General features: G+C 56.3%; 225 protein-coding genes, 7 tRNA genes, 1 other RNA gene and 1 pseudogene (2 of these 234 cut by a window edge). 113 read left to right on the top strand and 121 right to left on the bottom strand.

Annotation, left to right across the window (positions count from 1 at the left end):
• From ACR0EN_RS03140 to fsa, 5 genes are all read left to right on the top strand, one after another.
• A protein-coding gene (locus ACR0EN_RS03140; RefSeq protein WP_170817816.1) for a sugar ABC transporter substrate-binding protein crosses the window boundary here: on the top strand, positions 1-510 show its 3' end. The gene continues 510 nt to the left of window position 1, outside the view; only the last 510 of its 1,020 coding nucleotides appear in the window; the start codon falls outside the window, past its left edge; the stop codon is at positions 508-510.
• 117 nt (positions 511-627) lie between these two features.
• Positions 628-1,698, top strand: coding sequence for an ABC transporter permease (locus tag ACR0EN_RS03135; protein ID WP_170392953.1), 1,071 nt, complete (start codon positions 628-630; stop codon positions 1,696-1,698).
• Entirely contained in the window at positions 1,698-2,480 is a 783-nt protein-coding gene (locus tag ACR0EN_RS03130; protein WP_170392954.1) for an ATP-binding cassette domain-containing protein, read from the top strand. Before ACR0EN_RS03135 ends, ACR0EN_RS03130 begins: the two co-directional genes overlap by 1 nt.
• A complete protein-coding gene (locus ACR0EN_RS03125) occupies positions 2,477-3,148 on the top strand; it encodes a nucleoside/nucleotide kinase family protein (RefSeq protein ID WP_170817815.1) in 672 nt (223 codons plus the stop codon). The genes ACR0EN_RS03130 and ACR0EN_RS03125 overlap by 4 nt, the downstream gene beginning before the upstream one ends.
• Before the next feature lie 93 nt (positions 3,149-3,241).
• On the top strand, positions 3,242-3,895 hold the full coding sequence (fsa, locus tag ACR0EN_RS03120) for a fructose-6-phosphate aldolase (protein ID WP_480585161.1): 654 nt from the start codon (positions 3,242-3,244) through the stop codon (positions 3,893-3,895).
• Positions 3,896-4,645: 750 nt separating this feature from the next.
• On the opposite strand, the gene ACR0EN_RS03115 is transcribed toward fsa, so the two are convergent.
• Positions 4,646-4,720: transfer RNA gene (locus tag ACR0EN_RS03115), tRNA-Asn, on the bottom strand.
• A gap of 73 nt (positions 4,721-4,793) precedes the next feature.
• Positions 4,794-5,708: an MBL fold metallo-hydrolase gene (locus tag ACR0EN_RS03110; RefSeq protein ID WP_480585158.1), complete on the bottom strand. Its 915-nt coding sequence runs from the start codon at positions 5,706-5,708 to the stop codon at positions 4,794-4,796.
• A 44-nt stretch (positions 5,709-5,752) separates the two neighbouring features.
• Between ACR0EN_RS03110 and ACR0EN_RS03105 the strand changes: the two genes are divergently transcribed.
• Positions 5,753-7,072: an ATP-binding protein gene (locus tag ACR0EN_RS03105; protein ID WP_170817812.1), complete on the top strand. Its 1,320-nt coding sequence runs from the start codon at positions 5,753-5,755 to the stop codon at positions 7,070-7,072.
• A gap of 2 nt (positions 7,073-7,074) precedes the next feature.
• On the opposite strand, the gene ACR0EN_RS03100 is transcribed toward ACR0EN_RS03105, so the two are convergent.
• Positions 7,075-7,151 (bottom strand) — tRNA-Ile (locus ACR0EN_RS03100).
• A gap of 107 nt (positions 7,152-7,258) precedes the next feature.
• Here ACR0EN_RS03100 and purM point away from each other — a divergent pair.
• From purM to rnd, 3 genes are all read left to right on the top strand, one after another.
• Positions 7,259-8,305 (top strand): phosphoribosylformylglycinamidine cyclo-ligase, encoded by a 1,047-nt coding sequence (gene purM / locus ACR0EN_RS03095; RefSeq protein WP_480585153.1) that lies wholly within the window; start codon positions 7,259-7,261, stop codon positions 8,303-8,305.
• On the top strand, positions 8,302-8,898 hold the full coding sequence (gene purN, locus ACR0EN_RS03090) for a phosphoribosylglycinamide formyltransferase (protein ID WP_170817811.1): 597 nt from the start codon (positions 8,302-8,304) through the stop codon (positions 8,896-8,898). Before purM ends, purN begins: the two co-directional genes overlap by 4 nt.
• 110 nt (positions 8,899-9,008) lie before the next feature.
• The gene (gene rnd, locus ACR0EN_RS03085; protein WP_480585150.1) at positions 9,009-10,166 is read left to right on the top strand and encodes a ribonuclease D; all 1,158 of its coding nucleotides are present in this window, start codon (positions 9,009-9,011) and stop codon (positions 10,164-10,166) included.
• On the opposite strand, the gene ACR0EN_RS03080 is transcribed toward rnd, so the two are convergent.
• Entirely contained in the window at positions 10,163-10,651 is a 489-nt protein-coding gene (locus ACR0EN_RS03080) for a hypothetical protein (RefSeq protein WP_480561439.1), read from the bottom strand. The genes rnd and ACR0EN_RS03080 overlap by 4 nt on opposite strands.
• Positions 10,652-10,828: 177 nt before the next feature.
• Here ACR0EN_RS03080 and ACR0EN_RS03075 point away from each other — a divergent pair, with 177 nt between their 5' ends.
• Positions 10,829-11,239, top strand: a complete 411-nt coding sequence (locus ACR0EN_RS03075) for a SufE family protein (RefSeq protein WP_170392962.1) — start codon at positions 10,829-10,831, stop codon at positions 11,237-11,239.
• 3 nt (positions 11,240-11,242) lie between these two features.
• On the opposite strand, the gene ACR0EN_RS03070 is transcribed toward ACR0EN_RS03075, so the two are convergent.
• Together ACR0EN_RS03070 and ACR0EN_RS03065 are read right to left on the bottom strand one after the other, a co-directional pair.
• Positions 11,243-11,908, bottom strand: a complete 666-nt coding sequence (locus ACR0EN_RS03070) for a DUF1638 domain-containing protein (RefSeq protein WP_170509686.1) — start codon at positions 11,906-11,908, stop codon at positions 11,243-11,245.
• A 101-nt stretch (positions 11,909-12,009) separates the two neighbouring features.
• The gene (locus ACR0EN_RS03065; RefSeq protein WP_170392964.1) at positions 12,010-12,708 is read right to left on the bottom strand and encodes a corrinoid protein; all 699 of its coding nucleotides are present in this window, start codon (positions 12,706-12,708) and stop codon (positions 12,010-12,012) included.
• A 316-nt stretch (positions 12,709-13,024) separates the two neighbouring features.
• On the opposite strand from ACR0EN_RS03065, the gene ACR0EN_RS03060 reads away from it, so the two are divergent.
• A complete protein-coding gene (locus tag ACR0EN_RS03060) occupies positions 13,025-14,092 on the top strand; it encodes a PA0069 family radical SAM protein (RefSeq protein WP_170817810.1) in 1,068 nt (355 codons plus the stop codon).
• Positions 14,093-14,101: 9 nt separating this feature from the next.
• Here ACR0EN_RS03060 and ACR0EN_RS03055 read toward each other — a convergent pair whose 3' ends face one another.
• The 3 genes from ACR0EN_RS03055 to gltX all read right to left on the bottom strand — a co-directional run bounded on the left by ACR0EN_RS03055 (position 14,102) and on the right by gltX (position 18,031).
• On the bottom strand, positions 14,102-15,043 hold the full coding sequence (locus ACR0EN_RS03055; RefSeq protein ID WP_170510120.1) for an autotransporter domain-containing protein: 942 nt from the start codon (positions 15,041-15,043) through the stop codon (positions 14,102-14,104).
• A gap of 171 nt (positions 15,044-15,214) precedes the next feature.
• The gene (gene gltA / locus ACR0EN_RS03050; RefSeq protein WP_170392967.1) at positions 15,215-16,510 is read right to left on the bottom strand and encodes a citrate synthase; all 1,296 of its coding nucleotides are present in this window, start codon (positions 16,508-16,510) and stop codon (positions 15,215-15,217) included.
• Positions 16,511-16,624: 114 nt separating this feature from the next.
• The gene (gene gltX / locus ACR0EN_RS03045) at positions 16,625-18,031 is read right to left on the bottom strand and encodes a glutamate--tRNA ligase (RefSeq protein WP_170817809.1); all 1,407 of its coding nucleotides are present in this window, start codon (positions 18,029-18,031) and stop codon (positions 16,625-16,627) included.
• A 78-nt stretch (positions 18,032-18,109) separates the two neighbouring features.
• Between gltX and ACR0EN_RS03040 the strand changes: the two genes are divergently transcribed.
• Positions 18,110-20,137 (top strand): ComEC/Rec2 family competence protein, encoded by a 2,028-nt coding sequence (locus ACR0EN_RS03040; protein ID WP_480585146.1) that lies wholly within the window; start codon positions 18,110-18,112, stop codon positions 20,135-20,137.
• Here the strand turns inward: ACR0EN_RS03040 and lexA are convergent.
• The 6 genes from lexA to ACR0EN_RS03010 form a co-directional block, all read right to left on the bottom strand.
• A complete protein-coding gene (gene lexA / locus ACR0EN_RS03035; RefSeq protein ID WP_170392970.1) occupies positions 20,131-20,829 on the bottom strand; it encodes a transcriptional repressor LexA in 699 nt (232 codons plus the stop codon). The two genes, ACR0EN_RS03040 and lexA, sit on opposite strands and share 7 nt — an antisense overlap.
• Positions 20,830-20,899: 70 nt before the next feature.
• Positions 20,900-22,072 (bottom strand): molybdopterin molybdotransferase MoeA, encoded by a 1,173-nt coding sequence (locus tag ACR0EN_RS03030; protein ID WP_170610846.1) that lies wholly within the window; start codon positions 22,070-22,072, stop codon positions 20,900-20,902.
• Positions 22,069-22,542 (bottom strand): cyclic pyranopterin monophosphate synthase MoaC, encoded by a 474-nt coding sequence (moaC, locus tag ACR0EN_RS03025; protein ID WP_480585142.1) that lies wholly within the window; start codon positions 22,540-22,542, stop codon positions 22,069-22,071. The genes ACR0EN_RS03030 and moaC overlap by 4 nt, the downstream gene beginning before the upstream one ends.
• Positions 22,542-23,354, bottom strand: a complete 813-nt coding sequence (gene trpC, locus ACR0EN_RS03020; RefSeq protein ID WP_480585140.1) for an indole-3-glycerol phosphate synthase TrpC — start codon at positions 23,352-23,354, stop codon at positions 22,542-22,544. Before trpC ends, moaC begins: the two co-directional genes overlap by 1 nt.
• Positions 23,351-24,370: an anthranilate phosphoribosyltransferase gene (trpD, locus tag ACR0EN_RS03015; protein ID WP_480585137.1), complete on the bottom strand. Its 1,020-nt coding sequence runs from the start codon at positions 24,368-24,370 to the stop codon at positions 23,351-23,353. The genes trpC and trpD overlap by 4 nt, the downstream gene beginning before the upstream one ends.
• Entirely contained in the window at positions 24,367-24,948 is a 582-nt protein-coding gene (locus ACR0EN_RS03010; protein WP_170392975.1) for an anthranilate synthase component II, read from the bottom strand. The genes trpD and ACR0EN_RS03010 overlap by 4 nt, the downstream gene beginning before the upstream one ends.
• 197 nt (positions 24,949-25,145) lie before the next feature.
• On the opposite strand from ACR0EN_RS03010, the gene ACR0EN_RS03005 reads away from it, so the two are divergent.
• Positions 25,146-26,627: a divergent polysaccharide deacetylase family protein gene (locus tag ACR0EN_RS03005; protein ID WP_480585134.1), complete on the top strand. Its 1,482-nt coding sequence runs from the start codon at positions 25,146-25,148 to the stop codon at positions 26,625-26,627.
• 24 nt (positions 26,628-26,651) lie between these two features.
• Here the strand turns inward: ACR0EN_RS03005 and trpE are convergent, their stop codons facing one another.
• The 5 genes from trpE to fabI all read right to left on the bottom strand — a co-directional run bounded on the left by trpE (position 26,652) and on the right by fabI (position 32,636).
• Complete coding sequence (gene trpE / locus ACR0EN_RS03000) at positions 26,652-28,163, bottom strand: anthranilate synthase component I (protein ID WP_480585132.1); 1,512 nt, start codon at positions 28,161-28,163, stop codon at positions 26,652-26,654.
• 12 nt (positions 28,164-28,175) lie between these two features.
• A complete protein-coding gene (locus ACR0EN_RS02995; protein WP_170817803.1) occupies positions 28,176-30,017 on the bottom strand; it encodes a SurA N-terminal domain-containing protein in 1,842 nt (613 codons plus the stop codon).
• Between the two features lie 81 nt (positions 30,018-30,098).
• Complete coding sequence (locus tag ACR0EN_RS02990) at positions 30,099-31,274, bottom strand: aminotransferase (RefSeq protein ID WP_170817802.1); 1,176 nt, start codon at positions 31,272-31,274, stop codon at positions 30,099-30,101.
• Between the two features lie 39 nt (positions 31,275-31,313).
• Entirely contained in the window at positions 31,314-31,823 is a 510-nt protein-coding gene (gpt, locus tag ACR0EN_RS02985; protein WP_170392980.1) for a xanthine phosphoribosyltransferase, read from the bottom strand.
• Between the two features lie 6 nt (positions 31,824-31,829).
• Complete coding sequence (gene fabI, locus ACR0EN_RS02980; RefSeq protein ID WP_170405951.1) at positions 31,830-32,636, bottom strand: enoyl-ACP reductase FabI; 807 nt, start codon at positions 32,634-32,636, stop codon at positions 31,830-31,832.
• 134 nt (positions 32,637-32,770) lie between these two features.
• Here fabI and pdxH point away from each other — a divergent pair, with 134 nt between their 5' ends.
• The 4 genes from pdxH to ACR0EN_RS02960 all read left to right on the top strand — a co-directional run bounded on the left by pdxH (position 32,771) and on the right by ACR0EN_RS02960 (position 34,616).
• On the top strand, positions 32,771-33,376 hold the full coding sequence (pdxH, locus tag ACR0EN_RS02975; RefSeq protein ID WP_170405948.1) for a pyridoxamine 5'-phosphate oxidase: 606 nt from the start codon (positions 32,771-32,773) through the stop codon (positions 33,374-33,376).
• 117 nt (positions 33,377-33,493) lie between these two features.
• Positions 33,494-34,021, top strand: a complete 528-nt coding sequence (locus ACR0EN_RS02970; protein ID WP_170392983.1) for a cold-shock protein — start codon at positions 33,494-33,496, stop codon at positions 34,019-34,021.
• A gap of 7 nt (positions 34,022-34,028) precedes the next feature.
• Complete coding sequence (locus ACR0EN_RS02965) at positions 34,029-34,496, top strand: DUF192 domain-containing protein (protein WP_170610825.1); 468 nt, start codon at positions 34,029-34,031, stop codon at positions 34,494-34,496.
• A gap of 43 nt (positions 34,497-34,539) precedes the next feature.
• Positions 34,540-34,616, top strand: a tRNA-Pro gene (locus ACR0EN_RS02960).
• Between the two features lie 8 nt (positions 34,617-34,624).
• Here the strand turns inward: ACR0EN_RS02960 and ACR0EN_RS02955 are convergent.
• Positions 34,625-35,059, bottom strand: coding sequence for a hypothetical protein (locus tag ACR0EN_RS02955; protein WP_170392985.1), 435 nt, complete (start codon positions 35,057-35,059; stop codon positions 34,625-34,627).
• 544 nt (positions 35,060-35,603) lie between these two features.
• Between ACR0EN_RS02955 and ACR0EN_RS02950 the strand changes: the two genes are divergently transcribed.
• Positions 35,604-39,221 carry a vitamin B12-dependent ribonucleotide reductase gene (locus ACR0EN_RS02950; protein ID WP_480585127.1) on the top strand — a complete coding sequence of 1,206 codons (3,618 nt, stop codon included), beginning with the start codon at positions 35,604-35,606 and terminating at the stop codon, positions 39,219-39,221.
• 543 nt (positions 39,222-39,764) lie between these two features.
• On the top strand, positions 39,765-40,010 hold the full coding sequence (locus ACR0EN_RS02945; protein WP_170509731.1) for a CREC-EF hand family protein: 246 nt from the start codon (positions 39,765-39,767) through the stop codon (positions 40,008-40,010).
• A gap of 54 nt (positions 40,011-40,064) precedes the next feature.
• Here ACR0EN_RS02945 and ACR0EN_RS02940 read toward each other — a convergent pair whose 3' ends face one another.
• On the bottom strand, positions 40,065-41,609 hold the full coding sequence (locus ACR0EN_RS02940) for a trimethylamine methyltransferase family protein (protein ID WP_480585125.1): 1,545 nt from the start codon (positions 41,607-41,609) through the stop codon (positions 40,065-40,067).
• Between the two features lie 413 nt (positions 41,610-42,022).
• Here ACR0EN_RS02940 and ACR0EN_RS02935 point away from each other — a divergent pair, with 413 nt between their 5' ends.
• Entirely contained in the window at positions 42,023-42,541 is a 519-nt protein-coding gene (locus ACR0EN_RS02935) for an outer membrane beta-barrel protein (protein ID WP_170510161.1), read from the top strand.
• 17 nt (positions 42,542-42,558) lie between these two features.
• Here the strand turns inward: ACR0EN_RS02935 and ACR0EN_RS02930 are convergent, their stop codons facing one another.
• Positions 42,559-43,734 carry a pyridoxal phosphate-dependent aminotransferase gene (locus tag ACR0EN_RS02930; RefSeq protein ID WP_170817800.1) on the bottom strand — a complete coding sequence of 392 codons (1,176 nt, stop codon included), beginning with the start codon at positions 43,732-43,734 and terminating at the stop codon, positions 42,559-42,561.
• A gap of 57 nt (positions 43,735-43,791) precedes the next feature.
• Entirely contained in the window at positions 43,792-44,136 is a 345-nt protein-coding gene (locus ACR0EN_RS02925) for an MmcQ/YjbR family DNA-binding protein (RefSeq protein ID WP_170392991.1), read from the bottom strand.
• Positions 44,137-44,354: 218 nt separating this feature from the next.
• Here ACR0EN_RS02925 and cysS point away from each other — a divergent pair, with 218 nt between their 5' ends.
• The 3 genes from cysS to ACR0EN_RS02910 are packed head-to-tail and all read left to right on the top strand — an operon-like array spanning position 44,355 to position 48,164.
• Positions 44,355-45,755, top strand: a complete 1,401-nt coding sequence (gene cysS / locus ACR0EN_RS02920) for a cysteine--tRNA ligase (RefSeq protein WP_480585122.1) — start codon at positions 44,355-44,357, stop codon at positions 45,753-45,755.
• A complete protein-coding gene (gene cimA, locus ACR0EN_RS02915; RefSeq protein ID WP_480585119.1) occupies positions 45,752-47,386 on the top strand; it encodes a citramalate synthase in 1,635 nt (544 codons plus the stop codon). The genes cysS and cimA overlap by 4 nt, the downstream gene beginning before the upstream one ends.
• 1 nt (position 47,387) lies before the next feature.
• On the top strand, positions 47,388-48,164 hold the full coding sequence (locus ACR0EN_RS02910; protein ID WP_480585117.1) for a squalene/phytoene synthase family protein: 777 nt from the start codon (positions 47,388-47,390) through the stop codon (positions 48,162-48,164).
• Positions 48,165-48,166: 2 nt separating this feature from the next.
• Here ACR0EN_RS02910 and ACR0EN_RS02905 read toward each other — a convergent pair whose 3' ends face one another.
• Complete coding sequence (locus ACR0EN_RS02905) at positions 48,167-49,393, bottom strand: MFS transporter (RefSeq protein ID WP_170392995.1); 1,227 nt, start codon at positions 49,391-49,393, stop codon at positions 48,167-48,169.
• 98 nt (positions 49,394-49,491) lie between these two features.
• Here ACR0EN_RS02905 and ACR0EN_RS02900 point away from each other — a divergent pair, with 98 nt between their 5' ends.
• From ACR0EN_RS02900 to ACR0EN_RS02890, 3 genes are read left to right on the top strand one after another with little or no spacing between them, the layout of a single operon-like run.
• Positions 49,492-50,124, top strand: a complete 633-nt coding sequence (locus ACR0EN_RS02900) for a DNA-3-methyladenine glycosylase family protein (RefSeq protein WP_170392996.1) — start codon at positions 49,492-49,494, stop codon at positions 50,122-50,124.
• The gene (locus ACR0EN_RS02895) at positions 50,121-50,786 is read left to right on the top strand and encodes an alpha/beta fold hydrolase (protein ID WP_170392997.1); all 666 of its coding nucleotides are present in this window, start codon (positions 50,121-50,123) and stop codon (positions 50,784-50,786) included. Before ACR0EN_RS02900 ends, ACR0EN_RS02895 begins: the two co-directional genes overlap by 4 nt.
• A gap of 27 nt (positions 50,787-50,813) precedes the next feature.
• Positions 50,814-51,116 carry a putative quinol monooxygenase gene (locus ACR0EN_RS02890; protein ID WP_170509753.1) on the top strand — a complete coding sequence of 101 codons (303 nt, stop codon included), beginning with the start codon at positions 50,814-50,816 and terminating at the stop codon, positions 51,114-51,116.
• Positions 51,117-51,120: 4 nt separating this feature from the next.
• Here ACR0EN_RS02890 and ACR0EN_RS02885 read toward each other — a convergent pair whose 3' ends face one another.
• Positions 51,121-51,546, bottom strand: a complete 426-nt coding sequence (locus ACR0EN_RS02885) for a VOC family protein (RefSeq protein WP_170405910.1) — start codon at positions 51,544-51,546, stop codon at positions 51,121-51,123.
• A 31-nt stretch (positions 51,547-51,577) separates the two neighbouring features.
• Positions 51,578-52,183 carry an rRNA large subunit pseudouridine synthase E gene (locus tag ACR0EN_RS02880; protein ID WP_480561456.1) on the bottom strand — a complete coding sequence of 202 codons (606 nt, stop codon included), beginning with the start codon at positions 52,181-52,183 and terminating at the stop codon, positions 51,578-51,580.
• Positions 52,184-52,394: 211 nt separating this feature from the next.
• Between ACR0EN_RS02880 and ACR0EN_RS02875 the strand changes: the two genes are divergently transcribed.
• Positions 52,395-52,982: an HNH endonuclease gene (locus tag ACR0EN_RS02875; protein WP_170405905.1), complete on the top strand. Its 588-nt coding sequence runs from the start codon at positions 52,395-52,397 to the stop codon at positions 52,980-52,982.
• A 3-nt stretch (positions 52,983-52,985) separates the two neighbouring features.
• Here ACR0EN_RS02875 and ACR0EN_RS02870 read toward each other — a convergent pair whose 3' ends face one another.
• Positions 52,986-53,450 (bottom strand): disulfide bond formation protein B, encoded by a 465-nt coding sequence (locus ACR0EN_RS02870; protein ID WP_170421771.1) that lies wholly within the window; start codon positions 53,448-53,450, stop codon positions 52,986-52,988.
• On the bottom strand, positions 53,447-54,025 hold the full coding sequence (locus ACR0EN_RS02865; protein WP_170393003.1) for a YqaA family protein: 579 nt from the start codon (positions 54,023-54,025) through the stop codon (positions 53,447-53,449). The genes ACR0EN_RS02870 and ACR0EN_RS02865 overlap by 4 nt, the downstream gene beginning before the upstream one ends.
• A gap of 145 nt (positions 54,026-54,170) precedes the next feature.
• On the opposite strand from ACR0EN_RS02865, the gene ACR0EN_RS02860 reads away from it, so the two are divergent.
• Positions 54,171-54,256 (top strand) — tRNA-Leu (locus ACR0EN_RS02860).
• Between the two features lie 33 nt (positions 54,257-54,289).
• On the opposite strand, the gene ACR0EN_RS02855 is transcribed toward ACR0EN_RS02860, so the two are convergent.
• Genes ACR0EN_RS02855 through ACR0EN_RS02845 form a run of 3 tightly spaced genes read right to left on the bottom strand, consistent with a single transcriptional unit; the run spans position 54,290 to position 58,372 of the window.
• The gene (locus tag ACR0EN_RS02855; protein ID WP_480585112.1) at positions 54,290-55,324 is read right to left on the bottom strand and encodes a lipocalin-like domain-containing protein; all 1,035 of its coding nucleotides are present in this window, start codon (positions 55,322-55,324) and stop codon (positions 54,290-54,292) included.
• The gene (locus tag ACR0EN_RS02850) at positions 55,314-57,728 is read right to left on the bottom strand and encodes an ABC transporter permease (protein ID WP_480585110.1); all 2,415 of its coding nucleotides are present in this window, start codon (positions 57,726-57,728) and stop codon (positions 55,314-55,316) included. The genes ACR0EN_RS02855 and ACR0EN_RS02850 overlap by 11 nt, the downstream gene beginning before the upstream one ends.
• A complete protein-coding gene (locus ACR0EN_RS02845; RefSeq protein WP_480561460.1) occupies positions 57,725-58,372 on the bottom strand; it encodes an ABC transporter ATP-binding protein in 648 nt (215 codons plus the stop codon). The genes ACR0EN_RS02850 and ACR0EN_RS02845 overlap by 4 nt, the downstream gene beginning before the upstream one ends.
• A 166-nt stretch (positions 58,373-58,538) precedes the next feature.
• On the opposite strand from ACR0EN_RS02845, the gene ACR0EN_RS02840 reads away from it, so the two are divergent.
• A complete protein-coding gene (locus ACR0EN_RS02840; protein ID WP_480585674.1) occupies positions 58,539-58,973 on the top strand; it encodes an ion channel in 435 nt (144 codons plus the stop codon).
• Here ACR0EN_RS02840 and cls read toward each other — a convergent pair.
• The 3 genes from cls to ACR0EN_RS02825 all read right to left on the bottom strand — a co-directional run bounded on the left by cls (position 58,970) and on the right by ACR0EN_RS02825 (position 63,052).
• Entirely contained in the window at positions 58,970-60,382 is a 1,413-nt protein-coding gene (gene cls, locus ACR0EN_RS02835) for a cardiolipin synthase (RefSeq protein ID WP_480585106.1), read from the bottom strand. The genes ACR0EN_RS02840 and cls overlap by 4 nt on opposite strands.
• A gap of 23 nt (positions 60,383-60,405) precedes the next feature.
• Entirely contained in the window at positions 60,406-61,380 is a 975-nt protein-coding gene (locus ACR0EN_RS02830) for an HAD family hydrolase (RefSeq protein WP_480585103.1), read from the bottom strand.
• 61 nt (positions 61,381-61,441) lie between these two features.
• Positions 61,442-63,052: an arylsulfatase gene (locus ACR0EN_RS02825; protein WP_255612093.1), complete on the bottom strand. Its 1,611-nt coding sequence runs from the start codon at positions 63,050-63,052 to the stop codon at positions 61,442-61,444.
• 275 nt (positions 63,053-63,327) lie between these two features.
• Between ACR0EN_RS02825 and ACR0EN_RS02820 the strand changes: the two genes are divergently transcribed.
• Complete coding sequence (locus ACR0EN_RS02820) at positions 63,328-63,924, top strand: Crp/Fnr family transcriptional regulator (protein WP_480585100.1); 597 nt, start codon at positions 63,328-63,330, stop codon at positions 63,922-63,924.
• Positions 63,925-63,931: 7 nt separating this feature from the next.
• On the opposite strand, the gene ACR0EN_RS02815 is transcribed toward ACR0EN_RS02820, so the two are convergent.
• Complete coding sequence (locus ACR0EN_RS02815; protein WP_170393011.1) at positions 63,932-65,023, bottom strand: AI-2E family transporter; 1,092 nt, start codon at positions 65,021-65,023, stop codon at positions 63,932-63,934.
• A gap of 157 nt (positions 65,024-65,180) precedes the next feature.
• On the opposite strand from ACR0EN_RS02815, the gene ACR0EN_RS02810 reads away from it, so the two are divergent.
• From ACR0EN_RS02810 to ACR0EN_RS02800, 3 genes are all read left to right on the top strand, one after another.
• Complete coding sequence (locus tag ACR0EN_RS02810) at positions 65,181-66,038, top strand: YihY/virulence factor BrkB family protein (protein WP_480585097.1); 858 nt, start codon at positions 65,181-65,183, stop codon at positions 66,036-66,038.
• On the top strand, positions 66,038-67,942 hold the full coding sequence (locus ACR0EN_RS02805; RefSeq protein ID WP_480585672.1) for a cytochrome c3 family protein: 1,905 nt from the start codon (positions 66,038-66,040) through the stop codon (positions 67,940-67,942). Before ACR0EN_RS02810 ends, ACR0EN_RS02805 begins: the two co-directional genes overlap by 1 nt.
• A 91-nt stretch (positions 67,943-68,033) precedes the next feature.
• Positions 68,034-68,228 carry a hypothetical protein gene (locus ACR0EN_RS02800; RefSeq protein ID WP_170405875.1) on the top strand — a complete coding sequence of 65 codons (195 nt, stop codon included), beginning with the start codon at positions 68,034-68,036 and terminating at the stop codon, positions 68,226-68,228.
• A gap of 6 nt (positions 68,229-68,234) precedes the next feature.
• Here ACR0EN_RS02800 and ACR0EN_RS02795 read toward each other — a convergent pair whose 3' ends face one another.
• Both ACR0EN_RS02795 and ACR0EN_RS02790 read right to left on the bottom strand, forming a co-directional pair.
• Positions 68,235-68,951: an RlmE family RNA methyltransferase gene (locus ACR0EN_RS02795; protein ID WP_170393014.1), complete on the bottom strand. Its 717-nt coding sequence runs from the start codon at positions 68,949-68,951 to the stop codon at positions 68,235-68,237.
• Positions 68,951-70,063, bottom strand: coding sequence for a Ppx/GppA phosphatase family protein (locus tag ACR0EN_RS02790; RefSeq protein WP_170393015.1), 1,113 nt, complete (start codon positions 70,061-70,063; stop codon positions 68,951-68,953). Before ACR0EN_RS02790 ends, ACR0EN_RS02795 begins: the two co-directional genes overlap by 1 nt.
• Before the next feature lie 241 nt (positions 70,064-70,304).
• Here ACR0EN_RS02790 and ACR0EN_RS02785 point away from each other — a divergent pair, with 241 nt between their 5' ends.
• The 4 genes from ACR0EN_RS02785 (at position 70,305) to ACR0EN_RS02770 (ending at position 72,812) form a co-directional block, all read left to right on the top strand.
• Positions 70,305-70,601 (top strand): virulence factor, encoded by a 297-nt coding sequence (locus tag ACR0EN_RS02785; protein ID WP_170393016.1) that lies wholly within the window; start codon positions 70,305-70,307, stop codon positions 70,599-70,601.
• A gap of 26 nt (positions 70,602-70,627) precedes the next feature.
• Positions 70,628-71,554: a methylenetetrahydrofolate reductase gene (locus ACR0EN_RS02780; RefSeq protein ID WP_170817792.1), complete on the top strand. Its 927-nt coding sequence runs from the start codon at positions 70,628-70,630 to the stop codon at positions 71,552-71,554.
• A 9-nt stretch (positions 71,555-71,563) separates the two neighbouring features.
• Positions 71,564-72,628, top strand: coding sequence for a methyltetrahydrofolate cobalamin methyltransferase (locus ACR0EN_RS02775; protein WP_170393018.1), 1,065 nt, complete (start codon positions 71,564-71,566; stop codon positions 72,626-72,628).
• A gap of 110 nt (positions 72,629-72,738) precedes the next feature.
• A tRNA-Gly gene (locus ACR0EN_RS02770) sits at positions 72,739-72,812 on the top strand.
• Positions 72,813-72,822: 10 nt separating this feature from the next.
• On the opposite strand, the gene ACR0EN_RS02765 is transcribed toward ACR0EN_RS02770, so the two are convergent.
• Positions 72,823-73,680, bottom strand: coding sequence for a class I SAM-dependent methyltransferase (locus ACR0EN_RS02765; RefSeq protein ID WP_170817791.1), 858 nt, complete (start codon positions 73,678-73,680; stop codon positions 72,823-72,825).
• Between the two features lie 23 nt (positions 73,681-73,703).
• Positions 73,704-75,749 carry an ASKHA domain-containing protein gene (locus ACR0EN_RS02760; protein WP_170817790.1) on the bottom strand — a complete coding sequence of 682 codons (2,046 nt, stop codon included), beginning with the start codon at positions 75,747-75,749 and terminating at the stop codon, positions 73,704-73,706.
• Between the two features lie 215 nt (positions 75,750-75,964).
• On the opposite strand from ACR0EN_RS02760, the gene guaB reads away from it, so the two are divergent.
• From guaB to ACR0EN_RS02745, 3 genes are all read left to right on the top strand, one after another.
• The gene (gene guaB, locus ACR0EN_RS02755) at positions 75,965-77,413 is read left to right on the top strand and encodes an IMP dehydrogenase (RefSeq protein WP_170646100.1); all 1,449 of its coding nucleotides are present in this window, start codon (positions 75,965-75,967) and stop codon (positions 77,411-77,413) included.
• Between the two features lie 60 nt (positions 77,414-77,473).
• Entirely contained in the window at positions 77,474-78,637 is a 1,164-nt protein-coding gene (locus tag ACR0EN_RS02750; RefSeq protein WP_480585091.1) for an RsmB/NOP family class I SAM-dependent RNA methyltransferase, read from the top strand.
• Between the two features lie 103 nt (positions 78,638-78,740).
• A complete protein-coding gene (locus tag ACR0EN_RS02745) occupies positions 78,741-81,032 on the top strand; it encodes an ATP-binding protein (RefSeq protein ID WP_480585089.1) in 2,292 nt (763 codons plus the stop codon).
• A gap of 5 nt (positions 81,033-81,037) precedes the next feature.
• Here ACR0EN_RS02745 and ACR0EN_RS02740 read toward each other — a convergent pair whose 3' ends face one another.
• The gene (locus ACR0EN_RS02740) at positions 81,038-81,499 is read right to left on the bottom strand and encodes a gamma-glutamyl kinase (RefSeq protein WP_480585087.1); all 462 of its coding nucleotides are present in this window, start codon (positions 81,497-81,499) and stop codon (positions 81,038-81,040) included.
• Between the two features lie 322 nt (positions 81,500-81,821).
• Here ACR0EN_RS02740 and recA point away from each other — a divergent pair, with 322 nt between their 5' ends.
• The 4 genes from recA (at position 81,822) to ACR0EN_RS02720 (ending at position 87,010) form a co-directional block, all read left to right on the top strand.
• Positions 81,822-82,886 carry a recombinase RecA gene (recA, locus tag ACR0EN_RS02735; protein ID WP_170393025.1) on the top strand — a complete coding sequence of 355 codons (1,065 nt, stop codon included), beginning with the start codon at positions 81,822-81,824 and terminating at the stop codon, positions 82,884-82,886.
• 181 nt (positions 82,887-83,067) lie between these two features.
• A complete protein-coding gene (gene alaS, locus ACR0EN_RS02730) occupies positions 83,068-85,740 on the top strand; it encodes an alanine--tRNA ligase (RefSeq protein WP_480585669.1) in 2,673 nt (890 codons plus the stop codon).
• Between the two features lies 1 nt (position 85,741).
• A complete protein-coding gene (locus tag ACR0EN_RS02725; protein WP_170610743.1) occupies positions 85,742-86,029 on the top strand; it encodes a DUF1330 domain-containing protein in 288 nt (95 codons plus the stop codon).
• 360 nt (positions 86,030-86,389) lie between these two features.
• Positions 86,390-87,010 (top strand): transglutaminase-like cysteine peptidase, encoded by a 621-nt coding sequence (locus ACR0EN_RS02720; RefSeq protein ID WP_170817786.1) that lies wholly within the window; start codon positions 86,390-86,392, stop codon positions 87,008-87,010.
• A 101-nt stretch (positions 87,011-87,111) separates the two neighbouring features.
• Here the strand turns inward: ACR0EN_RS02720 and ACR0EN_RS02715 are convergent, their stop codons facing one another.
• From ACR0EN_RS02715 to ACR0EN_RS02705, 3 genes are all read right to left on the bottom strand, one after another.
• Entirely contained in the window at positions 87,112-87,987 is an 876-nt protein-coding gene (locus ACR0EN_RS02715; protein ID WP_480585082.1) for a hypothetical protein, read from the bottom strand.
• Positions 87,988-88,260: 273 nt separating this feature from the next.
• Positions 88,261-90,078, bottom strand: a complete 1,818-nt coding sequence (gene typA, locus ACR0EN_RS02710; RefSeq protein WP_170421712.1) for a translational GTPase TypA — start codon at positions 90,076-90,078, stop codon at positions 88,261-88,263.
• Between the two features lie 76 nt (positions 90,079-90,154).
• Positions 90,155-90,490, bottom strand: coding sequence for a DMT family transporter (locus tag ACR0EN_RS02705; RefSeq protein ID WP_480585079.1), 336 nt, complete (start codon positions 90,488-90,490; stop codon positions 90,155-90,157).
• A 186-nt stretch (positions 90,491-90,676) separates the two neighbouring features.
• Here ACR0EN_RS02705 and ACR0EN_RS02700 point away from each other — a divergent pair, with 186 nt between their 5' ends.
• Positions 90,677-90,808, top strand: a complete 132-nt coding sequence (locus tag ACR0EN_RS02700) for a hypothetical protein (protein ID WP_255612097.1) — start codon at positions 90,677-90,679, stop codon at positions 90,806-90,808.
• Positions 90,809-90,880: 72 nt separating this feature from the next.
• On the opposite strand, the gene ACR0EN_RS02695 is transcribed toward ACR0EN_RS02700, so the two are convergent.
• On the bottom strand, positions 90,881-91,126 hold the full coding sequence (locus ACR0EN_RS02695) for a hypothetical protein (protein WP_170393030.1): 246 nt from the start codon (positions 91,124-91,126) through the stop codon (positions 90,881-90,883).
• Positions 91,126-91,779 (bottom strand): alpha/beta hydrolase, encoded by a 654-nt coding sequence (locus tag ACR0EN_RS02690; protein WP_008758207.1) that lies wholly within the window; start codon positions 91,777-91,779, stop codon positions 91,126-91,128. The genes ACR0EN_RS02695 and ACR0EN_RS02690 overlap by 1 nt, the downstream gene beginning before the upstream one ends.
• A 178-nt stretch (positions 91,780-91,957) precedes the next feature.
• On the opposite strand from ACR0EN_RS02690, the gene iscR reads away from it, so the two are divergent.
• The 10 genes from iscR to ACR0EN_RS02640 all read left to right on the top strand — a co-directional run bounded on the left by iscR (position 91,958) and on the right by ACR0EN_RS02640 (position 99,759).
• The gene (gene iscR, locus ACR0EN_RS02685; RefSeq protein WP_170393031.1) at positions 91,958-92,416 is read left to right on the top strand and encodes a Fe-S cluster assembly transcriptional regulator IscR; all 459 of its coding nucleotides are present in this window, start codon (positions 91,958-91,960) and stop codon (positions 92,414-92,416) included.
• A gap of 54 nt (positions 92,417-92,470) precedes the next feature.
• A complete protein-coding gene (locus ACR0EN_RS02680) occupies positions 92,471-93,514 on the top strand; it encodes a cysteine desulfurase family protein (protein ID WP_480585075.1) in 1,044 nt (347 codons plus the stop codon).
• 18 nt (positions 93,515-93,532) lie between these two features.
• On the top strand, positions 93,533-95,053 hold the full coding sequence (gene sufB, locus ACR0EN_RS02675; RefSeq protein WP_170393033.1) for a Fe-S cluster assembly protein SufB: 1,521 nt from the start codon (positions 93,533-93,535) through the stop codon (positions 95,051-95,053).
• Positions 95,053-95,256 carry a hypothetical protein gene (locus ACR0EN_RS02670; RefSeq protein ID WP_170405842.1) on the top strand — a complete coding sequence of 68 codons (204 nt, stop codon included), beginning with the start codon at positions 95,053-95,055 and terminating at the stop codon, positions 95,254-95,256. The genes sufB and ACR0EN_RS02670 overlap by 1 nt, the downstream gene beginning before the upstream one ends.
• 51 nt (positions 95,257-95,307) lie before the next feature.
• Positions 95,308-96,063: a Fe-S cluster assembly ATPase SufC gene (sufC, locus tag ACR0EN_RS02665; RefSeq protein WP_170393035.1), complete on the top strand. Its 756-nt coding sequence runs from the start codon at positions 95,308-95,310 to the stop codon at positions 96,061-96,063.
• The gene (gene sufD, locus ACR0EN_RS02660) at positions 96,063-97,343 is read left to right on the top strand and encodes a Fe-S cluster assembly protein SufD (protein WP_170817782.1); all 1,281 of its coding nucleotides are present in this window, start codon (positions 96,063-96,065) and stop codon (positions 97,341-97,343) included. Before sufC ends, sufD begins: the two co-directional genes overlap by 1 nt.
• Positions 97,343-97,828, top strand: a complete 486-nt coding sequence (locus ACR0EN_RS02655; protein ID WP_170393037.1) for a YIP1 family protein — start codon at positions 97,343-97,345, stop codon at positions 97,826-97,828. The genes sufD and ACR0EN_RS02655 overlap by 1 nt, the downstream gene beginning before the upstream one ends.
• Positions 97,825-98,391 carry a Yip1 family protein gene (locus ACR0EN_RS02650; RefSeq protein ID WP_170510265.1) on the top strand — a complete coding sequence of 189 codons (567 nt, stop codon included), beginning with the start codon at positions 97,825-97,827 and terminating at the stop codon, positions 98,389-98,391. The genes ACR0EN_RS02655 and ACR0EN_RS02650 overlap by 4 nt, the downstream gene beginning before the upstream one ends.
• Positions 98,392-98,404: 13 nt before the next feature.
• The gene (locus tag ACR0EN_RS02645) at positions 98,405-99,625 is read left to right on the top strand and encodes a cysteine desulfurase (RefSeq protein WP_480585071.1); all 1,221 of its coding nucleotides are present in this window, start codon (positions 98,405-98,407) and stop codon (positions 99,623-99,625) included.
• Positions 99,626-99,682: 57 nt separating this feature from the next.
• Positions 99,683-99,759 (top strand) — tRNA-Arg (locus tag ACR0EN_RS02640).
• A 129-nt stretch (positions 99,760-99,888) separates the two neighbouring features.
• Here the strand turns inward: ACR0EN_RS02640 and mepK are convergent.
• Positions 99,889-100,458, bottom strand: a complete 570-nt coding sequence (mepK, locus tag ACR0EN_RS02635; RefSeq protein WP_170393040.1) for a peptidoglycan L,D-endopeptidase MepK — start codon at positions 100,456-100,458, stop codon at positions 99,889-99,891.
• 345 nt (positions 100,459-100,803) lie between these two features.
• On the opposite strand from mepK, the gene ACR0EN_RS02630 reads away from it, so the two are divergent.
• From ACR0EN_RS02630 to ACR0EN_RS02615, 4 genes are read left to right on the top strand one after another with little or no spacing between them, the layout of a single operon-like run.
• Positions 100,804-102,405, top strand: coding sequence for a L,D-transpeptidase family protein (locus ACR0EN_RS02630; protein WP_480585068.1), 1,602 nt, complete (start codon positions 100,804-100,806; stop codon positions 102,403-102,405).
• Positions 102,406-102,439: 34 nt separating this feature from the next.
• Positions 102,440-103,531, top strand: coding sequence for a UDP-3-O-(3-hydroxymyristoyl)glucosamine N-acyltransferase (gene lpxD / locus ACR0EN_RS02625; RefSeq protein WP_170625891.1), 1,092 nt, complete (start codon positions 102,440-102,442; stop codon positions 103,529-103,531).
• Positions 103,532-103,563: 32 nt separating this feature from the next.
• On the top strand, positions 103,564-103,821 hold the full coding sequence (locus ACR0EN_RS02620; RefSeq protein WP_170393043.1) for an acyl carrier protein: 258 nt from the start codon (positions 103,564-103,566) through the stop codon (positions 103,819-103,821).
• An 8-nt stretch (positions 103,822-103,829) separates the two neighbouring features.
• Positions 103,830-105,038, top strand: a complete 1,209-nt coding sequence (locus tag ACR0EN_RS02615; protein WP_170595586.1) for a beta-ketoacyl-[acyl-carrier-protein] synthase family protein — start codon at positions 103,830-103,832, stop codon at positions 105,036-105,038.
• A 52-nt stretch (positions 105,039-105,090) separates the two neighbouring features.
• On the opposite strand, the gene ACR0EN_RS02610 is transcribed toward ACR0EN_RS02615, so the two are convergent.
• Positions 105,091-105,690, bottom strand: a complete 600-nt coding sequence (locus ACR0EN_RS02610; protein ID WP_170393045.1) for an invasion associated locus B family protein — start codon at positions 105,688-105,690, stop codon at positions 105,091-105,093.
• A 442-nt stretch (positions 105,691-106,132) separates the two neighbouring features.
• On the opposite strand from ACR0EN_RS02610, the gene ACR0EN_RS02605 reads away from it, so the two are divergent.
• Complete coding sequence (locus ACR0EN_RS02605; protein WP_170610711.1) at positions 106,133-107,680, top strand: helicase HerA-like domain-containing protein; 1,548 nt, start codon at positions 106,133-106,135, stop codon at positions 107,678-107,680.
• 45 nt (positions 107,681-107,725) lie between these two features.
• On the opposite strand, the gene ACR0EN_RS02600 is transcribed toward ACR0EN_RS02605, so the two are convergent.
• From ACR0EN_RS02600 to ACR0EN_RS02575, 6 genes are all read right to left on the bottom strand, one after another.
• On the bottom strand, positions 107,726-107,938 hold the full coding sequence (locus tag ACR0EN_RS02600) for a hypothetical protein (RefSeq protein WP_480438555.1): 213 nt from the start codon (positions 107,936-107,938) through the stop codon (positions 107,726-107,728).
• Between the two features lie 227 nt (positions 107,939-108,165).
• Positions 108,166-109,479, bottom strand: a complete 1,314-nt coding sequence (locus tag ACR0EN_RS02595) for a branched-chain amino acid ABC transporter permease (RefSeq protein ID WP_170510286.1) — start codon at positions 109,477-109,479, stop codon at positions 108,166-108,168.
• A complete protein-coding gene (locus ACR0EN_RS02590; RefSeq protein ID WP_170393049.1) occupies positions 109,476-110,486 on the bottom strand; it encodes a branched-chain amino acid ABC transporter permease in 1,011 nt (336 codons plus the stop codon). Before ACR0EN_RS02590 ends, ACR0EN_RS02595 begins: the two co-directional genes overlap by 4 nt.
• A gap of 85 nt (positions 110,487-110,571) precedes the next feature.
• Positions 110,572-111,402: an ABC transporter ATP-binding protein gene (locus ACR0EN_RS02585; protein WP_170817778.1), complete on the bottom strand. Its 831-nt coding sequence runs from the start codon at positions 111,400-111,402 to the stop codon at positions 110,572-110,574.
• Positions 111,399-112,187 carry an ABC transporter ATP-binding protein gene (locus ACR0EN_RS02580; RefSeq protein ID WP_170393051.1) on the bottom strand — a complete coding sequence of 263 codons (789 nt, stop codon included), beginning with the start codon at positions 112,185-112,187 and terminating at the stop codon, positions 111,399-111,401. Before ACR0EN_RS02580 ends, ACR0EN_RS02585 begins: the two co-directional genes overlap by 4 nt.
• A 125-nt stretch (positions 112,188-112,312) precedes the next feature.
• Positions 112,313-113,494, bottom strand: coding sequence for an ABC transporter substrate-binding protein (locus tag ACR0EN_RS02575; RefSeq protein WP_170393052.1), 1,182 nt, complete (start codon positions 113,492-113,494; stop codon positions 112,313-112,315).
• Positions 113,495-113,664: 170 nt separating this feature from the next.
• Here ACR0EN_RS02575 and ACR0EN_RS02570 point away from each other — a divergent pair, with 170 nt between their 5' ends.
• A complete protein-coding gene (locus tag ACR0EN_RS02570; RefSeq protein ID WP_170817777.1) occupies positions 113,665-114,759 on the top strand; it encodes a PQQ-dependent sugar dehydrogenase in 1,095 nt (364 codons plus the stop codon).
• Positions 114,760-114,847: 88 nt separating this feature from the next.
• The gene (locus tag ACR0EN_RS02565; protein ID WP_170421666.1) at positions 114,848-115,375 is read left to right on the top strand and encodes a GNAT family N-acetyltransferase; all 528 of its coding nucleotides are present in this window, start codon (positions 114,848-114,850) and stop codon (positions 115,373-115,375) included.
• A gap of 20 nt (positions 115,376-115,395) precedes the next feature.
• On the opposite strand, the gene ACR0EN_RS02560 is transcribed toward ACR0EN_RS02565, so the two are convergent.
• On the bottom strand, positions 115,396-116,400 hold the full coding sequence (locus ACR0EN_RS02560; protein WP_480585063.1) for a GlxA family transcriptional regulator: 1,005 nt from the start codon (positions 116,398-116,400) through the stop codon (positions 115,396-115,398).
• A 169-nt stretch (positions 116,401-116,569) separates the two neighbouring features.
• Here ACR0EN_RS02560 and ACR0EN_RS02555 point away from each other — a divergent pair, with 169 nt between their 5' ends.
• A complete protein-coding gene (locus ACR0EN_RS02555) occupies positions 116,570-117,940 on the top strand; it encodes a class II 3-deoxy-7-phosphoheptulonate synthase (RefSeq protein WP_170393056.1) in 1,371 nt (456 codons plus the stop codon).
• A 55-nt stretch (positions 117,941-117,995) separates the two neighbouring features.
• On the opposite strand, the gene ACR0EN_RS02550 is transcribed toward ACR0EN_RS02555, so the two are convergent.
• Complete coding sequence (locus ACR0EN_RS02550) at positions 117,996-118,667, bottom strand: PAS domain-containing protein (RefSeq protein ID WP_480585060.1); 672 nt, start codon at positions 118,665-118,667, stop codon at positions 117,996-117,998.
• 232 nt (positions 118,668-118,899) lie between these two features.
• On the opposite strand from ACR0EN_RS02550, the gene ACR0EN_RS02545 reads away from it, so the two are divergent.
• From ACR0EN_RS02545 to phoB, 10 genes are all read left to right on the top strand, one after another.
• The gene (locus tag ACR0EN_RS02545) at positions 118,900-119,790 is read left to right on the top strand and encodes a YicC/YloC family endoribonuclease (protein WP_480585057.1); all 891 of its coding nucleotides are present in this window, start codon (positions 118,900-118,902) and stop codon (positions 119,788-119,790) included.
• 15 nt (positions 119,791-119,805) lie between these two features.
• Positions 119,806-120,447: a guanylate kinase gene (gene gmk, locus ACR0EN_RS02540; RefSeq protein WP_170421654.1), complete on the top strand. Its 642-nt coding sequence runs from the start codon at positions 119,806-119,808 to the stop codon at positions 120,445-120,447.
• On the top strand, positions 120,444-120,965 hold the full coding sequence (locus ACR0EN_RS02535) for a gamma carbonic anhydrase family protein (RefSeq protein ID WP_480585054.1): 522 nt from the start codon (positions 120,444-120,446) through the stop codon (positions 120,963-120,965). Before gmk ends, ACR0EN_RS02535 begins: the two co-directional genes overlap by 4 nt.
• Positions 120,966-120,971: 6 nt before the next feature.
• Positions 120,972-122,003, top strand: coding sequence for an ATP-binding protein (locus ACR0EN_RS02530; RefSeq protein ID WP_480585051.1), 1,032 nt, complete (start codon positions 120,972-120,974; stop codon positions 122,001-122,003).
• Between the two features lie 181 nt (positions 122,004-122,184).
• Entirely contained in the window at positions 122,185-123,225 is a 1,041-nt protein-coding gene (locus ACR0EN_RS02525; protein ID WP_170393061.1) for a substrate-binding domain-containing protein, read from the top strand.
• Positions 123,226-123,313: 88 nt separating this feature from the next.
• Positions 123,314-124,786 (top strand): phosphate ABC transporter permease subunit PstC, encoded by a 1,473-nt coding sequence (gene pstC / locus ACR0EN_RS02520; RefSeq protein ID WP_170817773.1) that lies wholly within the window; start codon positions 123,314-123,316, stop codon positions 124,784-124,786.
• A complete protein-coding gene (pstA, locus tag ACR0EN_RS02515) occupies positions 124,783-126,099 on the top strand; it encodes a phosphate ABC transporter permease PstA (protein ID WP_480585048.1) in 1,317 nt (438 codons plus the stop codon). The genes pstC and pstA overlap by 4 nt, the downstream gene beginning before the upstream one ends.
• Positions 126,100-126,111: 12 nt before the next feature.
• Positions 126,112-126,909 (top strand): phosphate ABC transporter ATP-binding protein PstB, encoded by a 798-nt coding sequence (pstB, locus tag ACR0EN_RS02510; protein ID WP_170393064.1) that lies wholly within the window; start codon positions 126,112-126,114, stop codon positions 126,907-126,909.
• Positions 126,910-126,925: 16 nt separating this feature from the next.
• On the top strand, positions 126,926-127,627 hold the full coding sequence (gene phoU / locus ACR0EN_RS02505) for a phosphate signaling complex protein PhoU (RefSeq protein ID WP_170393065.1): 702 nt from the start codon (positions 126,926-126,928) through the stop codon (positions 127,625-127,627).
• 12 nt (positions 127,628-127,639) lie between these two features.
• The gene (gene phoB, locus ACR0EN_RS02500; RefSeq protein ID WP_170393066.1) at positions 127,640-128,329 is read left to right on the top strand and encodes a phosphate regulon transcriptional regulator PhoB; all 690 of its coding nucleotides are present in this window, start codon (positions 127,640-127,642) and stop codon (positions 128,327-128,329) included.
• Here phoB and ACR0EN_RS02495 read toward each other — a convergent pair.
• Positions 128,326-129,237, bottom strand: a complete 912-nt coding sequence (locus ACR0EN_RS02495) for a LysR substrate-binding domain-containing protein (RefSeq protein WP_170610675.1) — start codon at positions 129,235-129,237, stop codon at positions 128,326-128,328. The genes phoB and ACR0EN_RS02495 overlap by 4 nt on opposite strands.
• Before the next feature lie 98 nt (positions 129,238-129,335).
• Here ACR0EN_RS02495 and ACR0EN_RS02490 point away from each other — a divergent pair, with 98 nt between their 5' ends.
• Complete coding sequence (locus ACR0EN_RS02490) at positions 129,336-130,565, top strand: acyl-CoA dehydrogenase (protein WP_170393068.1); 1,230 nt, start codon at positions 129,336-129,338, stop codon at positions 130,563-130,565.
• Positions 130,566-130,698: 133 nt separating this feature from the next.
• Positions 130,699-131,466 carry an SDR family oxidoreductase gene (locus ACR0EN_RS02485; RefSeq protein WP_480585045.1) on the top strand — a complete coding sequence of 256 codons (768 nt, stop codon included), beginning with the start codon at positions 130,699-130,701 and terminating at the stop codon, positions 131,464-131,466.
• Here ACR0EN_RS02485 and ACR0EN_RS02480 read toward each other — a convergent pair.
• The 4 genes from ACR0EN_RS02480 to ACR0EN_RS02465 form a co-directional block, all read right to left on the bottom strand.
• On the bottom strand, positions 131,463-132,329 hold the full coding sequence (locus ACR0EN_RS02480) for an acyl-CoA thioesterase (protein ID WP_170509894.1): 867 nt from the start codon (positions 132,327-132,329) through the stop codon (positions 131,463-131,465). The genes ACR0EN_RS02485 and ACR0EN_RS02480 overlap by 4 nt on opposite strands.
• Before the next feature lie 49 nt (positions 132,330-132,378).
• Entirely contained in the window at positions 132,379-133,596 is a 1,218-nt protein-coding gene (locus ACR0EN_RS02475; RefSeq protein ID WP_480585042.1) for a serine hydrolase domain-containing protein, read from the bottom strand.
• Between the two features lie 107 nt (positions 133,597-133,703).
• Positions 133,704-134,735, bottom strand: coding sequence for a phosphotransferase family protein (locus ACR0EN_RS02470; protein ID WP_480585039.1), 1,032 nt, complete (start codon positions 134,733-134,735; stop codon positions 133,704-133,706).
• 27 nt (positions 134,736-134,762) lie between these two features.
• On the bottom strand, positions 134,763-135,581 hold the full coding sequence (locus tag ACR0EN_RS02465; protein ID WP_170637673.1) for an SDR family NAD(P)-dependent oxidoreductase: 819 nt from the start codon (positions 135,579-135,581) through the stop codon (positions 134,763-134,765).
• A gap of 108 nt (positions 135,582-135,689) precedes the next feature.
• On the opposite strand from ACR0EN_RS02465, the gene ACR0EN_RS02460 reads away from it, so the two are divergent.
• The 3 genes from ACR0EN_RS02460 (at position 135,690) to ACR0EN_RS02450 (ending at position 138,019) form a co-directional block, all read left to right on the top strand.
• Positions 135,690-136,691 carry an NADPH:quinone oxidoreductase family protein gene (locus ACR0EN_RS02460; RefSeq protein ID WP_170817769.1) on the top strand — a complete coding sequence of 334 codons (1,002 nt, stop codon included), beginning with the start codon at positions 135,690-135,692 and terminating at the stop codon, positions 136,689-136,691.
• 129 nt (positions 136,692-136,820) lie between these two features.
• Positions 136,821-137,270 carry a type II 3-dehydroquinate dehydratase gene (gene aroQ, locus ACR0EN_RS02455; protein WP_170625910.1) on the top strand — a complete coding sequence of 150 codons (450 nt, stop codon included), beginning with the start codon at positions 136,821-136,823 and terminating at the stop codon, positions 137,268-137,270.
• Complete coding sequence (locus ACR0EN_RS02450) at positions 137,267-138,019, top strand: autoinducer binding domain-containing protein (RefSeq protein WP_170393076.1); 753 nt, start codon at positions 137,267-137,269, stop codon at positions 138,017-138,019. Before aroQ ends, ACR0EN_RS02450 begins: the two co-directional genes overlap by 4 nt.
• A 363-nt stretch (positions 138,020-138,382) precedes the next feature.
• Here ACR0EN_RS02450 and tsf read toward each other — a convergent pair whose 3' ends face one another.
• From tsf to ACR0EN_RS02425, 5 genes are all read right to left on the bottom strand, one after another.
• Positions 138,383-139,258: a translation elongation factor Ts gene (gene tsf, locus ACR0EN_RS02445; protein WP_170393077.1), complete on the bottom strand. Its 876-nt coding sequence runs from the start codon at positions 139,256-139,258 to the stop codon at positions 138,383-138,385.
• 76 nt (positions 139,259-139,334) lie between these two features.
• Positions 139,335-140,135, bottom strand: coding sequence for a 30S ribosomal protein S2 (rpsB, locus tag ACR0EN_RS02440; protein WP_170405761.1), 801 nt, complete (start codon positions 140,133-140,135; stop codon positions 139,335-139,337).
• Positions 140,136-140,303: 168 nt separating this feature from the next.
• Positions 140,304-141,158 carry a lyso-ornithine lipid O-acyltransferase gene (gene olsA, locus ACR0EN_RS02435; RefSeq protein ID WP_170801402.1) on the bottom strand — a complete coding sequence of 285 codons (855 nt, stop codon included), beginning with the start codon at positions 141,156-141,158 and terminating at the stop codon, positions 140,304-140,306.
• Complete coding sequence (olsB, locus tag ACR0EN_RS02430) at positions 141,145-141,900, bottom strand: L-ornithine N(alpha)-acyltransferase (protein WP_480585035.1); 756 nt, start codon at positions 141,898-141,900, stop codon at positions 141,145-141,147. Before olsB ends, olsA begins: the two co-directional genes overlap by 14 nt.
• A gap of 105 nt (positions 141,901-142,005) precedes the next feature.
• The gene (locus tag ACR0EN_RS02425; protein ID WP_170393080.1) at positions 142,006-142,188 is read right to left on the bottom strand and encodes a DUF3553 domain-containing protein; all 183 of its coding nucleotides are present in this window, start codon (positions 142,186-142,188) and stop codon (positions 142,006-142,008) included.
• 42 nt (positions 142,189-142,230) lie between these two features.
• Here ACR0EN_RS02425 and ACR0EN_RS02420 point away from each other — a divergent pair, with 42 nt between their 5' ends.
• On the top strand, positions 142,231-142,827 hold the full coding sequence (locus ACR0EN_RS02420) for a histidine phosphotransferase family protein (protein ID WP_480585032.1): 597 nt from the start codon (positions 142,231-142,233) through the stop codon (positions 142,825-142,827).
• Here ACR0EN_RS02420 and ACR0EN_RS02415 read toward each other — a convergent pair.
• From ACR0EN_RS02415 to ACR0EN_RS02375, 9 genes are all read right to left on the bottom strand, one after another.
• Positions 142,824-144,086, bottom strand: a complete 1,263-nt coding sequence (locus ACR0EN_RS02415) for a glutamate-5-semialdehyde dehydrogenase (RefSeq protein WP_170817767.1) — start codon at positions 144,084-144,086, stop codon at positions 142,824-142,826. The two genes, ACR0EN_RS02420 and ACR0EN_RS02415, sit on opposite strands and share 4 nt — an antisense overlap.
• Positions 144,087-144,125: 39 nt before the next feature.
• Entirely contained in the window at positions 144,126-145,232 is a 1,107-nt protein-coding gene (gene proB / locus ACR0EN_RS02410; protein WP_170393083.1) for a glutamate 5-kinase, read from the bottom strand.
• A complete protein-coding gene (gene obgE / locus ACR0EN_RS02405) occupies positions 145,220-146,254 on the bottom strand; it encodes a GTPase ObgE (RefSeq protein ID WP_170800836.1) in 1,035 nt (344 codons plus the stop codon). The genes proB and obgE overlap by 13 nt, the downstream gene beginning before the upstream one ends.
• 37 nt (positions 146,255-146,291) lie before the next feature.
• Positions 146,292-146,828, bottom strand: coding sequence for a GNAT family N-acetyltransferase (locus ACR0EN_RS02400; protein ID WP_170393085.1), 537 nt, complete (start codon positions 146,826-146,828; stop codon positions 146,292-146,294).
• Complete coding sequence (locus tag ACR0EN_RS02395) at positions 146,825-147,433, bottom strand: LysE family translocator (RefSeq protein WP_480585029.1); 609 nt, start codon at positions 147,431-147,433, stop codon at positions 146,825-146,827. Before ACR0EN_RS02395 ends, ACR0EN_RS02400 begins: the two co-directional genes overlap by 4 nt.
• 95 nt (positions 147,434-147,528) lie before the next feature.
• Positions 147,529-147,798, bottom strand: coding sequence for a 50S ribosomal protein L27 (gene rpmA / locus ACR0EN_RS02390; protein ID WP_010440093.1), 270 nt, complete (start codon positions 147,796-147,798; stop codon positions 147,529-147,531).
• Between the two features lie 11 nt (positions 147,799-147,809).
• The gene (locus tag ACR0EN_RS02385) at positions 147,810-148,427 is read right to left on the bottom strand and encodes a 50S ribosomal protein L21 (protein WP_170421606.1); all 618 of its coding nucleotides are present in this window, start codon (positions 148,425-148,427) and stop codon (positions 147,810-147,812) included.
• Between the two features lie 210 nt (positions 148,428-148,637).
• The gene (locus ACR0EN_RS02380) at positions 148,638-149,444 is read right to left on the bottom strand and encodes a DUF2059 domain-containing protein (protein ID WP_480585026.1); all 807 of its coding nucleotides are present in this window, start codon (positions 149,442-149,444) and stop codon (positions 148,638-148,640) included.
• On the bottom strand, positions 149,444-150,286 hold the full coding sequence (locus ACR0EN_RS02375; RefSeq protein ID WP_170562766.1) for a DUF2059 domain-containing protein: 843 nt from the start codon (positions 150,284-150,286) through the stop codon (positions 149,444-149,446). The genes ACR0EN_RS02380 and ACR0EN_RS02375 overlap by 1 nt, the downstream gene beginning before the upstream one ends.
• A gap of 123 nt (positions 150,287-150,409) precedes the next feature.
• Here ACR0EN_RS02375 and ACR0EN_RS02370 point away from each other — a divergent pair.
• The 9 genes from ACR0EN_RS02370 to ACR0EN_RS02330 all read left to right on the top strand — a co-directional run bounded on the left by ACR0EN_RS02370 (position 150,410) and on the right by ACR0EN_RS02330 (position 159,129).
• Positions 150,410-150,499 (top strand) — tRNA-Ser (locus ACR0EN_RS02370).
• 202 nt (positions 150,500-150,701) lie between these two features.
• A complete protein-coding gene (locus tag ACR0EN_RS02365; RefSeq protein ID WP_170421572.1) occupies positions 150,702-151,256 on the top strand; it encodes a hypothetical protein in 555 nt (184 codons plus the stop codon).
• A gap of 210 nt (positions 151,257-151,466) precedes the next feature.
• Entirely contained in the window at positions 151,467-152,495 is a 1,029-nt protein-coding gene (locus ACR0EN_RS02360) for a zinc-binding dehydrogenase (protein ID WP_170393103.1), read from the top strand.
• A gap of 42 nt (positions 152,496-152,537) precedes the next feature.
• Entirely contained in the window at positions 152,538-153,413 is an 876-nt protein-coding gene (locus ACR0EN_RS02355) for a branched-chain amino acid ABC transporter permease (RefSeq protein WP_170635702.1), read from the top strand.
• Positions 153,414-153,417: 4 nt separating this feature from the next.
• The gene (locus ACR0EN_RS02350) at positions 153,418-154,515 is read left to right on the top strand and encodes a branched-chain amino acid ABC transporter permease (RefSeq protein ID WP_480561514.1); all 1,098 of its coding nucleotides are present in this window, start codon (positions 153,418-153,420) and stop codon (positions 154,513-154,515) included.
• Positions 154,512-155,276 carry an ABC transporter ATP-binding protein gene (locus tag ACR0EN_RS02345; protein ID WP_170421563.1) on the top strand — a complete coding sequence of 255 codons (765 nt, stop codon included), beginning with the start codon at positions 154,512-154,514 and terminating at the stop codon, positions 155,274-155,276. The genes ACR0EN_RS02350 and ACR0EN_RS02345 overlap by 4 nt, the downstream gene beginning before the upstream one ends.
• Positions 155,273-156,046, top strand: a complete 774-nt coding sequence (locus ACR0EN_RS02340) for an ABC transporter ATP-binding protein (protein WP_170405694.1) — start codon at positions 155,273-155,275, stop codon at positions 156,044-156,046. The genes ACR0EN_RS02345 and ACR0EN_RS02340 overlap by 4 nt, the downstream gene beginning before the upstream one ends.
• A gap of 5 nt (positions 156,047-156,051) precedes the next feature.
• The gene (locus ACR0EN_RS02335; RefSeq protein ID WP_480585023.1) at positions 156,052-157,938 is read left to right on the top strand and encodes an AMP-dependent synthetase/ligase; all 1,887 of its coding nucleotides are present in this window, start codon (positions 156,052-156,054) and stop codon (positions 157,936-157,938) included.
• Positions 157,939-157,968: 30 nt separating this feature from the next.
• Positions 157,969-159,129, top strand: coding sequence for an ABC transporter substrate-binding protein (locus ACR0EN_RS02330; protein WP_170595653.1), 1,161 nt, complete (start codon positions 157,969-157,971; stop codon positions 159,127-159,129).
• Positions 159,130-159,189: 60 nt separating this feature from the next.
• Here ACR0EN_RS02330 and rpsI read toward each other — a convergent pair whose 3' ends face one another.
• Positions 159,190-159,675, bottom strand: a complete 486-nt coding sequence (gene rpsI / locus ACR0EN_RS02325) for a 30S ribosomal protein S9 (RefSeq protein ID WP_010440030.1) — start codon at positions 159,673-159,675, stop codon at positions 159,190-159,192.
• Between the two features lie 6 nt (positions 159,676-159,681).
• On the bottom strand, positions 159,682-160,140 hold the full coding sequence (gene rplM, locus ACR0EN_RS02320) for a 50S ribosomal protein L13 (protein ID WP_039536983.1): 459 nt from the start codon (positions 160,138-160,140) through the stop codon (positions 159,682-159,684).
• A gap of 239 nt (positions 160,141-160,379) precedes the next feature.
• On the opposite strand from rplM, the gene ACR0EN_RS02315 reads away from it, so the two are divergent.
• Positions 160,380-160,745, top strand: coding sequence for a nuclear transport factor 2 family protein (locus tag ACR0EN_RS02315; RefSeq protein WP_480585020.1), 366 nt, complete (start codon positions 160,380-160,382; stop codon positions 160,743-160,745).
• Between the two features lie 3 nt (positions 160,746-160,748).
• On the opposite strand, the gene ACR0EN_RS02310 is transcribed toward ACR0EN_RS02315, so the two are convergent.
• The gene (locus ACR0EN_RS02310; RefSeq protein WP_170595657.1) at positions 160,749-162,152 is read right to left on the bottom strand and encodes an aminotransferase-like domain-containing protein; all 1,404 of its coding nucleotides are present in this window, start codon (positions 162,150-162,152) and stop codon (positions 160,749-160,751) included.
• A gap of 99 nt (positions 162,153-162,251) precedes the next feature.
• On the opposite strand from ACR0EN_RS02310, the gene ACR0EN_RS02305 reads away from it, so the two are divergent.
• Positions 162,252-162,479 (top strand): YjiS-like domain-containing protein, encoded by a 228-nt coding sequence (locus ACR0EN_RS02305; protein WP_170393113.1) that lies wholly within the window; start codon positions 162,252-162,254, stop codon positions 162,477-162,479.
• A gap of 59 nt (positions 162,480-162,538) precedes the next feature.
• Here the strand turns inward: ACR0EN_RS02305 and ACR0EN_RS02300 are convergent, their stop codons facing one another.
• A complete protein-coding gene (locus ACR0EN_RS02300; RefSeq protein ID WP_170405681.1) occupies positions 162,539-162,982 on the bottom strand; it encodes a PaaI family thioesterase in 444 nt (147 codons plus the stop codon).
• A 49-nt stretch (positions 162,983-163,031) separates the two neighbouring features.
• Here ACR0EN_RS02300 and ACR0EN_RS02295 point away from each other — a divergent pair.
• From ACR0EN_RS02295 to gluQRS, 4 genes and pseudogenes are all read left to right on the top strand, one after another.
• A pseudogene (locus ACR0EN_RS02295) lies at positions 163,032-163,826 on the top strand (enoyl-CoA hydratase); the annotation flags it as partial.
• A gap of 251 nt (positions 163,827-164,077) precedes the next feature.
• Positions 164,078-165,418 (top strand): methylenetetrahydrofolate--tRNA-(uracil(54)-C(5))-methyltransferase (FADH(2)-oxidizing) TrmFO, encoded by a 1,341-nt coding sequence (gene trmFO / locus ACR0EN_RS02290; RefSeq protein ID WP_170421543.1) that lies wholly within the window; start codon positions 164,078-164,080, stop codon positions 165,416-165,418.
• A 38-nt stretch (positions 165,419-165,456) separates the two neighbouring features.
• Complete coding sequence (locus ACR0EN_RS02285) at positions 165,457-166,071, top strand: class I SAM-dependent methyltransferase (protein ID WP_170817760.1); 615 nt, start codon at positions 165,457-165,459, stop codon at positions 166,069-166,071.
• Entirely contained in the window at positions 166,068-166,913 is an 846-nt protein-coding gene (gluQRS, locus tag ACR0EN_RS02280; protein WP_480585016.1) for a tRNA glutamyl-Q(34) synthetase GluQRS, read from the top strand. Before ACR0EN_RS02285 ends, gluQRS begins: the two co-directional genes overlap by 4 nt.
• Before the next feature lie 23 nt (positions 166,914-166,936).
• Here the strand turns inward: gluQRS and hisI are convergent, their stop codons facing one another.
• Entirely contained in the window at positions 166,937-167,326 is a 390-nt protein-coding gene (gene hisI / locus ACR0EN_RS02275; RefSeq protein WP_170610577.1) for a phosphoribosyl-AMP cyclohydrolase, read from the bottom strand.
• A 48-nt stretch (positions 167,327-167,374) separates the two neighbouring features.
• Here hisI and ACR0EN_RS02270 point away from each other — a divergent pair, with 48 nt between their 5' ends.
• Together ACR0EN_RS02270 and ACR0EN_RS02265 are read left to right on the top strand one after the other, a co-directional pair.
• Positions 167,375-167,827, top strand: coding sequence for an iron-sulfur cluster assembly scaffold protein (locus tag ACR0EN_RS02270; RefSeq protein ID WP_170405662.1), 453 nt, complete (start codon positions 167,375-167,377; stop codon positions 167,825-167,827).
• Between the two features lie 55 nt (positions 167,828-167,882).
• Positions 167,883-168,521, top strand: a complete 639-nt coding sequence (locus tag ACR0EN_RS02265; RefSeq protein WP_170393121.1) for a MarC family protein — start codon at positions 167,883-167,885, stop codon at positions 168,519-168,521.
• Positions 168,522-168,706: 185 nt separating this feature from the next.
• Here ACR0EN_RS02265 and ACR0EN_RS02260 read toward each other — a convergent pair whose 3' ends face one another.
• The 5 genes from ACR0EN_RS02260 to sciP form a co-directional block, all read right to left on the bottom strand.
• On the bottom strand, positions 168,707-168,829 hold the full coding sequence (locus tag ACR0EN_RS02260) for a hypothetical protein (protein WP_255612104.1): 123 nt from the start codon (positions 168,827-168,829) through the stop codon (positions 168,707-168,709).
• 110 nt (positions 168,830-168,939) lie between these two features.
• A complete protein-coding gene (recG, locus tag ACR0EN_RS02255) occupies positions 168,940-171,030 on the bottom strand; it encodes an ATP-dependent DNA helicase RecG (RefSeq protein ID WP_480585013.1) in 2,091 nt (696 codons plus the stop codon).
• On the bottom strand, positions 171,027-173,279 hold the full coding sequence (gene ligA / locus ACR0EN_RS02250; protein WP_480585011.1) for an NAD-dependent DNA ligase LigA: 2,253 nt from the start codon (positions 173,277-173,279) through the stop codon (positions 171,027-171,029). Before ligA ends, recG begins: the two co-directional genes overlap by 4 nt.
• Positions 173,280-173,404: 125 nt before the next feature.
• Complete coding sequence (gene ctrA / locus ACR0EN_RS02245) at positions 173,405-174,121, bottom strand: response regulator transcription factor CtrA (RefSeq protein ID WP_170393124.1); 717 nt, start codon at positions 174,119-174,121, stop codon at positions 173,405-173,407.
• An 84-nt stretch (positions 174,122-174,205) separates the two neighbouring features.
• Positions 174,206-174,499: a CtrA inhibitor SciP gene (sciP, locus tag ACR0EN_RS02240; RefSeq protein WP_170393125.1), complete on the bottom strand. Its 294-nt coding sequence runs from the start codon at positions 174,497-174,499 to the stop codon at positions 174,206-174,208.
• A 130-nt stretch (positions 174,500-174,629) separates the two neighbouring features.
• Here sciP and mnmA point away from each other — a divergent pair, with 130 nt between their 5' ends.
• Positions 174,630-175,775, top strand: a complete 1,146-nt coding sequence (gene mnmA, locus ACR0EN_RS02235) for a tRNA 2-thiouridine(34) synthase MnmA (RefSeq protein ID WP_170817753.1) — start codon at positions 174,630-174,632, stop codon at positions 175,773-175,775.
• Here mnmA and ACR0EN_RS02230 read toward each other — a convergent pair.
• From ACR0EN_RS02230 to ACR0EN_RS02145, 18 genes are all read right to left on the bottom strand, one after another.
• Positions 175,772-176,353 carry a cadmium resistance transporter gene (locus tag ACR0EN_RS02230; protein WP_170817752.1) on the bottom strand — a complete coding sequence of 194 codons (582 nt, stop codon included), beginning with the start codon at positions 176,351-176,353 and terminating at the stop codon, positions 175,772-175,774. The genes mnmA and ACR0EN_RS02230 overlap by 4 nt on opposite strands.
• The gene (lpxB, locus tag ACR0EN_RS02225; RefSeq protein ID WP_480585007.1) at positions 176,353-177,510 is read right to left on the bottom strand and encodes a lipid-A-disaccharide synthase; all 1,158 of its coding nucleotides are present in this window, start codon (positions 177,508-177,510) and stop codon (positions 176,353-176,355) included. Before lpxB ends, ACR0EN_RS02230 begins: the two co-directional genes overlap by 1 nt.
• Complete coding sequence (locus ACR0EN_RS02220) at positions 177,510-178,304, bottom strand: LpxI family protein (RefSeq protein ID WP_480585004.1); 795 nt, start codon at positions 178,302-178,304, stop codon at positions 177,510-177,512. The genes lpxB and ACR0EN_RS02220 overlap by 1 nt, the downstream gene beginning before the upstream one ends.
• A gap of 4 nt (positions 178,305-178,308) precedes the next feature.
• The gene (gene lpxA / locus ACR0EN_RS02215) at positions 178,309-179,094 is read right to left on the bottom strand and encodes an acyl-ACP--UDP-N-acetylglucosamine O-acyltransferase (protein ID WP_480585001.1); all 786 of its coding nucleotides are present in this window, start codon (positions 179,092-179,094) and stop codon (positions 178,309-178,311) included.
• The gene (gene fabZ, locus ACR0EN_RS02210; protein WP_170393131.1) at positions 179,091-179,564 is read right to left on the bottom strand and encodes a 3-hydroxyacyl-ACP dehydratase FabZ; all 474 of its coding nucleotides are present in this window, start codon (positions 179,562-179,564) and stop codon (positions 179,091-179,093) included. The genes lpxA and fabZ overlap by 4 nt, the downstream gene beginning before the upstream one ends.
• A 72-nt stretch (positions 179,565-179,636) precedes the next feature.
• Positions 179,637-180,221 carry an OmpH family outer membrane protein gene (locus ACR0EN_RS02205; RefSeq protein WP_170393132.1) on the bottom strand — a complete coding sequence of 195 codons (585 nt, stop codon included), beginning with the start codon at positions 180,219-180,221 and terminating at the stop codon, positions 179,637-179,639.
• Between the two features lie 6 nt (positions 180,222-180,227).
• On the bottom strand, positions 180,228-182,588 hold the full coding sequence (gene bamA / locus ACR0EN_RS02200; RefSeq protein ID WP_170393133.1) for an outer membrane protein assembly factor BamA: 2,361 nt from the start codon (positions 182,586-182,588) through the stop codon (positions 180,228-180,230).
• 128 nt (positions 182,589-182,716) lie between these two features.
• The gene (locus ACR0EN_RS02195) at positions 182,717-182,845 is read right to left on the bottom strand and encodes a hypothetical protein (protein WP_255612105.1); all 129 of its coding nucleotides are present in this window, start codon (positions 182,843-182,845) and stop codon (positions 182,717-182,719) included.
• Positions 182,846-182,936: 91 nt separating this feature from the next.
• Positions 182,937-184,289 (bottom strand): RIP metalloprotease RseP, encoded by a 1,353-nt coding sequence (rseP, locus tag ACR0EN_RS02190; RefSeq protein ID WP_170817749.1) that lies wholly within the window; start codon positions 184,287-184,289, stop codon positions 182,937-182,939.
• A gap of 5 nt (positions 184,290-184,294) precedes the next feature.
• Entirely contained in the window at positions 184,295-185,467 is a 1,173-nt protein-coding gene (gene dxr / locus ACR0EN_RS02185) for a 1-deoxy-D-xylulose-5-phosphate reductoisomerase (protein ID WP_480584998.1), read from the bottom strand.
• Positions 185,467-186,249 (bottom strand): phosphatidate cytidylyltransferase, encoded by a 783-nt coding sequence (locus tag ACR0EN_RS02180; protein ID WP_170635686.1) that lies wholly within the window; start codon positions 186,247-186,249, stop codon positions 185,467-185,469. Before ACR0EN_RS02180 ends, dxr begins: the two co-directional genes overlap by 1 nt.
• Positions 186,246-186,977, bottom strand: a complete 732-nt coding sequence (locus tag ACR0EN_RS02175; RefSeq protein ID WP_170421502.1) for an isoprenyl transferase — start codon at positions 186,975-186,977, stop codon at positions 186,246-186,248. Before ACR0EN_RS02175 ends, ACR0EN_RS02180 begins: the two co-directional genes overlap by 4 nt.
• Before the next feature lie 9 nt (positions 186,978-186,986).
• On the bottom strand, positions 186,987-187,550 hold the full coding sequence (frr, locus tag ACR0EN_RS02170; protein ID WP_170393138.1) for a ribosome recycling factor: 564 nt from the start codon (positions 187,548-187,550) through the stop codon (positions 186,987-186,989).
• 184 nt (positions 187,551-187,734) lie between these two features.
• On the bottom strand, positions 187,735-188,730 hold the full coding sequence (gene acuI, locus ACR0EN_RS02165; RefSeq protein WP_170421499.1) for an acryloyl-CoA reductase: 996 nt from the start codon (positions 188,728-188,730) through the stop codon (positions 187,735-187,737).
• A gap of 50 nt (positions 188,731-188,780) precedes the next feature.
• The gene (locus ACR0EN_RS02160; RefSeq protein WP_480584996.1) at positions 188,781-189,875 is read right to left on the bottom strand and encodes a dimethylsulfoniopropionate demethylase; all 1,095 of its coding nucleotides are present in this window, start codon (positions 189,873-189,875) and stop codon (positions 188,781-188,783) included.
• A gap of 1 nt (position 189,876) precedes the next feature.
• Positions 189,877-190,383 carry a DinB family protein gene (locus ACR0EN_RS02155; RefSeq protein WP_170393141.1) on the bottom strand — a complete coding sequence of 169 codons (507 nt, stop codon included), beginning with the start codon at positions 190,381-190,383 and terminating at the stop codon, positions 189,877-189,879.
• On the bottom strand, positions 190,383-191,087 hold the full coding sequence (locus ACR0EN_RS02150) for a DUF1326 domain-containing protein (protein ID WP_170393142.1): 705 nt from the start codon (positions 191,085-191,087) through the stop codon (positions 190,383-190,385). Before ACR0EN_RS02150 ends, ACR0EN_RS02155 begins: the two co-directional genes overlap by 1 nt.
• Positions 191,088-191,091: 4 nt before the next feature.
• A complete protein-coding gene (locus tag ACR0EN_RS02145; protein WP_480584993.1) occupies positions 191,092-191,883 on the bottom strand; it encodes a DUF2182 domain-containing protein in 792 nt (263 codons plus the stop codon).
• Between the two features lie 89 nt (positions 191,884-191,972).
• On the opposite strand from ACR0EN_RS02145, the gene ACR0EN_RS02140 reads away from it, so the two are divergent.
• From ACR0EN_RS02140 to ACR0EN_RS02100, 9 genes are all read left to right on the top strand, one after another.
• A complete protein-coding gene (locus ACR0EN_RS02140; protein ID WP_170421487.1) occupies positions 191,973-192,704 on the top strand; it encodes a GntR family transcriptional regulator in 732 nt (243 codons plus the stop codon).
• Positions 192,705-192,820: 116 nt separating this feature from the next.
• Entirely contained in the window at positions 192,821-194,221 is a 1,401-nt protein-coding gene (locus tag ACR0EN_RS02135) for a selenium-binding protein SBP56-related protein (protein ID WP_170393145.1), read from the top strand.
• Positions 194,222-194,234: 13 nt separating this feature from the next.
• Positions 194,235-194,885 (top strand): hypothetical protein, encoded by a 651-nt coding sequence (locus tag ACR0EN_RS02130; protein ID WP_170421484.1) that lies wholly within the window; start codon positions 194,235-194,237, stop codon positions 194,883-194,885.
• Positions 194,886-194,948: 63 nt separating this feature from the next.
• Positions 194,949-195,311: a DUF4345 family protein gene (locus ACR0EN_RS02125; protein ID WP_170465381.1), complete on the top strand. Its 363-nt coding sequence runs from the start codon at positions 194,949-194,951 to the stop codon at positions 195,309-195,311.
• Positions 195,312-195,347: 36 nt separating this feature from the next.
• Positions 195,348-195,694: a transfer-messenger RNA gene (gene ssrA / locus ACR0EN_RS02120) on the top strand.
• Positions 195,695-195,793: 99 nt separating this feature from the next.
• A complete protein-coding gene (locus ACR0EN_RS02115; RefSeq protein WP_170393148.1) occupies positions 195,794-196,225 on the top strand; it encodes an ester cyclase in 432 nt (143 codons plus the stop codon).
• A 129-nt stretch (positions 196,226-196,354) separates the two neighbouring features.
• Complete coding sequence (locus tag ACR0EN_RS02110; protein WP_170817745.1) at positions 196,355-197,170, top strand: sulfurtransferase/chromate resistance protein; 816 nt, start codon at positions 196,355-196,357, stop codon at positions 197,168-197,170.
• On the top strand, positions 197,167-198,417 hold the full coding sequence (gene chrA / locus ACR0EN_RS02105) for a chromate efflux transporter (RefSeq protein WP_480584989.1): 1,251 nt from the start codon (positions 197,167-197,169) through the stop codon (positions 198,415-198,417). The genes ACR0EN_RS02110 and chrA overlap by 4 nt, the downstream gene beginning before the upstream one ends.
• Before the next feature lie 76 nt (positions 198,418-198,493).
• Positions 198,494-198,961 (top strand): ClpXP protease specificity-enhancing factor SspB, encoded by a 468-nt coding sequence (locus ACR0EN_RS02100; protein WP_170405597.1) that lies wholly within the window; start codon positions 198,494-198,496, stop codon positions 198,959-198,961.
• A gap of 26 nt (positions 198,962-198,987) precedes the next feature.
• Here ACR0EN_RS02100 and ACR0EN_RS02095 read toward each other — a convergent pair whose 3' ends face one another.
• Entirely contained in the window at positions 198,988-199,551 is a 564-nt protein-coding gene (locus tag ACR0EN_RS02095; RefSeq protein WP_170421470.1) for a hypothetical protein, read from the bottom strand.
• A gap of 207 nt (positions 199,552-199,758) precedes the next feature.
• Here ACR0EN_RS02095 and fumC point away from each other — a divergent pair, with 207 nt between their 5' ends.
• From fumC to ACR0EN_RS02075, 4 genes are read left to right on the top strand one after another with little or no spacing between them, the layout of a single operon-like run.
• Positions 199,759-201,153 (top strand): class II fumarate hydratase, encoded by a 1,395-nt coding sequence (gene fumC / locus ACR0EN_RS02090; RefSeq protein ID WP_170421467.1) that lies wholly within the window; start codon positions 199,759-199,761, stop codon positions 201,151-201,153.
• Complete coding sequence (locus tag ACR0EN_RS02085) at positions 201,153-201,329, top strand: DUF4169 family protein (RefSeq protein WP_170393154.1); 177 nt, start codon at positions 201,153-201,155, stop codon at positions 201,327-201,329. The genes fumC and ACR0EN_RS02085 overlap by 1 nt, the downstream gene beginning before the upstream one ends.
• On the top strand, positions 201,326-201,547 hold the full coding sequence (locus ACR0EN_RS02080; RefSeq protein WP_170393155.1) for a ribbon-helix-helix domain-containing protein: 222 nt from the start codon (positions 201,326-201,328) through the stop codon (positions 201,545-201,547). Before ACR0EN_RS02085 ends, ACR0EN_RS02080 begins: the two co-directional genes overlap by 4 nt.
• A 59-nt stretch (positions 201,548-201,606) precedes the next feature.
• A complete protein-coding gene (locus tag ACR0EN_RS02075; RefSeq protein WP_480584987.1) occupies positions 201,607-202,209 on the top strand; it encodes a DNA-3-methyladenine glycosylase I in 603 nt (200 codons plus the stop codon).
• 12 nt (positions 202,210-202,221) lie between these two features.
• Here the strand turns inward: ACR0EN_RS02075 and ACR0EN_RS02070 are convergent, their stop codons facing one another.
• The 4 genes from ACR0EN_RS02070 to ACR0EN_RS02055 all read right to left on the bottom strand — a co-directional run bounded on the left by ACR0EN_RS02070 (position 202,222) and on the right by ACR0EN_RS02055 (position 206,576).
• A complete protein-coding gene (locus tag ACR0EN_RS02070; RefSeq protein WP_170393157.1) occupies positions 202,222-203,103 on the bottom strand; it encodes a fructose bisphosphate aldolase in 882 nt (293 codons plus the stop codon).
• 72 nt (positions 203,104-203,175) lie between these two features.
• A complete protein-coding gene (locus tag ACR0EN_RS02065; RefSeq protein ID WP_480584985.1) occupies positions 203,176-204,525 on the bottom strand; it encodes a cytochrome P450 in 1,350 nt (449 codons plus the stop codon).
• Entirely contained in the window at positions 204,522-205,736 is a 1,215-nt protein-coding gene (locus ACR0EN_RS02060; RefSeq protein ID WP_480584982.1) for a hypothetical protein, read from the bottom strand. The genes ACR0EN_RS02065 and ACR0EN_RS02060 overlap by 4 nt, the downstream gene beginning before the upstream one ends.
• A gap of 87 nt (positions 205,737-205,823) precedes the next feature.
• The gene (locus ACR0EN_RS02055; protein ID WP_170393160.1) at positions 205,824-206,576 is read right to left on the bottom strand and encodes a cytochrome c biogenesis CcdA family protein; all 753 of its coding nucleotides are present in this window, start codon (positions 206,574-206,576) and stop codon (positions 205,824-205,826) included.
• Positions 206,577-206,681: 105 nt separating this feature from the next.
• On the opposite strand from ACR0EN_RS02055, the gene ACR0EN_RS02050 reads away from it, so the two are divergent.
• Positions 206,682-206,915 carry a sulfurtransferase TusA family protein gene (locus ACR0EN_RS02050; RefSeq protein ID WP_480584979.1) on the top strand — a complete coding sequence of 78 codons (234 nt, stop codon included), beginning with the start codon at positions 206,682-206,684 and terminating at the stop codon, positions 206,913-206,915.
• Positions 206,916-206,972: 57 nt separating this feature from the next.
• On the opposite strand, the gene ACR0EN_RS02045 is transcribed toward ACR0EN_RS02050, so the two are convergent.
• The 6 genes from ACR0EN_RS02045 to purC all read right to left on the bottom strand — a co-directional run bounded on the left by ACR0EN_RS02045 (position 206,973) and on the right by purC (position 215,254).
• The gene (locus tag ACR0EN_RS02045; protein WP_480584976.1) at positions 206,973-209,804 is read right to left on the bottom strand and encodes an Rne/Rng family ribonuclease; all 2,832 of its coding nucleotides are present in this window, start codon (positions 209,802-209,804) and stop codon (positions 206,973-206,975) included.
• Positions 209,805-210,311: 507 nt separating this feature from the next.
• Positions 210,312-211,646 (bottom strand): sigma-54-dependent transcriptional regulator, encoded by a 1,335-nt coding sequence (locus ACR0EN_RS02040; RefSeq protein ID WP_170393162.1) that lies wholly within the window; start codon positions 211,644-211,646, stop codon positions 210,312-210,314.
• An 11-nt stretch (positions 211,647-211,657) separates the two neighbouring features.
• Positions 211,658-213,436 (bottom strand): sensor histidine kinase, encoded by a 1,779-nt coding sequence (locus tag ACR0EN_RS02035; RefSeq protein WP_370644429.1) that lies wholly within the window; start codon positions 213,434-213,436, stop codon positions 211,658-211,660.
• 36 nt (positions 213,437-213,472) lie between these two features.
• Complete coding sequence (gene purQ, locus ACR0EN_RS02030) at positions 213,473-214,141, bottom strand: phosphoribosylformylglycinamidine synthase subunit PurQ (RefSeq protein ID WP_170625948.1); 669 nt, start codon at positions 214,139-214,141, stop codon at positions 213,473-213,475.
• Positions 214,142-214,167: 26 nt separating this feature from the next.
• Positions 214,168-214,398 (bottom strand): phosphoribosylformylglycinamidine synthase subunit PurS, encoded by a 231-nt coding sequence (gene purS, locus ACR0EN_RS02025; protein WP_170405579.1) that lies wholly within the window; start codon positions 214,396-214,398, stop codon positions 214,168-214,170.
• 100 nt (positions 214,399-214,498) lie between these two features.
• Positions 214,499-215,254 (bottom strand): phosphoribosylaminoimidazolesuccinocarboxamide synthase, encoded by a 756-nt coding sequence (gene purC, locus ACR0EN_RS02020; RefSeq protein ID WP_170393164.1) that lies wholly within the window; start codon positions 215,252-215,254, stop codon positions 214,499-214,501.
• Between the two features lie 187 nt (positions 215,255-215,441).
• On the opposite strand from purC, the gene ACR0EN_RS02015 reads away from it, so the two are divergent.
• Both ACR0EN_RS02015 and bmt read left to right on the top strand, forming a co-directional pair.
• The gene (locus tag ACR0EN_RS02015; protein WP_170393165.1) at positions 215,442-215,762 is read left to right on the top strand and encodes a DUF1476 domain-containing protein; all 321 of its coding nucleotides are present in this window, start codon (positions 215,442-215,444) and stop codon (positions 215,760-215,762) included.
• A gap of 121 nt (positions 215,763-215,883) precedes the next feature.
• Positions 215,884-216,897: a betaine--homocysteine S-methyltransferase gene (gene bmt / locus ACR0EN_RS02010; protein ID WP_480584972.1), complete on the top strand. Its 1,014-nt coding sequence runs from the start codon at positions 215,884-215,886 to the stop codon at positions 216,895-216,897.
• An 8-nt stretch (positions 216,898-216,905) separates the two neighbouring features.
• Here the strand turns inward: bmt and ACR0EN_RS02005 are convergent, their stop codons facing one another.
• From ACR0EN_RS02005 to argC, 7 genes are all read right to left on the bottom strand, one after another.
• Positions 216,906-217,682: an enoyl-CoA hydratase-related protein gene (locus tag ACR0EN_RS02005; RefSeq protein ID WP_170732109.1), complete on the bottom strand. Its 777-nt coding sequence runs from the start codon at positions 217,680-217,682 to the stop codon at positions 216,906-216,908.
• Between the two features lie 73 nt (positions 217,683-217,755).
• Positions 217,756-218,211, bottom strand: a complete 456-nt coding sequence (locus ACR0EN_RS02000; protein WP_170405571.1) for a cytochrome c-type biogenesis protein — start codon at positions 218,209-218,211, stop codon at positions 217,756-217,758.
• Positions 218,208-220,172: a heme lyase CcmF/NrfE family subunit gene (locus tag ACR0EN_RS01995; protein ID WP_170563485.1), complete on the bottom strand. Its 1,965-nt coding sequence runs from the start codon at positions 220,170-220,172 to the stop codon at positions 218,208-218,210. The genes ACR0EN_RS02000 and ACR0EN_RS01995 overlap by 4 nt, the downstream gene beginning before the upstream one ends.
• A gap of 74 nt (positions 220,173-220,246) precedes the next feature.
• Complete coding sequence (locus ACR0EN_RS01990; RefSeq protein ID WP_170595715.1) at positions 220,247-220,825, bottom strand: holin family protein; 579 nt, start codon at positions 220,823-220,825, stop codon at positions 220,247-220,249.
• Positions 220,816-221,427, bottom strand: a complete 612-nt coding sequence (locus ACR0EN_RS01985; protein WP_480584969.1) for a holin-associated N-acetylmuramidase — start codon at positions 221,425-221,427, stop codon at positions 220,816-220,818. The genes ACR0EN_RS01990 and ACR0EN_RS01985 overlap by 10 nt, the downstream gene beginning before the upstream one ends.
• A gap of 149 nt (positions 221,428-221,576) precedes the next feature.
• On the bottom strand, positions 221,577-222,023 hold the full coding sequence (gene ccmE / locus ACR0EN_RS01980; RefSeq protein ID WP_170405562.1) for a cytochrome c maturation protein CcmE: 447 nt from the start codon (positions 222,021-222,023) through the stop codon (positions 221,577-221,579).
• A gap of 7 nt (positions 222,024-222,030) precedes the next feature.
• Positions 222,031-222,104, bottom strand: partial view of an N-acetyl-gamma-glutamyl-phosphate reductase gene (argC, locus tag ACR0EN_RS01975; protein ID WP_480584966.1) — the 3' portion only. The gene runs 955 nt beyond the window's last position; only the last 74 of its 1,029 coding nucleotides appear in the window; its start codon lies beyond the right edge, outside the window; the stop codon is at positions 222,031-222,033.

Here is a 222,104-nt window from a genome sequence, read left to right as displayed (position 1 = left end):
CTGCGCAATCAGGGTTTCCTCGACGGGTTCGGCGTGGACCTGGCGGACCCGAATGTCATCGGTGACGAAACCGATGCGCGTCTGGTTGGCAGTGACGTGACCGACGGCAATGAAGAAGGCGGGCGCCGCGCGATGGAAAACCTTTTGGCCAAGGATTCATCCATCAACGTTGTTCACACGATCAACGAACCGGCTGCTGCGGGCGCATATGAGGCGCTGAAATCCATCGGGCGTGAAAACGACGTACTGATCGTTTCGGTCGACGGGGGGTGCCCCGGCGTCCAAAACGTCGAAGCCGGTGTGATCGGGGCGACTAGCCAGCAGTACCCGCTGTTGATGGCGTCGCTTGGCGTTGAGGCCGTGAAGAAATGGGCCGAAGAGGGCGTTAAGCCCGAAAACACACCCGGCAAAGACTTCTATGACACGGGCGTGGCGCTCATCACCGACCAGCCAGTTGATGGCGTTGAGTCGCTTTCGGTCGCAGAAGGCCTAGATCTCTGCTGGGGCTAAAGACAGCTCTATTAGGTGAGGCGCGCCGCAGCGCCTCATCAATCCTTTCACCAGCAAACCTAAACTTCCTGTAAACTGATTTCGTGGACGCGATGCCAGCCACGAAAAGGGGGAGAGATGTCTGAAGCAAACCAAAACGCCCAGGAATTCGAAACCGCCGCCAACGCGTCAGAAACCGTAGCGGAATTTGAAGATCACCGGCGTGGTGTTCTGGGGAAGTTGCAGCATCTTCTCCATGTCAACCCTTCCTTTGTGCCGTTGATCGTTCTGGTCGGTGCCATCGTAATTTTCGGCCTGCTGCTGGGGTCCAAATTCTTCTCACCCTTTGCGATGACGCTGATCCTGCAGCAGGTTCAGATCGTGGGCATCGTGGCCGCAGCGCAAAGCCTTGTCATTCTGACCGCCGGCATCGACTTGAGCGTCGGTGCGATCATGGTGTTTTCATCCGTCATCATGGGTCAGTTCACCTTCCGCTACGGTATCCCCGTGCCCATAGCTGTGATGTGCGGGCTGGCAATGGGAACGCTGATCGGGGCTCTTAATGGCTGGCTGGTCAGTCGCGTAAAGCTGCCGCCCTTTATTGTCACGCTCGGCATGTGGCAGATCGTTCTGGCGACAAACTTCCTGTATTCCGCAAACGAAACAATTCGCAGCCAGGATATCGAAGCCAACGCCCCGTTCCTGCAATTTTTTGGCACCAAATTCAGCATCGGTGGCGCGACCTTTACGGTCGGCGTGATATTCATGCTCGTACTGATTTTCGTGTTGGCTTACGCGCTCAAACACACGGCCTGGGGCCGGCATGTCTATGCAGTGGGGGATGACCCTGAGGCGGCTGAACTATCCGGTGTGAACGTGCACAGAACGCTGATGTCCGTTTATATGTTATCCGGTTTGATCTGTGCATTTGCAGGCTGGGCCCTGATCGGGCGTATCGGGTCGGTTTCACCTACATCCGGTCAATTGGCCAATATCGAAAGCATCACCGCGGTTGTGATCGGCGGCATCTCTTTGTTCGGCGGGCGGGGATCCATACTGGGATCGCTGTTTGGCGCGCTGATTGTTGGCGTGTTCACTTTGGGGCTTAGGCTTCTGGGCGCGGACGCACAATGGACTTTCTTACTTATCGGACTTCTCATTATCGCAGCGGTCGCTGTCGACCAGTGGATTAGAAAGGTATCGGGCTAATGTCAGACTCAACTCCAGTCGTCCAAGGCCGCGGGATCGTAAAGCGCTATGGCCACGTCACCGCCATCGACCATTCCGACTTTGAACTGCGCCAGGGGGAAATCCTGGCAGTGATCGGAGATAATGGCGCGGGCAAATCATCCATCGTGAAGGCGATCTGCGGCGCCACAATCCCGGATGAAGGCGAGATTCTGATCGAGGGCAAAAAGGTTAACTTCAGCTCTCCGATCGATGCGCGGAATATGGGGATCGAGATTGTCTATCAGCAGCTCGCCATGTCTCCTGCCCTTTCCATTGCGGACAACATGTTCATGGGGCGCGAAATCCGCAAGCAGGGGTTCATGGGCAAATACATGCGTAAGCTTGACCGTCCAGCGATGGAGAAGTTTGCCCGTGAAAAACTGACCGAGCTTGGGCTGATGACTGTACAGTCGATCAATCAGGCGGTTGAGACTCTTTCTGGTGGCCAACGCCAAGGTGTTGCCGTTGCTCGTGCCGCTGCCTTTGCAACCAAGTTTATCATCATGGATGAACCGACCGCTGCTTTGGGGGTTAAGGAAAGCCGCAAGGTGCTTGAGCTGATCCAGGACGTGCGGGCGCGTGGCATTCCGATCATCCTGATCAGCCACAACATGCCTCATGTTTTTGAGGTTGCCGACCGCATTCATGTGCATCGGTTGGGCAAAAGGCTCTGCACAATTGATCCCAAGGATTACACGATGTCCGATGCAGTCGCCTTCATGACCGGTGCCAAGGAACCCCCAAAAGAGGACGCAGCGTGATCGAGCAGGACGTACAGCGCGTTTGCGACCTGATCTCCTCCCGGCGGCAAGTTGGAGTCCGGACGATTATCGCAATCGCCGGCCCCCCTGCATCCGGAAAGTCGACCTTAGCGGAAGGCGTTGTGCAATCGCTGAACACGCAACAGAGCTCGGCGGTTCCGTCAGCCACACTTGTACCAATGGACGGTTACCATTTGGACAACTGCGTGCTGGAAACGCGTGGATTGCTGGCGAGAAAAGGCGCGCCAGAGACTTTCGACGGGGTCGGGTTTTGCGCTGCAATCAGAGAGCTTCAATTTACGCGCCACGAGTCCTTTCATCCCAAATTCGATCGCACAATGGACCTCGCTATTGCCAACGCCATTGCGGTTCACCCGGCAACTCCGGTCGTCGTCGTTGAGGGTAACTATCTTCTGATGGACAGCGACCCATGGAGAAACCTAACGGATGTCTATGCTGCAACGGTTTTTATCAGCCCAACTTTGGAAGAGCTTGAAAACAGGCTGCAAAACCGCTGGATCAGCCATGGCTTTGACCCGCAAACCGCGCTGCAACGCGCAATAGCGAACGATCTGCCAAACGCTGAACGTGTCATCCGTGATAGCCGGAAAGCCGATCTTATACTGAGCCAGAACTACACTGAATTCGGGATGCGCAACGCATTCTGAATCTGCGCACTGGCTTCAGCCAACCCTTGATGCAGTGCCTCTAGGCAGCCTCAGGTGCAACCCAAGTCACCCCTTACGTAATGAGGAAACCTCATGAAATTCTTCGTGGACACCGCAGAAGTAAACGACATCAAAGACCTGATGGGCTTCGGATTACTGGATGGCGTTACCACCAATCCAAGCTTGATCGCCAAGTCTGGTCGCGATTTCAAAGAGGTCATTGCAGAAATTTGCGCTCTGACGGATACGCCGGTATCGGCAGAGGTTGCAGCTTTGGATGCCGCGGGAATGATTGCAGAGGGAGAGCAACTCGCAGCGATCGCTGACAACGTCATTGTCAAACTGCCGCTGACTTTGGATGGCCTCAGGGCCTGTGTTCATTTCAAAAGTGAAGGTATCAGAACAAACGTCACACTGTGCTTTTCACCCAATCAGGCTCTCTTGGCGGCAAAGGCTGGCGCGACCTATGTATCTCCGTTCATTGGCAGATTGGATGACATCAATCTGGACGGAGTCAATCTGATCCGTGATATCCGTAGCATTTACGACAACTATAGTATTGAAACTGAAATCATTGCGGCATCCGTCAGAAGCCCCAATCATATTACAAAGGTGGCATTGGCCGGTTCCGACATCGCCACGATCCCGCCGTCCGTTATTCGCAAACTGATCATGCATCCATTGACCGATATCGGCATCGAGAAGTTTCTCAATGATTGGAATTCGACTGGGCAATCGATCCTTTGATGGATTGCCAACCCGATTGGGGAGGAGCGACCTTTCCCAAATGATTTACCTCTAAGCGGCACTGCTGCATTCTAAGAAATAAGGTCTCAAGGAGAGTCTTTCTGCTTTGTCAAGTACGTCGAGCTTTGTGGAAAACCGTCGTCACTCCTCACTATTGGCGGGATCAACACTAAGGCAACGGCAGACCAATATAAGGTCAACGGTAGGAAAATGACTAGAGCAATCGGCGAGGTCGCGGCGAAATTCCGGTTTGACCTTGGCAGCCAGGCGCTTTCATTTCATAGTGTCATCTTCCCGTAAACGTCCGCTTTCACTCCCGTGCCAATTACCTTTGGCGTCTCCAGGGAATAACAGCTTTCCGTCCGCCGTGTTTGTTGCCTCGGTCGCAAAGTGCACAAAGCGGACGTTCCGCCGGAAAAATTTGACAGCAGCTTTGTCGGCAAAGTAGCCCTCCGCTCGGGCGAAAGTAAACGACCGGCTTCCTCGTTTCCAGATGTTCGCGAAAGGTGCCGCAAACATCAGCTTTGAGGTAGCCTATGATCGATTGATCTCGAATCAATTGACCTACCGATTTGCTCTGCCTGAAAATCAAGCAATAACAGGTGGTTGCTGGCTGAATGGTGGTTTTGCTGGGAGCTGTTGTCACTTCATTGCCACCTGATTCTTGGCAACAAACTGGCAACACGGCCCTACATTCCTTCCCCTAAATGCGAGGCTTTCCATTAAGTCTATGATCTAAATGGGGAAAATTGGCTCCGGCGGTAGGGATCGAACCTACGACCAATTGATTAACAGTCAACTGCTCTACCGCTGAGCTACGCCGGAACTGAGGGGCGTATAACAACCCGTATTTTCGGCGTCCAGAGGGGAAGCGCACGGGCCGTCAATTTTTTCCGATTCACGCGATGCGCTTGAAACGAGACGCAACTGACAGATCCCCCAAGGGCGCTACACGGGATCTGCCGGTCAGATCAACCAGATGGGCGAAGACATTACGCTCGGCCGCGGGAAGCAGCGCGGCGGGGGTTTCGATATAGATTCGCTGGGCAAGCTGTTGGGCCGTTTCTGGGCCATTTTCCAGGGCGTCGAGTATCTGTGATTCCCGCTGCAATCGGTGGTCTATCAGCCAATCCAGGCGCTTGGCAGGATTCGTGATAGGGGCACCATGGCCCGGATGAAAAACCGACCACTCGCGCGCACGCAGGCGGCGACAGGCTGCCATGAAATCCGTCAGGTCTCCGTCCGGGGGCGAGACCAGAGAACTGGCCCAACCCATGACGTGATCAGCCGTAAAGCAGACATCCCCCCAGGCCAGCGCGATATGGTTGCCCAGATGGCCGGGTGTGTGGATCACTTCGAGTTGCCAGCCTTCTGCCGCGACGCGTTCACCGTCTTCAAGCTCGATATCAGGGCGGAAATCGGCATCGATTCCCTCACCACCTCCGGCAAGCCCGTTCTGGGCCAGCTCGGTCATGACTTCGCTGCGTCCAGCTCGCGGACCACCAAAAGCCAGAACCGGAGCGCCGGTGCGGGATGCGAGCGGGGCGGCCAAAGGCGAGTGATCCAGATGGGTGTGCGTAACAAATATGTGGCTGATCCGCTGCCCGGGTTCCAGCGCATCAACTAAGGCTTGCATATGGGCATCACTCAATGGCCCAGGGTCGATGACAGCAATGTCCTTATCGCCTAGAAGGTAGGTATTCGTACCACGATAAGTCATTGGCGAGGGATTGGGCGCAAGAATGCGCCTTAGCCCCGGGGCAAGCACGGCAACCTGTCCAGGGAGAGGGTTGAAATCGTCGGGGGCTTGCATTCTGACCTCTTCCTCTTGCCCGGGCAGCCCGCTAGGTTTAGCGCATGTCGACCCAATGGCTCAAACCCTATATGCCGCGTAGCCTATATGCGCGTGCCGCACTCATTCTGGTACTGCCGGTCATTGTCGTGCTTTTGGTGGTGGCGATTGCGTTTTTGCAAAAACATCTTGAAGAAGTGACCGCCCAGATGACCCGCACGGCGGCGCGCGAGGTGACGCTGGTGCTGGACGTGATGGAGGGTGCGGAAACCCAGCAGCAGGCATTGGCAGCTGCGCGGCGGGACCTGTCGGTCTTGAACATGACCGCCCGCTTTCTGCCGCCGAATGAAGAGCCGAAAAACAGTCCGCGCCGATGGTACGATTTCATTGCCCCGCAGGTGGATGCGGAAATGCGCAGCTTGTTGCCTGAAACCCAGTATGTGGCTCTGCCAAATGGACAGGAAGTGAGTCTTTTTCTGGCAACCAATCTGGGCATGCTTGAGCTAGAGTTTGATCGCCGACGCCTTTCGCCGACTGCACCGCATCAGCTGATTGTGACGATGGTGTTCTTTGCGGCTCTGATGACAACGATCTCGTTTCTCTACATGCGCAATCAGTTGCGCCCGATCACGCGCCTTGCGGACGCGGCGCAGGCCTTTGGTCGCGGTCGGGTCGTGCCTTATTCACCCGGTGGTGCAATCGAGGTACGCGCTGCGGGCAATGCCTTCGTTGACATGCGCGCCCGAATCGAGCGGCAGATTGAGCAGCGCACGCTCATGTTGTCGGGGGTCAGCCACGATCTGCGCACACCTCTGACGCGTCTGAAACTTGGATTAGCTATGTTGCCCGAGGACGAGGCCGCACCGTTGTTGCAAGACGTGGACGAGATGCAATCGCTGCTGGATGCATTCTTGGACTTCTCGCGTGGCGCTGCAGAGAGCGCACCCGAAGAGATTGAACCCGAAAATTGGCTGAGCCAAATCGTTGACGATGCACAGCGCGCGGGCCAGCACGTTGAACTAATCTCGGTCGAGGGGCGTGGAACGGCAATGCTGCGCCCATCGGCCATGCGCAGGGCAGTAGAGAATCTGATTGGAAACGCGAATCGCTATGGTTCACGCGCCGAGGTCAGCCTTTCGATGACGCCAAAGTCACTACGCATTCGGGTTGAAGATGACGGCCCCGGTATCCCGATCGAACAACGCACCGAGGCCGTCAAACCCTTCACGCGACTTGATCCGGCACGAAACCAGAATCAGGGCACCGGCGTGGGGTTGGGCCTTGCCATTGTTGCCGATATCGCCCGCGTACATGGTGGTATTCTGCGACTGGGCAGCAGCGAAAGGCTTGGCGGATTAAGCGCGGATATCGTGATTGGACGGTGATTTGGTAGGCCCGGAGGGACTCGAACCCCCAACCAAAGCGTTATGAGCGCTCTGCTCTAACCAATTGAGCTACAGGCCCGCCTGAGGGCTTTGCCTATCACGATGGCAGCCCGCGTCAAGCCTGACCGTTGCAACATGGCCCACAATCGAATAACCCGCGCGCAAAGCACTCATGAGGGATTGGCCATGACAGCGGGCAAGAACGGAATCACCTATGCCGACGCAGGTGTAGATATCGACGCAGGCAACGCTCTGGTCGATCGGATCAAGCCTGCCGCCAAGCGCACCAACCGTTCGGGCGTGATGAGCGGGCTAGGCGGGTTTGGCGCTCTGTTCGATCTGAAAGCGGCTGGCTATAAAGACCCGATTCTGGTGGGAGCGACGGATGGTGTGGGCACCAAGCTGCGGATCGCAATTGATACTGGCGTTGTCGATGGCGTGGGAATCGATCTGGTGGCGATGTGCGTCAACGATCTGATCTGCCAAGGCGCTGAGCCGCTGTTTTTCCTGGATTATTTTGCCACCGGTAAGCTGGACACCGATACGGCCGCGCGGATTATCGAAGGAATTGCCGAGGGGTGTGTCCAATCTGGCTGCGCCCTGATTGGTGGTGAAACCGCCGAAATGCCGGGTATGTACCCTGACGGCGATTTCGATCTGGCCGGTTTCTCGGTTGGCGCCATGGAACGCGGGACCGCATTGCCCGAGGGCGTTGAACAGGATGATGTCCTGCTGGGGCTGGCTTCGAACGGGGTGCATTCCAACGGCTATTCGCTGGTGCGCAAACTGGTTGAAATGTCCGGGCTTGGCTGGGAGGAAGAGTCGCCTTTCGGTGGCGGAACATTGGGTGAGGCTCTGCTGACCCCCACGCGGCTGTATGTGAAACCAGCGCTGCAGGCGATCCGGGCTGGCGGCGTTCGCGCGCTTGCCCATATAACCGGCGGCGGCCTCACCGAAAATCTGCCGCGCGTATTGCCCGAAGGGCTCGGGGCCGAGATTGATTTGACTGCTTGGGACTTGCCGCCTGTGTTCAAATGGATGGCCGAGACCGGAGGCATCGCCGAGTCCGAGATGTTGAAGACCTTCAACTGCGGCATCGGCATGATTGTTGTCTGCGCTGCAGATCAGGCAGATGATCTTACAACACTGCTTGCAGAGGCAGGCGAATCCGTTGCGCGCATCGGAACGGTCACCGCAGCGCCGGGTGTGGCCTATTCAGGCAAATTGCTGTGAGCCACAAGCGCGTCGCGATCCTGATCTCTGGGGGCGGATCGAACATGCTGTCGCTGGTCGACAGCATGAATGGCGATCATCCCGGTCGGCCATGTCTGGTATTGTCGAACGATGCAAATGCCGGAGGGCTGAAGAAAGCTGCACAGCGCGGAATTCCGACCGCAGCCGTCGACCACAAGCCCTTTGGCAAAGATCGCGCTGCGTTTGAGGCAGAACTGCTTAAACCGCTTATGGCAGCCCAGCCGGATGTTGTCTGTCTGGCCGGTTTCATGCGTGTATTGACGGGTGAATTTGTATCGCGTTTCCAGGGCCGGATGCTGAACATCCACCCATCGCTTTTGCCGAAGTACAAGGGTTTGAACACCCATGCACGCGCAATTGAAGCAGGCGACGCCGAACATGGCTGCACCGTTCACGAAGTTACTGCCGCGTTGGATGACGGACCGATTCTGGGTCAGGCGCGCGTGGGTGTACGGGTAGGGGACACGCCTGAGGAGCTCGCCGCCCGCGTGTTGACCTGGGAGCACAAACTCTACCCTGCCGTGCTTCGCCGTTATTGTATGGGCAACAAAGACCCAGTTCTTCTGCCCTAACGCGGCGGGGTGATTTACACGCAAAGGTTATTCGTCTTATGGTCGCATATCGCTCGGGACGAGGACGGCACGGGCAGTCACAATAACCAAAAGCAAGAACAGCACCGCGCATGAAAACCCTGACGACGACGCAAGAGCTGGCCGCATTCTGCTCGGCTGCTGCACAATATCCTTATGTCACTGTAGATACCGAATTTCTGCGCGAACGGACCTATTATTCGAAACTCTGTCTGGTGCAGCTTGCGGTGCCATCGGAAGATGAAGACAGCGCCGTTCTGGTTGATCCAATGGCTGACGGCATGTCGCTGGAGCCTTTGTACCAGCTGTTCAGCGACGAAAGCGTGGTCAAGGTTTTCCACGCCGCGCGGCAGGATCTTGAAATTTTTTGGGTCGACGCGGGAGTCTTTCCGACTCCGTTGTTTGATACTCAGGTCGCTGCGATGGTCTGCGGTTTTGGTGAACAGGTTGGCTATGAGACTCTGGTCCGGAAGATTTGCAAGGAAGGGGTCGATAAAACTTCTCGCTTCACCGACTGGTCACGGCGCCCTCTGACGGATGCGCAGAAAACATACGCATTGGCAGATGTAACCCATCTTCGGAAAATCTATGAGCATTTGGCTGCAGAACTTAAGAAGTCACGTCGGGATCACTGGGTTGCAGAAGAACTTCGCATACTGACCCGACCCGAGACATATGACATTCGCCCGGAAGAGGCGTGGCGGCGGGTCAAAACGCGGACCAACTCTGCCAAGTTTCTGGCCGTGGTTCGAGAGCTGGCGCAGTTCCGTGAGGCCTATGCGCAAGAGAACAATGTGCCACGAAGCCGTGTGTTCAAAGACGATGCGTTGATCGAGATGGCCTCGACCAAGCCCAAGACGCCCTCTGATCTGGGCGGGTCGCGCTTGTTGCTGCGCGAAGCGCGCAAAGGGGCGATCGCAGAAGGCATTCTGGAGGCGGTAAAACGGGGCGTAGGTTGCCCGCAAGACCGATTGCCGAAAATTGACAACAGCCGCGACAAGCTGAAGGTCAACCCTGCACTTGCAGATTTGCTGCGCGTTCTTTTGAAATCAAAGACCGAAAGCGCAGGCGTTGCCGCAAAATTGATCGCCTCCAGCGCGGAATTGGATCAGATCGCTGCAGGCGAACGAGAAGTTCCCGCCATGTCCGGTTGGCGGTTCGAGGTTTTTGGCGAGGACGCGCTGAAGCTTTGCGAAGGCAAGATTGCTTTGGCCGCCAAGGGACAGGCTGTACAGGTTGTCTCGCTTTAACGGCGACGGGATTCCAACGCGTTCTGCTGGCCTTTGACCCGAACTAAACGAATACCTTCCAGTTCTTTCCGGCTTACATTGACGGCCTCTGAAACCATCCGCGACCGTTCGGTGCCCTGCGCAGTGGCGTAGTCCGGGTAATCCACGCGGAAGGTGAACTCCATAACGCCATTTTTGCTGAGTTCTTCAGATCTTACGCGCGCGAGCTGTGCGTTGAACGCACCCTGTCGAATGGCTGTGCCAGCCGCATAGATGATTGCGCCCGTCGAGGTTGGGTCGATCCGCAATTCGTTGATCACGGCGATTGGAACGCTGTTATCCTCGGCGTCCGGACGCTCGAACAGGCCTTTTTTGTCGGCATTTTCGGGAACCAATGCATTGGCGTCATCGGCTGATACTTCGGATGGGCTGGGTGTGCTGCTGCCAAACCAGTTCGATGGATTCGCGCTTGAGTTGCTCCAGTTGCTACAAGCGGACAGAGCCATTGTGGAGATCATCAGAACAGGCAGAGTTTTGTGCATGGACCCAGTACTTTGTGCAACTTTACCTGCATCGGGTTAACGCAAATTCGATCGTTTGAAAAGCCACGCTGGGGACTGGACAGTCGGTAGCGCTGAGCATAGTTCACAATTGTGAACGCGTAACGCAAGGACGGACCCGATATGGCAACGCCAGCCTTCGAAGAGATAGTCGAGGATTTCGAGTTCCTGGAGGACTGGGAAGACCGCTATCGCCATGTGATCGAGCAGGGCAAAGCGATGGAGCCTCTGGATGATGCATTCAAAGTCCCTGCGACCAAGGTGAATGGTTGCGCCAGTCAGGTCTGGCTGCATCCAACCATTGAGGGCGGTCAATTCCGATTTGACGGTGACAGCGATGCCCTGATTGTTCGGGGCCTGATTGCGGTTCTGCGTAGCCTGTATAACGGCTTGCCGGTGGCCGAGGTGCCCAGTGTTGATGCCGGTGGAGAACTCGCGCGACTGGGGTTGCAGGATCATTTGTCTGCCCAACGTTCGAACGGGTTACGCGCTATGATAGAACGTATTCGCGAAGTGGCATTGGCCAGCGCCTGACTTTTAGGTGGATTTGCGCGCTGCCCAGTCAGCAAGCGTGGTTTCCAAATCGCCATAGCCGGTTTGCCGACGTTCGAATTCCAGCCCCATCCGTTCGGCACACTCCTGCGCGCGGCGAGTGAGGTTGGGATCATCAGTTTGTGCTTGATAGACGAGCTTGGTGTAATTGCCGAAATACATCTCTCGCAATTCAGGATGACGGTCCAGACCCAGCGGTTTCCAGACAAACGCATCAAACTGCCGCGCAAGGAAATCTGTCAGATAAAAAGCGGTGGTTTCATCGTCGCCATGCGCGGCAAAGGCCAAATTGCCCTCGAAGAAAGAATAGCAATGGGGCCCTTGGATCATCTCGACCCCCAGCCGCTCGCATGCTGCCTGTAACAAGCCACCGGTTCCGCAATCGGCATAGACAACGTAGATCCGGTCGTATGAGCCCCGATGCTTGGCAACCGCATCCTCGACCGCCTGTGTGATCTTTTCCGGGTGCACATGCAAAATGGCGGGCAGGCAAGTCAGCGCCATGTGATCCCAGCCGTTCCGTTCTTTCAGGTCCAAAATCTCGCGCGCCAGTGCGCCGCATGCGATCAGAAGAATTGACTCGGTGCTGTGCGGTGCGACATAGCCCTGACGGGTCAGGCTGTCATCATCTGGCATGTTTGAGTCGGTCATCTGATCTCTCTGGCTGGTCTTTAGCTATATATGTGCCCGAGGTTCGGACAAAAAAGGCCGCCCCAAAAAGGACGGCCTGTCTCACGATATGATCTCGCGCCTTAGCCAGCCAGTTGGTTGTGCTTGCGCGACATGAAGTCCTTGGCCATTTCCACCGCCACGGCTGCGTCGCGGCAATAACCGTCAGCGCCGATCGCCTTGCCGAACTCTTCGTTCAGCGGAGCGCCGCCAACCAGAACGGTGTACTCATCACGCAGGCCTTGTTCGACCAACGTGTCGATTACGACCTTCATATAAGGCATCGTCGTCGTCAGCAGAGCGGACATGCCCAGAATGTCGGGCTGTTCGTTTTCCAGCGCTTCGAGGTAGTTCTCGACCGGGTTGTTGATGCCGATATCAACAACTTCGAACCCGGCGCCTTCCATCATCATCGCAACAAGGTTCTTGCCGATGTCATGGATGTCGCCCTTTACGGTGCCGATCACCATCTTGCCAACGCGCGGAGCACCAGTTTCAGCCAGCAGAGGCTTCAGGATCGCCATACCGCCTTTCATGGCGTTGGCCGCCAGCAGAACCTCAGGCACGAACAGGATGCCGTCGCGGAAGTCATGGCCGACAATTGTCATGCCGCCAACCAGCGCTTTGGTCAGGATGTCATAGGGTTGCCATCCGCGCTCGAGCAGGATGTTCACACCTTCTTCGATCTCTTCCTTCAGGCCGTCATAAAGGTCATCGAACATCTGTTCGACGAGTTCGTCGTCATTCAGTTCGGACAGGACGATGTCTTCTTCATCAGACATGGGTATTTCCCTGAGCTGTGCGGGCCTGCGGCCCGTGGTGGCATTTTCACCGTTTTGGCCATTTCGTCGCAGGTCTACTGTGACGATTGCGACCTAGGTCGTTCTGAGACCGACCTATAGGCCGAATATTCGCACTCAGCGACATCGAATTTTGCAAGATCATCCTGCATTGGTTTCATTAGCCACGGTAAATTCACCTGCAGTCTAATGCGTCGCCTGTTTCGAGCATCTGATGATTTTTTGGGAAACGAAACATGAATCTTGCCAGTGAAACTGGTTTTATTTACATCTAGTGCTTGGAACAAAAGGCGAACAAATGACTACTGCTATCAAAAGCCCTGGGCGCGGAGCAACCTCAAACGAAGCAGGTCGATTCGAGAGGTTTACAACCGAGTTGACCGAAGATGGCTGGGATTTGCCAGACGAACTGCCCCCTTTGCGGACCGAAGTTCGGGAAGAAATGGCGCGCAATCTGATTACCTATAACAAGTCGCCGGACCTACCTTTTGACCGATCCATAAACCCATATCGGGGCTGTGAGCATGGATGCGTGTATTGCTTTGCTCGGCCAACGCATGCGTATCTGGGGCTGTCTCCGGGTTTGGATTTCGAAACCCGCCTTGTTGCACGACCCAATGCGGCTGAGCTATTGCGTCGCGAACTCTCGGCACGTTCTTACAAGGTGGCCACGATTGCATTGGGCACCAACACCGATCCCTATCAACCCATCGAAAAAAACCGCAAGATAACAAGAAGCTGTCTAAAGGTTCTGAGAGATTTTCAACATCCGGTCGGTATTGTGACCAAGGGGACTCTGATCGAGCGTGATCTTGATATTCTGGCACCGATGGCCAGCAATGGTCTTGTCAGGGTTGGCATTTCGCTGACCACATTGGACCGGGATCTTTCCCGGCGGATGGAACCCCGGGCGCCTTCACCACAGCGCAGGCTCGGAATGATCCGCAACCTGACCGAGGCTGGCGTGCCTGTGCGCGTTATGACGTCTCCAATCGTGCCCGGATTAACCGATCATGAGCTGGAAAATCTGCTGGAGGCCGGAAAGCAGGCTGGCGCCGATGCTGCAAGCTGGATCATGCTGCGGCTTCCCCGTGAAGTATCCGCGCTCTGGCGCGAGTGGCTGATCGAACATCAGCCGGGCAGGGCTGAGAAGGTGATGGCACGGCTGCGCGAAATGCATGGGGGTAGGGAGTATGATCCCCGATGGGGCCACCGCATGCGGGGCGAAGGGACCTATGCCGAGATGATTGCGCAACGGTTCAAGGCCGCAGTCAAACGTCTCGGGCTGTCGACTGATATGCCGCCACTAAACTGTGCGGCTTTTGCGCCGCCACCTCAGCCCGGTGATCAGCTGGCTTTGTTCTGAAACCTTTGTTCAGAAACTGATGCCAATCCCGGCGGAGAATCCGTTAACCGTATCGCTGCCGTAATAACGGACCATAAACCGGGTCGTTGATACCCAAGGCACCCATGTGTCGGACAGATCAACCTCGATCCCGCCACCTACGCGGGCCAGCCAGTCGGTGCCCAATACAAGTGACTGATCCCCGATCAGATAGGACAGGGACAGATCGCCCACCCAGCGGACCGGGCGACCGAACATGCGTTTTCCAGTTGGAAAGCGGTAGCGTGACCACAGAACTGCATTTGCGGCAGTTGATTCAACCAACAAGTCCTCGTTATCTCCGATAGGCCAGTATTCGATATGGGTATAGCGCAGGCTTGCCTCGAATTCCCGGTCGTTGGACAGAGCTTTTTCGTACGAGACCGTCATCGATCCGCCTGCGCCACCAGCCCAGATGCCGCCGCTTTCGAGAAAGTCTCGATCAAGCCCCAGGCGGTTGGCGATGGCTTGCGCACCGACAGATGCGTCGGATTGCGTACGTCCGACCGAGATATGGGCCATCGGGGTCATTTTCCAATACTCGCCGATGTCGAACTGATAGCCGACACCGCCGGTAAGGGCGAGGCTGGTCCATTTCAGCGGTATACGCGTGGTATCTCCGGTGCCGCTGAAGGTCAGAACGGGGTCATAGCGCGCGTAGCCTATATACCCCTCAAGATAGATCGGCACGCCCTCAGCAAGGCGAAACCCGCCGCCCAGCTGGGCGGATTTGAAATCGTAATCGCGATTGTCTGTATTTGATTGCAGCGAGATTGCGCTGGCAGAATCGTCCGGGATGCCTGCCAGCCCTAAGATTGCCAGCGACCCGGCGGCGTTTTCCTGCTGCTGCTTCTCAAAAGCACGTTCCAGCACGCTTTGAGCGGATGCCGATTGCGCAAGTAGCAACATAATGAACAAGAGGATTAAACGCATGAGAACCAAACACTATTCGCCGGACGCGGCAACATTAGGCGGACCAACGCAGTGCGGAAAGATGCATCGAAACTGTCATTTACGTTTGGTTTCGAACGGTCTCATTTTGGTAACGCTACGGAAAAAAAGACCCCGGATAACCGGGGTCTTAACATCGATATTGTGTGTGGATCAGCGGTTTTCGATGTCCACGTAATCGCGGTTGGTCGCGCCCAGATAAAGCTGACGTGGGCGTCCGATCTTATTCTGTGGATCGGCAATCATTTCTTTCCACTGGCTAACCCAGCCAACGGTACGTGACAACGCGAAGATTGGCGTGAACATCGAGGTCGGGAAGCCCATCGCTTCCATCACGATGCCCGAATAGAAGTCGACATTCGGGAACAGTTTCTTTTCGATGAAATACGGATCTTCCAGAGCCTGTTTTTCCAGCGCCTTCGCGACCTGTAGTTTGGGATTGTTTTCCACGCCCAGCAGGTCAAGTACTTCGTCTGCCGATTGCTTCATCACTTTCGCGCGTGGATCGAAGTTCTTGTAGACGCGGTGGCCAAAGCCCATCAGACGGAACGGGTCATCTTTGTCTTTGGCGCGCTCGATAAACTCGGGGATGCGGTCCACGCTGCCGATCTCTTCCAGCATTTCAAGGCAAGCCTGGTTCGCACCACCATGGGCCGGACCCCAGAGACAGGCGATACCGGCCGCGATACAGGCGAACGGGTTTGCACCCGAAGAAGATGCCAGACGCACCGTCGAAGTCGAGGCGTTCTGTTCGTGATCCGCCTGCAGCATGAAGATACGATCCATGGCGCGTGCCAGAATCGGGTTCACCTCGTAATCTTCGGCAGGAACGGCAAAACACATGCGCAAGAAGTTTGACGCATAGTCCAGGTCGTTGCGCGGATACACGAAGGGCTGACCGATATGGTATTTGTAGGCCCAGGCCGCGATGGTCGGCATTTTTGCGATCAAACGGTGCGAAGCTACTTCACGCTGACGCGGGTCCGCGATGTCGGTCGAATCGTGATAGAACGCGGACATGGCACCAACCACACCCACCATGATGGCCATCGGATGCGCATCCCGGCGGAAGCCGCGATAGAAATACTGCATCTGCTCGTGCAGCATCGTGTGCCGGGTGATTGTGGTCTCGAAGTTCTCCAGATCCTTCGCCGAAGGCAGCTCGCCATACAGCAGCAGATAGCTGAGTTCGAGGAAATGCGACTTCGAGGCGATCTGTTCGATCGGATAACCGCGATGCAGCAACTCACCCTTGTCACCGTCGATGAATGTAATGGTGCTGTCACAGCTTGCGGTGGACGTGAAACCCGGATCATAAGTAAAGACGCCAGCCTGACCATAGAGCTTGCGAATATCGATCACATCGGGCCCAGCGGTCGGAGAAAACACCGGCAGATCATAGCTTTCGCCGTGGACAGTCAGTTTGGCTGATTTTTTGCTCTCGGTCATGTTTGTCCCTTCTTCATTCGTGCGCATGCCGGATCGCTGTCCGACAAAGCAGGCAACGACTGCGATCCGTCGCGCAGTCCGTTCTTAGCGGAGCAGCGTTACCCTTATGTGAAATCAGGCCGGGTTCGCTGCATCAGAAAGCCGCGCCAGGGTTTCATCGCGCCCAAGCACAAGCATCATGTCAAATACCGAAGGTGTAACTGCCCGGCCCGCTAGTGCCGCCCGCAGCGGACCAGCCAATTTGCCGAACTTAACCCCATTCGCCTCTGCGAACGAATTCAGGGTCTCCTCCAGTTCGTTCCGGGACCAGCTAGCATTTTGCAGCTGCGGCGTCAATTCTTTCAGTATACCGTCGGATACAGATGCCAGCGCCTTTGTGGCCTTTTCATCTGGCTGGATAGGTCGCGACGTAAGCACAAAATGAGCTTTTTCAATGAGTTCCGGGAACGTGCGTGCGCGGTCCTTGAGGCAATACATCGCACGGACCAAATCACTTGATTGTGTTTCGGAAAGCGGCGGCAAACCAGCTGACTTCAGATATCCCTGAATTTCATGCTGCAGCGCGGCATCTTCCCCGACGGCAATATGTTGTCCACAAAGGTTTTCAAGCTTCTTCACATCAAATCGCGCCGGGCTTTTGCCGATGCCATCCAGATCGAACCACTCTTTAGCTTGGGCATCGGTAAAGAACTCATCATCCCCATGGCTCCAGCCCAGCCGAGCCAGATAGTTGCGCATTCCGGATGCCGGATATCCCATGGCCTGATATTCTTGCGCCCCCAACGCACCGTGACGTTTGCTGAGCTTTTTCCCATCGGGTCCATGGATCAAAGGGATATGCGCCCAGACTGGTACATCCCAACCCATCGCCTCGTAGATCATCATCTGACGGGCGGCGTTGTTGAGGTGATCGTCGCCCCGGATCACATGAGTCACGCCCATATCATGATCGTCAACCACAACGGCCAGCATATAGACCGGAGTCCCATCCGAACGCAGCAGGATCATGTCATCCAACTGATCGTTGCGAATGGTGACATCGCCCTGCACCTGATCGCGGATCACAGTGGCACCGTCTTGCGGAGCCTTGATGCGGATCACGTAAGGTGCGTCCGGATGGGTGGCCGGGTCGGCCTCGCGCCATGCGCTGCGAAACAGGGTCGACTGCCCCTCGGCCCGCGCCTGTTCACGGAATGCAGCGATTTCTTCCTGCGTCGAAAAGCACTTGTATGCCTTGCCGTCGGACAGCAATTGATGCGCGACCTCTGCGTGTCGAGGGGCACCCTTGAATTGGCTGACGACCTCACCGTCATGATCAAGCCCTAGCCAGTCCATGCCTTGCAGTATGGCCGCTGTTGCTTCCGGCGTGGAACGTTCCCGATCGGTATCCTCGATCCGCAACAGGAACTTGCCGCCGCGACCCCGCGCATAAAGCCAGTTGAACAGAGCAGTGCGGGCGCCACCGATATGCAGAAATCCGGTGGGAGAGGGGGCAAAACGGGTGACGACCTGATCGGACATGGTGTGGATTAACCTTTTGGTAACCTTAGCGGGCATAGTTTGGCGACTATCTACCCAGCCCGAAGGACGGGGGCAACCATGCGTGTTCTGACACGGGTCGAGACCGCATTGCTGACCCAGCGGGGACACTTGTTTCCGTGGTCCCCGATCTGCCTGGCGGTCGGGATTGGCTGGTATTTCAGCCTCAGGTTCGAACCCGAGGTTGAGCTCTATGTCGGCGTTCTGGCGCTTGCCTTGCTGGCGCTTGCCTCCACCCGTTTGATGGGGGCCGCGTGGTCACCGCTGGCCACTGGCTTAGCCCTGATCGCGATGGGGTTCGCTCTGGCCGGGGCGCGGGCACATATGGTTGCGGAGCCGGTCCTGCAATGGCGTTACTATGGCCCGGTCGAGGGGAGGGTCGTAGCGCTGGACCGCTCTGCGTCGGATGCGCTGAGGGTGACATTGGATCAGGTGCGGATCGGGGACGTTCCTGCTGATCAAAGACCCCGGCGCATCCGGCTGTCTATTCACGGGGAGTCAGTTGCGCTGTCCCCGGGTCAGCGGATTATGACCACAGCACATCTTTCGCCGCCGCAAGGGCCAGTTGAACCCGGAGGTTTTGATTTTCGCCGCCACGCCTGGTTCCAGCAACTCGGCGCTGTTGGATACACTCGGGTTCCGGTCCTGACGTCGGCTGCGGCGCAAGATGGTTTGGACGGAGTGCGTATCACGGCCTTGCGCATGGAGATCTCGGATCGGGTGCGCACGATCCTGCCGGGCGAAGTCGGGGGCTTTGCCGCCGCCGTAACTACCGGTGATCGCAGCGGGATGGGGCAGGCCTCGTTAGAGGCGTTGCGCGCGTCCAACCTGGCTCATCTTCTGGCGATTTCGGGCCTTCACATGGGTTTGTTGACCGGTTTCGTTTTTGTGGCGTGCCGCATGGGGTTCTCAATGGTACCTGTCATTGCGCTTCGCATGCCCGTACGCAAGGTGGCCGCGCTCTGTGCGTTATTCGCGTCGACAATCTACCTGCTTCTGTCTGGTGGGAACGTCGCGACTGAGCGCGCCTTTGTGATGGTCTGCGTTATGCTGGGGGCCGTATTGTTGGACCGGCGCGCGATTTCATTGCGGGCGGTGGCCATGGCTGCGCTGATTGTTCTTACCTTGCGCCCGGAAACTCTATTGAGCCCCGGATTTCAGATGTCTTTTGCTGCTACAACCGCCTTGGTCGCAGGGTTCGGCGCATTGCGGGACTATGGCCCAATGCCAGGCCCAAAGTGGCTGCGGCCTGTGCTGGCCTTGTTGACATCCTCGGCGATCGCGGGGATCGCAACAGCTCCGATCGGGGCGGCGCATTTCAACGCTATTTCGCACTATGGGTTGTTGGCAAATCTCGTCTCCGTGCCCGTCATGGGAACGCTGGTCGTTCCAAGTGCGGTGGTCGCCGCCCTTCTTGCACCTTTTGGGCTTGAAGCGATTGCATTGCACGTAATGGGTCTTGGGCTGAGATGGATCCTTACCGTTGCCAATTGGGTCGCGGGACTAGAGGGTGCGCGGGGGTACGTAGTAAGCCCAGACTATTTCGTATTGCCTGCTCTGGCTCTGTCTCTTCTGTGGCTAATGCTGTGGCAAGGGCGCGCACGGTGGCTCGGCATCGCCCCCGCAGCATTGGCGATAGCGCTGTGGGGTCAGGGAAGCCGCCCAGACGTGCTGATCGCCGATACCGGCGGGCTGGTCGGAGTGATGACTGAACACGGGCGCGCGCTGAGCAAACCGAAAGGTAGCGGATTTGTCGCGTCGGTGTGGCTGGAAAATGACGGGGACGGGGCAGATCAACCAAAGGCCGCTTTGCGATGGCCAGAGGCATCAGCGGGAATTCAACGTTTTCTTCTGGGAGACAAAGAGCTTGTCCACTTGACTGGCAAGCGGGCTGCGAGCGCCTTTCAGGAATGCAGGAAAGATCAGATCATTGTCGCCCCGGTGTCGTTGACTTTGACCGGTGAATGCAGCGTTTACGATACGGAATTTCTGCGGAAGACAGGCAGTCTTGCGTTGTCCAAGGGGCGTTTGTTAGCGAGTTCTGATATCTCAGGCCGCCGCCTCTGGTCCCCCAAGCTGCCTCAGTAGCTTCGGATCAAGCCTACAAGGCGGCCCTGAACTTTCACCTTGTCTTCTGGCAGCACGCGAGTCTCATAGGCCGGATTCGCCGCTTCCAGCGCAATGGCCTGACCTCGGCGGAAAAACCGTTTCAGCGTGGCTTCCTGATCTTCCACCAATGCCACCACGATGTCACCATTGTCAGCGGCCGTGGTTTCGCGGATCACCACGACATCGCCATCGTTGATACCGGCGTCAATCATCGAGTCGCCACGAACCTCAAGCGCATAATGCTCGCCGCGACCTGACACCATCGAGCCCGGTACAGCGACACGGTGCGACACATGGCTGATCGCTTCGATCGGTACACCGGCAGCAATCCGGCCCATAACAGGCAATTCCATCGCATCAACTGTGACGGGTTCAAAGTTCGCGGGGCGTGGACCTTCAGGGCGATCGCCTTCAATCACACGGGGTTTGAAACCTGCTGTTGGCTCTCCCCCAAGGCTTTCGGGCAGCTTGACAATTTCGATGGCACGGGCTCGATGGGCAAGGCGGCGGATAAAGCCACGTTCTTCCAGCGCGGTGATCAGTCGATGAATCCCGGATTTTGACCGTAGATCCAACGCGGCCTTCATCTCATCAAAACTGGGCGGAACACCGTCCGCTTGCACGCGTTTGTGGATGAATTCCAGCAAATCCAATTGCTTCTTGGTCAGCATTGCTCATACCTCGTCGCTCATGCGTTTTCTTTTGTTCTACGCATGTTCACGTTTTGTGTCAACGGATTTGCTAGATCGGCAGGTAAAGGACCTCATCCCCGGCCTCGCGCGCGGGATCGTGGGGTTGGCGTACCAATAGTGCATTGGCTTGCGCCAAAACACTTAGCAGCGAGCTGTCCTGATCATCACAGGCGCGGATGCCGCCGTTGTCCAACACCGCCCGCATATAATGCTCACGCGGGCCATTTTTTCCGAGCGGGGCAGAAAGGCGGGCGCGTTGGAATGGCTGTAGGGCCTGTTCAATCCCCAACATGCGGCGCACCATTGGGATGAGGAACAGGTAACCGCACACCATGGCACTGACCGGGTTTCCGGGTAGACCGACCATCGCAGCATCCCCAAGCCGCCCGGCCATCAGTGGTTTACCCGGTCGCATGCGAATCTTGTAGAACGATTGCTTCAGCCCAAGACCTTCCGAGACATCCGCAACCAGGTCGTACTCGCCAACCGACGCCCCTCCGATTGTCACCACGAGGTCAGCGCCCTGTGCCAAGCCAAAAGCTGTTTCTAATGACGCTAAGGTATCTTGTGCGATAGGAAGTACACGAACTTGTGCGCCAGCATCTTCCAGTAACGCCTTAAGACCAAAGGTATTTGAGGCGATGATCTGATCGGGGCCGGGTGTTTCTCCGGGCATCACCAGTTCGTCACCGGTTGAGATTAGTGCAACCACGGGTTTGCGGGTCACAGGGACCGAAGCGATGTTCATCGCTGCCATTAATGCGACATCTTCGGGTCTGAGCTGGCGCGGGGCCGTGATCTGCGTACCGATGCTGAAATCGATCCCCGCAGGGCGGATATTGGCCTTTTCACCGGGGGCGTCGATTATGGTGATCAGATCACCGCGTCGGTCGACATCTTCCTGTATGACGACGAAATCTGCACCATCCGGCACAGGCGCACCAGTGAATATCCGCACAGCTTGGCCGGGTCCGACGCTTCCAGCAAAGCGACGTCCGGCCGCTGCTTCGCCAACCACTTTGAACATTGCATGCAGTTCGACTTCGGCCGCCTTGACGGCGTACCCATCCATCGATGACGCAGCAAAGGGCGGCTGATCACGCGTTGCTGCAACGTTTTCTGCCAGGATACGACCGGCAGCCTCGGCAAGGGCAACCGTTTCTGCGGGCAGCGGTGAGACCAGATCGAACAGCAGAGCCCGCGCTTCTTCAACCGAGATCATGATGCCTCGTAACGCCCTGATTTTCCGCCGTCTTTCAGTAGAACACGAATGCCGCCGATCTCCATCGATTTGTCCACGGCCTTCGCCATATCGTAAACCGTCAGTGCGGCTGTCGAGACTGCTGTCAGCGCTTCCATCTCTACGCCGGTCTGGCCGGAAGTCTTTACAGTCGCTTCAATCTGAACGCCGGGAAGGTCCGTGTCTAAGCTCAGTTCAATGGCGACTTTGGTCACGGGTAGCGGATGACACAGAGGTATCAGGTCAGGCGTTTTCTTGGCGCCCATTATGCCCGCAAGTCTGGCAACACCAAGAACATCACCTTTCTTAGCGCGTCCTTCTGAAATGATATCAAAGGTTTCCTTCGCCATCTTGATGTATCCAGATGCAACCGCAACCCGGTCGGTGACAGCCTTGTCGGACACGTCCACCATATGGGCCTCACCTTTGGCATCAAAATGGGTCAGCGGCATCACATCACTCCGGGAATGAGCGGGTTGGCGATCAGTGCTCGAGTTGCCGAAGCTACATCATCCTGACGCATCAGGCTCTCACCAATAAGGAAACAACGCGCACCGTAGCGGGCGATATCGGCGAGGTCCGCCGGAGTGCTCAGGCCGCTCTCGCAGACGATCGTGCGATCCGCTGGAACCAGCTTTGACAGATGACGAGTTGTATCAAGAGTCGTCTCGAACGTCTTGAGATTGCGGTTGTTTATCCCGATCAGCGGGCTTTTCAGCTGCGATGCGCGCGCAAGTTCATCGGCGTTATGGACTTCGATCAGAACATCCATGCCCCAGTCAAACGCGGTTTGCTCAAGCTCGGCGGCCTGTGCATCGCTGACCGAGGCCATGATGATCAGGATGCAATCCGCACCCAATGCACGCGCTTCGACCACCTGATAGGGGTCGTACATGAAGTCCTTCCGCAATGCTGGCAACGAACAGGCCGCGCGAGCTTCGGTCAGAAAGGACTTGTCACCCTGAAAGCTAGGCGTGTCCGTCAGAACCGACAGGCAAGCCGCGCCGCCCTCTTCATAAGCTTTGGCAAGCGCGGGCGGATCGAAATCAGCGCGGATCAGACCTTTGGACGGGCTGGCCTTTTTGACCTCGGCGATCAATCCGTACCCCTTGCGCATAGCCGAATGCAGGGCTTCGGCAAAACCGCGTACCTCGGGTGCGTTCCGTGCCTCAGATTCTAGTGTTTCCAGAGGCTTATGCGCCTTATCCGCAGCGATCTCTTCCAGCTTGTACGCTTTGATTTTGTCCAGAACGGTCTCGGTCATGCGGCTTCCTGTGTAATGCGCGCCAGCGCGGTGATCTTTTCACGGGCCTTGCCGCTGTCAATGCTTTCTGTGGCCATCGCAACGCCCTCGCGCAGATCGCTTGCCGCATCTGCAACGACCAGCGCCGCTGCCGAGTTTAGCAACACCGCGTCGCGGTAGGCTGAAGGTGCCCCATCCAGTAGGGCGCGGAAGGCGACGGCGTTCTCTTCGGGGGTGCCGCCGATGATATCTTCGAACGGATGCACCGGCAGGCCTGCATCTTCGGGGTGAAGCTCGACCTCTTTGACAATGCCGTCCTCAACTGATGCGACCCAGCTGACCCCGGTGATCGTAAGCTCATCCGTACCGTCTGAGCCGTGGACTAGCCAGGCATGTTCAGCCCCAAGCAGACCCAGAGTTTCGGCCATCGGGCGGATCAGGTCGCGGCTGAACGCACCGGTCAGTTGGCGCTTCACTCCGGCGGGGTTGGTCAGGGGGCCCAGAATGTTGAAAATCGTGCGCGTCCCAAGTTCTTGCCGCGAAGGCATGACATGGGCGATCGCCGGGTGGTGCATCGGGGCCATCATGAAACCGATACCGACTTCTTTCAGCGCTTTTTCAACAACTTCCGGGCCAACCATAACGTTAATACCAAGCTGCCCAAGAGCATCTGCTGCGCCGGATTTCGAGCTCAGGTTCCGATTACCGTGTTTTGCAACGGTGACACCGGCGCCCGCCGTCACAAAAGCCGTGGCTGTCGAGATATTGAGTGTTCCTTTGCCGTCGCCCCCCGTGCCAACGATGTCCATCGCGCCAGCGGGTGCTTTCACTGCATTGCATTTCGCGCGCATTACGGCAGCGGCGGCGGCGTATTCCTCGACCGTCTCGCCGCGCGTGCGCATTGCCATCAGCAACCCGCCGATCTGGCTGGGCGTGGCGGCCCCATCAAAGAGGATGCCAAAGGCCTGTTCAGCCTCGGCACGGGTCAAAGGTCGATCGGCCGCAGCACCGATCAGCGGTTTCAGAGCGTCGCTCATGCGGGGACTTTCATTTCGTTCAGGAAGTTCTTAAGCAGGGCGTGACCATGCTCGGACGCGATGGATTCCGGGTGAAACTGGACGCCGTGGATCGGCAGTTCTTTGTGCTGCAGACCCATAATCGTGCCATCCTCAAGCTCGGCCGTGATCTCAAGGCAATCGGGCAGGCTTTCGCGTTCTACAACAAGCGAATGATACCGGGTGGCCTCGAAGGGCGAGGGCAGGCCAGCGAATACACCTTTGCCGGTGTGTTTCATCGTGCCCATTTTCCCGTGCACGATCTCATGACAGCGCACAACCTTGCCGCCAAATGCCTGACCGATGGTTTGATGCCCCAGACAGACACCCATCAGCGGTGTTTGCGTTTCGGCTGCCGCCTCGGTCAGCGCCAGACAGATACCCGCCTGATCGGGGTCACATGGGCCGGGGCTGAGCAGAATACCAGCCGGGTTCATCGCCATTGCTTCCTGTACGTCCAGCGCGTCGTTCCGGCGCACGACCATCTCGGCCCCGAGCTCACCCAGATAATGAACGAGGTTGTAGGTAAACGAGTCATAGTTGTCGATCAGCAGCAGCATTTGGGCACTTATCTTCCTATGGGCATTTCGGGCTGGCGATGCAGTCCCTGAGCGCGGTATAATGTCGGGACATACATGCTCAGGCTTGTGCGGCAGCGTCAAGAGGACATACCCAACTTGACGCCGTACAGGTGAGCGTCGCGGAAGATGGCGTCTGGGCAGATGAGGCACGAAGCAACGCGAGAGGCGAGATTTCGATGAGCGGATTTTACGGTGGAGTGATCGCCGGGGCGGTCTCGGTATTGGCACTGGGCGCGGTTCTTTCGCTGACAACTCCTTTGTCACGTAAACCAGATGTGACGGCAACAGCGCCCGAAGTGGCTGATACTCCGCAGCCCCTGGAGGCTGCGAAAGTTGAAGAAAGCAATGCCGATGCTGATCTGGTTGAGTTGCCACCATCCGGCCCTGAAACCCCCGATCTATCATCAGATTCGCTGGATGGCTTGGCAGGTATCGAGCTTGAGCCCGGTGCCCGTCCTGAGGCGGGTGGAGCACCGACCGTAGCCGAGGCACCTGCAGCGATCTCATCTTCTGACGTGACCGTTCAAACCGAAGCGCCCGCGGCACCGCCAAATCCACTTGCCGAACCAACCTCGCCACAACAGGAAGCCGAACCGGCAGCGCTCGCGGACGCTCCAGCAGCGCCTGCGCCCGAGGAAGCCCCGGAACCGCAGGTTGCGGAAGAAACGCCCAAGGAGGTCCCTCAGGTCGCTGCCTTGCAGCCTGAGATCGCGGATGTGCCGGATGCAGCTCCAGAGGCTCAGGAAGCGGAACCCGTGCCTGATGAAAATCCAATCGCGGTTGAGGGTGAAGAAGATACCCGCCCTGTACGTCAGCCGCGCGTATTGACCCTGCCGCAAATTGGCGGAGAGGGGGCCACAGGTTCCGGTTCGTTGATCGGCAAGCGTGTCGTGCCCCTAACCGAGAGGGATGACCCGCCCGTCGAACAAGCCGTGATTACTCCAGAAGTGGTGGCCAAGCCCATCGAAGCACATGCTGCCACCTTCGAAAACCCAGAATCCAAGCCATTGATGTCGATCATTTTGATCGATGATGAAGGGGCTTTTGGGGCCGAGGCGTTGCAGGATTTCCCATACCCGCTAAGTTTTGCCGTCAGCCCGTCTGACCCGAATGCAGCTGAAAAAATGGCCCGTCATCGCGAGGCTGGATTTGAAGTATTGGCCTTGGTTGACATGCACGAAGCCGCCAGTGCTCAGGACGCTGAGGTGTCGTTGTCGGTGTGGTTGGATCAATTGCCTCAAACCGTTGGCATTCTGGAAGGTGTCGGAAGCGGCATTCAGGGCAACCGAAAGCTGGCTGATCAGGTTGCGGCGATTGCCGGAGATACCGGGCGCGGGCTGGTGACGCAGGACAATGGTCTAAACACTGCGCAAAAGCTTGCAGCGCGTAACGGCATTCCATCCAGCGTAGTGTTCCGCGATTTCGATGGTGCCAAACAGGACCCCAAGATTATGCGGCGTTTTCTGGATCAGGCAGCCTTCCGCGCCGGACAGGAAGGTGCCGTGGTGATGCTGGGTCGTCTGCGTCCCGAGACGATCTCGGCTCTGTTGCTGTGGGGGCTTGAGGATCGCGGCAGCCGCGTCGCGATGGCCCCAATTTCTGCCGTGATGATGAAAGAAGTCCAGCAGGGCGTTGCCGGATCGCTGACGGACGGGTGACGGAAGCGACCATCCGCCACCCCACTAGCTGTTTCCGCTGCCTGTAAACCGCGCCGCATCCGCAGCCGCGCCGCGAATGGCGTTCGATTTATGGACGGTCTCCATGTATTCCGCTTCTGGGTCGCTGTCATAGACAACGCCGCCTCCAGCTTGGATATACAGTTTGTGGTCTTTCACAATGGCCGTCCGCAGCGCGATGCACATATCCATGTCGCCGCCTGCGCTGAAATACCCGACACCGCCACCGTAGATGCCGCGCTTTTCAGGCTCCAACTCGTCGATGATCTCCATCGCGCGCACTTTGGGCGCGCCTGATACCGTGCCTGCAGGCATCCCGGCAAAGAACGCGTCCAGTGCATCCTTGTCTTCGGCCAGTTCACCGACCACGTTTGATACGATGTGCATCACGTGGCTGTAGCGCTCGATGATGAACTCTTCGGTAGGACGCACGGTTCCAATCTTAGAAACACGCCCGGTGTCATTGCGGCCCAGGTCCAGCAACATGAGGTGCTCGGCCAGTTCTTTCTTGTCGGCCAGCAGGTCGATTTCGTTGGCCTTGTCTTCTTCGGGCGTCGCGCCACGCGGGCGGGTACCCGCGATTGGGCGGATCGTGACCTCATTGCCGAAGACACGCACCAGGATTTCTGGGCTTGCGCCTACGACCTGAAAGCCGCCGAAGTTGAAATAGAACATGAATGGCGATGGGTTGGTACGCCGCAGCGAGCGGTAGAGGGCAAATGGCGGTTGTGGAAAATCCTGTGTCCAGCGTTGGGCCGGGACGACCTGAAAGATATCACCCGCACGGATATATTCCTTTGCCTTTTCAACGGCTTCCATATAGCCCGATTTGGTGAAGTTAGAGACAGGAGCCCCAACTTCAATTGCGTCACCCAGATCGCGCGTCTCGGCCGGCATGGCACGCTCAAGATCACGCACGGCATCCATCACACGCTCGGCGGCCTGCGCATAGGCGGCTTTGGCGCTTTGGCCCTCGCTGGCCCATGCGGGCGACACCACGGTAACCTCGCCTTTGACGCCGTCCAACACAGCAATGACCGAGGGGCGCAGCATGATCGCATCGGGCAGGCCCAACGGGTCAGGGTTCACATCCGGCAGGTATTCCACCAACCGGACCATGTCGTAGCCCAGATAGCCAAACAGGCCAGCGGCGGCCTGCGGCAGGTCATCGGGAAGCGCGATGCGGCTTTCAGCCAACAAGGCGCGCAAGTTGTCCATCGGGTTGCCATCCTGTAGCTCGAACGCCTCGGCATCGAAGCGGGCTGATCGGTTCAAGGCCGATGTCTCGCCCTGACAGCGCCAAATCAGATCGGGCTTCATTCCGATGATCGAATAGCGCCCACGCACTTCACCCCCGGTTACCGACTCGAGCATGAAGGCGTCTTTCTGAGCGCCTGTCAGTTTCAGCATCAGTGAAACCGGCGTATCCAGATCAGCGGCGAGGCGGGTATAGACGACCTGATTTTCGCCCGCATCATAAGCGCGCGCGAAACTTTCGAAATCCGGGGTCAGGGCCATGTTCTGTCTCTTTTAGTAACTGGCCCGTACCGCGTTCAGCGCTTGCTGATCCAGCACAGGGCGTGCGCGTGTCTGGGCATTGCGCACATAGATGTCAAAGATATTCTGCGCCAGCGCCTGGCTCAATTGCGCAGCCAGTGCATCCTGCATCTGGCGTTGCTCATCGGTTTCCGCCGGAGGTAGCTCTTCATCCAGACGCACGATCAGGGCGTTACCGTTTCCGGGAATGACACGCAGCTCGCCAGGGTCCATTTCAAACACCTGAGTCATGAAGTCCACGGGAACATCCTCGAGGAATGCGGTACGTGTCAGCGCATTTTCGACGCGGAAGGGCAGGCCCGTTGCAGTGAAATCGCCATCGGTAGCCAGTTGGGTCAGAACCGAGTTCGCCTGATTTTGCAGCGCTTTCGCAGTCTCAACCTGCAGCCATGCCGCGGCGACACGGTCACGGGCGCTTTCCAGAGGTTCCGGGCGCGGCTCTAGCACTTCATTCAAGCGCAGCGCAAAGATCGAACCATCTTCAAGGAACGCGACCTCTGGGAAATCACCTTCTTGCACAGCCTCAGCGACTGAGCGGAAGCCGTCATACGCGGCAACGCCATCGTCGCTTTGCTGGGTCCAGTCGATCTGACCCAGTTCCATCTCGGTCTCACCGGCCAGTTCTTCCAGTGTTGCGCCGCCTGCAAGCAGGTCGTTGATGTCTTCGGCCTGTGCTTCGATCTGACGGCGCGCTCGGTCGGCGGCGAGTTCTGCACGAAGTTCGGGTTCGGCGTCTTCGAAACTGACATTGTTCTCGGCCAGCGATCCATTGATCCGGAACAGGGCAGGGCCGAACACCGTGGGAAGCGGGCCGACCACATCGTCGATCTCGGCGGCAAACACGGCGTCGGCTGCATCGCCCAGATCTTCACGGGTGACATCGCCCAGATCAACATCGCTCAGCTCAAGCTGACGTTCGCGGACTAACTGTTCGAAATCGGCCCCGCCAACTTCAAGTTGTGCCAGCGCCTCGGTTGCGGATTCTTCGCTGGGATAGGGCAGACGCTCGACCAAGCGGCGCTCGGGTTGGAAAAATTCGTCAGCGCGTTGGTCGTATAGACGGCGCAGAGAATCTTCGTCCACTTCGATCGTATCGAGCAGCATGTCGGGCGACAGAATGGCGTAGGTCAGTTGCTTGGTGCGGGGCAGGGTGAACTGATCGATATTCTCATCGTAATATGTCTGAATCTGCGCGTCTGTGGGTTGGGCCACGGGCGTTTCGAGAAGGTCGGCTGACAGGGTCGCCACGGTAAAGCTGCGGCGGGCCAGCACATAGTTCGACAAAGCCTCGGTCAGAGTACGGGGCATTTCAACACCGCTCATGACCGCACCTTGCACGATGGTGCGTGAAGATTCTTTGCGCAGATCCGATTCGAATTCGGAATCGGTCATTCCGACCTGTTCCAGCTGAAAGCGATAGGCTTCGCGGTCGAATGTACCGTTTACACCTTGGAACGCCGGTATCTGTACAATCTCGTCCTGCAGGTTCTCGTCACCGATCGAAATGCCAAGCTGTCCGACCTCGTTATCGATTGCGGCCAGCGCGATCAGGCGCGAAAGGGCAAGTTGATCAAGGCCAAGATCATGTGCCTGCGAAATCTGCATTGCCTGTCCGGTTTGCGCTTCGACGGCCCGGATCTCGCGCTGAAGCTCACGAAAATACGCGTCGACCGAAACGCTTTCATCACCGACCTGCGCAACCGTACGCACGGTTCCGGTCAGGCTGGTGGCGCCAAAGCCCGCAAGGCCCAGCATCAAAAGACCCATGAGAATCCAGACAAAGGTTTTGGATAGGTTTTTCATGCCTGCGGCCATGGTGCCCTCTTGGTTTTGTCGGCAAATGTCTGCCCAGTCGGTTGCGGCCCTGAATACGATGCGTGCAGCCGGGGGGCAAGCTTAGAAGGACAAGCCCTGCAATCGGTCGAACAATTGCGCGATACCGGCGCGGTCAAGGTTGGCAAATGCTACGCGAACCTGCCGCTTTCCCGCGGAATTGCCCTCTGGCATGAACATGGTACCCGGCAAAAGCAGTATACCTGCCTCGGGTACCAGCCGTCGGGCCAATTCGTCGGAAGCGATGCCAAAGGGATGTTCGAGGTAGGCAAAGTAAGCGCCAAGTCCCAAAAGACGCCAGCCTTTGTCTTCAAGGCGTGGCATTCCTTCCGCGATGGCCGCTCTTCGGTCGAGAATTTCATCTCGTTCACCCGCAACCCATTGGGTCAAGTTCCGCATGCCCCAAAGCGCGGCAAACTGGCCGATCTGGCCGGGGCAGATTGCGACCGTGTCCAGAAATTTCTCGATCTCCGCCAAAAGGGCGGGGCTGGTTGAAATCGCGCCAACACGGTGACCGGTCAGGCGATAGGCTTTTGAGAACGAGTAGAGATGGACAAACGTATCGTCCCAACCCGATTGCTGGAACAGGTCATGAGGCGCGCCTGATCGGCTGTCGAAATCGCGATAGGTTTCGTCAACCAACAGACGAAGCCCCGTTTCCCGCGCAAGATCATAGAAGCGGCGCACCAAGTCCGAAGGGTATTCGACACCACCGGGATTGTTCGGCGTCACCAACGAAATCGCCCGTGTCTTTTCGGTGATAAGGGCGCGGGCCCGTTCCGGATCGGGAAGCAAATCATCGTCTGTGGGCAAATCAACGGCTTTTACCCCGGCCATATCCAGCCACATCTTGTGATTGAAATACCAAGGGGTCGGAAGGATCACCTCATCCCCCTGATCGGTAATTGCCGAAATCACGGCTGAAAAGGCCTGATTGCAACCCGAGGCGATTGCGATCTGATTCGCCGATACCTCAGCCGCATAATGTGCGCTGATCTGAGCCGCGAGTTCGGACCGCAGGTCATCGTTGCCCAGAACCGGGCCGTAAAGATGTGCGCTGTCCTGCTCGACCGCGAATTCGGCCATTGCTTGCCGCAGCGCTAACGGGGGCGGATCGACCGGAGCCGCCTGACTGACATTGATCAACGGACGGTCAACCGCGAACTCGACCCCGTCCAGCCAACGGCGTGCCTCCATCACCGGAGGGGCAAAGGTGGCGGCAGTGCGGGTCATTGTCATGGTGAGTCCGTGATTTCAGCGCTTATGAAAAACGCTTGATTAATCGGTGCCCCGATAGGGTTCGACATATTGCAGCGCCATGTCCCATGGGAAGAAAATCCATGTGTCCTGACTGACCTCGGTAATGAAGGTGTCTACCATCGGACGGCCCTTGGGCTTGGCGTATACGGTCGCGAAATGCGCTTTGGGGAACATCTCGCGTACGAGTTCCAGCGTTTTGCCGCTATCGACCAGATCGTCGATGATCAGAATACCGGTGCCATCACCCATCAGATCAGCATTGGGCGCTTTGAGAATTTCTGCTTCGCCCTGCGCCTGATGATGATAGGATTTCACGCTGACAGTATCGACCGTACGGATATCCAGTTCGCGGCTGACGATCATCGCGGGGGCCATGCCGCCACGTGTAATTGCCACGACCGCACGCCAAGCGCCATCATCTGGTCCTTGCCCATCCAGACGCCACGCAAGAGCGCGCGAGTCGCGATGAATTTGATCCCAGCTGATGTGGAAGCCTTTTTCGTGTGGCAGGCGGTCCTTGGCGCTCATGGTCTGTTATCCTTTTTCAACGTCCGGCGCGTCGACGGCCTTCATTCCGACGATGTGATAGCCTGAATCCACGTGCAGATTCTCACCTGTCACTCCACTGCTGAGATCAGACAGCAGATACAGGGCCGATTTACCAACATCATCGATGGTCACATTCCGGCGCAGGGGCGAGTTATACTCGTTCCACTTCATGATGTAACGGAAATCGCCGATGCCGCTGGCCGCGAGCGTTTTGATCGGGCCTGCCGAGATCGAATTCACACGAATGCCGTCTTTGCCCAAATCCTCGGCCAGATACTTTACGGATGCCTCAAGGGCGGCTTTTGCAACACCCATTACATTGTAGTGTGGCATGACCTGTTCAGCGCCGTAATAAGTGAGGGTGATCGCACTGCCGCCTTCGTTCATCATTTTCTCCGCGCGCTGCATAACGGCGGTGAAAGAGTAGACCGAAACATCCATCGTCAGGTTAAAGTTCGCGCGCGACGTGTCGACGTAACGCCCGCGCAATTCGTTCTTGTCAGAAAAGCCAATGGCGTGGACGACGAAATCCAATTTACCCCATTTCTTTTCCAGCGCGCTGAAGAGTTCATTAATTGATTCTTCGTCGCTGACGTCACAGGGCAAAACGATCTCGCTGCCCAACTGCGCCGCCAATGGATCGACGCGTTTTTTCAGGGCGTCCCCCTGATAGGAAAAGGCCAGCTCGGCCCCGGCGTCGGACAAGGCGCGGGCGATACCCCATGCGATTGATTTGTCATTGGCCAGTCCCATGATGAGGCCGCGTTTTCCGGCCATCAACTGATTTGACATCTTCGGTTCTCCGCCTGTCGTCGCATTGTGTTCGGTTGGTTTATGCCATTGATTGTCCTGCTTCAAGGCCATGCGCTCTTGCCCGCAGCGGGTTCTCGCCTTAGGGTCATGTTAATTGTTTCCTGGGGATGGAAATGAACGAGCATAATGGCATCTTCGCCGGGGCTGATCCGTTTGAAATCGCGGATCGGTGGCTGGCCGAGGCAGAAAAGACCGAACCGAATGATCCTAATGCGATTGCTTTGGCAACCGTGGACCCGGAAGGTTTGCCGAACGCCCGTATGGTTCTGCTGAAGGAAATCGAGAAGGACGCGTTTGTTTTCTATACGAACTATCACAGCGCCAAGGCTCAGGAGTTGGACAGCGCCCACAAAGCGGCTTTTGTGATGCATTGGAAATCTTTGCGGCGACAAATCCGTGTTCGTGGTACAATCACCAAGGAAGATGGGCCGCAGGCGGACGCATACTACGCCTCGCGCTCGCTCAAAAGCCGCTTGGGTGCTTGGGCGTCACACCAGTCGCAACCGCTGGAAAGTCGTGCATCCCTGATGGCCGAAGTGGCTAAAGTGACCGCAAAGTTGGGTACCAACCCGCCTCGCCCTGAATTTTGGGGGGGATACCGTGTAACACCTGTCGAAGTCGAGTTCTGGGCCGATGGTGCCTTCAGGTTGCATGACAGGTTTCAGTGGAAGCGACAAAATGTCGATTCCGACTGGCAAGTGCTGAGGTTAAATCCATGACGTTCGCGTTGCGTGAAATGCAACTGTTTGCAGACAATAGCTTTTTTCAGCTTGAATTTGCGAGCCAAAACATAAACAAGAAACCCTTAACGACTTGCCTATCGTAATGGGAAAACAGTGCCAGAAGATCTGAACAGCATGTACCGCGTCCGTGGACACGTAAAATGGTTCGATCCCGCCAAGGGATACGGATTTGTTGTGTCTGACGAAGGCGGCCCGGACATTCTGTTGCACGTCAACGTGCTGCGAAACTTCGGGCAAAGCTCGGTCGCGGATGGCGCCGGCATCGAGATCATGACCCACAAAACTGATCGCGGTGTTCAAGCGGTCGAAGTGATCAGTGTTGACCCGCCTGTTCGCGCGGAAACCATGATGCTGGCCGATTTTGCCGAGCTTGATCCAACCGTGATCGGCAGCGCTCCGCTTGAGGCTGCGCGCGTCAAATGGTTCGACAAGGGCAAAGGGTTTGGCTTTGCCAATGTTTTCGGCAGCAGTGAAGATGTATTCCTGCATATCGAGGTGCTACGTCGTTCTGGGTTGGCAGATCTGCAACCGGGCGAAGCGCTGGCCATGCGGGTCATTGATGGCAAGCGCGGAAGAATGGCCGCGCAGGTTCTGGCCTGGGAAGCGGCCCTGAACGACTAGGTTCTGAATGATGAGAACGGCTTTCGTACTGGCGCTCCTGAGTTTTTTGATTGGCGGGATCGCGCGGGCTGAATGCCGTCCGGATCGTGTCGAGCTTCGAAATGATCTGGCAGAGGTTCGCTTCGACGTTGAACTGGCCATCACACCGAAAGAGCGATCGCGCGGATTGATGTTTCGCGAAAGCATGCCCAACAGATCTGGTATGTTGTTTGTTTTTGATCCCCCTCAACCTGTTGCGTTCTGGATGAAGAATACCCTGATTCCGCTTGATATGATCTTTGTTGATCGCTCGGGCACTGTGACGCGTGTGCACGAAGGTGCAATTCCGGGGGATCTGAGCCCAATCGAAGGCGGCGATTCGGTTTATGCAGTCCTGGAAATCAACGCTGGCCTAGCCGAGCGTTACGCCATTCGGCCTGGATCGCAGATGCGCCACGAAGTTTTTTCGCAAGGTCCTGCAATTTGGCCCTGTTAGGGCTTTTCAAATCAGATCGGCACGTTTAGGAAGGCGCACGGTCCGGGGCGTGGCGCAGTCTGGTAGCGCACCTGTTTTGGGTACAGGGGGTCGTAGGTTCGAATCCTGCCGCCCCGACCATTTTTCTTCTACACTGGCGTTCCGCCATAATCGGTGTAGAGCTTGGAAAAATCCCTGTCCAAATCTTTGCTTTCAATAGGTATTCTAAGAGTTGAACCATCTTTCTGCGGAACCAGAAAGTACAACTCTGCGTCCACGCGATACCCGGCCTGATTCTTGGTCGAGCTCAGCCGCGTTACGATCTGCGGCAAGTTCTGCGGATAGCCGTTGAAGCTGAGAATCAAATAGGCCGTTGCCTCGGGCGGCAAGGTCTCGCGGCATTCAAAGATGCTTGCGGTGGTCTTGATATACTTGTCGCCCGGCCCCGCGCAGTCGGTCCTGAAGGAATTGAAAAGGTTCTGCGGATAACCGTCGAATTGCGCGCTGCGAGATGCAGGTGGTGCTTCCTGTGATGTGCAGGACACGATTAGCGCCACAATAGTTAACAATGAAATCAAACGCATGTAGAGTAGATTTCCCATCCAGAAATGTCGTGTGATTTCAAGTATGGCACGCGCTGCGATGTCGTGACGATGATTCTCTGAACATGTCCTTAACGCGGGATCGGTTGATCAATGACCTCTAACTGTGGCGGAAAACACGAGAAATCACTCTGACACATCAAGGCGGAATGGGCTGGTCGTGCGGGACATGTCTGTGGAGGAATCGCGATGCGGCGAAATTCCGCCGGTTCAGCAAAACAGGTCAAGCTAAAAGATTCCAAAAATGACCGAAAAAGCCCGTTGACCAACTATGGGAATATACGTCAGATTGTATGGGCCGAAAGACGAGCCACTAAATCTGGTAGGCAATGACCGGAAAAGGCATCGGGCGAGGGACGGAAAGCAAACCACTATGACGTAGACCGTATTCGCGGTTCTGCGCTGTTCTAGGCAGCGTCCGGTCCCTTGCGTCTCAAATTCGTCGGTAGTGCGGGCGGCACCCCGCAGCATCAAGATTTAGTGCCGGGACTTGAAATTTGGACAGATCGAAGCTGGGGCAGCGGACATGAAGATTGAAAGAAAATTCACCAAACCGGGACAGGATGCATATGCCGATCTGGATTTTGTGTTCGCAACATCCGAGATTCGCAATCCGGATGGCACAATCGTGTTCCGTCTGGACGAGATCGAAGTGCCTGCAAAATGGAGCCAGGTGGCTAGCGATGTCATCGCACAGAAGTACTTCCGCAAGGCCGGTGTTCCTTCCAAGCTGAAGAAGGTTAAGGAAAAGGATGTTCCCGAATTCCTGTGGCGATCGGTTCCTGCGGAAGATGCTGAATTTGATGGCGAAACCTCATCGAAACAGGTTTTTGATCGTCTGGCCGGCGCGTGGGCTTATTGGGGCTGGAAGGGCGGCTATTTCTCGACTGAAGAGGACGCGAGCGCCTATTTTGACGAGATGCGCTATATGCTGGCGACCCAGCGCGCAGCTCCGAACTCGCCACAGTGGTTCAACACCGGTCTGCACTGGGCATATGGGATCGATGGCCCGGCGCAGGGGCACCACTATGTTGACTACAAAACCGGCAAGCTAACCAAATCGAAATCCGCTTATGAGCATCCGCAACCGCATGCGTGCTTCATCCAGTCGGTCGACGATGATCTGGTCAACGAAGGCGGCATCATGGACTTGTGGGTGCGTGAGGCGCGCCTGTTTAAGTATGGCTCGGGCACCGGAACCAACTTCAGCCATCTGCGTGCAGAGGGTGAAGCGCTTTCGGGTGGCGGCAAGTCTTCGGGCCTCATGGGATTTCTCAAGATCGGCGACCGCGCCGCTGGCGCGATCAAATCAGGCGGTACAACCCGTCGAGCAGCAAAGATGGTAATCGTCGATGCAGATCACCCGGACATCGAGCAATTCATCGAATGGAAAGTGATCGAAGAGCAGAAGGTGGCCTCGATCGTTGCCGGATCGAAGATGCACGAGAAGATGCTGAACGGTATTTTCGAGGCCATCCGGTCTTGGGACGGCTCTGCCGATGATGCCTATGATCCAAACGCAAACGACGCCCTGAAAAATGCGGTTCGCGAAGCGAAAAAGGTCGCGATCCCAGAAACTTACATCAAGCGCGTTCTGGACTACGCCAAGCAGGGCCACGACAGCATTGAATTCCCGACCTACGATACGGACTGGGATTCAGAGGCTTATAGCTCGGTCTCGGGCCAAAACTCGAACAACTCGATCCGGGTGACCAATGCGTTCCTGACCGCAGTTGAAAAAGACGCGGATTGGGAACTGATCAACCGCACCGACGGCAAGGTTGCTCGTACAGTCAAAGCACGTGATTTGTGGGAAAAGGTCGGCCACGCCGCATGGGCCTGTGCCGATCCTGGCATCCAGTTCCATGATACTGTCAACGAATGGCACACTTGCCCCGAAGACGGTGAAATCCGCGGTTCGAACCCGTGTTCGGAATACATGTTCCTCGATGACACTGCCTGTAACCTGGCGTCGATGAACTTGCTGACCTTTTTCAAGGACGGTGAGTTCCAGGCGGCGGACTATATGCACGCCTCGCGGCTTTGGACGCTGACGCTGGAAATCTCGGTGACCATGGCGCAGTTCCCGTCTAAGGAAATTGCGAAACTCTCTTACGACTTCCGCACCTTGGGTCTGGGATACGCCAACATCGGCGGCCTGTTGATGAACATGGGTTACAGCTACGACTCGGATGAGGGGCGTTCGATCTGTGGCGCGCTGACCGCGATCATGACCGGTGTGGCTTATGCGACCTCGGCAGAGATTGCAGGCGAGCTTGGCCCGTTCAAAGGATATGAGCGCAATGCAGACCACATGCTGCGCGTCATCCGCAACCACCGTCGTGCGTCGCAAGGGGTGACCGATGGTTATGAAAAACTGGCTGTTAAGCCGGTGCCTCTGGATCACGATAATTGCCCGGATAAACGTTTGATCGATCTGGCCATGTCAGCTTGGGATGAAGCGCTGAGCCTCGGCGAAAAGAACGGTTATCGCAACGCGCAGGCCACAGTTATCGCACCAACCGGCACCATCGGTCTGGTGATGGATTGCGATACGACCGGGATCGAACCGGACTTTGCTCTGGTCAAGTTCAAGAAGCTGGCCGGCGGTGGTTACTTCAAGATCATCAACCGCTCGGTGCCTTCGGCGCTGGAAAAGCTGGGCTATTCCTCGGCTCAGATTGAAGAGATCGTGGGTTATGCGGTTGGTCATGGCACCATCGGCAACGCGCCGGGGATCAACCACACCTCGCTGACCGGTCATGGTTTTGGCCCGAACGAGTTGGCAAAAGTAGATGCCGCACTGGAAAGCGCGTTCGACATCCGGTTCGTCTTCAACCAGTGGACGCTGGGCGAGGACTTCTGCACCGGTGTTCTGGGCATCCCGGCGACCAAGCTGAATGACCCGACCTTCGATCTGCTGCGCCATCTGGGCTTTACCAAGGCGGATATCGACGCGGCAAACGACCATGTTTGCGGAACCATGACGCTGGAAGGTGCGCCGCATCTGAAGGAAGAGCACTATTCGATCTTCGACTGCGCCAACCCGTGCGGCAAGAAAGGCAAGCGTTTCCTTGGGGTTGATAGCCACATTACCATGATGGCTGCAGCGCAAAGCTTTATCTCGGGCGCGATCTCAAAGACGATCAACATGCCCAATGACGCGACCATCGAAGACTGCCAGAAGGCATACGAACTCAGCTGGTCGCTGGGTGTGAAGGCGAACGCGCTGTACCGCGACGGCTCGAAACTGTCGCAGCCTCTGGCGGCGGCGCTGGTCGAAGATGACGATGAGGCAGCCGAAGTACTAGAAAGCGGTTCGACGCAAGAAAAAGCCGTCGTTCTGGCCGAGAAGGTGATCGAGAAGGTTGTGGTCAAGGAAATGATCCGCAGCCACCGCGAGAAACTGCCGCATCGCCGCAAGGGCTATACCCAAAAGGCGATCGTTGGCGGCCACAAGGTTTATCTGCGGACCGGTGAGTTCGAAGACGGCAAGCTGGGCGAGATCTTCATCGACATGCATAAGGAAGGCGCTGGCTTCCGGGCGATGATGAACAACTTTGCCATCGCTGTGTCAGTTGGCCTGCAATACGGCGTGCCGCTGGAGGAGTTCGTCGATGCTTTCACCTTCACCAAGTTCGAACCGGCCGGGATGGTGCAGGGCAACGACTCGATCAAGAACGCGACGTCGATCCTTGATTACATCTTCCGTGAACTGGCCGTGTCCTATCTGGATCGCACCGATCTGGCGCATGTGAAACCCGAAGGTGCGACGTTCGACGATCTGGGTCGCGGCGAAGAGGATGGTCTGTCCAACGTATCGGAAATCAGTGAAAGCGCGGCAACCAAATCTCTGGAAGTGCTGAAACAAATCAGCTCGACAGGGTATCTGCGCAAACGACTGCCGCAAGACCTGATGGTCTTCAATGGCGGACAGGCTGACGTGACGGGTATGGCGGAAACCGCAGCGACATTCGAAGCACCCGCTGAGACGGCGGTTGCGACCGGAATGGACGCCCGTACCAAAGCCAAGATGCAAGGGTACGAGGGCGATCCATGCGGCGAATGCGGAAACTACACGCTGGTGCGCAACGGCACCTGCATGAAATGCAACACCTGCGGCGCGACAAGCGGGTGTAGCTGAGTTTAGCGCCCCGGCAACCCGGGGTGCAGGGGTCGGATGCTGCCACAGTAACCGGCCCCGACGAATACGAAGCAAGGCGCTGAGACTTACCATCGATGCCTTGTTTCACTCGGCCGACATGCCCGTGTCGGCCGGGAACAGGGTGGGGCGGAATATTTGCTCCCTCCCACTCTCTCACGGGACGGGTGCGCTCGTCCCATGCGCAGTCCAGGCCGCAGGCAAAAAAACACCGGGCGGTCAACGAAATGAGCCTGGAAGGCGAAACTGACAGGGGGCTTCGGCCCCCTTTCTTTTTTCAACCCCGAGTCGTGGATTTGAGCAGGGCATTGCCGGATCATCCTGTTTGGATCGGGCAAGAGTTGCCGAAACCTGTCCTGGCCATTTCGCCCGGCAAGCCTCCGCAAATGCGACTCAGTCAAACACGCAGAGATTGGCTTGAAAGCGGCCATATCAATCTGAGCGGGTGACACGCCTTCAGGATGGCCTTTTTTTGGCGCTTGTCCGGACGCAAACACTCAAGAAAACGCAATCAGGAGGCATAACATGAAACCGCAAATAATGGCCCTTATCTCAACCTTCGCACTTGGCCTGCCGACATTGGCCGTTGGCCAAAGCGCCGCCGATACCAACGGCGACGGCGTGCTGACGATCGATGAAGTTCAGGCCGTCGTGCCTGACGTTGATGCCGAAGGCTTTGCGCAGATGGACGCAAACGGCGACGGTGCACTGGATCAGGATGAGATCACCATTGCTGAACAAGCGGGCCTGCTGCCGCCGTCCAACGGCTGATCAAGCAGGAATGCTGGCGGCCCGGAATATCCGGGCCGCTTATTTTTCAGCGGCTTACGCGGGTAAGTAAATGTTGAACTTGCCGCGAATTTCCGCGTCCAAAAGCGGGTCGAATCTGGCCGGGGATGGCACGGCGAGGATCTCTTCCTTCCGCTTCACTGCCTTTTTGATCAGATCTGGTTTGCCAAGCTCAACCCATTCCTTCGGAGATGATCGGTCACCAAAGGTAGGATAGACGTAATCTGCCTGCATACGGCCTAGCGTCGCATCGGTGCCAAGATAATGCCCAGGACCACCCATGCAGACTTCGGCCATCTGATCCAGTGCCAGCGTCTCGTCCGTTACCTCGATTCCGCGCACACAGCGCTGTGCCTGTCCGATCAGGTCATCGCTCAGGATCAGGCTCTCGTGGCAGAACCCCAGCAACGAGGCATGCATGCCTGCGGCCTCATACACCATGTTCAGGCCCGATAGCCCAGCCATGACGTTCGAACACATTTGTTCCCAACCGGCCTGCATGTCGGGCAATTTCGCGTCCGATGCACCAGCTGCGGCACCACCGGGCAGATCGTAGAACTGGTGCATTTGCGCGCAGCCAGCGGTTAGCAGAGCTTGTTCACCCGATCCGATGGACATTGCACCGGTGCGCAGGTCCAGACCAAAAGGCCAAGTGCCAAAAATCGCGGGAGCACCGGGCTTTACGGCGTTTACATAAACCAAACCCGCCAGACATTCGGCGGTGGCTTGTGTGATCGCTCCGGCAACGGTCGAGGGTGCGGTAGCTCCTGCCATGCCCGCAGAAAGCAACAAAACCGGCATTCCGGCCTTGATGCATTCTTCCATCACCTCGCAGCTTTCGGTGGCGAATTTCATCGGGGGCACAACGAAGCAGTTGGAGTTGGACATGAAGGGCCGCTCGCGCCACTTGTCCTCTCCGCCCGCGATCATGTGCAGCATCTCGATGGCGGGGGCCACATGGCTGGGCTCCGTGAACGACGTACCGATATGTTTGAACGTGCCTGAGGTGGTGGCGTAGACCGTGTTCAGATCCATCTCAAGGTTGTCGGCGATATCTCGGCACACCATGGGGCGTTGAACAAAGTGAATGTTTTCAAGCTGTTCACAGATGCGAGTCGCGTCATGCAGGTCCTGCAGGGTCGAGTCGCGATATTCCTGCCCATCCACGTCGACCATGCTGACCGCTGCGCCTGCGGTGCCATAATGGACACGCGTTCCCGACAGCTCCAGATCCGATTTGCCGTCCCGGCTGTGCAGAGTGATCGAGCGGTTGGCCTTGGCGATTGTGTCCTCGACCAATGCGCGCGGAAAGCGGATGCGGCCATCGTCGCCCAAGGTGCATCCCGCAGCCACGAGATAGTCGATCCCACTTTGTGGCGCATCAGCAAGGCCGATGGTTTCCAGAGCGGTCAGAGCGGCCTCGTGGATGCGTTCGATCTGTGCTTGGGTCAGAACCTTCAGGGTTCCGCCCTCCATACCAGGCCGAATCGGGCGAAGATGTTCCGGAAGAGCTGACGCACGGGCGGCACGACGCGCGGCGCGGCCACCGCTGCGGGATGAGTTTCGGGTTTGTTCGTTCATGTGTGTGTCCGGTCAAAAAAGTACGTAGTGGGTGAGTGTACCTAGACCAGTGCTGGCCGTCCTCGTGCCGCACGACCGCGATCCGCACCAATGGTGCGGCTGACCAGCCGAATCTTCCAAACTTCGTTATGCATCAACTTCCTCAGTCTGATGCGCCCATTGTTTCAATGCACTTCTGGACAATCTGTTCTGTTTGCGACTTTGGACTAATTTTATTGGGCCATCAGTCAAAATGAACGGGGCGCAAATCCTCGTGACTAAATGTTTTTTTCCAATTGCGGTAAGAATCTGTTAATCTGCACGTAGTTATTTGGATTTGTACCTTAGGTTTAAGTAAATACTGGGGTTGGCTGATCAGCAGATCGCTGCCTCGGGGATGCGCCCAAACCGGCAACGGATGTTTGGAGGTCTGCATGAAGTCATTACTGGCCGCACTCGCCGCAGCACTGATAACAGGTGCAGGGCAGGTTGTGGCAGAAGACTGGACAGGCGCGTACGCTGGTTTCAGCTTTGGTTATGCAGATGTTGATGGGTCCGGAGGGGCAGGCGGAAGCGGGGGCAGTTTTGGCCCGCTGATCGGATACGACTATGATTTTGGAAATTTCGTGCTTGGCGGTGAGTTGGAATATAACCGCCTGAATCTTGATCTGGGACAATCCGAAGGAAGCCTTGATAGTATGTCGCGATTGAAGTTGCGCGGCGGCTACGACTTTGGATCAGCCCTTGGCTATGTTGTCTTGGGAACCGCGCGGGCCAGTACGTCGGGTGACAGTGATACGGCAGCCGTTTACGGGATCGGTGTTGCCTATCCGCTTGGCGAACGGTTTGTAATCAGTGGCGAAGCGCTGCGGCAGAACTTCGATGATATACCGGAGTCTGGTCGAAGCCTCGACGCAAATGTGTTCAACTTGCGCACCACATTCCGCTTCTGAAACTCGGTGGTCGATTGTCATCCCTCTGCCAATTGAGCGGCAAATTCGCATAGGGTCTGTAGCGATGTGACGAATTTCTCGTCATCGATTGTCATGGCCACGCGGATGTGACCTGCGGCGGCAGAACCAAAGCTTTCACCGGGCATCACAGCGATGGCATGCGTGTCCAGCAGCGCATTTGCGAACACATCACCGCTAAGACCCGTAGCCCGGATATCCAGCATCAGATACATCGCGCCTTGCGCCGGTATTAAGGTGACGACCTGCTGCGCAGCCAGCACTTCAATCGCCAGAGCGCGGCGGCGGCGAAACGGCGCGGCAATTTTGTCTTCGAGAGGTTGTCCCACGCTCAGCGCATAGTTGGAAGCATCCTGTATAAAGCCGGGCACACCATAGGTTGTGTGTGTTGCCAAGTTGATCAGGTGGTCGATCACGCCCTCCGGAGCAACGATCCACCCACAACGCGAGCCAGTCATGGCATGAGATTTCGACATTGAACCCACGACCAGAGTGCGCTCAGCCATGCCGGGTAGGGCGCGAGGTGACAGGTGTTCACCCTCCCAAACCTGCGTATCGTAGACTTCATCGGAAATCAGCCATAGATCGCGGCGCTGACAAACCTCGGCGATGGCAGAAAGTGTTTCGGCGGAATAGACCACACCAGTTGGATTGTTTGGGGAGTTTATCAGCAGCGACACCGCCCCGCCTGCCGCGCCATCGATATCGGAAGCGCGAGGTTGGAACAAATCTTCGGCGCGTGTTTCTATGCGTTTGGCTTCCGCTCCAACGCCACGGATCGTGCCGGGGTAGGTGGCATAATACGGATCCAGGTAGAGCGCGATATCGCCCGGATCGCAAAGCGCGGTGTGTGCCGCAAACAATGCGGCCTGACCGCCAGGGGTGATGATAACGTTGTTGCGTGTGGTCGCTACACCTGTTCGCATTTGGACACGGGCGGCCACAGTATCACGCAGCAGATCAGTGCCCGGAACCATCGCGTATCCTGTGTGCCCGCTGCGGGCCGAACTTTCCATGGCCGACAATATTGACTGATCGGTCCGAATGTCATGCTCGCCGATCGTCAACTCGGTAACGGCATGGCCTTCGGCAATCATCCGACGCGCGCGGATGAACACCTCCCAGCCGTCTGATCCACCCTCGGTCAGATGCGTAATGCGATGCGATAGTTTCAAGGGATTCTCCCGACCGGCTATGACGCCGAATGGGGCAAAGCACAGCAATTTTGTCAATCAGCTTCGCGGCGGCAAACTCGCCTGTATCTTCTTGGTCAGCGATGCACGGATGATATCGTATGAGGTGATCAGGCGATGTTGCATCTCGTCGGCGTCAGTTTCCCACGGCAGGCGAACCCAGCTGCGGTGAAAATACGGGGCCTTGGTGCCAATCCCTGCGTCGATCAGCATCTGCGCGGTCTCAATGTCGGGAGTCTTGACCGATACACCATCCCCGACCGAGCCGACGCAGGCGAACATCTTGCCGCCAACTTTCCATGCGTCGTGGCCGCCTCCCCAAGGGTCCGAAAGTTCGGCACCGGGCAGGTCTGCGCATACGGAATTGACGTAATCACGGGTCATGGTGGGCAGACTGCCTCTGTGGAGGTTGAAACTCAAGGCTTGGCTCAGCATCAATCCCGTGCTAGGCAAAGCGCATGAACCGGAAAACTTGCATCATTATCTGCTGCATTACCTGCTGATTTCTCAAGCGGGCCGGTTTCTTTCGTTTTCATCTCTGAGACAAGTTGCTAAGCCCGCGCCAACGCGTGACGTATATGCTGTTTCAGGAGCACGACCCGATGACGACGATCAAACTGCACAACACAAGGACTCGGACGAAAGAGGATTTCGTGCCGATCGATCCCGATAATGTGCGGATGTATGTCTGTGGTCCGACGGTCTATGATCGGGCGCATCTGGGGAACGCACGGCCTGTGGTTGTGTTCGACGTGCTCTATCGTTTGTTGCGGCATGTATACGGTGCTGATCACGTGACCTATGTGCGCAATTTCACCGACGTGGATGACAAGATCAACGCCACCGCATTGTCGCGCAAGAAGGCTGGGGCTGACGGGTCTTTGGAACAGTTGGTGCAGGAACGTTCGGACGAAACCATCGGCTGGTATCTGCACGACATGGGCGCGCTGGGGGCGTTGGAACCCAACGCGATGCCGCGCGCCACAGAGTATATCGCGCAGATGATTGCGATGATCGAAGACCTGATGGCCAAGGGGCATGCCTATGCCGCCGAGGGTCATGTGTTGTTCGCGGTGGACAGCTGGAAGGAACACTACGGTGCGCTGTCGGGGCGGTCGGTTGATGACATGATCGCCGGGGCGCGGGTCGAGGTCGCGCCTTACAAGAAGAACCCGATGGATTTTGTGCTGTGGAAGCCGTCGACCGATGAGTTGCCCGGCTGGGACAGCCCATGGGGCCGGGGGCGTCCGGGGTGGCATATCGAATGCTCGGCCATGAGCTATGAATTGCTGGGCGAGAGCTTTGATATTCACGGTGGCGGCAACGATCTGATGTTCCCGCACCACGAGAACGAGATTGCTCAGAGCAAATGTGCCCACCCGCATGGCGAATTCGCGCGTGTCTGGATGCATAATGAGATGCTACAGGTCGAGGGCAAGAAAATGTCCAAATCGCTGGGCAATTTCTTCACTGTTCATGATCTGCTTGAGCAGGGTGTGCCGGGTGAAGTGATCCGGTTTGTGTTCTTGCAGACCCATTATCGCAAGCCGATGGACTGGACCGAGAAGAAGGCGCGCGAAGCCGAGGCAACGTTGCGCAAGTGGCGGGCGCTGACAGCGGGCATCGAGCCCGCTGCCACCGCGGCACCTGCGGTCATTGATGCGCTTGCCGATGACATGAACACGGCAGGTGCCATCGCTGAACTTCATCGTTTGGCTGCTGACGGCAACGCTGCTTTATTGCTGGCGAGTTCACAGGTGGTCGGGCTGTTGACGGATGAAATGGCAGCTTGGGCGCAAACCGCCGTGGCTGATCTGTCATCCCACGCAGAAAAACTGGCCGATGCCCGCGCTCTTGCGATGCAGAACAAGGATTTCTCTGAGGTCGATCGCCTGAAGGCGGCCTATGTCGCCGCAGGGCTGGAGGTTCGGATGAGCAAGGATGGTGTGGAATTGGTGCCCGGCGCCGGATTCGACGCCGCCAAGCTGGAGGGGGTCGAATGACCAAAGAACGCCTCTACCTCTATGACACCACGCTGCGTGATGGGCAGCAGACTCAGGGTGTGCAGTTCTCGACTACCGAGAAGGTGCAGATTGCGCAGGCATTGGATGCGTTGGGTCTAGACTATATCGAAGGCGGTTGGCCCGGTGCGAACCCGACAGACAGTGCGTTTTTTGAGAGCGCGCCTAAAACGTCGGCCTGTATGACGGCGTTTGGGATGACCAAACGCTCGGGCAGGTCGGCTGAGAATGATGACGTTCTGGCTGCTGTAATGAACGCGGGAACACCAGCCGTTTGTCTGGTTGGGAAATCGCACGATTACCATGTGACCCATGCGCTTGGTATTGCTCTGGAGGAGAATACCGAGAACGTGCACGCCTCGGTCGCGCATATCGTGGCGCAGGGGCGTGAGGCCTTGTTCGATGCCGAGCATTTCTTCGATGGCTACAAAGACAATCCCGGTTATGCGGTGGAAGTCTGTCGCGCGGCTCTGGATGCGGGTGCGCGGTGGGTTGTGCTGTGCGATACCAATGGAGGTGCGCTACCGGCAGAGGTCGGGCGGATCGTATCCGAGGTGATTGCGGCCGGTCTGCCGGGGGATCGGCTGGGCATTCATACCCATAACGACACCGAGAACGCAGTGGCGTGCTCGCTGGCTGCAGTCGATGCGGGGGCGCGGCAGATTCAAGGTACGTTGAATGGGTTGGGAGAGCGCTGTGGCAATGCCAACCTGACCGCTTTGATCCCAACGCTGATGCTGAAAGAACCCTATGCCTCGTGCTATGAGATCGGAGTGATGCCCGAGGCGCTGGCCGGGCTGACACGCATCAGCCGGATGCTGGATGATATCCTGAACCGAGTGCCCAGCAAGCAGAGCGCCTATGTGGGCGCGTCGGCTTTTGCGCATAAGGCCGGGCTGCATGCCAGCGCGATCCTCAAGGACCCGACAACCTATGAGCATATCAATCCGGCAAGTGTTGGAAATGCGCGCATCATTCCGATGTCGAACCAGGCCGGGCAATCGAACCTGCGCAAACGTCTGACCGATGCGGGATTGGCCGTAGAAGCGGGCGATCCGGCGTTGGGACGTATCCTTGAGCGGATAAAACTGCGCGAGGCCGAGGGGTATTCCTACGACACCGCGCAGGCTAGTTTTGAGCTGCTGGCGCGGGATGAATTGGGGCAGTTACCCGAGTTCTTTGAGGTCAAGCGCTATAAGGTGACCGTTGAACGCCGGAAAAACAAATACAACAAGATGGTCAGCCTGTCCGAAGCGGTTGTTGTTGTGAAAGTGGATGGCGAGAAGAAGCTGTCGGTAAGTGAGTCGCTGGATGAAAGCGGTAGCGATCGCGGTCCGGTGAACGCGCTCGCCAAAGCTCTGGCCAAGGATTTGGGGCAGTATTCGCAGATACTGTCGGATATGCGGCTGGTCGACTTCAAGGTGCGCATCACTCAGGGCGGGACCGAGGCGGTCACGCGCGTGATCATCGACAGCGAAGACGGGCAAGGGCGGCGCTGGTCTACGGTTGGGGTGAGTGCGAACATAATTGATGCCTCGTTCGAAGCGCTGCTGGATGCGATTCAGTGGAAACTGGTGAGCGATTGCGCCCCGCAGTCAGCGGCCGCCGAATAAGGTGGAGTTCGACGACGACATCAAGGCTTGTGCTGCGCTGGTTCATCGGGCCGATCCCGATCGCTTTATGGCTGCCATGGCCGCACCAGTTGAGGCACGGGCAGTTTTGTTCCCGATTTATGCGCTGAACGTCGAGGTGGCCCGTGCCCCGTGGTTGACGCAAGAGAGCATGATCGCCGAGATGCGGCTGCAATGGTGGCGCGATGCCTTGCAAGAGATTGCCGAAGGTCCATCTGTTCGTCGGCACGAGGTTGTCACACCTGTGTCGCGCGTGATTTCTCCGCATCTGGCAGCGCTGCTGGATGAATATGTGGCCGTAAGGCGTTGGGATATCTATCGTGATCCGTTCGAGGATGAGGCGCATTTTGACGCCTATATTGCCCATAGCGCTGGAACATTAATGGTGGTGTCGGCGCAGGCTTTGGGTTCGGCGGATGAAACTGTTCTGCGTGATTTCGGATATGCAGCGGGGATCGCGAATTGGCTGCGCGCAATTCCCGAGCTTGAGGCACGTGGGCGCATTCCTTTGCTGGACGGAACCCATGACGGGGTTCGGGCGCTGGCGCAGAAGGCTTTGGACCGATTGGCGCAGGCGCGGTCCGCCCGCAACGAGGTCTCGGCACAAGCACGGCCTGCGCTCTATGCGGGGTGGCAGACGGAATGGGTGTTGCGGACTGCATTGGCCAGACCGGACCGGGTGGCCGCAGGTGCGTTGGCTCAGGGTGAAATCCGACGTCGGTTTACCCTGATGAAAACGGCAGCGACCGGTCGTTGGTAGGGTCAGGCCGTCTGGGGATCTGAAGGTCTCAGAACCAGCCACAGCAGCGCGCCACCTGCAAGGGTCAGCAGCGGGATCATGGCGAGGTTTACGGCCGTCCAACCCTCGACCGCTGAACCGCCCGAGCAGTTCATCAATCCGCCAGAGGCAAGCGAGGCAAAAGTCACGCCGCCAAACACCAGCAAGTCATTCAGGCCCTGCATTCGCCCGCGTTCGTGCACTTCATGCGAGTCTGCCAACATGCTGGTGGCGCCAATGAAGCCAAAGTTCCATCCGATGCCCAGCAGGATCAGGGCGACGAAAAAGTTACCTAGATCAACACCTTGCAGGGCGACAATGCCTGCACCGCCAAGGATTGCCAAACCGAGAGCTACGATCTTTTCGACCCCAAACCGCGCGATCAGGTGGCCGGTGAAGAAGCTGGGAATGTACATCGCCAGTACGTGGCTGGTGACGATATCCGCGGCATCACCTTCGGTATATCCGCACCCGACGACGGCCAAAGGTGTAGACGTCATTACAAGGTTCATCAGCGCGTAGGAAACCATTGCGCAGATGATCGCTACTGCGATGCGTGGAGTTTTCAGCAACTCCATCCGTGTGCGACCTTTGGGTTCATCTTCGGTGGGTTTCGGCGGAGTAGGGATGTCGAGAAAGAAGAACAGGGCTGAGCCGATTACGTTGATCGCGATCACCGCCAGATAAGTGCCCAAAAACGGGACCACATACGCTTGCGAAGTCAGCTTGACGATCTGAGGGCCGATGATCGCCGCCGCAAGCCCTCCGGCCATGACGTATGAGATCGCCTTGGGCCGGAAAGCATCCGATGCAGTGTCAGCCGCTGCAAAGCGATAAAAGCCATGTGCGCTCATGTATATGCCGGTCAGGAAGCTGCCGATCAGGAAGATCGGGAACGAGCCGAGATAAAGGCCGTAAGCCCCGATAACGCCCCCTGCGGCACCTGCGGTTGATCCCACAAGAAACCCGGCACGGCGTCCCCAGCGTTGCATGATGGCCGAAATCGGCGTGGCCGCCAGCATTGAACCCAGAACGATCAGTGAAATCGGCAGCGTCGCAAGGCAAGCGTTGCTGGCCAGCGATTGGCCTGCCAGCCCGCCGACGATGAACATCATGGGCATCTGTGCACCCAGGATTGCCTGTGCTGCCACCAAAACGGCAACGTTGCGTTTGGCCTGACTATCGTCAGGGGTGGCAGCGATCATTGTCATGGGCGAATGGTTATCTACGATTGAGACTTGGCACAAGCGGGTTGCATATGCGGCACATCCGCCTAACGTGCGGACAAGGATCACTTATCGGAGAGCGCATGTCCGTCGGACGCATCATCGAAACACCGGACTGCGTTACCGAAGGGGCCGAGTGGTTGGCTGAGGCCTGCCCCCGGATGGCTTATGCGATGGAGCAAACCGGACCCCTGCCACTCAGGCGCAAGCCTGACGGGTTCGCCCAATTGCTCAGCGCGATTGTCAGTCAGCAGGTCAGCGTGGCCTCGGCAAACGCAATCTGGAAGAGGCTGCAGGACGCAAAACTGACCGGTCCGCGCAAGATTATGTGGGCCACTGATGATGATCTGCGCGCTGTGGGTCTCAGCCGTCAGAAAATTCGCTATGCCCGCGCCTTGGCTGAGGCGCGGATCGATTACAAAGCGTTGCGTGATGCGCCAGATGACGAAGTGGTCGCAATTCTGACCGAGGTACCGGGAATCGGTGTCTGGACTGCCGAGATTTATGCGATGTTTTCGCTGGGTCGCGCCGATGTGATTGCACCGGGCGATCTGGCCTTACAGGAAGCTGCACGCATCCTCTATGAATTGCCAGAACGACCAAAAGACAAAGAGTTACGCCAGATGGCTGAAGCATGGTCGCCGTGGCGATCGGTTGCGGCGCGGGTGCTGTGGGCCTATTACCGGGTCGCAAAAGACAGAGAAGGGATCAGATGACACGGGTTTTGAACGCGCTCAGGAAAGAGCCGGTTTCAGGCGACACACGCTCGGTCGTGGTGTTTGTGCATGGTTATGGTGCAAACGGGGCCGATCTTTTGGGGCTGGCTGATCCGTTGGGCGAGCATCTCCCGGATACGTTGTTTGTAGCTCCGGACGCGCCTGAACAGATCATCGGTATGCCCAACGGTTTCCAGTGGTTCCCGATCCCGTGGATTGATGGCTCATCCGAGGAGGAAGCCCGACGGGGTATGGAAATGGCGGTTGAGGATTTCAACGCGTTCCTTGATGCGCTGATGGTGGATGAGGATGTCCTGCCAGAGCAGGTAGTGCTGTTCGGTTTCAGCCAGGGCACGATGATGAGCTTACATGTAGCCCCGCGCCGCGAGGACCCAGTGGCCGGGATCGTAGCGTTCTCGGGCCGTTTGCTGGAACCTGATTTGCTGCCAGACGAAACCGTAAGTCGCATGCCGATCCTGCTGGTGCATGGCGATGCTGATGACGTTGTACCGCCGCAATCGTTGCCAGAAGCAGCTGAGGCACTTCAGGCGGCCGGGTTCAAAGAGGTTTATGCCCATATAATGAAGGGCACCGGCCACGGGATTGCTCCGGATGGCTTGAGTGTTGCGCTGGCCTTCATGCGGGATAAGCTGAGCCTCTGACTTGCGGGGCGATCTAAGGAGAGCATGATGCTGATCGTGACAGGAGTGGTCGAAGTTTCAGATGCAGCGGTCGAGATAGCCATTGCTGCCGCGCAGGAAATGGTTGCGGAAACTCTGAAAGAACCCGGATGCCTGATCTATGAATTCAGTCAAATCCTGGGTCAGGCGACCCGCTTTCGGGTCTATGAGGAATGGCAGGATCAGGCCGCGCTTGAGGCCCATTTCGCGACCCCTCATATGACTGCTTTTCAGGCGGCACTTGGTGAGGTCGGCGTTGTCTCTAGCGAAATCTACCGTGTGATCGGGGGCGAGAAGCAGCCGCTTCGCTGATCGATCACTCCCACAGCCTTCCTTCCGAGAATTCGACCGAGTTGCCTGCAGGGTCTCGTACATAGAGCGACCGGGCTCCGTTGGGCCAGTCGAACTCGGCATCGACAGGGATGTTCCAGTCCAACAGATGCTTGCGCATCACGGTGATTTCATCTCGGGTTAGGACAAGGCAAACATGGCTGGGACCGCGCGCCCCATGCGGTGGGACCGGCAGATCGGGGTTGCCTGGCGGTTTCTCGGTTTCGCTGGCATTGAACAGCAACAGGACAGACCCGCCGATTCGATAGAACACATGGCGGTCGGTGACGCGCTGGATTTTCTCTAGCCCCAATATCTGACCATAGAAATCCTCGGCCGCATCTAGATCGTCGACATACAGCGCGGCTTCCAGGATGGCAGACGGGGCAGGGATATCCGGTGTGACCTTCATGCCCTAAACCTATCACATCACGCAGTTTTTGTCACCGGCGCGGGCGGCGGTCCCGCTTGCGCGACGGTGCTGCGTCAACAGCTGGCATCGGCAGGCTTTCCCACTGACCGGGGTCAAGGCCGTCCAAAGTCCAATCTCCAACACGGGCTCGGATCAGGCGCAGAGTTGGGTGCCCGACTGCGGCTGTCATCCGGCGAACCTGACGGTTACGGCCCTCTTTTATCGTCAGTTCAACCCAACTGTCGGGCACCGTTTGGCGAACCCGGATCGGCGGGGTGCGTGGCCATAGCCATTCGGGTTCGTCAATCAGCCGCGCCTTGGCGAGGCGCGTCAAACCATCCTTAAGTTCAACACCTTCCCGCAACGCTTTTAGTGCCGCTGTATCGGGAATGCCTTCGACCTGAACCCAGTATGTCTTAGGCATCTTGTGCTTGGGGTCTGATATCTGCGCCTGCAATCGCCCATTATCAGTCAGCAGCATCAAACCCTCGCTATCCCGGTCCAAGCGTCCCGCAGGATAGACACCGGGCAGGTCGATGAATTCCGAGAGCGTACTGCGGGGTGAGTCAGAATTGGCGCGGTCGGTGAACTGCGGCAACACATCGTATGGTTTGTTGAAACGGATGAACCAGGACATGCCCCGCCATAGCTTGCAGACCACATCTGCGCAACCTGTGGATAAGTGTCACTTATCTGTTACGTATTCGGCCTAACCAATACCCGAGATGTTGTGTGAACTCGGCACTTGTCAGAGATTTAACACGATATATAGTTAACTTAAGGCCGGGGCGGGTGTTCCCCGCTCTGATGTCACAAACGGGCAGTACAGAGCGAGGAGCGATTCTGTTATGGACGGAGACTTCAGGACCGAATTTGTCAGGGAAACCGGTGCGCTCAAGCATCATCCGGCATTGGTTTTGAACGCCGATTACAGACCTCTTTCCTACTACCCGTTGTCTTTATGGCCGTGGCAGGAGGCGATCAAAGCTGCCTGGCTGGACAGGGTGGATATTGTTGCGGAATATGACGAGGTTGTCCGCAGTCCCAGTACCGAGATCCGAATACCCTCGGTCGTTGTCCTGAAAGACTATGTAAAACCCAGAAAGCGCGTGGCCTTCACGCGCTTTAATTTATTTTTGCGGGACGAATTCAAATGCCAGTACTGCGGCAGCCGTGAAAACCTGACCTTTGATCATGTTGTACCGCGCGCTGCGGGCGGGGTCACAAGTTGGCAGAATGTCGTTGCAGCGTGCAGCCCGTGTAATCTGCGCAAGGGCTCAAAATCCCTGCGACAGGCCAGAATGTCACTGAATAAACCGCCGCGTCAGCCGGATGCTGAAGCTTTGCGCAATATCGGCCGGAAGTTCCCCCCGAACCATCTGCACGAAAGCTGGATCGACTTCCTCTACTGGGATGCCGAGCTGGATCAGCTATAAACCCTAGCGCGCGCGCCAGGCTGCGATCCAGATCAGGACCAGACCCGTCGAAATCAATCCATTCCAGCCCGCCATGGAAATCCCGAACATCTCCCACGGGATGTCATCGCAACGCACGAGCGGGGCGGACATGATCTGATCCATTAACTCTTCTGCACTCAGGCCGCCGATATCACCAGATGTGCAGGTCGATGGGCCCTCCCACCAGCCTTGCTCGACCCCAGCATGGTAAAACCCTATTCCCGCCGTTGTGGCCGCCGCCAGAGCGCCTAGTAGGGGCAGGGGGCGGACGCCCGGGAAGGCAAAGGCTAGAGCACCAAGAATCACTGCGACACCATGAGGATACCGCTGCCAGATGCACATTTTGCACGGCGCGAGCCCACCGATGTACTGAAAGCCCCAAGCCCCAAGTAGCAACGCGGCTGAGCCGGATGCGGCAACCAGAACCAGAAGTCTTTTGCGCGTCATAAGTATTTCACCACAAGAAAGCCGCCAAACAGCAGGATTATGAATAGGGTAAACATCAAACCCAACCGTTTTTCGATGAAGTCACGGATTGGTTCCCCAAATTTCCATAGCAGCCCGGCCACAAGAAAGAAGCGCAAGGCGCGCGCCAGGATCGAGGTGGCTATGAACGTCCCAATCGGCATCCCGGTCCAGCCCGACATGATGGTGATGACCTTATATGGGAAAGGCGTCACACCAGCCGCCAGCACGGCCCAGAAGCCGAAATCATTGAAGCGGGTATTGAATTCTTCCATTGCGTGGGCTTTGCCCATGGCTTCCAGAACAGGCTGCCCAAGGCTTTCGTAAAAGAATGCCCCAATTGCATAACCCAATATCCCACCCAGCACCGAGGCAACCAAGGCGACCGTCGCGATCAGCCAGGCCCGCGACGGACGCGCAAGGATCATGGGAATCATCAAAACATCGGGTGGGATCGGAAAAAACGAACTTTCGACAAAAGCCACAACAGCCAGCGCCCAGAGCGCATGAGGATGTTCGGCCAGACGAATGGTCCAGTCATAAAGGGATCGCAACATGAAGAATAAGTATCCTGGTAACCGCTGCGGCAAGCCAAACCATGCACCCGACTGACCGTCAACCTCCTTCGACGAAACATTCAGGGCAGTGGTTGTTTTTTGCCTCTGGACCTTCTCTCGGTAGGGCGCTAATCCAGTGTTCGTGGCCCAAGTGGCGGAATGGTAGACGCAGGGGATTCAAAATCCCCCGCCTTCACGGGCGTGAGAGTTCGAGTCTCTCCTTGGGCACCACAGCAATTCTGAATATATTGCTGAAGTTCGGCTTCAATACCCCGTCATCTCAAGATATCCGCGCCCTGTGTGGCTGCCTGTGATGGTGATTGGGCCTTCCCAGTATTCGAACCGGGTTCCCATCCAGGCTTTCGGGCTTATGGCATCGACTTCAACATCGATCCCGCGATCCGGCAACGACACCTGCCATTTGATCGGAACGTCACGTTGTGCCACGCGGGCGGTTTCAAGGGGTTCTAGCAGGACTGAGCCGTCAGGTAGGGGGGTCGTTTGCCCATCAGGCTCAATCCACGTAGCGGCCGTGAAATCCCCTCGATCCCCGCGTAGGCGGAAGGCCATCAGCTTGTCACCGTCGTCAAAGCTGAGCGAGAACCAGTCCCAGCCGCTTTGATCTTCGGCCAAGGGTTGCGAAGACCATTCGCGATCCAGCCAACCCTGGCCGGCGACTTCGACATCTTCGTTGGGCAGGTGGAGCGTGCCCTCGACCGAGTAGAAGGGTTGTGAATAGTAGTAGCTTGCCTGACCATCGGCGGATTTCACCGAATACCCCTCGGCCCCGTGAAACACCAATGGGCCTTGGGCCTTTAGAGTCAGATCATACCCAAAGTCTGATCCGTTTGCTGTCAGGCTGAGGGTTTCCAAATCATCGCCGCGCATGTGCCATTCATCGATCCATGCCTCAAACGGTTGGGCCGTAACGCCAGCCTGTCCGACACCGCCGCGAGAGAGTCGTTCGGCGAAATAGTGTGTTTCTGGGGTTGTGAGCGCGGCATGGCCCATCCAGATCTGTGGGTTTTGCCAGCCGTCAGCTTCGGATGGTTTCAGTGCCGAACGGAATAAGGTCCATTGTATGCCATAGTCGCGGCCCTCTGCGTCTTTGAGGTTTGCCGTCAGATACCACCATTCAATCCGATAATCAGGATGGGCGCCGTGATCTTGCGGAAACTGAAAGCTGTAGTCCGGTTCAGGACGCGTAAAGCCATCCGCATTGCCGCCCAACCCGGCATAACCCTGCGCCCAACCGGTAATTGGAAGGAGGATGAACAGTATGAAGGCTTTAACGTTCATTGGCAAAAACCCTCAACAGCGCAGCAGGTGGCAGGCGGAGCAATCGTAATGCGGGTAGGGCTGCTGCGAGCACGGCGGCAACCAGAGTCAGCAGGAACAGGCTCAGCCAGTCAGTTGGGAACAAATACATGGGCAAGCGCCATCCGAAGGCCTGCACGTTGATCACGGCCAGCAGCACCCATGCCAATACAAGGCCCAATGGAAGGGCAAGACAAGCGGTCATCACCGCAAGCAGGACACTGCGCAGAAGCTCTAGCTTGGCCAGTTGCGCGCGCGTTAGACCCAGCGCCCAGACCGGGGCGACCTGAGGCAGGCGCTGGGTCCACAGTGTCAGCAAGCTGGTGAGTATCGCGAACCCCGCAACGCCCAGTGTCAGCACATTCAGCGCTGAGGTGACGACGAAGGTTTTCTCAAAAACAGCCATCGATTGCGCTTTCATAGCGGCCTGCTGCACAACTGCCGATCGGGGTAGGTCAAATTGGTCACGCAACGCCTGTGCCAGCTCCGAGGCCTGATCCGGTATGATGCGGATGCCGAAGCGGCGTGTATCCGTATCCGGGGCAATCTGATCTAGCATCGGCATAGCGACGATGGCCTGACCTGTCGGGTTCCCGTAATCGGAATAGACACCTGCAATCGGCAAGCTGTGCTCGGGTGTGATCGAGATGGTATCTCCAGGCCATAGATCCGCGCGTCGTGCGAGTTGCTCGTTGATGAGTACGGCGCTGCGATACAGGACGTTGTCCCAGACGTCAGGACCCTTGGCGATCAGTGGCCAGTTGTCGCGATAGCTATCGTGATCAACAATCCCGTACAGAAACAACGGCCCGGTCTCGTGCGGCAATTCGGTGCTGCGAATGGGTAGGACAGCTGACGCCCTTGGGGCGAGCCAATCGATAAGGGCTGCGCCTTGTGCATTGTCGGCTGCGGTCACGTAAAGTTCGGAGGTCAGCCGTTGATCGAGCCAGCCAGTAAAGGTGAGGCGGAAGCTTGAAACCATTGTGCCCACGCCGATATTCGCGGCGAGCGCTAGCAGCAAGGCCATCAGCGCAAGTGACAGACCGGGCAATTGCGCCCGCATGTCCGCGAGCACCCATTGACCAACAGGCGTGCGGGCCCGGCGCAGGCACAAGGTCAATATCCCTGACAGTGCGAGCGGCAGCAACAAGGCCGCTCCGGTCAGCATCCCGGCAAGCAAGGCAAACCCTGCGATAAGTCCGCCGATTGTGAAATATGCGATAAAGCCCAATGCTAGCAGGGCTAGGCCACACGCGCCTGTAATCTGGGCCGAGGCTTTACTGCCACGCCAAGCTTGTAAGCCCGGCCCTGCGAGGATGGGCATGCGCGAAAGTCGCCAAAGAGCGTGGCCACTGGCCGCCAACGTGCCGCCTGTTGCCATCGCAAGACCTGCGGCGACCCATTGGGGGCGTAATGACATCTGCCCGTCGATTGTTGCCCCGTAGAGGCCGCGCAACGTGGCGGCGACATCAGGCAACAAGGCTCCAGCCAGAAAATACCCCAGGATTAACCCGAACAGGCCACCGATCAGGGCCAAGAGAAGTAATTCACCCAGAACGATCCAGATCAGGCCCCGCATGGGAAGGCCCAACGCCCTTAATGTACGGATCGTGCCACGCCTCTGCGCGAAGGCGAGGCCGACCGTTCCGTGAACGATGAACAGGCCGACGGCGAAAGACAGCAAGCCGAAGGCTGAGAGGTTCAGGTGAAAGCTGTCGGTAAGTTGCACGGTATCCAATTGGGTCGAGGGGCTAATGCGTTGAAGTTCAGGCGCAAGTTCTGACAGAGACGGGACACCACGGGGCTGATTGGGCAAGATCACCAGACGGGAAATCTGACCGGGACGGTTCAGAAGACGCTCGGCCACTCCAATATCGGTGAGCACCAGATCAGGTGGCAGCGCGGTGCTGGAAAGCACCGGTGGGAATTTGTCGTTAGATTGAAACAGCGGGGCCAGGGCGGGTGACATCAGCAGCCGCCCCGGAGCTGTCAGCATATCAGCCGGGTCGGGGGCATCCGCGCCTTGCTCGATCTGGGTGATCGCGGGCAGGACAGGGTAGGCCACCAAATCCACCCCCATCAGACGTACGGAACGGCCCTTGATGCGCAGCGTGCCTTCTAAGACGGCCGCCACTTGCCAGCCTGCGCGCCTGAGCTCGGAGTAGCGGGAAAGAGGGATCGTGGAACCGGAGGCGCGCAATTCGTCGAATTGTCCGATGGCAAGCTGGGTGCTGGCGCGTTCATAGCTCGCGCGCGCTTCGGCATTGATGGCTTGCACGGCCGACCACAGACAAGTTGCCAGCGCGATACCCGTCAGAAGCGTCATCAATTGCAATGGGTGCATCCGCCAATGGGACACCAGCGCCAGGACCGCAGCGCGTGTCATGCGATATGCCCGCCCGTCAGGTGGGCACGTCGGTCGAGACGGCTGGCGATGTCATTAGAGTGAGTGACCAGCAGGAGCGCAGCGCCGGTATCGGCAACCAATGAAAGCATCAGGTCCAGCACCACCGCACTTGCTGTTTCGTCCAGATTGCCCGTCGGCTCATCCGCTAGCAGCAATCGTGGTTGGATCGCCATGGCGCGTCCGATGGCAACCCGCTGCTGCTGTCCGCCCGAAAGGTTCTCGGGGTAGCGGTCTTGCAGTTCTCTCAGGCCAAGGCGCTCGGTCAGGTGGACAACCCAATCCGGGTCGTTCCGACCCGCAAGTCGCGCATGGATCGAGAGGTTCTGGGCAACGGTCAGCGACGGGATCAGGTTGAACTGCTGAAAGACCAGAGACAGGGTGCCGCGACGCAATTCGGCGCGTTCCGCATCATTCAGGGCCGACATGGCGCGCCCGTCCAGAGTAATCTCTCCGCCATCAAACCCATCCAGCGCCGCCACCAGATGCAACAATGTGCTTTTGCCACTGCCACTTTCTCCGGTCAGCGCCAAGGTCTGTCCCTGTTCCAGCGTCAATGAAACATCAGTCAGGACAGGTCTCCCACCGGGATAGGATTTTCGAACGTGATTAATTGATAGCAACATGCAAACTCTCATCTGGTCCCGTCACAATGTGCAACGCGGCGCGCCAGTGTCCAGAGCCGAGATCGGTTCTATTCGCCGCAGCCTTACGCATCGCATGGGGTTGTCGGCAACGCGCGAAACCCCCATGCTTGCACAGCTTTCAGCGATCAGAACAAAGGCCGTTTACATGACATTGTCGCAACAAATCATTTGGGGCAGCTTCTATCTGGGTATTTGTTTTCTGATCGAAATCATGCTGCTGACCTGGTGCGTTCTGGTCATCCGAAAACTGGTTGCGAAATGGGAGTCGCGCAGCACTATCCTTGCAACCGCAGGCCCGATCAGCGTGGCGCTGGTGTTTATCGTGCTGACCCATACGGTTCAGGTCTGGATCTGGGCGATTGTCTGGGTGTGGGGTGATGTGCTGCCGGATTGGAATTCGGCCCTCTATTTCTCATTGGTGACGTTCACAACGCTGGGTTACGGCGACATCGTCTTGGGCGAAGGGCTGCGCATCTTCGGAGCGTTTGCATCGGTCACGGGCCTACTGGCCTTTGGGCTGTCGACCGCGTTCCTGGTGGCCCTCATGACGCGGGTCTTTGAAGAACGGTTCCTGAACTAGAGGATCGGTGCAAACAGCCGTGCAAGCGGCGCACCAAAACGGATGTGGAACGGTTGCTGGGGCAAATCGCGGGTCAATTCGTAACTTGCTTCAAAATCGGTTTCCAGCATCGCAGCCACTGCGTTTGCTGCGCGACGATCAAAGAACAGGGCCATCGCCTCAAAGTTCAGACGGAAAGATCGGTTGTCCAGATTGGTGGTGCCAACGGCGGCCAAGATATCGTCTACAACAAACGCTTTTTGATGCATGAAGCCATCGGTATAGCGAAACACACGGGCGCCACAGTCTCGGATTTCGTCGAAATAGGCAAAAGCGGCCAGCCAGGGCAGACGATGGTCGATGACATCCGGCACGAGTATTCGTACATCCACACCACGCAACGCCGCGTGCTGTAGCGCGGTCATGATGTCGATGTCGGGCACAAAATAGGGCGAGGCGATCCAAAGCCGTTCTTTCGCCTCAGTGATGGCCGCAAAGAACATCATTGCGCCGGTTTCTGTTTCGTCGCCCGGGCCCGTTGCCACCAGCAGCGCATTCATGTCCTGATCAGATTCATTTCCAGCCCAATCGAGTTGGTCGATCAGATCTTCGTTGCGCGCCCAGTGCCAATCCTCGGTAAAAATCAATTGCAGTTGCCGTACAACGTGGCCGGTCATCTTGATATGCGTGTCCCGCCAGCGACCGAACCGAGGGCTTTGCCCCAAGTATTCAACGCCGATGTTGTGACCACCGATAAAGCCGACATTGCCATCCACGATCACAGTTTTTCGGTGGTTGCGATAGTTCAGTTGAAACCGGAAATTGGGCCCGCGTTGTTCGCGGGGATCTGCAACATCCACACCGGCCTGGCGCAGCGTCTCAAAATAGCTGGACGGCAGGCCATAGCTACCCACCGCGTCGGTCATGAACCGAACATGTACGCCACGCTTGACCGCGGCGATCAGCCGGTCCCGCACCCTTCGCCCAAGATCATCATCCCGGACGATGTAGAACTGGATCAGAACGTAATTCTCGGCCTTATCTATGGCGTCGAGAATGGCATCAAACGTAGCTTTGCCGTCGATCAGCAGCTCGGCTCCATTCCCACGTGAGACGGGCAAATGGGCCAGCGCTTCAAACGCGCGAGGATTGACTCGCATCGTCTGAGGGTCGGGTTTCGAGAAATCGGCAAAGGTCTTGATCCCTTCGACGACGCGCTCACTTTCTTGCCGAGCGATCCGGTATCCTCTGAACCGATGGTGACCGAGGAATAGATACAGCGGCACGCCAAACATCGGGGCCGACAGCAGGAACACAACCCAGCCAACCGCTCCTTGTGGGGTGCGTGCAGTCTGCGCAGCGCGAACTGCAAAGACGACCGCTACGCAATAGAGTGAAAACAGAAAAAATGAGACGAGTAATGTCCACATCGGGGCGCAGCGATCCGGGTTGCTTAGTTTGCCCCAGTGTAGATGCGGGACCAGTCGTTGGCCATATCAACAATGACCCATCCCATATCCGGGCCTTTGTCCAACCCATCGACCAGACGCCCGATCGGACTTTCGCGATCATAGGCCCATTCGCGATCCGCATCAGTGTGATGGATCAAAACGCCCAGCCGTGGCCCGTCGCCTGCGGTGGTCCATTCTAGCATGGCAAAATCCCCGTCCGAGTTTCCCCCGGCAAATATGGGGCGCTTGCCAATGGTGCGCTCGATATTGATAGGTTTGCCTTCTTTATCATCGATGAAGGCGATGCCGGGGGCCTTGTTGATTACAGGCGTGCCGTCCACATTGTCATACGTGGTCTCACCATAGGTGCCCAGAATCTGTTCGGGCGGGATGCCATATGCCTGTTCGGCGAAGACACGCATGAAATGCAGGCCTCCGCCTGAAACGATATAGGTTTTGAAATCCTCATCCCGCAGGTAGCGCAACAGCTCGACCATAGGCTGATAGGTCATCTGGTCGTAGGGCAGATCGGTCTCGGGATGTCGTGCAGTGTCCAGCCAATCCGCCACCGACGCCTGAAATACTTCAACGCTGCTGCCGGAATGCGATGCGTTGACCACTTCGATCAGAGCGTCGTGCCCGCCTTCCAGAATGGTTTTCAGATCACCCTCAGCAGCCGTTTTCAACGCCGGGGTCGATAAGATTGATGGGTCTTGTTTAGCAAGCTCTGCCAGTTGGTCCATGGCAAATATGAACTGAAAATAGACCGGTTGTTCAGCCCAAAGCGTGCCGTCATTGTCAAACACCGCAATCCGATCGGCGGGAGTGACATAGAGTTCATTCGCCGGGTCGCTGACCGCGTCAACAAAGTCGATGATCTGCTGTTTTGATGCCGAGTCGGTCCAGCTGGGCAGGGGGTCTGCGAACGCCACAAGGGGGACGGTGGCTATAAACGCCGTGAGTTTGAGAAATCTCATGTAATAGCCTCTGATACTGGAAAAAAGGGGCCGCGCTTTAAGGCGGCCCCTGTCTTGTTTTCTAGTTCGAAGTCGGTGTGGCCAATTTCTGCATCACCTGATCCAGGCTGAAGCTCGCCGCCTTCTGACGTGGTGGGAATTCTTGGAAAGTACTCAGGAAACTCGCCACATATTGCTGCGCCGGTACTAGGAAATACACCCGGTCGATCATCCAGTCGTAGTATGTGTTGGATGTCCGGTATCCACGCTCATAAGGGTCGCGGCGCAAATTCACGATGATCGGCACGCGCAGTTCCGTGAATGGTTCCATCCATGCGCGCAGGGTGGCCCATGCTTTTTGCTCCAAAAAGATCAGCTTCCAGTCGTCAAAACGCAAAGCGGACAGGTCGCCGTCATCCGTGAAATAAAAGATTTCTCGGCGGGGGCTTTCAGTGGTCTCACCGGTCAGCAGTGGCAAGATGTTGTAGCCATCCAGATGCACTTTGTAGTCGCGACCCATGGCAGGTGAGGAATAGCCGGCTTTCAGCTTTTCCTTGATTTCGGGGTCGCCAGCGACCGCCAGATAGGTGGGCAGCCAATCCATGTGATGCACGATTTCGTTCGAGATCGAACCCGCTTCGATCTTACCGGGCCAACGCACCATGGATGGTACGCGCCAGCCGCCTTCCCAGTTGGTATTCTTTTCGCCCCAGAACGGTGTCGAAGCGGCATCCGGCCAAGTGTTGTAATGCGGGCCGTTATCGGTGGAATAATGAACGATAGTGTTGTCGGCGATGCCGAGTTCGTCCAGCAGATCAAGCAGTTGGCCGACCTGAATGTCATGTTCGATCATGCCCGCCGTGTATTCATCGGCCGGACTACCTAGGATTTCGTTGGCTGTTTCGCGCATTTCTTCCCCGACATGGGTGCGGAAATGCATGCGTGTGCCATTCCACCAGACATAGAATGGTGTGCCGTTCTGGTTGGCCTCACGAATGAACTCAACGGCAGCTTCCAGGGTTTCCTGATCCACCGTTTCCATGCGTTTGCGTGTCAGTGGACCGGTGTCTTCGATGGGGCCGCCTGCGCTGGACTTGATCACACCGCGCGGACCATAGGCCTCGCGGAACGTGCGCCCGTCGGGCAGAACCGCGTCCCCGGGATAATCTTCATGCTCGGGTTCTTCTTCGGCATTGAGGTGATAGAGATTCCCAAAAAACTCATCAAATCCGTGATTTGTCGGCAGATGCTCATCCCGGTCGCCCAGGTGGTTCTTGCCAAACTGGCCGGTCACGTACCCATGATCCTTAAGCAACCCTGCAATCGTGGGGTCTTCGATCTGCATCCCTTCTTTAGCGCCAGGCAAGCCAACCTTGGACAGTCCAGTCCGGAACACCGATTGGCCCATGATGTAAGATGAGCGGCCAGCTGTGCAGGATTGCTCGCCATAATAATCGGTGAAGATCATGCCTTCATCGGCGACCCTGTCGATATTGGGGGTCTGGTATCCCATAAGGCCCATTGTGTAGGCCGAAATGTTGGATTGGCCGATGTCATCGCCCCAAATGACCAAAATGTTGGGTTTTTGATCCTGCGCCCATGCGGGCAGTGCGACCAGAACGGCAATCGACGCTGCTGCGGTACGGCGCAGTCCGATACGCCAGCTTTCCAAGAACCGGGTTGTAGTTAACATGTTTTACTCCTGAACTTGTGGACAATTTGTCCCTGTGAACTATCTGAGACTTGTGTCCAGAATAGGATTAGTTGCAGTCGTTAAGCATTGGATATCCCGCGAAAATAGCCAGATTGCGGGATTCGTGTGTAAGTAATGTAGGCCAGTGAGCCTGATTGAAATTTATCATATGATGAAGTTTAAATATATAGATGGCATTAATTGAAACTGATCTAGACGCGCTGCAGGAAAGTTCCTGGTTCAAAACCAGATCTCCCGCCTTTCAGGATGCTCTGATGCGCAGCGCCGTGCGCCGAACTTACGGTGCTGACGAAGCTTTGTTTGTCCAGGGTGATCCCGCCAACGGGATTCACGCTGTATTGGATGGTAGTGTTAAGATCACCGTCCCCGCAGATGACGGTCAGGAATTTGTCATACATCAAGAGGGACGTGGCTTTTGGATCGGCGATCTCGCGTTGTTTGCGACTGCACATCGGCTGATCAGCGTGGTAGCGACTCGGCCAACCGAGACGCTTTTCTTTCCGGCCTCGCGGCTAGAACGCTTAGTGCAGGATTCTCCTGACTTTGTTCGGGATTTCTACGCCTTAAGTCATGAAAACATGCAAAAAGCCCTGCGTATCGTAGCCAATCTTGCGGTGACCGGCACCGAGAAACGGCTGGTTCTGAGGCTGCTGCATCTGGATGAGGTGACATCCGATGCAGAGGGTTGGATACCGGTTTCGCAGGAGGAGCTGGCGGCTATGATTGCAGTCTCTGCGCCAACGCTTCACCGAGCATTACACAGGCTTATCGAATTGGACTTGATCGAAGGCGGGTATGGTCGGCTGAGGTTGAAAGATCGACGCGCCCTCGTCGCTAGCTGTCAAAGTTGACGGACCTTCAAGCCGAATGTTCGGTTGACGACCGATCATCCTCGCCAAGCCTTCCATCCAAAGACATCAAGATCGCGACAGGGCGCAGCGCGGGGATGTGGCTGAAGATGATCAGGATGCAGACGGTCAAAGGCACACTCAGGAACGCTCCGATCAGACCCCAGACCGTAGTCCAGAAAGTTAATGCCAAAATCACTAGGAAGGTCGACATGTTCAGCGATCGGCCAAGCATAGCCGGATCCAGAAAGTTGCCGATTAGAAACTGTAGTGTGCCGCACCCCAGAACGATCACGAGAAATGGCCCGATCGTCTCAAACTGAACCAGAGCGATCATTGCGGGAAAGATGACGGCGATGATCGAACCGATTGACGGGATGAAATTCAGGGCGAAAGTCAGCACGGCCCAGGTTTCAGCATATTCCAGACCCAGCGCTTTGAATACGGCGTAGCTGATGGTGGCGGTGATCAGACTGATAAAGGTCTTCACGCCGACATATCGCTGCAGGCTGTACGAAATCGCATCCAGAACCAAGGCCAGGTCAGCCCCCAGCCGTGGGTTGCCGGCGGCAAGCTGGATTTTCTTGCGAAAGGCCAACCGCTCGGCCATCAGAAAGGCGACATAAAGGCTGATAAGGAAGAACTGGTTAAGCAGTGATGTGGCGCTGCCCAGCAATATCCGAGCGACATAGGACATATCGATGCTGACCAGATTGTCTCGGATAAAACTTGTGACATCGTTGCCGACCAACCCGGTAATCCTATGAACAGCCCCGTCAAACTGGCTTTCGTAGGTGTTGATCGAGCGTGCAAACTGCGTGGCCTGACTGCCCAGAATGTACATGATCATGAACAAACCGGCCAATACAACCGTTACTCCCGCGACATTCGCCAACCAGATTGGCACCCGCGTCACTGCAATGACCCGGTCGCTAAGGGCCAGGATCAGCACGTTGACCAGCAACGCCATGGTCAACGGCACCAGAAAGTTTGCCCCTGCATAGAGGCCAAGCACCATTAGCGTGGCCACGATCGCTACATCCCGCAATACGCTCAGTTGCGGACGCGCACGGGAAGGGCTGTTTTCTGGGTCAGAGGTCATAAGATGGCCTTGGTCTGAGTGCTGCCTGGATGTGTTTTGATTGATCCTGCACAGGCTGGTGGGTTTATGCAATCCATACAGAAGGTTATCGCATGAAATCGGTGGCCTGATCCGATTGGCGGTTCTGCCAAAGGAAAAGGCAGGCTAGGCTAGCGCAATGCCAACTGTTTTGATTCCCTCGTTCGGCCAATTCCTGCGTGCGCTCTGGCTTGCTGTGCGCCGATTTAATGACAAAAACGGCTTCGTCATGAGCAGCCACGTCGCCATGTCGTTGATGATGGCCCTGTTTCCATTCGTTCTATTCACGGTCGCGTTGGCAGGGGCCTTGTCACAGGGCTATGTGACCGATGAACTGATCGAACTGATATTTGGTGCCTGGCCCAAAGACGTGGCCGATCCCATCGTTTCAGAACTGCGTGCTGTTCTGGCCGGTGCGGGCTCGGGCGTGATCACTTTGGGTGGCTTGTTGGCGATCTACTTTGCCTCGAACGGAGTCGCCGCTGTGCGAAAGGCGATGGCGCAGGCCTATCACGACACGGACAATTGGCCGTTCTGGAAGACCCGACTGCTGTGCTTTGTGCTGGTCATAATCGGCGGTGCTGCCATTCTGGCCATCGCGGCGGTCGAAGTCGTTCTGCCGGTCTATACCCGTTTGGTTTCGGAAAAGACGGCAGTGGATGTGGACAACTGGCTGTCGGTGGATCGTCTGCGATGGACCTTTACCGTGGCTGTCCCCGCTGGCACCGTTCTTTTGGCCCATCTGATCTTGCCCACCCGACGGCACAGCCTACTACAAATCTTGCCGGGCGTAATCCTGACATTGGCTTTGTGGGCTGCAGGTGGATGGGGCTTTTCAATCTACATCGCCAAGTTTGCGACCTATAGCGCGACGTATGCCGGGCTTGCAGGGGCAATGGCAGCGCTGATTTTCCTGTACTTATGCTCGGCCATGCTGATCCTCGGGGCCGAATACAACGGTGCGCTGATCGATTTGCAAAACGAAGTGGGGCAATGATGTATCTCCGCGCTATCGTGATGACCGCGATCCTTTGGGCGACCGCGCAGCAGTCGCAGGCGCAGGACTATGTTGGATCAGACGCGTGCTCGGATTGTCATAAGGAAGAAACCGAAGCCTGGGAAAGCTCATACCATGCGCTTGCCTGGACCGAGGTGGAGGACGGCCATGTTCAGGCTGATTTCGATGGAACACGATTCTCGCATGATGGAATGAGCGTGGCCTTTGCGGATCAAGATGGAGCTCTTACGGCGCAGGTCACCGAAAAGGACGGCGTTACAACGACCTATCCGGTCCATTCCGTTGTCGGTATCGCGCCGCTACAGCAATATCTTTTCGAAACCGAGCCCGGCCGATTGCAGAGTTTTGATGTGGTTTGGGACGTCGAAAAGGGCCGTTGGTTCCACCTTTACCCGGATCAGGATCTGCCTCCGAATGATGGGCTGCACTGGACCGGTCCGTACAAAAACTGGAACGCCCGCTGTGCCGAGTGTCATGCGACCGGTTATGTGAAGAACTACGACTCTGAGGAAAGGCGCTATGCCTCGACACAGGTCGAAATTGGTGTCGGGTGCGAGACTTGCCACGGGCCGGGTTCTGCGCATTTGGAGTGGACGACCGGAAAAGTGTTGCAAGACGGTTTGAGCGAGTTCGGATTCCCTATGACATGGGGCAGGGGGCAGACAGAAGCGGAAATTCAGCAATGCGCCGGCTGTCATTCCCGGCGCGAGGCGTTGGAAGATGGTAATCCGCTTCCCGGCAAGCCGTATCACGACGCCTATAACCTGGCGTTGCTGCGACCGGGTTTGTATCACCCAGATGGCCAGATTTTGGACGAGGTCTATGTTTATGGCTCATTCCTGCAGTCGCGCATGTATGCAGAAGGGGTGGGTTGTATGAATTGCCATGATCCGCACCGGGCTGAGGTAAAAGCCGAGGGTAATGGGTTGTGTACCCAATGCCACTCCCCCGCTGGCAACCCGGATTTCCCGACCCTTCGGAAAGCCGACTATGACACGCCCGCGCATCACCAACATGCTGAAAATTCTGCGGGTGCCCAATGCAAGAACTGCCACATGATCGAGCGTGTCTATATGGGGGTAGATGGCAGGCGCGATCACAGCTTCCGCATTCCCCGCCCTGATCTGGGGCTCGGAACTGATGCCTGCACCGATTGCCATGCGGATGAAGATCAGTCTTGGGCGGCGCAGCAGATTGAACTCTGGTTCCCGGAATCATCCTATAGAGTGGCGCATTATGGCACGACATTTGCAGCAGCAGGCAGTGGTCAATTGGACGACCCTGAAACGCTGGTCGCGATCGCTCTGGATGAAGGGCAGGCAGGTATCGTTCGCGCAACCGCTCTGTATTTGTTGCAACCTTTTGCAACGCCTGATCTTGCCGAGCGTCTAGCACCGTTGTTGGCCGATCCGGACCCACTGATACGGGCCAATGGACCGGTACTGCAGCGTCAGGTTCCTGCCCAGTTGCGCGCTTCGCGGTTAGAGCCGTTGTTATCCGACCCCATGCGCAATGTACGCATCTCGGCTGCGAAAGAGTTCTTATCGATCCCAGCGCAGGCCATGACGCAAGACCAACGCGCAAGCGCGCAGCAGGGCATGGCGGATTGGCAACGTAGCATTTCCAATCGTTTGGACTTTCCTGAGACCCATTTGGTGTTGGGTGGTTGGGCGCTCACGCTCAGAAACGCGCCGGCTGCAGAACGTGCATTCCGCGAGGTTGTAACGCTCGACCCGCAGCGCGTTGAGGCTTGGCCGATGCTGGTTCAACTTGCCCACATCAATCGCGGTGTTCAGGCTGCGTTGGCGACATTGGACGAGGCCTTGTTAGTTCTTCCCGATGATCCAAACTTAATGCAACTGGCGCAGGAACTCGGGAGATAACTGGCATGGAACTGGCAGAATTGCGCCATCTTCGCGGCGCATTCTACGGTTAGCCAACCGGTATCAGCACTCGGATTGCTACAGGTGATGTATGCCGGATCGCACCGCTACCTTCGCAAAGCCGCTGACGGCGGCTCGTAAAACAACGCTTGACCAGCGTATTGAAGAGCTGCGCGCGCGCAAGCCTGTCGATATCAATCATGGCGAAGCACTATTGCTGCAAGGCATAGCTGCAGCGTCTCTGCGGAAACAGAGCATAGCGCCGGGAAAGATCGATCTGGATTAACGCCGCTTAACCCCGGAAGCCGGTGGCGACAACAAACTTCTCGGAACTATCAGAACGTGAGGCTGGAGGCTTCACATTGGCAACCTTGTTGAATTTCTGCTTGAGCAGTTTCTGAAGGTCCCCCTCAGCCCCGCCAGCAAGCACTTTGGCAACGAAGGTGCCGCCCTCTTCCAGCACGTCGAACGCGAAATAAGCCGCCGTTTCGCACAGGGCCATGATCCGCAGGTGGTCAGTCTGTTTGTGGCCCGAAGACGCAGCCGCCATATCAGACATGACCACGTCCGCTTTGCCACCCAGCCAGTCCTTGACCTTCTGATCGGCGTCATCTTCCATGAAATCAAGGACATGCGCGGTGGCACCGGCGACGGGCTCAACCTCTTGAAGGTCAACCCCCAGAACGGTGCCGATGCGCTTGCCGCTTTTCTCGCCGAGTGCATTGACGCGTTTCACGGCGACTTGCAGCCAGCCACCGGGCGCACAACCCAGATCGACCACGCGCGCGCCGGGTACGAGAAACCGGAACTTGTCGTCCAACTCAAGTATCTTGAATGCCGCGCGTCCGCGATAGCCTTCGACCTGCGCGCGTTTGACATAGGGGTCGTTCAACTGCCGTTCCAGCCAGCGGGTCGAGCTGAGCTTGCGCCCGCGCGCGGTCTTGACCTTCACCTTCAGGTCGCGTTGCCCGCGACCCGAGTTGCTTTTGCCAGTTGGTGTCTTCGCCATCAGAACGGTCCGTCTTCCAATACACCGTCCGCACTCATTTGCGCATAAAGCAAACCCTCGCGCAGCCCACGGTCCGCCACAGAAAGGCGATCGGTGGGCCAGCAGCGCAACAGCGCCTGCAAGATGGCCGAGCCGGACATGATCAGGGCCTGCCGATCTTCTCCGATCCGGGGATCACGGCGGCGCCCACGAGGGCCGAGTTCTAGATAGCCTCGTATCACCTTGTCAATCTGATCGCTGGTCATGCGCAATCCGTCCACCTTCGTCCGGTCATAGCGCTTGAGGCCAAGGTGTGAGGCGGCGACAGTGGTCACCGTTCCGCTGGTGCCCACAATCTGAAACCCTTCGCGGGCCTGTTCATCCTTGTAAGGTGCGAAATCGGCCAGATTTTCTTCGAAAAACCAGCTCATTAGCGCAAAACGCGCGGCATCGTCTTCGACGTCGTTGAACTGATCACGCAATGTTGCCACGCCCAGCGGGACGCTGATCCAATCGACCACCTTGGCCGCAGGGAAAGGGCTTTCAGGCGTGTGGAACCCGTTATGCAATCTCATAATCGCGGCAGGCCGATCCCGACGAGGAACAGAGGAGATGTCGATCCAGACCAATTCGGTTGAGCCGCCGCCGATATCGACGACCAACAATTGCTCGGTCTTGGTCGACACCAGCGGTGCACAGGAAATCACAGCCAGACGTGCTTCTTCCTCGGGCTGGATGATGTCGAGCGTCAGGCCGGTTTCGCGTTTAACTTGCCGGATGAAATCGCGTGAATTCTTGGCGCGACGGCAAGCCTCGGTTGCGATCAAGCGCATGCGCTTGACCTTGTTACGCTTGAGTTTTTGCTGACAAATCCGCAACGCCTGTACGGTACGTGCCATGGACGCCCGCGACAATCGCCCGGTGCGTTCCAGACCGGCACCCAACTGCACCGATTTGGAGAAGCTGTCCACCACATGAAATCCACTGCCCTTGGGCTGGGCGATCAACATGCGGCAGCTATTTGTCCCCAAATCCAGTGCCGCATACAACGCATCTGGATCGGGTCTTGCCGGCGCGGGGCTTTCGACCGCTTTCGGGAACGCGCCCGCACCTCTGGGACGCTTGGGCGCCATCTTAAACGCCCTCCGATTTTCGAGTTACCCCGACCATAGGTCGCGCAATTGGATCACGCAAGACGCTCATTAAAGTCATTAGGATTTTGATGTTCGGTTTTGCCCACCAAGGCATTAAAAGCTGCGGTACGCAGCCGTGGGCAAAAAGGTCGCTGCAAATACGCCGTATGTCGAAAATCGACCGACTTGGACCCACATTGAAGTTTAGAACCGGTCCATCTGGTTAGGAGGAATCACGGTAATGCCTGACGTCACCATCGTATATTGGCGCGATATTCCCGCCCAAGTCATCGTCGGCAAGGGCCGTCGTGGCGCTAAGCGGCAGTTGGAAGAGCGGTTTGAACAAGCCATCGACCGGGCCGCAATGAAGGTGAACGCCAAAGATAGTGATGCCTATCTGGCCGAGTGGCGCAAAGCCGAGCCTTTCGCAGTTGAGGGCGACCCGTCCGAAATTGCCGAAGCCGAGGCCGCGCGTTTGGAAACAGAGTACGATCAGGACCGTATCAAGACCCTGATCGCCAATGACGGTTGGGCATGAGCCCCAGATCTTTATGGGAGGCCGCTATGGCTTTGCTGAACTTCAAGAAACGTGATGCGGTCGAAAACGGACCTGTGAACCCGACCGTCGAAGCCTTTTTGCAGGGCTACTCGATCGAGGTGATGCCGCGCACTGCGGAAAAAGTCGAAGATTTCCGCGCGCTGCTGCCAGAAGGCACCCGTGTCTACATCGCCCATATCGAGGGCACGCCAATCGAAGACATGGTCAAAACCGCCAAGCGCATCGCGGACGAAGGTTACCCTGTCATGCCGCATTTCCCGGCACGGATCATCAAGGATGCCGCGACGCTGGAAAACTGGATTTCCATGTATCAGGGTGAAGCGGGTGTCGAGCAGGCGCTTCTGCTGGCCGGTGGGGTCGCCAAACCGCATGGTGATTTCGACAGCTCGATGCAGCTGCTGGAAACCGGACTGTTCGACAAGGCGGGGTTCAAGCGACTGCACGTAGCCGGTCACCCCGAAGGCAACAAGGATATCGATCCCGACGGCTCGACCAAGAATGTCGATGACGCGCTGCGCTGGAAGCAGAAGTTTTCGGAAACCACCGACGCCGAAATGGCGCTGGCCACTCAGTTTGCGTTCGACGCCAAGCCGATCATCGCTTGGGCGAACGGTCTGAAAGAAGCGGGTATTGATCTGCCGATCCATATCGGTATCGCGGGCCCGGCGAAGCTGCAGACGCTGATCAAATTCGCTATCGCCTGCGGCGTTGGTCCATCGCTGAAAGTCCTGCAGAAGCGCGCCATGGACGTGTCCAAGCTGCTGTTGCCTTACGAGCCAACCGATGTGGTCACCGAACTGGCCAATCACAAGGCAGCCAACCCGGATTTCAATATCACCAAGGTACACTTCTTCCCGCTGGGCGGGATCAAGACCAACGCCAACTGGGCGATCAACAACGGCGGCGCTTCGGCAAAGCCGGTTAACTCCTAAGGAACGGACATGACCCGTACAGTCGTAGAATCAAAAACAAAAACTGCCGTTCTGGGCTTTGACGAACCGTTCTGCGTTATCGGTGAGCGGATCAACCCAACGGGCCGTAAGAAACTGGCTGCCGAATTGGAAGCAGGCGATTTCTCGACAGTCGAAAAGGATGCTCTGGCGCAGGTCGCTGCAGGCGCGACCGTTCTGGATATCAACGCAGGTGTCGTCTACAACTCGAACCCCAACCCGAACGAGACCGAGCCGCCGCTGATGACCAAGATCGTCGAGCTGGTGCAGGGGCTTGTTGATGTACCGCTTTGCATCGATTCCTCGGTTCCGGGCGCTTTGGAAGCCGGTCTTGAGGCGGCGGAAGGTCGTCCGCTGTTGAACTCGGTCACCGGTGAAGAAGAGCGTCTGGAACTGGTTTTGCCACTGGTCAAGAAATACAACGTACCCGTTGTGGCGATCTCGAACGATGACACCGGAATCTCGGAAGACCCCGATGTGCGTTTTGCCGTCGCCAAAACCATCGTTGAGCGTGCAGCCGATCACGGCATCCCGGCTCATGACATCGTGGTCGATCCGCTGGTCATGCCGATTGGTGCGATGGCAACTGCTGGCCAGCAGGTGTTTGCTCTGGTCCGTCGTCTGCGGGAGGAGCTGGGCGTGAACACCACATGCGGTGCGTCCAACATCTCGTTCGGCCTGCCGAACCGTCACGGTATCAACAACGCCTTCCTGCCGATGGCAATGGGTGCGGGAATGACTTCAGCGATCATGAACCCGGTGGCTCTGCCGGTGACTCAGAAGAAGATTGCTGAAAAGAAAGAGGCCGTTGCTGCCGCCGGTATCATTCTGCCCGAGGATATGGACGACGAAACCTTTGTACAGATGTTCGGTCTGGGTTCGACCCTTCCGCGTGCGGGCAAAGAGATGGAGGCCATCCGCGCCGCCAACCTGCTGACCAACAACGACGCACATGGCGGTGAGTGGATCAGGTTCAACAAACCACCCGCTGAGGCCGGAGCCGAAGGCGAGGGTGCACGCGGACGTCGTGGCGGCGGTCGCCGTCGCCGCGCTTAAGGTATATAAAACAATCGATTGGGCCGGATCTTTGATCCGACCTTTTCGATTCGTCAGGGTTTGTTGACCCTTGAACCCCGGTAAAGAGCAGTGCTAATCAATGCCCAGCGGCGGGTATGATGTAATGGTAGCCTGTCAGCTTCCCAAGCTGAACGCGCGGGTTCGATTCCCGCTACCCGCTCCAACTCCTTCGATCAATTAGATACGCGCGCCCGCAGCAGGTTGATGACTGCTGGGACTTGGACGCCTTTTGATGTCTGGAATGCGTCAAATTCTTCGGCCACGTCATGCACGATGGCATCAACATCTTCCTGCGTACCTTCGAAATGGGCGATCACTCGCGCGGCGGGGCCAACCCGGGTACACAAATGCGCGGCGTCTTCAACCGATGCAGGGGCCGTGAGCGCGAGGGGGACAGCCTCGATGCGGATATCATTTAGATCGGCCTGGGCCATCAGGCCTGCGACCCTATCGCGGTCATGAAACGCCAGAGGGCCAGGTGCGTTCCGGTCCACTTTGGGTGGTTGCCCCAATCGTTTGACAGCCGAGATATGCGGTATCTTGAACCAGGGGTTTTCAGACAGACCTCCCCAAGCAGCAAAGGTTATCTGACCGCCCGGTTTCAAAGCGTGAGCCATATTGGCAAAGGCTGCACCGGGGTCTGTGAAAAACATCACGCCAAAGCGCGAGATCATGGCATCAAAGTCACCTGACGATAGTTCGGCGACCTGAGCGTCGGCATATCTGAATTCGAGATTGTCGAGCTTGACCTGATCAGCCCGATTGCGAGCCCGTTCGAGAAATTGTTCCGAGATATCAACGCCCAGAACATGCCCCTTCGGTCCAACCTGCCGCGCGGCCTGTAGAGCACTTGCCCCGGTGCCGCAGCCGATATCGATAACGCGCATTCCATCGGCTAGTGCGGCGTGATCGAGGACCAGATCCAGTACGGGCGCGAACAGATGGTCCAACTGATCCTCGAAGGTCAGCCAGCGCGTGCCCATTTCGGACTTGCCCCAGAATTCTTCCTGATCTCCGTTTATTGTCAGCATGGCGCCCTCCAGTTTCGAAGGGACTATGACCTCCGGCGGCGTCGGCGGCCAGATTTTTCCTCATCCCCGCCGCCGGTATTGAAGGACGGAGCGGGCAGGGTGACGACCTGGGCCAATTCAGGGAACGGATCGGTTTTGTGCGGGATCGCATTGGCGGCGACGAAATGGTCCTGAAACTTGGGCTCGATTGCCGTTTCGACCTTGGTGATCTCACGCACCACGCGTTCGATCTCGGCCCGCGATCCGATGTTACACAGCGCGATCCGGGCACCGGTTCCAGCGGCATTACCCGCGCTGGAGACCTTCTCCAGCGGTGCATCAGGGATCATACCCAGCACCATCGCGTGTTTGGTCGAAATATGCGCGCCGAAAGCTCCGGCCAGTACCACGCGGTCCACGCGGTCGACCTCCATCTCGTCCATCAGAAGACGCGCACCGGCATAAAGCGCGGATTTAGCCAACTGGATGGCACGGATATCACCTTGAGTTACCGTGATACGCGGACCGCCCTCGGCGCTGGCGTCGTGGATCAGATAAGAGTTGGTGCGGCCTTCGGGAACGCAACGCGATGTGCCCGTCTGCGCGGCCGAGCCGATCAGCCCGCTTTCGTCCAGAAGACCTGCAATGCGCATCTCGGCCACGGCCTCGATAATGCCTGAGCCGCAGATACCGGTGATGCCCGTGGTGGCAATGTCCTGATCAAAGCCTTCGTCATTAGACCATTTCTCGGACCCGATCACGCGGAAACGCGGTTCTTTGGTGACAGGATCGATTTCGATCCGTTCAATCGCACCGGGCGCGGCCCTCTGGCCCGAGCTAATCTGGGCACCCTCAAATGCGGGGCCGGTGGGTGACGAACAGGCCAGAACGCGGTGGGTGTTGCCCAGCAAGATTTCCGCATTGGTACCCACATCCACGATCAGTACCAGATCGTCGGACTTGCCGGGTTCCTCGGATAGGGCAACGGCAGCGCAGTCCGCACCCACATGGCCGGCAATACACGGCAGGATGTAGACCTGCGCGCGTGGATTCATCGTGGTCAGGTCCATCTCATGCGCAGGCAGGGACATGCTTTCGGACGTCGCGAGCGCAAATGGCGCCTGACCCAGTTCGACTGGGTCCAGACCCAGCAAAAGATGGTGCATGACCGGATTGCAGACGAACACCGTTTCGACGATCAAAGCGGCATCGATCCCGGCCTCATCAGCGATTGAAGTGGTCAGATCGTTGATCGCTTCGCGCACGGCCCGGGTCATTTCCTTGTCGCCACCGGGATTCATCATGGCGTAAGACACGCGGCTCATCAGGTCTTCGCCGAAACGAATTTGCGGGTTCATCAGGCCGGAAGAAGCCTTGACTTCACCGGTTTCCAGATCGGTCAGGTGCGCAGCGATGGTGGTCGAGCCGAGGTCGATAGCCAGACCGTAAAGCCCATGTTCGTGCAGGCCGGGCCAAATTTCGACGATACGGGCCACGTTGTCCTTGTGGCCTTTGTGGACGGCGACCGTGACCTCCCATTTCCCTTTGCGCAGCACTGGCTGCAGCTTGGACATCAGGGACAGGTCGGCGGTGATTGCATCGATCTTCCATTGTTCGCGCAAGGCGCGTTCTAACCGTTCCAGATCGCCTGTGGGCGAGTGCATGTCGGGTTGTTCCACCACCACGAAATACAGGCGTGTTGCAGGGTCCATGGTGATGGCGCGGGCGGCGGCGGCCTTGCGGACCACCTGACGGTGAACCTGGCTTTCAGGAGGCACGTCGATCACCACGTCACCCTGAACCGAGGCCTGACAGCCCAAACGGCGCCCGGGTTTCAAGCCTCGCTTGTCGTCATAACGCTGTTCAACCGCGTTCCACTCGCTCAGCGCGTCCTCCGAGACGGTCACGCCATGCTTGGGAAACTCGCCATAGCTGGGGGTGATCTGACATTTCGAACAAATACCGCGTCCACCGCAGACTGAATCAAGATCGACACCCAACTGGCGCGCTGCCGTCAGGATTGGCGTGCCAACGGGAAAGTGTCCGCGTTTGCCGGACGGGGTAAAAACGACAAGAGGATCGGTGGTCATGAATGGCCTGCCTTTGTATTCGCGCGTATGCCGGCGAACATATGGGTTTGAACGCAAAGGGAAAGGGCATTCAGCGGCACGTTTTGCATTGCTTGCGTCGTTTTCGGGCGTGGCAGAAGCCCGCAGGGGAAAACAACTTGGGTTCGGGGCTTTCCCTCTGGTGAAATCCATGCAATAGGGTCACCGTCAAACGGGCTTTTGCATGGGGTTATCAAATGCAGATTCGTGAGGCACTCACCTTCGACGACGTTCTTCTGGTTCCGGGCGCATCTTCTGTGCTGCCGGCAACCGCTGATACCACCACGCGCGTGACGCGTGAGATTACGATGAACATCCCGCTGCTAAGCTCGGCGATGGACACGGTGACCGAGGCGCGTATGGCTATCGCCATGGCGCAGGCTGGGGGCATCGGCGTGGTGCACAAAAACCTCTCGGTCGAGGAACAGGCCCGCGAAGTGCGTCGGGTTAAGCGGTTCGAATCCGGTATCGTCTATAACCCGGTCACGCTGCGCGCGGATCAAACATTGGCAGATGCTCAGGCTTTGGTAGAGCGCTACAACTTCACGGGCTTCCCGGTCGTTGAAGAAAGCGGTCGTGTCGTCGGCATTGTCACCAACCGAGATATGCGCTTTGCGACCTCGGATGACACGCCGATCAAAGCGATGATGACCTCTGACAATCTGGCGATGCTGCAAGAGCCCGCCGATCTGGAAGAGGCCAAAAGCCTTATGCGTGCGCGTCGGATCGAAAAGTTGCTGGTCGTCGATGGCGAGGGCAAGCTGACAGGCTTACTGACGCTGAAAGATACCGAGCAGGCCGTGCTGAACCCTACAGCCTGCAAGGACCGGTTGGGCCGACTGCGGGTGGCTGCTGCGACCTCGGTCGGAGACGCGGGGTTTGAGCGGTCAGAGCAGTTGGTCGATTCCGGGGTTGATATCATTGTTGTGGATACCGCACATGGTCATTCGCAAGGTGTTCTGGATGCGGTGAAACGTGCCAAGACGCTGTCGAACGAGGTTCAGATCATCGCCGGTAACGTCGCCACTGCCGAGGCCACCAAAGCGCTGATCGATGCAGGTGCAGACGCGATCAAAGTGGGCATCGGGCCCGGCTCGATCTGTACCACACGGATGGTCGCGGGCGTTGGCGTCCCTCAGTTGACGGCCATCATGGATTGTGCAGCTGCGGCGGGGGAAGTTCCGGTCATTGCTGATGGTGGCATCAAATTCTCGGGCGATTTCGCCAAGGCGATTGCGGCAGGGGCATCCTGCGCCATGGTCGGTTCGATGATTGCGGGCACGGATGAAAGCCCGGGCGAGGTGATCCTCTATCAAGGCCGCTCGTTCAAATCGTATCGCGGCATGGGAAGTCTGGGTGCGATGGCGCGCGGCTCGGCGGATCGCTATTTCCAGAAGGACGCCGCGAATGACAAGCTGGTGCCCGAAGGGATCGAAGGTCAGGTGCCGTACAAAGGGTCCGCAAGCGCTGTTGTGCACCAACTGGTTGGAGGTTTGCGCGCGGCGATGGGCTATACCGGTTGTGCCACCGTCGATGAGATGCGCCAGAACTGCAACTTTGTCAAAATCACTGGCGCAGGTTTGAAGGAAAGCCATGTGCATGACGTTCAGATCACACGGGAAAGCCCCAATTATCGCGTGATGTAAGTTTGTGAGACCCTTCAGGGGGTCTCTCGAAATTGATCGTGTAGACGAACGGAAAACGCGATGACACCTGATGCTCGGGTTCAGGCCTCGATCGAGATCCTCGATGACATTCTTGCCGGTGCACCGGTCGAGAAGGCGTTGACCGGCTGGGCTCGACGCAGTCGGTTCGCGGGATCTAAGGATCGCGCTGCGATCCGGGATCATGTGTTTGATGCATTGCGGTGCAAACGATCCTTCTCGGCGCTCGGTGGGTCCGAGACGGGGCGCGGCCTGATGATCGGTGCCGCCCGATCCTTGGGCTCAGACTTAACTTCAGTGTTTTCGGGCGAGCGATATGCACCTGCAGAGGTAACCGAGGCTGACCAACCCAGGTCATTTCAGAGCGACGCAGAACGTCTGGATATCCCCGAATGGTTGTGGCCTCAATTTCAGGCCGCGTTGGAGGACGAAGCTGAACTTGCCGCAGCCACGCTACAATCGCGCGCTCCGATTCATCTGAGGGTCAACCTGCTGAAAACTGACCTGCCTACAGCCATTCAGCGACTGGCTGCCGAGGAGATCACGGCGCATCCACATCCGGCCTGCGATACTGCATTGGAAGTTACCGAGGGCGCACGCAAGATATCTCAGAGCGGTCCGTATACAGATGGGCTGGTTGAGTTGCAGGATGCCGCAAGCCAGGCGGTTGTTGCCGCGCTTGATTTGCAGCCAGGCATGCGAGTTCTGGACTACTGTGCAGGCGGCGGTGGTAAGGCTTTGGCTTTGGCGGCAAGGGCCCCCGGCGTTCACGTCTTTGCCCATGATGCCAGTCCCAAACGCATGCGGGATTTGTCAGCACGCGCGGCAAGGGCTGGCGCAGATGTCACGATCTTGACCACAGGCCAAGTCTCCAGTCAGGCGCTGTTCGATGTCGTTTTGACAGATGTGCCCTGTTCCGGCAGCGGATCGTGGCGCCGAGCACCGGCAGGGAAATGGGCGCTTACACCGGAGCGCTTGGACGAGCTGACGCAGATTCAGGCCGCTATTCTACGAGACGTTTCACCTCTCGTTGCGCCCAAAGGCGTGCTTGCCTATGCGACCTGCTCGATGCTGACGATTGAAAACGACGGCATTATTGATGGATTCTTGGCCAGCAATCCCGAATGGCAGAGCAGATACCGCAACACGTGGCTGGTTTCACACGGGACCGATGGTTTTTTTACAGCACACTTGACGCGAATATAAACTTTAAAACACAACCTTAAGAAGTTTATGTCACTGATCATTAAGCAGCAATTAACCATTGCAGGCAGATATTGATCAGAAATTGTAATAATCCGGGCTGTTTATGTCTATTCAATCTGAATTTACCCCCTCTCGATCAAGTGGATGGGGCATTGATCGTGGGCGCTATGCCTCACTGGCATTGATCGCCATTTTATTGAGCGTACTTTCCTTCTTTGACGTCTTGCCGCCACGGTTAAGTGCCGGGGTCGCAGCCGTTGGCTTGTCCTTCCTGGTAGTAGTGGTCTTTGCCTTGGCGCGCGCTTGGATATTGAATCAGATCGAAGCGCAAACATACGCTGCGATGACGGGCTTTCTAGAGCAAGAAACCGATCCCTGTGTCATTTCGGATGCGATGGGCGAGGTGCTAGTTGCAAACGCTCAGGCCAATGCACGTCTTATTCGGAACGCGGGTACGCGACTAGATGAGTCTCTGCGTACCGTATTTGCAAACCCGTCGGCGGTGCTGTTGCGCTTGCAGTCTCAGGCCCTGAAACGGGGCTTTTGGGAAGAAGATGTTGTCACGCGCGGACAAACAATACCGGTGTCTGTTTCAAAGCTGGGTGAAAATCGGTTTTGCTGGCGTTTTAGGATAGATGCACCCAAGATCTGGCGCAGCGTGCAGCGGCCGGTGCTGACGGTCGGACGAAATGACGTGGTGCTGGATGCCAATGATGCGGCAATCGAACTTTTTGGTCAGATTCCCACATGCCTCAAGCCGATGGTTCAGGCAGGCGGTGCAGTTGATGGTAGCATCATACAGATTAATACCGGGGAAACCGAAGCACCATTCACTGTCACAACGCTAAGGCACAGCGGTATTGTGCGTGAGTTGCTTTTGACGCCGCTGCAGCACGCCGAAGGACCGCAGCACACGACATCATTTGCAGATTTGCCAGTTGCGATCATGTGCATGTCTCCCGATGGAGATGTTAGCGAAGCAAACCACCTCGCAGTTGAATTGGTCGGTGAGATCCAACCGGGGCGGACGAATATCGAAAGCATGATGCAGGGGCTCGGCTATCCGATTAGGGACTGGCTGGCGAGTGCTGCCGAACAAGGCGCAGCACCGCGGTCTGAATTCCTGCGTTTGGTGCGCAAGGACAAAGAGGTATTTGTGCAAGTTACGCTGTCACGGATTCTCAGGGATGGTCAGGTTTGTCTTATTGCGGTTCTGAACGATGCCACCGAACTGAAAACGATGGAGGCGCAGTTTGTCCAAGGCCAGAAGATGCAAGCCGTTGGGCAATTGGCTGGCGGGGTCGCACATGATTTCAATAACTTGCTGACGGCGATTTCGGGGCATTGTGATCTGTTGCTGTTGCGCCATGACCAAGATGACCCGAATTACGGCGATCTTGTACAGATCAATCAAAACGCCAACCGTGCTGCAGCGTTGGTCAGCCAGCTTCTGGCCTTTTCGCGCAAACAAACGCTTCGGCCCGAGGTGCTGGATCTGCGAGATACGATTTCAGACCTTATCCATTTGCTAAACCGTCTTGTGGGCGAGAAGGTCCGCCTGACGCTCAGTCATGATCCCGTGCTCAAATCCGTCTGCGCGGACAAGCGCCAGTTAGAGCAGGTCTTGATGAACCTGGTCGTCAATGCGCGTGATGCGATGCCCGAGGGTGGGGAGATTCGGATCGAGACAGAAGTAGTGACATTGGATCAATCGATCACGCGCGATCGGGCTACGGTACAGCCGGGAGAATATGTTACGGTCAAAGTCATCGATAGCGGCATCGGGATTCCTGCAGACAAACTGCAAAAGGTGTTTGAGCCATTTTATACGACCAAACGCACAGGCGAGGGGACGGGGCTGGGGCTATCGACTGTTTACGGGATCGTAAAACAGACTGGTGGTTTCATATTTGTCGACAGTGTGCAGGACCGGGGAACGGAATTCACCGTGCTCTTGCCTGTGAGTTCCCGGGTCCAAGAATCGGAGCCTGAGGCCCCCGATACGTCAGAGGTGCAAAGTTCCCGATTGGGTGAAGGCGTGGTTTTGTTGGTCGAAGACGAAGCCCCGGTGCGCGCCTTCGCGACGCGGGCGCTTCGCTTGAAAGGCTACACTGTGCTTGAAGCTGAATCAGCCGAAGATGCGCTGCAATTGTTGGACGACCCCAATTTGCTGGTGGATGTTTTTGTCACCGATGTGGTCATGCCCGGAATGGACGGCCCGACTTGGGTGCGCGAGGCCATGAAAACACGTCCTGACGTTCGGGTGGTCTTCATGTCAGGCTATACTGAGGGGGCGTTCGGCGAATCTGGTCCTCAGATCGAAAATTCCACCTTCCTGCCCAAGCCGTTTTCGTTGACCCAACTGACCGAAGCGGTGTTTCAGCAAATGAACTGAAAACGCTATTCGGCAGCACGATACAATGCGTATTCTGCGGCGTTCAATGATTGGAACCGGAGTTCAGTTTGTTTTGAGAAGTCCATCGGGCAAGCGGGCGATACGTTCTCACGCGGTAGATCGATTTTACATTCCAGCCGATTCTGAAGGAAATCCAGTATCTTTTGCTGGCTGTCATATTTGAAGATATGCGCAACACCTTTACCGTTACTGCGGGGTTGCAAAAAATCGGTTTGGCACCCCACATCTGCGTAGACCGGGCGGGGGTTTTGCATATAGGCGTCAAGAAATGCCTCGAAGCTTAAACCTTTTGTGGAATGCGGATGACCTGCCAATTCGGCGCGCGTTCGAAATCGATACCAACTTCCCAACCAATCGACAGGTTCGCGCACTATGGCCATGACGTCCATTTCTGCATCAAACATCTTGCGAAACATGGTCTGGAAGAAACGATCATAGCGGCGCATGTTCGCATGTTTCAGGTCTGTTGGTCCGGACACGACGATATCGGCCCGATCGCGTAAAGCTGATTGATACGCGGTGGAGCCGGTCTTTGGAACAGACAGAAGCGCAAGCCGCTTTTCATAGAAAACAAGCATTTATCTTTTCTCTTCAATGCCTTTCATGTCTCAGATTGTCGTAAACGACTCTTTAACACAATTGCTGAAGAGTAGTTTTCATAAGTTTTAGTTGAAATGTTCTCTTTTTGGTCCCATAAGGAACAAGAGGCGAACAAAGCAGCGATTGCCGCCCGATCAAGGGTGTGACAAAAGAGAAGGCGACAGGACAATGGCGGATCTTCTGACGATGAGCGACAAGAAAAACGCAGACAAGCAAAAGGCGCTCGACAGCGCATTGGCCCAGATCGAACGGCAGTTCGGCAAAGGCTCGATCATGAAGTTGGGCGAAGATTCCAAGCAGGATATCGATGCGAGCTCGACCGGATCGCTGGGCTTGGATATCGCTCTGGGGATCGGCGGCCTGCCGATGGGCCGGATCGTCGAGATTTATGGCCCGGAAAGCTCGGGTAAGACCACGCTGACGCTGCACTGCATCGCTGAACAGCAAAAACGCGGCGGAGTCTGCGCGTTCGTCGACGCAGAACATGCACTGGACCCTCAATATGCGCGCAAGCTGGGTGTGGATCTGGATGAATTGCTGATCTCTCAGCCCGACACTGGCGAGCAGGCACTTGAGATCACCGACACCTTGGTGCGGTCGGGAGCCGTGAACATGGTCGTGGTCGACTCGGTTGCGGCGCTGACGCCGAAATCCGAGTTGGAAGGCGACATGGGTGACAGCAGCGTGGGTGTTCAGGCCCGGCTGATGAGCCAGGCGATGCGCAAGCTGACCGGCTCGATCAATCGCTCGAACTGCATGGTGATCTTCATAAACCAGATCAGGATGAAGATCGGTGTGATGTTTGGCAGCCCGGAAACCACTACCGGTGGTAATGCGTTGAAATTCTACAGCTCGGTCCGTCTGGATATTCGCCGTATCGGTGCGATCAAGGATCGGGACGAAGTTGTGGGCAACCAGACCCGCGTCAAGGTCGTCAAGAACAAGGTGGCACCGCCGTTCAAGCAGGTGGAATTCGACATCATGTATGGCGAAGGCATCAGCAAAATGGGTGAGCTTCTGGATCTGGGCGTCAAGGCCGGTGTGGTCGAAAAGTCGGGTTCGTGGTTCAGCTACGGTGATGAGCGGATCGGGCAGGGGCGTGAGAATGCCAAGCAATATCTACGTGACAATTCCCGTGCGGCGCTCGAGATCGAAGACAAAATACGTGCCGCGCATGGGTTAGACTTTGAAATGCCACCCGAAGCGGAAGAGGATGACATCCTCGAAGCTTAAAGCGTGCCTGAGGGGGAACCAAAGAAATCCCCCGGCACCCCGGTAGTGCTGAATCTATCTGGAACAGGGTGGCCCCTCGGGGCCGCCTTGTTTCGTTTCGGATGGGCCAATGCTGTGGACACTCTCGGGGGGTGGGGCTAAACCTTTGCTGACCATAACGACTGCGCGCCGAGAGAGCCTTATGCCAACGCTGAACGACATTCGATCTACCTTCCTGAACTACTTTGCCAAGCAGGGGCACGAAGTGGTTGCGTCTAGCCCGCTGGTTCCGCGCAATGATCCGACACTGATGTTCGTCAACTCGGGTATGGTTCAGTTCAAGAATCTGTTTACTGGCGTCGAAACCCGCGACTACAGCCGTGCTACCACTGCACAGAAATGCGTGCGTGCAGGCGGCAAACACAACGATCTGGACAATGTGGGCTATACCGCTCGCCACCATACGTTCTTTGAAATGCTGGGGAATTTCTCATTCGGGGATTACTTTAAGCATGAGGCGATACCGTTCGCTTGGGAACTGATCACCAAAGATTTTGGTATCGATAAGAACCGTCTGTTGGCCACTGTCTATCACACCGATGATGAGGCATTTGAAATCTGGAAAAAGGTTGGTGTCCCTGAAGACCGGATCATCCGCATCGCTACCAATGACAATTTCTGGCAAATGGGCCCTACCGGCCCCTGCGGCCCGTGCACCGAGATTTTCTATGACCACGGTGATCACATCTGGGGTGGGCCTCCGGGTTCGGCTGAGGAAGATGGTGATCGGTTCATCGAAATCTGGAACATCGTTTTCATGCAGAACGAGCAGTTCGAAGACGGCTCGATGGTCGAACTCGACATGCAGTCGATCGACACCGGCATGGGATTGGAACGCATTGGTGCGTTGCTGCAAGGCAGCCACGACAATTATGACACCGATCTGTTCAAAACGCTGATCGAAGCCTCTGCGGATGCGACCGGTGTTGATCCTTATGGGGATCAAAACGTGCATCATCGCGTGATTGCGGACCACTTGCGTTCAACTTCGTTCCTGATCGCGGATGGTGTGATGCCGTCAAACGATGGGCGAGGGTATGTTCTGCGCCGTATCATGCGCCGCGCGATGCGCCATGCGCATCTGTTGGGGGCCAAAGATCCGGTGATGCACCGCCTGGTACCCACGCTGGTGCAATTGATGGGTGCGCAATATTCAGAGCTCGGTCAGGCGCAGCCACTGATCGAAGAGACACTGCTGCTTGAGGAAACTCGGTTCAAGCAAACATTGGATCGCGGTCTGAAGCTGTTGGATGAGGAAGTCTCGGGCCTACCTGAAGGCGATCCACTACCCGGAGACGCGGCGTTCAAACTGTATGATACCTATGGTTTCCCGCTTGATCTGACGCAGGATGCGCTGCGCGAGAAAGGTCGAACCGTCGACACCGATGGATTTGACGTGGCCATGGCCGAACAAAAAGCCAAGGCTCGCGCGGCGTGGGCCGGGTCTGGCGAATCTGCCGATCAGGTGGTTTGGTTCGATGTGCTGGATGCGGCCGGTGCGACCGATTTCCTTGGCTACGATACTGAAAAGGCCGAAGGGCAGGTCGCTGCGTTGGTGGTCGATGGTGTATTGGTCGACAAGATCGAGAAGGGTGGTACCGGCTGGGTCGTAGTCAATCAGACACCGTTCTATGGCGAGGCCGGCGGCCAGGTCGGCGACACCGGTGAAATTCGCAGGTTGGATGAGCGCGACGATATCGCCCGCGTTGAAGACACCAGAAAGTTTGCTGATGGCAAAGTCTATGCTCACAAGGTCACGATTGATCATGGGGCGATCTCAAAAGGTGACGCAGTTGAGCTAGCAGTCGATCACGCGCGCCGCACGGCCATTCGTGCCAACCACTCCGCGACGCACCTTCTGCATGAAGCTCTGCGCGAGACATTGGGTGACCACGTGGCGCAGCGCGGGTCGCTCAACGCATCAGATCGTTTGCGGTTCGATTTCAGCCATTCCAAGGCTCTGACACTGGAAGAAGTGCAGAAAGTTGAGCGAGAGGTGAACGCATTCATCCGGCAAAACTCAACCGTGGAAACCAGGATTATGACACCTGATGACGCCCGTGAACTGGGTGCTCAAGCTCTGTTCGGTGAGAAATACGGGGATGAGGTGCGCGTGGTTTCGATGGGCAAAGCACCCACCGGCAAAGGCCAGGATGGCGAAACATGGTCGATTGAACTGTGTGGCGGTACCCATGTGCGCCAGACCGGTGATATCGGAACCTTCGTCGTGTTGGGCGACAGTGCCAGCAGCGCGGGCGTGCGGCGGATCGAAGCTTTGACCGGTGATGACGCATTTAAGTATCTGTCGAAACAAGATCATCGCCTTTCAGCGATTGCGCTTGAGTTGAAAGCCCAGCCGGACGACGTTGTGGCACGTGTGAAGACTCTGTTGGACGAGCGTAAATCGCTGCAGAACGAAGTTGCGCAGTTGCGCCGCGATCTGGCGATGGCCGGAGGTGCGGGACAGGGCAGTGGCGCTGAAGCGCGCGATGTGAACGGTGTGGCGTTCTTTGCGCAGTCGCTCACGGGTGTTTCCGGAAAGGACCTGCCTGCGTTGATTGATGAGCACAAAAGCCGTCTGGGTACGGGCGCAGTATTATTGATTGCTGATACAGGGGGCAAAGCGGCCGTCGCAGCGGGTGTCACTTCGGACCTGACAGACACGGTATCTGCGGTGGATCTGGTCCGCGCGGCGGTGACTGAACTTGGCGGCAAGGGCGGTGGTGGACGGCCTGACATGGCACAGGGTGGGGGCAAGGATGCCTCGAATGCAGAGGCTGCAATCAAGGCGGCTGAACAGGTTTTGGGAGGATAAGATGCCAGCACTTTGGATCGCACACGTCACTGTGACAGACGCCGATGCCTACGGTAAATACGCCGAGCTTGCAGGGCCGGCAATTGCGGCGCATGGGGGTGAATTCATCGCCCGCGCGGCACGTTACGTGCAGTTAGAGGGCAAAGAGCGACCACGCAATGTGGTCGCCCGCTTCCCAACCGTCGATGCTGCGGTAGAGTGCTACAATTCTCCTGCATATCAGCAGGCATTGGATCATGCCCGTGGCGCCAGCGAGCGAGAGCTGGTGGTCGTTGAAATTACCGACTGAGAATCAGGCTAAATCTACCTTCGCATGAAATTTGCAAATTCTGCCCGGCCCAGAGCCGTGCGACCTGCCATGCATTTTAGCGTGGGCGGCTCTTCACGATCGCTCTGAATTTATACACATTATTACAATGGGTTGTGCGTGCTTCCTGTTGGTTTTGAACATATTTTTCTGTCCGATTGTGGCACTTCGCGCCACTTTCTTGCGCGGAAATGGTCACGAAAAGTGACGAATTTCCGCCGTTTTTTCCGCTCAATCTCGGATTTGATTGCGTGACAACCACGGTTTGCGGATATGGTCCGGTATACAGATGGGTTCTGATCCACGCAGTTTGCAGGGATTAATAGGACTCGAGGGACAGGCATGAAATTCTTTGGTACGACCTTAGACGCCCACTTAAAGAGCGCTGCCAAGCTTGGCGGGCTGTTTGGTTTGGCTATCCTGATTAACGGTTCGCTGTTGTTTGGGACTGAAGCATCGGCGAAAGATGCCGCGTTTATCCCGAGTATCGCTGCCTCGCCACCACCCTCCGGTGCGCGTCAGCTTTGCGGTAAGTATTCCTGGGCATGTGCGCAAAAAGGTATCGGTTCCTTATCCACCAGCCAAGAATTGAAGCTTGTCAAAGAGATCAACCGCCGCGTTAATCGATCCACGCGAGAGGTCACGGATCAGTCGCAATACAAAACCAGTGAACTCTGGGCGCTTCCAACGTCGCGCGGTGGTGACTGCGAAGATTTTGCGCTTCTAAAGAAAAGAGATTTGATCCAGGCTGGTTTCGACCCTCGTAAACTACTGCTCGCGACAGTGTTGGATACGCGCAGAAACTCTCATGCTGTTTTGGTTTATCGGTCGAGCGGCGGCGATCTGGTTCTGGATAATTTGACCAATCAGATCAAGCCTTGGAAGGCGACGCGCTATCTGTTCCTGAGGATGCAAGATCCTAAGCAGCCCGCCAGATGGCTGGGAGTTTATGGAAAAAGCTGAGTTCTTCGACCTCAACTAGAGTGGGCGGGTGCATCTGCACGCCGCCCATCCGCTATTCTCGTCAGTGGCGCTATGGTCGCGCACAACCCTGATCGAAGGAATTAATGACCGCGATCATCCTCTTTTTCGCGCTCAGCTCTGCGTTCTTGGGATTTGGCCCTGTCTTTGACCCGTTTGGCTTCGGCTATTGACAGTTTACCCAAACGCTCTTGCGACTGCCGGGCACTTTCCCGGTACATCTTGGCGTTAGCGGCATGTTGTTGTGCGTAGGCACGTTGCTCATTAGCCCAAGCTTGGCTTTCTTTGGCCCACCCAGCAAACAGTCGCGCTTGTTCCCTTGCCTGCTTCGCACCCTTTATATCGCCAGCGTCACGTAGTTGCTTGGCTTTTTCAGAATAGTCTTTAGCCGTTTGCCGGTGCTGCTTGATTGTCTTTCTCTTATCTTTGACTCTTTCCCTGTATTCCCTTGCCTTTTCACGCTCTTCTTTCGCCTTTTTCCTGTTTTCCTTTGCCTTTTTTCTTTCTTCCTTGGCTTTTTCGTCGTCGCCGTTTGGCTTCTCAGGCGTATCGGGTGTGTCAGGCGTATCGGGTGTGTCAGGCGTATCAGGTGTGTCAGGTGAATCGGGTGTGACCGGGGTATCAGGCCTATCGCGCTCGGTTCTTTCGTCTGAGGCACCGTCACCCGTGCGCTGCGGGTTAATGCCGATGCTCGCCGTAGGCAAGTCAGTCAAAACAGCTGCAAATCTCGGGCAATCAAGAATTGTACGCTCCAGGATCGACTCGAAGTCGGCGCGCCGTTGGATGTAACGGAGCATGCCTGAAGTAACCACGTCGCAGGCACAAAGAGTGTTCGACGAAACAGACTGTTTGGCCGTGCTCACTGTGCAAGTACCAGCCGCCTGAGCGGAATTTCCGAAGATGAAGGGTAAGATTGCGGAAGCAAAAGCAATCGATAACAGTTTGGATTTGATGCGCATCGCACGCTCCTTAAGCACTCGTTAACTAAATTGCCGTATACTCAAACGGCGTCACACTTTGAACACAAAGTCCTCTTTCTATCGCCTATTTTCAAGCAAACTTTCTGTTGGATTTCTGTGATCCAGCTCACTCAAACACGATTAATCCATAAAAAACAAAAAGAAGACCTGCTGTTGCACCAGGTCTTCTTTTTCTGTGTTGTTTCTAGCCTGACGCAAAAATGTCACGAATGTGGCAATGTTTCCAAAACGTGAACAAGTTCACAGCATTGATCAGGCTGATTTCGACATCCGTTTACGCTCGTGCGGATCCAGGTAACGTTTGCGAAGCCGGATCGCATTAGGCGTCACCTCGACCAGTTCATCGTCGTCGATATAGGCGATTGCCTCTTCAAGTGAGAACTGAATATGAGGGGTCAGCCTTACTGCGTCGTCCGATCCACTGGCACGCACGTTAGTTAGCTTTTTACCTTTCAGCGGATTCACTTCCAGATCGTTGTCTCGCGAATGTTCACCGATCACCATGCCCTGGTAGACATCGGTTTGCGGTCCAACAAACATGCGGCCACGCTCTTCCAAATTCCACAGCGCATAGGCGACCGCCTGACCGTTTTCCATCGAGATCAGAACACCCGCACGTCGACCAGGAATCTGCCCTTTATGGGCCGCCCAGCCGTGGAAGACCCGGTTCAAGACACCAGTTCCGCGTGTATCGGTCAGGAACTCTCCGTGATAGCCGATCAGGCCACGAGACGGCACGTGGGCGATGATCCGGGTCTTGCCCGCCCCTGCAGGGCGCATTTCAGCCAGTTCACCTTTGCGCGCACCAGTGATTTTCTCGATCACCGCGCCAGAATATTCATCATCCACATCGATCGTGACTTCTTCGATAGGTTCAAGGCGCTGGCCGTCCTCCTCGCGGAACAAAACCTGTGGGCGCGAGATGCTAAGCTCGAATCCTTCGCGACGCATGTTTTCGATCAGAACACCCATCTGCAATTCGCCGCGACCAGCAACCTCGAAGGCTTCGCCGCCGGGCGTGTCGCTGATGCGGATGGCTACGTTCGATTCGGCTTCTTTCATCAGGCGATCACGAATGACCCGAGACTGAACCTTTTTGCCGTCACGACCGGCCAGCGGGGAATCGTTTATGCCGAAGGTCACTGTGATGGTTGGCGGATCGATAGGCTGGGCAGGCAGGGCCTCTTCGACTTGCGGGGCTACAAGGGAATCTGCCACGGTGGCTTTGCTCATACCCGCAATCGTGACAATGTCGCCTGCTTCAGCGACGTCAATGGGTTGTTGAGCTAATCCACGGAATGCAAGGATTTTCGACGCGCGGAAGCTTTCAATCTGGGTGCCATCTCGGCTGAGTGCCTTGAGGCTGTCACCCGCTTTCAGAGTTCCACTTTCCACACGACCGGTCAAAATACGACCGATGAATGGATCGCTGCCCAAAGTGGTGGCGAGCATCCTGAACGGTTCGTCCTTTTTCTCGATCTGCTTGGGGGCGGGGACGTGATCAACGATCAGATCGAACAGGGCGGTCAAGTCCTTGCGCGGACCGTCAAGCTCCATATCGGCCCAGCCGGACCGGCCCGAAGCATACATGGCCGGGAAGTCCAGCTGATCGTCATCGGCGCCCAAGTTGGCGAAAAGGTCGAAACATTCGTCCAGCGCGCGATCAGGCTCGGCATCGGGTTTGTCGACCTTGTTCAGCACGACAATCGGGCGCAGGCCCAAAGCCAGCGCCTTTGAGGTCACGAATTTGGTTTGCGGCATCGGGCCTTCGGCGGCATCGACCAGCAGTACAACGCCGTCGACCATGCTGAGAATACGTTCGACTTCCCCACCGAAATCAGCGTGGCCGGGGGTGTCGACGATGTTAATGCGGGTATCCTTCCACTCAACGCTGGTGGCTTTGGCCAGGATGGTAATGCCGCGTTCGCGTTCCAGGTCGTTGCTGTCCATGGCGCGTTCTGCCACGGCCTGGTTTTCCCGGAACGCGCCGGATTGTTTAAGCAGCTCATCCACCAGGGTCGTCTTGCCGTGGTCCACGTGAGCGATGATTGCGATATTGCGCAGGTCCATGAGAGGTCAGCCTTTGAACGGGAAGTTGCCGCGCGCATAACGCGGCGCGACAAAATATACCAGCCCTAACCGGCGGTCAGTGGCCCGCTGTGGCTGAAAACAGGTGGATGATCAGAATGCCACTCAAAATCATGCCCAAACCCAAGACTGCGGGCCAATCGAGTTTTTGGCCAAAAACCAGAAATCCAATCAGTGCGATCAGGGCAATACCGAGGCCCGACCAGATTGCATAGACAATGCCCACGGGCATGACCTTTAACGTGAGGGCCATAAGACAAAAGGCTGCCCCATAGCCAACCACGACAAGAGCCGACGGCCAAAATCGCGTAAACTGATGGCTAGCCTGCAACGCAGTCGTGCCGATGGTTTCCGCGATAACAGTCAACATTAGGATTAGGTAGGTCTTTGGCACGAGCGATGCCTCTCTGAATTATCGCGAAAGGTTGAGCATACTTGCGATTATTTGGGCAAGGGGATTCAGATGCAGATGATCAAAACCCTAACTTTACCAAAGGTCAGGTAAACCCGACTATTCGGGCTTTTGCATTCGTGCTAAACACTCGATTGTTTTTAGTGTGTTTTTAATGAGTTTGATAAGATGACGACTTTTGCAAAATCGGTCATTATCGCTTCGGTTTTGATTGTGGCGTTGGGGTGGCTTGCAGACGGGGGGTCCGTCGACATTGATGCAGCCCAGAATGTTGAGCGGTTCACAGGTTTTCCGGTTTAGGCGCCCACCGAGCGATATCCTCGAAAAGGAGCTTTCGGGCTCCTTTTCTTTTCTTCAGACGCTAAGCAATCTTTACTGCTTTTCGATCGCTTTCAGCTTGGATCGATGTTCAGACAGTCTTTTCACCACGAATTGACGCGCCTTGCGTTCCGCCAGCCTAACCCGGATTTCGGTCAAGAACGCTTCTTCCAGAGATTGCGAGGCTGCGCCGAGAACGTCTCCAACCTCCACAAAGAATCGATCCTCGCCTGTCTCGTCCATAACCTTCATCGTGTCCTCGGCCAATCTGGCGGCGAGGGTAGTGATGGTATCGGACATCAGCGCGTATTCTCTGTCAGGCGGCGTTTCACGTAATCCGTCACATCTGTCATCAGCGTGTCCATGTGGCGGTCTTGGAAGAAGTGATCGGCACCTTCCACCTCATTATGGGTGATGGTGATACCCTTTTGTTCATGCAGCTTTCCGACCAGAGACGCAGTGTCTGCAGGTGGCGCGACACGGTCCGCCAATCCGTTGATGATCAAGCCAGAAGACGGGCAGGGTGCCAAGAACGAAAAGTCGTACATGTTTGCGGGCGGCGATACACTGATGAAGCCAGTGATCTCGGGGCGGCGCATCAGAAGCTGCATTCCGATCCATGCACCGAACGAGAACCCAGCGACCCAGCAATGCTTGGAGTTGTTGTTCATCGACTGAAGGTAATCCAGCGCTGATGCTGCATCGCTCAGCTCACCTACACCCTGGTCATACTCGCCCTGGCTGCGACCAACGCCGCGAAAGTTAAAACGCAGAACCGTGAAGCCCATGTTGTAAAAGGCGTAATGCAGGTTATAGACCACCTTGTTGTTCATGGTCCCGCCAAATTGTGGATGCGGGTGAAGCACGATAGCGATCGGTGCGTCTTTTTCCTTTTGCGGGTGGTAGCGGCCTTCCAGGCGGCCTTCGGGTCCGGGAAAAATCACCTCGGGCATGTGTGCTTTGGTCCTGTTTTTTGACGCGTCGGCCCCGAGATTATCTTGACGGTAATCCTCAGGTACCTTAGAACGGTTCTAATTACATTGTGTCGCGTGAAAACGCTGTCAGTGGGAGATACGCACTGGCTCGGGCGACGTCAATGTTTTCGCACAGTTCTTGCCTGAAGGAAACAAAATGAAGCTGTCGACCAAAGGCCGCTATGCGATGGTTGCGCTGGCGGATATCGCCCTTCAGTCCTCGGACAAACTTGTCACGTTGGGCGAGATTTCCGAACGTCAGGATATTTCACTGCCGTATTTGGAGCAGCTTTTCGTGAAACTGCGCCGAGCTGATCTGGTCAGTTCAGTACGCGGACCGGGTGGGGGCTATCGCCTGGCGCGACCAGCCTCGGAAATCCGTGTGGTCGAGATACTGGCCGCGGTTGATGAGACGGTGGATGCGATGCACAAGGGGGCAGGTGCCTCGGGCGCGTCTTCGGGCAGCCGGGCGCAGTCACTGACCAATCGGTTGTGGGAAAGCCTGAGCGCGAATGTTTACGTATTCCTGCATCAAACGCGGCTGTCGGATGTGATTCGGAATGATCTTGCACCGTGTCCCGCTGTTCCTAGCTTGTTCGCAGTCGTGGACGATTGATCTGATGACGTTTTTCTGTGTTCCGTCAAAACCCATCTTGGAAAAGATACATCTATGAAACGGGTTTATCTCGACCATAACGCCACCTCCGCTCTGAGGCCCGAGGCCCGCGATGCAATGATCGCGGCGATGGATTTGGTGGGCAATCCGTCCTCGGTCCATGCCGAAGGGCGCGCCGCAAAAGCGGTGGTCGAGAAAGCGCGGGCTCAAATCGCAACAGCGTTTGGGGCCGATGGTGCCGACATCGTGTTTACATCCGGCGCGACTGAGGCAGCGACTTTGGCCATGGCGGGGCGCGATCTTCAAGGTGCAGCGATTGAACATGACGCGGTAAGAGCTTGGATTAATGAGGTTCTGCCTGTCTCCCAAGGCGGTTACGTTGACGTGCCGGACGCTTCCCGATCCACGCTGCAACTGGCCAATTCGGAAACTGGAATTGTTCAAACTTTGCCTGCCGGTCTTGCGGTCACCGACGCGACTCAGGCTTTTGGTAAGTTGCCGATAGCCTTCAACTGGCTGGGGGCTGAGATGGCGCTGATTTCAGCCCACAAACTTGGCGGGCCAAAAGGGATCGGGGCGTTGGTGATGAAACGCGGCACCGATCTTGCTGCGCAAATCAAGGGCGGCGGGCAGGAGATGGGGCGTCGCTCGGGGACAGAAAATGTCACTGGAATTGCGGGGTTCGGAGCAGCAGCTGAAGCCGCGTCCCGTGATTTAGCAAATGGCGTTTGGGAAAACGTTGCAGAACTTAGAAATATTCTAGAAAACGCTCTTGAGGCTGGTACGAAAGCTACTATTTTTGTCGGGAAAGACAAAGGGCGACTCCCCAACACTCTGTGCTTCGCCACACCAGGCTGGAAGGGTGAGACCCAGGTCATGCAGATGGATTTGTCGGGATTTGCGGTCAGCGCAGGCTCGGCCTGTTCCAGCGGCAAGGTTCGTGCAAGCGCCGTACTGACGGCCATGGGATTTGATGAGATGACGGCCTCTAGCGCAATCCGCGTATCGCTGGGGCCAGAGACGGCAGAAGAAGATGTGCTGCGTTTCGCGGAAACGTGGCTTGAAAAAGAGAAAAAGCATCGCGCGCGGGCCGCGTGATCTGACGGAGGGTGAATTATGGCCGCTTTGGACCAGACCCAGGTGAAAGAGGGTGTCGATCAGGAAACCGTAGACGCGGTTCGCGAGGTCAGCACTTATAAATACGGCTGGGAAACTGATATCGAGATGGAGTATGCGCCAAAAGGCGTGAATCCCGATATCGTTCGTCTGATTTCGGACAAAAATGATGAACCTGAGTGGATGACCGAATGGCGTCTGGCCGCGTTCGAGCGCTGGACCCAGATGGAAGAGCCTAAATGGGCGATGGTGCACTACCCGCCGATCGACTTTCAGGACCAGTATTATTATGCCCGTCCGAAATCGATGGAAGATAAACCCAAATCTCTTGATGAGGTCGATCCCAAACTTCTGGCGACTTACGAAAAGCTGGGTATCCCTTTGAAAGAACAGATGATCCTGGCAGGTGTCGAGGGCGCTGAGAATGCACCGGCAGAAGGCCGTAAGGTTGCTGTTGATGCAGTATTTGACTCGGTTTCGGTCGGGACGACTTTTCAGGAAGAGTTGAAGAAAGCCGGCGTTATCTTCTGCTCGATTTCCGAGGCGATCAAAGAGCATCCGGAACTGGTCAAGAAATACCTAGGGACGGTCGTACCGGTCTCGGACAATTTCTATGCCACGCTGAACTCAGCTGTATTCTCGGATGGTTCATTCGTCTACGTCCCGCCGGGCGTACGCTGCCCGATGGAACTGAGCACATATTTCCGCATCAATGCAGAAAATACCGGCCAGTTTGAGCGCACGCTGATCATCGCCGACAAGGGCTCTTACGTCTCATATCTGGAAGGCTGCACCGCGCCCCAGCGCGACACCGCTCAGTTGCACGCGGCGGTTGTCGAGATCATCGTCGAAGAAGATGCCGAGGTGAAATACTCGACCGTTCAGAATTGGTTCCCCGGAGATGAGAATGGCAAGGGCGGTATCTACAACTTCGTGACCAAGCGCGCCGATTGTCGGGGTGATCGCTCCAAGGTGATGTGGACGCAGGTCGAAACCGGCTCAGCCGTAACCTGGAAATACCCGTCTTGCATCCTGCGTGGCGACGATAGCCAGGGTGAGTTCTACTCGATCGCAATCACGAACAACATGCAGCAAGCCGACACCGGCACCAAGATGGTGCATCTGGGCAAGAACACCAAGTCGCGGATCGTATCGAAAGGGATCAGCGCCGGTAAGGCGCAGAATACCTATCGTGGTCTGGTGTCGATGCATCCAAAGGCCAAGGACAGCCGCAACTATACGCAGTGCGACAGCTTGCTGATTGGCGACAAATGCGGGGCGCATACGGTTCCGTATATCGAGGTGAAGAACAACTCATCTCGGGTCGAGCACGAGGCGACTACTTCGAAGGTAGACGACGATCAGCTGTTCTATTGCCGTCAGCGTGGCATGGACGAGGAAGAAGCCGTGGCCTTGGTCGTCAACGGGTTCTGCAAGGACGTTCTGCAGGCGCTGCCGATGGAATTTGCGATGGAAGCGCAACAGCTTGTGGCAATCAGCCTTGAGGGATCAGTCGGCTGATGACACCAAAACCCCAACAGCGAATCCGAAAGGACGATGTCCTGACCGTGCTTGGCTATGCGTTGCCGGTGCTCGGCGGCCTGTTGGGGGTTGCTTACGTCAATACCAAGTACATGGACTTCATAAACCCGGTTTGGGCAGTGGGCGCAGGCGCGTTGCTTGGATGGATCATCGCCCGCGTGATCCGCAAGGTGCTGGGATAAGAACTTATCGGGGTCGCAATGCGCCCCTTGCGAGATGCTAAAGGACAGAAAATGCTGGAAATCAATAACCTGCACGTCAAACTTGAGGAAGAAGACAAGCAAATTCTGAAAGGGGTCGACCTGACGGTCGAGCCTGGCAAGGTGCATGCGATCATGGGGCCCAATGGCTCGGGCAAATCAACGCTCAGCTACGTGTTGTCTGGTCGTGATGGCTATGAGGTGACCGAGGGCGGCGCGACGCTTGATGGCGAGGATCTGCTTGAGATGGAACCGGAAGAACGTGCAGCCGCAGGTGTGTTTCTGGCGTTCCAGTACCCGGTCGAGATTCCCGGTGTGGGCAACATGACCTTCCTGCGCACCGCCGTGAATGCGCAGCGCAAAGCACGTGGCGAGGAAGAGCTGTCGGCGACGGATTTTTTGAAAGAGGTTCGTGCCAAGGCCAAGGCGCTGAAAATCGACGCTGAAATGTTGAAACGTCCGGTCAATGTTGGCTTTTCGGGTGGTGAGAAAAAGCGCAACGAAATCCTGCAAATGGCGATGCTTGAGCCGAAGATGTGCATCCTGGATGAGACAGACTCGGGCCTTGACGTGGACGCGATGAAACTGGTGGCCGAGGGTGTGAACGCCCTGCGCGATGAAGGGCGGGGTTTCCTTGTTATCACGCACTATCAGCGGCTTCTCGATCACATCAAACCTGACGTGGTTCACATCATGGCGGATGGTCGCATCGTGAAATCCGGCGGCCCCGAACTGGCGCTGGAAGTTGAAAACAACGGCTATGCCGACATTCTGGCCGAGGTGAACTGATGGCATTGCCCCAAGCGAAACAAACGGCGACCGAGGAACGGCTGGCAGCGCTGACCATGCCGGATGCGGGATGCACACGCAAAGCGCGCGAAGCCGCAATTGCTCGTGTACGCGCGATGGGTTTGCCCAGTCGTCGAGATGAATACTGGAAATATACCCGTCCAGACACTCTGGTCTCTGCGGAAGCTCCCAGTGCTGCTTTGTTCAAAACGGATGAACCGGCTCTGTTCCACGCGCTCGACCGGCTGAAGATCGTTTTCATTGATGGCGTATTCAGCCCGGAAGAGTCTGATGATCTGTCTCTGGAGGGTGTAACGATCGATCGGCTGGAAGATATCTGTTGCAAAGATATCCATTGGGCCAAAGAGTTATACGGCGTTCTTGAAGCAAAAGGCCAACAACCGGTGGCGCGTCCCTTGGCGGCGCTGAATACGGCCCATGCATCAGATGGTGTTGCCGTTCATGTTACCGGCAAGCCGAGCAAACCGATTAACCTGATTTATCGCCATGAATCTGAAACGTCGGATGCGATCCTGCATCACGTCGTTCGGGTTGAAAGCGGTGCCGAAGTCACGATCCTTGAAAACGGACCCGCAGCGTCGCGCTTCAACAAATGCATGGAGATCGATATCGCCGACAATGGCACACTGCATCATATCCGTGCGCAGGGCAGGGATCATCAACGCCGTGCGGCAACTCATATGTTCTCGCGGCTTGGTAAAGAATCCGTCTATAAATCCTTCACGCTGACCGTGAACGGAGTTTTGACGCGAAACGAGCAAGTCGTCGAACTGACGGGTGACGATGCGGTCGCTCACGTGGCGGGTGCGTGTGTTGGAGACGGTGATTTTCTCCATGATGACACGGTCTTTGTCACCCATGATGCGGTGAATTGCGAGAGCCGCCAAGTGTTCAAGAAGGTGCTTCGCAACGGTGCGACGGGTGTTTTTCAGGGCAAGATCTTGGTGAAGGAAGGTGCTCAGAAAACCGACGGTTACCAGATCAGCCAGTCGCTGCTTCTGGACGATGACAGTCAGTTCCTCGCCAAACCCGAGCTCGAGATTTACGCCGATGACGTGGCGTGTTCGCACGGTTCGACCTCGGGCGCCATTGATGAAACGGCTTTGTTCTACCTGCGCTCGCGTGGAGTACCAACTGCGGAAGCAACCGACATGTTGACACTGGCCTTCCTGGCTGAAGCTGTCGATGAAATCGAGGACGAGGATCTGGCAGCTGATATCGTGTCCCGATTGCAAGATTGGCTGGCACGCCGCCGCTGATGCCTGTCACAACTGATATCGTGGCCACGTATCGCGGACCGGGGCGTGTGGTGCGTCGGCTGCTTGATATGGGGCCGCGCGAAGATCGCGCATTGGCGTTTGTGATGGCGTTCTGTGTAATAGGCTTTATCGCGCAATTGCCCGGCCTTGCACGGAGGGCTCATCTGGAAGGGATAGAGCTGAACATGCTGATGGGCGGGGCCCTGTTGGGCTCGGTCTTTATTCTGCCATTGTGCTTTTATCTTCTTGCTTGGCTTACCCATTTCATCGCGCGGATGATGGGGGGCGTTGGCACCAGCTATGGCGCGCGGCTAGCCTTGTTCTGGGCGCTTCTCGCGTCAGCGCCTTTGGTGTTGCTGAATGGGCTGGTGTCCGGTTTCATCGGCCCCGGGTCAGCGCAAACACTTGTGGGGCTGTTATGGGTTGCGGTTTTTCTCTGGTTCTGGTTGTCGGGCCTCAAGCAATCGCAAAAGGCTGCTAAATGAATTCCACCGCACTGCTCAACCTGGTCGTTCTGACCCTGTCCAATCCAGCCGAAGCCGCAAGACGATTGCTCGCGTTGCGGCTGGGTACGGATGTACTGTGGCTCGCCTTCTCTCTCGCGGTGATCCTGAACGCACTGGTCCAGTCTGCGTCCAGCTTCGTCCTGCCGCTTATCAGTCCGGATGTTCAGCAACTGGCTGAGCCACTATCGAGGACGCTTTTTGTTTCCGTTGCGGCAATCATGATCAGCGTCGTGACGTTCCTATTAGTGGGCCGCGTCCTGGGTGGAACGGGAACGTTCAATGACTTCATGACGCTGATTGTCTGGTTGCAAATCCTGCAAATTGCGGGGCAAGCAATCATTCTAGCGCTGGTTGCAGCGCTGCCGTTTCTATTCTTACCGGCCAGTCTGGCGATGCTGGGTCTTAGCCTTTACATCACCCTGCATTTTCTCAACGAGGCGCATCGATTTCAGTCGTTGGGAAAATCGTTTGTGGTGATCCTGATCTCTGGTCTTGTGGCCGTCCCGTTTGTTCTTTGGCTGATCCCCGCCGGGTCTGTATAGGGAAGTCCTGTCTATGTATGACGTACAAAAAATCCGCGCTGACTTTCCGATCCTGTCACGTCAGGTCAACGGAAAGCCGCTGACTTATCTAGACAATGGGGCCTCCGCGCAGAAACCCCAGATGGTGATCGACGCGATCACGCGGGCCTATGCGCACGAATATTCGAACGTGCATCGAGGGCTTCACTATCTGTCGAACCTTGCGACTGAGAAATACGAGGCCGTCCGTGGCACGGTTGCGCGATTTCTGGGCGTATCAAACGAGAATGAGATTGTCCTGAATTCGGGTACGACCGAGGGAATCAATTTGGTCGCCTACGGTTGGGCAATGCCACGCCTGCAGGCGGGGGACGAGATTGTCCTCAGCGTGATGGAGCATCACGCCAACATCGTACCGTGGCACTTCCTGCGCGAACGGCAGGGCGTGGTGCTGAAATGGGTCGATGTCGATGCGACCGGTCATCTTGACCCTCAGGCGGTAATCGACGCCATTGGCCCCGAGACAAAGCTGGTTGCGGTGACCCAATGCTCGAACGTGCTGGGCACTGTGGTTGATGTCAAAGCAATCACGCAAGGCGCCCACGCCAAAGGCGTTCCGGTTCTGGTGGATGGCAGCCAGGGCGCGGTTCATATGCCCGTCAATGTCGATGACATCGGATGTGACTTCTATGCCATCACGGGTCATAAACTGTACGGCCCGTCCGGTTCTGGTGCAATTTTTGTCAAATCGGACCGCATGGCTGAAATGCGCCCCTTTATAGGTGGCGGTGACATGATCAAAGAGGTTTCAAAAGATCAGGTGATCTACAACGATCCGCCAATGAAGTTCGAGGCCGGAACCCCCGGCATCGTGCAGACCATCGGGTTGGGTGTGGCGCTTGACTATATGATGGACCTTGGCATGGAGAGCATCGCATCGCATGAGGCCGGCTTGCGCGATTATGCAATGCAACGGTTGAATGGATTGAACTGGCTGCAGGTTCAAGGCACCACAGCGAACAAAGCCGCGATATTCAGCTTTACTTTGGATGGGGCAGGGCATGCCCATGATGTTTCAACCATTCTGGACAAAAAGGGTGTCGCCGTGCGCGCAGGCCACCACTGCGCCGGGCCGCTGATGGATCATTTGGGGGTCACTGCTACCTGTCGTGCCAGCTTTGGGCTCTATAACACGACGGATGAGGTCGACACTCTGATCGATGCGTTGGAGCTTGCCCACGATCTGTTTGCCTGATCGTACTGCGGATTTGCAGTTGCACCCGGATTGGAACGAGGGTAGCTAACGGCCAAGGCACCTGTAGCTCAGCTGGATAGAGCGCTGCCCTCCGAAGGCAGAGGCCAGAGGTTCGAATCCTCTCAGGTGCGCCATTTCACCCTTGCTAGTCGTCATATTACGCAGAACTGACGGTGCACGAACCTGTTCTTTCCAGGCAAAACAAAACCCCCGCCAGAACTATCTGATGGGGGTTGTGCAAAAGCGAAAGATGAAATGCTCGATTAGCCGCGCCACGAGCGGATGACACCGCAATCCATGTGAACGAAATTCGAACGATAATACTGTCCAACGCCACCGGCACGGCAGGCCATCGCTGCTTTGCCCATTTGCGAGACCGAGCGTGATGACAGTCGCAGATCAGCAGCCTGACCCTTCATATGAAGCGAATTCTTGGCAACACCCCGCGAGCGGCGGCGCAGCATTGCGTTGGTTTGCGGTGAGCGGTAACCCGACAGCAGCATGTAGGGTTCGCTGACATCCAGAAGATTGTGGGTGGCCGCCATGATGTCGATGGTCCTCAGGTCCACTGACTTGACTTGATCGCTGCGCCAGTCGCGCATGAAGTGATTGACCTCTTTCACCGCGTCTTTGATGTATTTGCCATCAACCCAATAGACCATATCGATACGTTCACCGGTACGGCCGGAATACATGCGGATACGGCGAATATCACCTCCGCCGCGAAGGAAACCTGCTGCGTTGGAATATGTGGGGGCTGCAACAACTGCGGTTGCGGCGAATGCGCCCAATAGGGCACGCCGGGTCAGGCCCGAGGTACTGCTCTTGGTCATTTTTTGTTTCGTCCCGTACTGTTCCTGCCTGCACACGATGTTACGCGCGCCGTATTAATTTTTTCCCATCCCAGATGCGGGATTTATGGCACAGTAGGATTCAACAGCCAAGAAATCTTTGGTCGCAGTCAAATCAAGGGGGAAATTTCGGCAGTTTTTTGCGCAACTGATGCAAGTATGCTTGCTTTTGGCGCAGTTCGCGCGTCGGCGATGCAAACGCGCACCAGAGGTCAAAGAAGCGGTCTGGTGATGAATTTGTGAATAGACATCAGGCGCTCAGCAAAACATTATTTTCAGACGCCGCTTATAGGGCGTGACAAGTCATTGAAGAAACAGGGCCATCCTATGTCATTTGTTACCCGTGCTCGTTCAAGTGTTTTTATCGCCGCTTTCCTTGTGGCTTCGGCCTCAGTCGCGCAGGCGGGGACGGATGGCACAGCGTTTCAAATGGCCGTTGCGGAAAGTGTGTCCAACAGCCCGGCAATTGCTGAGTTTTATCGCACAAACGGGTTTGATCCGGTTTGGGTTGGCGATACGCCCGAACATGCTGCACGGCGCAAAGCCCTGATCGAAGCGCTTTCGACGACCGATCTGCATGGATTGCCTGGGGCACGTTACGACGTCCAGACTTTGAAGACAAAGATGCAGGACGCGCGCAACACCCGTGATCTGGGCATGCTCGAGGCCGAGCTGACTCGGGTTTTTGTCAAATATGCCAGAGACTTGCATTCCGGTTCTGTAACGCCTTCGCAGATTGATCCCGGCCTAGTGCGGGCGGTGGAACGACGCAGCGCCGCAGAGCATCTTGAACTGCTCGTTTCCAGCCAGGGTGATACCTATTTCAGGGATATGATGCCTCAATCGCGCCAGTATCTTGCGCTGTTGAAACAGAAGAAGGCGCTGGAAGCGCTGATGACACAAGGTGGCTGGGGCGAGACCGTTCCTGTCTCCAAGCTTGAGCTTGGGGACACAGGGAACAGTGTCATCAGGCTGCGCAATCGACTTGTCGCGATGGGTTATCTGAAGCCTACTGCCAGCCCAAACTATGATGATGCGCTGTTTGCGGCGGTGCAATCCTTTCAGGCTGCTCATGGTCTTGAGGCGGATGGCGTAGCTGGCAAAGGCACTATTTCCGAGATCAATCGCCCAGTTTCAGACCGCTTGAAAGCTGTTTACGTTGCGCTTGAACGGGAGCGCTGGTTACCCAAAGACCGTGGTGAGCGGCATATTCTGGTGAATCTGGCCGATTTTTCTGCCAAGATCGTCGATGACGGGCAGGTCACGTTTGAGACTCGTGCCGTGATCGGCAAAAACACACATGATCGCCGAAGCCCAGAGTTCTCGGATGAGATGGAGCATATGGTGATCAACCCAAGTTGGTATGTGCCACGCTCGATCATCACGAAGGAATATCTGCCGCAATTACGGGCCAATCCAAATGCTGTCGGCCATATCCAGATCACCGACCGCCGTGGCCGTCAGGTTAATCGTGGAGCGGTTGACTTTACCCAGTTCACTGCGCGTAATTTCCCGTTTTCCATGCGTCAGCCCCCCAGCAAAAGCAACGCACTGGGGCTGGTGAAGTTCATGTTCCCTAATAAGTACAACATCTATCTGCATGATACGCCTCAGAAATCTCTGTTCGCACGCGAGGTTCGGGCATTCTCGCATGGATGCATCCGTTTGGCGCAACCGTTCGAGTTTGCCTATAAGCTGCTGGCCAAGCAGGAAGAGGATCCAAAGGCGTTTTTCCACCGCGTGCTGAACACGGGCAAAGAAACGAAGGTTGAACTGGATAAAAAAATTCCGGTGCATCTGATTTATCGCACGGCCTATATTGGCCCCAAAGGCGAGGTGCAGTATCGCCGCGACGTGTATGACCGGGATCGCAAGATCTGGGAAGCGCTGCAAACGGCAGGGGTGGTCCTGCCGGACGTTCAAGGGTAATCACGAGGTAAATCCCGCCACGAGGACGCCCGACATGCAGTTTACCGTTCAACAAATCGCCGATTTCCTGGGGGTCGTCGCAGAAGGCCAGACTGGGCTGACCATCTTGCGGGCAGCCGAGCCGGGAGATGCCGGGCCAACCGATCTGGCCATGGCGATGTCGCCAAAATATGCTGAAGCCTTGGAGACCGGTACAGCACGGGCCGCGGTTTTGTGGGATGGCGCGGACTGGAAAGCACTGGGGCTTGAGGCCGCCATTTTTGTGCAACGCCCCCGCATGGCGATGGCAGGGATCACCGCGATGCTGGATCGCGGGCAGGGGATTGCGCCGGGAATTCATCCATCGGCTGTCATTGATGAAACCGCCGAGATCGGGGTTGACGTATCGGTCGGCCCGCTTGCTGTTATCGGTGCGCGTGCGCGCGTCGGCGCGGGTTCGGTTATCGGCCCGCATTGCGTGATCGGGATGGATGCGTCGCTTGGTGAAAACGCGCTGCTGCGCGAAATGGTCAGCATCGGTGCGCGGGCTCAAATCGGTGATCGCTTTATCGCGCAGCCGGGTGCCCGTATCGGCGGGGACGGTTTCAGCTATGTCACGCCAGAAGTCTCGGGTGCCGAAAATGCGCGGAAAACTCTGGGTGATCAGGGGGATGCAAAGGCGCAAAGCTGGTTGCGCATCCATTCGCTGGGTGCGGTCGAGATTGGCGACGATGTCGAAGTCGGCTCGAACTGCACTGTCGACAACGGGACCATACGCAATACTGTAATCGGTAGTGGATCGAAACTGGATAATCTTGTCCACGTGGGACACAACACCCGAGTCGGGCAGGATTGTTTGTTATGTGGGCAAACCGGCGTTTCTGGTTCGGTCGAGATTGGTAATAACGTAGTACTGGGTGGTCAGACTGGTGTTGTCGACAATATTTTCATCGGGGATGGCGTCATTGCCGGTGGCGGCACCAAGATTCTGTCAAATGTTCCTGCTGGGCGCGTGATCATGGGCTACCCGGGCATTAAAATGGAAAGCCATACCGAGATATATAAAGCCCAACGTCGTCTGCCCCGATTGTCGCGCGACGTCGAGGCGTTGAAAAAGGCTGTTTTCAAACAGCCTTCAAGTGATTAAATCATCCCCAAGGCGAAAATCAGGGGATCGAGATGAGCATCAGCGACCGCGTCATAGCAATCATTGCCGAACAGGCCGTGCTTGAGCCTTCGGATGTGACGCCCGACAGTACGCTCGAAGAATTGGGCATCGATAGCCTGGGTCTTGTTGAGAGTATCTTTGCCATCGAGGAAGAGTTCGATATCACCGTGCCCTTCAACGCAAACGAGCCCACATCCGGCGATTTCGACATTTCGAATGTGACAGCGATCATTGCGGGTATCGAAAAACTCGTGTCTGAAAAGGTCTGACCGCCGGTATGAAACGCGTCGTCATTACGGGTGCTGGCACCATTAACGCGTTGGGCCATTCCGTCCCCGACACTCTGGAAGCCATGCGCGAGGGTCGTTGTGGTATCTCCGACCTTGAGTTTCGTGATGTGGATCGCCTGTCGATCAAGATCGGCGGTCAAGTCCGGGGTTTTGAGGCCGAGGGCCGTTTCAACCGCCAACAGATGACGCTGTATGATCGGTTCACGCAGTTCACCTTAACCGCCGCCAAAGAAGCGATCGATCAATCCGGTATCGTATTCTCGGGTGACACAGCCGCGCGGTCGGGGGTGGTGCTGGGAACGGCCGGTGGTGGCGTCTCCACCTGGGATGACAACTACCGCTCGGTTTACGAGGATGGTAAAAATCGCGTGCATCCTTTTGTCGTGCCCAAGCTGATGAACAACGCGGCGGCCAGCCACGTTTCGATGGAGCACAACCTCAAAGGCCCAAGCTTTACAGTATCAACAGCGTGTGCGTCTTCGAACCATGCGATGGCGCAGGCATTTCAGATGGTGCGCAGCGGGGCAGCGCCCGCAATGGTGACCGGTGGCTCGGAGTCGATGCTGTGCTTTGGGGGCGTCAAGGCATGGGAAGGGCTTCGCGTCATGTCAAAAGATGCCTGTCGGCCCTTTAGCGCAAACCGAAACGGGATGGTGCAAGGCGAAGGTGCGGGTGTTTTTGTGTTCGAAGAATACGAACACGCGCGCGCGCGCGGAGCAGATATCCTGTGCGAGGTCGTGGGCTTTGCCATGTCCTCGGACGCGGCCGACATAGTTATGCCCAGCAAACAAGGGGCAGCACGGGCCATGGCCGGGGCGTTATCGGATGCACGGCTGAATGCAAGCGATGTGGGTTACATAAATGCCCATGGGACCGGCACGGCTGCAAATGACAAAACCGAATGTGCAGCCGTTGCTGGTGTGTTTGGTCCACACGCCGACGATCTGATGATTTCGTCAACAAAGTCCATGCACGGACACCTGATCGGCGGTACCGGCGCAGTTGAGCTATTAGCCTGTATCATGGCCCTGCGCGACGGGGTGATCGCCCCGACCATTGGCTATGAAGAGCCCGACCCCGAATGCGCGCTGGATGTGGTGCCAAACGAGTCGCGTGAGGCGAAAGTTAATGTCGCCCTTAGCAATGCTTTCGCCTTTGGTGGGCTGAACGCCGTTCTTGCGTTGAAGCGTATATGAAGAAACCGCCGTGTTATCACGGCGGCTTTCTTATTCGATGTTTTTGCGGGGCTTAGTTTATGGAAACATTCAGCCCGTCAAAGCCTGCTGTGAAGCCAGACAAAGACATGTCCATATTCAGAACCTGATCTGGCAGGCGCGCAGGAACCAGCGACAGCACCGCCTTTTGGCCTGATTTCATCGCGTCGATATCACCCTGAGTCAAACCCAGTTGCGCCACGCAGCCAACCGGAATGCAGTGGTGATAATTGTAAAGCTTGCGCGGTGCCCCATCGATCGACATAGCCAATTGCGCCTGCAGCAGGGTTTCGAGCGGTACAACGACATTCGCCCAAGCAACAGCGGCACCGCCTTCGGGCAGTTTTCCGATCGAAACTTCGGCAATCGGATCACCCTGTTGGTTATTGAGGATCTGAACCATCGCGCAGGGATCGTCTTCGCCTTCGGTTTTGATGCAGGAAATATTCCATTCACCCGTTTGTTCTTTGACGTATTGCTCGCCAACACGGGGACCGGATTCACCCAGATCCAGATCGCTGCCAACTTCGGCTTCAGCACCGGCTTCAGGTTGCTGTGTGGTTTCCTGCGCAAATGCTGTTCCGCATAACAGTGCTGCGGCCGCCACATTAAAAGGGACAAGTTTCCTGATCATGAATGCCTCATCTAACTGATCCAGTTTTTTGTTTCCTCTATCACCGCAATTCAGTGGTGTCAGGGTAAATCCGAATTCCAGACCGGGAATTGATCGTTTTTTGCCGAAATGCGTGGGAAACACCGCGATCTGCAACGAAAAAGGGAGCCGGTGGAGCGGCTCCCTTCCTGAATATTTTCTCCCCGTCGGACTGGCCGACTTAGTTATGCGCAGACGTTACGAAAGGGGAACCCGTTGGTCAACTCCTAACCCTAAAAAACTATTCTTGCGTCTTTCGGTTTTCGTAGAAATTAAAAAAAAAGCCGTGCCCAAAGGCACGGCCAGTCGACAGGGAGGAAGTTTGCCCCCGCAGCTAGGCCACGAGAAGCAACATTTACTCTCGCAGCGAAAGGTTAACTTTGTATGCTTGCGGCAGATCGGTAGAATTCGGGACAGATTTTCAATGGACAACAAGATCTTCGTAGGCGGTGGTGGCGACGGCTATTCAGTGGCACAGGGGCTGTCGCTGAAATATGCGAACCGCCATGGCCTGATTGCTGGTGCGACCGGTACGGGCAAAACGGTTACGCTGCAAATTCTGGCTGAAGGCTTCTCACAGGCGGGGGTTCCAGTGTTTCTGGCCGATGTGAAAGGTGACTTGTCGGGGCTGGCGCTGCCTGGAAGCGAAACCCACAAATTACACCAGGCTTTTTTGGATCGGGCCGCGAAGATCGGGTTCGGCACATTCTCTTACGCCGCGTGTCCAGTCACGTTCTGGGATCTGTTTGGCGAGCAGGGGCATCCGGTCCGGACCACAGTGACCGAGATGGGCCCACTGCTACTATCGCGACTGATGGAGCTGAGCGAGGCGCAGGAAGGCATTCTGAACATCGCCTTTCGGGTCGCAGACGAAGAAGGCATGCCGCTGCTCGACTTGAAAGACCTGCAGGCATTGCTGGTCTGGATAGGCGAGAATCGCGCCCAACTATCGCTGCGCTATGGCAATGTCTCGACATCTTCGATCGGTGCTATTCAACGCCGCTTGCTGGTTCTGGAAAACCAGGGCGGTACCAATCTGTTTGGCGAGCCTGCGTTGGACCTGGCCGACCTGATGCGGACAGATGCGAACGGGCAGGGGATGGTGAACATTCTGGCCTCTGACAAGCTGATGGGCTCTCCGCGCCTATACGCGACTTTCCTGTTGTGGCTGCTTAGCGAATTGTTTGAAGAACTGCCCGAAGTGGGGGACCCTGAAAAACCGAAGCTGGTGTTCTTCTTTGACGAAGCGCACTTGCTGTTCGAGGACGCCCCCAAGGTGCTGGTGGACAAGGTCGAGCAGGTGGCGCGCCTGATCCGATCAAAGGGCGTTGGCGTTTATTTCATCTCGCAGAATCCGGCAGACATCCCGGAAGATATTTTGGGTCAGCTGGGCAACCGGGTCCAACATGCGCTGCGGGCCTTCACAGCGCGCGACCGCAAGAATCTGCGACTTGCTGCTGAGACCTATCGTGAAAACCCAGCTTTCGATACTGAGACCGCAATCCGAGAGGTGGGCGTGGGCGAGGCCGTGACGTCGATGCTGCAAAAGAAGGGTGTACCGGGCGTGGTCGAGCGCACTTTGATCCGGCCACCGGGCTCACAACTTGGTCCGATTACCAAAGCTGAGCGTCAGTCGGTGATCAAAGCTTCGCCGATGGATGCAAAATACGGCAAGCGTATCGACCGCAAATCGGCGTTTGAGATTCTGCAGGCGCGCGCGGATGCCGCTGCGAATGCGGCGGAACAGGCGGAATCCGACGAAGTTCTGGAACAGCAGACCCCGGCAGAACGCGAATACGCCTCGGCCCGAAGGTATTCGGGCAACCGCATTGGGCGATCGTCATCTCGTCTTTCGCGCAAAAAGGATACCTTCGCCACGGCCATGAGCGAGGCCGTGATCAAAGAGCTGAAAGGAACAACTGGCCGCCGCATCGTCAGGGGCATACTGGGCGGCTTGTTCCGCAATCGCTAGAAGCCGGAGTGCGGCGCGCGCCGAACCAGTCGCGCGCCCATATTGTTATCGATTAAGCCGGCGCAGGCCTTCCTGTCTGCAATAATTATCCGCCTCGGGCACCGACATTTTGGTGGCCGGAAAATCGATTGCGCGGTCCCAGGTGACGCGGTCCTGGCGGTAAAGCTGACAGGTCACAACTCCTTTGGGCGTCTGGACCTTGACCGGGGTGGTCTCTAATTGTTCGGGTGAGGGAATACACGCTGATAGCGTTGCCATCAGCGGGATCCCGATTGCGAAAACTCTGAGTGGTTTAATCATTGCGACTACGGTGCTCTCATCTTGGTTAACTGTCAGATCGTTACAACTCCGCACCAAACAAACATGGTATGGGGCACAGCGCGATGTGGTGGATCACGATACACCGATTTAGAGCGTTCTGACTCGCCGCACAATAAAACGCACCGATTAACGGTGCGTTAGGGGAATTTCGCAGGAAATTTTGCTTATTTCTCGGGGATCAGCCCTCTTGGACTGAATCTGAGAACAATCAAAAGAATCAGCCCCATGGTGAACAGGCGCATATGTGCGGCGCTATCGATCAGATGCGTCTTAAGTGCGCTGCCGTCAGGCATGCCTGAGGTTATCAGGTTCATCAGCCACAGGCCCATGGGTTCAACCTGAACCCACAGGAACCAAATCAGGAACGCTCCCAATACGGCACCGAAATTGTTGCCCGACCCGCCGACGATCACCATGACCCAGACAAGGAAGGTAAAGCGAAGCGGGTTGTAAGTGCCCGGCGTCAGCTGCCCGTCCAATGTGGTCATCATCGCACCGGCGATGCCGCAGATGGCCGAGCCCAGCACGAAGATCTGCAGATGGCGGCGGGTGACATCCTTGCCCATCGCCTCGGCGGCAACCTCATTGTCGCGGATAGCGCGCATCATGCGGCCCCACGGGCTTTTCAGCGCCATCTGCGCCATCCAGAGCAGCACCAGTAGCACGATCAGGAACAGCAAAGAGTAGCCCAGCTTGACGGAAAGCGTCGAGGCAGTAACCGGATCCAGCCCGAACCACTCGGCCCTTGCAAGGAAAGATGGGTCTTGCTGCAATTCAACTTCGTAGCCAACTACCGGTGAGGGACGTGGAATGCCGTAGACGTTCTTGACACCACGTGCCAGCCAGTCCTCGTTTTTCATGACGGCGATGATGATCTCGGCGATACCAAGTGTGGCAATTGCCAAATAGTCCGAGCGCAGGCCCAGCGCCGTTTTTCCGATCAGCCATGCTGCGCCCGCCGCCAAAAGTCCCCCGGCAGGCCAAGCGAATAGGACAGGAAGGTTCAAACCGCCGATATTACCTGCGACAGCAGGATCAATCGCTTCGATCGCAGCTACGTTGGGATCAAAAATTGCGCGGTAAACAAAAAAACCTACGACCAGAATACCGATGATTGCAAAGGTTTGTGTGCGTCCCTTGGGCATTTTTTGGGCCACCATCACAGCTGCAACCACGGTTGCCGCGCCCATCAAAAGCGACAGGATGACGCCATATCCTCCACCAGACCAGGCGCCGGGGGTTGGGGGTGTCGAGACCAGCACAACCGCCAGCCCGCCCAGCGCGACAAAGCCCATGACACCAACGTTGAAGAGGCCAGCAAAGCCCCATTGCAGATTCACGCCAATCGACATGATGGCCGAGATCAAGCCCATGTTCAGGATCAGGATTGCGGCGTTCCAGCTTTGGGTGAATCCGGTCAACAGGATGAGTGCGCCGACGACCACAAAAAGCAGCGTGTTTTTGACTGGCTCGCTCATATCACTTTTCCTTTGAACAAGCCGGTTGGCTTAAACAGAAGTACGATCAGCAAAATGGCAAAGCTGACAGCGAATTTGTAATCGGTGGACAGGAACTGCACCAAACCTGACGGCTCCAGATTTTCAGGTGCCAGATAGGTGAGCACTTTCTTCCACGCGTAGGTGATCGTCACCTCAGAAAACGCGATGATGAAACCGCCCGCGATAGCTCCCAGAGGGTTTCCGAGGCCACCCACGATAGCCGAGGCAAAGATCGGCAGCAAAAGCTGGAAATAGACAAATGGCTTGAAGCTTTTGTCGAGGCCGTAAAGCACGCCCGCAGTGGTCGCCAGCGCGGCAACGATGATCCATGTGATCATCACCACGCGCTCGGGGTTGATACCGGACAGCAACGCAAGATCCTCATTGTCAGAATAGGCCCGCATCGATTTGCCAGTGCGCGTTTTGTTCAGGAACCAGAACAACAGCGCCACGGCGACAACCGCGACGATCACCGTGATGCCCTGGGAGGTCTTGATTGCCAGCCCTTCACGCAGCCCAGTCATCGCCTTGAAATCTCGCGCCGAGACGATGAAACGCGCTCCGTCCGAGAACCTCTGGTCATCCGGACCGATGATGAAACGAACCAGCCCGTTCATGATGAACATCACGCCCATCGAGACGATCACCAGAATGACAGGCTTGGCCTTCTGTTCCCGATAGAAGCGATAGACCAACCGGTCGGTGATCAGCACCAGAACGATACAGCCCAGAATGGCAAAGGGCAGGGCGAGCAGAGCCGTTGGCAACGGCCCGAAACTGACGCCTGCGGCTTGCAGGCCCCAAGTGACCAGCACCGCGATCATCGCGCCAAAGGCCATCGTATCGCCATGGGCAAAGTTAGAAAACCGCAGGATGCCGTAGATCAGCGTCACCCCCAAAGCGCCCAGCGCCAACTGGCTGCCATAGGCGATTGCGGGAACAAGAACGAAGTTGGAGAGCGCCACAAGGGCGTTGAGGAAGTCCATTAGTTCGTTACCTCATTTTCCAAGTTCGTAAGTCTTTTCGACCTGATTTCAGAGTGATCAAACACGAGAGTAGCTGTCACTGGCGTCATCCCCCCAAGAAACTCTTGCGAACTTCTGGATCGGCCAACAGCTCCTTGCCTGTCCCGGTATAGGCATTGCGACCCTGGACCAGTACATATCCCTTGTCCGCAATCTCCAGCGCCTGACGGGCATTCTGTTCGACCATCAGGATCGGTAACCCGGTGCGCGAGACCTCGATGATCCGGTCGAACAGCTCATCCATTACGATGGGTGAGACACCCGCGGTGGGTTCGTCCAGCATCAGCACCTTGGGCTGGGTCATCAGCGCGCGGCCCACGGCAACCTGTTGGCGTTGGCCGCCTGACAGCTCTCCGGCGGCCTGATTGCGTTTGTCGCGGAGAATGGGGAAGAGGTCATAGACCTGCTCCATCGTATCCGAGAAATCGTCACGACGGATGAAGGCGCCCATCTCAAGGTTCTCTTCCACCGTCATCGACGTAAAAATGTTCGAGGTCTGCGGGACAAAGCCCATGCCGCGTACCACGCGGTCTTGCGGGCTGAGATTGGTGATATCTTCGCCATCCAGCCGCACAGACCCTTGGCGTACGTCCAGCATGCCAAACACAGCCTTCATTGCGGTGGATTTGCCCGCGCCGTTGGGGCCGACGATCACCGCGATCTCGCCCTTATCAACGGCGATGGTGCAGTCATGCAGGATGTCCGGCCCTTTGCCATAGCCACCGGTCATGGTGTCGCCAATCAGGAAAGGACCGCCCTCGACCCGTTGCGTTTCACCGCTTTTGCGATGCGCTGGTGTCATGGTGCCGACACCATGCGTATTGGTGATCGAGGCGTCCTTGTTGCCCTTGTCGTCCTGGTAGGGGTTGTCGCTCATGCGCCCGCCTCCAGCTTGTCTTTGTTCTTCAGGCCGGTGCCTAGGTAGGCTTCGATCACGTGTTCATTGGCCTTGATCTCGTCCAGAGTGCCTTCGGCCAGCACCTTTCCCTCGGCCATACAGATGACCGGGTCGCAAATCTTGCCGATGAAATCCATGTCGTGCTCGATAACGACGAAGGTATAGCCGCGTTCCTTGTTCAGGCGCAGGATCGTGTCGGCGATGGTCATCAGCAGGGTGCGGTTCACACCAGCGCCGACCTCGTCCAAAAACACGATCTTGGCATCGACCATCATGGTTCGGCCAAGTTCCAGCAGCTTCTTCTGACCGCCCGAGACCTGACCGGCCTTGTGATCGGCCAGATGTTCGATTGTCAGGAACTCCAGCACCTCATCGGCTTTCGCCCTAAGTGCGCGTTCCTCATCCGCGATACGCTTACGCCCGAACCATGTGTTCCACAGCGATTCCCCGGATTGTGCGCCGGGCACCATCATCAGGTTTTCACGGCAACTCATCGACGAAAACTCATGCGCGATCTGGAAGGTGCGCAGCAGGCCCTTATGAAACAGCTCGTGCGGGGGCAGGCCAGTGATATCCTCACCGTCCATGTGTACCTTACCGCTGGTCGGTGGAAGTACGCCCGCGATCACGTTGAATAGCGTGGTTTTTCCGGCCCCGTTCGGTCCGATCAGACCGGTGATCGAGCCCTTTTGGATTTCCAGCGATGCCCCGTCCACCGCATGAAACCCGCCGAAATGCTTGTGCACGTCATCGACGACGATCATCTTTTCCCCTAGCCGCCGTTTTCGGCGTTTTTACCATCCCCGTTAACCGGAGTGCGGCCTTTTTTCATTGAAACAGCCCGGACACAAGGGCCGGGCTGCTTGTTTTTATGACTTTTAACCTTGGATCAACGGAAGTTGACGGTCTTGTTTTCGCCGTCGGTCACCTCGATCTCGCGATAGGAACCTGCGCTTTCACCAGGGCCGATCAGCTCAACACCCGATGCGCCGACATAATCGATGTCCTGACCGGCAGCCAACAGCTCCAGACCTTTAGCCAGTTCTCCGGGGAAGATTTGCTCACCCGGAGCATTGGCGACATCCATGATTTTCGCGCCGTATTCAGCGGGGTTGGTCGAACCTGCGGCCTGCATCGCCAGCATGAACAGCGCGGCGGCGTCATAGCTTTCCGGCGAGTAGGGCGACGAACCGTCAAAGCCCGCAGCTTCAGCCATGGCAAAGTACTTCTCGGCACCTTCACCGCCCGAGCCAGCGATCTGACCGAACGAGCCGTTCAGGTCGGGGCCAACGTTTGCGGGCAGCGAGTCACCGATCATACCGCCGGGCAGACCGAATGTGTCAAACGCGCCGCTGTCCAGTGCCGACTGGATGATGCCCAGACCGCCTTGGTCCAGATAACCCGCAACAACCAGAATATCGCCACCGGCCGAGGCCAGCGCGCCCACTTCAGCCGAGTAGTCGGCTTTGCCGTCTTCGTGCGCGGCAACGATGGTCACCTCGCCACCCGATGCCTCGAACGAGGACTGGATCGCATCCGCCAGACCCTTGCCATAGTCGTTGTTGGTGTATGTCAGAGCAATCGAGCTGATGCCACGGTCATTCAGGATGTCTGCCATTACCTGACCTTCACGCGCATCCGACGGCGCGGTGCGGAAGAACAGGCCGTTGTCTTCCATGGTCGACAGACCCGGAGACGTGGCCGACGGCGAGATCATGACCATGCCGTTCGGGATTGCGACGTTTTGCAGGATCGCGCCAGTGACGCCCGAGCAGTCGCCGCCGATGATACCGGCAACGCCATCGGCAATCATACGTTCGCCGTTCGAGGTGGCCAGACCATTGTCGATACAGCCGGTATCGGCGCGGGTTCCGGTCACGCTTGCGCCGTCCAGCAGTTTGCCGGATTCGGTGACCTCGGCCATCGCCATTTCAGCGCCCGAACCCATGGCCGGGGCCAGCGATTCAATCGGGCCTGTAAAGCCGAACAGCACGCCCAGCTTCACGTCCTCGGCCATAGCGGTACCCGCCAGCAGAGCGGTTGCTGCAGTAGCGGTAAGCAGCTTTTTCATTAGGTTACTCCCTATTTATCGTTTGAACGTCGTCGTTCTGGGCATGACCCTAGGCAAGCTGTCCGAAAAAGAAAAGTCCTAACAAAAAAGTGCTTTTGAAAGCAGCAATCCTATCTGTTTTGTTAGGCTAGGTCAGTTTGTTGCGGAGCACCACTAGGGATTGGGTCGGTATGATCAGAACTTTTGCGATTCTCATTCTGTCGTGCTGGTCGATTGCAGGCTGGTCCGATGTCATCAACACAACCGGCGGGCCAGTTCAGGTTACTCAGGTGGTTAGAGGCCTTGATACACCTTGGGCGATTGGCATTCTTCCGGATGGCAGCTTTGTTGTCACTGAGCGAGATGGCGAGCTTTTGTACGTTGCCCGAGGTGAGGCGAAGCGCATCAAGGGTCTGCCAAAAGTGGTCGCGAACGGGCAGGGCGGTCTGCTAGATGTCACCATCGCGCGTGACTTTAATCAGACCCGCGAGCTTTTTCTGACTTTCTCCAAATCGCAACGAGGCGGTGCAGGCACCGCTGTCGCTGTCGCTCGTTTATCGGAAAACGGAGAACGTCTAACCAATCTGCGTGTGATATTCGAGGCCTCTCCGGGTGGCTCCGGCGGGCGCCACTTTGGCTCTCGTGTCGTTGAAGCGAATGATGGCACGTTGTTCGTCACTATCGGTGACCGAGGTGATCGCCCTGCTGCGCAGGATCGTTCGAACCACATGGGAACGGTCATTCGGATCAACCGTGATGGTTCAGTTCCCAGTGATAACCCGTTTGTGGGCAATCCCGGTGTCCGCACCGAGATCTGGTCGTTTGGTCACAGAAACCCTCAGGGTGCCAATTTGGATCAGCAGGGCCGGCTTTGGGTTTCGGAACACGGGGCAAAAGGCGGGGATGAGGTTAATCTGATCAGACCCGGTGCCAATTATGGCTGGCCAGTGATTTCGTATGGCGTTCATTATTCGGGTCAGAAGATCGGTGAAGGCACGTCGAAGCAAGGAATGGAACAGCCCGAGTATTATTGGGATCCTTCCATCGCACCCTCTGGCTTGATGGTCTATTCCGGGAAACTTTGGCCGGAATGGAAGGGGAATCTATTCGTTGGCTCTTTGAAATTCGACTACATTGCACGTTTGGCGGGCGATCCACTGCGTGAGGTTGAGCAGATCGAAGGCCCCGAGACCGAACGTGTTCGCGACATCGCCGAAGCACCAGATGGGTCGATCTGGTTCATTTCCGTTGGGCAAGGCGCGGTTTACCGAATGACGCCCCTCTGACGGTATTAAACGGGGTTAGGGCGTTTGCTTCTATGCCATTCGATCACGGTGTATCTGTTCCGGGCTTCAGGGTGATCAGGAGATTTGAATGAGTGATTTTGTAATCGAGCTTTGTGAAACAATGCCGCCAAAGCGCGAATTGAATACGATTCTGGCACAGTATTACGCGCTTATCGTGCAACGAATGCAGGATATGGGCTTTGAGATTGATCCAGCGGCCCCCGAAAGCGCATTGGCGGAGTTTTGGGCGCATACAGAGGATTACCTACCTCCGAATGGATGTCTTGTGGTGGCGCGAAACGATGCCGGAGATATCATTGGATGTGGGATGCTGAAACGATTTGATCACCAAACCGGTGAACTTAAGCGGGTTTTTGTGACCGAGGAGGCACGGGGGACCGGTGCCGGGCGTGCTTTGATCGAAGCCCGGGAACAGGCCGCGCGTGATATGGGTTTGAAACGCCTCATCGCCGATACGCTTACACCGAATGTCGAAATGCGCGACCTGTACCCCAAACTTGGTTTTGTTGAACTGGACTCACCAATCGAAACCACGACCCATCTGGATCAACCGATGTTACGGCCGCACCTGCACTACTTTGCGAAAGATTTGTAAGGTTTCCCTGCGGCCGTGAATCAAACAGACAACCGACCGCTCTGTGCACCGCGTTCGCGATAAGGCGTGGTGTTGTAATGCGCCCGGTAGCATTTGGAGAAATGCGACGGGCTGGCAAAGCCGCAAGCCAGCGCCACATTGATGACGCTCATATCGGTCTGCATCAGCAAGTTCCGCGCTTTATGCAGGCGCAGTTCCATGTAGTAGCGCTTGGGCGAGCGGCTGAGATAGCGGCGGAACAGACGTTCTAGCTGGCGCGTCGACATGCCTACGTCCTTGGCTAGAATAGAAGGCGAGATTGGCTCTTCTATGTTCTTTTCCATCATCAGGATAACCTGACTGAGCTTGGGGTGGCGCACGCCGATCCGTGTAGGTGTCGACAGACGTTGCGTGTCCTGATCCGTACGTATCGAAGAATAGATCATCTGATCAGCGACCGCGTTGGCCAGATCTTCTCCGTAATCTTCGGCAATCAGCTTGAGCATCAGGTCAATCGAGGATGTGCCGCCTGCAGTTGTCATTCGGTTGCCATCAACCAAAAACACCGACTTGGTCAGCTCTACTGTGTCGAATTCTTCGGCAAAACTGTCTGAGTTTTCCCAATGGATCGTTGCGCGCTTGCCTTCCAGCAAACCGGCTTTGGCCAGCGTATAGGCCGCGGTGCAAAGACCGCCGATTTTCAACCCTTTACGCGCTTCGCGGCGTACCCAGTTCAGGATGCGTTTGGTGGTTGCCGCTTGTACAGCGACCCCCCCGCAGATCAGGACGACGTCGTCACGCTGCAATTCGGTCAGATCAGAATCAAGATTGAAAGAAGTTCCGGCTGAACAAGTCACTGTTTCACCGCCTTCGCCCGTCAAGGTCCAGGTATAAAGCTCTCGGTTGGCCATTCGATTGGCGATCCGCAGACTGTCCAAAGCCGAAGCGAATGACAAAAGGGAAAACTTGTCCAAAAGCACAAATACAAAGTTATGCGGCTTGCCTGTGCTATGATCCACAGTGACAACTTGGCGTTGCTCTTGCATGGCGAACTGTCCTTGATTCGGCGCGCACCGGGATTTCCACGGTGGCGGATATGCCAGTCACCATGCTCAAAGCTTGATTATGGCGTCAAGAGGCGCAAAAGGGATATGGCCTCTCATTCATGCATTTTGTATAGAGGCCACCTGAAATACTTCAGCGGAGATAAAAGCTATGACTGAATGGCAAAAAACGAACTGGCGCAACAAGCCCCGGGTTCAGATGCCAGACTATACCGACGCGGCCGCGCTGGCCAAAGTCGAGGCGCAGCTTTCGCAGTATCCCCCGCTGGTTTTTGCGGGTGAAGCGCGACGGCTGAAGCAGCATCTGGGAGCCGCGGGTCGTGGCGAAGCGTTCCTGTTGCAAGGCGGGGATTGCGCTGAAAGCTTTGAGCAGTTCAGCGCGGATGCGATCCGTGACACGTTCAAGGTGATGCTGCAGATGGCAATGGTGCTAACCTACGGCGCCAAGGTTCCCGTGGTTAAAGTTGGCCGCATGGCGGGCCAGTTCGCAAAACCGCGCAGTGCGCCGACAGAGGTTGTGGACGGTGTGGAGCTGCCCAGCTACCGCGGTGACATCATCAATGAGCTGGCCTTTACACCCGAGGCACGTATTCCGAATCCCGACAAGATGCTTCAGGCCTATACACAGGCGGCGGCTACACTGAACCTGCTGCGGGCGTTCTCGACCGGTGGTTTTGCGGATATGAGCCACGTGCATTCGTGGACGCTGGGTTTTGCCGACGGGCAAGACGTTCAGAAATACTCTGAGATCGCCGACCGCATTCAGGATTCGATTGATTTCATGGGGGCTGCAGGCATCACCGCCGACACCACCCACGAATTCTCATCGGTGGAGTTTTACACCAGCCACGAGAGCCTGTTGCTTGAGTACGAAGAGGCGTTGACCCGTCTGGATTCGACCTCGGGCAATTGGTTGGCTGGTTCTGGGCACATGATCTGGATCGGCGATCGGACCCGTCAGCCCGACGGTGCGCATGTCGAGTTCTGCCGGGGTGTTCTGAACCCGATTGGTCTGAAATGTGGCCCGACAACCAGTGCCGAAGACCTCAAGGTTCTGATGTCCAAGTTGAATCCCGAAAACGAAGAGGGGCGTCTGACTCTGATCGCGCGCTTTGGTGCAGGTAAAGCGGGTGAGCATCTGCCGCGTCTGGTCAAAGCCGTAAAGGAAGAGGGCGCACAGGTTACTTGGGTCTGCGATCCGATGCATGGCAACACGATCAAATCCGCGACCGGCTACAAGACCCGGCCGTTTGATTCCGTGCTGCGCGAAGTACGCGATTTCTTTGGCGTACATCAGGCTGAAGGCACGATCCCCGGTGGTGTTCATTTCGAGATGACAGGGCTGGATGTCACCGAATGCACCGGAGGTGTGCGCGCGGTGACCGAAGAGGATCTTTCGGATCGCTATCACACAGCTTGTGACCCGCGCCTGAACGCCTCGCAGTCGCTGGAACTTGCATTCCTTGTCGCGGAAGAACTGACCAACCTACGTCGTGACCGCAGCAAGCGCGCTGCAAGCTGACTTCGAATACATCCTGAATTAGTAAGACGGCGGGCCTCATGCCCGCCGTTTTCATTTAGTCGTCACGTGATGATACCAACCTTAGGTGCGGTGCCCCTTTGAACGCGGTCTGGTCTTCAGCGAACCCCTCTGCTTGCTGTTGGATAGGCCTCGGAGGCTGTTGCAAATCAGAGATCGTGTTGACGCGGCGATCCGAGACGATGAAGCGACGCGGTGTCGCCCCGATGGTTCCGTCGCTGACCATAACCCCAAGAATGCGGCTGACGTCGCCCAGATCGCTTTTAAGCGGCAGCAGGATCATGCGGGCCTGAAGGCTGGTTCGTCCGAGCTTGCCTTTCGAAAGCAAGCCCAGTTCAGCAACTGCGGGGCCGGTGAGGACTTGGCCCAGAATGGATTTGACATCATCGCGGGCGCTCGGTTCGAAAAAAGCCGTTAGAGGCATACCGCGAACTTCCATGCCCGCCAGATCGTTCAGGTGACTTCCCGCCAGCCGAAACCGGGCCAAACCCGGCGCGATGCGTTCCAGTATGAATGTGTATTCGAGAATATTCTCCAGGCCGCGCGGATCGATCTGCGAGCGCATCGGAACGCCTTCACCTGTCAGCAAGGCGGTCCAATAGGCTTCGGCCTGACGGATGGGAGAAAGGCTTCGCCCGTTGTCAAATCGGTCCATTGCGATGATCTTTCCAAGTTCTGAGCCGGAACCAGTCCCGAAAAAGGTTTTCATTTCATCACCCTACCGTCAATCACTCGCGATTTTCCTAAAATGCCATCTAATGGGCAAAGCTGCGATCCGCCAGCTTTTCTGACTGTCAGATTGACACGGGTTAATACAATTTTGGAGCAATTCTTTAACGAATGGTTAACCTCTTGGCATTGATTGGGGAATGAGCAAGGTCTTGCCCCTTGCTGGTCAATGGCATTAGGTGCGACCAGTGAATTTGACGGAAAGGGCAGGCATGATCAAATCCATGACCGGTTTCGCCTCGGGCAAGGGGGCGTTTGGTCCCCATAGCTGGACTTGGGAATTGCGCAGCGTCAATGGCAAGGGGCTGGATTTGCGACTGCGGCTCCCCGATTGGTTGACAGGGCTAGAGGCCGCGCTGAGAGGCGATCTGTCGAAGCAGGTCAACCGAGGGAACATCACGCTGTCCCTTCGGATGGGACGGGAAGAATCCGCCGCGGATGTCCGGTTGAACACCCCAGCGATGGAAGCTGCGCTGGATGCACTGGCCCAGACCGAAGCGCTTGCAGGCGCGCGGGGCGTATTGTTGGCACCGTCCAAAGCAAGTGATCTTCTTGCGTTGAAAGGGATGTTGGAAGCCGGAGCTGACGCGGATGATCCAGCCCAACTTGTCGAGCACCTGAAATCTGAGTTCGGTGGCTTGCTTGCTTCATTCATTGAGATGCGCGGTTCCGAAGGTGAAGCTCTGTCAGGCATTCTTGCGGGACAACTCGTCCAAGTCGCAAAGCTGACGGATCAGGCCGCTGATCTGGCCGAGCGTCGCCGCGAGGAAATGGCGCAAAACATGCGCGAAAATCTGACGCGCGTTCTCGACAATACGCAAGGTGCGGACCCTGATCGCGTTGCACAAGAACTGGCCCTGATCGCGGTCAAGGCCGATATTACCGAAGAAATTGACCGGTTGAAGGCCCATGTCACTGCGGCGCGTTCCCTTTTAACGCAAGACGGCCCGGTTGGGCGTAAGCTGGATTTCCTGATGCAGGAGTTCAACCGTGAGGCCAACACGCTCTGCTCGAAATCGCAGAATGCCGAACTGACGGCGGTTGGGTTGGAGCTGAAAGCGGTCATCGATCAGATGCGCGAGCAAGTGCAGAACGTGGAATAAGGACGGGAACATCACATGGCGGATCGCCGCGGTCTATTAATCATACTGTCCTCGCCTTCGGGTGCAGGTAAATCCACTCTGGCCCGCCGTTTGATGCGGTGGGATGTCGGTTTGGAATTCTCGATCTCGGCCACCACCCGCGCTCCGCGCCCGGGTGAGGAGCATGGCCGGGAGTATTACTTCCTATCCGAGGACGAGTTCAAACAGCAGGTGGCGGATGGGCAGATGCTGGAACACGCGCATGTGTTCGGCAACTTCTACGGCTCTCCTGCTGGACCGGTCCGCGAGTCCATCACACAGGGGCGCGATGTGCTGTTTGATGTTGATTGGCAGGGTGAAGTGCAGATCCGCAATTCAGATTTGGGCAAGCATGCGTTGTCGATTTTCATTCTCCCGCCCTCGATCCGCGAGCTTCGGCGCAGGCTGGAAGGGCGTGGGCAGGACAGTGAGGATGTGATCGCCAAGCGCATGTTGAAAAGCTGGGATGAGATCAGCCATTGGGGCTACTACGACTATGTTCTGATCAACGATGATTTGGATACCACCGAGGAAAAGCTAAAAACCATCGTCAGCGCAGAACGCATGCGTCGCATCCAACAGCCCAGCCTGCAGAACCACATCCGCTCGTTGCAGACCGAGTTCGAGGGCTTGTCATGACCATCTATGCCTTGGGCGATCACTCGCCGCAAATTCACGAAGACACCTGGGTAGCCCCCGACGCCAACCTGATCGGCAAAGTAGTCCTGGAACAAGGCGCTTCGGTCTGGTTCGGGTGCACCATCCGGGCCGATCACGAAGAAGTCCGTGTGGGCGCAGGCAGCAATGTGCAGGAAAACTGCGTGATGCACATCGATGCGGGCTATCCGCTGACCATTGGGAAGAACTGCACAATTGGTCACAAGGTCATGCTGCATGGTTGCACGATCGGAGACAATACGCTGATCGGTATGGGGGCTATCGTTCTAAACGGGGCGAAGATCGGAAAGAACTGTCTGATCGGGGCGGGGGCGCTGATCACCGAAGGCAATGAGGTTCCCGATAATTCGTTGGTCATGGGCTCGCCGGGCAAAGTTGTGCGGCAGCTTGATGAGGCGGCGGCCCAGAAACTAACGCTGAGTGCGCTGCACTATCAGGACAACATGCGCAAGTTTCGCCAAACATTGCGTCCGGTCTAAACGCGCATGACGGATACCCTGCTTGCCGAATTGGTTTCAGCCATTCCGATGCCCGCCGTGCTGGTTGGTCAGACCGAGCGTATTGTCGCCGCAAATAGAGAGGCGCGGACGCTTTTGGGGCACGCAATCGAAGGCAGGCATTTTGCCACAATCCTGCGCCAGCCTCAGGTCATCGATGCCGTCGAACAATGCCTGCGCTCGAAGCAGCCCGGCAAAGCGCGGCATCTGTCCAATGATGGTGCTCAGGATACGACGTTTGAGGTGCAGTGCAGATTCGTCGGCGGGACCGAAGCGGTATTGGCGGTATTTCAGGATATCACGCATTTGGAACAGGCAGGTCAGATGCGGCGCGATTTTGTGGCCAATGTCAGCCATGAATTGCGCACGCCGCTAACGGCCTTGATGGGGTTTATCGAAACATTGCGAGGCCCCGCCCGCGACGACACCGCCGCCCGCGACCGCTTTCTTCAGATCATGGCGGATGAGGCCAATCGGATGAACCGGCTTGTGGGGGATTTGCTGTCGCTCAATCGGGTGGAAAGTGAAGAACGGGTCAGACCTAAAGAGCCATTGGAACTGACAGGTCTGATTCAATCGACCTTAAACACTCTGCGACCGCTGGCGGATGATGCCAGTGTTGTTGTTTCGTTGGATGCCCCAAACGAGTCGATCGAGATGGTCGGAGACAGCGATCAGCTTCGTCAGGTGATAACCAATCTCGTTGAAAACGCGATCAAATACGGGGGCAGCGGTGGCAAGGTCGGTGTGGTCGTAACCCTGTCTGAGCGGGATACGGCGATGCGCGGTCCTGCGGTACGTATCAAGATCATTGATCAAGGGCCCGGTATTGATGCCAAACACCTGCCCAGGTTGACCGAACGGTTCTACCGCGCAGACAGTCACCGCTCGCGCGAGTTGGGCGGAACCGGACTGGGGCTTGCAATCGTGAAGCATATCGTCAATCGCCATCGGGGCAGGTTGCGTGTGGAAAGTGAACCGGGGCAGGGAGCGACGTTTGCGGTCATTCTACCACGCTAAGGTCGTGCCAAACGCCGGCTTTACTGGGGTGACGCTTCGTCAAGTTAAGAATTTCTGAGAAATTCATGAGTTGTCATGAAACCGTTACATACCTGTCACAAAAGGCTTACGCAGGCGTCATAGTGCTGCGCTCAGATCATCATGGGGATGATCAGTACCCATCCTTTTCAAGGAGACTGAAATGTCCTTTGTAAAACTGTCGGCTTCTGCGCTGGCTATCGCTGCCGTCTCGGCAACCACTGCTGCTGCGCGTGACAACGTTCAAGTTGCTGGCTCTTCCACCGTTCTGCCTTATGCGTCAATCGTTGCAGAACTGTTCGGTGAAAATACCGACTTCCCCACACCGGTTGTTGAATCAGGCGGCTCGTCCGCCGGTCTGAAACGCTTCTGCGAAGGCGTCGGTGAAAACACGATCGACGTTGCAAACGCATCGCGTGCCATCCGTGAAAAAGAGATTAAAGCATGCGCCGAAAACGGTGTGACCGACATCATGGAAGTCCGCATCGGTTATGACGGCATCGTATTTGCAAGCCAGCAGTCGGGTCCTGCGTTCACTGCGTTTGAGCCTGCGGATATTTACAACGCCATCGGATCGAAAGTGATGAAAGATGGCGCGCTGGTCGACAACAGCTTCAACAGCTGGGCCGAGTTCAACGCTGACCTGCCCGATGTGGAAATCGCAATGTTCATCCCGGGCACCAAGCACGGCACCCGCGAAGTGTTCGAAGACAAAGTTCTGCTGGCAGGTTGCGAAGCGACGGGCGCGATGGAAGCCATGGTCGCGGGCGGCCTAAGCGAAGATGACGCCGAAGATGCATGCCTGGACGTGCGGACCGACGGCAAATCGGTCGATATCGACGGTGACTACACCGAAACTCTGGCCCGCATCGACACCAACACCAATGGTATCGGCGTGTTTGGTCTGGCTTTCTACGAGAACAACACCGACAAGCTGAAAGTGGCTACGATGGGTGGTATCGCACCGTCGACCGAGAGCATCGCGTCGGGTGAATACCCCGTCTCGCGCCCGCTGTTTTTCTACGTCAAGAAAGCGCATATCGGCGTGATTCCCGGTCTGAAAGAATACGCCCAGTTCTTCACTCATGAAGAAATTGCTGGTCCCTCGGGCCCGCTGGCCAACTACGGTCTGGTTGCCGATCCTGAACTGGCAAAAACGCAGGACGCGATTGCCAACGAAGTAACCTTGGGTTCGGGCAGCTAATCCCTCACCCCGATTGAATTGACTGGGGGCGGCGTTTTCTGTCGCCCCCAATTTTTCCCTAATCCCGATCAAGACCTATGGGGGCGTCATGCCAATTCTTTGGCTCATTCTGATCGTGCTTGCGATCGCGGCAGTCGGATATGTTTTGGGGCGAATGCGCGCCTTGCAAAGTGCCGGAGGGGACAGCCGCAATCTGCATTCTCTTCCCTCGTTTTATGGCGCTAACGTCGCACTGAAAGTCATAGTTCCCGCCTTAGGTTTGTTGATCGTCTGGCTGCTGGTTCAGCCGCTCTACGTTAACTCTCAGGTCTCGGAGATGGTTCCCGAAACGGCGATCAAGGAAGGATCGTCGCGCAGTCTTGTTATGGCCGAGGTGCGTCGGACCGCAAATGGTCTGGACAGTGCCGTTGCGCAGGGACATCTCACCGAAACGCTCGCACAGGATGCGCGGGCGGATATTTCCGAGATGACCCAAAAGTTGAAGGACGCGGGTCAAGTCGTAACCTCGGACATCACGCAGACGGTTTTGCATGCAGCTCAAGCCTATCGGGCGATAAATTCAACCGGTTACGCGATAATGTCCGCCGCTGTGATACTGGTCGCCTTGGCCGGGGCTGTGTTCAGTTGGTTCCAGACGCATTCTGAATATCGTGCCCGCAATGTGGTTGAGCAGGGAATTCGTGTGATGCTGCTGGCGGCTGCGTCGATTGCGATCCTGACAACGGTCGGCATCGTCCTTTCGCTGGTTTTCAATACGTGGGAGTTCTTCAAGCTTTACCCGGCATCAGAGTTCTTTTTCGGTACTACCTGGGCGCCCAGTTTCTCGGGCCGTGGCGGGGCATCAGATCTGGGTATCATCCCCTTGCTGTGGGGCACGTTCTATATCTCGTTGGTGGCGTTGTTGGTGGCCGTGCCAATCGGTCTTTTCGCTGCGATTTATCTCAGTGAGTACGCTTCTTCACGCGTGCGCTCGATCGCCAAACCGATGCTTGAGGTGCTGGCCGGTATCCCGACCATCGTTTACGGCCTTTTCGCCCTGCTGACCGTTGGCCCGCTGTTGCTGAGCGTGTTCGGGGATGATGGTTTGGGCTGGATGAAAGCCGGTACGGCGGTGATGACCGCCGGTCTTGTCATGGGCATCATGCTGATCCCGTTCGTTTCGTCGCTTTCCGACGACATCATTAACGCGGTGCCTCAGGCCATGCGTGATGGCTCTTACGGGCTGGGGGCCACACAATCCGAGACCATCCGGCAGGTCGTTTTGCCCGCAGCCTTGCCCGGGATCGTGGGAGCGATCCTGCTGGCGGCATCGCGCGCCATCGGTGAGACCATGATCGTGGTTCTGGGGGCAGGGGCCGCCGCGCGTCTGGACCTGAACCCGTTCGAGGCCATGACCACCGTCACCGCCAAGATCGTCAGCCAGCTGACAGGCGACGCCGATTTCGCCTCGCCCGAGGCCCTCGTCGCCTTCGCGCTTGGCATGACGCTGTTCATCCTCACGCTGGGGCTGAACGTTTTCGCCCTTTATATCGTGCGCAAGTATCGGGAGCAGTACGAATGACCGACGCCAGCATGCAAAATACCTCGACCTCGCTGACTGCATCCGATGCCCGGACCAAAAAACGCGCGGCTGCCGAAAAGCGTTTTCGCGCCTACGGGATCGTCGCTATCGCGACCGGACTGTTCTTTCTGATTGTGCTGTTTGCCTCAATCCTGTCGCAGGGCATCCCGGCCTTCCAGCGCACAGTGATCACTTTAGAATTCACGCTGAGCGAAGCGCAGCGCGATGAAGCCGAAGGCACGATGTTCAAGACAAAGGCCTACTCCAATCTGTTCATTGCGGAACTGAATGAACAACTAGCCGAAAGTGGCATCACCGTGGATTTCGATCAGGATGCCATCGAGCGTCTGTTGGGCAAAATTGGGGGTACGATCCGAACCTTCTATGCCGATAATCCTCGCAAGCTGGGTGAGCCGATCATGTTCGATCTGGCGGCTTCAAGCCGTGTGGATGGCTACTTCAAGGGTCGGGTGTCTCGTGACACTCTGCAGGACAGCCGCTTCCTGCTACTCAGCGATCTGGATCTGGTGGACGCGCTGAAAGAAGCGGGGATCATCAAGCAGGCTTTCAACTGGCCGTTCATCACTGGTGCGGACTCGGGCGTGGATAACCCCGGTGGTGCGGGTATTGGTGCCTCGGTCGTCGGTTCGTTCTTCATGATGTTGGTGGTGCTGTGCCTGTCGCTGCCCATTGGGGTCGCCGCCTCGATCTATCTGGAAGAGTTTGCGCCGCAGAATAAATTCACCGATCTGATCGAGGTGAATATTTCGAACCTGGCCGCCGTTCCGTCTATCGTGTTCGGTATCCTGGGTCTGGCCGTGTTCATCCAATTTATGCACCTGCCGCAATCGGCGCCGCTGGTGGGTGGTCTGGTCCTGACCCTGATGACGTTGCCAACGATCATCATCTCGACCCGAGCCTCGCTAAAGGCGGTTCCCCCGTCTATCCGCGACGCGGCGTTGGGGGTAGGGGCCTCGAAGATGCAGGCCGTCTTCCACCACGTGCTGCCGTTGGCCGCGCCCGGTATCCTGACTGGTACCATCATTGGTCTGGCGCAGGCGCTGGGTGAAACTGCTCCGTTGCTGTTGATCGGCATGGTGGGCTTTGTCGCCCGAGGCTATCCCGATGGCTTTTTGGCGGGCTTCACCGAGCCGAACTCGGCCATGCCGGCACAGATCTACACCTGGGCCGCACGCGCCGATGTGGGTTTTTACGAGAAAGCCTGGGGTGGCATCATCATCCTTTTGATGTTCCTGCTGACCATGAATATCATCGCTATCATCCTGCGCCGCCGCTTTGAACGCCGCTGGTAGGAGGGGTTTAAAATGAACGATATGACACGAGTGGAGAGAACCGTGGACTCCAAAGACATCAAGATCAACGCCAAGCAGGTTCAGGTCTACTACGGTGAGACCCACGCCATCAAGGACGTGAGCGTCGATATCGAAGACAAGACTGTGACGGCTTTCATCGGACCCTCTGGCTGCGGTAAATCCACTTTCTTGCGCTGTCTGAACCGGATGAACGACACAATCGATATTTGCCGGGTGCAGGGTGATATCCTGCTGGACGGTGAAGACATTTACGACAAGCGCGTAGATCCGGTACAGTTGCGTGCCAAGGTCGGCATGGTTTTTCAAAAACCGAACCCGTTCCCCAAATCGATCTATGACAACGTGGCTTACGGTCCGCGTATCCACGGCCTTGCCAAGAATAAGGCAGAACTGGATGAAATCGTAGAGAAATCCCTGCGTCGTGGTGCGATCTGGGATGAGGTCAAGGATCGTCTGGATGCCCCCGGTACCGGCCTTTCTGGTGGTCAGCAACAGCGTCTTTGCATTGCGCGCGCCGTAGCCACCGAGCCTGAGGTGCTATTGATGGACGAACCCTGTTCGGCGCTCGACCCAATCGCAACCGCGCAGGTCGAGGAACTGATTGACGAACTGCGTTCACGCTATTCAGTGGTGATCGTAACCCATTCGATGCAACAGGCCGCGCGGGTCAGTCAGAAGACAGCGTTTTTCCATCTGGGGAACTTGGTTGAGTTCGGCGAAACCGGGCAGATCTTCACCAACCCCGAAGATCCCCGAACCGAAAGTTACATCACCGGCCGGATTGGCTGAGCACAGGATAACTGCAATGAGCGAACAACATATTGCATCCGCGTTCGACCGCGACCTTGAGGCCATCCAAGCACACATCATGAAGATGGGTGGACTGGTCGAAGCCGCCATTATGGGCGCGGCCCGGTCGCTGGAGACCCGCGACGAAGAACTGGCAAATGAAGTGCGTCAAGGCGACAAGGCCATCGACGCACTGGAAGAACTGATTGACGAAGAGACCGCGCGCCTGATTGCCTTGCGTGCACCGACGGCCAGCGATTTGCGGCTGGTTCTGTCCGTTCTGAAAGTTGCGACCAACCTTGAACGGATTGGAGATTACTCCAAGAACATCGCCAAGCGAACGACCGTTCTGGTGAATGCCGGCGAAATCAACGGCAGTGCCGCCGCTCTGCGCCGAATGGCGCGCGAGGTCGAGCGGATGCTGCGCGACGCGCTGGATGCCTATATCCAGCGTGATGCTGAGCTGGCGCAGGACGTGATCGAGCGGGATCTGGAAGTGGACCAGATGTATAACGGCCTGTTTCGCGAGTTCCTGACCTTCATGGCGGAGGATCCGCGCAACATCTCATCGTGCATGCACCTGCATTTCATCGCAAAAAATATCGAACGCATGGGCGATCACGTCACCGCCATTGCCGAGCAGGTCGTCTATCTCGTCACCGGCGAGAGACCCAGCGAAGCGCGCCCCAAAGCCGACAACACGTCGCAAACGATCTAGGAGATCTCAGTCATGTCCGCTGATCAACCGACGGTACTGGTTGTTGAGGATGAGTTGGCCCAAAGAGAGGTACTGGCCTATAATCTGGACGCCGAAGGGTTCCGGGTAATCCGTGCCGCTAATGGCGACGAAGCTTTGTTGCTGGTCGAAGAAGACCGCCCGGATATCATCGTTCTGGATTGGATGATGCCCAATCTCAGCGGTATCGAGGTCTGCCGCCGCCTGAAAACGCGGCCGGACACCCGATCGATTCCGATCATCATGCTGTCGGCACGCTCAGAAGAGGTTGATAAAGTGCGCGGCCTTGAAACCGGTGCCGATGATTATGTGGTCAAGCCTTACTCGGTTGTCGAATTGATGGCACGTGTACGGACACAATTGCGCAGAGTCCGTCCAGCGACCGTTGGCATCCGGTTGGAGTTTGACGATATCATATTGGACTCTGAGACCCACAAGGTCAGCCGCGACAACAAGCTGTTAAAACTGGGCCCGACCGAGTTCCGGTTGCTGAGCACATTCATGGAAAAGCCCGGCCGGGTCTGGAGCCGCGAGCAGTTGCTTGACCGCGTATGGGGCCGCGATATCTACGTCGACACGCGTACTGTTGATGTTCATATCGGTCGTCTGCGCAAAGCGTTGACTCAACATGGCGGCGAAGATCCGGTGCGAACGGTGCGCGGGGCAGGGTACGCGCTCGGCTAACGTGGCAGTGCTTCTTCGGTCTGGGCCTGAGAAGCTAGCCAGTGTCGAAACTCTCGCAATGATCCGTCATCCGATTTTTCGCGCGGCCAAACCAGATAATATGCCCCCATCGTCTCTATCGCGTCAGGGAAGGCTGCAACCAGCCTACCTGTCGCAAGGTCTTGTTCCACCAGATAGTTTGGCAACAGGGCAACACCCAGGCCGTGCAGCGCGGCTTGGTTGATGGTGTTGAACTGGTCGTGGACGGTGCCGGGCAGGGGATGCGGGTGCGTGACACCCATCTGTTGAAACCAGTCCTGCCAGGCGCGCGGTCTTGTCTGGATATGCAGCAGCGGCAGTTTTAGCAGATCGCGGGGTGACGTCGGAGTGCCTTTGGGTAAAAGCTCGGGCGCGCAGACGGGCAAAACCCGCTCGACACTTAATAGCAAGCGATCAGTTCCAGGCCAATCAGGTTCCCCAAAATGTAAAGCCGCATCAAAGGGTTCCGAAGCAAAACTAAACGGTCGCAATCGCGTGGTCATGTTGATTGTGATATCCGGATGGCGGCGGGCGAAATCCGGCAGACGCGGTACCAGCCAGCGCATTCCGAATGTCGGCAGAATCGCCAGATTCAATGTCCCACCGACAGGGGAAATGTGCAGTTTCAGCGCCGCCTGCGCGATCTGAGACAAGGCTGGCCGAATTTCTTGTACATAGTCTTGTCCAGCCTTTGTCAGTGACAATCGCTTGCGATCACGGCTGACCAATTCTGCGTCCAAATGCGCTTCAAGCGTCTGCAGTTGCCGACTGACCGCGCTCTGCGTCAGTGCCATTTCATCCGCGACTGACGAGGCTGATCCAAGGCGATCCAAAGCTTCAAGCGCGCGCAGCGCGGATATAGGCGGCAGGATAGGGCGCTTGGTGTCCATCTATGCGTTTTGATCATGAAAGAATGCAAATGTCTCGCTGTTTTTTGAATATTTCTCAGATTATAGTTGCGCAAATCTATTCAAGTCGGAGAAGCAAAATGAACGCTCCAGATACAAAGCCTGTCCTGCGCGCAAAAGATGCGCCTGACCTTGGACGTTTCAACTGGGACGACCCGTTTCGCTTGTCGGACCAGTTGGAAGAGGATGAACGCCTGATTGCCGACAGCGCGCGCGCTTACGCCCAGGAGAAATTGCAGCCGCGTGTCACCAAGGCTTTTGCAAACGAAGAAACCGATCCCGAGATCTTTCGTGAAATGGGTGAAATGGGGCTGTTGGGCACGACAATCCCCGAAGAATATGGTGGGATCGGTGCGAGCTACGTATCTTATGGACTGGTGGCGCGGGAAGTTGAACGGGTGGATTCCGGCTATCGCTCGATGATGTCGGTGCAAAGCTCGTTGGTGATGTACCCGATTTTCGCCTATGGCAGCGAAGAACAGCGTCGCAAATATCTGCCGAAACTGGCAAGTGGCGAATGGATTGGGTGTTTTGGCCTGACAGAGCCGGATGCGGGTTCGGACCCGGCGGCGATGAAGACCCGCGCCGAGAAGATTGATGGCGGGTATCGTCTGACCGGCAGCAAGATGTGGATTTCAAACGCACCGATCGCAGATGTCTATGTGGTCTGGGCCAAGTCAGATGCGCATGATGGCAAGATTCGTGGGTTCGTGCTGGATAAAGGCACCAAGGGCCTGAGCGCACCGAAGATCGAGAACAAGCTGAGCCTGCGTACTTCGATCACAGGTGAAATTGTCATGGATGGCGTTGAGGTGGACGAGGGCGCTTTGCTTCCACATGTTCAGGGTCTCAAGGGGCCGTTCGGCTGCCTGAACCGCGCACGCTATGGTATCAGCTGGGGTGCGATGGGGGCCGCGGAATGCTGCTGGCACGCAGCGCGTCAATACGGCTTGGATCGTAAACAGTTCAATCGACCACTTGCGCAGACCCAGTTGTTTCAACGCAAACTGGCAGAGATGCAGACCGAAATCTCTTTGGGACTGCAAGCAAGCTTGCGCGTCGGCCGTCTGATGGATCAGGCTGAAGCTGCGCCCGAGATGATCTCGATCATCAAACGTAACAATTGCGGCAAGGCATTGGACATTGCGCGGATGTCGCGTGACATGCACGGCGGCAACGGTATCTCACTTGAGTTCCAGGTGGTGCGTCACATGATCAATCTTGAGACAGTCAACACCTATGAGGGCACGCACGACGTTCATGCATTGATCCTGGGGCGGGCGCAAACCGGACTACAGGCATTTTACTGAGGCTGAATCTGTTACTCGCATAATCGGTATTATGTAAAATACGTAGCAAGCGAGCCGCGACTATAGAACACACATTGGTCGTGGCTTGCCAATATGTTACGCTGTGTTTGAGAAGTAAGACACGAGCTATGCAATGGTTCTGATTGGGAAGACCGTCGTCATCACTGGCGCTGCAAATGGCATAGGTAAAGGTCTTGCCAAGCGGTTCTCAGAAGAAGGTGCGCATGTAGTCTGCGCCGATATCGACCTTGCCGGCGCGCAGGCCGTGGCGGCGCAAATTGGCGGTGATGCACTCAGCTGTGATGTGTCCAAGGAAAGTGATATTCGAAATCTGATTGAGACTGTCGAGGATAAGATCGCTCCGATTGATTTATTCTGTGCCAATGCGGGAATACTCACCCTAGGTGGATTTGAAGTGCCGGATGCTGAATGGGACCGCATCTGGCAGATCAACGTGATGTCCCATGTCTGGACCGCGCGGCACCTGATCCCAAGGATGGTTGCGCGTGGTGGTGGTTATTTGATGATCACTGCTTCAGCGGCTGGATTGCTCAATCAACCCGGCGCAGCCCCTTATGGCGTAACCAAACATGCGGCTGTGGGTTTTGCTGAATGGATCGCGATGACCTATGGCGATAAAGGTCTCAGGGTTTCGGTTCTGTGTCCGCAGGCCGTTCGGTCGGAGATGATACGTGGACATGAGGATTCGGTCGCCGCGATTGACGGAATAATTGAACCTGATGAGGTCGCCCAAGCCTGTGTCGAGGCGCTGGCGGATGAACGTTTCTTGATTCTTCCGCATCCACAAGTGCTTGACTATATGCGTTTAAAAACAGAAGACTACGACCGATGGTTAGGTGGAATGATGAAGCTTAATCAAAGGTTTGCTGGCAGTTCTTAGCGCGGTTTCCGTCTTCTGAGCAGGCCTTCTTGCGCGACGGATGCAACTAATTCGCCATTCTGCGAGAAGATCGAACCCCGATTGAAGCTGCGCCCCTGCCCTGTCCACGGCGACTCCATCGAATACAGATGCCAGTTTTGAAACTGCACGGGCGCATGAAACCAGATTGCATGGTCCAGACTGGCCCCATCAATTTCACCAGTGAACCAGCTCAGCCCATGGGGCCGCATTCCGGAACTGAGCAAGCTCATATCCGAGGCATAGGCCAATAGAAGATGTTGTGTGACGGTGTCCGCGTGGTTCGCTGCGCCCATGCGAAACCAGACGTGGTTCTTGTCATCTGCCTTGGCGGGTGCAAACAGGTCCAGCGGATCAATTTCGCGCACTTCGATCGGGCGCTCGCGCAGCAATTCAGCTTTCAGCTTTTCGGGAACACGATCCAGGTATTTTTCGCGCAATTCGTCACGCGATGGATGGTGCTCGGGCGCTTGAACGTCCGGAATCGGATGCTGATGTTCCCATCCGTCATCCTGCTTGTGAAACGAGGCCGACATGTTCAAAATTTGCTTGCCATGCTGGATCGCAACCACGCGGCGGGTTGTAAAAGAACCACCATCGCGCGCGCGATCCACTTGATATATAACCGGAATTGACGGATCGCCGGGCCTTATGAAATAGGCATGCAAGGAATGGCATAGTCGATCCTCGACCGTCCTGTACGCTGCCGCAAGCGCTTGCGCGATCACCTGCCCGCCGAAGATACGCGTTGGTGTCTCGCCGCCAGAACCGGTTCCGCGAAACAAATCGACCTCAAGCGGTTCGATATTCAGCAGATCAAGCAATATGCGTTCGGCTTCGGTCATTCGGGGCTCTCCGGCGTCTTGGCCTTTTCCGGTATCACTCAAACACCGATCATTCAACGAGCGCCGCGTGAACAAGCGCCTTTAACTCGGCTCGGGATGGATAAGAGCTGGATGGCGAGAGCTGTGTAAAAAACACTGTTGAAAGCGCGTTGACCGGATCGATCCAGAAATAGGTGGAGGCCATCCCGCCCCAGCCATAGTCGCCAACCGAGCTTGGGGCTCGGGTGCGCGCCGGGTTCAGTACCACCGCGCCTCCGATGCCAAAGCCTGTGCCTTCCATGGGTTGCTCGGCAAAGCTTTGTGGACCCATGGATGCAATATCGTCCGGTAAATGGTTGCGAAACATGAATTCTACAGTCTTCGGCCCAAGCAATCGCGCGCCATTTGCGGTTCCTTTGTTTCGCAACATCTCGGCGAACTTGCTGTAATCGTCGATGGTACTGATCAATCCGCCACCGCCAGAAAAGGTCGTTGCCGCCTCAAACGGGGACTCTCCGGCCCGATCCACCAACCGCAGTGTTTCGCCACCCGATTTTGCGGCATTCAGCGCCATGGCATCGCCTTCGAGCGGGGTGTAGAGCGAGGCAAATCGGTCCCCTGCCCCTTCATGCACTGAAAACGCGGTTTCACTCATCCCAAGTGGTCGAAAGATGTGTTCGGTCAGAAACACGTCCAGCGGTTTGCCTGATACGACTTCAATCACGCGGCCAATCACGTCGATCCCTACCGAATATTCCCAGCGGCTGCCCGGCTGAAACGCCAGCGGTAACTCTGCCAGCACTTTGACCCGATCTGCCAGCAGACCCTGTTGCGGAGAAAAGATTAGATCAAACGCATCCATAGCCTCGGGTAACACACCGGGATTGAACGGGTAGCTCAGCCCGCTGGTGTGCGTCAGCAATTGATGCAAGCTGGGTGTTGGCGCGTCCTCGGTCTGGTTCAACTGCGTTGCGCCCGGGACCAAGGCTTGCATCGTTGCAAACTCTGGCAGGAAATCGGAAACCGGGGCATCTAGATGAAACAACCCTTGTTCCACCAACATCATCAAAGCAACGGACGTCACAGGCTTAGTCATCGAATAGATCCGAACCAGGCTATCGCGCTGGAACGCGAGGTCGGTTTCAATGCAGCGGCGGCCACATGCGTGAAAGAATGCCTCTTGCCCGTTCTGGTGGATCAGAAGGGCGCTGCCTGCGTATTTCTTCTGCTCAACATATCTGTGCATCCATTGGCGGATGTGGGTCTGCGCGGTCGGATCAAATCCCATGAGACAACTCCATCTTGATCAGGCCGATCTTGCCTTCGTAAGACCCTAGGCAACAGCGAATTCTGCCGATTTTTGCTGGATTTGTTGAAGGGCGTCGAGAATACTGCCTACGTTTTTTGCAGCGCAGATAATCCGTGTTGGGCGAAGACCGGCACATAGGCACCGAAAGCCTTAGCGCGTGCCGGGTCTGACGCGTTTCCATCCAAGGCCCGCTTGTAGACACCTTGCAGAATACCGGCCATCCGAAAGAAGTTGAAAGCAAGGTAGAAGCCAAGATTCTCAATCCCCGTTAGGCCGCGGCGCGCGCAATACTCGGCGATGAAGTCCTGATCTGACGGTAGCCCAAGGCTTAACCGATCTACGCCAGCTAGCCCCCGACCCTCCTTGCCCGGGGGCAGCTGCCATTGCATGATGACGGCTGCCAGGTCCGCATATGGGTGACCGATGGTCGATAGCTCCCAATCCAGCACTCCGATGCAGGTGGTGCCATGCGCCTCGAACATCAGATTGTCGATTCGGTAGTCCCCATGAACCAGTGTTCTTTGATTGTCATCCTCGGGGATCTGGCGCTCAAGCTCGGCGATCAGCTGATCCATCTCGGCGATTTTTTCGGTCTCAGAGGCGCGATATTGTTTGGTCCAGCGAGCAATTTGCCGCTCGAAATAGTTGCCTGGAGGTCCGAAATCCGAAAGGCCCACCGCATCGATATCGACCATGTGCAGTTCGGCCAGTACGCGGTTCATCTCTTTCAGCACACCCGTGCGCGTCGCATTGTTTTCGCCTTTCATGACAGGGTCGACAAATGTGCGCCCTTTCAGATGCTCCATCACGTAAAAGGCAGAGCCTATGACGCTGTCATCTTCACAAAGCAGATGTACTTGCGGGACGGGCACTTTGCTACCAGCCAGCGCCGCTTGTACGTGAAATTCCCGATCCACTGCATGTGCGGATTTCAGCAATATGCCCGGCGGCTTGCGTCTCAGAACATAGGATTTGGCCGGCGTACGCAGCAGATAGGTTGGGTTCGACTGACCCACGGTAAATTTTGTAGCTTCAAGAGGGCCGTGATAACCAACAAGATGCGTGTTTAGATAGGCGTCGACGGACTTGATATCCAAAGTGTTTTCAGTGTGTGTCATATATTCAGCCTGCGTATGAACCCACGGCTAAAGGGCATCGGCAAAGATATTGCCACCGGTCTGCACATTTATCCCGCCGGAGACAGGGATGACCGCGCCAGTGACATAGCTGCCTCCGCGACCGCATAGAAACAACATGCAACCAGCGATATCCTCGGCCTGGCCAACCCGGCCCAGTGGAACACCTTTGCCGACGCGCGCGCGCTTGGTTTCGTCTTCGGTGGCAAAGGCCGTCATGCGCGATACGAATGGTCCCGGGGCCAGCGCATTCACCGTAACTCTGTAGGGTGCCAATTCTTTAGCCATGATTTTGGACAGGTGAATAACCGCCGCTTTGGACGCGGAATAGCTGTAGGCCCCGTCACCCATCGGGACCTCACCCATAACTGAACCTACATTGACGACCCGCGCAGGATCCTCGTCGGTTGCGGATTTCATCAGAAGTGGCAGCAATTTTTGGGTCAGATCAAATACGCCTGCGACATTAACCGACATGACTTTGTCCCAAGCGAAATGAGGGAACTGCCCCATCGGCGCGCCCCAAGACACACCTGCATTATTCATCAATATATCAATCGCTTGAGTGCGATTTTTGACTTCATCCACCAACGCATCTACACCCGCCTCACTGCTGATGTCGCCAGCAAACCCTTCTGCCGAACCTGGCGCGTCCAGAGCGTTCAACTCTGTTGCAACCTCCTCGCATGCCTCGCCTTTGCGAGAAGCGATCAGCACATGCGCCCCGGCACGTACCAACGCCTCGGCCGCCATTCGGCCGATACCGGTGGCACCCCCAGTTACCAGTGCCGTCTTTCCACTGAGCGAAAACAAAGTCTCGGGCGTCATGTGCACTCCATTCAGGCGATCTGGGATTCTGGCGCGAGGTCTTCTTGACAATACGTGCTGACAATCCAACGATTTCAAAACAGGTGAAGCAAGAGGCAATTGAAAAACATGCAGGCATTACTCAGCGTCACACCAGGTGGCCCCGAGAGTTTGGAACTGACCACCCTGCCCGATCCAACCCCTGAGTCAGATGAAATTGTATTGCGTATCCGCGCCGCCGGGGTGAACTTCCCTGATACGCTGATGATCCGGGACCTCTATCAGATAAAACCACCCCGCCCCTTTGCACCAGGTGGTGAAATCGCCGGAGAAGTTGTCTCGGTCGGAGAAGGCGTCACAGACTTCGCGCCTGGTGATCGGGTTCTGGCGCTGACAGGGCACGGAGGGTTCGCTACGCACCTGAAGCTCAAACCAGCGACTGCCGTCAAGATACCCGACGTGATGCCGTTTGAAGATGCGGCTAGCTTTGTTTTCACCTACGGCACTTCATACCACGCCCTCAAGGACCGTGCGCTACTTAAGCCCGGCGAAAAAGTACTTGTTCTGGGGGCCGCCGGCGGCGTTGGGTCTGCGGCGATCGAGCTAGCCAAAGCGATGGGGGCACATGTGATCGCGGCGGTCTCGTCTGAAGGTAAAGCATTGTTTTGCAGAGATATTGGCGCAGACCAGACGCTGATCTATCCACGCGATCTGGACCGCGAAGCGCAAAAGGCCCTGTCCGCCGAGATAAAGGCTCTGGCCCGGGGCGAAGGTGTGGATGTGGTCTACGACGCGGTCGGCGGAGACTACGCTGAGCCCGCCTTGCGAAGTATGGCGTGGGGCGGGCGTTATCTGGTTGTTGGCTTTCCTGCCGGCATCCCCAGCATTCCGCTGAACCTGACTTTGCTCAAGGGCTGTCAGATCGTCGGGGTGTTCTGGGGTGCGTCCGTACTTCGCGACCCGAAGGGGCACGCACAAAACCTGGCCGAGTTGTTCCGCCTATATGGATCGGGAAAGATTTCACCCCGTATCAGTGCACGATTTCCGCTAACCCAAGCGGCAGAGGCAATTGGCATGCTCGAACGGCGCGAGGCTCTCGGTAAAGTTGTGGTCACGATGGAAGATAGTTGAATAGAGGATGGGATTGAGCCGATCCAGCAACCTGCATGCGTCAATGAAGCTCTACCCATAAGAGCGAAGGTCGCTGGACGACCTTTAAATTCATGTTTATGAAAAAAGGAAGATGGGGACAGTTTGAATATGCACAATATCCTGGTTCTGAATGGTCCGAACCTGAATTTGCTTGGTACACGGCAACCCGAGGTCTACGGCGCAACGACGTTGCAGATGATAGAGGACCTGTGCGTTGCGCATGGTGAAACGCTGGGTCAAAACATAACCCATCTCCAATCCAATCACGAAGGCGCGCTGATTGATGCGATCCACGCGGCACGCGGCGTTCAGGATGGCATAGTACTGAATGCAGGCGCATTCACGCATACATCGATTGCGCTGATGGATGCGATATCTTCGGCCGAAGTACCCGTGGTCGAAGTACATTTATCTAACATCCACGCGCGCGAGGCGTTTCGTCACAAATCGCATATCGCACCAGTCGCGATTGGACAGATCTGTGGTTTTGGCGCGCAAAGCTATGTTCTTGCACTGAACGCGATTGCCGCGCATCTGGTTGAGAGGGACACAGGATGACCCTCAAAGAGTATCTGAATTTTCTGAGCTACACGAAAACTCTAGAAGAGCTTTGGGATGCACATTGCCGCCAGATGGAAAAGTATGGCTTCGACCGGCTGTTGTATGGGTATACGCAATACCGAACGGCGACTTCGCTGGGCGATCCAGAAGACTTTGTAATCCTGACCAATCACTGCTCGGATTACTTGGAAGGGTTCCTTCAATCCGGTCTGTATTTTCATGCCCCGATGCTGAAATGGGCCCTGAACAACGAAGGCGCTGCAAGTTGGAGCATGATACAGGACATGATGTCCAGCGGGGTCATGTCGAACGAAGAGCTTCGGGTTTTTGAGTTCAATAAGTCGCGTGATATTACAGTTGGTTATACGGTCAGCTTCAACTCAGTATCGATGCGTTCCAAAGGGGCGATTTCGCTTGCGGCACGTAATCACAGCCAGGAGGAGATGGACGAGGTCTGGAACGAGCACGGCGACGACATCCTTCTGATGAACAATGTTGCCCATCTCAAAATCCTGACCTTGCCATATCATGCCCCGAACCGCGCGCTGACCAAACGCCAGCGCGAAGCTTTGCAATGGGTCGGCGACGGAAAGACCACGCAGGACATCGCGCTATTGATGGGTTTGACTTCGGCAACGGTGGAAAAACACCTGAGACTCGCGCGTGAGGCGCTTTCGGTTGAAACAACGGCACAGGCCGTATTGAAGGCCGCGTTGCAGAATCAGATGTTTGTGATGGAAGCATGACCCTATTTTGATGCTAATTAGCATCAAATTGACCTAGGGTAAGGAATACATGACTTTCCGAATCTCCCGATAAAATTGCAAATTGATATTGTTCCGTGAGTGGTGGCTTTAGCCAGGGAACGTTTTGATCGGATCTTTGTAATACCAAAGCTCTCTGATCGCTCTGACACCGAGGCGTCTATTCGTCCACGTCTCTTTGTCGGGATTATTGAGGGGCCCTTCCATCCCCATCATGCAGGGCCCCTCAATTCACTAATCTTCGCAAGCATCGGTTCACAGGCTATTGACATGAAAAAAACCCGGCTGCGCTATGCAACCGGGCTCGGTATTTGTTGCAGCCTCTAACCGAAGCTGCAAAAGATTTTAGCCTTGGGCTGCCTTTGCAACTTCGGCAGCGAAGTCTTCTTTTTCGACCACGATGCCTTCGCCTACTTCCATGCGGACAAAACCGGTGATGGTCGCACCCGCTTCTTTGGCGGCCGCTTCGACGGTCAGGTCAGGATTCACAACGAAGTCCTGGTTCAGAAGGGTCGCTTCGGCGACGAATTTCTTCATGCGACCGACGATCATCTTTTCGATCACCTGCTCCGGCTTGCCGGATTCGCGAGCGATGTCCATCTGGACCTGCTTCTCTTTCTCGACAACTTCCGGATCCATGTCCGCCTCGGACAGGGCCGCCGGGTTCACAGCCGCAATGTGCATTGCAACCTGCTTGCCGAAGGCTTCATCGCCGCCGGACAGAGCAACCAGAACGCCGATTTTGCCCATGCCGGTTGTCGCCGCGTTGTGAACGTATGACACGACGGTATCGCCCGACAGTTTCGACATGCGGCGGACCGACATGTTTTCACCAATGGTGGCGATCTTGTCGGTCAGGGTATCTGCAACAGACTTGCCGCCCAGATCGGCAGCCAGCAGCGCGTCGACGTCATCAACACCTTCGGCTGCGTAGGTGATCTTGCCGACCATCTCTTGGAATTCGCTGTTTTTCGCAACGAAGTCGGTTTCCGAGTTCACTTCGACAGCAACACCGTTGCCGCCGTTGACGTGAACAGCAACCAGACCTTCGGCTGCGGTACGGCCCGATTTCTTGGCCGCCTTGGCCAGGCCTTTGGTGCGCAGCCAGTCAACGGCTTCGTCCATGTTGCCGCCGGTTTCGGTCAGCGCTTTTTTTGCGTCCATCATGCCTGCGCCGGTCGAGTCGCGCAGTTCTTTTACCATTGCTGCTGTGATTGCCATCTTTTGGCTCTCCTCAATTCAAACGGAATTGGGGCAGGTCTACCCTGCCCCATATGTCATTTACGTGACGGGCAGCTTACGCTTCGGCTTTGACTTCCGGCGCGGCTTCTTCAGCGGGTGCTTCTTCGGCTACGACTTCTTCAACCGGAGCTTCTTCGAATGCACCCAGGTCAACGCCAGCAGCACCCATCTGAGCGGTCATGCCGTCCAGAGCGGCACGTGCGGCCAGATCGCAATACAGAGCGATTGCGCGCGCTGCGTCGTCGTTGCCGGGGATGATGTAGTCAACGCCATCGGGCGAGCAGTTGGTGTCGACGACAGCCACAACCGGGATACCCAGCTTGTTGGCTTCGGCGATAGCCAGTGCTTCTTTCTTGACGTCGATGACGAACAGTAGATCCGGAACGCCACCCATCTCGCGGATACCGCCCAGTGAAGCCTGCAGCTTGGCCTGGTCACGTTCCATGCCCAGACGCTCTTTCTTGGTCAGGCCTTCGGCACCCGACTCCATGGCTTCGTCGATCTGGTTCAGACGGTTGATCGACTGGGAAACGGTTTTCCAGTTGGTCAGCGTGCCGCCCAGCCAGCGGTGGTTCATGTAGTACTGAGCCGACTTTTCAGCGGCATCTGCGATCGGCTGAGCTGCCTGACGCTTGGTGCCTACGAACAGAACGCGGCCACCTTTTGCGACGGTGTCACGAACAGCCTGCAGAGCCTGATCCAGCATCGGAACGGTCTGAGTCAGGTCCATGATGTGGATGCCATTGCGCGAGCCGTAGATGAACGGGCCCATGCGGGGATTCCAACGCTGTGTCTGGTGACCAAAGTGAACGCCAGCTTCCAGCAGCTGACGCATGGTGAACTCGGGAAGAGCCATGCTTTACTTTCCTTTTCCGGTTTACGCCTCGGCGGGGGTGAAAGAAGCGGATGCTCCAACCGGCGGGCCAGATAAGGATGTCTCCCTCAAAAAGCCCAAACCCCGCCTGCGGGTTTGAATGGCGCGCGTATACGGCAGGTTTAGCATCAGCGCAAGGGCCAAATGCCCCTATTTTTCAAGCCGCGCCAGTGAATGCGCATGACGTACCGCGTCTTCGCAATGGGCTGCCAGAGCTTTGCGGTTTTCGAAGTCGCTAACCTTAGCTGGCGCGTGGTAGATCAATTCCACGGTGCCTTGTCGACGTGCCCCCAAAGTCTTAAGCAAATGCGGTCCGAAATCCATGTCGCCCCACCAGCCATAAAACCTATCGGGCTGACCTTGGGGAGCGTGAAAGATGACCGAAACCGGTTGAACATACATGAATTCCCGCAGCTCTTCAGTGAAGAACGCGGCAAAGAGTGTTGTTTTAAAGGGTAAAACTCGCTGTCCGTCGGTCGAAGTGCCTTCCGGAAAGAACAACAGCTTGTGCCCGGCTTTCAGACGTTCCTCGAAAATCCGGGTCTGCTCGCGGGCTTTCTTGCGATCACGTTCGATAAAGACCGTACCCGTCGCGCGTGCCAGCCAGCCGATGCCGGGCCATTTTGCAACTTCGGCTTTCGATACGAAATACACGCGCTTACGGGCATTCAGCGCAAAGATATCCAGCCACGACGTATGGTTTGCAACCACAGCGCCGCGTTCCTGCATGAGCGCGCCAGAGGTGCGAAATCTGATCCCGAGAATTCGAAATGCATTGCGACAAACGAACTGAGAAATGAACGGTGTCACCGGCCGTTGAACGCCATAAAGCGGTCGTTCGATGAAACGTATGGCCAATAAGACGAACAGCCCCCCAAAAACCAGAAGGGCCAGCGGCAAACCGCGAAGTATCACCAGGACCCAACCTATGAAACCAAGCTCAATTGGATCAGGCGCGTCTTCACTTTGCCACGATGGGTCGCTCACAGGGTTATGCTCCACCATAAATACGCCGCTGGCGCTCATTCATGCGGGCTGTGTCAAGGATCAGACACACATCGGTTGTGTTGAAGGCATGATCGATAAATGCCCCCTCGCCCACGAATCCACCGAGGCGAAGGTAGGCCTTGATGAGAGACGGCACTTGAACCATCGCCGCGCGCCGATCCAGCGCGTCGGGTGCCAAAAGGTCCATTGATTGAAACACATCTGGCTGGGCCCGAACCCGCAAATCCAGCGGGGCAAGATGGTTGTGATGCAGCATCGACAGCGGCTGCGCCAATTTGCTCACGTCGGTTCCGTGGAAACTCGCGACCCCGAACAAGACCTCAATATCACGCTCGGTGACGTATGCAGCCAGACCATTCCACAGATGATACATCGCCGTGCCACCACGATAATCCGGATGCACGCACGAGCGTCCAAGCTCCAACAGCTTGCGCCCGCTTTGTTTCAGGACGGTGAGATCGTATTCATCCTCGGAGTAGAATTGCCCCAGTTCGGCAGCTCGCTCACCAGGAAGCAGTCGATAGACGCCGATCACCTCTTCAGATGAATCGTCGATGGCGAGCATATGATCGAAGTATGGATCGAACTGATCCTTCTCGAGCCCCGCCTCATGATCCACCATCTCGCCGCCACCGCCCAATTCCTGAACAAACACGTCGTAGCGCAGTCGTTGGGCCGCCCGCAGTTCAACCTCGGTATTGGCCAATTTGACAGTGAATGAGGGGCCTTCGTCGGGCATCAAGAAAATTCCATCGATCGCTGTTGCGCGCTGATAACGCGATTGCTCGGCCAAAGGCAACAAGCCCGCGTTTTGCCCGAGTTGTTAACCTTTCCTAAACCAGTTTCACGGATCAAAGACCGGCATCAGGGCTATGCGTGTCCCGTCGATCACCACTTTCCCCTGCTCGCGAAAGTTAACGGTGATCTTGCCTCCGATATTGGACTGCACCTGTCCAACGCCCCAATCGGGGAAATCGGGGTGGCGGACAAACATGCCCGGTGCAAGAATGGCATTCAGATCTGTCATATCGGGCCTCCGGGTCCAAGGCAGATGCAGCAGGAGGTACGCATGGGCGCGTCAGACGTCAACCTGGCCGAATTGATCGGCTCTCGGATCTGTCATGATCTGATCAGCCCCATTGGGGCAATTACCAACGGGCTTGAGCTGTTGGAGATGGTTGGCGCAGTCCAAGGCCCTGAAATGGAGCTGATTTCAGGCAGTGTTGGCAGTGCAGGCGCCCGCATCCGGTTTTTCCGCGTTGCCTTTGGATCAGCAAGCGATCAGCCATTGGGTCGCACCGAAGTGGTCGAGCTTCTTAAAGATGTGGAAAAGGCCGGGCGTCTGAGGATCAGTTGGAACCTGACCGAACCTGTCCCGCGCAATCAGGTTAAACTCGCGTTTCTGGCTGTGATGTGCTGTGAAAGTGCGATGCCCTTCGGCGGCGAAGTGGAAATCGAAACTCAGGGCGACGCATGGACGGTGACTGGCGTTGCTGACAAGCTGAACCTCAATACGGGACTGTGGAAAGGGATTGGCTCGGGGCGATTTACCGAAAAACTAAGCCCGGCGCAGGTTCAATTTGCCCTGCTGCCGGACACAGCCTCGACGATGGGGCGCAGGATCACGGTAGAAACGACCGCAACCCGGGTGACACTGCGGTTTTAGTGCCGAGTGGTCCCGTTTCCGCGCACCAGATACTTAAAACTGGTCAACTGAGCGGCACCGACAGGACCGCGCGCGTGCATCTTGCCGGTGGCGATACCAATCTCAGCACCCATGCCAAACTCACCGCCATCCGCGAATTGGGTCGAGGCGTTATGCATCAGGATAGCGCTGTCGAGCCGTTCGAAGAAGTGCTCGGCGGCCGCGGAATCCTCGGTCATGATGCAATCGGTGTGGCTTGAGCCAAACTGCCGGATATGCGCAATCGCGGCGTCGATATCTGCTACGGTCCGTGCAGCGATGATACTATCTAGGTACTCTTTGCCCCAGTCATCATCCGACGCAGGAATGGTGTTTTCATTGGCCAAAACGCCTTCGGCATGCACTTCAACACCCGCAGCTTGAAGAGCAGCGATTAGATCACGGCCCAGTATTTCTGCAACGTCTTGATGGATCAGCAAGCATTCTGCCGCGCCACAGATACCGGTGCGCCGGGTTTTGGCGTTCAACACAACATCCAGCGTCTTCTGGGGATCGGCGGCTTTATCAACATAAATATGAACGATGCCTTCGAGATGCGCAAAAACGGGCACGCGCGCCTCGCGTTGCACAAGACCCACCAATCCTTTGCCACCTCGGGGAACGATGACGTCGACATAATCAGTCATGGTCAAAAGCTCTTGCACCGCAGCCCGGTCGCGAGTCGGCACCAGTTGAATGGCGTCTTCGGGCAAGCTAGCAGCTGCTAGCCCCTCAACCAGACAGGCGTGGATCGCGGTTGACGAATGAAAGCTCTCAGACCCGCCTCGCAAGATCACGGCGTTCCCGGATTTCAGGCACAATGCACCCGCATCCGCCGTCACGTTGGGACGGCTTTCGTAGATCACGCCGATCACACCCAATGGCGTGCGCACACGCTGAATGTTGAGGCCCGAGGCCATGTCCCATTCGGCCAACACCTCACCCACAGGATCGGTCTGATCGGCAACGGTGCGCAGCCCGTCAACCATGCCCTGAACGCGAGCTTCATCCAGCATCAAGCGGTCCATCATCGCGGGGCTCAAACCCTTTTCTCGCCCGAACTCCAAATCCTTCTTGTTCGCTTCGATAATGTCGGCACGTTTGTGCCAAACGGCGTCTGCGGCTGCGATCAGCGCGGCGTGCTTGCGTTCGGCGGTGGCAAAGGCAAGCTCTTGCGAGGCTGCTTTGGCGCGCGCACCAAGGTCGGCCATCATTGCGGGAATGTTGTCGAAATCCTTCATCTCATGCGCCTTTCGGTCTCAGTTTATCAAATCACGCCCTTATAGCGCCAGATCGTCCCGGTGGATCAGGGCCGCGCGGCCTGGATAGCCTAGCGTCGCCTCGATTTCAGACGATTTACGTCCTTTGATCGCATCCGCCTCTTGCGCGGTATAGCGACTTAGCCCCTGTGCCAGCCTCCGCGCCTGCGCATCCAGAACAGCGACGGGATCGCCGCGACCGAAATCACCCGTGACCTCGACAATGCCAGCGGGCAACAGGCTTTTGCCATTGGAAAGCGCCCTTGCCGCGCCGTCATCGATCACGATCTCTCCGCGCGGTTTCATCGCCGAAATCCAGCGTTTCCGGGCTGCATGCGGATCGAGCGTGGCCGTGAACCAAGTGCAGCTCGCTCCATTTTCGAGCGTTTTCAGCGGGTTCAGGGGTGATCCTTCAGTTATCGCCATATCGCAGCCAGCTGCGGTTGCCATCTTGGCAGCCAACAGCTTGGTCTTCATGCCGCCCTTTGACAGCCCCGATCCCGCGTCACCTGCCATGGCCTCGATCTCGGGCGTGATCTGTTTGATCACGTCATATCGGGTGGCTGTCGTGTCCTCGTTGGGATTGCCCGAATAGAACCCGTCGACATCTGAAAGCAGGATCAACTGATCCGCGCCGATGGTCACGGCGATTTGCGCTGCCAGCCGGTCATTGTCGCCATACCGGATCTCATCCGTGGCGACTGTATCGTTTTCGTTGACAATCGGAACAACACCCAGGCTCAGCAGCGTTTCCAGCGTTGCACGGGAATTCAGATAACGCCGCCGATCCGCGCTGTCTTCCAACGTGACCAGCACCTGAGCGGTTTTGATCTCATGCGGCGTCAACGCTTCTTCATACGCACGGGCCAGCCGAATTTGTCCAACCGCCGCAGCGGCCTGTGACTGTTCCAGCGGCAGATTCTGCATCGGCAGGCCAAGTACACCTCGACCCAACGCGATTGACCCGGACGAAACCAGAACAACATCCGTCCCCTGCCCTTTCAGCCAAGCCACGTCCTGCGCCAGCGATTTCAGCCAATCCGACCTGAGCAATCCCGTATCCCGGTCGACCAACAAGGCCGATCCGATCTTGACCACCAGGCGGCGGGCATGGGTCAGGGTTGCCAAGGCGTGGCCTCCTCGGCGGGTTTCTGGCGCAGGCGGTTTTCATCGATCTGAGCCCGCAAGGACCGCAGCACCTCGGTAACGCCCAAATGCGCAACGCCTGACATGGTCATGACCGGGCCGCGAACGGCTTCTTCCAGTTCGGCCTTGATCAGTTCGCGTTCCTCATCGTCCAGAGCGTCGATCTTGTTCAATACGGTGATACGCGGCTTATCCGCCAGCTCTCCGCCATAGGCCTCAAGCTCGGTGATGATTGTGCGATAGTCATCGACCACAGTTTCCGAGGTGCCGTCGACCAGATGCAACAGTACCGCGCAGCGTTCCACGTGGCCAAGAAACCGGTCACCGATTCCACGCCCCTCATGCGCGCCTTCGATCAGACCTGGAATGTCGGCAACGACGAACTCCACGTTATCGACACCGACAACGCCCAGATTGGGGTGCAGCGTAGTAAAGGGATAGTCGGCGATTTTGGGCCGTGCATTGGATGTGGCAGCCAAGAAAGTTGATTTCCCGGCGTTGGGCATGCCCAAAAGACCCACATCCGCAATCAGCTTCAGCCGCAGCCAGATGGTGCGGTCGATCCCCGCCTGCCCCGGATTGGCGCGGCGCGGGGCCTGATTGGTCGCGGATTTGAAATGCAGGTTGCCAAAGCCGCCGTTGCCGCCTTTTGCCAGCAAAAACCGCTGTCCAACCTCGGTCAGGTCACATATCACGGTCTCTTCGTCTTCGTCCAGAATCTCGGTTCCGACGGGAACGCGCAGGATGATGTCGTCACCATCCTTACCGGTGCGTTGCTGACCGCGACCGGGTTGGCCGTTCTTGGCGAAGAAATGCTGTTGATAGCGAAAGTCGATCAGGGTGTTCAGCCCGTCCACAACCTCGGCCCAAACAGACCCACCCTTACCGCCGTCCCCACCATCGGGTCCGCCGTATTCGATATACTTTTCACGTCTAAAGCTGACGCAGCCGCCACCTCCGGCCCCGGACCGGATGTAGACCTTTGCAAGATCGAGAAATTTCATAGCTGTCCCCTACTGCAAAGGCCCCATCGGCCACAAGTCAGAGTTTCTTTGTATAGGTCCAGGTGGGCACATTCGCATCGCGCGCCACCGAATAGGTTTCCGCATCGCCAAGATACTGGAATCCGCAATGGGTCAGAACCCGGGCCGAGGCCGGGTTGTCCTGGAACACGCTGGCGAACATGGTCGCGTTTTCCAGCGGATTGGCGTTGACCAGCGTTTCAACGGCCAGCGATGCAATGCCGGTGTTCCAATACACCGGGGCGACCCAATAGCCGACCTCGGACTGGTTGCGATCCAGCCGAGTCAATGAAATCAGTCCGATCAGCTCCGGGCCACCATCCTTTGTGGCATCCATTGCCCAGACATCCTCGTCCCGGTCTTCGGCCATCGCGCGCATCACAAACGCCTCAATCGAGCCGGGCGGCAATGGATGCGGGATCGATGTCGTCATGCGCGCCACACGCTCATCGCCTGCGTAATGCTCAATGAGACCCAAATCCGACCGACGCAGAGGGCGAAGGTCGAACCGCTCGGTTTCAATGACCGGCTGATTTATTATTGCCTCAATCTTCATGAGTGCGTTCCTCCTCCGAACAACACAAAAAGTACGGACGCAACTGTCAAACTGGCTAACGTCCACATCAGATATTTTTCTGCAGGCCGACCTTCAACCGCATGGGCGATCCGATCTCCTGCAAATGTCCAGATCGGGTGCAATACGATCTGGCAGATTAACAAACAGAGAGCGATCGTGAGGGTCGCCTCAAAACTGGGTGTTCCTGTTGCCACAAACCCGGTGAAACCTGCGATAATCATTGCCCAAGCCTTAGGGTTAAGCGGATGCACTATTAACCCCGCCAGAAAACCGGGCACTTGCTTATCCGATTGACCTCGGGAAAGCCGCAGATTGGCAATTTTCCACGCGAGCCAGCAAATATATGCAGCAGAAACATATTTGAGTGTCTCGAACACCAACGGCACCTGATCGGCCAGTTGCATCAGCCCAAACCCAACCGGCCAGATGATCAACTGCTTGCCCAGTATGACACCCGCCACAAAAGGCAACGCCGCCCGAAAGCCATAGCGCGCACCGGTTCCCAGCAGGACCATGTTGGCCGGTCCCGGCGTGCCGACCTGTGAGGCGGCGAAAATCAGGAAACTGGTGGTTGCGACTGTCATCAGTTCTGGTGATCACGACTGCGTTAAAACGAAAAAGGGACCGGCACTTTGTGCCGGTCCCCCATGAATTTTTCTTAAACCTTCTGGGTTTCGGCTTACTCTGCGGCCTCCGCCACTGGCAGGACCGAAATAAAGGTGCGGTTTTTAAGTCCCTTATGGAACTTCACGGCGCCATCGACAGTTGCAAAGATGGTATGGTCTTTGCCCATGCCTACGCCTTCGCCCGGCCAGAACTTGGTGCCGCGCTGACGCACGATGATGTTGCCTGCGATGGCGGCCTGGCCACCATACAGTTTCACGCCAAGGCGACGACCAGCTGAGTCGCGACCGTTACGGGAGGAACCGCCAGCTTTCTTATGTGCCATTCTCTCTCTCCTTAGCCCTGAGCCAGCTCTTTGGCTTGCTCAACCCATTCGGGTTTCACTTTGATGGTGTCGATAGCAGCAATCTGCTCGTCCGACAAGGCGGCCAGAGCGGCAAAGCTTTCGATACCGGCTTCAACCAGCTTTTTGGCAGCGGCAGGGCCGACACCATTAAGAGCAGTCAGATCGTCAGCGGCAGCAGCTGCGGCGGGTGCCTCTGCTTTGGCTTCAGCTTTCTTGGCAGGCTTTTTTGCCACCGGAGCAGCTTCGCCAGCCGGTGCCGAACCGGTTGCAGCTTTGATGCCCGACTTGTCAGCGCCTGACGACAGGATGTCGGTGATTTTGACCAGAGTCAGTTTCTGACGGTGACCAACGGTACGCTTCGAGCTGTGCTTACGACGGCGCTTGACGAACTTGATGACCTTGTCACCTTTGATCTGTTCGATCACTTCGGCCTGTACGCCTGCGCCTTCAACGAAAGGTGCACCAACAACCGGTGCGTCGCCGCCCAGCATCAGAACATCGTTGAATTGAACTTTTTCACCTGCGTCGGCAGCCAGCTTTTCAACACGGAGCACATCGCCCGCCTGAACCTTGTACTGCTTGCCGCCAGTCTTGAGGACCGCAAACATGCGTCTTTCCTTTGTCTAACCGCGTTCTGTGGTCCCCGATTGGGTGTTTCCGGCTTTCGCCACCTCGAACAGCGCGCCCTTTTCGGGCTGTGTGAATGACCTTTGGCACATGCCATCAGGTCAAAGAATAACGATACCCGGCGCGGAAAGCCGGCCGGGATGCGCGCTTATCGAAGCATTCATGAAGAAAGTCAACCAAAAATCTGCGGCTCAGAGATCCGACGCTTTCATGGCTTGCGCGACGGTTTGACCAAGCTGGTAAGAGATGCCGTTTAGCATTTCATCAAAACCCATGAACAAAGCGGAATTCAAGGCCCGACCCGCATCGGTGCGGGAAAAGGCGATGTTCTCTCGCATCTGAGACTCGTTCAACGGCTGATAGGCCAATAAAAGGAACGAGTACATCCATTCAGTTGTCTCTGCCCTGGTGTTCTCATGCTGAGATAGCAGTTCCTGCAACACGGATGCATCGTCGAACAGGGCACTTTGCCCAGAGGCAAGTCCTTGGTAAAAACTATAATCAGCGCTGATGGTGCCTTGCACATTTTTCTCGATCAGGTCGTTGACCTGCACATATTCATCTACAAGACGAAAAAACATGCCCTCGCGATCAGCCTGTTCGTAAGCGCTGCGTGCCATCTCTTCGATCGCGTCATCTGCAATGGCCCGGCGCGCCGAATTTTCCAGAGAAACGATGCTTTGCCCCAGTTCGCTTTCAAAAAAGATCGAAGCTTGTTCTAGCTGCACATCGGACATCATCTCGCCAACCGACAGCGAAAGTTGTTGGTGCATCGTGCTCGGATCGTACAAATCCTCAACTTGCGCCAAAAAATAGGCTCCTCCTGAGCTGCCCAGCATCGACTCGTTGATTGCATGCCCTTGCGCCACGCCTTCTTCACTAAGAATTTTCATAAAATCCAAAATATGCATCGCCTGCATCAGTCTTTCAGCACGCTCGCTTGCGGCCAGAGGCAGCGCCCAGATCGTCAAACAGAGTGCCGTAGCTAAAACTCGCATCAGATATCCTGCGCCGGGCGCAATTCGGCCATGCGGGCGGCTAATACTTCAAACCGCATCGCCATGATTTCATATTGGATCGCATTCAACAGCTCATAGACCTCCTGCATCAGAGGCTGTTCCAGAGCGTCAACATAGGCGTCGACATCCTCATCCGAGAAATCCTGGTAGGTGTAAGCCGCCCCTGCCAAAGCTGACAGTTGCAGAGATCGACGCAACTCACCTTCATTGCGTTGTATCATCGCGCGCAGTTCATCTCCGCTCAGTTGCATGTCGATAATGCCAGACGCACTTGCCGCCAGTAAAAACCGCACCTGGATCTCTTGCAGCGCGCGCAGCGAGGTTCCGCTGGCGTCCACCGCACGGTTCATGCGCTTCAGGCTTTCAACACGAGATGAGCCTTCTTTTATCAACTTCGAGACGATTTCTTGCCCGGCCAGTTGTTTAGCATCATCATTGTCATCCATATGAGCGGCGTTTTCAGCAACGACCAGTCTTTGCCCCAACTCCGAGGCGTAAAACGAGACCGCGTGGACCAGCGCCTCTTCGCTAAGCGTCTGTTCAAGGATCGAGACAGCCGTTTCGTGCATCAAAGCGGTATCAAACACCTCTTCGGTCAGACGCGCCCAATCCGATCCGAAGCCGTCAGGGTCGATACCTAGCATCTGCGGGGCCGAAGCAGAGGCCTGCGCTATGCTTTCCAAGGCAACGTCAAACCCTGTCGTGGTCAGAAACGCCTCAATCTGATCCTGACTGGCGGCCTGAGATGGCGAGGCCATGACACCAAGCGAGAAAATTGGAAGGATGAGGCTGATTGCGAACTGGCGTATAAAGTAAGTCATACATATCAGCCTAGGTGTTTTCTTACCTCTGGCAATGGAAAATCCCACTAACGTCAAAATCCGGAATTTTCTGCTTGCACCCCTGCCCGTTCACCACTAAATCCCCCCCTCACAGACCCCCGCGGAGAGGTGCCGGAGTGGTCGAACGGGGCGGTCTCGAAAACCGTTGTGGGTGCAAGCCCACCCAGGGTTCGAATCCCTGTCTCTCCGCCATAAATCAATTCATCCTTCAAGGCTGTTTCTTTGCTTGTGTTGCGATTCTTGCAACGGATGGCATGATGTTGCCACTGCCTGCAGTGTCAATCAGCGCAGTGTGGCTCAAACCCGCAATATGCTGCAAACTCACGTGTTTTCCCCTTTGCTTTAACGTACCTTAACCCCATCTGAGCGACACATCATTTGAAGGAGACATCCAATGTCGCGTCTTTTACTTATCGTAGCCATCGCCGTTATCGGCGGAGGCGCTTACTATTTCGCCACAAAACCTGAACCAACCCCTGCCGAGCAGTTGCAATCGGCGGCTGAAGATGCCTCAGAGGCGGTTGGTGAAGCAGCCTCGGCAATACAAGAGGGCGCTGCTAATGCCGTTGAGGCGGCGACTGAACAAGCATCCGAGGCTGCGTCCTCGATTGCGGATCAGGCCTCGGAAGCTGCATCTTCGGTATCGGAACAGGCCAGCGACGCTGCTACATCTTTGACCGAGCAGGCCAATGATGCAGCCTCAGCAGCTGGCGATCAGGTCGCAGCGCTTGCCGGTCAGGGGCAGGAACTGTTCAACTCGTGGGTCCAGGACGGCATGCTGACCGCGCAGAATTTCGACTATGACGCAATCGTCACGTCGGTTCAGGAAAGCGCCTTGTCTCAGGACATCAAAACGCAGGTTATGAAGATCCTCGACGAGATCAAAGCGTCGCCTGAGCTGGTTGTCGCGAAGATACAGGATCTACGCAATCTGATGACGCAGCAGTGATCAGTTCCAGAACCAGCCCCAAGAGGGCTGGTTCACCCGGTCGGGATGCGACTTAATTTGCGTCACATTACGGCATTACCCAATTGACATAGCTCACCGTGTTTGATTGCTTTCTTGAGATTGCTTTGAAAAAATAAAACCTTTTGTCAGTGTGTTACATTGTGACGATGAAGGCCTCGTGCCGAACTCGCATCAAAGAAGGATCGAACGATGACCACCCTGCCCGACACCATGTTTGCCGTTGTTCAGACGCAGGACGGATATTCCGGCACAGCCACGGGACCGACGCTGGAGAATGCCTCGGACTGGTTAGCGGAGGCTGAACTGCCTGTACCTGTCCCAAAGGCGGGACAAGTGTTGATCAAAGTGCGCACTGCCTCGGTGAATCCTTCAGATATCCATTTTATCAAAGGAGAATATGGTCAGCCGCGGGTCAAAGGCGCCGCAGCAGGGTTCGAGGGGTGCGGAGATGTTGTTGCCACCGGTACCGGGGCTGACGCCCTGCTGGATCAGCGCGTGGCCTTTGTGGCAGCAGGCTCTGGTGCCTGGGCCGAGTATGTTGTGACGCAGGCCCAGATGTGTATCCCCTTGCGCCCCGAAATCTCGGATGAGGACGGGGCGGCGCAGATCGTAAACCCGCTAACCGCAATGGCGATGGTGGATATCGCACGGGCTGAGGGCGAGGCTTTTGTGGTCTCTGCCGCCACCAGCCAGCTTGGTAAGTTGATGTGCAGCCTTGGACGGGATCTTGGGTTGAAACCGATCGCTCTGGTGCGGCGCGCCGAAACGGTCGAGATGTTAAAAGGCCTGGGTGCGGCAGAGGTGGTCGTGACCAGCGATACGGATGCGCCGACGCGGTTTGCCACGATCAGTGCAGATCTGAAACCTCGTGTTTTTCTCGACGCGGTTGCCGACCAACTGTCAGAGCAGGTGTTCTGCGCGATGCCCAATGGCGCGCGGTGGGTTTGCTATGGGAAACTCAGTACGGAAATGCCGAAGTTGACTCAGATGGGCCAGTTGATCTTCATGAGCAAACGGATCGAGGGTTTCTGGCTGACCCGCTGGATGATGGACACACCCCCGGCTGATCAAATGCGAGTTGTCAGCGAAGTGCAGGCGCGATTTGCAGATGGGCGCTGGCGCACAGATGTTTCCGCACGGCTTTCGCTACGAGAAGTGCTGCCAAATCTGGCGGATGCTCTGAAAAAGAGTGACGGGAAGGTGATAATCACTCCATAGTAGAACAAAGCGCCGGACTTAACCGGCTTAGGGAGGGTGAGATTGGATAACGCACAGCTGCTGATTAGCGGGCTGGCGAATGGTTGTGTCTACGGCCTGATCGCCCTTGGCTTTGTACTGATTTACAAAGCCACCGAGGCAGTGAATTTTGCGCAGGGCGATTTCATGATGCTGGGTGCGTTTGTCACCATTGGCCTTACGAATACGGAATATATGGGGCTGCCCTTCTGGCTGGCGCTACCGATTTCACTGGGGATTATGGGCGCACTTGGGTATCTGATCGATCGGTTGATCATCCGCCGCGTCTTTGGCGAAAGTCAGACTGCCGTGGTGATCCTAACCATCGCCTTGGGCTTTGTGATCAGGTTTGCAGCTGGTCTGATCTGGGGGCACGAGCCGCAAACGCTGCAGAACCCATTGGCTGGTAAGGAAATCCGGTTCGGTGGTCTTGTGCTGGGGATGGAGGACGTGGCCGTGATTGTTGTCACCGTACTACTGACCTGGGGTCTTTTTGTGTTCTTCAGCAAGACCAAGCTGGGGCTTGCCATGCAAGGTGCGTCTCAAAACCAGTTGGCGGCCTATTACATGGGGATCCCGGTCAAGCGGGTTCAGGGCTTAATCTGGGCATTGGCCGGAGTTGTCGCTGGGATTGCCGGAATTTTGTTCGCGGCCAAAGGCTCGGTCGATCCCACAACTGGGCTTCTGGGAATCAAGGCATTTGCAGCAGCTGTGATAGGCGGATTCGGCAGCCTGCCCGGCGCTTTGGCCGGCGGGCTAATCGTCGGCGTAATCGAGCCCTTTGCCAGCCGCTATATCGCAGCCGGGTACAGTCAGATCGCGCCTTATGCGCTGTTGCTGGCAGTTCTGATCTTTCGACCGCATGGGCTGTTCAGCCAGGTGCGGGTCAAGAAGGTCTGATCGCATGCGGATTGTTTTCAAAACAAACTATATGCAGGACATTCGCCCTTGGAAGGATGGCTATCAGCTCAGCCTCTATCTGATCCTGTTGGCGGTCGTAACCGCTGCGCCGTGGTGGTTGGATGACTTTTATCTTGGCGAACTGACCAATGTTCTGATCTGGGCCATCGCGGGTTTGGGCTTGATGATCCTAACCGGCCATACCGGGCAGGCCAGCCTTGGCCATGCCGCCTTTCTGGCCGTTGGGTGCTATGCCAATGTCATCCTGATTGAGGCTGGGGTGCCCTTTCTGCTGGCGTTCCCGTTGGCGGGCCTGTTGACCGGCATCGTCGGAGCAACCGTCGCCATCCCTGCCCTGCGCCTGCATGGCATCTATCTTGCGATCTTCACCCTGGCTCTGTCTGTGCTCATGGACGACATCATCGTTCTGGCCGAACCCGTCACCGGAGGTGTCGCGGGTAAATATCTGGGTGGTGTCGAAATCTTCGGACATCTGGTCGATCGTTGGGCGACCCCGGCCCCGTTCTTCTGGCTGGTGCTGGCCGTCGCCGTTGTCGTGACACTGGGCTATATCAACCTATTGCGCGCGCCCTTGGGCCGCAGCTTCATCGCCGTACGAGACTCTGAGATCTCAGCGCAGGCGATGGGTGTGGATATCGCGCGCACCAAGACGATCTCTTTCGCCCTCTCCTGCGCCGTCACCGGACTAGCAGGCGCATTGATGGGTATGTTCTCTGGGGCGTTCAATAACGAGACATTCAGCGTCGTAATTTCCATCCAATTGCTGATGATGATCGTTATCGGAGGTCTGGGTTCGATCCATGGCGCGTTTTTGGGCGCAATCGTGATCGGTTTCCTGCCGCAGTTTTTGTCGATTTCAAAGGAATACGCAGCAGCCCTGTTTGGTGGCAATACGGTCGCCATTCCGGGGCTCGAATTCGGCATCTTTGGCATGATCCTGATCGCCTTCATCCTGTTCGAACCGATGGGTCTGTATGGTCGATGGCTAAAAATCCGGACGTGGTTCGAACTGTTCCCCTTCTACCGCAAGGACATGTTCAAACGACAAAAGTCCTATCTCAAGACGGAGCGTCTGAGATGAGCTTGCTGGAGTTTGAAAACGTTACCCTGAAATTCGGCGGTCTGACTGCTGTGGATGATCTGTCCTTCAACGTGCAAGAAGGTGAGGTGTTCGCCATCGTCGGTCCCAACGGCGCAGGCAAATCAACGGTCTTCAACCTGATTTCGCGCTTCTATGATCCTTATGCAGGTGCGATCCACTTTGACGGGCATGATCTGCTGCGTATCAAGCCCTCGGGTGTCGCGGCCTATGGCGTCGCGCGGACGTTCCAGAACATTGAACTGTTCGAACATGCGACCGTTTTGCAGAACCTCCTGGTCGGGCGCCACCGGCACCGCAAAACCAATCTGATCTCGGAAATTCTGTTCTCGCCCTCAGCTCGCAGGCAGGAGATCGAGAACCGAGAAAAGGTTGAAGAGATCATCGACTTCCTCGACCTCCAGGCCTTTCGTGACAAGATGATCTCGGGCCTCCCCTATGGCGTGCGTAAGGTGGTCGAAGTCGCCCGAGCGTTGGCCACCGATCCAAAACTCCTGCTGTTGGACGAACCCGCCTCGGGCCTATCGGTGGAAGAGACCACAGATATGCGTTGGTGGATCGATGACATCCGGCGTCAGATGGGCATTACCGTGCTTATGGTAGAGCACGATATGGGTCTGGTCTCGGGCGTGTCCGACCGGGTTCTTGCCATGGCCGACGGAGCGAAGCTTGCCCTTGGAACCCCAGCCGAAGTTCAATCTCATCCTGCTGTGGTAGAGGCCTATTTGGGCAAAGCTTCATGAACCAACCGATCCTTAGCATTCGCAATGTTGAAAGCTTTTATGGCCCGATCATGGCCATTCGTGGCGTGTCATTGGACGTGCATCGAGGGCAGGTCGTTTCAATCCTGGGCGCAAATGGCGCGGGCAAGACAACGCTGATGAAAACAATCTCAGGCGTGATGGATCCCGAAAAAGGTTCAATCACATTTGACGGTCAGCAAATACAGGGATCGGAACCTCACAAGGTCGTGCAAAAAGGCATCGTCCATGTGCCCGAGGGACGCGAGGTCTTTCCACTTTTGACCGTCGACGAGAACCTGAACCTTGGGGCTTATACCCTTTCGGATAAAGGACAGATCGATCATGACCGCGATCTGGTGTTTTCCTACTTTCCTGTGTTGAAAGACCGCCGCAATCAAGAGGCTGGCACTCTGTCCGGCGGGCAACAGCAGATGCTGGCGATTGGGCGCGGCCTGATGGCTAACCCGCGTATCATGCTGTTGGATGAGCCTTCGCTGGGCCTATCGCCGCTGCTGGTGCAAGAGATTTTTGGCATTCTCAAACGCCTGAATGACGAACAGAGCATGACAATGATGCTGGTCGAGCAGAACGCTAATGCAGCACTGGAACTCGCCCATCATGGCTATGTAATGGAGATCGGACGGATCGTTATGGATGGTGCGGCTGAAACCTTGCTGCAATCCGAGGACATTCAGAACTTCTATCTGGGCGTTCAGGAAGAAGGCGCGCGAGAAAACCGTCGCTGGAAACGCAAAAAGACGTGGAGGTGAGCTGGATGGACGCAAGCCCCCTGCCCCCTCAGACCAGTATCAACGGTGTGCAGTTCAACGCTACGCCCGGTCAGAGACCCCTGCGAGTCGATGGCTGTGTCACGATATGCGAGCTATTCCAGAAACGCTGTGCCGAACTGGGACAGCGTACGGCGCATCGCGAGAAGGACTTCGGCATCTGGAAATCCTACTCATGGGCCGACTACTGGCAACACGCCAAATGGATCGGGCTGGCCCTGCGCAAGCTGGGTCTGCAACGTGGCGAGGTTGTCTCGATCCTGTCCGAAGACCGCAAGGAATGGGCGTGGTTCGACATGGGCATCCAGTGTGTCGGAGGGATTGCTTCGGGCGTCTACACCACAGATTCGGCCAGCCAGTTAAAATACCTGATCAATGACAGTGGCAGCCGGTTTCTGATCGTTGAAGATGAAGAGCAGTTGGACAAGTTCCTCGAAGTCGAGGCGGATCTGTCCGATCTGCTCAAGGTCATTATCCTTGAGGATGAAGGCCTGCACGACCTGGATCATCCGCGTTGCATGATGATCGAGGACTTGTATGCTCTGGGGCAGCAGGCTGAGGTCGATGAACCCGGCGCATTCGAAGCAGAAATCGCTGAAACCACGTCACAAGACACCGCCCTGCTCATATATACGTCAGGTACCACCGGTAATCCCAAAGGCGCCATGCTAAGCCATGAGAACATAATGGCCGCGATAGAGGCAGGGGCGCATTCCCTGCCCTCCCAATCAACCGACGAACAGCTATGCTTTCTGCCGCTCTGTCATATACTCGAACGCGACGTGTCGATCTACTACCCGCTTGCGATGAAGACTACTGTGAATTTCGCTGAAAGCCCCGAGACAGTGTTCTCCAACCTGCAAGAGGTCTCTCCCGCCACCTTCACTGCCGTCCCTCGCGTGTGGGAGAAGATCTACTCGCAGGTCATGTTCATGGCGAAAGAAGCAACGCCCACAGGGCGTTTCGCCTTTGCACAGGCGCTCAAGTCTGGAATGGCGCGGGCTGAATTTATCCTTGCAGGCAAACCTGTTCCAGCACTGATCGCTATGCAGTTCTGGCTTTGGGATCGGCTTGTTCTGCGCAACCTGCGCCGGATGCTGGGCTTAGATCGTCTCCGCCGAGGCGGCTCTGGTGCAGCGCCGATCTCTCCCGATTTGCTCAGGTGGTATTGGGCAATTGGTGTGCCCATTGTAGAGGGCTTCGGTATGACCGAAACCGCCGGCATAGCAGCGCTGAACACGCTTGAGGCCAACAAGATCGGCACCATTGGGAAACCTGTTCCTGGCAACGACCTGCGCATCTCGGATGACGGAGAAATTCAGGTCAAAGGCCTGAACGTCTTTCAGGGCTACTGGCGCAACAATGTCAAAACAGCCGAAAGCTTCACCTGCGACGGCTGGCTGCGCACCGGGGATATGGGGCATATCGACGAGGAAGGTTTTGTCACCATCACAGGGCGCCTCAAGGACATCATCATCACTGCGGGCGGTAAGAACGTCACGCCCGCAGAGATCGAGAGCGGGTTGAAGTTCAGCCAGTATATCTCGGACGCGGTGATCATCGGGGATCGGCGCAAGTATCTGACGGCGCTAATCATGATCGATCAGGAAAATGTCGAGAAATTCGCACAAGAGTGCAAGATCCCCTTTTCGAACTTTTCTTCCCTTTGTGCTGCTTCCGAAGTGACGGAGCTGATCGGCGAGGAAATCGCAGCGGTTAATAAGGACTTTGCGCGGGTCGAACAGATCAAGGATTTCCGGCTGATCGACGTGTTGCTCACTGCCGAAGATGAGGAGCTGACGGCGACGATGAAACTCAAGCGTGGTCTGGTGGAAAAGAAACACGCACATCTCATTGAAGATATGTACAATTAGTTAAGGGGCGACCCAACAGGGAGGAGAAGTATGAAACACTTATTTAAGGGCCTTGCCGCAGCGACGGCATTGACTGCATCCGCCACGATCAGCTGGGCGCAAACACAAGGCGTGACAGATGACGAGATCGTCATTGGCTCAGTCAACGACCTCAGCGGCATCTTCGCTGCCGTGGGCGTTCCGGCCACCAAAGGCGCAAATGTGGTCTTTGATCGCGTCAACGCCGAGGGTGGCGTGCATGGCCGCAAGATCCGCTTTGTCGTCGAGGATAACGGCTATCAGATGCCACGCGCGATGCAGGGCTATAACAAGCTGCTGAACCGTGACAAGGTTTTCGCGATGTTGCAGTCGCTGGGTACGCCGATGAATGTTGCTGGGTTCAAGCTGCTGGACCCGAAAGGTATTCCTAATGTCGCCCCCTTGACCGCCGCGCGGCAAATGCTGCAAGAGCCGATGAAGAACAAGTTCACCTCGTTCTCGACCTATTACGATCAAGCTCGGATTGGGGTGAAGTATCTGAACGGTGAATTTGGATCGCAAACCGTTTGCACCATGTACCTGCCTACTGATTTCGGTGAGGAAATTCTGGAAGGCAGCAAAGCGGGAGCCGAAGAGGCTGGCATCACTTTCGGCGCTGAGACCACCCATAAACCGGACGAGACGGATTTCGTGGGGTCCTTGAGCAAGCTTAAAGAAGAAGGTTGTGACATCGTCACGATGGCGCTCGGCGTGCGTCAGGCAATCACCGTTGTTGGAACGGCCAAGAAAATGGGCCTGACCGACATGAAGTTCCTCGGCACCTCTGCCAGCTTCCTAACCGTGGTGGCGCAGGTGCCCGGTGGTGTGACCGACGGTTTCTATGCGGCGGCCTCGTGGCTGGATCTCTGGGCGCGCGCCGAAGAGCCAGCCCCGGCAGCATTTATTGCTGAATACAAAGAGGCTACGGGCGAAGACCCGGTCGGATTTTCAATGCTGGGCTATTCAGCGGCCGAGATGATGGTCAAAGCGCTTGAAGCTGCAGGTCCTGATCTGACGCATGATAGCTTTATCGCCGCGATGGAATCTCTGGATTACATGGATGAGTTGGTCGGCAACCAGATCACATATGGGCCCGATGACCATCAGGGTGCTGACACTGTATTTGTCAGCGTCGTCGAAAATGGTGCGTGGAAACTGGTTTACGAAGAATAAACCGACCAAGAAAAAAGGGCTCGCAGTTGCGAGCCCTTTCCAATTCGGTATCCGCAGCGATTAACGCTTCGAGAACTGGAACGAACGACGCGCTTTGCGCTTACCGTATTTCTTACGTTCCACAACGCGGCTGTCGCGGGTCAGGAAGCCAGCGGCTTTCAGAGCGCCACGCAGGTTGGGATCGTACAGTTGCAGCGCTTTCGAGATGCCGTGCTTGACCGCACCGGCCTGACCGGTCAGGCCGCCGCCTTTGACGGTTGCAACAACGTCGAACTCACCTTCCACACCAGCAACCTGGAACGGCTGGCGCAGGATCAGCTGCAGAACGGGACGCGCAAAATACTTGTCCTGATCCTTGCCGTTCACGGTGACCTTGCCGGAACCCGGCTTGATCCAGACGCGGGCAACAGCGTCTTTACGCTTGCCGGTGGCGTAGGAACGACCCAGCTCGTCACGTACGGGTTCACGTACGATAACTTCTTCGGCCACGGTTTCAACGCCTGCGACGGCGCTCAGCTCTTCGAGAGTATTGATCTGATCAGCCATCGGTCTTTAGCTCCGGGTGTTTTTCTTGTTCATGGACTTAACGTCCAGAACTTCGGGCGCTTGCGCCTCATGAGGATGCTCGGCACCAGCATAAACGCGCAGGTTGGTCATCTGCTGACGCGCCAGACGGTTGCCCGGCAGCATGCGCTTGACCGCTTGGGTCACGACGCGCTCGGGGTGTGCACCCTCAAGGATCTGCTGCTTGGTGCGCGACTTGATGCCGCCCGGGTGGCCAGTGTGCCAGTAGAAGTTCTCTTCGCGCTTCTTGCCAGTCATCTGGATTTTGTCAGCGTTGATCACGATGACATTGTCGCCCATGTCCATGTTGGGTGTGAACGACGCTTTGTGCTTGCCACGCAGGCGCATGGCGACGATCGAGGCAAGACGGCCCAGAACAACGCCCTCGGCGTCGATCAGGATCCATTTCTTGTCGATGTCTGCAGGTGTTGCAGAAAAGGTTTTCATGGCAGGATAGTCCTGTTTGATGTGAAAGACCGCCCCTTGGCGGAGCGGCCCGAATTCGATGGAGGGGGTTTAGACCTACTAGTTATGCAGGTCAATACAGGCAAAGTATAATATATCTATCAATAACAATAACTTATAAAATAGGTATTATTTTACCCCAAAATTTCTTCGGCATATCCAACTTTACGTAGTTTAGCTAAGCTAGACTCAACCAAGATCATCCAATGTCGGAGGTGGCAATGCAAGAATTGGAACAGGTTATCGCTGCCTATGGTGCGGCATGGCAGTCGACCGATCCCGAAAGGCGACTGAGCCTTCTTGAGCAGTGTTTTACACAAACTGGTCGTTACGTCGATCCAACTGCAGAAGTTTCCGGCAGAGATCAACTCAATGCCCATATCGGAGCGGTTCTGAGTGATACAAAGGGCCGAGTTGAGCTGACCAGTGAGCCGAATTCACACCATGATGTGGTCCACTTCACCTGGCATATGGTTGCTCCCGATGGTTCCATTATGGTGGCCGGACATGATTTCATTCGTCTCGATGCCGATGGTAAAATTGCACATTTGTCGGGCTTTTTCGGCGACCCTTCCCCGGTGCAATAACGGCTAGACGCTTATTTGTTCGGGTGGGTTATCCAGCAGCGCGCGCAGGCGCAGCATGGCATCTTCGAACTTCTCAAGCGAGACATGCCCATTCACCGCTATACGAACGGCATTTGGCGCGCGACCATCCCGCAGCGCGAATTCATCGGCCGATCGCAGCTGAATACCTTCCCGCTCGGCCGCCCGGCTGAACGCAGCAGACCGCCAACCGGAAGGCAGATGAAGCCAGACGAAGGGAATTTCAGAATCCCAGTTTAGATCGAAGCCGCCCAGGGCGTTTACCGCCACACGTACATATTCGCCCATCTTGGTACGGACGTTTTTTGCAAGTTGCCTCGCCTCTGGATGTCCCAACAGCAACCGCGTCAACTCAGCCAAAGGCTGGGCGAGCCCGAAATACCCGTATTCTGCAGAACGCCGCAGATCGACGCTCTGCTCTTTCGGTGCGATGGCGAAACCTACCCGTAATGCTGGTGTGAGAGTTTTCGAAATTGACGAAACATGCCAGCCCCGTTCGGGTGCCAAAGCACGATAGCTGGGCGCGCGGGCCTCGCCCATGCGATAGCAATCGTCTTCGATGATCTGTAATTCATGCTTTCGCGCAATCTCGACAACTTCTTTGCGCCGTTCCAACGGCGAATGCCCGCCCGTTGGGTTCTGCACTTCGGGTGAGACGCAGATCGCCTGTGCCTTCGTTTGCCTGAGGATGTGGTCCAGCGCATCGGGGCTTATGCCCCATTTGTCCATTTTTACCCCGACAACCTCGGCGCGCATCAACTCACCTGCCCGTCTGAACCCGGCATAAGACAAGTCCTCAACCAACACGATGGGTTTCGGATCTTTCAGAACGGTCTGGAACACGACGCAAATGCCACTTTGCCCACCGTGTGTCAGTACAATGTCATCTGCATTCAATGAGCCCAGAGGAAGATCTGACAACCAGTCGGCCACAACCTGGCGCACGGGTAGGTAGGCATCTCGGGTCGGATAGTTCATAAACATCCGCGGATCGCCTTTTGCAACCTTTTCAAGGCATTCGCGGATTAATGTCACCTGCCCCACATCTGGCAAGCGTGGGCTGAACAGGCTGACATTGGATTCATATTTGTCGTCCCTCAGATGTAGCTGCCGCGACCAGACATCATCCAGAATGGGCGATCTCGGCGGGGCTACAAATGTACCACGCCCGACCTCGGCTTGTAGCAAACCTTCATCGGTCAGGATCGTATAGGCGCGCGCGACAGTGCCTGGTGTAATCTTTAATCGATACGCTAACTCACGCACCGGAGGCAGTTTCTTTCCAACCTCCAGCGTTTTGTTTTCTATCGCTTTTCGGATCGTGTCAGCGACCAGAGTATATTTTGGACCTTTGGATTTCGGTAGCGCCTCTGGCCAAATTGTATCCATTACAATTCTTCCTTTGATTTCGACACAATGCTGAATGTATCAAAGCAGTGTACCGAACATTTTTACTTTGTGTCAATACAATTTGAAAGGATACCCAAGATGACACGCGCAATGCACAACCCCGCCCTCTTGCTGCTGAACGACAGCCCCCGGCTGCCGCTGATCGCCGCGCTGGCCGTGCGGTTTGCGGCGTCGGTCACACAATGGGAACAACGCCGCCGCAGCCGGGTAAACTTAGGTAAGCTGGATGACAGGCTGCTCCGCGATGTCGGGCTGACCCGCCATCGGGCAGATGCAGAAGTCAGCCGCTATTTCTGGATGAAATAGACTATCCCCAGTCCCATCTAAGGGACCTCTTCCTGGCCGGGGTTTATCCCCGGCCTTTTTTACCCAAAGGCAGCAGCGGCTGAGCCTTCTGGAGGAAGCGAATAGGTCATGCTGGCCCGCGCGACGGGTTTGTCAGAGCCTTCCGAGTAAATCAGCACATCCCCGACAGCCAGTGTTCGACCTAATTTCAACAACTTACACTCAGCAATCAGGTCCGCCCCGCCTTCCGGCTTGCGCAAGAAATCCAGAGAACTGTTGGTCGTGACAGCCAGAGATTGCCGACCTTTCCGCGCCAAAACCATTGCATATACACTGACATCAGCCAGCCCGAACATGGACGGACCAGATACTGTGCCTCCGGGGCGCAGGTGACGGTCTTCGACCCTCAGGCGCATGGTGATGTTGGCTTCTGTCAGATCCTCGACGACAAAGTCGTTATGAACCTGTGGAAACACCTGCGCCAGGTATTCCGTCAATTCTTGTTTATTCAGTGCTAATGACATGCTTCCCCTCGTCGCTCTGCCCGCCTAGAGTTGGCCTGAACGCCAGCGGGAGGGCAAGATGGCAATTCTGGAACGTAACGACACAGGTGCGATTGCACGGCTTCGAATGAACGCGCCTGAGCGGTTGAACGCCCTCAGCGATGAAATGCTGGCGGCACTGCAGGCAGAGTTCGATGCGCTACGCGAAGACAAGTCGATTCGTGTTGTTGTTCTTTCCGGTGCGGGGAAAGCCTTTTGCGCGGGGCACGATCTGAAACAGATGACCCAGGGGCGGCAGGCACCCGATGGTGGGCTTTCCTATTTTCAGGATCTGTTCGACCGATGTGCCAAGATGATGATGTCCATTCAGTCCCTGCCCCAACCCGTGATCGCCCAAGCGCACGGGATCGCCACTGCCGCAGGGTGTCAGCTTGTAGCAACCTGTGACCTGGCAATCGCGGCCGAGGGCACACGGTTCGGCGTAAATGGTGTCAATATCGGCTTGTTCTGCTCCACTCCGATGGTGGCTCTCAGCCGGAATATACCGCGGAAACAGGCGTTTGAAATGCTCACGACCGGTGATTTTATCACCGCCGAACGCGCGGCTGAGCTGGGTCTGATCAATCGAGCGGTTCCCGAGAACTTGTTGGAAGATGAAACCAATGCGTTGGCCGAGAAGTTGGCAGGCAAGCTCAGCAGTGCGGTGAAGATCGGTAAAACCGCTTTTTATCAACAGATTACAATGCGGACTGATCAGGCATACGATTATACCGCCGAGGTAATGGCACAGAATATGATGGACCGGAATACTGAGGAAGGAATTAGTGCCTTTATCGAAAAGCGCCCGCCTGATTGGCACCAGTAACGCAATTATTTAATACATTTTTGCCGACTGTTCGCATTTTTTCACTTTTCAAAAGGGCGACACTGTGGCAAAGCTGGGTCAAGGCCAAGGCCTGACCATACTTTTGGGTCGCCGTGGGCGGAAGGTCCCTCCAAGCTGGTTTCTCTCACCGGCGTTGACATTCCCGCAGCGGCGACCCCAAGAATCCCCCTCAGAACTAAAGCGATTACTGCGCATTGCGCATGGCGCTGCTCTGCCCTATTTGGCAGCACATGACAGAGACATTGCATATCGTGGGCGGCGGCATGGCCGGGTCCGAGGCCGCCTGGCAGGCAGCGGAAATGGGCGTGGATGTTGTGATCCACGAAATGCGACCTAATGTGGGCACGTTTGCACACCAGACCGGCAATCTGGCCGAGATGGTGTGTTCGAACTCATTCCGATCGGATGATGATGAACAGAACGCAGTCGGCTTGCTGCATTGGGAAATGCGCGCGGCAAACGGGTTGATCATGACGACCGCAGATAGCCATCGCCTGCCTGCGGGTGGCGCGCTTGCGGTTGACCGTGATCCTTTTGCCGAAGCCGTAACTGCCAAGCTGAAGGCCCATCCACGGGTCTCGGTCTCAGCGGAAGAAGTAACCAGTCTACCCCAAGACGGAAAGTGGATCTTTGCAACCGGGCCGTTGACCTCGCCCGCATTGGGGGAAGCCATTCGCGCAGAGACTGGTGCCGAGGCGCTGGCCTTTTTCGACGCGATCGCCCCCATCGTCTATGCAGACAGCATTGATATGAGCAAAGCCTGGATGCAGTCACGCTACGATAAGGGCGAGACTGAGGAAGAGCGCACCGCCTACCTCAACTGTCCGATGGATCGTGACCAGCACGAAGCCTTCATTAATGCGCTGCTGGCTGCAGATAAGACCGAATTCCACGAGGGAGAGACCGCTGGTTATTTCGACGGCTGTCTGCCGATCGAGGTTATGGCCGAGCGCGGTCGTGAAACTTTACGCCATGGCCCGATGAAACCTGTTGGCCTGACAAATCCGCATCAACCGGACGTAAAACCTTATGCCGTCGTCCAATTGCGGCGCGACAATGCCTTGGGCACGTTGTTCAATATCGTCGGTTTTCAAACCAAGATGAAGTACGGAGCGCAGACCGAGGTATTTCGTATGATACCGGGTCTGGAAAATGCCAGCTTTGCGCGATTGGGTGGCATTCACCGCAACACTTTCATCAACTCTCCGACTTTGCTGGACGCGCAGATGCGGCTCAAGTCTAGGCCAAATATTCGTTTTGCGGGGCAAATCACGGGGGTGGAAGGCTATGTGGAAAGCGCAGCGATGGGCCTTTTGGCAGGCCGTTTGGCCGCTGCCGAAATACTAGGCCGATCCCTTCCCGACGTACCGCAAGACAGTGCGATGGGCGCATTGATTCACCACATCACGGGCGGCGCCGAAGCCAAGACCTTCCAGCCGATGAACGTGAATTTCGGTCTGTTTCGCCCGGTCGACGGCCTGAAGGGGGGGCGCCGAGGCCGCAAGGACCGCTACAAGGCCTATACCGATCGCGCAAAGGAAGTCTGGAGCGATTGGGTAAAGCAGTGTTGACTGGACGTCGCCCCCAGCCTGCGCCTAACATGTAAGGTATGAGCGATAAGTTTCTGAAAGACACATACAATCTGAATTCTGCCCAGGAAACGCACGATCACTACCAGAAATGGGCGGCCTCATACGATGATGAGGTCGGTGAGCACGGATATGTCACCCCGGACCGTGTTGCGGCAGCATTGAAATCCTTTGTCTCAGATGCTGATGTGCCGGTGCTGGACTACGGATGCGGTACCGGGTTGTCGGGTTTAGCACTTCGCAAGGCGGGTTTTCGTGTCATCGATGGGATGGATCCAACACCAAAGATGCTGGAAGGTGCCGCTGCCAAGGGGGTTTATCGCAACTTGATAGACTTCGAAGTTACTGATCCCAACCCCATTGAGGCCGAGGCTTACTCAGCCATAACATGCATTGGCGTCATCGGCGTTGGTGCCGCGCCGCCTGAAACCTTTGATCTACTTATGAACGCGCTGCCACGTGGCGGATATCTGGCGTTTTCCTTCAACGATCACACTTTGGCTGACCGCACTTACACCGGGCGGCTGAACGACTGGCTGGACATGGGTCACGCAAGGCTGTTATTCCGCGAATACGGTCCGCATCTACCGGGTATGGACATGAAATCAGACGTTTATGTTGTTGAAAAAACGTGACATTCACAACGCGTTTCGCACCATCTCCAACAGGTCCGCTGCATCTAGGGCATGCCTATTCCGCGCTTCTTGCGTTTGATCAGGCACGGGCTGCGGGTGGATCATTTCTTTTACGGATCGAAGATATTGATCAATCGCGATCCAGGTCCCATTGGGAAACCCAGATCTACGACGACCTGCACTGGCTTGGACTGCGCTGGCCGCACCCGGCGATGCGCCAGTCGGACAGGCTGCCGCGATACAGAGAGGCATTGGAAATTCTGAAAAACATGGGCCTTGTCTACCCTTGCAGCTGCAATCGTGCCGATATCGAATCTGCGGCCGATGCTCCGCAGGAAGGTGTACCCCAGTTCGGACCTGACGGGCGCATCTATCCAGGCACGTGCCGCGACCGCCCTTTGTCGGATGCTTCAGATGGGGATGTTCTGCGCCTGAACATGCACAAGGCAATCAAGGCATCCGAACTTCGTGGATTTTGTGAAACTGGTGCGAAGTATTTGGGAACGCATGAGCTTGATGCGCACAACCTCATGAACGCGGTTGGCGACATCATTCTCGTTCGGCGCAATATGGGCAGTTCGTATCACCTGTCCGTCGTGGTTGATGATGCGGATCAGAACATCTCCCATGTGGTCCGGGGCGAGGATTTGTTCGATGCCACGCAGATACATGTCCTTTTACAAGGGCTGCTTGGGTTGCCGACACCTGTTTATCATCATCACCGTCTGATCCGGGACAACAACGGCAAACGCCTCGCGAAACGTGACGACGCACGCGCCATCTCGCTTTATCGCGAACAAGGAGCATCTCCCGCTGAAATCAGAGAGATGGTGGGCATTTGACCTGACCACCATCAGAGGCCCCACTATTCCATCGGCTTCATGAGTTCGACTTCGGTCCCATTGCGGACGGCCGTGTAGAAACAACTTCGCCGGTTGGTGTGACAGGCTGGCCCCGTTTGGTTCACCACAACCAGCAGGCAATCCCTGTCGCAATCGACGCGAAAATCCACCAGGGCCTGCAAGTGGCCTGAGCTTTCGCCCTTGATCCAGAACGCCTGTCGCGACCGCGACCAATACGTAACCCGTCCGGTTTCCAACGTGCGCTCGATGGATTGGGCATTCATCCAGGCCATCATCAGAACCTCGCCCGTCGCTTCGTCCTGTGCGATCGCGGGAATCAAACCCGCCTCATTGAATTTCAGTGTCGACGGATCGAACAAGACTGCGTCAGCCATCGCAAAAACCTTTTGCATCCCAGAATCCCGCCATTATGTATGGGGAATGGACAACGAGGGAAAGCCATGAGCGGCGAAACCGATCTGATCAAGCTCTATTCCGGACGCATCTTGGCGCTAGCTGCGGATATTCCTCATCTGGATCGCTTGGATAATCCCGATGCGACGGTAAAGAAACGAGCCCCTTTGTGTGGATCGACCGTGACTGTAGACGTCAAGCTTGAAGATGGGCGGATCGTGGACTTTGGGCAAGACGTCAAGGCCTGTGCGTTGGGTCAGGCCTCGGCTTCGGTCGTAGGCAGCGCCGTGATCGGGGCGACGCGGTCGCAGGTCGAAACCGCACGTGATCAGCTTTCCGCAATGCTGAAGAAAGACGGCCCTGCCCCCGAGGCGCCCTTTGACGGGCTCGAAGTCCTGATGCCCGCGCGGGACTACAAGAACCGCCACGCGTCAATCCTGCTGGCGCTTGACGCGACCGCCGAGGCGATGGAGCAGGCCGAACAAGCCAACTGCGCCTGATTGGCTTTTCCATACAAAGCCGTATAGGGTGCCCCCAATGATTGGGGGGGCTAACGTGAACAATTTGCTGGAACATTTTGTGACGCTCTGGGTCGTGATCGACCCGATCGGCACCATCCCCGTCTTTATCGCTGTCACTGCTGGAATCGCGACGGGTGCGCGTCGTAAAACTGCTTTACTGGCCGCGTTGGTCAGCGCAGGCATTCTGCTGTTCTTTCTGATCTTTGGGCAACTTGTGATCGAGGCTTTGGATATCGGCCTTAACTCGTTTCAGGTTGCAGGCGGAATTATTCTGTTTCTCTTCGCTCTGACTATGATCTTTGGCGAAAGCAAACAAGTGATCGAGCAGCGCCAGGCCGAAGAAGACTTGGACGACAAAATGCACAAGACCAATCCGGCCATTTTCCCTTTGGCCGTCCCTTCGCTTGCGTCACCGGGCGCGATGCTGGCGATAGTGGTTCTAACGGACAACAACCGATACAGCGTCGCCGATCAGAGCATCACTGCACTGGTTATGTTGGTCGTTATTGCCATAGCGTTTGTGCTGATGCTGCTGGCCGAACCGATCATCCGGTTGATCGGGCATTCCGGCGCAGCGATCATCAGCCGCGTGATGGGGATGATCCTTGCATCCGTCGCCGTAAATTCAGTTCTATCCGCCACGATCGAAATCATCAAAACCGGACAGCTGTAAAAAGAACCGCCGCACCTTCCGGGCGGAAAGGGCGGCGGCAAGTCATGCGTTTCTCATGTAGGGTCCGGATCACCGCACGGGGCCGAGGCAGGCCCCTTCAAGGGAAATGGGACAGGCAGGTCACCCTTGACTATGACGGGGAGACAAGCGCGGTGTGATCGGCACGAGATCGCAGGCAGAAAGGCTTAGAACCCGGTTGGCAGGTGAAGGGCAACCACCAGCATCACAACCAGTGAAACCGCGCCCGCTGCATCCTGCAAAATCGTGGATTGTGAACGGGTAAAGGCAGTTTTGATCTGGCTCAGCATGGTCTCACCTCCGGTCAGGTTTAATCCTTTGTTGACCTTTTGTTCTCATATTTTAACGAGTCGGTAAAGAACTTTTTGAGAACATTTGTGAACTTAGTGGGATTTTCGGTCTAACCCACTGATATCAAACGGATCGCCTGATCCTGCTTCATAAGCCACAGAAGAACACGCGCAGCCTGCCCCCGATCCGAGGTCAATTTGGGGTCTGCGGACAGCAAAGCGCGCGCATCTGATTGCGCCACCGCCATCAGCCCAGCTTGCCTTTCAAGATCAGCTATCCGGAACTTTGGCAGGCCAGACTGTGCGGTTCCGATCAAGTCACCCGCACCGCGCATCTGCAGATCGGTCTCGGCAATGCGGAAGCCGTCTTCAGTTTCTCGGAGTACCTCCAGCCGTTTTCGACCACCCTCGCTAAGCGGTGGCTGATACATCAACAAACAGGTTGAGGCATCTTCACCACGTCCAACTCGGCCCCTAAGCTGATGCAACTGCGCCAGACCAAAAATCTCTGCCCGCTCAATCACCATGATCGTGGCGTTCGGCACGTTCACCCCAACCTCGATCACCGTAGTAGCGACAAGGACTTTGGTCTTACCACTCTGAAACGCCGCCATTGCCGCGTCTTTATCGGCGGGCGGCATTTGGCCGTGTACCAGACCCACCACATCGTCCCCCAAGATCGCGCGCAACCGTTTGAAACGCTCCTCAGCCGCAGTCAGGTCCGAGATCTCGGATTCATCGACTAAAGGGCACACCCAATAGCATTGTTTGCCTGCATCAATCGCACCGCGCAGATGGGCCACAACTTCGTCCATGCGTTGCGTGCTGACGACTGCGGTCTTGATTGGTTTACGACCCGGCGGCTTTTCATCCAGCACCGAGACGTCCATATCGCCGTACTGCGCAAGCGCCAAACTGCGCGGGATGGGCGTAGCGGTCATCACCAGCACATCAGCGCGCTGGCCTTTTTCGGAAAGCTCCATGCGTTGGCGGACGCCAAAACGGTGCTGCTCATCAACGATGGCTAGCCTTAGGGCTTTGAATTCAACATCGTCCTGAAACACGGCGTGGGTGCCGACCAATATCTGAATATCTCCCTGCTTCAGCGCAGCCAGCTTCGCTCGACGCTCAGCCCCCTTGTCGCGCCCGGTCAGGATTTCCAGCACAACTCCGGCTTCTTCTGCCAATGGTCGCAGCCCTTCAAGATGCTGCCGGGCAAGGATTTCGGTAGGGGCCATCATCACCCCCTGCCCGCCAGCTTCGACGGCTATAAGCAGCGAACCAAATGCTACCAGAGTCTTTCCTGCCCCCACATCGCCCTGAAGCAACCGGTTCATCCGCGTCTCAGCGGCCATATCTGCCGAGATTTCCTCGATCGCGCGTGTCTGCGCTCCGGTTGGTCGATATGGAAGGCTTGCCAGCACCTTGGATTGCAAAGCACCGGTGCCGAGACTGACGATCCCCCGCGCTTTACGCTCACGCTGTCGTGCCAGGGCCAGCGTCAGTTGATGTGCGAGCAGCTCATCGTAAGCCAGACGTTCCCGCGCAGGCGCAAAAGGTGCTACGTCGTCCGCCCCATGCGGGTGATGCGCAGCGTGAATTGCTGTTGTCCAATCTGGCCAATTCTGTTGTGCCACCTGAGCGGGGTCGGCCCATTCGGCCAATGCAGGTACTCGCGCCAACGCACTTTGAGCAGCTTTATAGGCAGTTTTTTGCGTCACACCCTGCGTCAGATGATAAACCGGTTCAAACTCGGGCAATTCGCCTGCGTTTTCAGGCGCGACCATATGATCGGGGTGTACCATCTGAGCCATGCCATCGAACAGCTCAAGCTTTCCCGATACCACCCGGCGTGCGCCCTCCGGCAACAGCTTCTTCAGATAGTCCCCTCGGGCATGAAAAAACACCAGTTGGAAATCCGCCTGACTGTCTTCAACATGAATGCGATATGCGCCCCCTTTGTTCCGCGGTGCTCGATGCGCGCCGATTGTCACCTCAACAGTCAGAGTCGTCGGAAGGTCGGCGCCCTGAATCGTATCGCGTCGCCGCCGGTCAATCACCGCATAGGGTAGCGAAAACAATACATCGCGCGGTGAATCGATCCCCAATTGGCCCAGAAGCTGCGTGGTCTTCGGCCCCACACCATCTAGTGTTTCAAGACCCGCAAACAGCGGAAAGAGCTGTTCAGGCCTACCGCTCATAGATCGCCAATCAGTTGAAGCCAGCTATCTTCATCCAAGGTTTCGATGCCCAGATCAGCCGCTTTTTTCGCCTTGGACCCTGCGCCCGGACCCGAGACCAGCAAATCGGTTTTCTGGCTGACTGAGCCGGACACTTTGGCCCCTAACGCTTCGGCGCGGGCCTTGGCCTCGGCGCGTGTCATCTTTTCAAGCGTTCCTGTAAACACGACGGTTTTTCCTGCGACCGGACTGTCTGACGCAGGAGCCTCTGGTGGAACAACCGTCAGATGTTTACGCAGATCATCAAATGCTTGGCGTTCCTCCGAATTGGCAAACGCATCAGATAGTGACAACCCGAGCGTGGCGCCGATTCCGTCGATACCAATCAGATCAGCCCAGGCGCTGGCGGCATCTGTCGAAACATCCATTCGCGCGAAAGCCGCATCCCGAACTTCTTTAACTTTCGCGCGTCTCGCTTCTGCAGTAGCCGCGATTCTCTCGGCGTCTTCCGCTTCATCGGCTGCACGCTGCGCAAGCGCGGCAGGCCGGGCCGTATCAATGGAGGCCGCCATTACATCCCATTCCCGATAAAACAACGCCAAATCTCGCGCACCAACTTCGCCCACATGACGAATCCCCAGAGCGAACAACAGACGGGCGAACGGTATGGTCCGCTTATCATCGATCGCTGCGAACAGGTTGCTGGCCGATGTCTCGCCCCAGCCGTCGCGGTTTTTCAACCGAGCCTGGTTTTCGGTGTCGCGATCTTTCAATGTAAATATGTCAGCGGGTGTGTTTATTGGCAGAAGAGGATCGCCATAAAACATCTCGATTTGTTTTGCGCCAAGCCCTTCGATATCGAACGCCTTGCGCGATACGAAATGTTTGAGTTTTTCAACCGCCTGAGCGGGACATATCAGCCCCCCTGTGCAGCGGCGGACCGCATCCCCCTCTTCCCGGATCGCGTCGCTGTCACATTCCGGGCATGTCGTCGGGAAAGCGAAGGGCCGCGCATCATCGGGTCGTTTCGACAGATCAACATCCGAGATTTTCGGGATCACATCCCCGGCCCGATAGACCTGAACCCAATCTCCAACGCGAATATCCTTGCCCTCACGAATGACTCCGCCTTTGGCGTCCCGCCCTGCAATATAATCTTCATTGTGTAGGGTCGCGTTCGAAACAACTACCCCGCCAACGGTTACCGGATGCAGCCGCGCTACCGGGCTAAGCGCGCCCGTACGACCCACCTGAATGTCGATGGCTTCAAGCCGCGTCCAAGCCAGTTCGGCGGGAAACTTGTGCGCAATCGCCCAGCGGGGCGTGGTAGATCGGAAACCCAGCCGGGCCTGCAGACTCAGATCATCGACCTTGTATACGACCCCATCAATGTCATAGCCCAAGGTCGCGCGCTGAGCTTCAATCTGACGGTAATGTTCCAACATCTCATTAGTCGTTGAGCAACGCCTTGTCAGCGCATTTACCTGGAACCCCAAGGTTTTGAGGCGATCAATTGCGCCCATCTGAGTCTCAGCTAGCGGTGCAGACAGTTCACCCCAGGCGTAGGCAAAGAATTTCAGCGGGCGAGATCGTGTTATTTCGGAATCCAATTGACGGAGGGAACCAGCCGCAGCGTTGCGCGGATTTGCAAAGGTCTTTCCACCTGTTTCGACCTGACGTGCGTTCAAAGCCTCGAAATCATGGTGAGACATGTATACCTCGCCGCGAACCTCAAGAACGTCTGGTGCACCCTCAATTCGGTGTGGAATATCGGAAAGCGTACGCGCATTTGCGGTAACGTTTTCACCGGTCTCACCATCACCACGTGTTGCAGCCTGCATCAGTTCACCCTGCTCATACCGTAGGGATAATGACAGGCCGTCGATTTTGGGCTCAGCTGTATAGGCGAGCGGTGCCTCATCTCCCAGTCCCAGATATTTGCGGATCGAGCGGTCAAAATCGGCAACATCCGTGTCATCAAACGCATTGCCCAGTGACATCATACGCACGGCGTGGGTCACTTTTGCAAACCCATCTGAAACGCGTGCGCCCACTTGTTCAGTAGGGCTGTCGGAGCGTTTCAGTTCGGGGAATCGCGCCTCGATCTCGGCATTGCGACGCTTGAGAGCATCATAGTCGGCATCCGAAATTTCTGGAGCATCTTCAGTGTGATAAAGCTGGTTTGCCCGCAGCAATTCCTTGGCGAGCCGGGCCAATTCTTCCCGTGCTTCATCTTCTGTCAGATCTGCGATTTCTGTGGTATCGCTCATGGCCCCGCCCTGTCACGTCGTCTTGAAAACCAGTGATAGGACGAGGCCATGGTCAGGTCCAGTGTTGTGCTGACACGCGAGTGGATTTACCGCCCCGGACCATCGACGGTAGCAATCAGATCAGATTAGGCACCCACGGCCATGCGGGTTTCACCCATGTTGTTGGCTTGCGGATCACGCAGGACATATCCACGGCCCCAGACCGTCTCGATATAATTCTCACCACCGGTCGCATTGCTGAGTTTCTTGCGTAACTTGCAGATGAAGACGTCGATAATCTTGAGCTCGGGCTCATCCATGCCGCCGTAGAGATGGTTCAGGAACATTTCTTTGGTCAGTGTTGTTCCTTTCCGCAGGCTCAGAAGTTCCAGCATCTGATATTCCTTGCCTGTCAGGTGTACGGTTTTTCCGTTCACCTCTACGGTTTTGGCATCCAGATTTACGGCGACCTGCCCGGTGTGTATCACGGATTGAGAATGCCCCTTAGAGCGGCGGATAATCGCATGAATGCGCGCCACCAGCTCTTCGCGATGGAAAGGTTTGGTCAGATAATCGTCTGCTCCAAATCCAAATCCCTTGATCTTGCTTTCGGTGTCATCAGCGCCCGACAGAATCAGGATCGGTGTCTCTACTCGTGCTATGCGCAGTTGGCGCAACACTTCATGGCCGTTCATATCCGGCAGATTCAAGTCCAACAGGATGAGGTCGTAATCATATAGCTTGGCCAGATCGATGCCTTCTTCGCCAAGGTCCGTCGCATACACGTTGAGATTGGCGTGTGTCAGCATCAGTTCGATGCTTTTGGACGTGGTTGGATCATCCTCGACAAGAAGTATGCGCATGTTCACTGCTCCAATTTAGGTCAAATTCTTCAACTGATTTGAGCCTGAATAAAAATGGTTAATCTGACGTTACCGTTGAATCATTTATTCACTTTCACCTTTAAGTTGTCGATATTTTTTTAAGGCCGTCACCTTCAACGCATCGATCCCGTGCTCAGCAACTGCTGAGACCCACGAGTTGAACTCTTCATCGCTGATGCCATAGCGCTTTTTGGCTTCGGACAACGAAATCAACCCATAAAGTACACCACGCACGACGATCACCTTGCGCGACGCCACCCAGCGCCGCGTATCCGCAGGAGGCAAATCGGCGCGTGTCAGCACGCTCCCGTCCGGTAGGGTGACCGACCTTGGACCTTCCACTTTGTGCAAATACATCTCTCATACCTTCTGCTGCTGCGACAAAGCTGCACCCAGCCTACTTAAAAGGGCGTGAAACCGCCCCTTGAGAGTGTCTAGAATTTTCTTATATTCTGCCGGTCTTTCTTAACCCGGACAGGAACCGCCTATGGCCCTCGATACCGAGACCCCGCTGAACTCGCTTGGCTTTGCCAAACCACCCTCGGAAACGCGGGTTGTCGTGGCCATGTCCGGCGGTGTGGACAGCTCTGTTGTGGCGGCCCATCTCGCTGATCAAGGCTATGATGTCGTAGGTGTTACTCTGCAGCTTTACGATCACGGTGCGGCGTTGGCCAAGAAAGGCGCGTGCTGTGCGGGGATCGACATCCACGATGCGCGTCGCGTGGCGGAAGAACGCGGGTTCCCTCACTACGTCTTGGACTATGAAAATATCTTCAAGGACGCTGTAATCGACGAATTCGCCGACAGCTATCTTGCCGGCGCGACTCCGGTGCCCTGCATCCGTTGCAATGAACGGGTGAAGTTCAAGGACTTGCTTGAGACCGCCAAGGACCTTGAGGCCGACTGCATGGCCACGGGCCACTATATTCAGCGCAAGATGGGCCCCAAAGGCGCCGAGCTTCATAGCGCTGAGGATGCAAATCGCGATCAGTCCTATTTCCTATTTTCGACCACACCAGAACAGTTGGATTTCCTGCGTTTCCCGCTAGGCCACCTGCCCTCCAAAGACGCCACGCGCGAGATGGCGGCACAATATGGGCTGGCCGTTGCGGACAAGCCGGATAGTCAGGACATCTGTTTTGTGCCCAACGGAAACTATGCCAGCGTGATCGAAAAACTGCGCCCCGGAGCCGCAGAACCTGGTGAGATCGTACACGCCGATGGCCGCGTTCTGGCGCAGCATAACGGGGTGATTCACTATACGATCGGTCAGCGTCGTGGGCTCGGTATCGGTGGTCTCAGCGAACCTTTGTATGTGGTCAAGCTGGATGTGGACAAGAAACAGGTTGTTGTCGGCCCCAAAGAGATGTTGGCCACAAGAACCGTTCCCGTGCGCGAGATCAATTGGCTGGGTGACGAACCGTTCACGTCAAAGAACGAATGGCATGTTTCGGTCAAAGTCCGCTCGACCCGCCCGCCGCGTGAGGCGATTATTCGCCCCCTTTCGGACACAACAGCCGAGGTTGAATTGCTGACGCCCGAGGAAGGTATCTCTCCGGGTCAGGCTTGTGTGTTCTACGAAACCAATGGCAGCCGTATCTTTGGCGGCGGCTGGATCTGGCGCGGTTACTAAATCGCGTCAGTCCACGAGTTGCTGAGGATATAGATCCCGGCACAAATCATCACGTAAGGCACCAGTTTCTCAAGCCGACGTGCGAAACCGCCGGTCATGATTGGGGATTGTGCACCCCAAAGCCCCAGCATGGTCAGCGTCAGCGCTGCTGCCACCGCGCCGGTGACACCCGCAATCCGATAGCTGGGGGCTGAGTCGGCCAATAGCGGCGCAAGCACAGCGAACGTGTCCATCGACAGACTTATGAACAGCAGCATGGTGACGAATGTCGAAGCACCCGTGGATATTTGAGGGGCCTCCTCGGTCTCCGATCCGCGGAACTGACGGATAACTCCGATCAGCCCGAGGCCAAGTGGTATCACGCCCAGATATCCAGCCCAATTTGGCACCACATCATCGACACCCAAGGCCAACAATAAGGCGGCAGCGATGATTAACATCTGCGCCAGCAGGAACCCCGCAACGGTCCGGCGCGGACCAGACACCATCATCAACGCTACAAGAGCTGCAAGGTTGTCGAGATTGGTCAAAACCTGCGCCATGAAGGCCGAAGCAGCGAAGATCGTGTGATCCAGCATCACGATTTCATTCTGTCCAAAACGGCCCTTGCCGCACGCCGACCCGGTGCTTCGCCACCGCGACCAAGACGCTCCATCGTCGTCGCCATGGCTTGATGTTGGGCGTCGGGGGTGGCGGCCACCTGTTCCAACGCCGAAGCGATCTTGTCCGGTTGGCATTCATCCAGCAGACATTCGGGTACTGCGTGTGTCTCCGAGACCAGATTGACCAGTGTGACGGTGTCCAGCTTAACCATTCGTTTTGCGATCAGCGTGGTCAGCCAGTTGAGGTTATAGGCGATCACCATCGGTGTTGCCTGCGCGGCCAGTTCCAATGAGACCGTGCCGGATGCAGCCAATGCAAGATCAGCTGCGGCAAACGCTGCCCGTTTCTGCGCTTGCGCGTCGTCCGAGGGCAATTCCCGCGGATCGACAACTATCGGATTCCCCGGCCAGTTCCGAACCTGTTCGGCGACCGCATCAACCATATGTGCAACTGCGGGCACGACCACGCGCATATCGGGACGGTCTTTCAGAAATTCCTGTAAAGCAGCGCCAAAGATCGGAGCCAGCCGTTCGACCTCACCCCGTCGAGAGCCGGGCAAAGCCAGCACGATGGGCGCGTCGCCTAGATCGTGAGCCGCGCGGAACCGCTGGATATCCTGATCGGACGCAATGGGTTCGTTCACAACCGGATGGCCGACAAAGTCACACTCCATCCCTGCCCGCTCCATATACGGCGGTTCGAAGGGTAATAGCGCAAGGACGTGATCGATTACTTTCGCCATCTTGTCTGCGCGCCCCGGCCTCCAGGCCCAAACGCTGGGGGCAACGTAGTGGACAGTGCGAATCTCGCTGGAGGCCTTTACCAGCTTAGCCACACGCAACGAGAAATCCGGGCTGTCGATGGTGATCAATACATCCGGCTGCGTGTCCAGAACTGCCTGAGCAGTCTCAGCGATACGGCGTTTCAGGTGAAAGTACTTGGGCAGAACCTCGACCAACCCCATGATGCTGAGTTCAGACATGGGAAATCGGCTGGTTAGCCCCTGCGCCTGCATCAGCGGCCCGCCAATCCCATCAAATCGCACTTCTGGCAAAAGGGTACGCAAACCTTCCATCAACGCGGCCCCCAATCGGTCGCCCGAAGGTTCACCGGCGACCAGAAAGACGCGCATCAGACCGTGCGCTCGCGGACATAAAGAAACAGGCCAAGGCGATTGCACTCTTCGATTACGCGGTCGCGTTGCAAAACGATGACGCCGCCCTTTTCAATGACAATGCCAGACAGGCCCGCAGCAACGGCCCCCGACACAGTGTCGGGTCCGATGGCAGGCATATCAGCGCGGCGATCCTGATCTGGCTTTGGGCCTTTGTACAGAATGCCACCGCCCGCGTCGGGGCGCTGTGTCAAGGATTGCAGCATCCATGCGGTGCCATAGATGCCTTCGATCGCCAGTGCTTGGGATTTCAGTACTACACAAGCCTGACCGATATCCGCCGCCCCCATGCTGCGCAGAATTCCTGCCGCTCGGTCCGCGTCTGCGTGATCCGCTTCAGAAGGCTGGGTTTCGGTCAACGTACCAAGAGGCGGCAGCAAATCCGGCGCGATTTCATGCGCCGCACGAACCGTCAGGTCTGCATCCTCAAAAATACCAATGACCGCGCGCAATGCGCCATCGTCACCGGCCATAATGGCCTTTTGCAGGATCGGCACCAGAGGCATCGTGGCCGCATCAATGCGGGCGGGATTGACGGTCGGACGACGCACTGCCCCTGCCATGCAAATCTCGGTCACGCCGCGCGCTTTGAGATCAGCGATGAAACTGCCGAGTTGCTCAAGCGGAAAAACCACATCGGTGTTCAGCGTATCAGGCTCAAACCCTTCCAGCGCACAGATCAGCGGACGGTTTGGCAGACAGGCGACCACCTCGTCCGGTAAAACCCCAGTTCCTGCGATCAAGGCCAGCATTGGCTTACTTCCTTGGGGTCAGGAATGAACGATCCGTTTGCCCCGTCACAAACTCGACGATCTGGCGCACGTATTCGTTGTCTGCTTCCTCACTTAGTCGGTTGGCGCGATCCATGAAGGTGCCGTCTCCTTCTGACAGTTCCTTGAAGGCCGCGCGCAATGCCGAGATATCCTCACGCGTTACACCACGCCGTTTCAAACCGACCAGATTCAAGCCATCCAGCTCGCCCCGAGGCGCCTGAACAAGCCCATATGGGATCACATCATTCGGGACCATCGTAAGCGCGCCAATGATGGCACCGCGACCTACGCGCACGAACTGATGCAAGCCCGAAATACCACCAACGATGACGTCATCCTCGATAATACAGTGACCAGCCGCGCCAGCGTGATTCACCAGAATGACCCGGTTGCCGATTTGTACATCATGCGCCACGTGGACACCGGCCATCAGTAAGCAGTCATCGCCAATCCGGGTGATACCACCGCCGCCATCCGTGCCGGTGTTGATGGTCACATGCTCGCGAATGCGATTGCGTTCACCGATTTCAAGGCGTGTGTTCTCACCACCGAATTTCTTATCTTGTGGGATTTCACCGACTACTGCGAAGCTAAAAATCACTGTGTCATCACCAATTGACGTATCGCCGGTGACTACGACATGGGATTTCAATTCGACCCGATCGCCCAGACGGACCTGCGGACCGATATGGCAGAATGGACCAATCGTACAACCCTGCCCGATCTGCGCACCGTCTTCGATAATGGCGCTGGGATGAATACCGCTCATGTTGTTTTTTCCATGTCCCAGTCGACATAGGCCGAAAATTCAGCTTCGGCAGCAACCTCGCCCTCGACTGTCGCGCGGCCGCTGAACTTGAAGATCTTGCCACCTTTCTTACCGCGTACAGTTTCGACATGCATTTCGAGAACATCGCCTGGTACGACCTTGCGGCGGAATTTGCATTTGTCGATATTCATGAAATAGATCAGCAACTCGCTGTCGATGACATCCATGCCGACACCCAGCATAACTCCTGCAGTCTGCGCCATCGCCTCGACAATGGTCACGCCAGGCATGATCGGAGTTCCGGGGAAATGGCCCTGAAAGTGCGGCTCGTTCATGGTGACATTCTTGATGCCCACCGCTGATTGATAGCCATCGATATCCACAACCTTGTCGACCAGCAAAAACGGATAGCGATGCGGCAATATACGCTGAATCAGCTGAATGTCGGCGCTCTTGGTTTCCGTGGTCATGGTGCGGATGTCCTGTTCTGGATGTCTCTTTCAAGCGTGGTTAGCAATACCCGTACCCAAGGGCAAGCCAGCCTATTCGTTGTTATTGTTTTCAAGTGTAGCGCCGTCGCCGATTGCGGCATCGATCCTGGCGATCGCAGCGTTGGTAATATCTGAGGCGTCCGTGCTTAGAACCACATTGGACCGCTCGATCACAATCGAGGCGCCAAATTCGCGCAGCAATTCGATCAGCACCGGTTGCGCCATTTCAAAAAACTGACCGCGCGCCTCTTCGCCGCGCCGCGCTAATGCGTCCAGTTTGGCGCGCTGGCCGTCACGGTGTGATTGAACTTTCTCGTCAAAAGCTTCGGCAAGCGGGCGAAACTCGTCCGCCGAAAGATCTGACCTCTTTTCGGTCAGATCTTTTTCTTCCTTGCTCAACTGCGCCACAATCCTTTCGTTTTCTTCGGCCAAAAGGGTGCTTTCGGCTTCAATCTCGCGAAAGACCCGCTGCCCAAAGGCGGAATCTGCAAACAAACGCTCACTGGAGATTGTCAGAACGTCTGTTTGCGGCACGCCCAATTGCTGCGCACCCAGCGGCATTGCTACAGCTACAAGTACCAAAACGCACAGGGCCCTTAGCGGGCCCTGCAGGATGTTCTTAACTTCGGTGATCATTCGCGATCAGAACCTGGCTTGAACGGTCAGGTCAAAGCTTTGCTCTTTATCGAAGTCCTCTTTCTTGAGGGCCTGCGAGAAGTTGAAGCGAAGCGGACCAAACGGTGTTTCCCACAGTACGGATACCCCTACAACATGCCGGATCGAACCGCTTTCACCAACAATATCAGCGCCAGCGGTGTTGACGTTGTTGAGATTGTAGAGGTTGCCAACATCATAGAAGACGCCGCCACGCAGCCCCAGTTCTTCGGGCAGCCCCAGCGGGAAGTCCGATTCGAAACGAGCAACCCAGTAGTAGTTGCCGCCGATGGCATCGTCCTGCCCGTTCGAAAGGTCACGCGGCCCGATACCAGCAGGCTCAAACCCGCGGAATGTGCTAGGACCTAGAACAAACCGGTCGAGCGTGCGGCTGAAATCGTCCCCGGTCCAGTTCAGTGCACCCAATTCAAGCGTCGCGCGCAATACGACTTCTTCGTTGAGGACGCGTTTTTGGGCTATCGCCCGTGCCGTGGTTTTGAAGAATTCATTGTCCCCGCCAAGACCAGCAGCATCCACGCCGACTTCGAACAGGACGCCCGCTGTGGGGTTCAGGCCACCAATACGGCTATCGTATACGTAGGACACACCCAGAGAACTGCTGGTTCGTTTCCCCTGATCGATCTCTGATGAGATGACAGCGCCGTTCCGCTCATTGCTCTGCTGGGTCATTTCGCTGCGATCCCAACCATAGCGAAGACGCAGCGCCGACAATTCACCGATCGCGTAGCTCAGCTGTGGGCGGAAGAACACTGTTTTTGTGTCGTAGCTGGCAAAGCTCGAATTGGTGCTGGCCAGACCAAGCCCAAGATCAAAGCGTAGCTTACGGCCCAGCAGATAAGGCTCGGTAAAGTTGATAACGTACTGTTCAGAATCCTGAGCTGTCGACAACGTGATACCCAGGTTTTGCCCGCGGCCGAGGAAGTTCGATTCATTCAATCCGATTGCGATCCCGAAACCGTCCGAGACCGAGTAGCTACCACCCAGGCTCAACGAACCGGTTGGTTGTTCTTCGACATCCACGTCCACGATAACCTGGCTTGGCGACGATCCCTCGCGGGTTTCCACATCAGCGACCGAGAAGAAACCCAAGGCGCGAATACGTTCGGCGCTCTGGCGGATTTCGCGGGGATTGAAGGGGTCGCCTTCAACGGTATCGAATTGACGGCGGATCACACGGTCTAGCGTGGTTGTGTTCCCCTCGATATCGATGCGTTCCACAAAGATACGCGGGCCACGGGTCAGCACGAACTGGACATCCAATGTCAGATCGCGGGGATTACGCGTTACCCGGGGCTCGACCCGCAGAAAATCAACGCCGTTTTTCAGCCCCAGACGCTCCATCCGCGCGATCGAGTTCTCAAGCACCGTCGGAGAGTAAATTACACCTGGTTTGACTTTCAGAGCCGCCTGATAAGGCGCCGGGTCCACACCCGGGATCTCACTGACGGTCGTAATCTGACCGAACGAGAACCGCTGTCCTTCTGTGACGTTCATAACCAGAAAGAATGCATCCCGTTCACGGGTGAATTCGACATTGGCACTATTGACGCGAAAATCGATATAACCGCGTGACAGGTAGAAATCTCGGATCACCTGTTTGTCGAATTCGATTCTGTCGGCAATGAAGGTGTCGCCGCGAAGGAAGGTCCGCAGAATGTTCGCCTGCTTTGTTTCAAGCACGCGGCGCAGGCGACGGTCCGAAAACGCGCGGTTTCCTACAAAACTGACGCGCTCGACCTCGATTGTCGTTCCTTCGGCGACTTCGAACACCAGATCGACACGGTTATCGCTGCGACGTATGATACGCGGGATAACCGTCGCGGATACGCGGCCCTGCGCCGAATATACTTCGGCAATCAGGTCAGCGTCCGCTTCGGCCTGTTGAGGCGTGAATACGCGGCGGGTTTGGGACGATATCGCTTCGAGCAGGAGATCATCTTTTACGCGGCGATTGCCCTCGATGCTAATCTGGTTGATGGTCGGGTATTCCTCGACCGCGATGACCAACGTACTGCCACGCGGTGTAAGTTCGACTGTTTCAAAAACACCACTGTCAAGCAAACGCTGGAAGGCATCATTCAATTGTCCTGCCGTAACAGTCTGCCCCGGTTCGATTCCGGTGCGGGCGATAATCGTCGAAGTCTCGATCCGTCGATTGCCCTCAACCTCGAAGCTGTTGATGGTGTAGGATTGCGCCTGCGCGGGCTGCGTCAGAACCAGTAAACCCGGTGTAGCAAAAAGGAAAAAGAACGTTAGTGCCTGCCACAAAATGTTGCTTTTCCGCCCCCGCGAGCCGCAGTATGTGCCCGTGCGCCTGCTGTCAGTCATTTTTATCACTACCCAGAATTTTCAGCCTTTAGCTGCTGAGTAGCCCGATTGTGAGGCCATGTCAAAAGACGAAAAAGCAAAAACGGCCCATCAGGCCGTTGCACGTAAGTCAGACATGTTCAGGAGAATCACAAACCGAGCAGATAACCACCAACAGCTAGAGCCAGTGCGGTCACGGCAAAGCTAAGCAGCATATCCCAGTTCAACTGGAACAGGACGCTGACACTCTGATAGGATTTTTGAAACGCCTTGGTCATTGAACTCAAGCCTACACTTATCGATGCACCTCAATAAGATAGGCATGAATTGCGGCAATTTTGCGTCGGAACGGTGCCAAGATCGCCTTAATCAGCAGAACAGATCATTACTGACCGAGAAAAGCATCAATGACAGGATCAGCGTGACACCGACCCCCATCAGTACCCTCAGCGCTTTATCACTGGGTGGTCTACCAGACACAGCTTCATAAGCGTAGAACAGCAAATGCCCCCCATCCAAGGCTGGGATCGGGAAAAGGTTCAGCAACCCGACCGCCGTTGACAATACGGCGATGAAGAAGATGAAGTTTTGTGCCCCCTGGCTGGCCATAGCACCCGAGGTTTCGGCAATACCGATCGGCCCGGAAATGTTGCAGGTGCTGATCGCTCCGGTGATCATGTGCCACATTCCCGACAGTGAGCCTTCGATGATGCGCCCGGTTTGGACTACGCCACCTTCGATCGAATCCCAAATGCCCGCTGGAACGGTTTCGGGATCGATCATCATGCCGCCGACGATACCGATGCGCCAATGGGTGATGAAACCACCATCCGACGTCGGCTCGTCGGTGCGTCGGGGCGCAAGTGCAAATTCTAAATCCGCCCCATCGCGCCATACATCCAACAGCAATACGCGCCCGTTCGATCCTTCGACATGTTCCTTAAGCTGCTCGAACGCAAAGATCGGATCACCGTCTACCGCCGTGATTACGTCGCCCTGCTGCAACTGTATGTCCATCGCTGCACTGCGCGGCGTAACCTGTTGGATTAGCGGTGGAAAGAGCCAAGGTGCCACGACATCAGTGGTCTCTCCATCTCGGATAACCGTATAGTCCAGCTCTGGTTCTACAGGCAGCGAATTGATGAAATCGGACCAGTTGCTTGCGTCATCGAAATCCGGTGTTGGAATGCCTGCGATGGCGATAATCTCATCGCCCTCCTGCAGACCCTGAATTGTACCAGGCAACGGCTGCAGTGCGCCAACAGTCAAAGGTTCACGGGAAACACCCTGCGACCAGAAAATCAGGCCAAACACCAATATCGACATCACGAAATTAAAGACCGGCCCTGCCGCAACAGTAGCCGCACGCGCCCAAAGCGGGGCGCCGTGCATGGTGCGGCGCAGCTCTTTCGGGCTTTGTGCAGAGATCTCACTCATCGCGTCTACGTCTTTGCCGGACGCGGCATTGGCATCCCCCAGAAATTTGACATAACCGCCAAATGGCAGCAGCGCGACCTGCCAACGAGTGCCGCGCTTGTCTACGCGGCTCCATAGAACCGGGCCGAAACCGATCGAGAACACTTCGGCATGAATGCCAGACCACCGACCAACGATGTAGTGGCCGTATTCGTGCACCGCGACAATCACGGAAAGCGCAATAACAAAGGCTATTATCGTGTAGAGCAGATTGCCAAATTGCGGGATCAAAGAGAGTATGTCCAAAAGTTCTATCCTGCTCGTTCCAATACGGTTTCATCGACCCACTGACGTGCGAGATGGTCCGTTTGCTGTACATTATCAAGGGTCAATGGTGCATCAATCAGGCTGTCTGAGGCCTCAAAGCGCTCCAACACGGCCGACACCGTGTCTGCCATATCCAAAAAACGTATCCGGTTTTCTATAAAGTGGTCCAATGCGCGCTCTTTGGCGGCGTTGAAGATCGCACCGGACAAGCCGCCGCGCTGCATCACTTCGCGGGCAAGACGCAAAGCCGGGTAACGCGCTTCATCCGGTGCATGAAATCGCAACTGACCCAGTTGCGCGAGATCCAGACGCGCAACAGGTAAATCGCGCCGTTCGGGCCAATGCAGCGCGTACCCGATGGCATGGCGCATATCCGGAGCCCCCAGATGTGCCATCAAGGCGCCGTCCTGAAATCCGACCAGTGCGTGAACGATGGATTCGGGGTGCACGAGGACTTCGATATTCGATGGGTTAACGCCAAAATATTCTTTGGTTTCTATAACTTCCAATGCCTTGTTGAACATAGATGCGCTGTCGATCGTAATCCGCTGTCCCATGTTCCAGTTCGGATGACTCGATGCCTGTTCAACAGTTGCTTTGGCCAGATCGCCAAGCGGCCAATCCCGGAACGCTCCACCGCTTGCGGTGATAATGATCCGTTCGACGCTTGTCATATCCTCGCCCACAAGCGCCTGAAAAACTGCCGAATGTTCGCTATCCACGGGTAATAGCGTGGCGCCATGCGCCCGAGCCGTTTCCAGAACCAGCGGCCCGGCACAAACCAGCGTTTCCTTGTTGGCAAGCGCGAGTGTCGCCCCTTGTTTCAACGCTTCGATCCCCGGAGCCAGTCCTGCGGAACCGACAATCGCCGACATCACCCAATCCGCCGGTCGCGCCCCGGCCTCGATCAGAGCGGCCTGCCCCGCAGCCGCTCGCACTCCGCTGCCGGCCAATGCGTTACGCAGATCATCGAGTTTGTCATCAAACGCAGTCACCGCCACGTCTGCATCCAGGCGCACTGCATCGCGTGCAAGCTGCGCGACGTTGCATCCACCGGTCAACGCGACCACGTCATAGGCATTCGGATTTCTTGCGATCAGATCAATCGTATTCTGGCCAATGGAACCAGTCGCACCAAATATGGATACCCTTCGCATCACATACCTCCGGGCGCGTAAAACAGCCCTGCGAGCAACACAAAGACTGACGCGCCCATCATCCCATCGAACCGATCCAGAAACCCGCCATGACCGGGTATAAGGTTTGAGCTGTCCTTAACGCCAAAGCCACGTTTTGTCGCGCTTTCAACAATATCACCGATCTGGCTGGCCATAGAGGCAAGAACCGAGACAACGATAAAAGCAATGCCGAAACCGGCATAGTGCGCAAAAACTGTTCCGACCAGCGCGGCGGCAACCCAGCCTCCAACCGTACCGGACCATGTCTTCTTGGGGCTAACTCTGGGCCAGAACTTAGGTCCGCCAAGCGTTTTGCCCACAAAATACCCGGCGACATCCGTGGCCACGACCACAAGGATCAGCCAAACCATCCATCCAAATCCCAGGTTTTCTCGGATCGATATGAATCCCAGCCCCGACATCGCTATCCAAAGGGCAAACAGGACGTATATCCCGCGCGCACGGTTGATCTGTCCTGCTCCTACCAAAGCCGGGGCCACCAAACATGGAAGCTTGTATAGCGGTGGTAGATGATAGCTTAGGACCACGGCGAACCCGGTCAGTATCGCCAGCTGAATCGCGACACCCCGACGTTCTGGGTCGATCATCCGGATCAGTTCCCATATCATCAGACCGCAGACGGTGCCGATAAATATCTCAAACCACAGGCCGCCTAGCCAAACTTCGACTGCCGCAATAGTCACAAGAACCGAAGCCGACAAAACCCGGGCAGTCAGATCAGACCATCGGCCATCACTCATGCCGGGACCGCTCCAAACCGCCGTTCACGCGATCCATAGTTGCGGCACAGCCGTTCCAGTTCTGCAGCGGTGAAATCAGGCCACAGAGTATCGATGAATTCGTACTCGGAATAGGCAGACTGCCACAGCAGGAAATTCGAAATCCGCGCTTCACCACTGGTACGGATCACCAAATCGGGGTCTGGCAGAACGCGCGTGTCCAGATATTTGGGCAGAGTTTCCTCGTCCACGTCCTCGGGGCGCAGAATGCCATCGGCAACGTCACGTGCCAAACGTCTGGTCGCGCGCGCCACCTCGTCACGACCGCCATAGTTCAAGGCAACGGTTAGATGAACCAGGTCATTGTTCTGTGTTTCGCGTTCAAGCGTATCCATCAGCTCGGTCAACTTGGCATCCAGCCGAACTCTATCCCCAATGAAACGGACCCGAATGCCGTTATCTTTCAAGGTCTTGGTCTCTTTGACGATGTAACGGCGAAACAAGCTCATCAGGCCTGCAACTTCGACCTGAGTGCGTTTCCAGTTTTCAGTCGAAAACGCAAATACTGTCAGATACTTGATCCCTAAACCTGGGCAGGCCTCGACCACCTCACGGACGCGGCGCGCACCTGCATGATGGCCAAACAATCGAGGCCGCCCGCGCGACTGTGCCCAGCGACCGTTGCCGTCCATGATGATAGCAACGTGGCGCGGCCCTGCAATCGGAGAGGTATCGGGATCCTTTGGCATATCCGAGGCTCAGACCTGCATGATCTCGGCTTGTTTGGTCTCGAGCGCATCATCGACGGATTTGATCATGGTATCCGTCAGCTCCTGAACCTCGGTTTCCCAGAATTTCTGATCGTCCTCGGACATGCCGTCTGCCTTGGCCTTTTTGATCTGGTCCATGCCATCACGGCGCACATTCCTGATCGAAACCCGTGCGCTTTCTGCATATTGACCCGCGACCTTGCCGAGCTCGCGACGGCGTTCTTCGTTCAGTTCGGGAATCGGCAGCATGATGATGGTACCATTCAGTTGCGGGTTAATACCCAAACCGCTTTCCCGAATGGCCTTTTCAACTTTGCCGACGAGGCCCTTGTCCCAAACATTCACGGTTACCATGCGCGGTTCAGGGACGTTCACGGTACCAACCTGATTGATCGGAGTCATCGCGCCGTAAGCATCGACCATGACGGGCTCAAGCATTGAAGCCGATGCACGACCGGTCCGCAGCGAAGCGAATTCGGTTCTGAGGTTGGCCATGGCACCGTCCATGCGGCGTTTCAGATCATCGGTATCGAGTTCGAAATCATCAGACATGCTGCTCACTCCCCGTCTTCAGGTGATGTTCGGATGGGTCTTAAGCCATCACAAATGGGATGTATAGCAATCATGGTCACGAAATGTGGCAATGGCCAGAACTGTTTCCGGCATTTCGGCCTCATTCCCGACAATTGGGTCGGCCGGATGCATGCTCCGGCCGAACCGTTGTCTGTTTTGTCTATCAAGCGTTCACGTTGACCACGACGCGCCCTTTTACCTGACCTTGCAGAATGTCCGCTCCCAACTGGGGCAGATCAGAAAGGGTTGCTGCATGGACCATCGCCTCAAGCTTATCCATGGGCAAATCGGTCGCGATACGCTTCCAGGCTCGGACCCGGTTGTCGTATGGCTGCATCACGCTGTCGATGCCCAACAGATTAACACCGCGCAGCAGGAATGGGATCACGGTTGCGGGCAGCGCCGCACCACCGGCAAGGCCAACCGCAGCTACCGAGGCCCCATACTTCATCTGCCCCAGCACGCGGGCAAGCATCGCTCCGCCCACCGCATCAACACATCCGGACCAAGTTTCACTTTCCAGCGGACGCTTGGTGGTCTCGTTCAACTCGTCACGCGGGACAATTGTGGTTGCACCCAGTGATTTCAGGTATTCTTCGGTTTCAGGACGCCCGGTCACAGCTGCAACCTCATAGCCCAGATGGGCCAAAATGGCCGTCGCGACCGAGCCGACACCTCCTGCGGCACCTGTGACCAACACCGGGCCATGACCCGGCTGCAAACCTTGATCCTCCAGCGCCATGACGGCCAGCATAGCGGTGAACCCGGCAGTGCCAACTGCCATCGCCTGCCGTGTATCCAACCCATCCGGCAACGGCACCAGCCAATCTGCCCGCGCGTTTGCTTTTTGTGAATAGCCGCCCCAATGCGCTTCACCTACGCGCCAGCCCGTCAGCACGACCTTGTCGCCAGGTTTGTAGCGTGCATCCGAGGACTGCTCGATCGTGCCCGCATAATCGATGCCCGGAATATGAGGATAGCTACGCACCAGACCACCGCCTTTGGGCGACATGCACAGGCCGTCCTTGTAGTTCACCGTTGAATATTCAACGGCGATCGTCACTTCTCCATCCGGCAGCGTATCCAGAGAAATCTGCTTCACCGAAGCGCTTGCGAGGCCACTTTCTTCATCTTTTTCAACGACAAGTGCATTAAACATGAACTTACTCCTTCTATTGCCTCAATCGGCTGTGTTCCTGAAACAAGGGCTTAGCGCCAGAATTTTTCCTGCACTTCGGCCCATCGCATTCCATGTTCGGTCATCAATTCAATCCGCGTACCTGGCGCCCAATGGGACCGGTCGACCATTCCAATGGCTACATTCACTCCAAACTCGGGTGAATACGCAGCCGAAGCCACCTGCCCGACCTGCCGGCCCCCGGCCATCAGCGGCCAAGATTCGGTGCACGGTCCGATCTCACCTTCAATGACAAGCGGACGGATCTGCCGGGGCGGACCGTTTTTCGCCTGATCCGCCAAAGCGGCTTTGCCGATGTAATCCAGCGGAGAATTGCAGAACCGTGCTAGCCCGCATTCATAGGGCGTATTCTCGCGCCGCATGTCCGACCCGAAACTCAACAGACCGCTTTCAACACGCTCAATCCCGTTTGGGCAACCTGCCCGCACGTTCAGGTCTCGGCCATTAGAAAACAGCGTGTCCCATAGTGGCATGCCATAATCCGTCCCTTCGACGTATATCTCGAACCCGCCTTGTTTCGACCAGCCTGACCGGGCGACGACGAATGATGTATCTTCAAACGCCAACCGTTTATATCGAAAGAACTTTATATCCCTGACTTCATCACCAAAGACGCGCGTCATCAGCTCGTCCGCCTTGGGGCCTTGTACCGCCAAGGGCGACACATCCGGCTCAGAAATATCGACATCCAGCCCCAGCGCAATCACGATTCCCAGAGCAAACTGCCAAAGGTCACCATCGGCAACCGACAACCAATAGTGATCATCCGCCAGTTTGATCGCAACAGGATCATTCAGCATGCCGCCATTGTGATCTACTATCGGCACATAATAGCACTGGTTCGCCTGCATTTTGTCCATATCGCGCGGGCTGAGCATCTTCATCAGCCGCAACGCATCCGGGCCTTTGATCTGTACCTGCCGCTCACACGAGACATCCCAGACCTGAACATGCTGTTTCAGATGCGCCGCATCAGCCTCGACGCTTTCAAAAGCCGTCGCAAGCAGCATGTGATTATAAACGGTATACCCTGTGACGCCTTCGGCCTCGACGCCCGGAGTGAATGGGGTTTTGCGCACGCGCCGGTTCGGTGAGATGACTGCCATGTCAGAAATCCTCTGGCAGAAAGACAAGATCGCTGACAGGTGCCTGCGAACCAGCCTCGGTTAGCATTTGGTGCAATTGTCCGCGATGATGTGTCTGATGATTGAACATATGAATGACGCATTGCCCGTAAGGCTTTGTTACGTCGTTCTCTTTTGCAGCCGAGTACCACGTGAACGAACCGCTCAGGACATCATCCCCCAACGTATTGGCCCATCTGGCAATACGGGCGTCAATCGTATCGCGCAGCGGCAGCCAGTCGGCCATGCCAGTGCAGATCGAGACACTCTCAGGAATGCCACCACCTGGCCCCGGTCCCTTGTCAAACCGGGAAATCCAGATCCAATCCCCCCAAAGCAGATGATTGGCAGTTCCCATGATCGACCCGAAAAAAGCGCCGCGATCCCGTGCCAATTCTTCGTCTGAAAGAGCTTTGAGAAAGCTCTTTAACTGGTTGTTTTGCCAGTGGTTATATCGCGCCATTTCACGGGCATAGGCACCGGTTATCATTACTTAGGCCCGTGCCAGTCAATCGGGCAGATCTCGGCTGACTTGCCGCCGAAGTCCCATACGCGACCATAGTCGCGCACCTTGGATTTCGTACCTTTTGCTACAATGATGTCCGGCCCCATCCAGTATTTCGAATTTGAAACCATCACTGGGTGCTCTGGGTCTTTGCCCGCAAGCATTTCGATCTCACCCTGAATCTTGCGCCCTATCATGATCCGGCGTTTGGTGCCGTCCCTTTCGATCTGAACCGGTGCACGTTCAGCCCCTATGATCTCGCTGACCAACATAGTGAACAGCCCGGTTGTGCCACCTGCCTGACCGCTGAATATCTGCAACAGTCCATTGTAAGCCTTGCCGCTAGCACGTTCATCCACATAAGCCGCGACCTTCCACTGGCCTTCGCCCATGCGTCCGGGGATATCGACCAACAGGCCTACATTCAGTCCGGACAAATCTTCGCCTTCGTAATGGCCTTCGTCGATCGCGATACCCATCCACGCGTGGCAATGCCCTTCGGTCGGAGGGTGTGCACCCAGCGAAACCACGCATGGGCAGAATACGTCGCACGAACAATTCAGGATCAGTTCACCCTTAACCGCCCAATCGGTCGGGCTCATCTCACGCCGCTTGGGATTTGGCATCCGGCTGTCAATTCTTTGACTGACCGGCAGCTTGTCTGCATCCGGTTTTCTATTTTTAGCCATCGACTTATCCTCCGTAAACAATGTGATGAGCGAGCAGTGCAAAACCACCCGCAATCAAGACGAATCCCATAGGACGGGTCACGGCGTGCCCGATCTGGGGAAGTTTTTCCAATACCATGAACAGGGTCGCCAGCCCCATCCAGAGCAGGCTCATGACGCCGCCGACAAAGCCCAACGCCATGAAGCCCCAGCAGCAACCGACACAGAACGCACCCAGTCCGACGCCCATGCGTACACCGCCGCCGAATCCGGTTTTCCAGTGGCCCAGAAAATACGTCATCGGTGCATGGCAAACACCGTGGCAGACTTCTTTCACCCGAGAAAACTGAAAGGCACCCACGGCGATCAACAGGCCGGCGGCCAGATATGGCGATTTAGCGATTCCCAACATATCAACCGCGCCGCCAAACAGCAGCGCCAATTGCAGGCCAGTGATCAGCGCAGCGAAGCCCACCCAAACTATGAAGTATCCGGATAGAACGCCCAGCCACCCTGCCCGCGTACCGTTCGCGCTGCGGATCAGATCATCATAACTGCGCAACGTGGGCACCAAAGTCGGCAGCATCATGGCCGCCATCATGATCGCCCACATCCAGAAAAGTGGGCCGAACTCGGCCATGGGCATATACATGTCCATACGCGGATCCATGGCCGCCATCGCCTGACCCATCGGTCCGGGTCGACCGATCCAGTCCACGTCCATATCGCGGCTCATTGAGACCATCATCCACCACGACCAAATGATCGTGATGTAGAAGCCCAACCAAAGCGCGCTGCGGAAAATTGAGCGACTCACTTGCTCCTCCCGACTCAACTCTCTTGCTTTTCAAATGTCAGACTTTTAAATGTCAGACAAATAAAAATTACGCATCGCCGAAAACAACCATGAAAATCGACCCTCAGAGTACTGCAGATCTATCCGCTCAAATTGCTCAGGCGATCCGCGACGCCATTATCTCGGGTCGGCTGATCGTCGATGAGCGTCTGCCATCAGAATCTGAGTTGGCCGATCAGTTCAAAGTATCACGGCCTACGGTTCGCGAAGCATTGAAACGTCTGGCAGCGCAGTCCCTTATCCGCACGCAACGCGGGGCATCGGGTGGTGCGTTTGTGAACCGGCTGAGTTTTGAGGACGCCTATTCCCAACAAGTCACAACCTCGACACTGCTGCTGTCGATGAACGCAGTCAGTTTCGACACCGCATGCGAAGCGCGTTATGCGCTCGAACGTGCATGCGCTGCTTTGTCGGCACAACGTCGTACCGCGGATCAACTCGCCACCATGCGGGCCGAGATTTTTCGTCAGGCGCAACCAGGTCTCACAGATGAGGCTTTCTGCGCGTCCGACGTCGCCTTTCATCGCGCGCTTGTGGATGGCGCGGGCAACCCCGTTCTGTCCTACCAATTGGCCGGTGCGGTCGAGGCTATGCAACCTCTGATGAACATGATTACGTTCACGGCCCGATCCCGCGAAGAGATCATCGCCCTCCACAGTGACATCACAGACGCACTAGAAGCGCGTGATGCCGGCTCGGTCGATGCAGCATTGATCAAACTTGAGGCCTACACACGGCAACTGGCGCAGGACGTGGCCGAAAGACGACGCAAACCCGCCTGACCACAGGCAAAAAGGAACGAAGGACGGCGAGGTGCCCGAGCAGGCAGCATGACATCCGGCGTTAAGACCGGAACTTCCAACATGAATTGAAGATCAATGACTTACGGGAGGACGTTATGAACCAAAGACCGGACCCAACCTTTTACCCATCAGCCAAACTGGCGATGGAGGGCCCCACTGAAACGCTTGCATTCACGTTGATGCTAAGCCCTGATTTTTCCCAACCAGACGGTTTGGCCGTCGTGAACGTGGATCCGACTTCGGATGATTACGGAAAAATTGTTCATCAGGTGATCATGCCAGAAAAAGGCGATGAGTTTCACCATTTCGGGTGGAACGCTTGTTCCTCTGCGCTGTCACCGCTTAGTGGCCATGCGTTTCTGGAACGCCGCTACCTCATTGTTCCTGGCATACGATCCAGCCGGATCTACATTATCGACGTCAAGAACCCGCTTGAGGCCAAGATACACAAGATCATCGAACCCGAAGAAGTTTTTGCAAAAACTGGATATTCCCGCCCGCACACGATCCATTGCGGACCGGAGGGGATCTACGTGAGCACGCTTGGAGGCGGTGGCGAAGACGGCACGGACGGCCCTCCGGGCATTTTCATCATGGATTGCGAGAGCTTCGAGATCATCGGGCGCTACGAGATCGAGCGAGGTATCCAAGACAAACACTACGATTTCTGGTGGAACCTGCCACGCGACTATATGGTCAGTTCGGAATGGGGACTGCCTCCGCAATTCGAAAACGGCATCGTGGCCGAGGATCTGCTTTCGAACAAATACGGGCACAGCATCCATTTCTGGAACCTACGCAGCCGGACCAATATTCAGACCATCGATCTGGGTGAAAATCACCAGATGGCCTTGGAAATCCGGCCCGCTCACGATCCGGTCAAACAATATGGGTTCTGTGGTGTGGTGGTTGACACGACCAACCTGCAGGGCGCGATCTTTACTTGGTGGCGTAATGATGATGGCACCTTCGAGGCCAAGAAGACCATCACGATCGATCCGCAGCCCGCTGATCCTGATGACTTGCCTGAATTGCTGAAAGGCTTCTCTGCCGTTCCGCCACTGGTCACGGATATCGATCTCAGCTTGGACGATAAATACCTTTATGTGGCCTGTTGGGGCACGGGTGAGATGCATCAATACGATGTCTCTGATCCGATGAACCCGACCCTTGCGGGCAAAGTCGAGATCGGGGGGATCGTCAAGAAAACAAAACATCCCAACGGGCAAGACTTTGGTTACGGACCGCAGATGGTTGAAATCAGCCGCGACGGAAAGCGGGTATATTGGACCAATTCGCTTTATTCCACTTGGGATGATCAGTTCTATCCCGGTGAACGCGGGGCTGCGATGGTCAAGGCGGATGTTGGCGAAAACGGAGGCCTGACATTGGATCCGAAGTTCTGGGTCGACTTCCCCGACGGATATCGGGCCCACCAAATCCGGCTTGAGGGTGGAGACTGTTCTACCGATAGTTTCTGCTACCCATCGGTCTGAGTTGGAAACTCTGATGACATCAACGGCTGGTCTCTGGCTGGCCGTTGTGCTTAGCGGCGCATATCATGGCCTGAATCCCGGAATGGGCTGGCCGCTTGCGGTATCTTCGGCGCTGATGGAACAACGGCCATCAGCTTTGTGGCGTGCATTGACCGCCCTGGCTGGTGGTCATTTCGTCGCCATGCTGGGGGTCCTACTGCCATTTGCTATGATGGCAGTTCTGGTTGAATATCAACGCGAAATTCGTATCGGCGCTGCGCTGATTGTGATCACAATGGGTGTTTACATCGCGATAACACGCCGGCATCCTCGGATGTTGTCGCGCGTACCGCCAAGCAAATTGGCACTTTGGTCGTTCCTCGTTGCGCTGGCACACGGCGCGGCGTTGATGTTGGTTCCGATTTATCTTGGATTGTGTGGATCAGACGAGCTGGAAACGGGCCAGATCGCAGTCTCTCAGATCATGGCGAGCAATGGCCTGCTCGTACTGACGGTCGCTGCACTTCACACAGCCGCCATGATCCTTGGCGGAGGCATTCTGGCCTTCGCCGTCTATCGCTGGCTGGGCCTTCAATTTCTGTCACGCAGTTGGTTCAATCTGGAACTTGTCTGGGCTCTCAGCCTGATCGCGGTCGGAGTTATAGGCTTGTGGTCAGCGATTTAGATGCTTTTCTTTACATAGTGCTGCGCTAGACTCTGCGGGCAGAGCAAAAAGGGAAAAAAGTCCATGATCACAGCCCTTAACGTGATTGCCGCCTTGCTGACCATCGGCTTTGGTTTGTTCGGATTTCTGGCCCCGGCCTACACAGCCAACGCGCTGGACCTAGCCCCCACCAAAAGCACCATGGGATTTAGTGAGATGCGAGCCTCGGTTGGCGGGTTGTTCGTGGTGACAGGTGCCGTGGTTCTCTGGCTCAACACACCGATGGCATATGCCATGCTGGGCGTTGTCTATGCAGGGGCGGCGTTGGGCCGGTTTGTGTCTTTGGCGCTGGATAATCCCCCGTTCGTCAAGGCGCTGACTTTTGGTGGAATCGAGCTTGTTCTGGCCCTTTGGCTTATTCTCGCCAACATGAACAGAGCTGCTTAACTTATTGAATTTGATATAAGTCAACCTTAGCATTCCGGGTTTGCATCCGACCACGTCCTAACCTATATATGAGGGGTCCTTCGGGACTATGGACATAAACGCGCTCGTAATAAGCGGATCGGACCCGGGGGCGGTACCCGGCGGCTCCACCAACATCCTTCGTTTGAGGATCATGGGGCCGAAATAGGATCGACGAACGTCTAAAGGGGTTAGCTTTGTCTCGGCTGTCTGCCACCGTTACCGGCGAAACTAGTACAATTGCAAACGACAATCGTGCTCCGGTTGCAGTTGCTGCGTAAGCAGTAGCAAGACCGAAACTTAAGCCCTTGCGCCTAGCCGCGTAAGGCGGGGTTCGCAGGTACCTGGCAACAGAAACCTGCATTTTACCGATTATGTCTGCTCCATGCCCATAACTCACCTGGGATTCAGGGTTTATTCATTTCTCTGATCCATCTTCCTGAACAAGCGACAGGAGGGCTGAGATGACGAATTCTGACAGGCTTAGGGCGTGGTATTCAGAGGTCTGGGAACAAGGCAATACCGATGCAATCGATCAGTTTTTTGCCCCGGATACGATGGCCGAAGGGTTGATACCCGAAATGCAGGTTGGCGCGGACGACTTTCGCGATCTGGTCATGGCGTTTCGTCATGTTCTGGGCGAGATCACAGTCGAACTGCCGAAGATCATCGAAAATGGTGATTGGGTCTCGGGTATTCTGCATGTCCGCACCTTCCGGGCCGATAACGGTGCCCCGCTTGAAGTTACCGGACAAGTCATGGCGCGCTTCAAAGGGGACAAGATGGTCGAGGCCTATAATCAGTTTGATTTCATTACACTTTTTGAACAACTGGGGCAGTTCCCACAGGATACCCTTCCGGTTTGCATGACCGGGCAAAGGTTGGACTGGGCCTGATAAACTTGACCGCAAGCTTGACCCATCCCGCGTTTGCGCGCTAGCAGAGGATCAAGGGGTAAGCTTGCGAACACCCCGTGAGGCGGCAGCCCAAGTTCGCATGTATCCAAAGCAACAAGGAAACATGCAATGGCTGCCCCCAATGCAATTACACCCCGTCAACTCTTGCGTCTGATCGGTACGCCGCAGTCGCCTGTGCTTGTCGACGTGCGTACAGACGCCGATTTCCACGACGACCCCAGACTTATCCCGGCTGCGGTTCGCCATCCCTATGACAATATCGATGGCATCCAACAACTGATCGGAGACAGGCCTTGTGTCGTGATTTGTCAGAAGGGCAAAAAAATAAGTCAGGGCGTCGTTTCATGGCTGCAGGCTGACGGGATTCAGGCCGAGTATCTGGAAGGTGGAACGTTCGCCTGGCGTGATACTCCGGGGGCGCAATTCGTGCCGGTCTCGGCCCTGCCCGCGCTTGTAAACGGCAGCACGCTTTGGGTCACCCGGCACCGCCCCAAAATCGACCGTATCGCCTGCCCGTGGTTGATCCGAAGGTTTGTCGATACACATGCGCGGTTTCTCTTTGTCGCTCCAACCGAAATACAAGGTGTTGCCGAACGCTTTGACGCTACACCCTTTGATGTTGAAGGCACTGATTGGAGCCATCGCGGCGACAAATGCACCTTTGACATGATGCTGGAAGCGTTCAACCTGCGCTCTGAACCCCTGAACCGCATGGCCACGATCATACGTGCAGCCGATACAAACAAGCACGATCTGGCGCCTGAGGCTGCCGGATTGCTCGCCCTTTCGGTCGGCTTGTCGCGCCAGTATCGGGATGACCAGCAGCAATTGCAGGCTGGATTGCATATCTATGATGCTCTTTATCGCTGGGCGCGCGATGGGTCTGGCGAGACGCATGACTGGCCCGCGGGTCACGGCAGATGACCCTTTCATATCAAGAGTTGATCAGGGTGTTTGGGCGCATCGGGCTGCTGTCCTTCGGCGGCCCCGCCGCCCAAATTTCACTGATGCATCAGGAGCTGGTCGAAAAGCGCCCTTGGTTGGACGAACAGACCTATCTGCGCGCGCTTTCCTTATGCATGCTGTTGCCGGGCCCTGAAGCCATGCAGCTTGCCACTTATGCAGGATGGCGGCTGCGCGGAGTGGCCGGGGGGTTAATCGCAGGCAGTTTGTTTGTACTGCCGGGTGCTCTGGTGATCGCGCTGCTGGTATTGCTTTATGCGGCCTATGGTACATTGCCTTTGGTTCAAGCCGGATTCTTGGGCATCAAGGCCACGGTGATCATCATCGTCCTGCAAGCATTACGGAACCTATCGAAGAAAGCACTTACAGACATTGAACACCGGGCAATCGCAGGCCTCGCCTTTTTGGGGATCTTTGTCTTCAACCTGCCCTTCCCGCTAATCATCCTGTGCGCTGCCGTTTGGGGATTCGTGACTTCGAAAGACGACAAGCCCGTTGCCGTTCAAGCCAGCCCAACACTTGCCAATCCTGTTCGCACAGCGGTTTTCTGGCTTATCCTTTGGCTGGGGCCGTTGTTTGTGCTGTCTTTGAGCGGTCAGGAACTGCTCAGCGATCTGGGCTGGTTCTTTGCCCGCCTTGCGGTTGTAACTTTTGGCGGTGCCTATGCGGTGCTGGCCTATATGACCCAGACCGTGGTCGAAACCTACCAATGGATCAGCACGGACCAGATGATCGACGCGCTAGGTCTGGCCGAAACCACGCCTGGGCCACTGATTCTGGTGACTCAGTTTGTGGCCATGCTTAGCGGTCAGATTGCCGGAGGCGCCTCGCTGGCGTTTGCGGCGGGCATTGTCGCTTTATGGGCGACGTTTGTACCGTGTTTTCTGTGGATTTTTCTTGCAGCCCCGCATCTGGATAGAATCGCCGAGCGTCCGCGTCTTGGGGCCGCGATGCACGGAATCACAGCTGCGGTCGTCGGAGTGATTCTCAACCTCTCCGTGTGGTTCGGGCTAAACGTCTTGTTCACCTCAATTCCGGGGTGGCATTGGGGACCAGTTTCTCTCCCCCTACCCGACCTTTCGTCGCTTGAATTCAGCGCACTTGTGCTGACCGTTCTGGCTGGCCTGTTGATTTTCCGTATGAAATCCGGTTTAGCAACCACACTTGGTATCATGTTTCTGGCCGGACTAGGCATGCAGATTTTGTAATCAAAGCAGCCCAGCACAGCCTTTCGTTTCCGTCCGAATGAACTATGCTGGGATTAACCACTTTCGAGGATCAACCATGTCGCAAGACATCGACTACGGGAATCTGATGCACACGGCCATGCGAGGCCTGATCAAGACCGTCCTGACCGACGTGTCCGAAACCGGCCTGCCCGGTTCGCATCATTTCTTTATTACTTTTGATACACGGCATGAGGGCGTTGAGTTGGCCGATTGGCTGCGTGAGCGCTATCCAGGCGAGATGACGATTGTCATGCAGCACTGGTTCGAAAACCTCGAAGTCGGTGACGATGGCTTTTCGATTACGCTGAATTTCGGGGATGCGCCGGAACCGCTTTACATCCCCTATCTGGCGATCAAGACCTTCGTGGATCCTTCGGTTGAGTTTGGCTTGCGCTTTGAAAGCCCGGAAGACGAGGACGAAGAGATCCATGTGACGGAAGAAGCCCCGATTGAGCTTGAGGCCGAAGAGACGGAACCTCAGCATGATGCGGATGTGGTCTCGCTGGACAGCTTCCGGAAATGACCAGAAAACCCCGCTTGATGCGGGGTTTATTCTTTTTGAAGGAATGTCTCGACCGAGCGCGACTTAACCCCATCGCGAAACCGGGAAAATGACAGGTCGAGCCCGCCATCAGCTAGTGTCCGGTCAAATTGCTGAAGCTCATAGCCACCGTTTTCGGCTATGAACAACGAAAACACCGTCAGAGTATCTCCTTCGATCCGCCCCCAAACAAAGGGTTCCCCTTTCATCGGGTCAAGCGGCACCTCATGGCCAAACACATTTCGCTTCATGGCCGCAGAATAAACATCGGGCCGATCCGAGCTTTGAAAATCAACCGAGTATTTCTCATCCTTGATGCGACCGTCGGCTTTGTAAGTCGTGGTGGTCCAACTCACGTTGAAGCCCCCTTTAATTTCCTGAATCGAAACGCTCATATCCCGAGGGGTCGCCGTACCATCCGCATCAACAACGTCGGCCGAACCGGTATAGTCGCCCACGAACGGCTCGATTCCCGTCGCCTGAGCGTGTTGCACAAATACTGCCAGCCAAAAACTCGCGGCAAACAATAACGCAAGCGTATACAAAGGGCTTTTGAGAAGTGACACGCGCATGGTTGCCTCCGTCAGGGTTATTGTCCCATCTTAACTTTAGCCCGCCGACGTACAATGGCACTGTTTTCGCTAACAGAAATTATTTGTAGCTGTGCCGCGTCTATACCTTTTCGCGGCCCAAGTTTAAGGTGCGCTCAACTGGCCGATTGCGCCACAGCCTTGCTGCGGGTAAACGGCATACGACTGCATACCAGACCGGAGCGACCGATGTCTCAAACCCGCACTGAATCCGACAGCTTTGGCCCGCTTGAGGTGCCTGCCGATAAGTACTGGGGCGCGCAAACGCAGCGTTCGATCATGAACTTCCCCATCGGCTGGGAAAAGCAGCCCGTCGCCATCGTGCGCGCGTTGGGTGTGATCAAAAAGGCCTGTGCAATTGAAAACAAAGCCATCGGCAAGCTGGACGCCAAGATCGCCGACGCGATCATACAAGCGGCCGGTGAAGTGTTCGAAGGCAAGTTTGACGACAATTTTCCTCTGGTCGTATGGCAAACCGGCTCGGGCACGCAATCCAACATGAACTCGAACGAGGTCATTGCGAACCGCGCGATTGAGATTATGGGTGGCGAGATCGGCTCGAAAGATCCCGTTCACCCGAATGATCACTGCAATATGGGTCAATCCTCGAACGATACTTTCCCCACCGCGATGCACATCGCCACAGCGATGAGTGTGCGCGATGTGTTGATGCCCGGGCTTGAGAAGTTCGCCTCGGCGCTGGAAGCCAAGGCAAAAGAGTTTGCCGGTATCATCAAGATCGGCCGCACCCATACGCAGGATGCCACGCCGTTGACGTTGGAACAGGAATTCGGCGGGTATGCGCATCAAATTCGTCAGGGCATTGCGCGTGTAGAAGCTGCAATGCCCGGTATCTATGAACTGGCTCAAGGCGGTACTGCCGTGGGTACCGGTTTGAACACGCATGGCGGCTGGGATGAGGCTGTCGCCAAGAATATGGCCGATATCACCGGCCTGCCCTTTGTGACCGCGCCGAACAAATTCGAAGCTTTGGCCGCACATGATGCGATGGTCTTCCTGTCGGGCGCGTTGGCCACGATCGCCGGTTCCTGCTACAAGATTGCCAACGATATCCGTCTGTTGGGTTCGGGGCCCCGCTCAGGATTGGGTGAGCTTATCCTGCCCGAAAACGAGCCCGGTTCCTCCATCATGCCCGGAAAGGTGAACCCGACACAGGCCGAAGCGCTGACTCAGGTGGCCGCGCATGTGATGGGCAACGACGCAGCAATGAAGTTTGCAGGTTCGCAGGGCCATTTCCAGCTGAACGTCTACAACCCGATGATGTCCTATAACCTGCTGCAGTCGATCCAGCTGCTGGGCGATGCGACCGACAGCTTTACGGAGCGGATGTTGTTGGGCATCAAAGCCAACGAGCCACGCATCGACAAGCTGATGAAGGAATCCCTGATGCTGGTGACTGCTCTGGCGCCGACAATCGGGTATGACAACGCCACGACCGTCGCCAAAACAGCGCACAAGAACGGCACAACACTTAAGGAAGAAGCGATTGCGTTGGGCTTTGTGGATGAGGCGACGTTTGATGCGGTTGTGCGGCCCGAGCATATGATTGGACCCAAGGACTGATGGGTAAACCGGTTAACCTGAACCGGTTTCGAAAAGAAAAAGCGCGGGCTGAAAAAAAGGCCCGCGCGGATGCAAACGCTGCGAAACACGGACAATCCAAAGCCGACAGGACCGTTGTAAAGCTGCAGCAAGACCGGCAGCGCCGGGACCTTGACGGTCACAAGGTCGACGAATGAGTGGACGTCCTGTCAAACGCTCCCTGACCTTGCAAGGTCATCGAACATCCGTTTCGCTTGAGGATGAGTTCTGGCAAGCCTTCCGTGATATCGCGCGGGAAAAAGATATCCCAATCAATGTCCTGGCGGCAAATATTGATGCAGAGCGCGACCCGGAAACCGGACTGGCTTCGGCCATTCGTGTCTTCATTCTGAATTGGTATCGTCAAACCGATTGAGTACTTGATTTCAAACAATCGCGTCGCTTATCTTCGCGGAGAACAAAAATGGTACATTCATGATCGATTTGGCAACAGGCCCAGATGGAAAGCCTCGGTGTTCGTGGTGCAACGCCGCCCCCGAATTCTATGACTATCATGATAACGAATGGGGATATCCAGTTTCCGACGACAGACGACTGTTTGAGAAACTGTGCCTCGAGAGCTTTCAGTCGGGCTTGAGTTGGCGCACCATTCTGTCAAAACGCGAGAATTTCAGGGCAGCGTTTAGAAAATTTGATTTCAACAAGATAGCAGAATTTTCTGATGCAGATATCAAGCGACTTCTGCACGACAAAGGCATCGTGCGACACCGCGGCAAGATTGAAGCCGTTATCAACAACGCCCGCCGCGTGCAGGACCTAATCGCCGACGAGGGATCATTGGCCGCTTATGTCTGGAGGTACGAGCCTACGGCGCCACCCGCCCCGCAAAGCGCTTCCACATCGAAAGAATCCATCGCGATGTCGAAAGATCTGAAAAAACGTGGTTGGAAATTCGTAGGCCCCACCACGATCTTTGCCTTTATGCAGGCCATGGGGTTGATCAATGATCACGCCAACGGATGTGTCATGCGCGAAAAAGCGGCGCAATTGCGCCGCGATTTCATCAAGCCCGAATAGATTACCCCACGATCAGATCGAGGCGCGGAAGATATTGTCGATATTCCCGCCGAGCGCTGCATTGAATTCCGCGTCAGATTGCTGTTTGGACAGCCCTTCGGTCAGTGCGCGCGAAAACGACGCGATCATCTTGCTGTTTTGGCCAAGCAGGTCGCAGGCCTGCTCGGTCGAGTATCCGCCGGACAGCGCCACAACACGCAGGACGCGCGGGTGATCCGCCACCTCATCATAAAGGTTGGCCTGGCTGGGGATGGTCAGCTTCAGCATCACCTCCTGACCCTCGACCAATTGATCCAGGTTCTTCAGGATTTCTGATTTCAGAATGTCCTCAGCCTCGGCCTTGGTTTCCGAGTGGATGTTTACCTCAGGCTCGACAATTGGGACCATTCCCGCATCAGTGACCACGCGTGCGACCTGGAACTGCTGCGCGACAACGTCGGCAATGCCCTGAGCATTTGCTTCGTGGATAACTGAGCGTTCCTTGGTGCCAAAAACACCATCCGCCTTGGCCAACGTCTCAGCCAGCCCCGGAATTGGCTTCATCATCTGAACACCGTTGGCCTGATCCTCAAGTCCCTTGTCGATTTTCAGAAACGGCACGATGCCTTTTTCGGACCACAGATAATCCGCGACCTTCTTGCCGTCGATTTCTTCGCCCAAGGTCCGTTCGAACAGGATCGCGCCAATCACTTTATCCTTGGTGAAATCGTCAGCCAGAATGATCCGCGCGCGCATCTTCTGAATCTCGCCGAACATCTCTTCGTCTGATCCGTAATCCGATGCTTCAACACCATACAAAGCCAGCGCTTTGGGGGTTGAACCGCCGCTTTGGTCCAGTGCTGCGATAAATCCTGCGCCTTCGGACATCTGCGCGCGCTGTTCTGCTTTCGACATAACTCAATCCCGTTCAATATGATTCCGCATTTTCAATCCGCATACAGCATGCCGAAGAGCGATGGTAGTTTGTTAGCGCTCAACCAAGCGCAACCAAATTCCGTCTTTCGATCTGACGGTCAAATGCGCGACCGGTATCGGCGTTTTGTCTGGTATTGTTTCGAATCGGTAACGACGCAAGAGCATCGATAAGATCAAAGGACCTTCTACCATCGCGAACCCTGCGCCCGTGCAGACCCGGGGGCCAGCCGAAAAGGGAATATAGGCCTCGCGCTGGCATTTCTTTCCGTTTTCTGTCCTCCATCGCGTGGGGTCGAATTCGTCTGGCCGGTCCCAAAGCCTTTCGTGCCGATGCAAGTGCCAGGGGCTTACAACGATCTGAGAACCCTGCGAAATATCCCGATCACGGAAGCGTTCAGGACATGTCGCCTCGCGCACCATCATTGGAACTGGTGGATACAGGCGCAAAGCTTCACGAAACACATCGCGGCTAAGTTTCAATTGGGACATGGTAGAAAACTTGGGCATGTCCAGAGCTTTCGCTTCCTCAGCCAGCTTTTCCTGCCAGTCCGGATACATCGCCATCAGATAGAGCGTCCAAGCCAGTGCAGACGCGCTGGTTTCATGCCCCGCCAAAAAGAAGATGGCGACCTGATCGACCATTTCCTGCGCATCAAACCGGTCTCCGGTTTCCGGGTCTGTAGTCGTCATGATCTTGGTGGCCAGATCATCGGGGGCCGACCCGTTTTCGATTGCTATAGCGCGTTCATCCGTCAATCGGCTGATCAGATCCCGAATCTCGCCGGCGGTTTGTCGAGTTTTGCGAGAATGAAATCGGGGCATCCAGCTTGGAACCGGCACGAATGCGGCCAGGTTCAGCAAGGGCTGTTCGCGCTGATAGATTCGGAATTTATCGAAGACCTGCGCGGCAACCTCATGTTCGATAGGAACCGAAAACAGGGTACGGAAAATCACATCCGCCGCGACATGGCTTGTGATTTCTTCACATTCCACCCTCTGCCCAACTCTGCCTGAAAGCCGATCCGCACAAGCCTGCGCCGCATTTAACATTGCGGGAAACGTGTCTTTCAAACGTCCGCCTTCAAAGGCGGGATCAATGATCCTGCGCTGCCGTTTCCAGACTTCGCCATTGGTCAGGAACACGGACCGGCCCAATAAGGGGCGTAAGCCTTCGCTGATGCGATTTGATTTTGGAAACGCATCCGGGCGCTCTTTCAGAACAGCGCGGATCAGATCGGGTTGGTTGACCATATATGAGCGAAAGAACGGCGTTCGGAATTCAGCCATCCATGCTCGATATAGACGCTGGGGCTGAGCAGACAGCAAGTCTTGCCGAAACAGACGTAGATACCGCCACAGCGAGACTTTATCCGGTCGTGCTTCGGGCTTTGGGGGCGTCATGCTTCCACCGCAATGTATTTCGAAACCGACCGTTCAATGCGCGACCGAGATGGCGCGCGCCCTTCAAACCGCTGCTTCAATGTTTCAGGACCTGCGGTGATGCGGAAATAATCATAAAGTCCAGGCTGATCGAACGCACAAAGATATTGAAAGTGCAGGCGAAAAAAGCGCCAACGCAATTGCTGCCATCGCGCGGGGGACAGTGTTTGGGTGAAGGCCGCAGAAAGAACCAGCGGCCCGCATTTTTCGGGGCCAGCGACGCCGCTGACCGCGACCGGATCGCACAACGCAAACGCGCAGCCATCCCCCGGTGCAGAGACATCGATCCAAGTCATATCCGCGCGTTCGGACAAATATTTAAGATCAGCGCGAAGCGTGTGTGCCTGCGGTAGAAACGAAACCATTGGCACCACCTGTCCCAAGGTCAGAAAGGATAAGACTGGCTTATCCTGTACACCGCCCCGTCGTCGTAAAACATCTGCCAACACCGACACACCAAGATGGGCGCCAGAGCTGTGACCCACGACCAGCACCTCATCGGTGTCTGTGTCCAGCGTCTCGGTGATCAGGTCAGAAAACTCCCGCAGCGTCGATTGCAGATCTTGCGAATACGCGCCGTATAGCTTCGCCGAGTGGGCATAGTCATGCATAAGGTAATAAGCGAACAGTCGATTATCGATCTTTCGGAACCATTGCATCAGAGCATAGATTACCCCGGCAGCAGGTACCAAAGACCACCACCCAACGAGTGGTTTCAATACAGAGACTAAACCCCAAGCAATCAACAACGATGCAAAAAGCTGCAGCAGCAGCATTGCCACCGGGTATAGCGCCGCAATTACGGGCCCCTTGCGCAGCTGCATCAGCCGCCAAAGCGTACCGGTCGAGATATATATCCAGGCGGTTCTCGCCAGTTGCAGATAGGTTGCCGGTATCGATTGAGCCATGCTGTCACGCACGATATCCGACCAGACCAGAACCTGAACATCTGCATCAACAGGACTGCCGTCCTGCTGAGAAGTCACCTGCCAGCCGTAGGGACCTTCGCCCGTCCTAGCGCTAATATCGATCTGGTATCCCGATATCTCAGCCTGGGCGCCCCCCTCTTTGCGGTAGAGCTCTCGATATCGGCGCGGATGAATCGGGTCGTAGCCGGGAATGTAAAACACCCGGCGTTTGCGCACCTGCGGATTGGATTGCTGACTGCTCATTACCCGGCCCTCTGCGCCAAAGATTAGCGCAGCGTTGACGCCAAGGTAAGACCTGGTGTCTATCCATCCGCGTTTAAAGCCAGAGGGTTAACCGAGGTTTGCCAAAGCCGGAAATGTTTCCAGCAGCCACCAGCTGAATTCGGTGAACAAACCGGTGACAAGCATGATGCCAACAAAAAGCAGCAGCCCGCCCATCACCTTCTCGATTGTGCCCATATGCGGTTTGATGCGGTTCATAACCGCCATCGAGCGGTTCAGGAACATCGCAGCCAGCAAGAATGGAATGCCCAGGCCTGCCGCATATACGCCAAGCAATACGGTGCCACGCGTGACTGATGCTTCGGAGGCGGCCAGCGACAAGATTGCACCTAATTGTGGGCCGATACACGGCGTCCAACCGAAGGCGAAGGCCAGTCCCAGAATATATGCCCCGAACACAGATCCGCTGGAGTCACCCGTATCAACGCGTGCCTCACGATCCAACAAAGGAATACGGAACACGTTCAGAAAGTGCAGGCCAAAGACAATGACGACAGCGCCCGAGAGTTTGGCGAAAAGCACCTGATTCTGAAGAACAAACGCCCCAAAGACCGAGGCTGTAAAGCCTAGCAGCAGGAACACGGTCGACAGACCCAGAACAAAAAACAGTGCCGCCAGGGTCGCCTTGCGCCGCGCGCGCGCCTCATCCTGCATCTCGTTGATAGTCACACCGCTCATATACGCGAGGTACGGTGGCACAATCGGCAGCACGCAGGGAGACAGAAAACTTATCAACCCGCCCAGCATGGCGATAAACATGGCAGGCAGAAGGCCCGCGTCTATGATCTCAATTCCGAACATGACTCAGCACATATGGTATCGCGCGGGTTTCGTCACGAGGCCATTCGGTCACATCCTCGTGGTTGCGCGCTGGACAGTATCGCTCGTTAGAAATATCTCAGCCCCATGACCAATGAGATTGAAACACTGGATGCGTTGGGATTGTTGTGCCCCTTGCCTGTTTTGAAGGCTCGGAAGCGCCTGAAATCCTTGCCTGCGGGGGGTATGCTGCGCGTGCTGGCCGATGATCCAGCCGCGATTATCGACGTACCGCATTTCTGCACCGAAGCTGGCCACACACTTGTCTCGCAAGAAACAGTGGATGGTCATCAGATATATGTGATCCAAAAATCGGCCTGAGGTTTCTTTGGAACGCACGCTAATGAAAAAAGGCGGGCCAGTTGGCCCGCCTTTTTCTTACTGTCCCAATGACCACCACCCTCGGCGCTTTGGCTTGGCCGGCGCGGGTTCGGGTTCGTCCGCCACTGCCTCCAAGACCGGCTCTGGGGTGGCAGCCTCAATGACTTCGGGTTCTGCTGCCACGGTCGATTCTTCGGCTTCTTCGGCAACCAGTTCAGGCGCTTCAGCAGGTTCCTCTGGCACTTCTTCAGCTACTTCAGAAGCCGACGTTGCTTCGGCGATCTCAAGCTCTGATGGTGCATCAGCACTATCTGGCTCAGCGGCTGGTTCGATGCTTTCAGACTCATCGGCTGGCTCTTGCTGTTCAGCCTCGGCGGCCTCAGCATTGACCGGCTCTTTCTCCGGATCGGAGTTCGCATTATCCGCTTCGGTCTGCGTCTCGCTTGCTTCGACTGTGGCCTCAGTATCCTTTTTGCGTCGACGCGGTGCCCGGCGCTTTTTGGGTTTGGCCGCTTTCTCGGCATCTTCCTCAGCAACGGGCTCAGCCTCGGTCTGCTTGGCCTCGACGCTCTCAGCTTCGTTGCTCGAGTCGGTTACACTGTCTGCGTCAGACTCGTCCGCATTGCCATCCGGCGCGTCACCATTGCCCGAACTCTTCTTGCGCCGGCGCCGACGCCGTTTACGCTTGGGCTTGGTCTCTTCCTCGGTCTGAACCGCAGTTTCTTCTTCGGTTTCGTCCTCATCCGTGGCGTCGACCATATCCATCAGCGACGCATCAACCGAAACCACCGGCGCAGTTGCTTCAGGAACAACGCGGCTCGCGGTCTTGAACTTCTCCATCGAGAAGTCGGGGCTGACCAAATGAACGTCCCCTTCGATCCGAACCGACAAACCATACCGCGCTTCGATCTGCGCGATGTGTTCGCGTTTCTGGTTCATCAGGAAGTTGGCGATGCTAACCGGGCAACGCACCAATACCTCACGCGAACGGCGGCGAGTGCCTTCCTCTTCAATCTGGCGAAGGATTGACAGTGCCATATTGTCGTCCGACCGGATCAGGCCGGTACCATGGCAAGACGGGCATGGCTGGGTCGTCGCCTCAAGCATTCCAGGACGCAGGCGCTGACGGCTCATTTCGAGCAGTCCAAAGCCCGAAATCCGGCCCACCTGAATACGGGCACGATCCGTTTTCAGCTTGTCTTTCAGTCGTTTCTCAACGGCCGAGTTATTTTTGCGCTCGTCCATATCGATGAAATCGATCACGATCAGACCGGCCAGATCGCGCAGACGCAATTGGCGCGCCACTTCTTCGGCGGCCTCCAGATTGGTCTTCAACGCGGTTTCCTCGATCGAGCCTTCTTTGGTCGCCCGGCCCGAGTTCACATCGATCGCCACCAGCGCTTCGGTCACCCCGATCACGATATAGCCACCGGATTTCAGCTGAACCGTCGGGTTGAACATCCCGGCCAGATAGCTTTCCACCTGATATCGCGCGAATAGCGGCAGCGCGTCTTCGTATCGCTTCACGTTCTTGGCGTGCGACGGCATGATCATCTTCATGAAGTCTTTGGCGATGCGATACCCGCCCTCGCCTTCAACCAGAACCTCATCGATGTCGCGATTATACAAGTCGCGGATCGAGCGTTTGATTAGGTCGCCTTCTTCATAAATTTTCGCAGGCGCAATGGATTGCAACGTCAGCTCGCGGATCTGCTCCCACAGTCGTTGCAGGTATTCATAGTCGCGCTTGATCTCTGATTTTGTCCGTTTGGCTCCGGCCGTGCGCACGATCAGACCCGCGCCCGTGGGCACGTCGATTTCAGCGGCAATGTCTTTCAGTTTCTTCCGGTCAGCGGCATTGGTGATCTTGCGGCTAATTCCGCCGCCCCGTGCGGTATTGGGCATCAGTACGCAGTACCGACCCGCCAAAGACAGATACGTGGTAAGTGCCGCACCCTTGTTGCCGCGCTCTTCCTTGACCACCTGCACCAGCAGGACCTGACGCACCTTGATAACTTCCTGAATCTTGTAGCGGCGCGGGCGTGGCTTGCGCGGAGGACGGATATCCTCGCTATCGTCTTCGTCTGCGACCGACTCGATGGTATCGTCTTTCGAAGCCGCGTCAGCGCTTTTGCTTTCTGTCTCGCCATCCGCCTCGGGCTCGTCACCAGAAGCTTCCGCCTCTTCTTCGTCAGACTTGGCTTCGACCTCATCCGAAGGTTCTTCTTGGTCGGTATCAGTTGCTTCGACAGGCGCGTCTTCCGCTACCTCAGCAGTCGCTTCTGGCGCTTCCGCCTGCTGATCTACATCTTCGGACTTAGCTTCTTCGGTCGGAGCTTCTTCAGCAACAGGCTCGGCGGCATCCTCTGGCTCTTCCACCGGCGTCTCGGCAACGATTTCCATCGGAGACGTCCCTTCGGGCACCTCCGTCTCTTCACCGTCATCCAGATCGATGGTTTCCATTCCGGTCGGCTCTGAGGAAACCTCCAGCGTCTCAACCGGATCGTCCGTCTTGACGTCAGCGGCCTTCGAGCGCGAACGCGACCGGCGCTTCTTGGGCTTTGTTTCCTCGGCCTCATCCCGCGCCTTCATCGCCTCGGCATAGGCGCGCTCTTCCTCCATCAGCGCCTCACGGTCGGCGACGGGGATCTGGTAATAGTCGGGATGTATTTCAGAAAACGCCAGAAACCCGTGCCGGTTCCCGCCGTAGTCCACAAATGCCGCCTGTAGCGACGGCTCAACCCGTGTTACTTTTGCAAGATAGATGTTGCCAGCAAGCTGGCGTTTGTTTTCGGATTCAAAGTCAAATTCCTCAACCTTGTTTCCGTCGACCACCACAACGCGGGTTTCCTCCGCGTGGGTGGCATCGATAAGCATTTTCTTAGCCATGTGTCCTTGGTGCACCGCGCCAAACGCGTTGTCCTGACCCGTCCAGGCGGACAGGCGCTTTTGGGGAGGTGTCTTGTACGGGCGATATCGGACGGCGCGCGGCAGGGTCTGGCGCTTTGGCCCCCTGCCCGTATACTCAATCGTTGCGCGCGCGTCATCGCGGTTCTTCTCCGACAGGCGCGTCTAAATGCGGCCCGCCCATTTATTCCTTTCACCCGCATAGACGGGTTCAGGCGTTCATCTGCCCCATTGGGGCATAATCGGTCTGCCGCGCCGCGCGGGATCTATCCTCACCATCAGCTCAGCAGCGAAACTCAAAACACGGGGCTTGCAGGCACAAAATACCCGGCCCGTTCGATCACAATAAAAGCAGTCCTGTGGAAAAGACAATGGGCAAACTGCATCGCGACCCAAGAACGCGCCGAAGAGTCCCTTCATCTGTTCAGAAATATCCAGGGGTTGAATTGAACCGCAGGCTCAAGAGGGGGCCAGCCCCCTCCTCCGCTTTCACAGGTAATCCGAACGCTGCAACCCGTACTTCGCCATCTTTTCGTTCAGTGTCCGGCGTGGCAGGCAGAGTTCTTCCATCACCGAGGCGATCGATCCCTTGTGACGGCGCATCGTATTGTCGATCAGCATCCGCTCGAAGGCTTCAACATATTCCTTCAACGGCTTGCCTTCAGTTGTCATCACTGGCTGCATCTCTTCGTGATCCGACATCAGCAGCGAAGCAATTGTCCCCGACCCGCGCCGCGACTGCAGCACCGCACGCTCAGCAATGTTGATCAACTGCCTCACATTCCCGGGCCACGGGGCCTGAAGCAGCTGAGCCGCTTCCTGCGCACTGACCTGAGGCGCGTCGCAGCCATATTCCTCTGCGAACTGTTCGCTCAGACGGGTGAACAGCGTCAGGATGTCCTCACCCCGCTGTCGCAGCGGAGGCATGGTGATGCGCAGCGCCGCCAACCGATAGAACAGATCGGGACGCAATACATCTTCTGAGGTTTTGCCCGCTTCCTGCAGGTTCGAAATCGCTACGATCCGCGTTTCCGCAGGGGTACCCTGCTCGTTCATAACGCTCAGCAGACGGGCCTGCAGCGTGTCGCTCAGCGCTTCGACATCCTCAAGAACCAGCGTACCGCCGCGGGCCTCTTCGATGGCGGGCAACTGCGTGTCTTCGGGGAGCATCGGGCCAAACAGGCGTTTCGACAGCGCTTCTTCCTCAAGTGCTGCGCAAGAAACCAGGACGAATTTCTTACCCGCCCGGCTACCAACCGCGTGCAATGCATGCGCCACCAAAGTCTTTCCGGTTCCGGTTTCCCCATCGATCAGGACATGACCATCCGCCTGCCCTAGATCCAGAATATCTTCACGCAACCGCTCCATGACGGGGCTGGCACCGATCAGCTTGTTCATAATCTGCGTACCGCCAGACAGCTCACGCCGCAGGGCCCGATTGTCCAGCGTCAGGCGTCGTGCATTGCTGGCGCGTTTGGCCAGTTCGGACATGCGATCGGGGTTAAACGGCTTTTCAAGGAAATCGAACGCCCCGACACGCATCGCCTCTACGGCCATTGGCACGTCGCCATGTCCCGTGATCATGATCACCGGAAGCGTGCTATCGGCCCCCATCAGCTTTTTCAGCAGTTGAATGCCATCCATTCCAGGCATCTTGATGTCAGAGATCACGATCCCGGGATATTCTGGCCCCAAGACCTTGAGCGCATCCTCGGCGCTTGAAAAGGTTTCGGTGTCGTACCCCGACAAAGCCAGCCACTGGCTGATCGACTGGCGCATGTCCTGTTCATCATCCACGATGGCGATTTTCATGGCCTGTGCCATAGTCACTTCCTCTATTCCGCGGCCTCAAGGCCGTCGCTTCCCAATATGGGCAATTGCATCTCAAACACCGCGCCACCCTGTTGGCCGTTGCGCGCGGTCAGCCGTCCGCCATGGTCGTTCACGATCCCGGACGAGATGGCAAGCCCCAGACCAACGCCGTCCCCCGGGCGTTTGGTCGTATAAAACGGCTCGAACAGGTTTTCGATATCCTCGATCCCGTGGCCATTGTCCCGCACGGTCAGTACCGCAGTTTCACCTGCAGCGAGAATGATCTCGACATCCGGCTCATCCACAGACTTGGTCGCATCCAGCGCATTGCGCAAGAGATTGACCATAACCTGTTCGATCCGCATCCGATCACCCATCACTATAACAGGTTCTTCGGGCAAAATCTGGGTTATCTTCACATGCCGCTGACGCAGCTGCGGCTCCATCATCGACAGGGACGAGGCCAGCGCTTCGCCAAGATTTACTGGCGAAAATGCATCTGCACCTTTGCGCGCATAGGATTTGAGCTGGCGCGTGATCGCTCCCATCCGCTCGATCAATCCGTCGATCCGCCCAAAGCTGGCCAACGCCTCTTCGGGCCGGTTTCGACGCAAAAGCAGACGCGCGCCTGCCAGATAAGTTTTCATCGCAGCCAGAGGTTGATTCAACTCGTGACTGACTGCCGCAGACATCTCTCCAAGTGCTGCCAGTTTTGAGCTCTGGGCAAGGGTTTGTTCGGCAACTTCCAGCGTCTTTTCAACACGTTCACGCTCAGCGATTTCCCGCTGCAGCCTTACGTTCAATGCGCGAAGCTCCGCCGACTCGCGCTGGAACAAGGTCATGCGCAACGTCGCTCTGCGGCTGAGCGCATAGAAGGTCAGTGCCAGAAGAATCGCAAAGGCCATGATCTCAAGCGCCAGAACGCTGTTCACCCGCTCGCGGATCGACGAATAGGTGGTGAACGAGGTCATTTGCCAGCCCCGGAACGGAATGCGGGTCTCCATCCGCATCACAGCCTCGCCCTGAAGATAGGCATCGGGGGGCAAAGCGCTCCAATCGGTTGTGGCTCGGATTGCGCGCTGAATCGCGTTCTGAGGGGGTTGGCGCAACATGGCACCGCTTTCATCCAGACCTCGCCACTGAGGCTCGGTCGAGAGGATGATCGTACCAGTGCTGTCTGTGACCATCACCGCGTCAGAAATACCAGCCCAGGCGCGTTCAAATTTCTGCAAATCAACTTCGACTACGATCACGCCAAGGATCTCTGCATTCGCCTCGATTCGCCGCGAGTAGACAAAGCTGTAACCGCCGGATTCACGTGGAATGACCGAGAATATCGTGGCATTCGACCGGATAGCATCGATGAAGTATGGCGAGTTCCGGTGGCTTTCCTGCAACCGGTTCCGGTCGGTTGCAGCACGTGTCAGGCCATCCCCATCCAGCAAAACCAGCGAGGCCGCCCCGATTTCTTCAACGAAAGAGATCAGGCGCTGGCTCGACAGCGTGTAATCGCTGGATTGCAGGGCCGAAATCAGGGTGGGGTCACGGGCAAGCAACTGCGGCACGATGGCGTTGCGTCGCAACTCACTCAGCAGGTTTCCGGAATACAAGGCTAACCGCAGTTCGGCCCGGTTTCTGGTCGATTCGGTGAAGCGACTTGTTAGCAGACTGTTGGTGATCCACACTGTGGCGACGGTAGCAAGCAGCAACAAAAACACGGCAAGCCGCAGCCGCCAGCCCATAGGCGCGCCGCGAAACCGGTTCAGAAACCCTTTGCTGTCTGCTTGATCTTCCGCGCTCATGTACTGACGCTACGCGTCCCGACTGATGACCTCAAGTCACGCGGGCGTCAGCACCCCGGCCAATGCGCGGAAGAGCGCCGTCCCGTCGGTGCCTCCGTGGCCTGAATCCGCCGCTCGTTCTGGGTGGGGCATCATGCCTAACACGCGCCGGTTGTGCGATAAAATCCCTGCAATATCGTCGCGCGAACCATTGGGATTATCGGCATATGTGAAGGCAATGCGATCCTGATCCTTTAACTCGACCAAGGTCTCATCGTCTGCGAAATAATTGCCATCGTGATGCGCAATCGGGATATCGATCACATCCCCGGCATTGTACCCTTCAGTAAAGGCGCTATCGCTGGTTTCGACCTTCAGACCGATCGTTTTGCAGATGTATTTCAGACCGGCATTGCGCAACAGCGCGCCAGGCAGAATTCCGGTTTCGGTCAGAACCTGAAAACCGTTGCAGATGCCGACGGCATAGCCACCACGCTCGGTATGCGCGGCCAGCGCTTTGCAAATGGGCGATTGGGCCGCAATCGCGCCGCAGCGCAGATAGTCACCATAGGAAAACCCACCCGGAACACCGACAATATCTATGCCCTCGGGCAGCGCGGCATCCTTGTGCCAGACCATATCGACGGAAAAACCGGCCTGCTCGAAGGCAACGGCAAGATCACGATCGCAATTGGAACCGGGGAAAACGATGACGGCTGCGCGCATGGCGGACCCTCCTAGGTCAGAAAAACTTAGAGCAGTTCGATCTCAAAGCGTTCGATGACCGTATTGGCCAACAGCTTTTCGCACATCTTGGTTACGTCCGCTTCGGTCGAGCCGTCGGCCAGTTCTAGATCGATCACCTTGCCCTGACGGACACCTTCGACCTGATCAAAGCCCATCGCACCCAATGCGTGACGCACAGCCTCGCCCTGAGGGTCCAGAACCCCGTTCTTGAGCATCACATGCACACGTGCTTTCATTTTCGAGAACTCCACTGATGGACCGCGCATCGATCCGTTTCGTTGGGCGCGGGATACCCCGCTTGGGCTTGTCGGACAACCCTGTCGATATGAGACAGGATCAGTTGATCAGCGTTGGTTTTGTGACATTGCTTTTGGGCAGAACGCCAAGACGGCGGGCGACCTCAGAATATGCATCAGTCAGACTACCCAGATCACGGCGGAACACATCCTTGTCCAGCTTCTGACCGGTTTCGATATCCCATAGACGGCAGCTATCGGGGCTGATTTCGTCCGCAATGATCAGTCGTTGGAAATCGCCTTCGAACACGCGCCCGATCTCGATTTTGAAATCGACCAGACGAATACCAACCGCCAGCATCACGCCGCTCATGAAATCATTAACGCGCAGTGCAAGGCTCAGGATATCGTCCATATCCTGCTGGCTCGCCCAGCCGAATGCCGCAATGTGCTCTTCGGTCACCAACGGATCACCCAGCGCATCGTCCTTGTAGCAGTATTCAACAATCGGGCGCGGCAGTTGAGTACCCTCGGCGATACCGAGGCGTTTGGACATCGATCCGGCGGCATAGTTGCGGACGATCACTTCCAGTGGAATGATCTCACAATTCCGCACAAGTTGCTCCCGCATGTTCAGACGGCGAATGAAGTGCGTCGGAACTCCGATCTGGGCCAGACCGGTCATGAAGAATTCACTCAACCGGTTGTTCAGAACGCCCTTTCCATCGATCACGTCTTTCTTCTCGGCGTTGAAAGCTGTGGCGTCATCCTTGAAGTACTGCACGATGGTGCCCGGCTCGGGACCTTCATACAGGATCTTGGCTTTACCTTCGTAAATCTTCTTGCGACGCGCCATGAGCGACCTTTCCAGTCTGGGGAAAGGGAATGAGTCCCTTCACGTTGGCGCCCTCATAGTGCAAGCCCCGCTTTCCCGCAAGTTCGCAACCCCGAGAGGCTTTGACGCAGCGCAAATACCTTGCGCACAGGGCGTCGTATAGTCATATCATCAGAAAAGAACATCTAACCCAAGAGGTCCCCAACCAATGACCACATTCGACGAACGTGAAGCCGCGTTTGAAAACAAATTCGCTCATGACGAAAAGATGCAGTTCATCGCTCGGATGCGCCGCAACCGATTTATGGCTGTATGGGCCTCGGCGCTGAAAGGCGAGACTGTGGAACAGGCGCGTAAATACGGGCAGGAACTGGTCCACACGGACCTGCAAAATGTCAGCGAAGACGATGTTGTCGAGGCGGTCAAAGGATACCTCGGTGATCTCGCCGATGAGGCTAAAATCCGCGAGAAGATGGTCGAACTTCTGGTCGAAGCCAAAGAGCAGGTGATGGCAGAAGCCGAGTCCTGATGCCTGAGCTTCAAAACTCATGATCTTCATGAGTTTTATGAATTTGATTTGACGCCCCGGTCGTGAGACACGGGGCGTCTCATATTTTTACGGGCTGTGGCCCCAATTTTGGAATACTCCAATGACAAACGCGCTCAGCAACCTTCTGGAAACCGTAGACGTCATTCTGGCGGATGGCGCGACCGGGACGAACCTGTTCAACATGGGCCTGCAATCAGGCGATGCGCCGGAATTGTGGAATGTCGATGCGCCTGACAAGATTCGTGCTCTGTATCAGGGCTCGGTCGATGCCGGCAGTGATCTGTTTTTGACAAACACATTTGGTGGAACAGCCGCGCGTTTGAAGTTACACGACGCCCAGAACCGCGTGGCCGAGCTGAATCGTATTGGCGCTGAACTGGGTCGCGAAGTCGCTGACAAGGCAGGTCGCCCGGTCATCGTGGCCGGCTCTGTTGGCCCGACCGGCGAGATTATGGAACCTGTCGGCAGCCTTTCACACGCCGAAGCCGTCGAGATGTTTCATGAACAGGCTGCGGCGCTAAAGGCTGGAGGCGCAGATGTTCTGTGGCTTGAGACCATAAGCGCGCCGGAAGAATTCCGGGCTGCGGCAGAAGCGTTCGCTCTGGCAGATATGCCGTGGTGCGGCACCATGAGTTTTGACACGGCTGGCCGCACAATGATGGGTGTTACATCTTCTGATCTGGCAATGATCGTGGAAACTCTGCCCAATCCTCCGGTTGCGTTCGGGGCGAATTGCGGCACTGGTGCCTCGGATATACTGCGGACGGTGCTAGGGTTCGCTGCCCAAGGAAACGAACGTCCACTGATTTCCAAGGGCAACGCAGGGATCCCGAAATATGTGGACGGTCATATCCATTATGATGGAACGCCTGAACTGATGGGCCAGTACGCCGCCATGGCGCGCGACGCAGGTGCAACGATCATTGGCGGTTGCTGTGGCACTATGCCTGCGCATTTGCGCAAAATGCGCGAGGCGTTAGATAACGGTCCGCGCGGCGAACGCCCGACCCTGGATCAGATCGTATCGGCACTTGGTCCGTTTACCTCAGCCTCAGATGGCACTGGGGACGAGGCCGTTCCCGAACGGCGCACTCGTCGCCGCCGCCGGGCCTGATTGAATGATCAGCGCCCTTCGAATTTCGCAGGGCGCTTTTCCAGAAAGGCTACGACGCCTTCGGCAAAGTCTCGGGTACGTCCGCATTCGCCCTGCAGGTGGGCTTCGGCTGCAAGTTGCTGAGGTAATGTTCTATCGTAAGTTCCCCGGATCGCTTGTTTGATCGCGCGAAACCCGGAGGTTGGGCCATTCGCCAAATACGCAGCTCTCTTGCGCCAGTGAGCGTCGAACTCATCATCCGCAACCGCTTCCCAGATCAATCCCCATTCATCCGCCTGGCGCGCGCTGATCTTGTCTGCAAACAACGCTGCACCCATCGCTTTGGCAAACCCCATCTGACGCGGCATGAACCAGGTGCCGCCTGCATCAGGCAGCAGACCAATCCGAGCGAAAGCTTGCAGAAAATAGGCACTCTCGGTTGCTATCACCACATCGGCACAAAGCGCCAGGTTGGCCCCCGCCCCCGCTGCAGGCCCGTTAACAGCCGCTATTGTTGGCACGGGGCAATCATAGACAGCCTCAAGCATCGGTTCATATTCGTCGCGAAGCGCGCGTTCGAGGTCGATCTTTCCTGTACTCGACGCGTCACCCAAATCCTGACCTGAACAAAAGGCAGAACCAGCACCCGTCAGGACAATCGCGCGGGCGTGTTGCGCGGCGTCTTTCATTGCGTAGGTGATCTCGGCCCGCATCTGCGTCGTCAACGCATTCATCTTATCCGGACGGTTCAATGTCAAAACCGCCAAATTATCAGTAATGTCCAGAAGGACCGCTTCGTATTCCATGCAAAACCTCAGCTGCGCAGCGTTCTGCAAAACACTGACGCAAATGCGGAAAAAGGAAAAGAAGAACCGCGCGTCAGTCTTCCAGAATTCGGCGCAGACGCTCTTGTTCTTCCTCACTAAGGCCTTCTGAATGCGCTACTTCCTGATGCTGCGCACGCTTGCGCAAAAAGTTCCACCCCATGCCGGCCGCTATCAGCAGCATGACAGGAGCCGACAGCCATAACAACAGATTGGCGCCGGTCGCGGTAGGTTTTAGCAGCACATATTCGCCATAGCGATCAACGATGAAGTCCACAACCTCTTGATCAGTATCCCCCGCAACCAGACGTTCTCGCACCAAGATACGCAGATCACGCGCAAGTTCAGCATTGCTTTCGTCAATGCTTTCGTTCCGGCACACCAAGCAGCGCAGACCGGTACTGATATCCCGTGCTCGTGTCTCGAGCGCCGGGTCGTCAAGCACTTCATCCGGCTGAATAGCCATGATCGGGGATGCAATCAGCAGCAGGATAACAAGCAGGCGCTTCATTCGGCAGGAACCCCGCTTGCAGGCGTTTTCCGTGCACCGGCTGCAACACGGAAACGGCGATCCGACAGGCTGAGCACACCGCCCAGAGCCATGAGGATACATCCGCCCCAAATCCAGTTGGCCAGAGGTTTGATATAGGTTCGCATCACCCAGCCGCCATCAGCTTGTTGATCCCCGATCACAACATATAGATCGCGCAGAAAGCGGTAGTCGATTGCAGCCTCAGTTGTCGGCATCCGTGCCACAGGGTAGTCGCGCTTTTCCGGGTTAAGAGTCGCGATATAGCGCCCGTCCTTCTCAACAAGCACATCCGCCATGGTTGAGAAATAGTTCGGCCCCTGTACCTGACGCACATCTTGCAACGTCAACGTAAACTGCCCCACTTCAAAAGGCTGACCCGGTTGAGCGACACGAATATCCTCGACTTCCCAAGCGGTTAGGCCTGCGATGGCAAACATGGTGACGCCCAAACCACTATGGGCCACCGCCTTACCCCAGTCTGCGCCGGGCAGTCGAAACAGGCGTCCAAAACTGCCTTTGCGGCCAGTGCGACTCCAAAGATCGACGATAGCGCCGAAGGTGATCCACGCCCCCAGGAACAAACCTACGGGTCCCAATGCGCTGCGTCCGGTCTGCATCACCCAGACCAGTATCGCGATCGTGACCGCCAGCACAAATGCATAGCGCAAAGACCATGCCGCCCGGCTTAGCTTGCCCCGCTTCCACGGCAGCATTGCGCCGACGGGAAGAACGATTCCGAGGGCGACCATGAATGGGGTAAATGCCGCATTGAAGAACGGCGCGCCCACCGAGAGTTTTCTATCGAACGCCATCTCGGCCACCATTGGCCACATTGTGCCAAAAAACACGACAAAGCAGCTAACTGCCAACAAGATGTTGTTCAGAACCAATGCACTTTCGCGGCTGACCATTCCGAAGACACCCTTCGCCTCCATCGCCTGCGCGCGTGCAGCAAACAGGGTCAACGCACCGCCGGTAAAGATGATCAGGATGAACAGGATAAATACGCCACGCTCAGGATCATTGGCAAAAGCATGGACCGAAGTCAGCAGCCCCGATCTCACGATAAAGGTCCCGATCAGAGAAAACCCAAACGCGATAATCGCAAGCAAGATCGTCCAGCTTTTCAACGCCTCGCGTTTTTCCACCACGATGGAGGAATGCAATAGAGCGGCCGCCAGTAACCAAGGCATAAAGCTGGCGTTCTCAACAGGATCCCAGAACCAGAACCCGCCCCAGCCCAATTCGTAGTAGGCCCACCAGGATCCAAGCGCGATACCGATCGTCAGGAAGACCCAAGCCGCCAATGTCCAAGGCCGTACCCAACGCCCCCAAGCCGCGTCCACCCGGCCCTCGATCAATGCAGCAACGGCAAAACTGAACGCCATGCTGAGGCCGACATAGCCCAGATACAGGAATGGCGGATGGAAGGCCAAACCGGGGTCCTGCAGCAGCGGGTTCAGGTCCCGTCCATCGAACGGAGGAACAGGCAGTCGGTCAAACGGGTTCGATGTGAAGAGGATAAAGGCATAGAAAGCCACTCCGATCGCGGCCTGAACGGCCAGCACCCGCGCCTTTAAGGTCGGAGGCAAGCCAGCGCCGAATATGGCGGCCATCGCGCCGAATATCGCTACAATCAGGACCCATAACAGCATCGAACCTTCATGGTTTCCCCAGGTCCCGGTAATCTTGTAGAGCATCGGTTTTGCCGAATGGCTATTCTCCACCACGATCCGTAACGAGAAGTCAGACGTGGTAAACGCCCAGACCAGCGCACCAAAGGAAAAGGCGGCCAAAATGAACTGCGTGATGGCGGCCGGTTCAGCGAAAACCATCCACCCGTTCCAACGGTTGGCAGCCCCGATCAACGGCACCACAGTTTGGACGATGGCGACGAGGAAGGCTAAGATAAGTGCGAAATGGCCGAGTTCTGTAATCATGGCCTGCTTATACTGCGGCACCGGTGCAAGTGCCATTCACATTCGCCTCGGATCACCGCACATAATGTCGCGCCTCAGGTCTTTCGTAGCCGCTTCCAGTCCTCCAATGCAGGGTTCGAATCCGGCTGGTTGACTGCTTCGGCCAACGATGCGTCCGAGCCAGTATCGGCGACACCCGGACTGTCATCGCGCAACCCGCGGATCGTTTCAAGATTGGCGATCACCTCAGGCGCCCTCAGCATTGTCGCGCTGATTTCTCTTTGAAAATCCTGCGCTTTGATCTGATGCCGCGCGCCAAAGTAAAACGACACGATCACCCCTAACAGCCACCACAGTGGCTCTGGCACCAGCGCAATTCCCTGCATACGTGCTGCGAACCACAGCGGATCGATCATGGCGGCCAGAAACAAACCCAATGTTCCCAAAGCCAGCGCCGGTCGCGGAAGGCGATTCAGCCCATCCATGAATCGATCAAACCTGGTTTTGCTTGGAGCTTGGAATTCAGTGCCGAATTGCGCCATGGCCGCACCGCGCAGTTCGACAGAACGCTCGGCACCGCTTTCTACATTTTCGCGAAACACTTCCGCAGTTTCGCGAACCACATTGCGACCTCCGCCAAACAAGAGCGCCAACAAACCCGAGATCAAACCCATCCTGAAACCCTTTTCTGAAACGCGTCCTCGCTCAGATGATACTTGGGCGATAAAAACTCTTCGGCACGCTTGATCCATCCGCCTTTGCCGCCCGCGCGAGTTCTGGCATATTTGCGAAGAGCGATCCGCCGGTCTGCTAAACGGAAGTAATAGTTTCGTCTTGCGACCCCATAGGCATCGCGAAACACCAGAGGCTTTGGACTAGCCGCCTCGCGGCTTGCCTCTGCAGTCTGAGGGCCGATGACCCCGTCAACCGTAACGTCATACTCCATCTGCCGCAGCAGGTTCTGCAGGATTTTCACCGCTTGAGCTCCTGCATTGACGTACATGTCGAACACGGATGCCTGTACGGCTTCCGGCAGCACCTGAAGGCGTGGTTTCTCAAAATAGTGTTCCAGAAAAATATCGACGGCCTGCGCTTTGCTAAGCATGCGCACGTCTTGTTGCGTCACCGAACCATCTCGGTCCAGATCGAGACCCAATCGGCACATGGTATGGATCGTCACACCGTATTTCGTGGCACCACCGGGATCATCGGGGTCATCCACAAAACCACCTTCCCGCGCCACGATCCCTTTTGCAATCTGCCGCACTGTCCGCATTGCCGCCCCCTCTGCCAAACTTTGGTAAACGGTCGGACAATTTCGTTAACACCACTGCAAAACAAAGGGCGCTGCCTACCTCTCGCACGCAACACCCCGCTTCTTCTGTTTAGAAATTTTAGCGCCGATGGCATTCAGCGATGCTGCATTCAGCTATCGCCTGATTCCTGATAAACGCCTTGCTCTTTTAATGCGTCCACAACCTCTTTGGGCATGTAGGTTTCATCATGTTTCGCAAGGATTTCAGTGGCTTCAAAGACTCCGTTCACATAACTTCCGGTGCCCACCATACCCTGATTTTCCGAGAACAAATCAGGCAGAACACCGGTAAAAGCGACCTTTACGCTTTCACCGCCGTCGGTCACGACGAAATGCACAGTCTCACCCTGCCCGCGAATGATCGAACCTTCTTCGACCAATCCACCGATACGGAACACCTCGGTCGGTTTCGGCGGTTCTGCAATCACCTGACTGGGTGAGCGGAAAAAGTTGATGCCATCACGCATCGCATATCCGATCAGACCCGTCGCCAGTATCAGGGCCGCAACAGCCACTAGAATGACTTGTACACGACGACGTTTCTTAAGCGTTTTCATACCGTCCTCACGGGAACAAGGGGGCCATCATCAGACCCAGGGTTTCATCCTCACCTAACATCAGGTTGGCGTTCTGCAAGG

It is taken from the genome of Ruegeria sp. AB7, assembly GCF_056542625.1.
Note: the sequence above shows the minus strand (reverse complement) of the source record. Positions and strands in the feature narration are given on the sequence as shown.

Excerpts from the sequence above, each read along its gene's own strand:
- ACR0EN_RS03135 (WP_170392953.1), top strand. The coding sequence starts at position 628 with ATGTCTGAAGCAAACCAAAACGCCCAGGAATTCGAAACCGCCGCCAAC.
- ACR0EN_RS03130 (WP_170392954.1), top strand. The coding sequence starts at position 1,698 with ATGTCAGACTCAACTCCAGTCGTCCAAGGCCGCGGGATCGTAAAGCGC.
- fsa (WP_480585161.1), top strand. The coding sequence starts at position 3,242 with ATGAAATTCTTCGTGGACACCGCAGAAGTAAACGACATCAAAGACCTG.
- ACR0EN_RS03110 (WP_480585158.1), bottom strand. The coding sequence starts at position 5,708 with ATGCAAGCCCCCGACGATTTCAACCCTCTCCCTGGACAGGTTGCCGTG.
- ACR0EN_RS03105 (WP_170817812.1), top strand. The coding sequence starts at position 5,753 with ATGTCGACCCAATGGCTCAAACCCTATATGCCGCGTAGCCTATATGCG.
- purM (WP_480585153.1), top strand. The coding sequence starts at position 7,259 with ATGACAGCGGGCAAGAACGGAATCACCTATGCCGACGCAGGTGTAGAT.
- rnd (WP_480585150.1), top strand. The coding sequence starts at position 9,009 with ATGAAAACCCTGACGACGACGCAAGAGCTGGCCGCATTCTGCTCGGCT.
- ACR0EN_RS03080 (WP_480561439.1), bottom strand. The coding sequence starts at position 10,651 with ATGGCTCTGTCCGCTTGTAGCAACTGGAGCAACTCAAGCGCGAATCCA.
- ACR0EN_RS03075 (WP_170392962.1), top strand. The coding sequence starts at position 10,829 with ATGGCAACGCCAGCCTTCGAAGAGATAGTCGAGGATTTCGAGTTCCTG.
- ACR0EN_RS03070 (WP_170509686.1), bottom strand. The coding sequence starts at position 11,908 with ATGACCGACTCAAACATGCCAGATGATGACAGCCTGACCCGTCAGGGC.
- ACR0EN_RS03065 (WP_170392964.1), bottom strand. The coding sequence starts at position 12,708 with ATGTCTGATGAAGAAGACATCGTCCTGTCCGAACTGAATGACGACGAA.
- ACR0EN_RS03060 (WP_170817810.1), top strand. The coding sequence starts at position 13,025 with ATGACTACTGCTATCAAAAGCCCTGGGCGCGGAGCAACCTCAAACGAA.
- ACR0EN_RS03055 (WP_170510120.1), bottom strand. The coding sequence starts at position 15,043 with ATGCGTTTAATCCTCTTGTTCATTATGTTGCTACTTGCGCAATCGGCA.
- gltA (WP_170392967.1), bottom strand. The coding sequence starts at position 16,510 with ATGACCGAGAGCAAAAAATCAGCCAAACTGACTGTCCACGGCGAAAGC.
- gltX (WP_170817809.1), bottom strand. The coding sequence starts at position 18,031 with ATGTCCGATCAGGTCGTCACCCGTTTTGCCCCCTCTCCCACCGGATTT.
- ACR0EN_RS03040 (WP_480585146.1), top strand. The coding sequence starts at position 18,110 with ATGCGTGTTCTGACACGGGTCGAGACCGCATTGCTGACCCAGCGGGGA.
- lexA (WP_170392970.1), bottom strand. The coding sequence starts at position 20,829 with ATGCTGACCAAGAAGCAATTGGATTTGCTGGAATTCATCCACAAACGC.
- ACR0EN_RS03030 (WP_170610846.1), bottom strand. The coding sequence starts at position 22,072 with ATGATCTCGGTTGAAGAAGCGCGGGCTCTGCTGTTCGATCTGGTCTCA.
- moaC (WP_480585142.1), bottom strand. The coding sequence starts at position 22,542 with ATGCCGCTGACCCATTTTGATGCCAAAGGTGAGGCCCATATGGTGGAC.
- trpC (WP_480585140.1), bottom strand. The coding sequence starts at position 23,354 with ATGACCGAGACCGTTCTGGACAAAATCAAAGCGTACAAGCTGGAAGAG.
- trpD (WP_480585137.1), bottom strand. The coding sequence starts at position 24,370 with ATGAGCGACGCTCTGAAACCGCTGATCGGTGCTGCGGCCGATCGACCT.
- ACR0EN_RS03010 (WP_170392975.1), bottom strand. The coding sequence starts at position 24,948 with ATGCTGCTGCTGATCGACAACTATGACTCGTTTACCTACAACCTCGTT.
- ACR0EN_RS03005 (WP_480585134.1), top strand. The coding sequence starts at position 25,146 with ATGAGCGGATTTTACGGTGGAGTGATCGCCGGGGCGGTCTCGGTATTG.
- trpE (WP_480585132.1), bottom strand. The coding sequence starts at position 28,163 with ATGGCCCTGACCCCGGATTTCGAAAGTTTCGCGCGCGCTTATGATGCG.
- ACR0EN_RS02995 (WP_170817803.1), bottom strand. The coding sequence starts at position 30,017 with ATGGCCGCAGGCATGAAAAACCTATCCAAAACCTTTGTCTGGATTCTC.
- ACR0EN_RS02990 (WP_170817802.1), bottom strand. The coding sequence starts at position 31,274 with ATGACAATGACCCGCACTGCCGCCACCTTTGCCCCTCCGGTGATGGAG.
- gpt (WP_170392980.1), bottom strand. The coding sequence starts at position 31,823 with ATGAGCGCCAAGGACCGCCTGCCACACGAAAAAGGCTTCCACATCAGC.
- fabI (WP_170405951.1), bottom strand. The coding sequence starts at position 32,636 with ATGTCAAATCAGTTGATGGCCGGAAAACGCGGCCTCATCATGGGACTG.
- pdxH (WP_170405948.1), top strand. The coding sequence starts at position 32,771 with ATGAACGAGCATAATGGCATCTTCGCCGGGGCTGATCCGTTTGAAATC.
- ACR0EN_RS02965 (WP_170610825.1), top strand. The coding sequence starts at position 34,029 with ATGATGAGAACGGCTTTCGTACTGGCGCTCCTGAGTTTTTTGATTGGC.
- ACR0EN_RS02955 (WP_170392985.1), bottom strand. The coding sequence starts at position 35,059 with ATGCGTTTGATTTCATTGTTAACTATTGTGGCGCTAATCGTGTCCTGC.
- ACR0EN_RS02950 (WP_480585127.1), top strand. The coding sequence starts at position 35,604 with ATGAAGATTGAAAGAAAATTCACCAAACCGGGACAGGATGCATATGCC.
- ACR0EN_RS02945 (WP_170509731.1), top strand. The coding sequence starts at position 39,765 with ATGAAACCGCAAATAATGGCCCTTATCTCAACCTTCGCACTTGGCCTG.
- ACR0EN_RS02940 (WP_480585125.1), bottom strand. The coding sequence starts at position 41,609 with ATGAACGAACAAACCCGAAACTCATCCCGCAGCGGTGGCCGCGCCGCG.
- ACR0EN_RS02935 (WP_170510161.1), top strand. The coding sequence starts at position 42,023 with ATGAAGTCATTACTGGCCGCACTCGCCGCAGCACTGATAACAGGTGCA.
- ACR0EN_RS02925 (WP_170392991.1), bottom strand. The coding sequence starts at position 44,136 with ATGACCCGTGATTACGTCAATTCCGTATGCGCAGACCTGCCCGGTGCC.
- cysS (WP_480585122.1), top strand. The coding sequence starts at position 44,355 with ATGACGACGATCAAACTGCACAACACAAGGACTCGGACGAAAGAGGAT.
- cimA (WP_480585119.1), top strand. The coding sequence starts at position 45,752 with ATGACCAAAGAACGCCTCTACCTCTATGACACCACGCTGCGTGATGGG.
- ACR0EN_RS02905 (WP_170392995.1), bottom strand. The coding sequence starts at position 49,393 with ATGACAATGATCGCTGCCACCCCTGACGATAGTCAGGCCAAACGCAAC.
- ACR0EN_RS02900 (WP_170392996.1), top strand. The coding sequence starts at position 49,492 with ATGTCCGTCGGACGCATCATCGAAACACCGGACTGCGTTACCGAAGGG.
- ACR0EN_RS02895 (WP_170392997.1), top strand. The coding sequence starts at position 50,121 with ATGACACGGGTTTTGAACGCGCTCAGGAAAGAGCCGGTTTCAGGCGAC.
- ACR0EN_RS02890 (WP_170509753.1), top strand. The coding sequence starts at position 50,814 with ATGCTGATCGTGACAGGAGTGGTCGAAGTTTCAGATGCAGCGGTCGAG.
- ACR0EN_RS02885 (WP_170405910.1), bottom strand. The coding sequence starts at position 51,546 with ATGAAGGTCACACCGGATATCCCTGCCCCGTCTGCCATCCTGGAAGCC.
- ACR0EN_RS02880 (WP_480561456.1), bottom strand. The coding sequence starts at position 52,183 with ATGTCCTGGTTCATCCGTTTCAACAAACCATACGATGTGTTGCCGCAG.
- ACR0EN_RS02875 (WP_170405905.1), top strand. The coding sequence starts at position 52,395 with ATGGACGGAGACTTCAGGACCGAATTTGTCAGGGAAACCGGTGCGCTC.
- ACR0EN_RS02870 (WP_170421771.1), bottom strand. The coding sequence starts at position 53,450 with ATGACGCGCAAAAGACTTCTGGTTCTGGTTGCCGCATCCGGCTCAGCC.
- ACR0EN_RS02865 (WP_170393003.1), bottom strand. The coding sequence starts at position 54,025 with ATGTTGCGATCCCTTTATGACTGGACCATTCGTCTGGCCGAACATCCT.
- ACR0EN_RS02855 (WP_480585112.1), bottom strand. The coding sequence starts at position 55,324 with ATGAACGTTAAAGCCTTCATACTGTTCATCCTCCTTCCAATTACCGGT.
- ACR0EN_RS02850 (WP_480585110.1), bottom strand. The coding sequence starts at position 57,728 with ATGACACGCGCTGCGGTCCTGGCGCTGGTGTCCCATTGGCGGATGCAC.
- ACR0EN_RS02845 (WP_480561460.1), bottom strand. The coding sequence starts at position 58,372 with ATGTTGCTATCAATTAATCACGTTCGAAAATCCTATCCCGGTGGGAGA.
- ACR0EN_RS02840 (WP_480585674.1), top strand. The coding sequence starts at position 58,539 with ATGACATTGTCGCAACAAATCATTTGGGGCAGCTTCTATCTGGGTATT.
- cls (WP_480585106.1), bottom strand. The coding sequence starts at position 60,382 with ATGTGGACATTACTCGTCTCATTTTTTCTGTTTTCACTCTATTGCGTA.
- ACR0EN_RS02830 (WP_480585103.1), bottom strand. The coding sequence starts at position 61,380 with ATGAGATTTCTCAAACTCACGGCGTTTATAGCCACCGTCCCCCTTGTG.
- ACR0EN_RS02825 (WP_255612093.1), bottom strand. The coding sequence starts at position 63,052 with ATGTTAACTACAACCCGGTTCTTGGAAAGCTGGCGTATCGGACTGCGC.
- ACR0EN_RS02820 (WP_480585100.1), top strand. The coding sequence starts at position 63,328 with ATGCGCAGCGCCGTGCGCCGAACTTACGGTGCTGACGAAGCTTTGTTT.
- ACR0EN_RS02815 (WP_170393011.1), bottom strand. The coding sequence starts at position 65,023 with ATGACCTCTGACCCAGAAAACAGCCCTTCCCGTGCGCGTCCGCAACTG.
- ACR0EN_RS02810 (WP_480585097.1), top strand. The coding sequence starts at position 65,181 with ATGCCAACTGTTTTGATTCCCTCGTTCGGCCAATTCCTGCGTGCGCTC.
- ACR0EN_RS02805 (WP_480585672.1), top strand. The coding sequence starts at position 66,038 with ATGTATCTCCGCGCTATCGTGATGACCGCGATCCTTTGGGCGACCGCG.
- ACR0EN_RS02800 (WP_170405875.1), top strand. The coding sequence starts at position 68,034 with ATGCCGGATCGCACCGCTACCTTCGCAAAGCCGCTGACGGCGGCTCGT.
- ACR0EN_RS02795 (WP_170393014.1), bottom strand. The coding sequence starts at position 68,951 with ATGGCGAAGACACCAACTGGCAAAAGCAACTCGGGTCGCGGGCAACGC.
- ACR0EN_RS02790 (WP_170393015.1), bottom strand. The coding sequence starts at position 70,063 with ATGGCGCCCAAGCGTCCCAGAGGTGCGGGCGCGTTCCCGAAAGCGGTC.
- ACR0EN_RS02785 (WP_170393016.1), top strand. The coding sequence starts at position 70,305 with ATGCCTGACGTCACCATCGTATATTGGCGCGATATTCCCGCCCAAGTC.
- ACR0EN_RS02780 (WP_170817792.1), top strand. The coding sequence starts at position 70,628 with ATGGCTTTGCTGAACTTCAAGAAACGTGATGCGGTCGAAAACGGACCT.
- ACR0EN_RS02775 (WP_170393018.1), top strand. The coding sequence starts at position 71,564 with ATGACCCGTACAGTCGTAGAATCAAAAACAAAAACTGCCGTTCTGGGC.
- ACR0EN_RS02765 (WP_170817791.1), bottom strand. The coding sequence starts at position 73,680 with ATGCTGACAATAAACGGAGATCAGGAAGAATTCTGGGGCAAGTCCGAA.
- ACR0EN_RS02760 (WP_170817790.1), bottom strand. The coding sequence starts at position 75,749 with ATGACCACCGATCCTCTTGTCGTTTTTACCCCGTCCGGCAAACGCGGA.
- guaB (WP_170646100.1), top strand. The coding sequence starts at position 75,965 with ATGCAGATTCGTGAGGCACTCACCTTCGACGACGTTCTTCTGGTTCCG.
- ACR0EN_RS02750 (WP_480585091.1), top strand. The coding sequence starts at position 77,474 with ATGACACCTGATGCTCGGGTTCAGGCCTCGATCGAGATCCTCGATGAC.
- ACR0EN_RS02745 (WP_480585089.1), top strand. The coding sequence starts at position 78,741 with ATGTCTATTCAATCTGAATTTACCCCCTCTCGATCAAGTGGATGGGGC.
- ACR0EN_RS02740 (WP_480585087.1), bottom strand. The coding sequence starts at position 81,499 with ATGCGCCGCTATGATCGTTTCTTCCAGACCATGTTTCGCAAGATGTTT.
- recA (WP_170393025.1), top strand. The coding sequence starts at position 81,822 with ATGGCGGATCTTCTGACGATGAGCGACAAGAAAAACGCAGACAAGCAA.
- alaS (WP_480585669.1), top strand. The coding sequence starts at position 83,068 with ATGCCAACGCTGAACGACATTCGATCTACCTTCCTGAACTACTTTGCC.
- ACR0EN_RS02725 (WP_170610743.1), top strand. The coding sequence starts at position 85,742 with ATGCCAGCACTTTGGATCGCACACGTCACTGTGACAGACGCCGATGCC.
- ACR0EN_RS02720 (WP_170817786.1), top strand. The coding sequence starts at position 86,390 with ATGAAATTCTTTGGTACGACCTTAGACGCCCACTTAAAGAGCGCTGCC.
- ACR0EN_RS02715 (WP_480585082.1), bottom strand. The coding sequence starts at position 87,987 with ATGCGCATCAAATCCAAACTGTTATCGATTGCTTTTGCTTCCGCAATC.
- typA (WP_170421712.1), bottom strand. The coding sequence starts at position 90,078 with ATGGACCTGCGCAATATCGCAATCATCGCTCACGTGGACCACGGCAAG.
- ACR0EN_RS02700 (WP_255612097.1), top strand. The coding sequence starts at position 90,677 with ATGACGACTTTTGCAAAATCGGTCATTATCGCTTCGGTTTTGATTGTG.
- ACR0EN_RS02695 (WP_170393030.1), bottom strand. The coding sequence starts at position 91,126 with ATGTCCGATACCATCACTACCCTCGCCGCCAGATTGGCCGAGGACACG.
- ACR0EN_RS02690 (WP_008758207.1), bottom strand. The coding sequence starts at position 91,779 with ATGCCCGAGGTGATTTTTCCCGGACCCGAAGGCCGCCTGGAAGGCCGC.
- iscR (WP_170393031.1), top strand. The coding sequence starts at position 91,958 with ATGAAGCTGTCGACCAAAGGCCGCTATGCGATGGTTGCGCTGGCGGAT.
- ACR0EN_RS02680 (WP_480585075.1), top strand. The coding sequence starts at position 92,471 with ATGAAACGGGTTTATCTCGACCATAACGCCACCTCCGCTCTGAGGCCC.
- sufB (WP_170393033.1), top strand. The coding sequence starts at position 93,533 with ATGGCCGCTTTGGACCAGACCCAGGTGAAAGAGGGTGTCGATCAGGAA.
- ACR0EN_RS02670 (WP_170405842.1), top strand. The coding sequence starts at position 95,053 with ATGACACCAAAACCCCAACAGCGAATCCGAAAGGACGATGTCCTGACC.
- sufC (WP_170393035.1), top strand. The coding sequence starts at position 95,308 with ATGCTGGAAATCAATAACCTGCACGTCAAACTTGAGGAAGAAGACAAG.
- sufD (WP_170817782.1), top strand. The coding sequence starts at position 96,063 with ATGGCATTGCCCCAAGCGAAACAAACGGCGACCGAGGAACGGCTGGCA.
- ACR0EN_RS02655 (WP_170393037.1), top strand. The coding sequence starts at position 97,343 with ATGCCTGTCACAACTGATATCGTGGCCACGTATCGCGGACCGGGGCGT.
- ACR0EN_RS02650 (WP_170510265.1), top strand. The coding sequence starts at position 97,825 with ATGAATTCCACCGCACTGCTCAACCTGGTCGTTCTGACCCTGTCCAAT.
- ACR0EN_RS02645 (WP_480585071.1), top strand. The coding sequence starts at position 98,405 with ATGTATGACGTACAAAAAATCCGCGCTGACTTTCCGATCCTGTCACGT.
- mepK (WP_170393040.1), bottom strand. The coding sequence starts at position 100,458 with ATGACCAAGAGCAGTACCTCGGGCCTGACCCGGCGTGCCCTATTGGGC.
- ACR0EN_RS02630 (WP_480585068.1), top strand. The coding sequence starts at position 100,804 with ATGTCATTTGTTACCCGTGCTCGTTCAAGTGTTTTTATCGCCGCTTTC.
- lpxD (WP_170625891.1), top strand. The coding sequence starts at position 102,440 with ATGCAGTTTACCGTTCAACAAATCGCCGATTTCCTGGGGGTCGTCGCA.
- ACR0EN_RS02620 (WP_170393043.1), top strand. The coding sequence starts at position 103,564 with ATGAGCATCAGCGACCGCGTCATAGCAATCATTGCCGAACAGGCCGTG.
- ACR0EN_RS02615 (WP_170595586.1), top strand. The coding sequence starts at position 103,830 with ATGAAACGCGTCGTCATTACGGGTGCTGGCACCATTAACGCGTTGGGC.
- ACR0EN_RS02610 (WP_170393045.1), bottom strand. The coding sequence starts at position 105,690 with ATGATCAGGAAACTTGTCCCTTTTAATGTGGCGGCCGCAGCACTGTTA.
- ACR0EN_RS02605 (WP_170610711.1), top strand. The coding sequence starts at position 106,133 with ATGGACAACAAGATCTTCGTAGGCGGTGGTGGCGACGGCTATTCAGTG.
- ACR0EN_RS02600 (WP_480438555.1), bottom strand. The coding sequence starts at position 107,938 with ATGGCAACGCTATCAGCGTGTATTCCCTCACCCGAACAATTAGAGACC.
- ACR0EN_RS02595 (WP_170510286.1), bottom strand. The coding sequence starts at position 109,479 with ATGAGCGAGCCAGTCAAAAACACGCTGCTTTTTGTGGTCGTCGGCGCA.
- ACR0EN_RS02590 (WP_170393049.1), bottom strand. The coding sequence starts at position 110,486 with ATGGACTTCCTCAACGCCCTTGTGGCGCTCTCCAACTTCGTTCTTGTT.
- ACR0EN_RS02585 (WP_170817778.1), bottom strand. The coding sequence starts at position 111,402 with ATGAGCGACAACCCCTACCAGGACGACAAGGGCAACAAGGACGCCTCG.
- ACR0EN_RS02580 (WP_170393051.1), bottom strand. The coding sequence starts at position 112,187 with ATGATCGTCGTCGATGACGTGCACAAGCATTTCGGCGGGTTTCATGCG.
- ACR0EN_RS02575 (WP_170393052.1), bottom strand. The coding sequence starts at position 113,494 with ATGAAAAAGCTGCTTACCGCTACTGCAGCAACCGCTCTGCTGGCGGGT.
- ACR0EN_RS02570 (WP_170817777.1), top strand. The coding sequence starts at position 113,665 with ATGATCAGAACTTTTGCGATTCTCATTCTGTCGTGCTGGTCGATTGCA.
- ACR0EN_RS02565 (WP_170421666.1), top strand. The coding sequence starts at position 114,848 with ATGAGTGATTTTGTAATCGAGCTTTGTGAAACAATGCCGCCAAAGCGC.
- ACR0EN_RS02560 (WP_480585063.1), bottom strand. The coding sequence starts at position 116,400 with ATGCAAGAGCAACGCCAAGTTGTCACTGTGGATCATAGCACAGGCAAG.
- ACR0EN_RS02555 (WP_170393056.1), top strand. The coding sequence starts at position 116,570 with ATGACTGAATGGCAAAAAACGAACTGGCGCAACAAGCCCCGGGTTCAG.
- ACR0EN_RS02550 (WP_480585060.1), bottom strand. The coding sequence starts at position 118,667 with ATGAAAACCTTTTTCGGGACTGGTTCCGGCTCAGAACTTGGAAAGATC.
- ACR0EN_RS02545 (WP_480585057.1), top strand. The coding sequence starts at position 118,900 with ATGATCAAATCCATGACCGGTTTCGCCTCGGGCAAGGGGGCGTTTGGT.
- gmk (WP_170421654.1), top strand. The coding sequence starts at position 119,806 with ATGGCGGATCGCCGCGGTCTATTAATCATACTGTCCTCGCCTTCGGGT.
- ACR0EN_RS02535 (WP_480585054.1), top strand. The coding sequence starts at position 120,444 with ATGACCATCTATGCCTTGGGCGATCACTCGCCGCAAATTCACGAAGAC.
- ACR0EN_RS02530 (WP_480585051.1), top strand. The coding sequence starts at position 120,972 with ATGACGGATACCCTGCTTGCCGAATTGGTTTCAGCCATTCCGATGCCC.
- ACR0EN_RS02525 (WP_170393061.1), top strand. The coding sequence starts at position 122,185 with ATGTCCTTTGTAAAACTGTCGGCTTCTGCGCTGGCTATCGCTGCCGTC.
- pstC (WP_170817773.1), top strand. The coding sequence starts at position 123,314 with ATGCCAATTCTTTGGCTCATTCTGATCGTGCTTGCGATCGCGGCAGTC.
- pstA (WP_480585048.1), top strand. The coding sequence starts at position 124,783 with ATGACCGACGCCAGCATGCAAAATACCTCGACCTCGCTGACTGCATCC.
- pstB (WP_170393064.1), top strand. The coding sequence starts at position 126,112 with ATGAACGATATGACACGAGTGGAGAGAACCGTGGACTCCAAAGACATC.
- phoU (WP_170393065.1), top strand. The coding sequence starts at position 126,926 with ATGAGCGAACAACATATTGCATCCGCGTTCGACCGCGACCTTGAGGCC.
- phoB (WP_170393066.1), top strand. The coding sequence starts at position 127,640 with ATGTCCGCTGATCAACCGACGGTACTGGTTGTTGAGGATGAGTTGGCC.
- ACR0EN_RS02495 (WP_170610675.1), bottom strand. The coding sequence starts at position 129,237 with ATGGACACCAAGCGCCCTATCCTGCCGCCTATATCCGCGCTGCGCGCG.
- ACR0EN_RS02490 (WP_170393068.1), top strand. The coding sequence starts at position 129,336 with ATGAACGCTCCAGATACAAAGCCTGTCCTGCGCGCAAAAGATGCGCCT.
- ACR0EN_RS02485 (WP_480585045.1), top strand. The coding sequence starts at position 130,699 with ATGGTTCTGATTGGGAAGACCGTCGTCATCACTGGCGCTGCAAATGGC.
- ACR0EN_RS02480 (WP_170509894.1), bottom strand. The coding sequence starts at position 132,329 with ATGACCGAAGCCGAACGCATATTGCTTGATCTGCTGAATATCGAACCG.
- ACR0EN_RS02475 (WP_480585042.1), bottom strand. The coding sequence starts at position 133,596 with ATGGGATTTGATCCGACCGCGCAGACCCACATCCGCCAATGGATGCAC.
- ACR0EN_RS02470 (WP_480585039.1), bottom strand. The coding sequence starts at position 134,735 with ATGACACACACTGAAAACACTTTGGATATCAAGTCCGTCGACGCCTAT.
- ACR0EN_RS02465 (WP_170637673.1), bottom strand. The coding sequence starts at position 135,581 with ATGACGCCCGAGACTTTGTTTTCGCTCAGTGGAAAGACGGCACTGGTA.
- ACR0EN_RS02460 (WP_170817769.1), top strand. The coding sequence starts at position 135,690 with ATGCAGGCATTACTCAGCGTCACACCAGGTGGCCCCGAGAGTTTGGAA.
- aroQ (WP_170625910.1), top strand. The coding sequence starts at position 136,821 with ATGCACAATATCCTGGTTCTGAATGGTCCGAACCTGAATTTGCTTGGT.
- ACR0EN_RS02450 (WP_170393076.1), top strand. The coding sequence starts at position 137,267 with ATGACCCTCAAAGAGTATCTGAATTTTCTGAGCTACACGAAAACTCTA.
- tsf (WP_170393077.1), bottom strand. The coding sequence starts at position 139,258 with ATGGCAATCACAGCAGCAATGGTAAAAGAACTGCGCGACTCGACCGGC.
- rpsB (WP_170405761.1), bottom strand. The coding sequence starts at position 140,135 with ATGGCTCTTCCCGAGTTCACCATGCGTCAGCTGCTGGAAGCTGGCGTT.
- olsA (WP_170801402.1), bottom strand. The coding sequence starts at position 141,158 with ATGGTGGAGCATAACCCTGTGAGCGACCCATCGTGGCAAAGTGAAGAC.
- olsB (WP_480585035.1), bottom strand. The coding sequence starts at position 141,900 with ATGCCCGACGAAGGCCCCTCATTCACTGTCAAATTGGCCAATACCGAG.
- ACR0EN_RS02425 (WP_170393080.1), bottom strand. The coding sequence starts at position 142,188 with ATGACAGATCTGAATGCCATTCTTGCACCGGGCATGTTTGTCCGCCAC.
- ACR0EN_RS02420 (WP_480585032.1), top strand. The coding sequence starts at position 142,231 with ATGGGCGCGTCAGACGTCAACCTGGCCGAATTGATCGGCTCTCGGATC.
- ACR0EN_RS02415 (WP_170817767.1), bottom strand. The coding sequence starts at position 144,086 with ATGAAGGATTTCGACAACATTCCCGCAATGATGGCCGACCTTGGTGCG.
- obgE (WP_170800836.1), bottom strand. The coding sequence starts at position 146,254 with ATGAAATTTCTCGATCTTGCAAAGGTCTACATCCGGTCCGGGGCCGGA.
- ACR0EN_RS02400 (WP_170393085.1), bottom strand. The coding sequence starts at position 146,828 with ATGAAGATTGAGGCAATAATAAATCAGCCGGTCATTGAAACCGAGCGG.
- ACR0EN_RS02395 (WP_480585029.1), bottom strand. The coding sequence starts at position 147,433 with ATGACAGTCGCAACCACCAGTTTCCTGATTTTCGCCGCCTCACAGGTC.
- rpmA (WP_010440093.1), bottom strand. The coding sequence starts at position 147,798 with ATGGCACATAAGAAAGCTGGCGGTTCCTCCCGTAACGGTCGCGACTCA.
- ACR0EN_RS02385 (WP_170421606.1), bottom strand. The coding sequence starts at position 148,427 with ATGTTTGCGGTCCTCAAGACTGGCGGCAAGCAGTACAAGGTTCAGGCG.
- ACR0EN_RS02380 (WP_480585026.1), bottom strand. The coding sequence starts at position 149,444 with ATGCGAGTTTTAGCTACGGCACTCTGTTTGACGATCTGGGCGCTGCCT.
- ACR0EN_RS02375 (WP_170562766.1), bottom strand. The coding sequence starts at position 150,286 with ATGACTTACTTTATACGCCAGTTCGCAATCAGCCTCATCCTTCCAATT.
- ACR0EN_RS02365 (WP_170421572.1), top strand. The coding sequence starts at position 150,702 with ATGTCGCGTCTTTTACTTATCGTAGCCATCGCCGTTATCGGCGGAGGC.
- ACR0EN_RS02360 (WP_170393103.1), top strand. The coding sequence starts at position 151,467 with ATGACCACCCTGCCCGACACCATGTTTGCCGTTGTTCAGACGCAGGAC.
- ACR0EN_RS02350 (WP_480561514.1), top strand. The coding sequence starts at position 153,418 with ATGCGGATTGTTTTCAAAACAAACTATATGCAGGACATTCGCCCTTGG.
- ACR0EN_RS02345 (WP_170421563.1), top strand. The coding sequence starts at position 154,512 with ATGAGCTTGCTGGAGTTTGAAAACGTTACCCTGAAATTCGGCGGTCTG.
- ACR0EN_RS02340 (WP_170405694.1), top strand. The coding sequence starts at position 155,273 with ATGAACCAACCGATCCTTAGCATTCGCAATGTTGAAAGCTTTTATGGC.
- ACR0EN_RS02335 (WP_480585023.1), top strand. The coding sequence starts at position 156,052 with ATGGACGCAAGCCCCCTGCCCCCTCAGACCAGTATCAACGGTGTGCAG.
- ACR0EN_RS02330 (WP_170595653.1), top strand. The coding sequence starts at position 157,969 with ATGAAACACTTATTTAAGGGCCTTGCCGCAGCGACGGCATTGACTGCA.
- rpsI (WP_010440030.1), bottom strand. The coding sequence starts at position 159,675 with ATGGCTGATCAGATCAATACTCTCGAAGAGCTGAGCGCCGTCGCAGGC.
- rplM (WP_039536983.1), bottom strand. The coding sequence starts at position 160,140 with ATGAAAACCTTTTCTGCAACACCTGCAGACATCGACAAGAAATGGATC.
- ACR0EN_RS02315 (WP_480585020.1), top strand. The coding sequence starts at position 160,380 with ATGCAAGAATTGGAACAGGTTATCGCTGCCTATGGTGCGGCATGGCAG.
- ACR0EN_RS02310 (WP_170595657.1), bottom strand. The coding sequence starts at position 162,152 with ATGGATACAATTTGGCCAGAGGCGCTACCGAAATCCAAAGGTCCAAAA.
- ACR0EN_RS02305 (WP_170393113.1), top strand. The coding sequence starts at position 162,252 with ATGACACGCGCAATGCACAACCCCGCCCTCTTGCTGCTGAACGACAGC.
- ACR0EN_RS02300 (WP_170405681.1), bottom strand. The coding sequence starts at position 162,982 with ATGTCATTAGCACTGAATAAACAAGAATTGACGGAATACCTGGCGCAG.
- trmFO (WP_170421543.1), top strand. The coding sequence starts at position 164,078 with ATGACAGAGACATTGCATATCGTGGGCGGCGGCATGGCCGGGTCCGAG.
- ACR0EN_RS02285 (WP_170817760.1), top strand. The coding sequence starts at position 165,457 with ATGAGCGATAAGTTTCTGAAAGACACATACAATCTGAATTCTGCCCAG.
- hisI (WP_170610577.1), bottom strand. The coding sequence starts at position 167,326 with ATGCAAAAGGTTTTTGCGATGGCTGACGCAGTCTTGTTCGATCCGTCG.
- ACR0EN_RS02270 (WP_170405662.1), top strand. The coding sequence starts at position 167,375 with ATGAGCGGCGAAACCGATCTGATCAAGCTCTATTCCGGACGCATCTTG.
- ACR0EN_RS02260 (WP_255612104.1), bottom strand. The coding sequence starts at position 168,829 with ATGCTGAGCCAGATCAAAACTGCCTTTACCCGTTCACAATCCACGATT.
- recG (WP_480585013.1), bottom strand. The coding sequence starts at position 171,030 with ATGAGCGGTAGGCCTGAACAGCTCTTTCCGCTGTTTGCGGGTCTTGAA.
- ligA (WP_480585011.1), bottom strand. The coding sequence starts at position 173,279 with ATGAGCGATACCACAGAAATCGCAGATCTGACAGAAGATGAAGCACGG.
- ctrA (WP_170393124.1), bottom strand. The coding sequence starts at position 174,121 with ATGCGCATACTTCTTGTCGAGGATGATCCAACCACGTCCAAAAGCATC.
- sciP (WP_170393125.1), bottom strand. The coding sequence starts at position 174,499 with ATGTATTTGCACAAAGTGGAAGGTCCAAGGTCGGTCACCCTACCGGAC.
- mnmA (WP_170817753.1), top strand. The coding sequence starts at position 174,630 with ATGGCCCTCGATACCGAGACCCCGCTGAACTCGCTTGGCTTTGCCAAA.
- ACR0EN_RS02230 (WP_170817752.1), bottom strand. The coding sequence starts at position 176,353 with ATGCTGGATCACACGATCTTCGCTGCTTCGGCCTTCATGGCGCAGGTT.
- lpxB (WP_480585007.1), bottom strand. The coding sequence starts at position 177,510 with ATGCGCGTCTTTCTGGTCGCCGGTGAACCTTCGGGCGACCGATTGGGG.
- ACR0EN_RS02220 (WP_480585004.1), bottom strand. The coding sequence starts at position 178,304 with ATGCTGGCCTTGATCGCAGGAACTGGGGTTTTACCGGACGAGGTGGTC.
- lpxA (WP_480585001.1), bottom strand. The coding sequence starts at position 179,094 with ATGAGCGGTATTCATCCCAGCGCCATTATCGAAGACGGTGCGCAGATC.
- fabZ (WP_170393131.1), bottom strand. The coding sequence starts at position 179,564 with ATGACCACGGAAACCAAGAGCGCCGACATTCAGCTGATTCAGCGTATA.
- ACR0EN_RS02205 (WP_170393132.1), bottom strand. The coding sequence starts at position 180,221 with ATGATCACCGAAGTTAAGAACATCCTGCAGGGCCCGCTAAGGGCCCTG.
- bamA (WP_170393133.1), bottom strand. The coding sequence starts at position 182,588 with ATGACTGACAGCAGGCGCACGGGCACATACTGCGGCTCGCGGGGGCGG.
- ACR0EN_RS02195 (WP_255612105.1), bottom strand. The coding sequence starts at position 182,845 with ATGACCAAGGCGTTTCAAAAATCCTATCAGAGTGTCAGCGTCCTGTTC.
- dxr (WP_480584998.1), bottom strand. The coding sequence starts at position 185,467 with ATGCGAAGGGTATCCATATTTGGTGCGACTGGTTCCATTGGCCAGAAT.
- ACR0EN_RS02180 (WP_170635686.1), bottom strand. The coding sequence starts at position 186,249 with ATGAGTGATGGCCGATGGTCTGATCTGACTGCCCGGGTTTTGTCGGCT.
- ACR0EN_RS02175 (WP_170421502.1), bottom strand. The coding sequence starts at position 186,977 with ATGCCAAAGGATCCCGATACCTCTCCGATTGCAGGGCCGCGCCACGTT.
- frr (WP_170393138.1), bottom strand. The coding sequence starts at position 187,550 with ATGTCTGATGATTTCGAACTCGATACCGATGATCTGAAACGCCGCATG.
- acuI (WP_170421499.1), bottom strand. The coding sequence starts at position 188,730 with ATGTTTAATGCACTTGTCGTTGAAAAAGATGAAGAAAGTGGCCTCGCA.
- ACR0EN_RS02160 (WP_480584996.1), bottom strand. The coding sequence starts at position 189,875 with ATGGCAGTCATCTCACCGAACCGGCGCGTGCGCAAAACCCCATTCACT.
- ACR0EN_RS02155 (WP_170393141.1), bottom strand. The coding sequence starts at position 190,383 with ATGATAACCGGTGCCTATGCCCGTGAAATGGCGCGATATAACCACTGG.
- ACR0EN_RS02150 (WP_170393142.1), bottom strand. The coding sequence starts at position 191,087 with ATGGCTAAAAATAGAAAACCGGATGCAGACAAGCTGCCGGTCAGTCAA.
- ACR0EN_RS02140 (WP_170421487.1), top strand. The coding sequence starts at position 191,973 with ATGAAAATCGACCCTCAGAGTACTGCAGATCTATCCGCTCAAATTGCT.
- ACR0EN_RS02135 (WP_170393145.1), top strand. The coding sequence starts at position 192,821 with ATGAACCAAAGACCGGACCCAACCTTTTACCCATCAGCCAAACTGGCG.
- ACR0EN_RS02130 (WP_170421484.1), top strand. The coding sequence starts at position 194,235 with ATGACATCAACGGCTGGTCTCTGGCTGGCCGTTGTGCTTAGCGGCGCA.
- ACR0EN_RS02125 (WP_170465381.1), top strand. The coding sequence starts at position 194,949 with ATGATCACAGCCCTTAACGTGATTGCCGCCTTGCTGACCATCGGCTTT.
- ACR0EN_RS02115 (WP_170393148.1), top strand. The coding sequence starts at position 195,794 with ATGACGAATTCTGACAGGCTTAGGGCGTGGTATTCAGAGGTCTGGGAA.
- ACR0EN_RS02110 (WP_170817745.1), top strand. The coding sequence starts at position 196,355 with ATGGCTGCCCCCAATGCAATTACACCCCGTCAACTCTTGCGTCTGATC.
- chrA (WP_480584989.1), top strand. The coding sequence starts at position 197,167 with ATGACCCTTTCATATCAAGAGTTGATCAGGGTGTTTGGGCGCATCGGG.
- ACR0EN_RS02100 (WP_170405597.1), top strand. The coding sequence starts at position 198,494 with ATGTCGCAAGACATCGACTACGGGAATCTGATGCACACGGCCATGCGA.
- ACR0EN_RS02095 (WP_170421470.1), bottom strand. The coding sequence starts at position 199,551 with ATGCGCGTGTCACTTCTCAAAAGCCCTTTGTATACGCTTGCGTTATTG.
- fumC (WP_170421467.1), top strand. The coding sequence starts at position 199,759 with ATGTCTCAAACCCGCACTGAATCCGACAGCTTTGGCCCGCTTGAGGTG.
- ACR0EN_RS02085 (WP_170393154.1), top strand. The coding sequence starts at position 201,153 with ATGGGTAAACCGGTTAACCTGAACCGGTTTCGAAAAGAAAAAGCGCGG.
- ACR0EN_RS02080 (WP_170393155.1), top strand. The coding sequence starts at position 201,326 with ATGAGTGGACGTCCTGTCAAACGCTCCCTGACCTTGCAAGGTCATCGA.
- ACR0EN_RS02075 (WP_480584987.1), top strand. The coding sequence starts at position 201,607 with ATGATCGATTTGGCAACAGGCCCAGATGGAAAGCCTCGGTGTTCGTGG.
- ACR0EN_RS02070 (WP_170393157.1), bottom strand. The coding sequence starts at position 203,103 with ATGTCGAAAGCAGAACAGCGCGCGCAGATGTCCGAAGGCGCAGGATTT.
- ACR0EN_RS02065 (WP_480584985.1), bottom strand. The coding sequence starts at position 204,525 with ATGACGCCCCCAAAGCCCGAAGCACGACCGGATAAAGTCTCGCTGTGG.
- ACR0EN_RS02060 (WP_480584982.1), bottom strand. The coding sequence starts at position 205,736 with ATGAGCAGTCAGCAATCCAATCCGCAGGTGCGCAAACGCCGGGTGTTT.
- ACR0EN_RS02055 (WP_170393160.1), bottom strand. The coding sequence starts at position 206,576 with ATGTTCGGAATTGAGATCATAGACGCGGGCCTTCTGCCTGCCATGTTT.
- ACR0EN_RS02050 (WP_480584979.1), top strand. The coding sequence starts at position 206,682 with ATGACCAATGAGATTGAAACACTGGATGCGTTGGGATTGTTGTGCCCC.
- ACR0EN_RS02045 (WP_480584976.1), bottom strand. The coding sequence starts at position 209,804 with ATGGCTAAGAAAATGCTTATCGATGCCACCCACGCGGAGGAAACCCGC.
- ACR0EN_RS02040 (WP_170393162.1), bottom strand. The coding sequence starts at position 211,646 with ATGGCACAGGCCATGAAAATCGCCATCGTGGATGATGAACAGGACATG.
- ACR0EN_RS02035 (WP_370644429.1), bottom strand. The coding sequence starts at position 213,436 with ATGAGCGCGGAAGATCAAGCAGACAGCAAAGGGTTTCTGAACCGGTTT.
- purQ (WP_170625948.1), bottom strand. The coding sequence starts at position 214,141 with ATGCGCGCAGCCGTCATCGTTTTCCCCGGTTCCAATTGCGATCGTGAT.
- purS (WP_170405579.1), bottom strand. The coding sequence starts at position 214,398 with ATGAAAGCACGTGTGCATGTGATGCTCAAGAACGGGGTTCTGGACCCT.
- purC (WP_170393164.1), bottom strand. The coding sequence starts at position 215,254 with ATGGCGCGTCGCAAGAAGATTTACGAAGGTAAAGCCAAGATCCTGTAT.
- ACR0EN_RS02015 (WP_170393165.1), top strand. The coding sequence starts at position 215,442 with ATGACCACATTCGACGAACGTGAAGCCGCGTTTGAAAACAAATTCGCT.
- bmt (WP_480584972.1), top strand. The coding sequence starts at position 215,884 with ATGACAAACGCGCTCAGCAACCTTCTGGAAACCGTAGACGTCATTCTG.
- ACR0EN_RS02005 (WP_170732109.1), bottom strand. The coding sequence starts at position 217,682 with ATGGAATACGAAGCGGTCCTTCTGGACATTACTGATAATTTGGCGGTT.
- ACR0EN_RS02000 (WP_170405571.1), bottom strand. The coding sequence starts at position 218,211 with ATGAAGCGCCTGCTTGTTATCCTGCTGCTGATTGCATCCCCGATCATG.
- ACR0EN_RS01995 (WP_170563485.1), bottom strand. The coding sequence starts at position 220,172 with ATGATTACAGAACTCGGCCATTTCGCACTTATCTTAGCCTTCCTCGTC.
- ACR0EN_RS01990 (WP_170595715.1), bottom strand. The coding sequence starts at position 220,825 with ATGGGTTTGATCTCGGGTTTGTTGGCGCTCTTGTTTGGCGGAGGTCGC.
- ACR0EN_RS01985 (WP_480584969.1), bottom strand. The coding sequence starts at position 221,427 with ATGCGGACAGTGCGGCAGATTGCAAAAGGGATCGTGGCGCGGGAAGGT.
- ccmE (WP_170405562.1), bottom strand. The coding sequence starts at position 222,023 with ATGAAAACGCTTAAGAAACGTCGTCGTGTACAAGTCATTCTAGTGGCT.